Source organism: Couchioplanes caeruleus, from assembly GCF_003751945.1.
GTDB lineage: Bacteria > Actinomycetota > Actinomycetes > Mycobacteriales > Micromonosporaceae > Actinoplanes > Actinoplanes caeruleus.
Genome location: NZ_RJKL01000001.1, coordinates 3,080,156 through 3,310,841, shown reverse-complemented (window position 1 = coordinate 3,310,841; position 230,686 = coordinate 3,080,156). Strand labels below are relative to the sequence as shown.

205 protein-coding genes, 2 tRNA genes, 1 other RNA gene and 2 pseudogenes (2 of these 210 cut by a window edge) are annotated in these 230,686 nt (G+C 71.1%); 110 read left to right on the top strand and 100 right to left on the bottom strand.

The features are described 5' to 3' along the window. A protein-coding gene (locus EDD30_RS14615; RefSeq protein WP_071808853.1) for an ABC transporter ATP-binding protein crosses the window boundary here: on the top strand, positions 1 to 344 show its end. Its footprint begins 673 nt before the window's first position; 344 of the gene's 1,017 nt are visible here — the last part of the coding sequence; its start codon lies beyond the left edge, outside the window; its stop codon occupies positions 342 to 344. A gap of 225 nt (positions 345 to 569) precedes the next feature. Here EDD30_RS14615 and EDD30_RS14610 read toward each other — a convergent pair whose 3' ends face one another. Together EDD30_RS14610 and EDD30_RS14605 are read right to left on the bottom strand one after the other, a co-directional pair. Further along, on the bottom strand, positions 570 to 902 hold the full coding sequence (locus tag EDD30_RS14610; protein WP_071808852.1) for a chorismate mutase: 333 nt from the start codon (positions 900 to 902) through the stop codon (positions 570 to 572). A 240-nt stretch (positions 903 to 1,142) separates the two neighbouring features. Then, a complete protein-coding gene (locus EDD30_RS14605; protein ID WP_071808851.1) occupies positions 1,143 to 2,999 on the bottom strand; it encodes a bifunctional metallophosphatase/5'-nucleotidase in 1,857 nt (618 codons plus the stop codon). A 237-nt stretch (positions 3,000 to 3,236) separates the two neighbouring features. Here EDD30_RS14605 and pcrA point away from each other — a divergent pair, with 237 nt between their 5' ends. Then, positions 3,237 to 5,669 carry a DNA helicase PcrA gene (pcrA, locus tag EDD30_RS14600; RefSeq protein ID WP_071808850.1) on the top strand — a complete coding sequence of 811 codons (2,433 nt, stop codon included), beginning with the start codon at positions 3,237 to 3,239 and terminating at the stop codon, positions 5,667 to 5,669. A 91-nt stretch (positions 5,670 to 5,760) separates the two neighbouring features. Here the strand turns inward: pcrA and EDD30_RS14595 are convergent, their stop codons facing one another. Continuing rightward, a complete protein-coding gene (locus EDD30_RS14595) occupies positions 5,761 to 6,585 on the bottom strand; it encodes a M23 family metallopeptidase (protein WP_244945245.1) in 825 nt (274 codons plus the stop codon). Positions 6,586 to 7,153: 568 nt separating this feature from the next. Then, positions 7,154 to 7,894 carry a M23 family metallopeptidase gene (locus tag EDD30_RS14590; protein WP_071808091.1) on the bottom strand — a complete coding sequence of 247 codons (741 nt, stop codon included), beginning with the start codon at positions 7,892 to 7,894 and terminating at the stop codon, positions 7,154 to 7,156. 415 nt (positions 7,895 to 8,309) lie between these two features. Here EDD30_RS14590 and icmB point away from each other — a divergent pair, with 415 nt between their 5' ends. The 4 genes from icmB to EDD30_RS14570 all read left to right on the top strand — a co-directional run bounded on the left by icmB (position 8,310) and on the right by EDD30_RS14570 (position 13,438). Next, positions 8,310 to 8,714: a coenzyme B12-dependent isobutyryl CoA mutase small subunit gene (icmB, locus tag EDD30_RS14585; RefSeq protein WP_071808089.1), complete on the top strand. Its 405-nt coding sequence runs from the start codon at positions 8,310 to 8,312 to the stop codon at positions 8,712 to 8,714. Positions 8,715 to 9,580: 866 nt separating this feature from the next. Then, positions 9,581 to 10,759, top strand: a complete 1,179-nt coding sequence (gene sucC, locus EDD30_RS14580; RefSeq protein ID WP_071808088.1) for an ADP-forming succinate--CoA ligase subunit beta — start codon at positions 9,581 to 9,583, stop codon at positions 10,757 to 10,759. A gap of 4 nt (positions 10,760 to 10,763) precedes the next feature. Continuing rightward, positions 10,764 to 11,645 (top strand): succinate--CoA ligase subunit alpha, encoded by an 882-nt coding sequence (gene sucD / locus EDD30_RS14575; protein ID WP_071808090.1) that lies wholly within the window; start codon positions 10,764 to 10,766, stop codon positions 11,643 to 11,645. A gap of 212 nt (positions 11,646 to 11,857) precedes the next feature. Then, positions 11,858 to 13,438: a cell division protein PerM gene (locus tag EDD30_RS14570; protein ID WP_123678288.1), complete on the top strand. Its 1,581-nt coding sequence runs from the start codon at positions 11,858 to 11,860 to the stop codon at positions 13,436 to 13,438. 124 nt (positions 13,439 to 13,562) lie between these two features. Here the strand turns inward: EDD30_RS14570 and EDD30_RS14565 are convergent, their stop codons facing one another. Beyond that, a complete protein-coding gene (locus EDD30_RS14565; protein WP_071807241.1) occupies positions 13,563 to 13,835 on the bottom strand; it encodes a hypothetical protein in 273 nt (90 codons plus the stop codon). Positions 13,836 to 14,000: 165 nt separating this feature from the next. Between EDD30_RS14565 and purN the strand changes: the two genes are divergently transcribed. The 4 genes from purN (at position 14,001) to mdh (ending at position 17,900) form a co-directional block, all read left to right on the top strand. After that, complete coding sequence (gene purN / locus EDD30_RS14560) at positions 14,001 to 14,618, top strand: phosphoribosylglycinamide formyltransferase (protein WP_071807240.1); 618 nt, start codon at positions 14,001 to 14,003, stop codon at positions 14,616 to 14,618. Between the two features lie 76 nt (positions 14,619 to 14,694). Then, the gene (purH, locus tag EDD30_RS14555; RefSeq protein WP_071807239.1) at positions 14,695 to 16,248 is read left to right on the top strand and encodes a bifunctional phosphoribosylaminoimidazolecarboxamide formyltransferase/IMP cyclohydrolase; all 1,554 of its coding nucleotides are present in this window, start codon (positions 14,695 to 14,697) and stop codon (positions 16,246 to 16,248) included. A 1-nt stretch (position 16,249) separates the two neighbouring features. After that, positions 16,250 to 16,846, top strand: coding sequence for a pentapeptide repeat-containing protein (locus EDD30_RS14550; RefSeq protein WP_071807238.1), 597 nt, complete (start codon positions 16,250 to 16,252; stop codon positions 16,844 to 16,846). A gap of 103 nt (positions 16,847 to 16,949) precedes the next feature. Beyond that, the gene (mdh, locus tag EDD30_RS14545; protein ID WP_071807237.1) at positions 16,950 to 17,900 is read left to right on the top strand and encodes a malate dehydrogenase; all 951 of its coding nucleotides are present in this window, start codon (positions 16,950 to 16,952) and stop codon (positions 17,898 to 17,900) included. Positions 17,901 to 17,947: 47 nt separating this feature from the next. Here the strand turns inward: mdh and EDD30_RS14540 are convergent, their stop codons facing one another. After that, positions 17,948 to 18,199, bottom strand: coding sequence for a hypothetical protein (locus tag EDD30_RS14540; RefSeq protein ID WP_071807236.1), 252 nt, complete (start codon positions 18,197 to 18,199; stop codon positions 17,948 to 17,950). A gap of 111 nt (positions 18,200 to 18,310) precedes the next feature. Between EDD30_RS14540 and EDD30_RS14535 the strand changes: the two genes are divergently transcribed. Next, positions 18,311 to 19,528, top strand: coding sequence for an NADP-dependent isocitrate dehydrogenase (locus EDD30_RS14535; RefSeq protein ID WP_071807235.1), 1,218 nt, complete (start codon positions 18,311 to 18,313; stop codon positions 19,526 to 19,528). Positions 19,529 to 19,828: 300 nt separating this feature from the next. Here EDD30_RS14535 and galT read toward each other — a convergent pair whose 3' ends face one another. The 4 genes from galT to EDD30_RS14515 form a co-directional block, all read right to left on the bottom strand. Next, the gene (gene galT, locus EDD30_RS14530; RefSeq protein ID WP_071807234.1) at positions 19,829 to 20,917 is read right to left on the bottom strand and encodes a galactose-1-phosphate uridylyltransferase; all 1,089 of its coding nucleotides are present in this window, start codon (positions 20,915 to 20,917) and stop codon (positions 19,829 to 19,831) included. Beyond that, on the bottom strand, positions 20,914 to 21,690 hold the full coding sequence (locus EDD30_RS14525; RefSeq protein WP_071807233.1) for a DeoR/GlpR family DNA-binding transcription regulator: 777 nt from the start codon (positions 21,688 to 21,690) through the stop codon (positions 20,914 to 20,916). The genes galT and EDD30_RS14525 overlap by 4 nt, the downstream gene beginning before the upstream one ends. Before the next feature lie 81 nt (positions 21,691 to 21,771). Continuing rightward, complete coding sequence (locus EDD30_RS14520; protein WP_071807232.1) at positions 21,772 to 22,686, bottom strand: glycosyltransferase family 2 protein; 915 nt, start codon at positions 22,684 to 22,686, stop codon at positions 21,772 to 21,774. Further along, the gene (locus tag EDD30_RS14515) at positions 22,686 to 23,636 is read right to left on the bottom strand and encodes a sulfotransferase (RefSeq protein ID WP_071807231.1); all 951 of its coding nucleotides are present in this window, start codon (positions 23,634 to 23,636) and stop codon (positions 22,686 to 22,688) included. Before EDD30_RS14515 ends, EDD30_RS14520 begins: the two co-directional genes overlap by 1 nt. Before the next feature lie 63 nt (positions 23,637 to 23,699). On the opposite strand from EDD30_RS14515, the gene EDD30_RS14510 reads away from it, so the two are divergent. Beyond that, complete coding sequence (locus tag EDD30_RS14510; RefSeq protein ID WP_071807230.1) at positions 23,700 to 24,497, top strand: WecB/TagA/CpsF family glycosyltransferase; 798 nt, start codon at positions 23,700 to 23,702, stop codon at positions 24,495 to 24,497. Here EDD30_RS14510 and EDD30_RS14505 read toward each other — a convergent pair. From EDD30_RS14505 to cysC, 8 genes are all read right to left on the bottom strand, one after another. After that, the gene (locus EDD30_RS14505; RefSeq protein WP_071807229.1) at positions 24,484 to 25,488 is read right to left on the bottom strand and encodes a glycosyl hydrolase; all 1,005 of its coding nucleotides are present in this window, start codon (positions 25,486 to 25,488) and stop codon (positions 24,484 to 24,486) included. The two genes, EDD30_RS14510 and EDD30_RS14505, sit on opposite strands and share 14 nt — an antisense overlap. Further along, entirely contained in the window at positions 25,488 to 26,219 is a 732-nt protein-coding gene (locus EDD30_RS14500) for a methyltransferase domain-containing protein (protein ID WP_071807228.1), read from the bottom strand. Before EDD30_RS14500 ends, EDD30_RS14505 begins: the two co-directional genes overlap by 1 nt. Beyond that, a complete protein-coding gene (locus EDD30_RS14495) occupies positions 26,216 to 27,811 on the bottom strand; it encodes a lipopolysaccharide biosynthesis protein (RefSeq protein WP_244945244.1) in 1,596 nt (531 codons plus the stop codon). The genes EDD30_RS14500 and EDD30_RS14495 overlap by 4 nt, the downstream gene beginning before the upstream one ends. Continuing rightward, positions 27,775 to 28,653, bottom strand: coding sequence for a sulfotransferase family protein (locus EDD30_RS14490; protein ID WP_071807226.1), 879 nt, complete (start codon positions 28,651 to 28,653; stop codon positions 27,775 to 27,777). The genes EDD30_RS14495 and EDD30_RS14490 overlap by 37 nt, the downstream gene beginning before the upstream one ends. Further along, positions 28,653 to 29,879 carry a hypothetical protein gene (locus EDD30_RS14485; protein WP_123678287.1) on the bottom strand — a complete coding sequence of 409 codons (1,227 nt, stop codon included), beginning with the start codon at positions 29,877 to 29,879 and terminating at the stop codon, positions 28,653 to 28,655. Before EDD30_RS14485 ends, EDD30_RS14490 begins: the two co-directional genes overlap by 1 nt. Continuing rightward, positions 29,869 to 31,245 (bottom strand): O-antigen ligase family protein, encoded by a 1,377-nt coding sequence (locus EDD30_RS14480; protein WP_084556424.1) that lies wholly within the window; start codon positions 31,243 to 31,245, stop codon positions 29,869 to 29,871. The genes EDD30_RS14485 and EDD30_RS14480 overlap by 11 nt, the downstream gene beginning before the upstream one ends. Continuing rightward, positions 31,242 to 32,990 carry a Wzz/FepE/Etk N-terminal domain-containing protein gene (locus EDD30_RS14475; RefSeq protein WP_071805857.1) on the bottom strand — a complete coding sequence of 583 codons (1,749 nt, stop codon included), beginning with the start codon at positions 32,988 to 32,990 and terminating at the stop codon, positions 31,242 to 31,244. Before EDD30_RS14475 ends, EDD30_RS14480 begins: the two co-directional genes overlap by 4 nt. Before the next feature lie 105 nt (positions 32,991 to 33,095). Next, complete coding sequence (gene cysC, locus EDD30_RS14470; RefSeq protein WP_071805856.1) at positions 33,096 to 34,619, bottom strand: adenylyl-sulfate kinase; 1,524 nt, start codon at positions 34,617 to 34,619, stop codon at positions 33,096 to 33,098. A gap of 155 nt (positions 34,620 to 34,774) precedes the next feature. On the opposite strand from cysC, the gene EDD30_RS14465 reads away from it, so the two are divergent. After that, on the top strand, positions 34,775 to 36,064 hold the full coding sequence (locus EDD30_RS14465; protein ID WP_071805855.1) for a glycoside hydrolase family 26 protein: 1,290 nt from the start codon (positions 34,775 to 34,777) through the stop codon (positions 36,062 to 36,064). A gap of 186 nt (positions 36,065 to 36,250) precedes the next feature. Next, positions 36,251 to 36,610: a hypothetical protein gene (locus tag EDD30_RS14460; protein ID WP_071805854.1), complete on the top strand. Its 360-nt coding sequence runs from the start codon at positions 36,251 to 36,253 to the stop codon at positions 36,608 to 36,610. A gap of 58 nt (positions 36,611 to 36,668) precedes the next feature. Here the strand turns inward: EDD30_RS14460 and EDD30_RS14455 are convergent, their stop codons facing one another. Next, positions 36,669 to 37,250, bottom strand: coding sequence for a hypothetical protein (locus EDD30_RS14455; RefSeq protein WP_071805853.1), 582 nt, complete (start codon positions 37,248 to 37,250; stop codon positions 36,669 to 36,671). Then, positions 37,247 to 37,843, bottom strand: a complete 597-nt coding sequence (locus EDD30_RS14450) for a hypothetical protein (protein ID WP_071805852.1) — start codon at positions 37,841 to 37,843, stop codon at positions 37,247 to 37,249. Before EDD30_RS14450 ends, EDD30_RS14455 begins: the two co-directional genes overlap by 4 nt. Before the next feature lie 123 nt (positions 37,844 to 37,966). Here EDD30_RS14450 and EDD30_RS14445 point away from each other — a divergent pair, with 123 nt between their 5' ends. Further along, on the top strand, positions 37,967 to 38,659 hold the full coding sequence (locus EDD30_RS14445; RefSeq protein ID WP_143162702.1) for a hypothetical protein: 693 nt from the start codon (positions 37,967 to 37,969) through the stop codon (positions 38,657 to 38,659). On the opposite strand, the gene EDD30_RS14440 is transcribed toward EDD30_RS14445, so the two are convergent. From EDD30_RS14440 to EDD30_RS14420, 5 genes are all read right to left on the bottom strand, one after another. After that, positions 38,656 to 39,366: an ABC transporter permease gene (locus EDD30_RS14440; protein ID WP_071805850.1), complete on the bottom strand. Its 711-nt coding sequence runs from the start codon at positions 39,364 to 39,366 to the stop codon at positions 38,656 to 38,658. The two genes, EDD30_RS14445 and EDD30_RS14440, sit on opposite strands and share 4 nt — an antisense overlap. A gap of 1 nt (position 39,367) precedes the next feature. Next, positions 39,368 to 40,279, bottom strand: coding sequence for an ABC transporter ATP-binding protein (locus EDD30_RS14435; protein ID WP_211277800.1), 912 nt, complete (start codon positions 40,277 to 40,279; stop codon positions 39,368 to 39,370). After that, complete coding sequence (locus tag EDD30_RS14430) at positions 40,276 to 41,139, bottom strand: ABC transporter permease (protein WP_071805848.1); 864 nt, start codon at positions 41,137 to 41,139, stop codon at positions 40,276 to 40,278. Before EDD30_RS14430 ends, EDD30_RS14435 begins: the two co-directional genes overlap by 4 nt. Continuing rightward, positions 41,132 to 42,046 carry an ABC transporter ATP-binding protein gene (locus EDD30_RS14425; RefSeq protein ID WP_071805847.1) on the bottom strand — a complete coding sequence of 305 codons (915 nt, stop codon included), beginning with the start codon at positions 42,044 to 42,046 and terminating at the stop codon, positions 41,132 to 41,134. The genes EDD30_RS14430 and EDD30_RS14425 overlap by 8 nt, the downstream gene beginning before the upstream one ends. 71 nt (positions 42,047 to 42,117) lie before the next feature. After that, the gene (locus EDD30_RS14420; protein ID WP_071805846.1) at positions 42,118 to 43,269 is read right to left on the bottom strand and encodes a hypothetical protein; all 1,152 of its coding nucleotides are present in this window, start codon (positions 43,267 to 43,269) and stop codon (positions 42,118 to 42,120) included. Positions 43,270 to 43,274: 5 nt separating this feature from the next. Between EDD30_RS14420 and EDD30_RS14415 the strand changes: the two genes are divergently transcribed. Both EDD30_RS14415 and EDD30_RS14410 read left to right on the top strand, forming a co-directional pair. Further along, positions 43,275 to 43,925 (top strand): RNA polymerase sigma factor, encoded by a 651-nt coding sequence (locus EDD30_RS14415; RefSeq protein ID WP_342353731.1) that lies wholly within the window; start codon positions 43,275 to 43,277, stop codon positions 43,923 to 43,925. After that, a complete protein-coding gene (locus EDD30_RS14410) occupies positions 43,918 to 44,637 on the top strand; it encodes a hypothetical protein (RefSeq protein ID WP_071805845.1) in 720 nt (239 codons plus the stop codon). The genes EDD30_RS14415 and EDD30_RS14410 overlap by 8 nt, the downstream gene beginning before the upstream one ends. Positions 44,638 to 44,644: 7 nt before the next feature. Here EDD30_RS14410 and ppc read toward each other — a convergent pair whose 3' ends face one another. Next, complete coding sequence (ppc, locus tag EDD30_RS14405) at positions 44,645 to 47,440, bottom strand: phosphoenolpyruvate carboxylase (protein WP_071805844.1); 2,796 nt, start codon at positions 47,438 to 47,440, stop codon at positions 44,645 to 44,647. A 443-nt stretch (positions 47,441 to 47,883) separates the two neighbouring features. Here ppc and EDD30_RS14395 point away from each other — a divergent pair, with 443 nt between their 5' ends. The 3 genes from EDD30_RS14395 (at position 47,884) to EDD30_RS38265 (ending at position 49,832) form a co-directional block, all read left to right on the top strand. Then, the gene (locus EDD30_RS14395; RefSeq protein WP_071805842.1) at positions 47,884 to 48,162 is read left to right on the top strand and encodes a hypothetical protein; all 279 of its coding nucleotides are present in this window, start codon (positions 47,884 to 47,886) and stop codon (positions 48,160 to 48,162) included. A 93-nt stretch (positions 48,163 to 48,255) separates the two neighbouring features. Further along, a complete protein-coding gene (locus EDD30_RS14390; protein WP_071805841.1) occupies positions 48,256 to 49,416 on the top strand; it encodes an NsdA family TPR-like regulatory protein in 1,161 nt (386 codons plus the stop codon). 161 nt (positions 49,417 to 49,577) lie between these two features. Continuing rightward, complete coding sequence (locus EDD30_RS38265; protein ID WP_148088134.1) at positions 49,578 to 49,832, top strand: hypothetical protein; 255 nt, start codon at positions 49,578 to 49,580, stop codon at positions 49,830 to 49,832. Here the strand turns inward: EDD30_RS38265 and EDD30_RS14385 are convergent. From EDD30_RS14385 to EDD30_RS14365, 5 genes are all read right to left on the bottom strand, one after another. Then, positions 49,816 to 50,892 (bottom strand): SdrD B-like domain-containing protein, encoded by a 1,077-nt coding sequence (locus EDD30_RS14385; protein WP_071805840.1) that lies wholly within the window; start codon positions 50,890 to 50,892, stop codon positions 49,816 to 49,818. The two genes, EDD30_RS38265 and EDD30_RS14385, sit on opposite strands and share 17 nt — an antisense overlap. 143 nt (positions 50,893 to 51,035) lie before the next feature. Further along, positions 51,036 to 52,127 (bottom strand): glycoside hydrolase family 6 protein, encoded by a 1,092-nt coding sequence (locus tag EDD30_RS14380; protein WP_084556423.1) that lies wholly within the window; start codon positions 52,125 to 52,127, stop codon positions 51,036 to 51,038. Beyond that, on the bottom strand, positions 52,127 to 54,076 hold the full coding sequence (gene glxA, locus EDD30_RS14375) for a radical copper oxidase GlxA (RefSeq protein ID WP_071805839.1): 1,950 nt from the start codon (positions 54,074 to 54,076) through the stop codon (positions 52,127 to 52,129). Before glxA ends, EDD30_RS14380 begins: the two co-directional genes overlap by 1 nt. Next, entirely contained in the window at positions 54,073 to 55,950 is a 1,878-nt protein-coding gene (locus tag EDD30_RS14370) for a glycosyltransferase family 2 protein (RefSeq protein ID WP_123678285.1), read from the bottom strand. The genes glxA and EDD30_RS14370 overlap by 4 nt, the downstream gene beginning before the upstream one ends. Positions 55,951 to 56,242: 292 nt before the next feature. Further along, a complete protein-coding gene (locus EDD30_RS14365) occupies positions 56,243 to 58,030 on the bottom strand; it encodes a hydrogenase maturation protein (RefSeq protein WP_071805838.1) in 1,788 nt (595 codons plus the stop codon). A gap of 188 nt (positions 58,031 to 58,218) precedes the next feature. On the opposite strand from EDD30_RS14365, the gene mfd reads away from it, so the two are divergent. Genes mfd through EDD30_RS14345 form a run of 4 tightly spaced genes read left to right on the top strand, consistent with a single transcriptional unit; the run spans position 58,219 to position 65,248 of the window. Then, positions 58,219 to 61,857, top strand: a complete 3,639-nt coding sequence (gene mfd / locus EDD30_RS14360; RefSeq protein ID WP_123678284.1) for a transcription-repair coupling factor — start codon at positions 58,219 to 58,221, stop codon at positions 61,855 to 61,857. Between the two features lie 7 nt (positions 61,858 to 61,864). Continuing rightward, positions 61,865 to 62,656, top strand: coding sequence for a hypothetical protein (locus EDD30_RS14355; RefSeq protein ID WP_071804356.1), 792 nt, complete (start codon positions 61,865 to 61,867; stop codon positions 62,654 to 62,656). Beyond that, entirely contained in the window at positions 62,656 to 63,621 is a 966-nt protein-coding gene (locus EDD30_RS14350; protein ID WP_071804355.1) for a nucleoside triphosphate pyrophosphohydrolase, read from the top strand. The genes EDD30_RS14355 and EDD30_RS14350 overlap by 1 nt, the downstream gene beginning before the upstream one ends. Before the next feature lie 10 nt (positions 63,622 to 63,631). Then, positions 63,632 to 65,248, top strand: a complete 1,617-nt coding sequence (locus EDD30_RS14345) for a DUF885 domain-containing protein (protein WP_071804354.1) — start codon at positions 63,632 to 63,634, stop codon at positions 65,246 to 65,248. Between the two features lie 193 nt (positions 65,249 to 65,441). On the opposite strand, the gene EDD30_RS14340 is transcribed toward EDD30_RS14345, so the two are convergent. Then, positions 65,442 to 66,137, bottom strand: coding sequence for a hypothetical protein (locus tag EDD30_RS14340; protein ID WP_071804353.1), 696 nt, complete (start codon positions 66,135 to 66,137; stop codon positions 65,442 to 65,444). Positions 66,138 to 66,193: 56 nt separating this feature from the next. Further along, positions 66,194 to 66,811 carry a hypothetical protein gene (locus tag EDD30_RS14335; protein WP_071804352.1) on the bottom strand — a complete coding sequence of 206 codons (618 nt, stop codon included), beginning with the start codon at positions 66,809 to 66,811 and terminating at the stop codon, positions 66,194 to 66,196. 168 nt (positions 66,812 to 66,979) lie between these two features. Between EDD30_RS14335 and eno the strand changes: the two genes are divergently transcribed. The 16 genes from eno to EDD30_RS14255 all read left to right on the top strand — a co-directional run bounded on the left by eno (position 66,980) and on the right by EDD30_RS14255 (position 80,632). After that, positions 66,980 to 68,263: a phosphopyruvate hydratase gene (gene eno / locus EDD30_RS14330; RefSeq protein ID WP_071804351.1), complete on the top strand. Its 1,284-nt coding sequence runs from the start codon at positions 66,980 to 66,982 to the stop codon at positions 68,261 to 68,263. A 108-nt stretch (positions 68,264 to 68,371) separates the two neighbouring features. After that, on the top strand, positions 68,372 to 68,995 hold the full coding sequence (locus tag EDD30_RS14325) for an FtsB family cell division protein (protein WP_071804350.1): 624 nt from the start codon (positions 68,372 to 68,374) through the stop codon (positions 68,993 to 68,995). Beyond that, positions 68,996 to 69,496 (top strand): DUF501 domain-containing protein, encoded by a 501-nt coding sequence (locus EDD30_RS14320; RefSeq protein ID WP_071804349.1) that lies wholly within the window; start codon positions 68,996 to 68,998, stop codon positions 69,494 to 69,496. 10 nt (positions 69,497 to 69,506) lie between these two features. Next, positions 69,507 to 70,004, top strand: a complete 498-nt coding sequence (locus EDD30_RS14315) for an amino-acid N-acetyltransferase (protein ID WP_084556251.1) — start codon at positions 69,507 to 69,509, stop codon at positions 70,002 to 70,004. Positions 70,005 to 70,013: 9 nt separating this feature from the next. Beyond that, complete coding sequence (locus EDD30_RS14310; protein ID WP_071804348.1) at positions 70,014 to 70,919, top strand: Ppx/GppA phosphatase family protein; 906 nt, start codon at positions 70,014 to 70,016, stop codon at positions 70,917 to 70,919. A 112-nt stretch (positions 70,920 to 71,031) separates the two neighbouring features. Beyond that, on the top strand, positions 71,032 to 71,361 hold the full coding sequence (locus EDD30_RS14305) for a PadR family transcriptional regulator (RefSeq protein ID WP_071804365.1): 330 nt from the start codon (positions 71,032 to 71,034) through the stop codon (positions 71,359 to 71,361). Beyond that, positions 71,358 to 72,326 (top strand): HAAS signaling domain-containing protein, encoded by a 969-nt coding sequence (locus tag EDD30_RS14300; protein ID WP_071804347.1) that lies wholly within the window; start codon positions 71,358 to 71,360, stop codon positions 72,324 to 72,326. The genes EDD30_RS14305 and EDD30_RS14300 overlap by 4 nt, the downstream gene beginning before the upstream one ends. A gap of 54 nt (positions 72,327 to 72,380) precedes the next feature. Continuing rightward, on the top strand, positions 72,381 to 72,707 hold the full coding sequence (locus EDD30_RS14295) for an LppU/SCO3897 family protein (protein WP_071804346.1): 327 nt from the start codon (positions 72,381 to 72,383) through the stop codon (positions 72,705 to 72,707). 48 nt (positions 72,708 to 72,755) lie between these two features. Continuing rightward, positions 72,756 to 73,493, top strand: coding sequence for a uracil-DNA glycosylase (locus tag EDD30_RS14290; protein WP_071804345.1), 738 nt, complete (start codon positions 72,756 to 72,758; stop codon positions 73,491 to 73,493). A gap of 48 nt (positions 73,494 to 73,541) precedes the next feature. Then, on the top strand, positions 73,542 to 74,246 hold the full coding sequence (locus EDD30_RS14285; RefSeq protein WP_071804344.1) for a DUF4129 domain-containing protein: 705 nt from the start codon (positions 73,542 to 73,544) through the stop codon (positions 74,244 to 74,246). Further along, the gene (locus EDD30_RS14280; RefSeq protein ID WP_071804343.1) at positions 74,243 to 74,842 is read left to right on the top strand and encodes a hypothetical protein; all 600 of its coding nucleotides are present in this window, start codon (positions 74,243 to 74,245) and stop codon (positions 74,840 to 74,842) included. The genes EDD30_RS14285 and EDD30_RS14280 overlap by 4 nt, the downstream gene beginning before the upstream one ends. 13 nt (positions 74,843 to 74,855) lie before the next feature. Then, positions 74,856 to 75,866: an AAA family ATPase gene (locus tag EDD30_RS14275; RefSeq protein WP_211277735.1), complete on the top strand. Its 1,011-nt coding sequence runs from the start codon at positions 74,856 to 74,858 to the stop codon at positions 75,864 to 75,866. 20 nt (positions 75,867 to 75,886) lie between these two features. Further along, entirely contained in the window at positions 75,887 to 77,230 is a 1,344-nt protein-coding gene (locus tag EDD30_RS14270; protein WP_394328227.1) for a DUF58 domain-containing protein, read from the top strand. A gap of 1 nt (position 77,231) precedes the next feature. Next, on the top strand, positions 77,232 to 77,795 hold the full coding sequence (locus tag EDD30_RS14265; RefSeq protein WP_071804342.1) for a hypothetical protein: 564 nt from the start codon (positions 77,232 to 77,234) through the stop codon (positions 77,793 to 77,795). Between the two features lie 126 nt (positions 77,796 to 77,921). After that, the gene (locus EDD30_RS14260) at positions 77,922 to 79,271 is read left to right on the top strand and encodes an NAD(P)/FAD-dependent oxidoreductase (protein ID WP_071804341.1); all 1,350 of its coding nucleotides are present in this window, start codon (positions 77,922 to 77,924) and stop codon (positions 79,269 to 79,271) included. A 212-nt stretch (positions 79,272 to 79,483) separates the two neighbouring features. Continuing rightward, complete coding sequence (locus EDD30_RS14255; protein ID WP_211277734.1) at positions 79,484 to 80,632, top strand: multicopper oxidase domain-containing protein; 1,149 nt, start codon at positions 79,484 to 79,486, stop codon at positions 80,630 to 80,632. 129 nt (positions 80,633 to 80,761) lie between these two features. Here the strand turns inward: EDD30_RS14255 and EDD30_RS14250 are convergent. Next, positions 80,762 to 80,843: transfer RNA gene (locus tag EDD30_RS14250), tRNA-Leu, on the bottom strand. Between the two features lie 210 nt (positions 80,844 to 81,053). Between EDD30_RS14250 and EDD30_RS14245 the strand changes: the two genes are divergently transcribed. Together EDD30_RS14245 and EDD30_RS14240 are read left to right on the top strand one after the other, a co-directional pair. Continuing rightward, entirely contained in the window at positions 81,054 to 81,878 is an 825-nt protein-coding gene (locus tag EDD30_RS14245; RefSeq protein ID WP_071804339.1) for a Bax inhibitor-1/YccA family protein, read from the top strand. 77 nt (positions 81,879 to 81,955) lie between these two features. Next, a complete protein-coding gene (locus tag EDD30_RS14240; protein WP_071804338.1) occupies positions 81,956 to 82,267 on the top strand; it encodes a hypothetical protein in 312 nt (103 codons plus the stop codon). A gap of 155 nt (positions 82,268 to 82,422) precedes the next feature. On the opposite strand, the gene EDD30_RS14235 is transcribed toward EDD30_RS14240, so the two are convergent. From EDD30_RS14235 to EDD30_RS40610, 3 genes and pseudogenes are all read right to left on the bottom strand, one after another. Beyond that, entirely contained in the window at positions 82,423 to 83,667 is a 1,245-nt protein-coding gene (locus EDD30_RS14235; RefSeq protein ID WP_071804362.1) for an acetyl-CoA C-acetyltransferase, read from the bottom strand. An 81-nt stretch (positions 83,668 to 83,748) separates the two neighbouring features. After that, positions 83,749 to 84,555 (bottom strand): SGNH/GDSL hydrolase family protein, encoded by an 807-nt coding sequence (locus EDD30_RS14230; protein ID WP_071804337.1) that lies wholly within the window; start codon positions 84,553 to 84,555, stop codon positions 83,749 to 83,751. Between the two features lie 635 nt (positions 84,556 to 85,190). Continuing rightward, a pseudogene (locus EDD30_RS40610) lies at positions 85,191 to 86,171 on the bottom strand (SGNH/GDSL hydrolase family protein); the annotation flags it as partial. Positions 86,172 to 86,350: 179 nt separating this feature from the next. Between EDD30_RS40610 and EDD30_RS14220 the strand changes: the two are divergent. Both EDD30_RS14220 and EDD30_RS14215 read left to right on the top strand, forming a co-directional pair. Further along, positions 86,351 to 86,707 carry a YkvA family protein gene (locus EDD30_RS14220; RefSeq protein ID WP_071804336.1) on the top strand — a complete coding sequence of 119 codons (357 nt, stop codon included), beginning with the start codon at positions 86,351 to 86,353 and terminating at the stop codon, positions 86,705 to 86,707. A gap of 53 nt (positions 86,708 to 86,760) precedes the next feature. Further along, a complete protein-coding gene (locus EDD30_RS14215) occupies positions 86,761 to 88,119 on the top strand; it encodes a cystathionine beta-synthase (protein WP_071804335.1) in 1,359 nt (452 codons plus the stop codon). A 202-nt stretch (positions 88,120 to 88,321) separates the two neighbouring features. On the opposite strand, the gene EDD30_RS14210 is transcribed toward EDD30_RS14215, so the two are convergent. Beyond that, entirely contained in the window at positions 88,322 to 89,266 is a 945-nt protein-coding gene (locus EDD30_RS14210) for a S1C family serine protease (RefSeq protein WP_071804334.1), read from the bottom strand. A gap of 230 nt (positions 89,267 to 89,496) precedes the next feature. On the opposite strand from EDD30_RS14210, the gene EDD30_RS14205 reads away from it, so the two are divergent. Beyond that, positions 89,497 to 89,811, top strand: a complete 315-nt coding sequence (locus EDD30_RS14205) for a hypothetical protein (protein ID WP_071804333.1) — start codon at positions 89,497 to 89,499, stop codon at positions 89,809 to 89,811. 325 nt (positions 89,812 to 90,136) lie between these two features. Here EDD30_RS14205 and EDD30_RS14200 read toward each other — a convergent pair whose 3' ends face one another. The 7 genes from EDD30_RS14200 to EDD30_RS14170 form a co-directional block, all read right to left on the bottom strand. Further along, positions 90,137 to 90,637 carry a GNAT family N-acetyltransferase gene (locus EDD30_RS14200; RefSeq protein WP_071804332.1) on the bottom strand — a complete coding sequence of 167 codons (501 nt, stop codon included), beginning with the start codon at positions 90,635 to 90,637 and terminating at the stop codon, positions 90,137 to 90,139. After that, a complete protein-coding gene (locus EDD30_RS14195; protein ID WP_071804331.1) occupies positions 90,634 to 91,614 on the bottom strand; it encodes a ribonuclease Z in 981 nt (326 codons plus the stop codon). The genes EDD30_RS14200 and EDD30_RS14195 overlap by 4 nt, the downstream gene beginning before the upstream one ends. A gap of 594 nt (positions 91,615 to 92,208) precedes the next feature. Then, the gene (ppk2, locus tag EDD30_RS14190; RefSeq protein WP_084556249.1) at positions 92,209 to 93,249 is read right to left on the bottom strand and encodes a polyphosphate kinase 2; all 1,041 of its coding nucleotides are present in this window, start codon (positions 93,247 to 93,249) and stop codon (positions 92,209 to 92,211) included. A 41-nt stretch (positions 93,250 to 93,290) separates the two neighbouring features. After that, entirely contained in the window at positions 93,291 to 94,718 is a 1,428-nt protein-coding gene (locus EDD30_RS14185; protein WP_071804330.1) for a CYTH and CHAD domain-containing protein, read from the bottom strand. Between the two features lie 130 nt (positions 94,719 to 94,848). Beyond that, positions 94,849 to 95,166 carry a hypothetical protein gene (locus tag EDD30_RS14180; RefSeq protein WP_071804329.1) on the bottom strand — a complete coding sequence of 106 codons (318 nt, stop codon included), beginning with the start codon at positions 95,164 to 95,166 and terminating at the stop codon, positions 94,849 to 94,851. A 149-nt stretch (positions 95,167 to 95,315) separates the two neighbouring features. Beyond that, complete coding sequence (msrA, locus tag EDD30_RS14175; protein ID WP_071804360.1) at positions 95,316 to 95,975, bottom strand: peptide-methionine (S)-S-oxide reductase MsrA; 660 nt, start codon at positions 95,973 to 95,975, stop codon at positions 95,316 to 95,318. A 48-nt stretch (positions 95,976 to 96,023) separates the two neighbouring features. Next, positions 96,024 to 96,437 (bottom strand): HIT family protein, encoded by a 414-nt coding sequence (locus EDD30_RS14170; protein WP_071804328.1) that lies wholly within the window; start codon positions 96,435 to 96,437, stop codon positions 96,024 to 96,026. A 24-nt stretch (positions 96,438 to 96,461) separates the two neighbouring features. On the opposite strand from EDD30_RS14170, the gene EDD30_RS14165 reads away from it, so the two are divergent. Genes EDD30_RS14165 through ilvA form a run of 3 tightly spaced genes read left to right on the top strand, consistent with a single transcriptional unit; the run spans position 96,462 to position 100,268 of the window. After that, positions 96,462 to 97,613, top strand: coding sequence for a cystathionine gamma-synthase (locus tag EDD30_RS14165; protein WP_071804327.1), 1,152 nt, complete (start codon positions 96,462 to 96,464; stop codon positions 97,611 to 97,613). Between the two features lie 27 nt (positions 97,614 to 97,640). Beyond that, positions 97,641 to 99,008 (top strand): amidase, encoded by a 1,368-nt coding sequence (locus EDD30_RS14160; protein WP_071804326.1) that lies wholly within the window; start codon positions 97,641 to 97,643, stop codon positions 99,006 to 99,008. A gap of 36 nt (positions 99,009 to 99,044) precedes the next feature. Beyond that, on the top strand, positions 99,045 to 100,268 hold the full coding sequence (gene ilvA, locus EDD30_RS14155) for a threonine ammonia-lyase (RefSeq protein WP_071804325.1): 1,224 nt from the start codon (positions 99,045 to 99,047) through the stop codon (positions 100,266 to 100,268). Between the two features lie 306 nt (positions 100,269 to 100,574). Here ilvA and greA read toward each other — a convergent pair whose 3' ends face one another. Together greA and EDD30_RS14145 are read right to left on the bottom strand one after the other, a co-directional pair. Further along, the gene (gene greA / locus EDD30_RS14150) at positions 100,575 to 101,069 is read right to left on the bottom strand and encodes a transcription elongation factor GreA (RefSeq protein ID WP_071804324.1); all 495 of its coding nucleotides are present in this window, start codon (positions 101,067 to 101,069) and stop codon (positions 100,575 to 100,577) included. Between the two features lie 295 nt (positions 101,070 to 101,364). Next, positions 101,365 to 101,784, bottom strand: a complete 420-nt coding sequence (locus EDD30_RS14145; RefSeq protein ID WP_071804323.1) for a DUF4307 domain-containing protein — start codon at positions 101,782 to 101,784, stop codon at positions 101,365 to 101,367. Positions 101,785 to 101,895: 111 nt separating this feature from the next. Between EDD30_RS14145 and mca the strand changes: the two genes are divergently transcribed. The 6 genes from mca to purE all read left to right on the top strand — a co-directional run bounded on the left by mca (position 101,896) and on the right by purE (position 110,686). Further along, positions 101,896 to 102,777: a mycothiol conjugate amidase Mca gene (gene mca, locus EDD30_RS14140; RefSeq protein ID WP_071804322.1), complete on the top strand. Its 882-nt coding sequence runs from the start codon at positions 101,896 to 101,898 to the stop codon at positions 102,775 to 102,777. A 407-nt stretch (positions 102,778 to 103,184) separates the two neighbouring features. Next, positions 103,185 to 103,478 (top strand): hypothetical protein, encoded by a 294-nt coding sequence (locus tag EDD30_RS14135; protein ID WP_071804359.1) that lies wholly within the window; start codon positions 103,185 to 103,187, stop codon positions 103,476 to 103,478. 412 nt (positions 103,479 to 103,890) lie between these two features. Further along, on the top strand, positions 103,891 to 106,368 hold the full coding sequence (locus tag EDD30_RS14130) for a putative bifunctional diguanylate cyclase/phosphodiesterase (RefSeq protein ID WP_123678282.1): 2,478 nt from the start codon (positions 103,891 to 103,893) through the stop codon (positions 106,366 to 106,368). Positions 106,369 to 106,403: 35 nt separating this feature from the next. Further along, positions 106,404 to 108,491, top strand: a complete 2,088-nt coding sequence (locus tag EDD30_RS14125; RefSeq protein WP_071804321.1) for a thioredoxin domain-containing protein — start codon at positions 106,404 to 106,406, stop codon at positions 108,489 to 108,491. Positions 108,492 to 108,944: 453 nt separating this feature from the next. Continuing rightward, positions 108,945 to 110,189 (top strand): 5-(carboxyamino)imidazole ribonucleotide synthase, encoded by a 1,245-nt coding sequence (locus EDD30_RS14120; protein WP_071804320.1) that lies wholly within the window; start codon positions 108,945 to 108,947, stop codon positions 110,187 to 110,189. Then, positions 110,189 to 110,686: a 5-(carboxyamino)imidazole ribonucleotide mutase gene (gene purE / locus EDD30_RS14115; RefSeq protein WP_071804319.1), complete on the top strand. Its 498-nt coding sequence runs from the start codon at positions 110,189 to 110,191 to the stop codon at positions 110,684 to 110,686. Before EDD30_RS14120 ends, purE begins: the two co-directional genes overlap by 1 nt. Here the strand turns inward: purE and EDD30_RS14110 are convergent, their stop codons facing one another. After that, complete coding sequence (locus EDD30_RS14110; protein WP_071804318.1) at positions 110,687 to 115,873, bottom strand: SCO7613 C-terminal domain-containing membrane protein; 5,187 nt, start codon at positions 115,871 to 115,873, stop codon at positions 110,687 to 110,689. It lies immediately after the preceding gene. A 136-nt stretch (positions 115,874 to 116,009) separates the two neighbouring features. Continuing rightward, on the bottom strand, positions 116,010 to 117,449 hold the full coding sequence (locus EDD30_RS14105) for a UDP-glucose dehydrogenase family protein (RefSeq protein ID WP_071804317.1): 1,440 nt from the start codon (positions 117,447 to 117,449) through the stop codon (positions 116,010 to 116,012). A 175-nt stretch (positions 117,450 to 117,624) separates the two neighbouring features. On the opposite strand from EDD30_RS14105, the gene EDD30_RS14100 reads away from it, so the two are divergent. Further along, positions 117,625 to 118,779 carry an acyl-CoA dehydrogenase family protein gene (locus EDD30_RS14100; protein ID WP_071804316.1) on the top strand — a complete coding sequence of 385 codons (1,155 nt, stop codon included), beginning with the start codon at positions 117,625 to 117,627 and terminating at the stop codon, positions 118,777 to 118,779. 91 nt (positions 118,780 to 118,870) lie between these two features. Here EDD30_RS14100 and EDD30_RS14095 read toward each other — a convergent pair whose 3' ends face one another. Further along, positions 118,871 to 119,236, bottom strand: a complete 366-nt coding sequence (locus tag EDD30_RS14095; RefSeq protein ID WP_071804315.1) for a hypothetical protein — start codon at positions 119,234 to 119,236, stop codon at positions 118,871 to 118,873. A gap of 112 nt (positions 119,237 to 119,348) precedes the next feature. Further along, a complete protein-coding gene (locus tag EDD30_RS14090; protein ID WP_071804314.1) occupies positions 119,349 to 120,122 on the bottom strand; it encodes a flagellar basal body-associated FliL family protein in 774 nt (257 codons plus the stop codon). Between the two features lie 922 nt (positions 120,123 to 121,044). On the opposite strand from EDD30_RS14090, the gene EDD30_RS14085 reads away from it, so the two are divergent. From EDD30_RS14085 to EDD30_RS14075, 3 genes are read left to right on the top strand one after another with little or no spacing between them, the layout of a single operon-like run. Continuing rightward, complete coding sequence (locus EDD30_RS14085; protein ID WP_143162612.1) at positions 121,045 to 122,568, top strand: glycosyltransferase family 2 protein; 1,524 nt, start codon at positions 121,045 to 121,047, stop codon at positions 122,566 to 122,568. Further along, positions 122,537 to 123,583: a glycoside hydrolase family 26 protein gene (locus EDD30_RS14080; RefSeq protein WP_170047201.1), complete on the top strand. Its 1,047-nt coding sequence runs from the start codon at positions 122,537 to 122,539 to the stop codon at positions 123,581 to 123,583. The genes EDD30_RS14085 and EDD30_RS14080 overlap by 32 nt, the downstream gene beginning before the upstream one ends. Then, complete coding sequence (locus EDD30_RS14075; RefSeq protein WP_071804311.1) at positions 123,568 to 124,824, top strand: nucleotide sugar dehydrogenase; 1,257 nt, start codon at positions 123,568 to 123,570, stop codon at positions 124,822 to 124,824. The genes EDD30_RS14080 and EDD30_RS14075 overlap by 16 nt, the downstream gene beginning before the upstream one ends. 76 nt (positions 124,825 to 124,900) lie before the next feature. On the opposite strand, the gene EDD30_RS14070 is transcribed toward EDD30_RS14075, so the two are convergent. Both EDD30_RS14070 and EDD30_RS14065 read right to left on the bottom strand, forming a co-directional pair. Continuing rightward, entirely contained in the window at positions 124,901 to 125,302 is a 402-nt protein-coding gene (locus tag EDD30_RS14070; protein WP_071804310.1) for a peptidase inhibitor family I36 protein, read from the bottom strand. A 64-nt stretch (positions 125,303 to 125,366) separates the two neighbouring features. Next, entirely contained in the window at positions 125,367 to 126,182 is an 816-nt protein-coding gene (locus EDD30_RS14065; RefSeq protein WP_084556246.1) for a hypothetical protein, read from the bottom strand. Positions 126,183 to 126,505: 323 nt separating this feature from the next. On the opposite strand from EDD30_RS14065, the gene EDD30_RS14060 reads away from it, so the two are divergent. Beyond that, positions 126,506 to 127,630, top strand: coding sequence for a serine hydrolase (locus tag EDD30_RS14060; protein ID WP_123678281.1), 1,125 nt, complete (start codon positions 126,506 to 126,508; stop codon positions 127,628 to 127,630). Positions 127,631 to 127,703: 73 nt separating this feature from the next. Here the strand turns inward: EDD30_RS14060 and EDD30_RS14055 are convergent, their stop codons facing one another. Together EDD30_RS14055 and EDD30_RS14050 are read right to left on the bottom strand one after the other, a co-directional pair. Then, a complete protein-coding gene (locus EDD30_RS14055; RefSeq protein WP_071809268.1) occupies positions 127,704 to 128,846 on the bottom strand; it encodes a saccharopine dehydrogenase family protein in 1,143 nt (380 codons plus the stop codon). Position 128,847: 1 nt separating this feature from the next. Then, the gene (locus EDD30_RS14050; protein ID WP_071809270.1) at positions 128,848 to 129,885 is read right to left on the bottom strand and encodes a saccharopine dehydrogenase; all 1,038 of its coding nucleotides are present in this window, start codon (positions 129,883 to 129,885) and stop codon (positions 128,848 to 128,850) included. A gap of 157 nt (positions 129,886 to 130,042) precedes the next feature. Between EDD30_RS14050 and EDD30_RS14045 the strand changes: the two genes are divergently transcribed. Beyond that, positions 130,043 to 130,984: a DMT family transporter gene (locus tag EDD30_RS14045; protein ID WP_071809272.1), complete on the top strand. Its 942-nt coding sequence runs from the start codon at positions 130,043 to 130,045 to the stop codon at positions 130,982 to 130,984. Positions 130,985 to 131,052: 68 nt separating this feature from the next. Here EDD30_RS14045 and EDD30_RS14040 read toward each other — a convergent pair whose 3' ends face one another. The 7 genes from EDD30_RS14040 to EDD30_RS14010 form a co-directional block, all read right to left on the bottom strand. Continuing rightward, positions 131,053 to 131,316 (bottom strand): hypothetical protein, encoded by a 264-nt coding sequence (locus EDD30_RS14040; protein WP_071809274.1) that lies wholly within the window; start codon positions 131,314 to 131,316, stop codon positions 131,053 to 131,055. Between the two features lie 6 nt (positions 131,317 to 131,322). After that, the gene (locus tag EDD30_RS14035; protein WP_071809276.1) at positions 131,323 to 131,907 is read right to left on the bottom strand and encodes a hypothetical protein; all 585 of its coding nucleotides are present in this window, start codon (positions 131,905 to 131,907) and stop codon (positions 131,323 to 131,325) included. Next, positions 131,904 to 132,761, bottom strand: a complete 858-nt coding sequence (locus EDD30_RS14030; protein WP_071809278.1) for a hypothetical protein — start codon at positions 132,759 to 132,761, stop codon at positions 131,904 to 131,906. The genes EDD30_RS14035 and EDD30_RS14030 overlap by 4 nt, the downstream gene beginning before the upstream one ends. Positions 132,762 to 132,789: 28 nt before the next feature. Next, positions 132,790 to 133,143, bottom strand: a complete 354-nt coding sequence (locus EDD30_RS14025) for a type VII secretion target (RefSeq protein WP_071809280.1) — start codon at positions 133,141 to 133,143, stop codon at positions 132,790 to 132,792. Continuing rightward, positions 133,144 to 133,737 (bottom strand): hypothetical protein, encoded by a 594-nt coding sequence (locus EDD30_RS14020; protein ID WP_123678279.1) that lies wholly within the window; start codon positions 133,735 to 133,737, stop codon positions 133,144 to 133,146. 229 nt (positions 133,738 to 133,966) lie between these two features. Further along, positions 133,967 to 134,383: a response regulator gene (locus tag EDD30_RS14015; protein WP_071809284.1), complete on the bottom strand. Its 417-nt coding sequence runs from the start codon at positions 134,381 to 134,383 to the stop codon at positions 133,967 to 133,969. A gap of 152 nt (positions 134,384 to 134,535) precedes the next feature. After that, a complete protein-coding gene (locus EDD30_RS14010; protein WP_071809286.1) occupies positions 134,536 to 135,390 on the bottom strand; it encodes a hypothetical protein in 855 nt (284 codons plus the stop codon). Between the two features lie 50 nt (positions 135,391 to 135,440). Here EDD30_RS14010 and EDD30_RS14005 point away from each other — a divergent pair, with 50 nt between their 5' ends. After that, positions 135,441 to 135,956, top strand: a complete 516-nt coding sequence (locus tag EDD30_RS14005; RefSeq protein WP_071809288.1) for an acyl-CoA thioesterase — start codon at positions 135,441 to 135,443, stop codon at positions 135,954 to 135,956. Positions 135,957 to 135,972: 16 nt separating this feature from the next. Further along, positions 135,973 to 137,886 carry an acetoacetate--CoA ligase gene (locus EDD30_RS14000; RefSeq protein ID WP_071809289.1) on the top strand — a complete coding sequence of 638 codons (1,914 nt, stop codon included), beginning with the start codon at positions 135,973 to 135,975 and terminating at the stop codon, positions 137,884 to 137,886. Here the strand turns inward: EDD30_RS14000 and EDD30_RS13995 are convergent, their stop codons facing one another. Then, on the bottom strand, positions 137,887 to 138,603 hold the full coding sequence (locus tag EDD30_RS13995) for a TIGR03089 family protein (protein WP_071809290.1): 717 nt from the start codon (positions 138,601 to 138,603) through the stop codon (positions 137,887 to 137,889). A gap of 171 nt (positions 138,604 to 138,774) precedes the next feature. On the opposite strand from EDD30_RS13995, the gene EDD30_RS13990 reads away from it, so the two are divergent. Continuing rightward, positions 138,775 to 139,920 carry a glycosyltransferase family 4 protein gene (locus tag EDD30_RS13990; protein ID WP_071809291.1) on the top strand — a complete coding sequence of 382 codons (1,146 nt, stop codon included), beginning with the start codon at positions 138,775 to 138,777 and terminating at the stop codon, positions 139,918 to 139,920. A 22-nt stretch (positions 139,921 to 139,942) separates the two neighbouring features. Beyond that, on the top strand, positions 139,943 to 141,055 hold the full coding sequence (locus tag EDD30_RS13985) for a mannose-1-phosphate guanylyltransferase (protein WP_071809292.1): 1,113 nt from the start codon (positions 139,943 to 139,945) through the stop codon (positions 141,053 to 141,055). Here EDD30_RS13985 and EDD30_RS13980 read toward each other — a convergent pair. The 3 genes from EDD30_RS13980 to cofD are packed head-to-tail and all read right to left on the bottom strand — an operon-like array spanning position 141,046 to position 143,581. Beyond that, positions 141,046 to 141,615, bottom strand: coding sequence for an NUDIX hydrolase (locus tag EDD30_RS13980; protein ID WP_071809293.1), 570 nt, complete (start codon positions 141,613 to 141,615; stop codon positions 141,046 to 141,048). The two genes, EDD30_RS13985 and EDD30_RS13980, sit on opposite strands and share 10 nt — an antisense overlap. Further along, complete coding sequence (locus tag EDD30_RS13975) at positions 141,612 to 142,628, bottom strand: coenzyme F420-0:L-glutamate ligase (RefSeq protein WP_084557600.1); 1,017 nt, start codon at positions 142,626 to 142,628, stop codon at positions 141,612 to 141,614. The genes EDD30_RS13980 and EDD30_RS13975 overlap by 4 nt, the downstream gene beginning before the upstream one ends. Further along, positions 142,625 to 143,581, bottom strand: coding sequence for a 2-phospho-L-lactate transferase (gene cofD, locus EDD30_RS13970; RefSeq protein ID WP_071809295.1), 957 nt, complete (start codon positions 143,579 to 143,581; stop codon positions 142,625 to 142,627). The genes EDD30_RS13975 and cofD overlap by 4 nt, the downstream gene beginning before the upstream one ends. Positions 143,582 to 143,694: 113 nt before the next feature. Here cofD and EDD30_RS13965 point away from each other — a divergent pair, with 113 nt between their 5' ends. From EDD30_RS13965 to EDD30_RS13955, 3 genes are all read left to right on the top strand, one after another. Further along, on the top strand, positions 143,695 to 144,600 hold the full coding sequence (locus EDD30_RS13965) for a hypothetical protein (protein WP_071809296.1): 906 nt from the start codon (positions 143,695 to 143,697) through the stop codon (positions 144,598 to 144,600). A 74-nt stretch (positions 144,601 to 144,674) separates the two neighbouring features. Further along, positions 144,675 to 147,182, top strand: a complete 2,508-nt coding sequence (locus EDD30_RS13960) for a bifunctional FO biosynthesis protein CofGH (RefSeq protein WP_211278023.1) — start codon at positions 144,675 to 144,677, stop codon at positions 147,180 to 147,182. Positions 147,183 to 147,606: 424 nt separating this feature from the next. Further along, the gene (locus tag EDD30_RS13955; RefSeq protein ID WP_015619224.1) at positions 147,607 to 147,864 is read left to right on the top strand and encodes a WhiB family transcriptional regulator; all 258 of its coding nucleotides are present in this window, start codon (positions 147,607 to 147,609) and stop codon (positions 147,862 to 147,864) included. Between the two features lie 34 nt (positions 147,865 to 147,898). On the opposite strand, the gene EDD30_RS13950 is transcribed toward EDD30_RS13955, so the two are convergent. Next, positions 147,899 to 148,384, bottom strand: coding sequence for a metallopeptidase family protein (locus EDD30_RS13950; RefSeq protein ID WP_071809298.1), 486 nt, complete (start codon positions 148,382 to 148,384; stop codon positions 147,899 to 147,901). Positions 148,385 to 148,570: 186 nt separating this feature from the next. Here EDD30_RS13950 and EDD30_RS13945 point away from each other — a divergent pair, with 186 nt between their 5' ends. Beyond that, positions 148,571 to 148,936, top strand: coding sequence for a DUF3499 domain-containing protein (locus EDD30_RS13945; RefSeq protein ID WP_023358955.1), 366 nt, complete (start codon positions 148,571 to 148,573; stop codon positions 148,934 to 148,936). A 111-nt stretch (positions 148,937 to 149,047) separates the two neighbouring features. Here EDD30_RS13945 and EDD30_RS13940 read toward each other — a convergent pair whose 3' ends face one another. After that, positions 149,048 to 149,914 (bottom strand): polysaccharide deacetylase family protein, encoded by an 867-nt coding sequence (locus EDD30_RS13940; protein WP_071809299.1) that lies wholly within the window; start codon positions 149,912 to 149,914, stop codon positions 149,048 to 149,050. A gap of 174 nt (positions 149,915 to 150,088) precedes the next feature. Between EDD30_RS13940 and EDD30_RS13935 the strand changes: the two genes are divergently transcribed. Next, positions 150,089 to 151,030 (top strand): class I SAM-dependent methyltransferase, encoded by a 942-nt coding sequence (locus EDD30_RS13935; protein WP_071809300.1) that lies wholly within the window; start codon positions 150,089 to 150,091, stop codon positions 151,028 to 151,030. Here EDD30_RS13935 and EDD30_RS13930 read toward each other — a convergent pair. The 3 genes and pseudogenes from EDD30_RS13930 to EDD30_RS13915 form a co-directional block, all read right to left on the bottom strand. Beyond that, positions 150,981 to 151,352 (bottom strand): DUF779 domain-containing protein, encoded by a 372-nt coding sequence (locus EDD30_RS13930; RefSeq protein ID WP_071809301.1) that lies wholly within the window; start codon positions 151,350 to 151,352, stop codon positions 150,981 to 150,983. The genes EDD30_RS13935 and EDD30_RS13930 overlap by 50 nt on opposite strands. Further along, entirely contained in the window at positions 151,352 to 152,875 is a 1,524-nt protein-coding gene (adh, locus tag EDD30_RS13925) for an aldehyde dehydrogenase (protein WP_071809302.1), read from the bottom strand. Before adh ends, EDD30_RS13930 begins: the two co-directional genes overlap by 1 nt. A 1,059-nt stretch (positions 152,876 to 153,934) precedes the next feature. Then, a pseudogene (locus tag EDD30_RS13915) lies at positions 153,935 to 154,606 on the bottom strand (GAF domain-containing protein); the annotation flags it as partial. A gap of 134 nt (positions 154,607 to 154,740) precedes the next feature. Here EDD30_RS13915 and EDD30_RS13910 point away from each other — a divergent pair. From EDD30_RS13910 to hpf, 17 genes are all read left to right on the top strand, one after another. Further along, positions 154,741 to 156,195: an aldehyde dehydrogenase family protein gene (locus tag EDD30_RS13910; RefSeq protein ID WP_071810338.1), complete on the top strand. Its 1,455-nt coding sequence runs from the start codon at positions 154,741 to 154,743 to the stop codon at positions 156,193 to 156,195. A 271-nt stretch (positions 156,196 to 156,466) separates the two neighbouring features. After that, on the top strand, positions 156,467 to 157,846 hold the full coding sequence (locus tag EDD30_RS13905) for a phosphomannomutase/phosphoglucomutase (RefSeq protein WP_071802835.1): 1,380 nt from the start codon (positions 156,467 to 156,469) through the stop codon (positions 157,844 to 157,846). Between the two features lie 47 nt (positions 157,847 to 157,893). Next, a complete protein-coding gene (locus tag EDD30_RS13900) occupies positions 157,894 to 158,100 on the top strand; it encodes a Trm112 family protein (protein ID WP_071802814.1) in 207 nt (68 codons plus the stop codon). A 331-nt stretch (positions 158,101 to 158,431) separates the two neighbouring features. Further along, positions 158,432 to 159,658: an SIS domain-containing protein gene (locus tag EDD30_RS13895; RefSeq protein WP_071802813.1), complete on the top strand. Its 1,227-nt coding sequence runs from the start codon at positions 158,432 to 158,434 to the stop codon at positions 159,656 to 159,658. Further along, positions 159,655 to 160,617, top strand: coding sequence for a cation diffusion facilitator family transporter (locus EDD30_RS13890; RefSeq protein ID WP_071802812.1), 963 nt, complete (start codon positions 159,655 to 159,657; stop codon positions 160,615 to 160,617). The genes EDD30_RS13895 and EDD30_RS13890 overlap by 4 nt, the downstream gene beginning before the upstream one ends. A 150-nt stretch (positions 160,618 to 160,767) precedes the next feature. Then, a complete protein-coding gene (gene manA, locus EDD30_RS13885; RefSeq protein WP_084556049.1) occupies positions 160,768 to 161,931 on the top strand; it encodes a mannose-6-phosphate isomerase, class I in 1,164 nt (387 codons plus the stop codon). 576 nt (positions 161,932 to 162,507) lie between these two features. After that, complete coding sequence (ahcY, locus tag EDD30_RS13880; protein WP_071802833.1) at positions 162,508 to 163,974, top strand: adenosylhomocysteinase; 1,467 nt, start codon at positions 162,508 to 162,510, stop codon at positions 163,972 to 163,974. A 221-nt stretch (positions 163,975 to 164,195) separates the two neighbouring features. After that, the gene (locus EDD30_RS13875; RefSeq protein WP_244945243.1) at positions 164,196 to 165,041 is read left to right on the top strand and encodes a helix-turn-helix domain-containing protein; all 846 of its coding nucleotides are present in this window, start codon (positions 164,196 to 164,198) and stop codon (positions 165,039 to 165,041) included. 44 nt (positions 165,042 to 165,085) lie between these two features. Continuing rightward, positions 165,086 to 165,286 carry a DUF397 domain-containing protein gene (locus tag EDD30_RS13870; RefSeq protein ID WP_071802810.1) on the top strand — a complete coding sequence of 67 codons (201 nt, stop codon included), beginning with the start codon at positions 165,086 to 165,088 and terminating at the stop codon, positions 165,284 to 165,286. A gap of 148 nt (positions 165,287 to 165,434) precedes the next feature. Then, positions 165,435 to 166,295 carry an iron uptake transporter permease EfeU gene (gene efeU, locus EDD30_RS13865; protein ID WP_071802809.1) on the top strand — a complete coding sequence of 287 codons (861 nt, stop codon included), beginning with the start codon at positions 165,435 to 165,437 and terminating at the stop codon, positions 166,293 to 166,295. A 12-nt stretch (positions 166,296 to 166,307) separates the two neighbouring features. Further along, complete coding sequence (gene efeO, locus EDD30_RS13860) at positions 166,308 to 167,453, top strand: iron uptake system protein EfeO (protein ID WP_071802808.1); 1,146 nt, start codon at positions 166,308 to 166,310, stop codon at positions 167,451 to 167,453. A gap of 40 nt (positions 167,454 to 167,493) precedes the next feature. Then, positions 167,494 to 168,744, top strand: a complete 1,251-nt coding sequence (efeB, locus tag EDD30_RS13855; protein ID WP_071802807.1) for an iron uptake transporter deferrochelatase/peroxidase subunit — start codon at positions 167,494 to 167,496, stop codon at positions 168,742 to 168,744. 190 nt (positions 168,745 to 168,934) lie between these two features. Then, positions 168,935 to 169,624: an MtrAB system response regulator MtrA gene (gene mtrA, locus EDD30_RS13850; protein ID WP_071802806.1), complete on the top strand. Its 690-nt coding sequence runs from the start codon at positions 168,935 to 168,937 to the stop codon at positions 169,622 to 169,624. An 85-nt stretch (positions 169,625 to 169,709) separates the two neighbouring features. Continuing rightward, positions 169,710 to 171,686 (top strand): MtrAB system histidine kinase MtrB, encoded by a 1,977-nt coding sequence (gene mtrB, locus EDD30_RS13845; RefSeq protein ID WP_394328207.1) that lies wholly within the window; start codon positions 169,710 to 169,712, stop codon positions 171,684 to 171,686. Further along, the gene (locus tag EDD30_RS13840; protein WP_071802805.1) at positions 171,683 to 173,545 is read left to right on the top strand and encodes an LpqB family beta-propeller domain-containing protein; all 1,863 of its coding nucleotides are present in this window, start codon (positions 171,683 to 171,685) and stop codon (positions 173,543 to 173,545) included. The genes mtrB and EDD30_RS13840 overlap by 4 nt, the downstream gene beginning before the upstream one ends. 383 nt (positions 173,546 to 173,928) lie before the next feature. After that, entirely contained in the window at positions 173,929 to 174,753 is an 825-nt protein-coding gene (locus EDD30_RS13835) for a ComF family protein (RefSeq protein ID WP_071802831.1), read from the top strand. Positions 174,754 to 174,947: 194 nt separating this feature from the next. Continuing rightward, positions 174,948 to 175,568: a ribosome hibernation-promoting factor, HPF/YfiA family gene (hpf, locus tag EDD30_RS13830; protein ID WP_071802804.1), complete on the top strand. Its 621-nt coding sequence runs from the start codon at positions 174,948 to 174,950 to the stop codon at positions 175,566 to 175,568. 253 nt (positions 175,569 to 175,821) lie between these two features. On the opposite strand, the gene EDD30_RS13825 is transcribed toward hpf, so the two are convergent. Continuing rightward, positions 175,822 to 176,955 carry a GNAT family N-acetyltransferase gene (locus EDD30_RS13825; RefSeq protein WP_071802803.1) on the bottom strand — a complete coding sequence of 378 codons (1,134 nt, stop codon included), beginning with the start codon at positions 176,953 to 176,955 and terminating at the stop codon, positions 175,822 to 175,824. 346 nt (positions 176,956 to 177,301) lie between these two features. Here EDD30_RS13825 and secA point away from each other — a divergent pair, with 346 nt between their 5' ends. Then, complete coding sequence (gene secA, locus EDD30_RS13820) at positions 177,302 to 180,196, top strand: preprotein translocase subunit SecA (RefSeq protein WP_071802802.1); 2,895 nt, start codon at positions 177,302 to 177,304, stop codon at positions 180,194 to 180,196. Positions 180,197 to 180,325: 129 nt separating this feature from the next. Here secA and EDD30_RS13815 read toward each other — a convergent pair whose 3' ends face one another. Then, complete coding sequence (locus tag EDD30_RS13815) at positions 180,326 to 180,967, bottom strand: Rv3235 family protein (protein WP_211277641.1); 642 nt, start codon at positions 180,965 to 180,967, stop codon at positions 180,326 to 180,328. Positions 180,968 to 181,076: 109 nt separating this feature from the next. Then, complete coding sequence (locus EDD30_RS13810) at positions 181,077 to 181,289, bottom strand: helix-turn-helix domain-containing protein (protein WP_211277644.1); 213 nt, start codon at positions 181,287 to 181,289, stop codon at positions 181,077 to 181,079. A 178-nt stretch (positions 181,290 to 181,467) separates the two neighbouring features. On the opposite strand from EDD30_RS13810, the gene EDD30_RS13805 reads away from it, so the two are divergent. After that, positions 181,468 to 181,977 (top strand): DUF6912 family protein, encoded by a 510-nt coding sequence (locus EDD30_RS13805; RefSeq protein ID WP_394328206.1) that lies wholly within the window; start codon positions 181,468 to 181,470, stop codon positions 181,975 to 181,977. Between the two features lie 49 nt (positions 181,978 to 182,026). On the opposite strand, the gene EDD30_RS13800 is transcribed toward EDD30_RS13805, so the two are convergent. Next, positions 182,027 to 183,079 (bottom strand): hypothetical protein, encoded by a 1,053-nt coding sequence (locus EDD30_RS13800; protein ID WP_123678277.1) that lies wholly within the window; start codon positions 183,077 to 183,079, stop codon positions 182,027 to 182,029. A gap of 127 nt (positions 183,080 to 183,206) precedes the next feature. Between EDD30_RS13800 and pruA the strand changes: the two genes are divergently transcribed. From pruA to EDD30_RS13750, 10 genes are all read left to right on the top strand, one after another. Further along, positions 183,207 to 184,835 carry an L-glutamate gamma-semialdehyde dehydrogenase gene (gene pruA, locus EDD30_RS13795; protein ID WP_071802799.1) on the top strand — a complete coding sequence of 543 codons (1,629 nt, stop codon included), beginning with the start codon at positions 183,207 to 183,209 and terminating at the stop codon, positions 184,833 to 184,835. A 265-nt stretch (positions 184,836 to 185,100) separates the two neighbouring features. Beyond that, positions 185,101 to 185,616 carry a PadR family transcriptional regulator gene (locus tag EDD30_RS13790; RefSeq protein ID WP_071802798.1) on the top strand — a complete coding sequence of 172 codons (516 nt, stop codon included), beginning with the start codon at positions 185,101 to 185,103 and terminating at the stop codon, positions 185,614 to 185,616. A 66-nt stretch (positions 185,617 to 185,682) separates the two neighbouring features. Next, positions 185,683 to 186,795 (top strand): peptide chain release factor 2, encoded by a 1,113-nt coding sequence (prfB, locus tag EDD30_RS13785; protein ID WP_071802797.1) that lies wholly within the window; start codon positions 185,683 to 185,685, stop codon positions 186,793 to 186,795. A gap of 153 nt (positions 186,796 to 186,948) precedes the next feature. Further along, positions 186,949 to 187,629 (top strand): cell division ATP-binding protein FtsE, encoded by a 681-nt coding sequence (ftsE, locus tag EDD30_RS13780; RefSeq protein ID WP_071802796.1) that lies wholly within the window; start codon positions 186,949 to 186,951, stop codon positions 187,627 to 187,629. 68 nt (positions 187,630 to 187,697) lie between these two features. Next, entirely contained in the window at positions 187,698 to 188,573 is an 876-nt protein-coding gene (ftsX, locus tag EDD30_RS13775) for a permease-like cell division protein FtsX (RefSeq protein WP_071802795.1), read from the top strand. A gap of 124 nt (positions 188,574 to 188,697) precedes the next feature. Beyond that, entirely contained in the window at positions 188,698 to 189,963 is a 1,266-nt protein-coding gene (locus EDD30_RS13770; protein ID WP_244945242.1) for a M23 family metallopeptidase, read from the top strand. Positions 189,964 to 190,040: 77 nt separating this feature from the next. Further along, positions 190,041 to 190,517: an SsrA-binding protein SmpB gene (smpB, locus tag EDD30_RS13765; RefSeq protein WP_071802793.1), complete on the top strand. Its 477-nt coding sequence runs from the start codon at positions 190,041 to 190,043 to the stop codon at positions 190,515 to 190,517. A gap of 64 nt (positions 190,518 to 190,581) precedes the next feature. Next, positions 190,582 to 191,199: a cellulose binding domain-containing protein gene (locus EDD30_RS13760; RefSeq protein ID WP_143162526.1), complete on the top strand. Its 618-nt coding sequence runs from the start codon at positions 190,582 to 190,584 to the stop codon at positions 191,197 to 191,199. Between the two features lie 69 nt (positions 191,200 to 191,268). Next, positions 191,269 to 191,647: a transfer-messenger RNA gene (ssrA, locus tag EDD30_RS13755) on the top strand. Positions 191,648 to 191,986: 339 nt separating this feature from the next. Next, on the top strand, positions 191,987 to 192,664 hold the full coding sequence (locus EDD30_RS13750) for an NADPH-dependent F420 reductase (protein WP_071802791.1): 678 nt from the start codon (positions 191,987 to 191,989) through the stop codon (positions 192,662 to 192,664). Positions 192,665 to 193,138: 474 nt separating this feature from the next. Here the strand turns inward: EDD30_RS13750 and EDD30_RS13745 are convergent, their stop codons facing one another. The 3 genes from EDD30_RS13745 to EDD30_RS13735 all read right to left on the bottom strand — a co-directional run bounded on the left by EDD30_RS13745 (position 193,139) and on the right by EDD30_RS13735 (position 195,998). Then, on the bottom strand, positions 193,139 to 194,074 hold the full coding sequence (locus EDD30_RS13745; protein WP_071802790.1) for an anti-sigma factor RsbA family regulatory protein: 936 nt from the start codon (positions 194,072 to 194,074) through the stop codon (positions 193,139 to 193,141). A gap of 37 nt (positions 194,075 to 194,111) precedes the next feature. Continuing rightward, on the bottom strand, positions 194,112 to 195,098 hold the full coding sequence (locus tag EDD30_RS13740; RefSeq protein ID WP_071802789.1) for an MEDS domain-containing protein: 987 nt from the start codon (positions 195,096 to 195,098) through the stop codon (positions 194,112 to 194,114). Between the two features lie 93 nt (positions 195,099 to 195,191). Further along, positions 195,192 to 195,998: an S-methyl-5'-thioadenosine phosphorylase gene (locus tag EDD30_RS13735; RefSeq protein ID WP_071802788.1), complete on the bottom strand. Its 807-nt coding sequence runs from the start codon at positions 195,996 to 195,998 to the stop codon at positions 195,192 to 195,194. Between the two features lie 112 nt (positions 195,999 to 196,110). Between EDD30_RS13735 and EDD30_RS13730 the strand changes: the two genes are divergently transcribed. Continuing rightward, entirely contained in the window at positions 196,111 to 196,659 is a 549-nt protein-coding gene (locus tag EDD30_RS13730; protein WP_071802828.1) for a YqgE/AlgH family protein, read from the top strand. 71 nt (positions 196,660 to 196,730) lie between these two features. Continuing rightward, positions 196,731 to 196,803: transfer RNA gene (locus tag EDD30_RS13725), tRNA-Ala, on the top strand. Here the strand turns inward: EDD30_RS13725 and EDD30_RS42015 are convergent. Both EDD30_RS42015 and EDD30_RS41465 read right to left on the bottom strand, forming a co-directional pair. Further along, complete coding sequence (locus tag EDD30_RS42015; RefSeq protein WP_394328208.1) at positions 196,795 to 197,082, bottom strand: tyrosine-type recombinase/integrase; 288 nt, start codon at positions 197,080 to 197,082, stop codon at positions 196,795 to 196,797. The two genes, EDD30_RS13725 and EDD30_RS42015, sit on opposite strands and share 9 nt — an antisense overlap. 239 nt (positions 197,083 to 197,321) lie before the next feature. Continuing rightward, the gene (locus EDD30_RS41465; protein WP_084556045.1) at positions 197,322 to 197,780 is read right to left on the bottom strand and encodes a cold-shock protein; all 459 of its coding nucleotides are present in this window, start codon (positions 197,778 to 197,780) and stop codon (positions 197,322 to 197,324) included. A gap of 45 nt (positions 197,781 to 197,825) precedes the next feature. Here EDD30_RS41465 and EDD30_RS13710 point away from each other — a divergent pair, with 45 nt between their 5' ends. Then, positions 197,826 to 198,089 (top strand): ribosomal protein L7/L12, encoded by a 264-nt coding sequence (locus EDD30_RS13710; RefSeq protein WP_143162525.1) that lies wholly within the window; start codon positions 197,826 to 197,828, stop codon positions 198,087 to 198,089. Between the two features lie 92 nt (positions 198,090 to 198,181). Beyond that, positions 198,182 to 198,436, top strand: coding sequence for a hypothetical protein (locus EDD30_RS13705; RefSeq protein WP_143162524.1), 255 nt, complete (start codon positions 198,182 to 198,184; stop codon positions 198,434 to 198,436). A 220-nt stretch (positions 198,437 to 198,656) separates the two neighbouring features. On the opposite strand, the gene pdxR is transcribed toward EDD30_RS13705, so the two are convergent. Further along, positions 198,657 to 200,039, bottom strand: a complete 1,383-nt coding sequence (pdxR, locus tag EDD30_RS13700) for a MocR-like pyridoxine biosynthesis transcription factor PdxR (RefSeq protein ID WP_071802826.1) — start codon at positions 200,037 to 200,039, stop codon at positions 198,657 to 198,659. Between the two features lie 73 nt (positions 200,040 to 200,112). On the opposite strand from pdxR, the gene EDD30_RS13695 reads away from it, so the two are divergent. Beyond that, complete coding sequence (locus tag EDD30_RS13695; RefSeq protein WP_143162523.1) at positions 200,113 to 200,985, top strand: DMT family transporter; 873 nt, start codon at positions 200,113 to 200,115, stop codon at positions 200,983 to 200,985. 197 nt (positions 200,986 to 201,182) lie between these two features. Here EDD30_RS13695 and EDD30_RS13690 read toward each other — a convergent pair whose 3' ends face one another. Next, positions 201,183 to 201,854, bottom strand: coding sequence for a tetratricopeptide repeat protein (locus EDD30_RS13690; RefSeq protein WP_244945241.1), 672 nt, complete (start codon positions 201,852 to 201,854; stop codon positions 201,183 to 201,185). Positions 201,855 to 202,340: 486 nt separating this feature from the next. On the opposite strand from EDD30_RS13690, the gene EDD30_RS13685 reads away from it, so the two are divergent. Further along, positions 202,341 to 202,805 carry a GNAT family N-acetyltransferase gene (locus tag EDD30_RS13685; RefSeq protein WP_071802783.1) on the top strand — a complete coding sequence of 155 codons (465 nt, stop codon included), beginning with the start codon at positions 202,341 to 202,343 and terminating at the stop codon, positions 202,803 to 202,805. 18 nt (positions 202,806 to 202,823) lie between these two features. Here the strand turns inward: EDD30_RS13685 and EDD30_RS38260 are convergent, their stop codons facing one another. After that, complete coding sequence (locus EDD30_RS38260) at positions 202,824 to 203,225, bottom strand: hypothetical protein (protein WP_071802782.1); 402 nt, start codon at positions 203,223 to 203,225, stop codon at positions 202,824 to 202,826. A gap of 114 nt (positions 203,226 to 203,339) precedes the next feature. Here EDD30_RS38260 and EDD30_RS13680 point away from each other — a divergent pair, with 114 nt between their 5' ends. After that, positions 203,340 to 203,768: an MmcQ/YjbR family DNA-binding protein gene (locus tag EDD30_RS13680; protein WP_244945240.1), complete on the top strand. Its 429-nt coding sequence runs from the start codon at positions 203,340 to 203,342 to the stop codon at positions 203,766 to 203,768. 4 nt (positions 203,769 to 203,772) lie between these two features. Here EDD30_RS13680 and EDD30_RS13675 read toward each other — a convergent pair whose 3' ends face one another. Together EDD30_RS13675 and EDD30_RS13670 are read right to left on the bottom strand one after the other, a co-directional pair. Beyond that, entirely contained in the window at positions 203,773 to 208,998 is a 5,226-nt protein-coding gene (locus EDD30_RS13675; RefSeq protein WP_071802781.1) for a diguanylate cyclase, read from the bottom strand. A gap of 140 nt (positions 208,999 to 209,138) precedes the next feature. Then, positions 209,139 to 210,506, bottom strand: a complete 1,368-nt coding sequence (locus tag EDD30_RS13670; protein WP_071802780.1) for an MFS transporter — start codon at positions 210,504 to 210,506, stop codon at positions 209,139 to 209,141. 74 nt (positions 210,507 to 210,580) lie between these two features. Here EDD30_RS13670 and EDD30_RS13665 point away from each other — a divergent pair, with 74 nt between their 5' ends. Beyond that, positions 210,581 to 211,486, top strand: coding sequence for an LLM class flavin-dependent oxidoreductase (locus EDD30_RS13665; RefSeq protein ID WP_071802779.1), 906 nt, complete (start codon positions 210,581 to 210,583; stop codon positions 211,484 to 211,486). A gap of 4 nt (positions 211,487 to 211,490) precedes the next feature. Here EDD30_RS13665 and EDD30_RS13660 read toward each other — a convergent pair whose 3' ends face one another. The 13 genes from EDD30_RS13660 to EDD30_RS13605 all read right to left on the bottom strand — a co-directional run bounded on the left by EDD30_RS13660 (position 211,491) and on the right by EDD30_RS13605 (position 224,371). Continuing rightward, on the bottom strand, positions 211,491 to 212,141 hold the full coding sequence (locus EDD30_RS13660; RefSeq protein ID WP_071802778.1) for a GntR family transcriptional regulator: 651 nt from the start codon (positions 212,139 to 212,141) through the stop codon (positions 211,491 to 211,493). 48 nt (positions 212,142 to 212,189) lie between these two features. Next, on the bottom strand, positions 212,190 to 213,725 hold the full coding sequence (locus tag EDD30_RS13655; RefSeq protein ID WP_071802777.1) for an RICIN domain-containing protein: 1,536 nt from the start codon (positions 213,723 to 213,725) through the stop codon (positions 212,190 to 212,192). Next, complete coding sequence (locus EDD30_RS13650) at positions 213,725 to 214,330, bottom strand: hypothetical protein (RefSeq protein WP_143162521.1); 606 nt, start codon at positions 214,328 to 214,330, stop codon at positions 213,725 to 213,727. The genes EDD30_RS13655 and EDD30_RS13650 overlap by 1 nt, the downstream gene beginning before the upstream one ends. Before the next feature lie 59 nt (positions 214,331 to 214,389). Continuing rightward, entirely contained in the window at positions 214,390 to 216,096 is a 1,707-nt protein-coding gene (locus EDD30_RS13645; RefSeq protein WP_084556040.1) for a putative Ig domain-containing protein, read from the bottom strand. Positions 216,097 to 216,170: 74 nt separating this feature from the next. Further along, on the bottom strand, positions 216,171 to 216,311 hold the full coding sequence (locus tag EDD30_RS39095; RefSeq protein ID WP_170047060.1) for a hypothetical protein: 141 nt from the start codon (positions 216,309 to 216,311) through the stop codon (positions 216,171 to 216,173). Between the two features lie 3 nt (positions 216,312 to 216,314). Further along, on the bottom strand, positions 216,315 to 216,962 hold the full coding sequence (locus EDD30_RS13640) for a hypothetical protein (RefSeq protein WP_071802774.1): 648 nt from the start codon (positions 216,960 to 216,962) through the stop codon (positions 216,315 to 216,317). After that, a complete protein-coding gene (locus EDD30_RS13635) occupies positions 216,962 to 217,732 on the bottom strand; it encodes a PilN domain-containing protein (RefSeq protein WP_071802773.1) in 771 nt (256 codons plus the stop codon). Before EDD30_RS13635 ends, EDD30_RS13640 begins: the two co-directional genes overlap by 1 nt. Beyond that, on the bottom strand, positions 217,732 to 218,757 hold the full coding sequence (gene pilM / locus EDD30_RS13630) for a type IV pilus assembly protein PilM (RefSeq protein ID WP_071802772.1): 1,026 nt from the start codon (positions 218,755 to 218,757) through the stop codon (positions 217,732 to 217,734). Before pilM ends, EDD30_RS13635 begins: the two co-directional genes overlap by 1 nt. Before the next feature lie 19 nt (positions 218,758 to 218,776). Further along, positions 218,777 to 219,565, bottom strand: coding sequence for a prepilin peptidase (locus tag EDD30_RS13625; protein WP_071802771.1), 789 nt, complete (start codon positions 219,563 to 219,565; stop codon positions 218,777 to 218,779). Between the two features lie 70 nt (positions 219,566 to 219,635). Next, positions 219,636 to 220,109, bottom strand: coding sequence for a prepilin-type N-terminal cleavage/methylation domain-containing protein (locus EDD30_RS13620; RefSeq protein ID WP_071802770.1), 474 nt, complete (start codon positions 220,107 to 220,109; stop codon positions 219,636 to 219,638). A gap of 99 nt (positions 220,110 to 220,208) precedes the next feature. Next, on the bottom strand, positions 220,209 to 221,438 hold the full coding sequence (locus tag EDD30_RS13615; RefSeq protein ID WP_071802769.1) for a type II secretion system F family protein: 1,230 nt from the start codon (positions 221,436 to 221,438) through the stop codon (positions 220,209 to 220,211). A 1-nt stretch (position 221,439) separates the two neighbouring features. Continuing rightward, entirely contained in the window at positions 221,440 to 222,567 is a 1,128-nt protein-coding gene (locus EDD30_RS13610; protein ID WP_071802823.1) for a type IV pilus twitching motility protein PilT, read from the bottom strand. A 136-nt stretch (positions 222,568 to 222,703) separates the two neighbouring features. After that, positions 222,704 to 224,371 carry a GspE/PulE family protein gene (locus EDD30_RS13605; protein ID WP_071802768.1) on the bottom strand — a complete coding sequence of 556 codons (1,668 nt, stop codon included), beginning with the start codon at positions 224,369 to 224,371 and terminating at the stop codon, positions 222,704 to 222,706. Positions 224,372 to 224,945: 574 nt separating this feature from the next. On the opposite strand from EDD30_RS13605, the gene EDD30_RS13600 reads away from it, so the two are divergent. Continuing rightward, complete coding sequence (locus tag EDD30_RS13600; protein ID WP_170047058.1) at positions 224,946 to 225,719, top strand: AfsR/SARP family transcriptional regulator; 774 nt, start codon at positions 224,946 to 224,948, stop codon at positions 225,717 to 225,719. Here EDD30_RS13600 and EDD30_RS13595 read toward each other — a convergent pair. Beyond that, positions 225,716 to 226,225: an FAD/NAD(P)-binding protein gene (locus tag EDD30_RS13595; protein WP_071802767.1), complete on the bottom strand. Its 510-nt coding sequence runs from the start codon at positions 226,223 to 226,225 to the stop codon at positions 225,716 to 225,718. The two genes, EDD30_RS13600 and EDD30_RS13595, sit on opposite strands and share 4 nt — an antisense overlap. Beyond that, positions 226,206 to 227,606, bottom strand: coding sequence for an aminotransferase class V-fold PLP-dependent enzyme (locus EDD30_RS13590; RefSeq protein ID WP_211277639.1), 1,401 nt, complete (start codon positions 227,604 to 227,606; stop codon positions 226,206 to 226,208). Before EDD30_RS13590 ends, EDD30_RS13595 begins: the two co-directional genes overlap by 20 nt. Positions 227,607 to 228,305: 699 nt before the next feature. Here EDD30_RS13590 and EDD30_RS13585 point away from each other — a divergent pair. The 3 genes from EDD30_RS13585 to EDD30_RS13575 all read left to right on the top strand — a co-directional run. Beyond that, positions 228,306 to 228,539, top strand: coding sequence for a hypothetical protein (locus tag EDD30_RS13585; RefSeq protein ID WP_071802766.1), 234 nt, complete (start codon positions 228,306 to 228,308; stop codon positions 228,537 to 228,539). Positions 228,540 to 228,703: 164 nt separating this feature from the next. After that, on the top strand, positions 228,704 to 229,588 hold the full coding sequence (gene scoE, locus EDD30_RS13580; protein ID WP_084556038.1) for a (3R)-3-[(carboxymethyl)amino]fatty acid oxygenase/decarboxylase: 885 nt from the start codon (positions 228,704 to 228,706) through the stop codon (positions 229,586 to 229,588). Between the two features lie 31 nt (positions 229,589 to 229,619). Continuing rightward, on the top strand, positions 229,620 to 230,686 hold the 5' portion of the coding sequence (locus EDD30_RS13575; RefSeq protein ID WP_071802765.1) for a cytochrome P450 family protein. 133 nt of this gene lie beyond the right edge of the window; the window shows 1,067 of its 1,200 coding nt (coding positions 1-1,067); it begins with the start codon at positions 229,620 to 229,622; the stop codon falls past the right edge of the window.

Here is a 230,686-nt window from a genome sequence, read left to right as displayed (position 1 = left end):
GCCACATCTCGGACCGGGTCGCGGTCATGTACCTCGGCAAGGTTGTCGAGATCGGCGGCGACGAGCAGATCTACGAGAACCCGACGCACCCGTACACGCAGGCTCTGCTGTCGGCAGTACCCGTGCCGGACCCGAGGCTGCGCGGTCACCGCGACCAGATCGTTCTGGAGGGCGACGTGCCGTCGCCGGCGAACCCCCCTTCGGGCTGCCGGTTCCGCACGCGGTGCTGGAAGGCCCAGCCGGTCTGCGCCGAGCAGGAGCCGCTGCTGCAGATTCGGGAGCGCTCGCCGCACCCGAGCGCCTGCCACTTCGCAGAGCCGCGGGACGTGGTTCACGCGGTGTGAATGTCGGCTTTCGGCGTTGAGGGGTCCGTCCGGGTGGGCGGGCCCCTTTCGCTTGTGTGCAGATCACATTCTGGATGACTCGGGTTCGTCGTGGTCCGAGACGTCGCTCCCGCCAGAGACCGGGCGCGGGCGCCCAGTCGCCTGGCGGCTCCTGAGCGGCCGCCCGCACCCTGCCACGTGCGTGAGTGGCTGAGCTTCACCCGAAGATCAAACCCGCGAGGGCGGTCAGAGGGGCCCGCGGCCGGCGCGGAGCAGGAGGAGCGCCACCTGGGTGCCGTCGGGGCCCAGAGCCTCGCGGAACCGCTCGACGATCTCACGTTCGCGCGACAGCACCAGGCGGGTGCCGCCGGAGGCCATGCGGGTGCGTCCGACCTGCTGCGACAGGTGCGATCGTTCCAGCCAGAGGTCGATCAGCGCCTGATCGATCGCGTCGATGCGCTCGCGGATCGCGTGGATCTCGTCGGCCGCGAGCTGGTCGCTGGTGCCGGTCGGCTGGCCGGCGGCATCGTGCCCGGCGGTGGCCGCGGTTTCGGGCTGGTCGATCAGGTCTGCGGTCATGTCCTGCTCCTCGGGTGCTGAGGCCGCGGTCGGCCCAGCCCGGGCAGCATCAAGCCCCGGGCTGGGAAGCCCGGGGCTTGATGTAGGCATGTCGTTCAGACGCGTCCTACGGTCGCCGGACCTCCGGTGCCGTAGTAAAAATACGAAGCGCGCTGAATCACGAAGCGAGTATGCCCCCGGTCCGGGCCGCCCCGCAAGGAAACGGCCCGAAGCGTGGGATGACGCTCTGGCGGGCCTTGCTCAGCCGGCCTTGGTGATGCGGTTGGCCGGGCCCGGCGCGATCGGGTCGCCGGCGCTGAGGTAGCCGATGAGGGCGTCGATGTCGAAGCCCGCCGCCGTGGTCCGGTTGGTGCCGAGGGCCAGGTTCGTGAACCCGTCGCCGCCGTTCGCGAGGAAGTCGTTCGTCGTCACCCGGTACGACGCCGCCGGATCGATCGGCGTGCCGTTCAGCTTCAGCTCGGACACCTTCGAGCCGGGCGCCGCGGTGCTGTTCCAGGTGTAGGTCACGCCGGCCGACACCTGCAGGATGCGCTGGGTGGTCTGGCCGCCGAAGCCGACGAACTGCTGCTCCAGCACGTCCTTGAGCTGCGCGCCGGTGAGGGTCTGGGTCACCACGAGGTTGTTGAACGGCTGGACCGTGAACGCCTCGCCGTACGTCACCTTGCCGTCGGGCTCGCCGCCCGCGGACCCCTCGGCGTCGAAGTCGGCGCGGATGCCGCCCGGGTTCATGAGCGCGAGCTGGGCGCCGTCGTTCTTGGTCCAGGCGAGCTGGCCGTCCGCGATGACGTCACCGAGCGGCGACTCGCCGTTGGCGCCCACCGTACGCACGATGTCGCCCGTGATGGTGCCGACGACCTTGTTGGCGATCGGCGCGACCGCCGTACGGTACTTGTCGGCGACCTTCTTGGCCTTGGCGTCCACCGTGTCGGGGTTCTTCAGGAAGGCGCCGGTGGCGGGGTCCTTCTTCCAGCCGCCGTTGCCGTCCGGCACGCCGTTCTCGACGACCACGTTCTTCGCCGTGACCTCGGCGAACCGGCCGGTGCGCCGGTCGATGGTGTAGTCGATGTCGGTGACGACCTGTCCGTTGTTGCCGGCGCTGGTCACCACCGAGGTGCCCTTCGCGTTGGGCAGCTCGCACGAGTAGAACTTGTGCGTGTGCCCGGAGACCACCAGGCTGAACTCGGGGTTGAGGCCCTTGACGATGTCGACGACCGGGCCGCCGAAGTCGTTGCAGTCGGAGACGCCGGGCACCGGGTTGTCCTCGGAGCCCTTCTGCGTGCCGCCCTGGTGCAGGAGCAGCACCTGCGCCTTGATGCCGAACAGCTTTAGCAGGCTGCCCCACTTGTTGGCAGTCTGGATCTCGTTGGCGAACCGCACGTTCTTGATGCCGGCCGGGTTGACGATGCCGGGGGTGCCCTCGAGGGTCAGGCCGACGAAGGCGACCGGCTGTCCCTGAACGAACTTGATGTCGATCGGGGGCAGGATCGGCAGGCCGGTCTTCTTGCTGATGGTGTTGGCGGCGAGGTAGGTGAACTTCGCCCCGCGGTATCCGTCGCCGTCCTGGCACCCGTCGACCGGGTGGCAGCCGCCGCGCTGGATGCGGATCAGCTCGTCGACGCCCTCGTCGAACTCGTGGTTGCCGACCGACGAGACCTGCAGGCCGACCTCGTTCATGAGCTCGATCGTCGGCTCGTCGTGGAACGCGGCGCTGACCAGCGGCGTGCCGCCGATGAGGTCGCCGGCGCCGACGGTGAGCGTCTGCCGGCCGTCCTGGGCCGCCTCGGCCCGCAGCTTCTTCAGGTAGGTGGCCAGGTATTCGACGCCGCCCGCGGGGACGCCGTTGACGACCGCCCCGGACCCGGCGGGCGGGTCGATGGCGCCGTGGAAGTCGTTGTAGCTGAGGAACTGGCCCTTGACGGTCGGTCCGTACGGAAGCCCGTAGTTGACGCTGATCGGTGCGAGGCCGGCCAGATACTCGGGGGCGGCGGGGGCGTCCTCGGAGCGGGTCGTCGGCAGCGTGGCGACGACGGCCAGTGCGAGGGCGGGTACGGCGAGGTGACGCAGCACAGCCCAGCCGCGACGGCGGGGGTGGTTCATAGTATGTGGTCTCCCGGTCGGGGTGAGATCAATCAACCTCGACAGCCTGGTGCATCGACGCTGGTCAGCGCTACTACTTCCGGATGACAGGTTGGTTGCGAGCGCCGGTCGCGCAACCTTTTCGTGGCGTTTCCGCCCTCGGTGCGCCCCCGGGTCCCGCAAAGATTGTCGGACCCCGGGCATAGACTTGTCCGCGCGATGCGAGCCCTTCCCGAAAATACGCAGCCCCTGTTCGCGATGCCCGCGGTTAAGCCGCCGAGCCAGCACCCGGCCTCCCCGGCCTCCCCAGGCGAGCCGCGGCGGGCCGCGCCCCGGCGCCTCGATCCGGAGGCGCTGCTGGCCGGCCTCAACGGGCCGCAGCGCGACGCGGTCACCCACGCCGGCTCGCCGCTGCTCATCGTCGCCGGTGCGGGATCGGGCAAGACCCGGGTGCTGACCCACCGGATCGCTCATCTGCTCGCCGAGCGGGACGTGCATCCCGGCCAGATCATCGCGATCACCTTCACCAACAAGGCCGCCGGCGAGATGAAGGAACGGGTTGCCGCCATCGTCGGCCCGCGCGCCCGGTTGATGTGGGTTTCGACCTTCCACTCGGCCTGCGTGCGCATCCTGCGGGCCGAGCACGAGCACGCCGGGCTCAAGAGCACCTTCTCGATCTACGACGCCGACGACTCGCGGCGCCTGATGCAGCTCGTCGCCCGCGAGCTCGACCTCGACCCCAAGCGCTACACCGCGCGCGGCCTCGCCGCCCAGGTGTCCAACCTCAAGAACGAGCTGATCGACCCGGCCGCGTTCAAGGAGAAGGCCAAGGGGCCCAACGAGCGGGCCGTCGCCGAGGCGTACGAGCTCTATCAGCGTCGCCTCCTCGAGGCGCACGCGCTCGACTTCGACGACATCATCATGGCCACCGTGCACCTGTTCCAGTCGCACCCGCACGTCGCCGAGGCCTACCGCCGGCGCTTCCGGCACGTGCTCGTCGACGAATACCAGGACACCAACCACGCGCAGTACATGCTGGTCAAGGAGCTCGTCGGCACCCAGGGCGGCGAGGTCCCCCCGGCCGAGCTGTGCGTGGTCGGCGACGCCGACCAGTCGATCTACGCGTTCCGTGGCGCGACGATCCGCAACATCCTGGAGTTCGAGCGCGACTACCCCGACGCGCGCACGATCCTGCTGGAGCAGAACTACCGCTCCACCCAGACGATCCTGTCCGCGGCGAATGCCGTCATCGACCGCAACACCAGCCGCAAGCCCAAGCGGCTCTGGAGCGACCAGGGTGCCGGCGAGCAGATCGTCGGCTATGTGGCCGACACCGAGCACGCCGAGGCCGACTGGGTCGCGCGGGAGATCGACCGGTTGGGCGACAGCCACGAGGTGCGGCCGGGGGATGTGGCCGTGTTCTACCGTACGAACGCGCAGTCCCGGGTTTTCGAAGAGGTCTTCATCCGCGTCGGCCTGCCCTACAAGGTTGTCGGCGGCGTGCGCTTCTACGAGCGCAAGGAGGTGCGCGACGCGCTCGCCTACCTGCGCTCTGTGGTCAACGACGACGACACGGTGAGCATCCGCCGGGTCCTCAACACCCCGAAGCGGGGCATCGGCGACCGCGCCGAGGCATGCGTCGAGGCACTGTCCACTCGCGACCGCATCTCCTTCGGTCAGGCCCTGCGCCACGCCCGGAACGCGCCGGGCATCTCCACCCGGGCCGCCAACAGCATCGCGGACTTCGTCCAGCTCCTCGACGACCTGCGGGAGCTGTCCCGGACGGCACCCCCGGAGGAGGTGCTGGAGGCCGTGCTCCAGCGCTCCGGCCTGTTGTCCGAATTGGAGGAGAGCCTCGATCCGCAGGACCAGGGCCGCGTGGAGAACCTCCAGGAGCTCGTCAGCGTCGCCCGCGAGTACACCGAACGCGTCGAGGCGCAGGCCGAGGAGGAGGACGCGCAGGCCGCCACCCTGGCCGGCTTCCTCGAGCAGGTCGCACTCGTCGCCGACGCCGACCAGATCCCCAGCGACGACCCGGACCACCAGGGCGTGGTCACCCTCATGACGCTGCACACGGCGAAGGGCCTGGAGTTCCCGGTGGTCTTTCTCACCGGGCTCGAGGACGGCGTCTTCCCGCACATGCGCGCCCTCGGCGACAACACCGAGCTGGAAGAGGAGCGGCGGCTCGCCTACGTCGGCATCACCCGCGCCCGCCAGCGGCTCTACCTGTCCCGCGCGGTGACCCGCTCGGCGTGGGGACAGCCGCAGTACAATCCGCCGTCCCGGTTCACCGACGAGCTTCCGCCGGAGTTGGTGCGCTGGGAGCGTACGGCCGGCTCGTACACGTCATGGTCGGGTACCGGCGGCGGCGTGGGCGGCCGCGGCGGCGACCTCGGGCGTGGCGGCGACTCGGGGCGTGGCTTCGGCCGCGGTGGTGGCTTCGCCGGGGGAACGCCCAAGGCGCAACGCCTCGCCGAGCGACTCGGGGTGGACGCCAGCAAGCTGACCACGGCCAGCGAGATGAAGCAGCCCCCGAAGGTGGCGGCCGGCGACCGCGTCAACCACCAGCGGTACGGGCTGGGCCGGGTGGTGACCGTGGAGGGTCAGGGTCCGGGCGCCCGCGCCCAGATCGACTTCGGCGACCAGGTCATGTGGCTGATCCTGCGGCACGCGCCCATCGAGAAGCTGTAACCGCCCGGACCGCCCCCGGTCAGTTCTTGAACGTCGCGCAGCCGGCGATGTCGACAGCGTGCCTGTGTGGCAGGCGTCGGTCGGCTTCCGGTCAGGCCTCGAACGTCGCGCAGCCGGCGATGTCGACGCCGTGCTCGTGCATCCACCGGGTGGGCTCGATCGGGTTCTGGTAGCTGCCCTCGTGCACCTCGAAGTGCAGGTGCGGACCGGTCGAGTGACCCGTGGAGCCCTCCCCGCCGATCTGGTCGCCCGCCTCGACCCGCTGGCCGACCGTGGCAGTGATCACCGACAGGTGGCCGTAGTGGGTGAGGTAACCGTTGCCGTGGTCGATCAGCACCGCGTTGCCGTACCCCTCGGCGGGACCCGCGGAGACCACGACGCCCTTGCCCACGGCGCGGATGGGGGTACCCGTGGGCGCGGCGAGATCGAGGCCCGCGTGCAGGCGTCCCCAGCGCTGGCCGAAGCAGGACGTGACCGTGCCTTCCGGCATGGGATGCACCCACTGCGGAAGCGGCTTGACCTTGCGGCGCTGGGCGACGAACGGCTGACCGTCCGGCTCGGCGCCCGCGGCCACCGCCGAGGCCACGCTGGCCGCCGCCTTCTGGGTCAGGCCGGCCGCCGACGGGGTCGCGCTGGTCGCCGCCGTCGGGGCGACGCTGGTCGCCGGGGACGGGGACGACGTGAGGCTGGGGGAAGGGGTCACGCTCGCCTGGCTGTTCGCCCGTGCCACCGCTCTGGCCGGCGTGCTGCCGTCGCTCGCGGCGGCGACCCCGGTGACGCCCACGCCCGCGACGAGGGCCGCGGCCACGGCGTAGCGGCCCTTCTCGGCGATCGGCTCGCGCGGGGCACGGTGGCTGTGCAGCGGGATGGTCCTGCGGTGCCGGCCGGGCGCGTTCCGTGGGGCTCGATGCTGCACGGTGGGTTGATCCTCCAGGCTCCGACGTCGGTCCGACACCTGCCTGTCGGCACCGGGCCGGGGGGCCCTGAGTGGGCCCGCCGACGTGCTACCGCCCCGGTTGCCGGCCGGTTGCGGAGTGGCCGGAATCGGCCGTCGTCGCCGGGAAACGCCGGCCTCAGCGGCGGCGGGTCGGGTGTGGGGCTCGGCGGTCCACCGGACGGACTCCATCTCGATGACGGCGCGGCAGGCCGGTCCGGAAGATCGTCAGGCAGCGACGCACAGCGGCGACCGGCGCACGGAACGCGGGCGGTGGCGCGGCAAGCGGTGGAACCGCAGAGGAGAGCGGTCGCGGGAGGAAGAGACGGCACGGACGCACATGCAGCCACAGAAAAAGGGTGGGCGCGGCGCGACAGGAGGAGGGGCGGGCGGGGAAGTCCTGTGGCCGCGGAAGAAGAGGGTGGCCGCGGAGGAAGGGTGGCGTGGGAGCCGTGTGGCCGCGGGGGAGATGGCGCGGTGAGGTAGTGGCCAGCGGGCCCCGGTGGCCGCGGAAAGCGGCCGGGTCGCTCGGGGAGGGAGGGGGAGCGGCTCAGGAGGCCGCGAGCGTCCCGAGGACGGAATCGATCTTGAGCTTGATGTCGACGCCGTGGTCCCTCAGGAAGCCGATCGGGTCGGTCGGGGAGCCGTCGACGTGCACCTCGAGGTGCAGGTGGGTGCCGTACGAATATCCGGTGTTGCCGACCTCGCCGATGATCTGTCCGGCCTGCACCTGGTCTCCGGCCTGCACCAGCAGGCGGCGGGAGTGAGCGTAGATCATCTCGGTGCCGTCGTCGTGCTTGACGGTGATCGAGTAGCCGTAGCCGCCGTTGTAGCCGGCCGAGGTCACCTCGCCGCCGTGGACCGCCTTGTAGGGCGTTCCCTCCGGGGCTGCCAGGTCGATGCCGGCGTGGAGCTTGCCGAAGCGGATGCCGTAGGGGGCGGTGAACTCGTAGTCCTCGAGGGGCAGGTGCCAGGCCTGAGCGGCGGCCTCCTCCTCGCTGACCGGGGCGGTGGCGGCGACGGTGCGCTCCTCGCCGCGGGAGGCGCGGTCGCCGGAGTCTGCCGAGCGCTCCGCCAGGGCCTCCTGGGCGGTGGCGGCCTCTTCGAGGTTCTGCAGGACCGTCGGGTTGACGGCCTTGGCGTCGGGCAACTGCGACGCCGATCCGAGGGCGACGACTCCCGCGCCGACGAAGGCGGAGGTGACGACCGCGGCGTAGCGGCTGCGCGGAGGAGTCGGGACGCGGCGACGGCCGCGATAGCGGTCGGGCTCAGACGACAAGCGCTGACGCACGAACAACCCTCCGTCGGTGACGATAAGCGGCAGCCACCGGGGGATAGCAGGTGCTGAACGGTGGTTTGCCGAGCCGCAGGTCCGGGTTTAACCGGTTGACAGCCGGGAGCCACGGTAACGAAACGCAACGCCGGTCACAAGTCGCAGCGCCAATTCCCTGACAGTTCTGTCGGAGCATTCGACGGTGATTGTCCGAGTTGGTCAGCTTTTCTGAGGAGCTGCAGGGTTGTCCCTCCGTAGCTAGGTAACTAACACAACGTAATGTGACGGGGAATACAATGAACGGTGCTTGCATCGGAGCGCCCGAGCCTCTTCGGTGCCGGCGGATAGTACGGAGCGGCGGCTACCAGGGTTCAACGTGCCCGGGTTACCGTTCGTTAAGGTCTGACTCGACGCGCGCCGAAGGGGTCGCAACATGCAAGCACGGATCAGGGTCGTGGTCGCCAAGCCGGGACTCGACGGGCACGACAGAGGAGCCAAGGTGGTGGCCCGGGCCCTGCGTGACGCCGGCATGGAGGTGGTCTACACCGGGCTGCACCAGACGCCCGAGCAGATCGTCGAGACGGCCGTCCAGGAGGATGCCGACGCGATCGGCCTCTCGGTGCTCTCGGGTGCCCACATGACGCTCTTCAAGCGGGTCCTGGAACTGCTCGCCGAACGCGATGCAGCCGACATCGTCGTTTTCGGCGGAGGCATCATTCCGGCCGACGACATCGCCGAGTTGGAAAAGATCGGCGTCGCCCACATTTTCACTCCGGGCGCGACGACGGCATCCATCATCGAATGGGTGCGCGCCAATGTGGCGACCCCCGTTTCTTGACGGATAATCACCAAATAACTGCGAAGAGTTAAGGGGAGAGGCCGGACGCACCCCTCACACGTCCGGCCTCTCATGCACGATGCCCCGCCGCCACCCCTCGACCGACAGGGCATCGGCCGCCTTCGTCGTCGCTCAGCGCTCCGACACCACACTCAACGACGCCTCCGGGGCGGGGTTACGCGGTGTTCTGAGTGAGGATCAAGATCTTTGGGATTTGGTACGCGGCTCCCCACCCCCCCACCGCAACAACGTGGCCGGACCGCCTCCGGCGGCTACCGCGCCCGGGCCGTCGTGCGTCCCGGCCGTCCCCCGCCGCCGGCCGAGCCGGGCAGACAGTAGGCCGGGGCGGGCAGGCGGCGGGCACCCAGTGGCCGGGCTGGGCACGCAGTGGGCCGGGGCGGGCAGGCGGCGGGCACCCAGTGGCCGGGCTGGGCACGCAGTGGGCCGGGGCGGGCAGGCGGTGGGCACCCAGTGGCCGGGCTGGGCACGCAGTGGGCCGGGGCGGGCAGGCGGTGGGCCGGAGGGGGCGGACGGCCTGGAGTGGCTACGGTCCGGAGCGGTAGCCGCCGAAGGCGGTCCAGCCCCGGTGTCGCGGTTGGTTGCCCGTGTCCGCGTACCTGAGAACGGTTCTGAGGTTCTTCAAGCTCTTGAGCGTCGTGAAAGTCGTGAAACCTGTGCCGTCTTGCACAGCAACCCCCCGCGAACCCCTTGGACTCCGCTGACTGGCTAGGCTGCGAATCGAGGCCTCGAGCATCACCGGGGCCGACATTCCTCACGCTGGCGGCGACGCAACGACGCGCCGCGCACAAGGTCGGGACGCAGGTACGCGGCTTGCCGGGGCAAGCGTCGCGAGCGAAAGGAGACACGTGGACCTGTTCGAGTATCAGGGGCGCGACCTGTTCGAACGGCACGGGCTGCCCGTGCTGGGCGGCGGCGTCGCCGAGACCCCTCAGGAGGCGCGGGCGATCGCCGAGCGCCTCGGTGGCAAGGTCGTCGTGAAGGCCCAGGTCAAGGTCGGTGGCCGGGGCAAGGCCGGTGGCGTCAAGCTGGCGACGGACGCGAACGAGGCCGAGGCTCGCGCGACCGACATCCTCGGGATGGACATCAAGGGCCACACCGTGCACAAGGTGATGCTCGCGGAGACCGCGGACATCAAGGAGGAGTACTACTTCTCCTACCTGCTGGACCGCGCCAACCGCACCTTCCTCTGCATCGCCAGCGTCGCCGGCGGCATGGAGATCGAGACGGTCGCCGAGGAGGACCCGGAGCGGGTCGCCAAGATCGCGATCGACGCGACCAAGGGTGTGGACGAGGCCAAGGCGCGCGAGATCGTCGCCGCCGCGAAGTTCCCGGCCGAGGTCGCCGAGCACGTCGTCGACATCGCGGTGAAGCTGTGGCAGGCGTTCGTCGCCGAGGACGCCACCCTGGTCGAGGTCAACCCGCTCGCCAAGGTCGGCGACGGCCGGGTGCTCTGCCTGGACGCGAAGATCACGCTGGACGAGAACGCCGGGTTCCGGCACCCCGACCACGAGGCGCTGGTGGACCAGTCCGCGGTCGACCCGCTGGAGCAGGCCGCCAAGGCCAAGAACCTCAACTACGTCAAGCTCGACGGCGAGGTCGGCATCATCGGCAACGGCGCGGGCCTGGTCATGTCGACGCTCGACGTGGTCGCGTACGCGGGCGAGAAGCACGGCGGGGTCAAGCCGGCCAACTTCCTCGACATCGGCGGTGGCGCCAGCGCGCAGGTGATGGCGAACGGCCTCGAGATCGTGCTGGGTGACCCGGCGGTCAAGTCGGTCTTCGTGAACGTCTTCGGCGGCATCACCGCCTGTGACGAGGTCGCCAACGGCATCATCCAGGCCCTCGCCCTGCTCGGCGAGCGCGGCGAGGCCGTCACCAAGCCGCTCGTGGTCCGCCTCGACGGCAACAACGCCGAGGCCGGCCGGGCGATCCTGGACTCGGCCAACAACCCGCTGGTGCAGCGGGTGGACACGATGGACGGTGCGGCCGAGCGTGCCGCCGAGCTCGCGGCTGCGGGGAAGTGACGACATGGCTATCTGGCTCACCAAGGACTCCAAGGTCATCGTCCAGGGCATGACCGGCTCGGAGGGTTCGAAGCACACCCGCCGCATGCTGGCCGCCGGCACCAACGTGGTCGGCGGCGTGAACCCGCGCAAGGCGGGCACGACCGTGGACTTCGACGGCACCGCGCTGCCGGTCTTCGCGAGCGTGGCGGAGGCCATGAAGGAGACCGGCGCCGACGTGTCGGTCATCTTCGTGCCGCCGGCGTTCACCAAGGCCGCCGTGCTCGAGGCCATCGACGCGGAGATCCCGCTCGCGGTCGTCATCACCGAGGGCGTGCCGGTGCAGGACTCGGCCGCGTTCTGGGCGTACAACGTGTCGCAGGGCGAGAAGACCCGTATCATCGGCCCGAACTGCCCCGGCATCGCGTCCCCGGGCGCGTCGAACGCGGGCATCATCCCGGCCGACATCACCCCGGCCGGCCGCATCGGCCTGGTCTCGAAGAGCGGCACGCTGACCTACCAGCTCATGTACGAGCTGCGGGACTTCGGCTTCTCCACCTGTGTGGGCATCGGCGGTGACCCGATCATCGGTACCACCCACATCGACGCCCTCAAGGCGTTCCAGGAGGACCCCGACACCGACGCGATCGTGATGATCGGCGAGATCGGTGGCGACGCCGAGGAGCGGGCGGCCGAGTTCATCAAGGCCAACGTCACCAAGCCGGTCGTCGGCTACATCGCGGGCTTCACCGCGCCTCCCGGCAAGACGATGGGCCACGCGGGCGCGATCATCTCCGGCTCGGCGGGCACGGCCGACGCCAAGAAGGAGGCCCTCGAGGCCGCGGGCGTCAAGGTCGGGAAGACCCCGAGCGAGACCGCCCGGCTCATGCGCGAGGTCATGAGCTGATTTTGGTACGGCCACAGGCGCGCCGCCGCACGGACCTTCCCGGCCCGTGTCGCGGCGCGCCCGTGTATCTCCCCGGCGCTCGGAGCCGGCCGGGAACGTTCGTCTGGCTTGCCGCATTCGGCCTGGTCCGGGCGTCCGCCGCGGCGGACGGCTGCGGCGCGTCGCCGGTTCTGCGTCGCCGCGGGCCGTCCGGCGTGCAAAAGTAGGCGGCGATGCCGACCACACCCGACCGTCCCGACGGTCGACCCGCCGGCTCGGGGGACCCGATCGAGGCCGCCGAGGCCGACGACGCTGCCTTCGCGCGGGGCCGCCCGGTGCCGACACCACCCGGGCGGGCCGAGCCCGAGCCGGACGACGACTTCGACATCGTGCGGGACACGGTGGCGGCGGGCGTGCGCCCGGCCGCGCCGGACCACGCCGAGGCACGCCCGGGCCCCGCCTCGCCTCGTGCCGGCCGGGAGCAGGACCGGGCCACCGTCACGGTCGATCCCCGCAACCACCCCACCGTCACGGTCGATCGGAGCACCCATCCGACCGTCACCGTGCCCGACCAACGCCGCCCCGCCGACTCCCGGGGCCGTGCGCCGCTGCCGGTGGCCGCCGCGTTCGCCACCGCGTGGGCCGCGCTGCTCTCGTACGTGCCGGTCGCCGCCGTCATCGGGCTGGCCCGGGCCCTCGAGGACCAGGGCGGAGTGAGCGGCGCCGCGCACGCCGGGCTCGCGGGATGGCTGCTCGGCCACGGCGTGCCCATCGGCACGTCGATCGGTCCGCTGGGCCTGGCCCCCCTGCTGCTCACGCTGCTGGCCGGATGGCGGCTCAACCGGGCGGGCCTGCACGTCACCCGGGCCGTCGGGGCCCGGCGCAGCGGCTCACCGCGGGCAGCGATGCTGGTGGCGGCCGCGATCGGTGCCGCGTACGGAACCCTCGGCTTGCTGGCCGCCCTCGTCGTCGACGGCCGCGGCACGGACGTCTCGCCGGGGCGCGCCGCGTTCCACCTCTTCCTCGCCGGCTTCGTGTGTTCGCTCATCGGGTCGCTGCGCGGCACGGACGCCCTGGTCGTGATCGCCCGCCGGCTGCCGCCGCCGGTGCGGCACGCCCTGCGCACCGGCGTGGTGGCGGCGCTGCTGATCCTCGCCGCCGGCGCGGCCTTCGCGGGGCTCTCCGTCGCGGTCGGCGGCGGGCAGGCCGCCGACATGACCGGTGCGTACCGCACCGGCGTCGTGGGCCAGGCGGGCATCACCCTGGTGAGTCTCGGGTACGGGGCCAACGGCGCGGTGTGGGCCGCGGCCTATCTGCTCGGCCCCGGCTTCCTGCTGGGCACCGACTCGGCCGTACGCCTGACCGAGCTGAGCGTCGGCCCGCTGCCGACCCTGCCACTGCTGGCCGGCCTGCCGGACGGACCCATGGGCGCGAGCGGCGCGGCGCTGCTGGCGGTGCCGGTCCTGGCCGCGATGGCCGCCGGCTGGCTGCTGACCCGGCGCCTGATGGGCGTGCACCACGTCGTCGGCGGGCACCTGCGGGACAACCGCCACGCGGTACGCCCGGGCGACGCGCTGCCGGCCGAGCCGGCGTGGTCGCTGGTGCTGGGCTCGGCGCTGCTCGCCGGCCCGGTGGCGGGCCTGGTGCTGGGCGTGCTGGCCTGGCTGTCCGGGGGGCCGCTCGGCGACGGCCGGATGGCGCAGATCGGCCCGGTGCCGTGGCACGTCGCCCTGATCGCGACCACGGTCGTCGCAGTGTCGAGCGGCATCGGCGCGGCGGCCGGACGCGCTTTCCGCGCCCCGGTCCACAAGTAGCCGCCCCGGCCCGCAAGTAGCTGCTTCGGCCCGCAAGTAGCCGCCCCGGGAAACAAGTAGCGGCCTCGGGAAACGAAAACGGGCGCCCGGGCCGAAGCCGGGGCGCCCGTTCGTGCCGCTACGACTACCGGGTGGTCGTGGAGAAGTTGTACAGGTCCGTGGTGGCGTAGAGGACGATCTGCAGGATCAGGAGCAGAGCCGTGAGGCCGAAGCCCACGTATGCCAGGATGGGCTCCTTGCGGAACTTCTTGGCCTCCAGCAGGCTCAGCACCGAGAAGACGACGGCGAGCGGCGTGCAGCAGAAGGCGAAGACGATGCCCAGGACACCCCAGAGCGTGGTCTTGTCGTTGCCCGGAGCGGCCGGCGGCTGCTGTCCGTAGTAGGGCGGCGGGGTCATGGGCGAATCCTCCAGTTAACTCCGCCCTCAGGCGGTGATGTGCAGATCAGTCGCGCCCGGTGCTGCCACGCGAGCGGCCCGCAGCCTAACTGATGATCAGCGGTTTTGCTGTCCCCGTTTCGACCCGTCTGTGGTGGCGTACGGGTCCGACGGTAGGGTGCTCGCGTGACAGACCCCGCGCCCTCCCGCCTGGTCGTCCTCGTCTCCGGCTCCGGCAGCAACCTGCAGGCACTTCTCGACGCCTCCGCGGATCCCGCGTACGGCGCGCAGGTCGTCGCCGTCGGTGCCGACCGGGACGGTATCGCCGGCCTCGACCGTGCCACGGCCGCCGGAGTTCCCACGTTCGTGGACTCCGTGAAGGACCATCCGACCCGAGACGACTGGGACGCCGCCCTCACCGCGCACGTCGCGGCGTACGAACCCGATCTGGTGATCTCGGCGGGCTTCCTCAAGCTCGTCGGCAAGCAGTTCCTCGACGCGTTCGGCGACCGCTACGTCAACACCCACAACGCGCTGCTCCCGGCGTTCCCGGGCATCCACGGACCCCGCGACGCGCTGGCCTACGGCGTGAAGATCGCCGGCGCGACCCTCTTCTTCGTCGACGCCGGTGTCGACACCGGACCCATCATCGCCCAGGTCAGCGTGCCCGTGCTCGACGACGACACGGAGGCGACGCTGACCGAGCGGATCAAGGAAGCCGAGCGCCGGCAGCTCGTCGAGTACGTCGGCCGGCTGGTCCGCGAAGGCTGGACCATCACGGACAGGAAGGTCACCATCCCATGACCGAGCGAAGCGAGGGCATCATCAGCCTCAGCCCGTCCGTGCCTCATGACGGCATGGAGCGAAGCGGAGTGCCGGCATGAGCGGGGGGCGTCGCCCGATCAAGCGGGCTTTGCTGAGCGTGTACGACAAGACCGGCCTCGTCGAGCTCGCGCAGGCGCTGCACGGCGCCGGGGTGCAGATCGTCTCCACCGGCTCGACCGCGTCGACGGTCGAGGGCGCCGGCGTGCCGGTGACCCGGGTGGAGGAGCTGACCGGCTTCCCCGAGTGCCTGGACGGACGGGTCAAGACCCTGCACCCGCGCGTGCACGCCGGCCTGCTCGCCGACCTGCGCCTGCCGGACCATGAGCGGCAGCTTGCCGAGCTCGACATCGCGCCCTTCGACCTGCTGGTGAGCAACCTGTACCCGTTCACCCAGACGGTGGCGTCGGGCGCGAGCGTGGACGAGTGCGTCGAGCAGATCGACATCGGCGGCCCGGCGATGGTACGGGCGGCGGCGAAGAACCACCCGTCGGTGGCGGTGGTGACGGCCGTGGCGGCGTACCCGCTGATCGTGGACGCCCTGCGCGACGGCGGTTTCACGCTGACGCAGCGCAAGATGCTCGCCGCTCGCGCCTTCGCCGACATCGCGGAGTACGACGTCGCGGTCGCGAACTGGTGCGCCACCACCCTCTCGCCTGCGGAGTGGCCGGAGTTCGCCGGGCTCGCGTTGCAGCGGCAGAGCCCGCTGCGCTACGGCGAGAACCCGCACCAGCAGGCGGCCCTCTACACCGACCCGAACGCGCCCGCCGGGCTCGCGCAGGCGGAGCAGTTGCACGGCAAGGAGATGTCGTACAACAACTACGTCGACGCCGACGCGGCCTGGCGCAGCACGAACGACTTCACCGAGCCCTGCGTCGCGATCATCAAGCACGCCAACCCGTGCGGCATCGCGATCGGCACGGACGTGGCCGACGCGCACCGCAAGGCGCACGCCTGCGACCCGGTGTCGGCGTTCGGCGGTGTCATCGCGGTCAACCGAGAGGTGACGCCGGAGCTGGCCAAGCAGCTCGACGGCATCTTCACCGAGGTCATCGTCGCGCCGTCGTTCGACCCGGAGGCGCTGGCGGTCTTCCGCGAGAAGAAGAACCTGCGCGTGCTCGCCGCGCCGGCCTGGAAGCCGCCCCCCGCGGAGATCAAGCAGATCGGCGGCGGCGTTCTGGTGCAGCTCGCCGACCGCATCGACGCCGACGGCGACGACCCGGCCGGCTGGACCCTGGCGACCGGCCCGGCGGCCGGGCCCGAGGACCTGCGCGATCTCGCGTTCGCCTGGCGCGCCGTCCGGTCGGTGAAGAGCAACGCGATCCTGCTCGCCCGCGACGGCGCCACCGTCGGTGTCGGGATGGGCCAGGTCAACCGGGTCGACTCCGCGCACCTCGCGGTCAACCGGGCCGGCGCGGAGCGGGCGAGCGGCAGCGTGGCCGCCTCGGACGCGTTCTTCCCCTTCCCGGACGGGCTCGAGGTGCTGATCGCGGCCGGGGTGAAGGCCGTGGTGCAGCCGGGCGGCTCGATCCGGGACAACCTGGTCATCGAGGCGGCCGAGAAGGCGGGGATCACCGTCTACCTGACCGGCACCCGGCACTTCTACCACTGACGTGGAGGCGACGCCCGTCAGCGGCCAGATCTTCTCCGGGGAGGACTGGGCGCTCGCCGAGGTGGAACGCGCGGTCTACGAGGACTGCGCGTTCCACGACATCGACTGGTCGGAGGCGCGGCTCACCGGCTGTACGTTCCACCGCTGCGAGTTCGGCAACGTCCGCTTCAACGCGGCCGAGCTGAGCACCTGCGCGATCCTGCAGTCGACGCTGCGGCGGTGCAACCTCTTCGGTGCGACGTTGACCGATTGCAAGCTCACGGGTACGCAGTTCTCCGACTGTGATCTGCGCCCCTTGACCGTCGACGGCGGCGACTGGTCCTTCGTGTCGCTGCGCGGGGCGAACCTGACCGCCGTCGGCCTGGCCGGCCTGCGCCTGCACGAGGCGGATCTCGAGGGCGCCGACCTGAGCCGGGCCGATCTGCGCGGCGCGGACCTGTCCGCCGCCCGGCTCAAGGACGCGGTCCTCAAGGGCGCCGACCTGCGCGGGGCGGACCTGGACGGGGTGGCCCTGCGCGGCGTCGACTTGACCGGCGCGAAGATCGACATCGCCCAAGCCGGGCTGTTCGCCCGCGCGTACGGAGCGGTCATCGGTTGAGCCGGGAGTGGCTTACCTCGCCCGATGAGGCCCTACCCGGTATCGGGGCGTCAACCGACTGATACGGTCCGGAAAAAGCCGTCCCGCGGACTGGGAGTAGAGCATGGGCAAGAAGGTCACCGTCGTAGGCGCCGGGTTCTACGGGTCCACGACCGCACAGCGTCTGGCCGAGTACGACATCTTCGAGACCGTGGTGCTCACCGACATCATCGAGGGCAAGCCCGAGGGTCTCGCGCTCGACCTCAATCAGTCGCGTCCGGTCGAGGGCTTCGAGACCAAGGTCATCGGCGCCACCACCGGCCCGAACGGCGAGGGCTACGAGGCCATCGAGGGCTCCGACGTCGTCGTGATCACCGCCGGCCTGCCGCGCAAGCCGGGCATGAGCCGCATGGACCTGCTGGGCGTCAACGCCAAGATCGTGCGCCAGGTCGCCGAGAACGTCGCGAAGTACGCCCCGAACGCCGTCGTGATCGTCGTCTCGAACCCGCTCGACGAGATGACCGCGCTCGCCCAGATCGCCACCCAGTTCCCGAAGAACCGGGTCCTCGGCCAGGCGGGCATGCTCGACTCGGCGCGCTTCACCAACTTCGTCGCCGAGGAGCTCAAGGTCCCGGTCGCCAGCGTGAAGACGCTGACGCTGGGCTCGCACGGCGACACCATGGTGCCGGTGCCCTCGAAGTCCTCGGTCAACGGCAAGCCGCTCGCCGAGCTGCTGCCCGCCGAGAAGGTCGAGGAGCTGGTCACCCGCACCCGCAACGGCGGTGCCGAGGTCGTGGCCCTGCTCAAGACCGGCTCCGCGTACTACGCTCCGTCGGCCGCCGCGGCCCGCATGGCCAAGGCCGTCGCCGAGGACTCCGGCGCCGTCATGCCGGTCTGCGCCTGGGTTGACGGCGAGTACGGCATCTCCGGCGTCTACCTGGGTGTCGAGGCCGAGATCGGCGCGACCGGCGTGCGCCGCGTCGTGACCACCGACCTGACCGACTCCGAGCTGGCCGGTCTCAAGGAGGCCGCCGAGGCCGTCCGCGCCAAGCAGGCGGACGTCGCCGACCTCTGAGCATCTCCGCGTGAAGGCCGGGCCGTTTTCGGTCCGGCCTTCACGTTTTAGGCGTGGGCGACGCCGAGGCCGATCAGGATGAGACTGAGACCGGCGGCCAGGATCGTGACCGTCGACGTGGCGGCGCGTTCCGGCGACTGCTCGCGCAGCACGCAGGCGGCGACCGGGACGACGGCCGCCGCCACGAGGAGCATGCTGTTCATCGTGACGGCGAGCAGCGCCGCCAGCGCCGCCATGACCAGGATCACCCTGGTCAGGGGCCGGGGGTGCCGTTCGTCACGCTGCTCGGTGTGGGTCATCGAGGGCAAGCGTAGAACCCGCGTGCCAGCCCGGACCCGGCGACGATCACCAACCGAAGGGCAGTACGCTCGTACTGCTAAACATGTGTCCCGGGAGAGGAGCGCCGGCCGATGGCGAAAATCAAGGTCAATAACCCGGTCGTGGAGCTCGACGGCGACGAGATGACCCGGATCATCTGGAAGCAGATCCGTGAGCAGTTGATCCTGCCCTACCTCGACGTCGACCTCGAGTACTACGACCTGTCGATCCAGCACCGCGACGAGACCGACGACCAGGTGACCATCGACGCGGCCAACGCCATCAAGCGGCACGGCGTCGGCGTCAAGTGCGCGACGATCACCCCGGACGAGGCCCGCGTCGACGAGTTCGGGCTGAAGAAGATGTGGCGGTCGCCGAACGGCACCATCCGCAACATCCTCGGCGGCGTCGTGTTCCGCGAGCCGATCATCATGTCGAACGTCCCCCGGCTGGTACCCGGCTGGACCAAGCCGATCGTCATCGGCCGGCACGCGCACGGCGACCAGTACAAGGCGACCGACTTCGTGGCGCCCAGTGCGGGCAAGCTGACCATGACCTTCACCCCGGCCGACGGCTCGCAGCCGATGGAATTCCTGGTCAGTGACTTCCCGGCCGGCGGCGTCGCCATGGGCATGTACAACTACGACGAGTCGATCCGCGACTTCGCCCGCGCCTCGTTCCGCTACGGCCTGGCCCGCAACTTCCCGGTCTACCTGTCGACCAAGAACACGATCCTGAAGGCGTACGACGGGCGCTTCAAGGACCTGTTCGCGGAGATCTTCGAGACCGAGTTCGCCGAGGACTTCAAGAAGGCCGGCCTCACCTACGAGCACCGCCTGATCGACGACATGGTCGCCGCCGCCATGAAGTGGGAGGGCGGCTACGTCTGGGCCTGCAAGAACTACGACGGCGACGTGCAGTCGGACACGGTGGCGCAGGGCTTCGGCTCGCTCGGCCTGATGACCTCGGTCCTGATGACCCCGGACGGCAAGACCGTCGAGGCCGAGGCCGCCCACGGCACGGTCACCCGGCACTACCGCCAGTGGCAGAAGGGCGAGAAGACCTCCACCAACCCGATCGCCTCGATCTTCGCCTGGACCGGCGGCCTCAAGCACCGCGGCAAGCTCGACGGCACCCCGGCGGTCACCGAGTTCGCCGAGACCCTCGAGAAGGTGTGCGTCTCCACCGTCGAGGGTGGCCAGATGACCAAGGACCTGGCGCTGCTCATCGGCCGCGACGCCCCCTGGCTGACCACCGACGAGTTCATGAACGCCCTGGACGAGAACCTGGCTCGCAAGCTGTCTTCCTGACCGCTGCCCCGCACAGAGGCCTTCCGGCGTACGGCCGGAGGGCCTTCGTGCATTCGGGAGCGAATCGGCCGAACCGGGCCCGTCACCGGAATGTGATGTTTAGGATCCGTAACTAGGGGAACGCGGCCCTCGTTTCACCTAACAGAACGGATGACGGTCGCCACGCACGAGGAGTCGCCCGCCGGTCCGGCTTGCCTTGTCCCGGGCGCCGATCGGTTTCCTCGTGAAGGTGGTGGCCAGTAGGCGCGTAAGCCTGCCGTCCCTTCCCTGCGGGGGGCCTTGTCCCGGGCCCCCCGCCCCCTATTTCTCGCGCAGGATCTGCGCGGCGCGTTCGGGCTCCACGTCGTTGACGAAGGCGCCCATGGCGGACTCCGAGCCGGCCAGATACTTCAGCTTGTCCGCTGCCCGTCGGACGCTGAAGAGCTGCAGGTGCAGATAACCCAGATCCCGGCCCTCGCCGGTCACTGCCTGGTGCCAGGCGGCGATATAGGGCAGAGGCGTGTCGAACAGGGCGTCGAAGCGGCGGAGGACGTCCAGGTACAGCGGGGCGAAGGCGTCTCGTTCCGGCGCGGTCAGGGCCGGGATGTCGGGGACGTGGCGGTGCGGGGCGAGCTGCACCTCGTAGGGCCAGCGGGATGCCGCCGGCACGTAGGCGGTCCAGTGCTCGTTGGTGGCGACGATTCTGGTGCCGGCCCGGCGCTCCGCGGCCAGCACGTCGGCGTAGAGGTTGCGGCCTCCGGTGCGGTCGGCATGGCGGCGGGACGCGGTCAGCATGGCCGTGGTGCGCGGGGGGACCATCGGGTACGCGTAGATCTGGCCGTGCGGGTGGCTCAGGGTCACCCCGATCTCGACGCCCCGGTTCTCGAACGGGAAGACCTGCGCCACGCCCGGCAGGGCCGACATCTGTGCGGTACGGTCCGCCAGCGCGTCGAGCACCGTGCGGACGCGTTCGGGAGAGAGCGCACCGAAGGAGCTGTGGTGGTCGCTGGTGAAGCAGACCACCTCGCAGCGGCCCACCCCCGGCCGGACCGGGACCTCGTCGGTCAGTGCCGTGGTCTCGTCCGCCACGACCCGGTCGCTGAACGACGGGAACTGGTTCTCGAACACCACCACGTCGTAGTCGGGCGCCGGGATCTCGCTGGCGAAGTCCGCAGTGGACGGACACAGCGGACACTTGTCGGTCGGTGGCAGGAACGTGCGGGTCTGGCGGTGGGCCGCCACCGCCACCCACTCGTCGACGAGCGGGTCGTAGCGCAACTGCGAGGTCGGCGGCGGGGGCGGCAGATCGCGGGTGTCCTGCCGGTCGGTGCGGTCCGCGACCGGGTCCTCGTCGAAGTAGATCAACTCCCGGCCGTCCGACAGCTTGATCACCGTCCGGCTGCCGATCACGACCCGCTCACCACGACGAGCTCGCGCACCTGTTCGGACAGGATCGCGCGGGCGGACTCGTCGAGCTCGTCGTCGGTGATCACCACGTCGGCGCGGTGCAGGGGGACGATCGACGAGATGCCGACGGTGCCCCACTTGGTGTGGTCGGCCAGCACCACGAGCCGTTCCGCCGCGTCCACCAGCGCCCGGTTGACGTCCGCCTCCATGAGGTTGGGCGTCGTGTAGCCGGTCCGCTCGCTCATGCCGTGGACGCCCAGGAACAGCATGTCGAGGTGCAGGCTGCCGATGGCCGCGACCGCCACGGGCCCGACCAGGGCGTCCGACGGCGTGCGCGTGCCGCCGGTCAGGATGACGGTCTGGTCGGGTCGCCCGGCGCGGTAGAAGACGTCCGCGACCGGAATGGAGTTGGTGACCACGGTCAGGTCCGGCACGTCGACGAGCCGCTGGGCGAGGCCGGCGGTCGTGGTGCCGGCCGAGAGTGCGATCGCGTCGCCGGGCGAGACCATGGCGGCCGCGCGCGTCGCCATGGCGGCCTTCTCGGTGCGCTGGCGCACCGACTTGGCCGCGAACCCCGGCTCATGCGTCGAACCCGGGCTCACCGTGGTCGCGCCACCGTGTACCTTCGCGAGAAGGCCCCGGTCGGCGAGGGACTCGAGGTCGCGGCGGATGGTCATGTCGGACACGCCGTATTCGGCGGCCAGCTCGCTGACCCGGACGCCGCCGGCCGCCCGGACCCGGTCGAGGATCGCCGCTTGGCGCTGCTGGGCGAGCATCAGCGGCCCGCCCGCTTGAACCGCACTATTTCGAACACGTGCGAACACTACCCGGCGATCGGGTGTGCGCGAAAGAGTGTGTTAGATCCCTCGGCCGCGTTTGTGCAGCGCGGAGAGGACGTTCTCCACCTTCACGGCGCCGGTCATGGCCGCCAGCGCGATCGCCGTCCGCGGCTCCTTCCAGTTCGCCCGTACCGCCTCCTTGCTGAACTGCCAGGCCTGCGAGCGGTTGCCGGTCGCCGCCGACCAGCAGGCGAGCTGCCCGTAGACGCGGGCCGCGCCGGGCCGGCAGCCGCTGATCTCCGGATGGCGTTGCATCATCCAGCGCAGCGAGGAGATCTTCGTCGCGTACTCGTACGCATAATGCGAGGTCCGGCCCCACAACACCCGGACCAGCGGCTCGTCGAGGTGCACGATCGGCCGGCGCCGGGACGCGCGCAGCAGCAGGTCCCAGTCCTCGTTCTGGCTGCCCGGGGCGTCCTCGGCGACCAGCCCGATGCCGTCGGTGCCGAGCGCCTCGCGCCGGACCAGGAACGACGACGAGTGCAGCATGGCCATCCGGGAACGGGCCAGCTCGTCGATGGTGACCCGGCTGCGCCCGGCCAGCCGGGGCGTGCACTTGCCCTCGTATTCCACCTCGATCGCGCACGTGGCGAACTCGGCATCCGGCTCTGCCACGAGCGCGGCGACCTGGCGGCGCAGCTTGTCCGGTGCCCAGCGGTCGTCGTCGTCGCAGAACGCCACCAGCTCGGTGTCGAGCGCCAGGATCCCGGTGTTGCGGGCGCCGGCCAGGCCGGAGGTGCGCCAGTTGGTCAGTACCAGGACCTGGGTGCCCTCGGTGGAGGCGAGCAGGTAGTCGGGCTCGGTCTGGTCGTAGACGACCACCACCTTGATCTCGCCCGGGTAGTGCTGGTCGCGGACCGCCGCGATCGCCTTGCGAACCAGCTCGGGGCGGTTGCGGGTGGGGATCACGACGCCGACGGACGGCCAGTTCATCACGCCTCCTGGGGGGCTTCTGCGGGGTTGAGCGGGTAGCCGTACGCGCGCAGCATCGGCGCGCACACGGCGCCGACCAGCCGTCGCTGGCTGCCGGGCAGGGCGCGTACCCACGCGTCGTCGCGGCGCAGCGGCAGCCGTCCGACCGTGAAACGCATCGGGTTGCCGGCGGCGCTGTGGCTGACCCCCAGGTCCGCGTACCCGTCGCCGAGGAAGCCGAGGTCGGCCTCGGCGACCGGAACGCCGGCGTAGGCGGCCAGGTCGCGCAGCGCCGCCCGGGGATCGGTGAGGAACTGTTCGTAGCGGATCCGCCGGACCGGCACCCCGCGGCGGGCGAGCAGCCCGAAGGCCGCGTTGTGCGCGTTCCAGAGCAGGGCGGAGCGTCCGGGGGAGTAGCGGGTCATCTCGTCGCCGCCGTCGGTCTCCGGCCGGGTGACGGTCTTGGTCCAGGAGTACGCGACCCCGCGGGCGTCCCGCACCACGTGCACGACCCGCAGGTCCACGTCGTCCGCCCAGCGCAGCACGTGGGCCAGTGCGCTGTGCTTGGACGAGTCGACGACCACCGACGCGCCGGAGACCTCGGCCGCGGCCGCGTACACGCGGGAGTAGAAGGTTGCGTACTCGCGGACGTCGGCGAGCTGCGCCGGGGGCAGGTGGGTGGCGGCGAGGCGAGGGATGAAGCGGGTGCGCTCGACCGTGTCGCGCAGCGCGTGCACGCGGTCGACGTCCACATTGTGCCATCCGCCGTACGCACGCTCGCCGACCCGCTTCCAGAAGGTGCAGGCCGCAAACCGGGCACCGCAGCCGCACCGCTCGTTGTCCCGAATGTCGCGCTGCCAGAGGTGGACGATCTCGCCCAGCGTGCACACCGAGGGCAGCTCGCCGAGGAGGCGCTCCACGAGCGTCGTGCCGCTTCGTCCTAATCCGCCCAGATAGACGACGTGTGCCACTTCTGACCGCCTTCGCTCGTTTCGCTCCTATAACGAGCGAACAAGCCTGAAGGAGGCGTTGCGTTGTCAATCGACGCTTTCGACCGTGTCCAGCTCGACGGAACCGGTTTCGACCCGATGACCGAGGGCGAGGTGGTCGCCGTGGTCCGCGAGGCGATCGCGGCCGGCCGCGGCGGCCGCATCGTCACTCCCAACGTCGACATCCTGCGGCAGTCGCGGGTGGACGACCGGGTCCGCGGCTACCTCGACGACGCCGACCTCATCGTCGCCGACGGCATGCCGCTCGTCTGGGCCAGCAAGCTGAGCGGCACGCCGCTGCCCGAACGGGTCGCCGGCAGCAGCCTCATCTGGTCGCTGTCGCGCGGCCTCGGGCACGACCGCCGGTCCGTCTTCGTCGTCGGCGGGCGGCCGGAGAACGACGGCGTTCCGGACGGCGCCACCCGGGCTGCGGACCGGCTCGCCGCCGAATGCGCGGGCCTGCGCGTCGCGGGCACGCTCTGCCCACCCTTCGGCTTCGAGTCCGACGAGCAGGCATATGCGGACGTGTGCGCCAAGATCGCCGGCGCCGAACCCGACCTGGTCTTCGTCGGCCTAGGCTTCCCCAAGCAGGAGGAGGTCGTCACCCGGCTGCGGGAGACCATGCCCCGTGCCTGGTTCGTGGGCTGCGGCGCGGCGGTCAACTTCGTGGCCGGCGACGTGGAACGGGCGCCGCGCTGGATGCAGCGCACCGGCCTGGAATGGGCGCACCGGATCGGCACCGAGCCGCGCCGGCTGGCCGGGAGATACCTCAAGCACGACGCCCCGTACGCGCTCCGGCTGCTGGCCCAGGCGAGCCGGCGCGCGCAGGTCACTCCGGATTGAAGTAGGGGTCCTTCGTCAGCCGGGCGAAGGCCTGGAAGGCGGGCCGGTCCCCGGTGAGCTGGAACTGCTGGTTCGGCCCGTTGCCCTCGGGATCGCTCTCGAAGTACACGACCGCCTTGATCTGCGGGTTGGCCTTGAAGGTGCGCTGGGCGTCGCGCAGCCAGGCCGCCCGCCCGTCCGGTCCCCAGGCCTTCGCCACGCCGAACTCGCCGATGACGATCGGCTTGGGGCGCTGGGCGGCCCACTGCAGGAACGGGCCCATGAGCCGGCCTATCGGTTGGAAGAGGTTGCCGGCGTACACGTCCACGCAGGTCCAGTCGACGTGGTCGTCGCCGGGGTAGAAGGCCGGCGCGTCGCCGCGGATGAAGCCCTCCGCCGTCGGGCACCAGACCCACGAGACGTTCTTCGTACGCTCCTGCGCGAAGATCTCCCGGATGTGTTTGTACGCGGCGATGTAATCCTCGCCGGACCACATCGTGGCCCGCAGGTTGGGCCGGTCCATCTCCCAGCGGATCCGCAGCAGCAGCGGCTTGCGCACCTTGCGGATCGCGCGGGCCTGCTGGCGGATCAGCCGGTCGTGCTCGCCCGCGACGATCGAGCGGTTGTCGCCGGTCGCCCAGCTCACCATCAGCGTGGCGTCCTGGGCCAGGAACTCCGCGTCCGACTCGGTGCCGACGAGCTGCTCGAAGCGGCGGTACGTGTTGACGATGTCCAGCCGCCGGCCGAGGTTGCGTTCGAGGCCGTCCACGGCCTCCACCCGGCCCGCATGGGTCAGCGCCTCCGGCTTGATCCACGCGCCCAGGTACGCGCCGGACGACGGCGCCTCGAACGGTCCCGCCTCGAACGGCCCCGGGTTCACCGCGACCGCGGGCGGCGGGCTCGTCAGATCGGGCGACGGCGTCGGAGCGGGCTCGGCCCGCCGGTGCGAGGTGCAGCCGGCGAGCACGAGCACGATCAGCCCCAGCAGGGCGGCAGCGCGGCGTGCGGCCATTACTTCTTCCGGCGCGCCACGTAGAGCACGTTGACCGCGAACCCGTCCGTGCCGGGCAGCGCGCGCGCCGCCGCGTCGGCGGCCCGGGCCAGCGGATTGCCGTTCAGCGACTCGGTGAGCATGGAGAAGCCGCGCCGCTCGGCGATCTCGAAGCCGTGCCGGTCCAGCAGCCGCTCGACCTCGGCATGGGAAAGCTCGGCGAACCAGCGCTCACCGGAGTGCCGCCGGGCCCGCAGGTGGCGCAGCGAACCGGCGTTGCCGTGGTTCTCCACCACGAGCAGCCCGGCGTCCGGCGTCGGCAGCGCCTTCGCGGCGAAGGCGACGGCCCGGTCGCGGACCGCCTCGTCGACGTTGAGCAACAGCCGGAACATGGTGACGATCGCCGGGTGCCCGGCCGGCACCGGGTTCGGCACCGGGCCGTCCGGGGGGATCTGGTGCCACCGCGCCCGCGAGCCGACCTCCTCGGCCTTGGCCATCATCTCGGCCGAGGTGTCGTAGCCGTGCGCCTCGCGGACCAGGCCGTGCAGGGTCCGGATGGCGCGGCCGGTCCCGCAGGCGAAGTCATGCTGGACGGGCAGCTTCGCGCCGAACTCCCGCTGCACGAGCTTGCGCAGGTACGCCTGCTGCCGCTCGTTGATCTGCGAGGCGTAGCTGTCCGGCGCGTACGTCACGTGCTCGTACTTGTCGACTGCGTCCGCGTCCTGGAACACCTTGGTGTAGTCGGTGGTCAATCGGTCCTCCTTGACGAGAGTTGGCGGGGATTGAAGGCCCCGAGGGCGAGCCGGCCGCGCAGCAGCCACGCGCCGGCGCCGAACGCGGCCACGGCGAGCCCGGACGCGAGCGCCAGGGCGGCCGGACCGGAGCCGGCCACCGCGAGCACCGCTCTCGGGAGCACGCCGAAGCACGCCACCGACAGGGCGGCGGCGGCGAGCGTGCCGCGGCCGAACGGGTGCAGCCGCGCGGCCCGGCCGACCTGAACGAGCGGCAGCAGGTTGTTCGCCATGAGCGCGCAGGCCAGCCCGATCGCGGCGCCCAGCGCGCCGTACCGGGGAATCAGGAGCACGTCCAGGCCGACCGTCACGACCAGGGCGACCAGGACGTTGGCGAGGTTCCACGAGGTGCGTCCGGCCATGGCGAGCACCATGTCGACCATGCCGCAGCCGGTGGCGAAGAGCATCGCGCAGGCCAGCACCACGACCACCGGTGTGCCCGAGCGGTACCCCGGGCCGAACAGTCCGAGGTAGACCGGGGCCAGGAGGATCACCATCAGGTTGATCGGCCAGGTGACGAGCACGAGCCAGCCGGTCGCCGTCTGGTACAGGTGGTTCGCGGTCCGCCGGTCGCCGACCGCCAGCGCCTCCGCGAGCCGCGGCTGCACCGACTGGGAGATGCCCTGGTTGGCGAACTGGATCAGGACGACGAAGCGCCCGGCGACCGCGTAGACCGCGGCCGGCGCCAGTCCGGCGAGCGCCGCCACCAGCAACACGTCGACGCGTTGCAGGGCGAGTTGGGCGACGCTGGCCAGCGCGCGTGGCCCGGTGAAGCGCCAGAAGTCGCGGCGCAGGTCGAGGCGCTCGCTGCGCCGGCTGCGGAAGCGCGCCGGCTTGCCGGTCAGGTAGATCCTGCGCAACGCCACGGCCGCCAGGACCGTCACCGGCAGGTACGGTACCGCCCATGCCAGGGCGAACGCGGGCAGCGTGACGCCGACCCAGAGCGTGGCCACTCCGGCCGCGCCGACGCACAGCAACTGCAGCGCGCTGCGCAGGACGCGGTCGAGGGTCACGGTCGGGCGCATGGCCTTGTAGCCGCGGGTGGCCGTCAGCAGCGTGTCGGTCAGGGCCTGCAGGGGCAGGAACAGCGCGAGGATCCGCAGCCCGGCGATGTGCTCGGCGACCACGTGCGGCGATCCGGCGGCGGTCAGGTGCGCGATGGAGGGCGCCGCGATCCACATCGCGGCGCCCAGCAGGGTCGCCAGCACGAGCACCGGCGTCAGGCCGGTCCGCAGGCAGGCGCCGAGCAGATGCTCACGCCCGGTGGCCCGCAGCCGCGCGGGCCAGTACACCAGGCCGGTCTGGGTGCCGAGCTTCGCGCACCCGCCGACGAGGACGAACGCCGCGGTGGCCGCGAAGAAGGCGCCGGCCTGCTCGGCGCCGAGGCCCCGCGCGACGATCCAGGTGACCACGACTCCGGTGCCGCCAGCCAGCGCCGAACCCGCCATGTTCGCCAGGCCACCGCGGGCGGCCCCCCGCGTACCCCGCTCCGGTGGAGCCTCGGTGGCGACGACGGTCATGAGGAACGCCAGATGGGTACGCGACTCAGCCACGTCATCAGGGCCTCGTCGTGCGAGGCGTAGTGGCTCGACAGCTCCCGGCGGATGCCGGGGTCCATGTCGGACTGTCGAGGCCGGGCGTTGTGCCGCTCGAAGGGCGGATGGCCGAGGTTGATCGGCAGGCCGAGGAACGCGCACACCTCGTCGTAGACCTGTTCGGGCTCGCGGAAGAACCGCTCGCTCTCCACCACGTGGATGCGTTCCCGGCCGACGTGCTGCGCCATGACGCTCAGGTAGCGGGCATACTCGCCACGGGCGCGGTAGGCCTGGTGCTGATGCGCGAACGAGTAGTAGGCCGGATCCGCCGCGAGCCGCTCCTCCTGGCGGTGCAGCCGGGCGGGCTCCAGAGCAAGGGCGTTGCCGAAGTTGCGCTCGTTCTCGAAGCCCCGCGCCACCTCGTGGTGGTGCTGCGAGTACGCCCGTTCCACCGGGTCGCGGACCAGCACCACGAGCTTCGTGCCGGGCAGGTCGGCGGCGATCCGTGCGGCGGCCTGCGGGTGGTACATGTAGTAGGGGCTCGACTCGAACGTCTGCGCGGGGACCCCGTACGTGTCGTAGACCTTGTCGGCCTGCCGCTGCGTGGGGAAGTGCGCCTTGTACCAGGACATGCCGCGCTCGTACGACACGTCGAAGTAGTGCACGCCCTTGTGCAGCACCGCCTTGAGCACCGCCGGATGCGCGGCGAGCGCCCGGTAGAGCGAGGTGGTGCCGCAGCGCTGCCCGCCGCAGATGAGGAACGACGGCGTCATCCGGCGGGGCGCGGTCAGCCTGCCGTACGAGCGCGAACCGAGGTGCACGACCCGCTTGACGGGCGACGGAACCTTGCGGACATCCATCAGAGCTTCTCCACCCTTCGAATCAGTACGGGCAGCAGCCACGTCCCCAGCACGCCGAGGCGGGCGCCCGCCTCGGCCTGCCGGTCGGCCAGATAACGAGCGGCGAGGTCGACGAGGTAGAGCAGGGCGGTCAGCTCCCGGGCCTCCGGCGCGACCCGGAACGGATGGAGGAGCTCACCGGCGCGGCGTACGGTGGTCTCCACCGCGCCTTCCGCGTCCCCGCTGGACTGGATCCGGCGCTGCAACTCGTAGTGGATGGCGTCGAAGCCGACCGGCACGCCCTTGGTGAACCGCTCCCAGTCCCAGACCAGCAGCGCGTCGGCGAGATTCGCCATGTTCCACGGCGCCCAGTCGCCGTGCCAGGAGCCGTAGCGCAGCACGGAGTCTCCGGCGTGCGCCGCGAGCAGCTCCGCGGCCGCGGCCAGCTCGACTCCCTCGGAGCGGTCGGCCACCGCCGCGAGGCGACCGCGCAGCTCGGCCCAGTAGGCGCTGCCGACCAGCGTGCCGTTGGTGTACCCGCAGCACCCGGCGATCTCGTACATCGCCGCGGTGAGCCGGCGCGGGGTCAGCGGTGCCCGCGGAAGCCACACCGGCAGAGCCGACTGGATCAGCACCTGGGAGCCGCGCCACTGCCCGGCATGCAGCACCCGGGGCACGGTGAGCTTGGACAGCCCCACCGTGCCGAGCGCGGTCAGCGCGGCGGTCTCGGCCCGCACCAGGCGCTGGGTCAGCGGTCCGGTGCCGAGCTTGCCGAAGCCGAAGGTCTCGCCGTCGGGGCTGATGAGCTGCAGCACCGGCTTGCGATTGGCCCGAGCCGGTCCGATGTGGATGCTCATCGAAAGGTCCCGGCCCAGCGCCTCGCGCAGGTAGCCGTCGATGCTCTCCCGCGCCGGCCCGGTGACCCGCACCCGGTCGCGCAGCAGCACGCTGGAGGCGCCGGTACGCACGGCGGCCACCACCGCGTCGCGCTTGAGCCGGGCGGCGCGGGACTGCGGCTCGGCATAGCGGCGGACGGCGGCGGCGGCGACCCGGCGGGACGTGGTCGGCACCAGCAGCCGGGGCCGCCGGGCGTCCGGGACGACGAGGTACTCGGCGATCGGCTCGCCGCGCCGGTCGTCGGTGGAGCAGGGCGCCGGGTAGAGGAGAGCGAGCACCTCGGCCAGGTACTGCGCGCGCAGCGCCGAGTCGCCGGCGGTCAGCTCGGCCGGCGCGGTCTTAACGGGCATGTGCGTCCCCCTCGATGTGGTTGCGCCAGAGCAGCGCGTAGGCCAGGAACATGAACGCCAGGGGGGTGGGGATCGCGTTGTACCAGAGCATCGCCGCGAACGAGCTCACGATGGCGGCGCTGCCGGCGATCCCGATCGGCGTGCGGTCCCGCCGGAAGCGCCACAGGCCGAACCCGAAGAAGGTCAGGTAGGCGACGGTGCCGACGGTGCCGTGGGCGTACATGAGCTGCCAGAGCTGGCCGTTGCCGCCGACGGTGAAGTTGCCGCAGCGCTCGCACTCCGAACTCTCGCCGACGGCGATCGAATTGCGGCCGCCGATCGTGTTGCGGGTCGAGCCGTAGCCCACGACCGGCGAGTCCACGAACCCGTCCATGGCCCGGTCGATGAGGAACGAGCGCACGCCGTTGGACTTGCCGTTGTCCAGCCGCGCGTCGACCACGTCGCCCAGCGGGGTGGCCAGCAGGGCGAGGACGAGCCCGGCGGCGGCCAGCACGACCGCGCCGATGATCCACAAACGACCCATCAGCACGTAGCGGGCCGCCACGTAGCAGACGACGACCCCGATGCCGATCCACAGCCCGCGGTTGAGGGAGACGACCGCGGGCACGATCGCGACGGCGAGGCACAGCACCGCGAGCACCTTGTCCCGGGTACGGCGGGTCGCCCAGGCGGCCACCACCAGCCAGCCCATCAGGAGGCAGAAGTTGTTGCCCCAGGTGTTGGTGTAACCCCAGGGCGCGGCCGGGCGAGGCTTCTCGCCGCCGACCAGGTCCATGATCTGCGCCGCGTACGGGTGCACCAGCGACTGCACGAATCCCTTGCTGCGTATGCCGCCCGGCAGCAACCACTCCACCGGCGAGGTGAACTCGAACCGGCCTGCGACCATGCCCAGCAGGCCCCCGGCCACCGTCACCACGAAGAGCCAGCCGAGCAGCTTCGCCAGGCGACGGCGGGGCAGCTCCTCCTCGGTGAGGTTGCCGGTGTAGACGAGCAGGATGGTCAGGGACGCGTACATGCAGAGCCGGTAGAGGACTGCGACCAGGCGGTCGCTCGCGTGCTCGACCACCGTCCCGGCCGGGTCGGCGCCGAGCGCGGCGATGCTGATGACGACGGCCGCGAGGAACAGCGCCCACCAGCCGAACCCGGGCGGCAGCCGCAGCGGGCGCCCGGCGGCCCGGCGCCGCAGCAGGAGGACCAGCATCGGCACGGCCATGATCGGGAAGATCAGGACGCCGAGGCCCAGCGCCCACCACAGGGGATAGAGCGCGAGCACGCTCGCGACCGGCCACGCCGGCAGTGAGATGGGTCGTTGCGGTGCCGTGCCGTGTGCCGCCCGCTGCTTCGCGCCCGGGACGACCAGGGTCACTTGTCGTCCGGCTTCTCGGTGATCCGGGCCGCGGTGGGGGAGGGCTTGGCCGCAGGGGTCAGGTCGATCACCGCGGTGACGTCCTCGGTGCCGTCGCCCTGCCGGGGTGGCCGGACCGGGCCGCCCTGCGGCAGGCGCAGCGGCTGGGTGCGGTCATCGTCGATGGCCGCGGGCTCGGCCGGCTTCTGCGCGCTCAGCGCCACCACCGGCAGGATCTCCTCGGCCGCGGACCGCCGCACGCCGGTGAGCTGGGGCAACACCACGGCGCCGAGCAACGGCGTGCCGACCCGGCTGAGCTGTTCGGCCGCGTCGAGCAGGGCGGGCCGCTTCGCCCGGCGCAGCTCGACCGCGAGGATGGCGGCGTCGGCGAGGCTGGCCAGGCTCTGCGCGTCGGCGCTGCTGTTGGTGGACGGGGCCTCGATGACGACGTACCCGGTCTGCCGGCGCAGCGCCTCCAGCGTGTCGCGCAGCCGCTGCGACTGCATCAGGCCCGCCGCGGTCGCGGCGCCACCGGTCGTGATGACCCGCAGCGACGGAATCCGCGGGGTCCGCTGCAACGCCTTCGCGAGCCCGATGCGGCCGGCGAGCAGGTCGGACAGGCCGGGCATCGCGGAGACCCCGAGCATGCGGGCCAGCGGCGCGGCGTCGAGGACGCTGTCCGGCAGATGCGCGCCCATGAGGACCACGTCGCTGCCCGTACGCGCCAGCGCGGCGGCCAGGTTGGCGGCGACGAGCGTGGTGGCCGAGCCGCGGCTGGCGCCGGTGACGACGATGATCTGATCGCCCGCGTTCAGGCTGGCCAGGATCTCGTTGCGGAGGCGGTTGAAGACCCGGCCGCCCGGACCGTACGGCTGCAGCACGTCGTCGAAGTGCGGGGTGGTGCGCTCGTCCAGCGCGGCGAGCACCGGCACGCGGCCGCGGTCCCGGACGTCGGCGGCGGTCCGCAGCCGACGGTCGAAGCGCTCCCGGACGAACGCCAGGCCGAGCCCGGCGATCAGGCCGATCATCGCGCCGGCCGCGATGTTGAGCATCGTGTTCGGGCTGGTGGGCTCCTCCGGCTCGCGGGCGTCGCTGATGATGTTGCCCGCGCCGACGGTGGCCGTGGTCAGTTCGTTGAGCCGGCCGGTCAGATTGTTGAGCTGGTTCTGCGAGTTGCCTCGCAGGCTCTCCAGGTTGCTGCGCTCAGAGCTGCCGCTGGCCGCCTTCGCCAGCCGGTTGTTGAGGCTCGTCAGCGTCGTGGTGAGCTGCTTGACCTTGAGGCTGAGCGTCTTGATCCGCTGGTCCAGACCGGAGCGTGCACTCTCCTCCCGGTTGCGCAGGTACGCCTCCGCGAACGCGTGCGACCCGGCCTGGGCGTCCTTCGGGTTGTCGGCCTCGAAGCGGATCACCAGCACCGTGGTGTTGGCCGGCACCTCGACCGAGACGCGCTTGGCCAGCTCGATCGGCGAGACGGGGGAACGCAGCAGCGCCGCCGCCTTCGCCGCCACCGCGCCGGAGCCGACGAGCTGGGCCTCGGTGTCGAGGTTGATCGTGCCCTTGGTGCGGCCACCGGAGGCGTTGGTGTCCTGGTCGACGGCCTGCACGAGCACCGATGTGGAGGACTCGTAGACCCTGGGCAGGGTCTGGGTGATGGCGGCACCGATACCGAGGCCGGCCCCGGTGGCGGCCACCACGACCCACCAGTGCCGGCGGAACACCCCCAGGTAGTGGGAGAGGTCGGCGGACACCGGGCGAGTCGCTTCCATCGGTACGGCGGCCCTTTCGCAGGCGGAGTTGTCGGCAATCGGGCGTTTCGCCCCCGAGGGGTAAACGGCCCGTACGCCGATGCGTAACTACTCCGCCTCGACCGGTTACTTCATCTCCGGCTCCACCCAGCCGTTCTCCACGAGGTGGGCCAGCACGAGATCGATGGCCTCCGGCACCGTCATGCCCGTGGTATCGACCACCAGCTCGGCGTCGGTGGGCACCTCGTAGGGGTCGTCGACGCCCGTCATGCCGCGGAGCTGACCGGCCCGGGCGCGGGCGTAGAGACCCTTGCGGTCGCGCTGCTCGCAGACCTCCAGCGGGGTCGCCACGTGCACCAGCACGAAGCCGGCCCCGGCGTCGGCCGCCATCTTCCGCACGGCCGCGCGGGCGTCCTCGTACGGGGCGATGGGGCACGCGACCGCCATGCCGCGGTGGCGCGCGACCTCGGCCGCCACCCAGCCGATGCGTCGCACGTTGCGGTCCCGGTCGGCCCGGCTGAACCCCAACCCGGCCGAGAGCTCCCGGCGCACCACGTCGCCGTCGAGGAACGTGATGGTCCGCTCGCCGCTCTCGCGCAGGGTGTCGGCCAGCCCGCGGGCGATCGTGGACTTTCCGGAGCCGGAGAAGCCGGTGAAGAAGACGACCAGCCCCCGGTGCCGACGCGGCGGGCGGACCCGGGTCAGCTCCTTGGCGACCGCGGGCGGGGTGTGCCACTCGGGCAGCGGGAACCCCCGGTCCAGCAGGTCGTCGATCTCCGCGGCGGACATCGCCAGGCGGCGGTTGCGCGGGGGGATGTCGTCGCGCCAGCGCCACTGGCCGTCGCGGTTGTCGTACGCCAGCTCGCGGGGCACCAGCACCCGCAGCCCGGCGCCGGAGAGCATCTCGCCGGTGGACAGCACGTGGGTGACGCCGTACGCGGCGGCGACCCGCGCCCGCAGCAGCGCGTCGCGCATCTCGTCGCCCCGGGTCATCAGCGGGACCGCGACGATGGTCGCCGGCGGCATCCGGTCGCGGGCCGCGAAGATCGCGCGGACCAGCGCCTCCGGGGGCAGACCGTCGGGGCCCGGACCGGTGACGGGTACGAAGATCAGCAGGTGGGCGGCGAGGGTACGGGCGGCGTGCGCGATCTGCGCGAGCTGGGGGCGGTGCAGCGGGCGGTCCGCGATGACGCCGAGGACGCGCCCGGGCGGCAGCAGCGCCTTGACCTCCTCGGGGGTCCGGCGCAGCCGCTGGAACGGGCCGTGCCCGCCGTCGCCCATCCGGCGCACCGTGCCGCCGACCGCGTACCGTCCCTCGGTCGTGGGCCAGGCGTCGGAGATCTCGATGGCGGCGACCGGCGCGCCCTCGGGGTCGGTCAGCACGACCGTGCGCCGCAGTGGATCGTCGAGGTCCAGGCCGTTGGCGAGCTCGGCGGGAATCTCCAGGGTGACCGCGACCGGCCACGACGTGCCGTCGGTGAGGCGGCCGCGCCGGCGCACGGACTGCAGGTCGGCGCGGCCGAGGAAGCCGGTCAGCGGCGTGTACGCCCCGGCCAGCAGCAGCTCGAGGTCGGCGAGTTCGTGCGCGCGCGGCGTGTACGTCGGCGCGTCACGCATGACGTCCTCGGGCAGCACAGAACCGTCGTTCACCTAAGACTCCCCCTGCAGTGACTTTGAGGACAGTTTCGCAGCCGGGCTCCTCAAGGTCGAGCGGGGCTCGGGGTCCGTCCGTTCTCGACGGTCGACGTGGCTCCGCGAGGTCGGGTAGTCGACAAAAGGGATTTTAATGCCGATACTGGGCGATCGTGAGACGTGGACCGCGCCGCAGCCGCTTCCTGCACCTCGCCGCCATCACGACCGTCTTCAGCATTTCGGTCGTCGCCACCCTTTCGTGGGCGTGGACCGGGGGCGTCGACCAGATCGGCCTGCCCTACGGCCCCGACCCGGTCGTGCTTCCCGGGCCGGCCGCGAGCTCGGCGCCGGGGGCGTCCCGGGGACTGCCGCCGCCCGTCGAGCCGGGCGTGCCGATGTTGCCCGGGGCGCCGCCGGCCTCCGGCGCACCCTCGCTGCCGCCGTCGGCGTCACCCTCCGCCGCCGGGACCGCCTCCGCCGGCCCCGCGGCACCGGCGCCGGCCGGCTCCTGCCGTACAGGGAAGAAGCTCGTTCCCACCTGTGGGGTCCTCTGGGGTGTTGCGCCGGGAGCCTTCACGGACACGCGGGGCAGGCAGGCACTGGCGCGCTTCGAGGAGAAGACCGAGCGGCACCAGGACGTGTTCCACGCGTACCACCGCGGCAACAACCAGCTCTTCCCGACCAAGGAGGAGGTGGCGATCGCCCGCGAGCCGGGCCGGGAGCGCATCCTCTTCCTCAACTGGAAGCCGCGCGGCACGTCATGGGCGAAGATCGCCCAGGGTGACAAGGCGACGGACAAGTTCCTGGACAAGCTCGCCGCCCACATCAAGAAGGAGTTCCCGGAGGAGTTCTTCTTCACCGTCCATCACGAGGCTGAGGACAACGTCAAGGAGAAGGCCGGCTCGGGCTACACGGCCGAGGACTACTCCCGCATGTTCCGCTACGTCGTCCAGCGGCTGCGTGCGGACGGGGTCGACAACCTGGTGACGGTGCTGGTGCATATGGCGTACGTGCCTCACACCAGCCAGAAGTGGTTCAGCGACATGTATCCCGGCGACGACGTGGTGGACTGGATCGGCTTCGACACGTACGCGTACAGCGACCCCGGCTACGGCCACGGCGACTTCGATGAACTGCTCAACCGCCAGTCCTCGGCCCGGCCCACCTGGCCCGGCTTCTACAACTGGGCGACCGGGAAGCACCCCGGCAAGCCGCTGATGGTGGCCGAGTGGGGCGTGTGGTCGTCGAAGAAGAATCCCGGCCACAAGGCGGCGTTCTACCGCGAGGTGGGACGGCAGATCCGGCGCTTCCCGCAGATCCGGGCCATGGTCCACTTCGACACCCCGCACAACCAGGAGGGGCGGGAGTCGTCGGTCGATGCGACGCCGGAGTCGCTGGCGGCGTACCGCAAGCTGGGCAAGCTGCCGATCTTCCAGGTGGATCTCGTCACCACCCTGCCATGATGGGTGATTTGTCCGGGTCGCCAAAGCCCTGCCGCGCCGAGCCCGGCGGACGACAATGGTGTTCATACGCCGGCGGCTAGCGCCCGGGTCCGCTCCGGCGGCCACGGAAAGTCGGCGGCACGGTTTCCACGGCGGGGTCCGGCGGCCTAGTACCCAGGTGATGAAGATGCGCGAAGGGAGCCCGGCATGATGCACCCCGACATCGCTGAGCAGGACGACGCGGGCGACATGTCCGCGGCCGACGCGCTCCGATTCCTGACTCCCGACCTGCGCGAGTTCCTCGCCGACCTGCACGGTGCGCCGGCGTCGATCGCCCAGGCCGCGGTGCAGCTCCTGCCCTTCGGCTCGCGGTCGGCCCTGCTGTCGACGGGCGTCGCGACGGCGGACGGCAGCGGCAGCGGGCCGGCCGGCGAGACCGGGCTGCGGCTGACCACCCTCGGTTTCGAGGTCATCGCCGAGGCGGCGATGCCCGCCGAGCCCGACGAGGTCGAACGGCTCACCTCGCTGGCGGAAGCCATCGTCGCCGAGCACAATTCCTACCGCTGAGATCACCGAGCACGATTCCAGGCGCTGAGATCGTCGAGCGCGACTCCTGCCGCCCGGGTCAGGCGGTGAGCGCCGTGGCCAGATAGCCCCTGAGCCGGCGCAGCGCCTTGGCCACCCCGGTGTGGCTGAGTCCCAGAGCGTCGCCGGTGGTCCGGTTGCTGGGCGTCTCCCCGGTCTGCTGGATCTGATCGAGCAGGTAGGTCGCCACCTTGACGGCGGTGACGTCCCCGTCGAGGCGGGCCCGCACCATCGCCCGGCGGAGCACGTCGACGGTGGCCAGGCGGTCGAAGCGGGCCGCCGTGTCGGTGTCGGTGAGGGTCGCCTCGATGCCGTCGAGGACCGCCGTGCCGCCCACTCTCCTGATCATGGCGAAGCCGTTGTTCATGGCGATCCTGAGCAGGTAGCCGGTGGGATTGCCGTCCGCGAGCACCAGGTCGCGCCGGGCCGCGGCGAGGAACTGGGCTATCGCGTCGGCGGCGAGATCCTCGATGTCGCCGCGGCCGAGCTGGCCCGCGAACCGCCGCGACAGATAGTCGCGCAGCGCGGAGAAACCCTCCTGGAAGCTGCCCGGGGGAAGCTCCGCGTCCTCCTCCAGCAGGGCGCGCACCAGACGCAGCATCGGGTCGTCCTGCCTGGTCACCGGGGATCCGGCCCCCGCGAGCGTCGCGACTCCAGCAGGCTGTAGAAGTCCGTCAGAGCGTCTTCGACGGACTCCTTGGAGAGCGGACGGGCCGGCGTCCGCAGGCTGAGGGCGATCGCCGCCGGCAGGGGTGGCTTGCCGTCGAGCTCGGCGACGTCGAGGTAGTACGTGACGATGCGGAACTCGAGTTCCCTGCCGGACGTCACGAGGTCCCGCATTCCCGCGCGGATCTCCGCCGCGTCGAACTGACCGTGGAAGACCGTCTCGGCGAACAGGTTGTCGTATTCATGACTGCCGGCCGGGATGCTGCCGGCCTCCTTGAGCCAGGCGAGCGCGGCGCGATTGGCGTCGGCCCGCAGCCCTCGGACCGGCTCACCGGCGGCGTCGCGCAGCGGGCCACTCTGCCATCGGTCGAGGACGTCGGTCACCAGCGCCTCGATGGACGCGTCGTCGATCCGGTCCGGAAAGCGGTCGCGCACGTGGGCGCAGATCTCCCGGAGAAGGCGCTCCGCGGCCTCGGAGCTCAGGGATTTCCAGGCCGGGGCCGGTGACTGCCCCGCGTGGCGGCCCGACACGTGTCGTTGATCCACCATCGCGAGTCCACCTCGACCCGTTATCTCGCTTGTGCCCGGCTTCTAGTTATTCATAGGCAAGCGCCGAGTCTACGGTGAGTTGTAGGGTCTTGGACTGAGATCATATAAACCGCGGAGCGGGTCATGTCCCTTGTCCTGGCAATGCTGACAGCGGCGGTCTTCGCGGTGTTCGGGTTTCCCTTCAGCTCCTACCAGTTCTGGCATAGCTGGAGCCGCAAGGGTTTCTTCGCCGGCTTCGCCTGCTATCTCGTGCTCGCGGGGGCCGGCGGGGGCTTCGTCGGCTGGCTTCCCGCCCAACTGGGCATCCTCACGCCGACCGAGAACGGTCTGATCAATGGCGTGATCTTCGGGGTCGCCGGCTCGCTCGCCGTCCGCGCCGACTTCGGCGGCCGTGGCGCGGCCGGCCCGGCGGAGTCCCGCCGGGCGGCGTCGTTGATCGGCAAGGGCATCGACTGGACCGCCGCGATGCTCGACCAGGTGGCCCGCCGGAGCATCGAGAACTGGGCGAAGAAGCTCTCCGACGGCGAATTGCTGGAGGTCACGCTCGACCTCGTCTACGGCATCGGTGAGGCCTCTCCCGCCGCCGTGCCGGGCCGGACGAAGCAGACGACCCTCAAGGCGATCACGGAGGCCATGGCGGCCCTGGGCAGCGGGAAGACCGAGCAGCGCGCCGAGGCCCGGGCCCGCCTGACCCAGTTCTGCCTGCACTACCTCTGCGCCCGGCGCACTCCCAAGCCGATCGGGAACGCGGGTGACGCGCGGGATGATGCCGGAGTCCGGGGACAGGCGGGCGGCGCCGGACGGCCCGCGGGTTAGCTCGTCTCGCCGGCCACCGAGAACGACCGGAGGCGGTCCACCGAGGCGACCGCGCACCCCAGCACGAAGATCGCACCCATCACCACGGCCACCGGGAGCGACACCTTGCCGTCGAGCAGCGTCGTCGGGGTGATCTTGTCGGCAATGGTGATCACGTACTGCTGGATGGACAGCACCCGGCTGCCGCTCACGAAGCGGCCGAGCAGGCCCTCCCAGACCAGGATGTAGACCAGGCCCAGCAGCACCGGACGCCGGGTCAGCAGGCTCATCAGCACGAACAGCGCCGAATACGCGAACGCGCCCACGACCGCGGCCGCGGCGAGCGCGCCACCCAGCGCCGGGGAGTGGGCCAGCCAGCCCGCGACGAACAGCGGGATCGCGGCCGTCGCCGCGGCCACCACGACCGCCACGCCCAGCTTCGCCATGATGATGTCCCGCCGGGGCAGCGGCTTGGTCAGAATGTGCACGATCGTGCCGTCGTCCACCTCGGATCCGAGCACGCCCGTGCCCACGATCAGCGACACGATCGGCAGCAAGACCGCAAGGCCGAGCCCGATGAGCACCGGGGCGCCCCATTCCGCCGGGTCCACGTCGTACGCCCGGCAGAGCCAGGCCAGGCCGACCAGCAGCATCGGCAGCGGCAGGAGAAGCAGGACCCGCCGGCGGCCGAAGAGGCCCCGGGCGGTGATCCACGCGACCGTCGACATGTCAGGCCTCCAGCAGGTAGGAGAAGACGCTCTCCAGGGATTCGTCGGACGGGATGAGTTTGCGCAGCCGGATGCCCGAGTCCAGGGCGATGCGGGGCAGGGCGCGGGTGAAGCTGCCGTAGTCGCCGGCGCGGACCGTCATCCCGTTCGCCTCGATCTCCACGCCGGTGACCGACTTCTCCCCGATGAGGGCCACGGCCAGGCGGCGGTCGTCCGACGACTGCACCGCGAAGACGTGCGGACGGTTCGTCATCAGCCGGCGGATCTTGCGATAGTCGCCCGACGCCGCCAGCCGGCCCGCCACGATCACCTGGACCGTGCCGGAGACCTGCTCCACCTCCTCGAGGATGTGGGAGCTGAACAGGATGGTGTGGCCGCGGTCGCCCAGCTCGTGCAGCAGCGCCATCATGTGCATGCGCTGCCGCGGGTCCATGCCGTTGAACGGCTCGTCCAGCAGCAGCACCTGCGGCTCGTGCACGAGCGCCGCCGCCACCCGGGTGCGCTGGCGCATGCCCTTGGAGTACGTCTCGATCCGGCGGTCCGCCGCCGGCGCCATCTCGACCATGTTCAGCGCCCATTCGGTCGCCGCGGCCGGGTCGGACAGCTTCTGCATCTTCGCCGACGCGAGCACGAACTCCCGGGCGGTGAGGAAGCCGTGCACGGCCTCGCGCTCCGCCACCAGGCCGAGCGTGCGGTAGACGGACGGGTTGCGCCAGGTCGGCGTGCCGTCGACGGTCACCGTGCCCTTCGACGGCGCGAGGAAGCCCGCCATCATGTGCAGCACGGTCGTCTTGCCGGCGCCGTTGGGGCCGAGCAGGCCGGTCACGCCCGCCTCGAGGGTCATGCTGATGTCGTTGACGGCAACGACGTTGCCGTACCAGCGGGACACGTTCTTGAGGTCCACCGTGGTCACAGCGAGGCCACCCTCCGGTAGCGGGCCAGTAGGAGCAGCAGGCACGTCGCGATCAGCGTGACCGCCTCGATGGCGTACACCGGGCCGTAGCGGCCGATGGGCAGGCCCGTGTTGGCGGACGGGACGAGCCACTGGCCGACGCCGCTCATCAGCGTCATCGGGCTGGCCAGACCGGCCATCTCCTGCACGGCCCGCGACGGCAGGTTCGCCAGTACGCCGACGACCGGCGTGGTCATCAGGAACACCGCGACGATGCCGCCGGCCGCGAACGCGCGCTTGCCGGTCAGGGACGCGATCAGCAGGCCGATGCCGGTGAACAGCAGCGCCCACAGCAGGCTGTAGCCCCAGCCGGGAAGCAGGTCGCCGAGCTCGTTCCAGACGTCCGACATCCCGTTCTTGGCGGTGAAGGCGGCGCCCAGGAAGATGATGAGCTGCGGCACGGCCAGCAGCGCCCAGACCGCGGTCACCATCGCGGCGACCTTGGCACCGATGTAGTCCGCGGCCCGCAACGGCCGGCTGAAGTAGAGCGGCAGCACCCCGGCGCGCATGTCCCGCGACACCAGCTCGGGCGCGACGATGGCGACGAAGAAGATGATCAGCCAGCTCATCGCGTCGGCGAACTGGATGTAGTTGAGCGGCAGCAGACCGGTCTGGGACCGGACGGCGGCGAGGATCACCGCGACCAGGGTCATGATGCCGACCACCAGCCACGGGAAGATCTTCGCCTTGGCCGAGCGGCCCAGGCCGTACGCGGCCCGCAGGCCGTGCACGTAGATGGCACCCAGCACCGCGCCGCGGCCGAGCCTCGGGCCGGTGTAGCGCTGGTAGCCGATGTCATGGATGACGCTGGCCTCAGACATCTGCGGTCTCCCTGGGTGCGAAGAGCTCGGCCACCCGGTGGCGTCGCTGGTCGAGACGGTGCAACGGCAGGTCGAGGTCGGCGACGGCGCGCAGGATGCGGTCGTACGTGTCCTCGTGGTCCAGCGGCACGAGCAGCATGCGCCCGTCCACCTGGGGCGTCATGCCGAGGTCGGTCAGCGCGGCGGCGAGCTCCTCCATGCCCTCGGCGACCTCGACCGCGAGCACGTCGCTGGCCTCGGTCATGGCCGAGATCCGGTCGGCCCGCAGCAGGCGGCCACCCTCGATCGCGACCAGCGAGTCGCAGATCCGCTCGACCTCGCCGAGCAGGTGCGAGCACACCACGACCGAGATGCCGAACTCGGTGCCGATGCGGTGCACCAGCGCCAGCATCGCGTCCCGCCCGGCCGGGTCGAGGCCGTTGGTGGGCTCGTCCAGCAGCAGCAGGTCGGGGTCGTGCACCAGCGCCTGCGCGAGCTTGACCCGCTGCTTCATGCCGGTCGAGTAGCCACCGATCTGGCGGTAGCGCTCCTCGTAGAGCCCCACGTGCCGCAGCGCCTCGGAGGCGCGTTCGCGTGCGGCCGTCCGCGGCAGGCCGCTGATCCGGCCCAGATGCGTGACGAACTCGGCCGCGGAGACGTCCGGCGGCAGCGCTTCGTGCTCGGGCATGTAGCCGACCTTCGCCCGGACCCGGTCCGGGTCGACCGTCGGGTCGATGCCGAAGACCTTCACCTGGCCGGCGGAGGGCGGGATCAGGCCGAGCAGAATCTTGATGAATGTCGACTTGCCGGCGCCGTTGGCGCCCACGAGGCCGATGATCCCCGGCTCGACGGAGACGCTCAGCTCGTGCAGGGCCGTCACCCGCCCGCCGTACGTCTTGGTCAACCCTTGGGTTTCGATGAGGCTCACGGCTGACAGCCTAGGGAGACTTGTCACCTCCCGGGATCAGGTGATCACCCCTACTCACCCCTGAGGCGCCGCTATGTCCCAGGGTGGACGACGACGTGGCGCAGTCGGGTCAGTCCGGGCACGGGTGTCCGGTTCCGTGGCTTTCCGGAGACCGCGTCGAGCCAGCGGATCTCGTCGGTGCCGCCCAGATAGAGCAGGTTCGCGTCGCGGTCGAGGCCGAGGCCGCGGATCGGCGACGGCGCCGTGAGGCGGGTGGTCGTGCTCCCGTCGAGCACCGTCACGGTCGTACCCGCCCCCACGTACGCCCGGTTGCCGGCCAGCGCGAGGGCGGCCGGCCCCGCGGCGACGGGCACCGGGTCGACCCGCTCGATGGTCAGGCTCTCGGTCCGGGCGTACGCGAGCGACCCGGAGGCCACGTCCACGACGGCGAGCCGGCCGCTCGCCGAGTCGACGGCGACGGAGTGCGACTCCGCCGGCCCCTCCCCGAACGGGTGCGGGAGATCCAGGCAGTACGCCCACCGCTGCTCGAGGTGCAGGACGTGCACGAACGCGTGCACACCGCCGCCGCCCCGGCCGGCGATCAGGTCGCGGGTGTGCAGGTGGCCGGGCTGATGGGTGTAGAGCGTGTAGAGGATCTCGCGGTCGCCGGAGAGCACCGCCTGGCGTCCCTCACCGCGCATCTCCTCCTCCGCGCCGGGCGGCACCGGTGCCTTGGTGCGGGTCAGCAGGGGGTGCAGGACGCCGGTGGTCAGGTCCATCAGTCGTACCCGGTAGCGGTCCGGGTTCTCCGGCGCGAGCCACTGCAGCACGAACAGGCCGGTGTTGTCGCAGGTGAAGGCGTCCGGCTGGACGGTTGCCGGCACGTCGTAGCGGCGCCGGTCGGACCCGCGCGCCACCATGAGCGCGTCCGCCCGACGCAAGGCGCAGGCGGTGCCGTCCGGGGAGACCACCTGGGGGGCCCAGCCGGGTTCGAGCGCCGTGGTGGCCGTGGGGCCGGTGAGGGTGTTCTCGCCGGCCGCGTACACGAAGGCGCCGTCGGGGCTGGTGGCCGCGCGGGTGCCCAGGTCGCGGGCCCGGGAGCCGTCGAGGACCACCAGGCCGCCGGCGGTCTCGGCGATCAGCACGTCCGGCACGGCCATCGTGGCGGTGCGGCGAGGGGAGCGGCAGCCGGCCACACCGGCCGCCGCGCCCGCGAGAATGAGGAAGGTGCGCCGGGTCGTCATGACCTGTGGACACCGCCGCCCGCACCGACGTTCCGCCGATCGGGAACCCGGAGGCCTCCGGCGGTGTCGGCACAGCGGAGGTGTCGAGGCTGGACAGGGTCGGCGAAATCGACGACGCGGCCGCCGCGGTGCGGGCCCGCGAGGGCGATCTGGATGCGTACGAGCTCCTGGTCGTCCGGTACACCGCGCCCGCGCACCGGTTCGCGGTGCTGCTCGGCGCGGGCGAGGACGCCGACGACGTGGTGCAGGAGGCGTTCGTGAAGGCGTACCGGCAGATCTCCCGGTACCGGGGTGACTCCGGCTTCCGGCCCTGGCTGTTCTCGATCGTCGCCAACGAGACCCGCAACCTGCACCGCTCCCGCAAGCGCCGGGACGGGCTCACCCTGCGCGCCGCGGCGTACGAGGAGACCGGGGTGACCGGCCCGGACCCGGCCGAGCTGACCATGGCGGACGAGCGCCGCCGGCAGCTCGTGGAACAGGTCCGCCGGCTCGACTTCCGGGAGCGTGAGGTCCTGGTGTGCCGGTACTTCCTCGACCTCTCCGAGGCGGAGACCGCACAGGCGCTGGACATCCCGAAGGGGACCGTCAAGTCGCGGACGTCGCGGGCCCTGGCCAAGCTGCGCGACCGGCTCGCCGTGGGGGTGCCCGGTGCCTGACGACGACGCCCTGATCGCCGAGCTGCGCGCCCTGGCGGCCGACCTGGAGGTGCCCGAGGCGGCCGACCAGCGCGCGGCGGTCCGCGCCCGGCTCGTCGCGCTCCCGCCGCGCCGGGCGAGGCGCTGGGTCGTCGCGGGGATCGCCGCCCTGGCCGGGACGGTCGTCGCGGTGTCACCGGCCCGTGCCGCGGTGGTCGATGCGGTCGGCGAGGCGCTGCGGGTGGTGGGCATCGAGGTACGGGCCGAACCCGGGCCGCGCCTGCCGTCCGTGCCCAGCCCGCTGCCCTCCCCGGGATCGGTGACGCTGGCCGGGGCCAGGGCGGCCGCCCCGTTCCCGGTGCTCGTTCCGGCGGCTCTGGGCGTACCGGAGAAGGTGGAGCTGGCCGATCCCGGACCCGACGGCGCGCCGCGGGTGGTGACCATGACTTTCCGCGGCGGCGCCGTGCGGTTCGACCAGTTCGACGGCCGGGTGTCGCCGGCGTTCCTGAAGTCGTCGACCGCCGCCGAGTGGAGCGAGGTGGGCGGCGAGTCGGCGATCTGGCTGCCCGGCCCGCACCCGGTGACCTACGTCGACCGGCAGGGCGTGCAGCGTACGGAGACCGGCCGGCTGGCCGCACCCACCCTGATCTGGTCGGCCGGGACGGTGACCTACCGGCTGGAGGGACTGCCGACCCTTGCCGAGGCCACCGCCGTCGCGGCCGAGCTGCGCTGAGCCGGACTCAGCCGGTGTTGCGCATGCCGGCCGCGATGCCGTTCACCGTGGTGAGCAGCGCCCGCTCCAGTGCCGTCGAGTCCGACGGCACCCGGCGCGTGCCCGGTGCGGTGGCGGGCTGGCGGCCGGCGTCGCCCAGGTCGCGATACTGCCGCAGCAGGGCGACCTGGAGGTGGTGCAGCGGCTCCAGATACGTGTCGCGGACCCCCAGCGTGCGCGACAGCTCCGGCTGCGCGGCGAGCAGTCGCTCCCGTCCGGTGACGGCCAGCACCTCGCTCACCGTCTTCTCGTACTCCTGCTCGATGGTGGCGAAGATCGGCTGGAGGCCGGCCGGCACCAGCGTCTCGACGTAGCGCCGGGCGATGGTCAGGTCGGTCTTGGTCAGCATCATCTCCACGTTCGAGACGAAGGTGCGGAAGAACTGCCAGTCGGCATACATCTCCCGCAGGACGTCGGCCCCGCCGGCCTCGCGGACCGCGGCCAGGCCGGTGCCGACCCCGAACCAGCCGGGAACGATCTGGCGGGTCTGGGTCCAGCCGAAGACCCAGGGGATCGCCCGCAGGCCGCCCAGCCCGGCGTCCGCGTTCGGGCGCTTCGCCGGGCGCGAACCGATGTTGAGCGCGCCGAGCAGCTCGGTCGGGGTCGCCGCCCAGAAGTACGCCGGCAGGTCCGGATTCTCCACCAGCGACCGGTACCGCCCGAAGGCCGCTTCCGAGGCGGTGTCCATGGCCGCGTCCCAGCGGGCCAGCGACGACAGGTCCACCGACGGTTCCGTGTGCAGCAGGGTCGCCTGCAGGACCGCGGCCACGGTCAGCTCCAGGTTCTCCCGGGCCAGCGCCGGCAGCGTGTACTTGTCGGAGATGACCTCGCCCTGCTCGGTCACCTTGATGGCGCCGTCGAGGGTGCCGTACGGCTGGGCCAGGATCGCCTCGTGGGTGGGACCGCCGCCCCGGCCGACCGTGCCGCCGCGGCCGTGGAAGAGGCGCAGCCGTACGCCGTGCCGGGCCGCCACGTCGCGCAGCGCGCGCTGTGCCTTGTGGATCGACCACTGGCTGGTGGTGATGCCGGCTTCCTTGTTGCTGTCGGAGTAGCCGAGCATGACCTCCTGCAGGTCGCCCCGGGCCCGCACGATCTCCCTGTACGCCGGGAGGGACAGCATCTCGTCGAGCAGGTCACCGCCCGCGTCGAGCTCCGCCGGGGTCTCCAGCAGCGGCACGATGCCGATCCGCGCGCGCGAGGTGTGGATGTCGATCAGACCGGCCTCGCGGGCCAGGACCGCCGCGGCGAGCACGTCGTCGACGCCGAGGGTCATCGAGATGATGTACGACTCGATCACGTCGGCGCCGAAGCGGTCCTGCGACTCGCGGATGGTGGTGAAGACGTCGAACGTCTTGCGGGCCGAGTCGGTCAGCGGGACGTCTCCCGCCGCCAGCGGTCGCCGCCCGGTCAGCTCGGTGGCGAGCAGCTTGGTGCGCTCCTCGCGGCTCAGCGACCGGTAGTCGTCCACCTCGCCGACCCGCGCGTACATCTGGGCCAGCACCTCGTGGTGCCGCTCCGCGTGCTCGCGGACGTCGAGGGTGGCGAGCTGGAGGCCGAACGCGGACGCGGTCCGGATCGCCGACGCGACCGTGCCGATCGCCGTGAGCTGCCCGGAGTTGCGGGCCAGCGACGCCCGGATGAGCTCCAGATCGGCGATGAGCTCGTCGCTGCCCAGGTAGTCGCGGCCCGGCACGTGGGCGGTGCCGTGCTGCAGCCGCCGGCGGGTGTTGGCCAGCTTCGCCTTCACGCACCGGACCTTGAGACGGTACGGCTCCTCGGCGTTCACCCGCCGGAAGCGCGGCGCCACCTCGGGCAGCGCGTCGAGGTCGGCCGCCAGGCTCGCCGACAGGTCGAGGGAGACCCCGCGCAGCCGTCGCGACACCGAGATCTCGTCGATGAGCGCGTCCATCGCCGCCTCGGTGGCCTGGATGCCGTGCTCGTGCTGGATGATCAGCACCTCGCGGGTGACGGCCGGCGTGACGAACGGGTTGCCGTCGCGGTCGCCGCCGATCCACGTGCCGAAGGTCAGCGGACGGGCCGTCGGGGCGGTCTCGACGCCGAGCTGGCGCAGCGTCTCGGCGAGGTCGTCAAGCACCTGCGGAGCGGCCTCGGCGTAGAGATCCTTCAGGTAGTAGACGGCGTTGCGGGCCTCGTCCGTCGGATCCGGCCGGTCCAGGCGCAGCTCGTCCGTCTGCCACAGCAGGTCGATGAGCTCGGCGAAGCGGCGCGTCGACCCGGTCGTGTCGGTGGCGCCGTAGAGGATCGCGGCCGCGGCCTCGGCGTCCAGCGAGTCGGCGAGCTGGCGCAGCTTCGACAGGATCGAGCGCCGGGCGGCCTCGGTCGGGTGGGCGGTGAAGACGGGGCGTACGGCGAGCCGGCGGGCGGCCGCGGCGATCTCGTCGGAGGGCACACCCTTCTCGGCGATCCGCTTGGCGGCCTGGTCGAGCCAGCCGCCGTCGCGGGCGCGGCGGCGCTGGAGGTCGCGGGCCCGGTGCACCTGCTCGGTGATGTTCGCCAGATGGAAGTAGGTGGAGAACGCCCGGGCCAGCTTGGTGCCGGTCATGACGTCCATCGCGGCGAGGCGCTCGGCCGCCGCCGGTGCGTCCGTGCGGACCAGGGCCCGGACCTCCTCGACGAGGTCGAGCAGCGGCCGGCCCTCCTGCCGGGCCAGGGTCTGGCCGAGGAGCCGGCCGATGCGGCGGATGTCGGCGCGCAGGGCGGCGTCGGGGCCGTCAGGGTCGATCTGGCCGTGCTGATCTGTCACCGGGGCGCTCCTTGGGCATGGCGTGCGGCGGACAGCGCTGTCCCGATATCCGCGATCGTATCGGTGCCCTGCTCCGGCTGTGTGGTTTGAGGTAAGTCTCATACCGCCTTACGTCTTCTTCACGCCATTGCGACCTTCCTGAGCGGCACATGACCCTCTGGGGAGGAAAAGCATGACAAAAGGACTCGGCTGCTGACGGTGGGCGCGCACCCGGCGCGACGCTCCGGCGGAGAACCCCTATCCGCGCGGCTGCTCGGGAGGCAACCCGTTCAACCTCGGCGCGGTCTGGGGCATCCAGGCCGGCTGGAACGCCGAGGTGGGCAGCAACCCGCAGGGCGAGCCCCTCGACCTGACCGACGGCAAGTACACGGCGACCGTCACGCTGAACCCGCGATACCGTGACCAGTTCAAGGTCGCCCCGGACACCGCCACAGACGATCAACATGACCGTACGCACGATCCAGGGCGGCGAGGGCGCCGCACAACTCGCCCAGGCGAAGCTCAAGGCCGCGCGGGCCGGCGAGGACACCTCGCCGCAGGCCGCCCTCGCGGAGCACGGCGAGCACGCCGGCGAGGGCGACCCCAATCTGCAGATCTCGGCGTACAAGCCCGGCTTCCGGCCGGCGGACAGGAAGCTGGCCGTCCGCAGCGGCAAGGAGGCCTTCTGCCTGGCCAACACGGACGCCATCGACTACACGATCCCGAACCACGGCCTGGACTGACACCGCCGCGGCGGTAGCCTCGGAAACGAAGGCGCGGCCGGTCCCAGCGGCCGGCCGCCCCCTCGCTCCGACCACTACCGGGAGCGTGACACCGTGGACCGGTTTCCCGACGAGCTCCGCCGCCTTCGGGCCCGACGCGGTCTCTCGCTGCGCGAACTGGCCGCTGCCGTGCACTACGGCAAGTCCTACCTCCACGAGCTCGAAACCGGTCGGAAGCCACCCAGCCCGGCCGTAGCAAGCCGACTCGACGACGCCTTGCACGCCAACGGCGTGCTCGCCGCCATGCTCGGGCCGCCGGCACCGGCCGACTCGGAGGGCGAGATCGAGGCGCTGGAGCTCGCGCGCCGGGTGACGGCCTCGGATGTCAGTGCCGAGACGCTCGACCGGCTCGAACGCGCGGTCGACGCCATGGCCATGGCGTACGCCACCACCCCTCCGGCGAATCTCGTCCCGCGGGTGCGGCGCCACCTCGAATACGCGTCCCGGCTGGTCGACGCCCGCAAGACCCTTGTCCAGCATCGGCGGCTGCTGGCCGTCGGCGGCTGGCTTTCGCTGCTGCGCGCCACATTGCACATCGATCTGCGACAGGCGGCTGCCGCCGATGCGTACCTGTCCATCGCCGCGGAGTTCGCCGGCCAGGCCGAGCATCGCGAGATCGCCGCCTGGTGTCTCGAGACGAAGGCGTGGGCCGTGCTGACCGCAGGTGACTATCGCCAGGCCCTCGATCTGTCCCGGCAAGCCCAGGGAGTCGCACCTCGGGACGGCTCGGCCTTCGTGCAGGCGACGGCGCAGGAGGGAAGGGCATGGGCGCGACTCGGCAACCGGGCCGCGACCCGGCGGACCCTGGACCGGGTCGAGCGGCTCGCCGACCATCGGCCCTTCCCGGAGCATCCCGAGCATCACTACCAGTACGACCCCGCGAAGGCGCACGCATACACGGCGACGACGCTGGCCTGGGCGGGTGACCCGGCCGCCGAGGCGGTCGCCCGGGAGGTCATCGCCGAGCTCGAACAGGAAGGTGCCCGTCCCCGGCGGGTGGCCTCCGCCCAACTCGACCTCGGCCTGGCGCTGCTCGCCGCCGAGAAGCCGGACGAGGCGGCGGCCGCGGCCACCGCAGCGATCGGCTCCGGCCGCATCGTGCCGTCGAACTGGTGGCGGGCATCGGAGGTCGTCGCCGGAGTGCAGCGCGCGGGCGTTGAGGCGCACGACCTGCGCGAGCAGTACGAGGCATTCCGTCCGAGCGAGCCGGAGTAGGGCGCCTCGCCTGCCCTCCTGTCCACAGGCTTGCGGACAGGAGAGCAGGCTCGGCGGACACCGCCCATCTCCACATCGAGTCCCGGCGCCACGACGATCGGGGTGGAGGCGGCAACCGTCAGCTCGTCGCCTCCCTCACGACGATCACGCGGGAGGCGACGATGTCTTTGCTCAGCCGTTGGCGGAAGGCGTGTGCGCGACGGGCCTTCGAGGCGACGAGACGCGCGCAGCGAGCCGAGGAGGTCGAACGCGCCGCGGCACGGCGGCGTCTGTCCGAGCTGGCCGCGACCGTCCCGGACTGGAACACCGAGACCCGCTACCTACCGACTGCTCCGCTGCTCACGCCAGGCCAGCGCGACTGCGGCCGGAGCCCGCAGCGTCGCACCTACGGTGGAACGCTCAGCCGGAACTGGTGAAGCGGGTGCGCCGCTGACGCGCCAGCAGGAATGCTGCGCCGCCGGCGACGAACAGGCCCAGGCCGGCACCGACCATCGCGGTCGCGTTGCCGCCGGTGAGCGGGAGGCCACCTTCCTCGTCGTCACCCTCACCGGCGTCTACGAGCGCTTCGCCCGAGGGGGTCGAACTCGGTGCGACCGCCGGGCCCTCGCTGGACGGGACGCTCGGCGCGGGCTTGCCGGTGGACGGGACGCTCGGCACAGGTCCGCCGGTGGGCGGGACGTTCGGTGCGGGCCCGCCGGTGGAGGCGGCCGGAGCCGGCGTGCTCGGAGCGGTTGTCGGATCGCCGTTCCGCACCAGCGTGAGCGTCGACAGCTTGTCCGGATCGTTCGGCTCGACCCAGGTGTAGCGCTCGAGGTCGTCGGAATACTTCCCCGTCCATCCCGCTGGAGCAATGGCCCGCACGATGTACCTTCCGAGCGGGAGGTTCGTGAAGTCGGCATTCCCGGCGGCATCGGTCGTCAGTCGCGCCGTGAACTTGCCGGGGCTGTCGGTCTGCTCGGTGATTTCGACGACGACGCCGGCGACAGGGACGTGGGTGTGGTCCTCCTGAGCGCGGACCGTGTAGTTACTGCGAATTCCCGGCACCCGCATGTTGCGGAATGCCCAGTTGTCCCGCGGGTTCTCGTCCCAGTTCTCCGCCTGGAAGACAAAAGCGAAGTAGAGGTGGCCGATCTTGTACCCCTCCTGATTGATGATGCCGTGGTATTTCCGCACCGTCGACTCTCCTGGCGCGAGATCGAACACGCCCGGCCCGTCAGCGAGTGTCGGGGGCGTGTAGTCCAACGGGGGAAACGCCCCCTTTATGTTCCGGACGTTCTTCGCGGTGACGGTGCCGTTGTTGGTGATGGTGACGGAGACGGTGACGGCGTCGCCCACCTTGCCGATGTCGCGGTTGAACGCGACGGTGACCTTGAGGTCGGGCTTGGCCTCCTCTGCCCGAGCCGGCGAACTCAGTGCGACCGATGCCAGTCCAATGGCGACGGTCAGCGCCGCTCCGGTCAACTTGCGAAGAAACATGCAATGCTCCCCGTGATCAACTAACGAACCGCCGAAGCCTAGAGTTCGTCGTCGATTGCCGGGTCGCCGTAAAACGGGTCAATAGGGCTCAGAGGAGGGCGTCCGAGATGGTGATCTTGGTTACCCGGACGCCGCCTTGGTGCTTATCGGATGAGGCCGAGGGCGTACTCGGGCCACCATTGGCCGGCCGGGGGTGCGCCGTTGCCGCAGGCGCCGTCGGATTCGCCGGGTCGCTTCACCCACAGGTAGGCGTCGGCGAGCGGCACCCCGGTGCGAGTGGTCGGCGGGTCGCCGAGGGCTCGGCCCGGTGGGTTGCACCAGTGCTTGTTGCCGGCGCCCTTGCGGGCCGGGCCGTTGCCGTTGCGGCTCGTGTCCACGACGAAGTGCGCGCCGCCGAGGAGGCCGGAGAGGCGGGTGCCGTACGCGACGTTGTCCGCCGTCGTCTCGAAGTTCGCGACGTTCAGGGCGAAGCCCGAGGCCCGGGCGATCCCGGAGCTGCGCAGCGCGGCGAGCATGCGGGACGGGTCGGTGATCCAGGTGGGGTTGCCCGCGTCCAGGTAGACGAGCACGCCCGGGTTCTCCCGGAGCGCGCCGATCGCCTCGGCGAGCAGGGCGTAGCGTTCCTTGGCCGCCCGGTCGTCGAGGCAGCCCTCGACCGCCTGGGCGATCGCGTCCGGCTCCAGCACGATCACCGCCCGGTGCCCGCGCAGGGCTGCCGCGATGGCGCGTACCCAGGTCCGGTAGGCCGTCGCGTCGGCGGCCCCGCCCGCGGACTGGCCGGAGCAGTCCCGGTTCGGGATGTGGTAGAGCGTGAGGACCGGGAGCCGGCCGGCGGTGGTCGCCGCGGTCACCAGTTGCCGGACCCGGTCGGCGTAGCCGGCGCTCTCGTCGGCGAACCAGGTCGCGACCGGCTGGTCGGCGATCTTCCGGATGCGGGCGGCGTCGGCCGTGCGTCCCGCGCTCTCCCAGGCCCGGACCTGTTCCGCGGCCGCGCCCTTCGGGTCGGCGTAGAGCTGCTGACCGGCGAGGCCGCCGTCAGCACCGCTCGCCGCCGGCCCCGGCACGCTCACGGCGGCGGGGCCGGTGACGACTGGCGAGTCCTCGCCCCGCAGCGACAGCACCACGATGGCGGTGATGACGAGGACCAGCGACAGCCCGGCCGCGGCCAGCGGCCACACGCCGCGCGACAACAAGCCGCGCGCCGACAGGCCGCGCGGCCTGGCATGTCGCGACATCAGCGCACCAGCATCCAGCGGCCCACGGACGGCAACCCCCGGTCATCGATGAGGAACAGCATGTACCAGCCGGAGGGTACCAAGCCCTTCGCCTTCGGTACGGAAAGGGCCAGGCCTCCCGCCGCCGACGTGATGTCCAGCGCGACCGAGCGCTGGTCCACGTCGGTGACGTGGGTGACCGCGCTGGGACGCATGAGCCGGGCGGCGCGGATGCGGGCGGCGTCCGGGGTCGCCACGCCGAAGGTGGTGCCGCGCTGCACCGTGTCCGGGTTCCGGCCGATCGTGGGTCGCTCGCCCTTGAACAGGTATGGCGGGGAGTAGATCTCGATCCGCTGCTCGAACGTGCCGGGGTTGCGCCCGCTCGGGTCGTAGAGCGGGTCGGAGCCCATCGTGATGACCCGTCCGTCGCTCAGCAGGAGCGCCTCGGAATGGTAGTTGCGGCCGACGGTGGAGTCCGCCGCCGTCTCGAACCGTCCGGTGGCGGGACGGTAGATCTGCGCGTTGAAGAGGTCGCTGCGGGTCTGGTCGCCGTACCGGCCGCCGCGGTAGCCGGACGAGCCGCCCGTGGTGAAGACGGTGTCGTCGGGCAGTACCACCGTGCTCAGGTAGCGTGCCGGCTTCGGCAGGTCCGGACCGGGGGCGTAGGCCGGGTTCGCCGTGTCGAGGTCCGCGATGGCGGTCCGTGCCGTCGACACCGCCGACTCGCCGACCTCGCCGCCGCCGAAGATCATCACCCGCTGGTCCTGGGCGGGCGGCAGCAGCACCGACGAGCTGGTCTCCGTCATGCGCGCGTCCTTGAGCCCCGGCACCACCCGGAAGGTGTTGTTCTTCAGGTTCCACAGGCCGGGGGTCCGCCCCTCGGTGTCCGAGCCGTAGCCCGCGTTGGAGCCGGAGAAGAACAGCTTGCCGTCCGCCATGAGGTGCAGCGACGGGTACGTCGGGAAGACCCGCTTGAGCTCCGGCGCGTCCACCCAGCGCCGCTGGTCCTTGACGTAGCGCTCGTTGTCGCCGGGCAGGATCCGGCCGAACTGGTCCAGGCCGGAGACCGCGAGCACGTCGCCGTTGGGCATCTCCGCCAGCGTCGGATACCAGCGACTCTTCACCATGTCGCCGGTGCGCACGTAGCGTTCGGTGCGCGGGTCGAACTCGTACGACGTCTTGTCGCCGCCGTACTCCTGCTTCTCCCGGGTGATCTTGTCGGAGAGGCCGTACACGTTCCGCTGGTCCTCGCCGGTGAGTCCGGCGACCGTGTACTGCGCCGGGTGGTCCACGACAGCGCCGTCGCCCGGCTGCACGGCGTCCACCCACACCTCGGCCTCTCCGGCGTGGGTCATGACCTTGTCGCCGTGCTTCATCGCCGTCGCGGCCGGCACGCTCAGGTCGTCCCGGGTGCGGTAGGCGGTGCCGTTCTTCGCGAGCAGAAGCGTGCCCTTCGGGAAGGTACGCGCCCCGCCGGTCGGCGACTCATTCTTGATCTTCATGACCCCGGCGGCGTGGGTGATGTCCTTCTCCAGCACCTCGTACGACTTCGTGCCGCCGGCCACCAGCAGGTTGCCGTTGGGCAGGAAGGTGTGCCCGGCGCAGAACACGTCGGTGGGCGTGGGCACCTCGGAGAAGGAGTCCTTCGCGGGGTCGTACAGCACCGTGCGGAAGGTACCGGCCTCGAAGTTGTCCCGGTTGTTGCCGCTGCCCGCGATGATGAGCACCTTGCCGGTGTTCAGCAGCGCGGCGTGGATCGCGTTGACCCGGAAGTTCTGCGGCACGTTCAGGCGCGACCAGTGGCCGTACTTCTCCTTGTAGGACTGCCGGTTGATGGTGAAGTCGTGGTAGGCGTCGGCGCCGAAGGCGACCATCGGCCGGTTCACGAACACGAGCACGCTCAGGACCACCAGGGCGATGCCGGCGCTCAGCAGGCGGCGGGCCGTCGTGGGGCGGGGGCGGGGCTTCATGCGTACGACTCCACGGGTGCTTCGATCTCACTGTTCGATACGGGTACGGGTACGGATGCGGATGCGGATGCGGATACGGGTACGGGTACGGGTACTGATGCCGATACGGGTGCGGGTGCGGGCGGCGGTGCCGACCGGAGCGCGGCCCGGCGGCGCTGCCATTCCTGAGCGGCCCAGATGGCCGGCGGGGTGAGGCAGATGACCAGGTTGAGGCTCGGCCACACCCACATCGCGCCGTTGACGTGGCCGCCGATCGGCGCGGCGACGAGCAGTGCGACGTAGAACGCGGCCCAGCGCAGGCTCTGCCGGAAGGTCAGCAGCCGGTCGGGGCTGGCCGAGTCGCCCTTGGGCGTCACCACGAATCCGGTGCGCCGGCGCAGGATCGCGCCGACGAACGACGAGACGTAGATCGGCGTGGACAATGTGGACACCAGCATGCCCGCCAGCCCGGACGAGCCGGCCTCCTCGTGCGGGCTGACGTTGTGGCGCCGGTTCCAGATGTAGAGGCCGATCTGGAAGATGGCCGCGTCGACGTAGAGCATCAGCCACACCTCCTGCGGCACCAGGACGCCCTTGGCGCCGAGCACCATGTAGCAGGCGGCGTTGACGGCGCCGAGGATCCAGGCGAGCGCGGTGAGCGGGTAGTACGACATCAGCAGCATGTAGTGCAGACCCCGGCGGAAGCCGAGCTTCCAGGCGAGCTTCGCGAAGGAGGTCACGGCGACCTCGTCCGTGCCGCGCGACCAGCGGTCCTGCTGGCTGAAGTAGTCGGTCCACGAGGAGGGACCCTCGCCGACCGCGAGCACGTCCGGCGTGTAGACCGAGCGCCACCGCCGGCCGGACTCCGGGTTCTTGTTGCTGTGCATCACCAGGCTCGTGGCCATGTCCTCGGTGATCGAGTCCTGGAGGCCGCCGATGCTGCGCAGGGCCGCGATGCGCACGGCGTTGTTGGTGCCGACCAGCATCGAGATGCCGAGCCGGTTGCCGGCGCGCTGGAGCAGCGAGTGGAAGAGATACTGCTGCGACTCCGCCCAGCGGGTGACCACATTGTCGTAGTTGCCGTAGATCTGTGGGCCGACCACGAAGGCGACGTCCGGGTCGCGGAAGTAGCCGAGCAGTCGCTCACAGAAGTTGGGCAGTGGCACGTGGTCCGGGTCGACCGAGACGAAGACGTCGTACCCGTCGCCCTGCGCGTCGACCCAGGCGTTGTAGTTGCCGTGCTTGGTCTTCGCCTTGAAGGCGCCCGCCGGGGTGTTGTACTCCGGCTTTCCCTTGCGCGAGAAGTGCTTCACGCCGATCCGGGCGCACATCCGCCGGACGTCGTCGTCGTCGCCCTCGTCGAGCAGCCAGACGTCGAAGGGGCCCGAGTGCCGGATGGCGCGGGCGGCGCGCAAGGTGCGCTCCACCATGGCGATCGGTTCCTTGCCGGGCACGATCGTGGTGAGGAAAGCGACGCGCAGGCGGGCGTCCGGGACCATCGGCACGGGGTCGCGGGCCCAGAGTGTGGCCAGGCACAGGGTGACGACGTTGACGAGGCGGAACAGCTCGATGAGCGCGGTCGCCGCGATCATGAAGAGGGTGGCCGCGTAGAGCCACATGTGCAGCCCGCGGTCGGGGAGGTCGATCGAGGTGATCAGCCAGGCGAAGAACGTGCCCTCGAACGCGAACGCGAACAGGGTGATGAGCAGCGTGGTGAACGGGCGGCGCCGGGCGAGCGGCCGCATCCGCACCTGCTGAGGCTCGTCGTCAACGCTCTCCGCGGGGCCGGCCAGCACGCTGTATCCGGCGTACTCGTAGCGGCCCGGCAGGGCGACGGTCGGTGCGTTGAGGGCTCGCGCGAGAGCCGGGTCCGCCGGAGGTCGCGGCTCGCTCATTTACGTCCCCTCGCACCGAGTCGGGAAATGACAGTGTGTGATGCGGCGCGCGCACCCGGGATGCTGTTCGCCTTCATTACGCTCAGTAGCCTTACGGAGGTCCATCATGGATTTGAGCAGCGCCGACGCCACCCACACTGGTGACAGACGGTTGCACGTTCACACGGATAGCGCGCCATGCCGGATGGGTATCGTGATCACACTCACGAGCGTTGGGGCATGATGTCTACGGAGCGCAATCACTCCGATCGACATGCGCCATCCGTCGATGTCCGGATCGCGGCAATAGTCCTCAGGCCGACATGGGTGTGGCGGAGCGCAGGCGCGGCGGTTGTTCGGCTGCCGGCGTGGAGTTGCGGGTCCGGCCGAGCTGCCGCGGGCGGGCCGCGTTCTGCGGTGCCGGGGCGGTGAGCAGGAGCCGCTCGGGCGTCGCCACCCTCGCCTTGCCGACGAACGCGCGCCGGGCGGCCGCGAATCCCGACCGGTCGCCGAATATGTCGCTGCTCATCTCCGCGAGCTCGCGGGACTCGTACACGTCCAGCGGCACCCGCTCGCCGGCGAGCCGCTTGGCCTTGGCCGCACGGCGCCGGCCGGCCGTCCGCGGGTCGGCGTGCCGCAGGGCGAGCGCGGTCAGCCACTCGGCGTACGCCTCGGGGTGGCGCGGGCCCACCTCGTCGACGAGCCCCAGCGACGCGGCTTCCTGCGTGCTGACCGGCAGCTTCGCGTCGATGAGCCGCTGGGCCGTCTCCGCGCCGACGCGCCGCGGCAGCGTGTAGGTGTGCAGCTCGGAGCCGTACAGACCCATGTCGTAGTACGGGTTCAGCACCACGCCGTCGCGGGCGGCCACGACGTCGGCGCCCAGGCCCAGGATGGCGCCGCCGGCTCCGGCGCTGCCCGCGTACGCCGCCACCACGACCTGCCGGGTGCAGCGGATCAGGGCGGTGCACACCGCGTTGATCGCCTTGATGTTCGCCCACGCCGAGGCGGCGGGGTCGGCGGCGGCCTCCACGACGTTGAGGTGGATTCCGTGGCTGAAGGCGTCGGTTCCTCCGCGCAGCACCAGGACCCGGGTGTCCTGCTGGGCGGCATGCTGGAACGCCGCGAGCAACCGGCGGCAGTGCCCGGCGGACATCGCGCCGTTGTAGAAGTCGAAGGCCAGCCAGCCGATCGACCCGGTGCGCCGGTACCGGATCTGTCGGTACGAGGGCGCCTCCGGCTCGATGCCGGCCGGCAGGGGCGACTGCGGCACGGTGCGCAGCCGCCGGCCGAGCAGTGTGGTGGCGGGAAGCTTGAAGCATCCGGGGCGGGACGCGTCGCGCAGGTGTCCTAGCCAGACACTGCCGTCGCCAGTGCCGACGAGCACCGCCCCCTGCCGGCGGGCGACGAGCGTGCCCGGGCGCACGCCGCGGGCCAGACCCGTGTGCGCGTCGTAGGCGAAGACGTCCAGCCCCGCGAGTTCCGTACGCACGCCGGGAGCGCCGTCCGCCGCCCGGATCCGCCGGATGATGTGCTCGGTCGGCGCCGACCAGTCGAAGGCCCGGTCCGCCTGGGTCATCGCGGGCCGCGGCCGGGCGCCCTGCACCTCGACCGTCATCTCGGTGGCGGCGGTGGGCCGGAACGCCGGGTCGGCGGCCTTGGCGATGACCTCGAAGGCGCATTCCAGGGAGGCGTCGGCGACCGGGCCGTTGTAGAGGGAGGACTTGCGAGGAGCCGCCGGCATGGGGAAGGTCCGGGTGGCCCAGATCGGGCCGGCGTCCATCTCCTCGACGGCCTGCAGCGCGGTGACCCCCCACGCGGACGCACCCTCGGTGATGGCCCAGTCGAGCGAGGACGGACCCCGGTCACCGACCGGACCGGGGTGCAGGATCACCGTCCGCCAGTGCTGCCAGACCTCGGCCGGGACGCGGTCTTTCAGGTACGGGCACAGGATCAGCTCGGGCTGCGCGGCGCGTACTCCGTCGATCATGTCCTGGGGGCTGGTCGAGAGCAGCACTCCGACGTCGTGGCCGGCCTCCCGCAGCGCGCACCACACCCGCTGACTCAGGCCGTTGAACGCGGTCACGAGCAGAAGAACCCGCACATTGCCTCCCCAGACAATTCCCCACAACAAACGGGCAGTCTCGGGCACCCGTTTGGCGCTATGTCGGACATGTTGTCCGATAGTGGTCCGTCGCTCCGGGGGTGCCGGTCGGCGGACTAAGCTTGGCGCATACCCCCCGTCCAACTGGCGTCGGGGTTTTTCGATGTGCCTTCGAGAGAGTCTTTTTGATGCAACTCAGTGGCCTCCTCCCGGCCGCCCTGCGTGACCGCGGGCTGGCGCGGGCCCGCGACCTGGCCCGCAAGGGCGGAGTCGACTCGGACGCGCTCGACCTGACCGCGCCGGCCGCGCTGCGGCCGTTCGTCGTCGCCGCGGTCGCCGGGCCGGCCGCGATCGGCGGCGCCGCGCGGCCCGTCCTCGCCGTGACCGCGACCAGCCGCGAGGCCGACGACCTCGCCGCCGCACTCGGCTGCCTGATCTCGCCGGACGGCGTCGCCGTCTATCCCTCATGGGAGACGCTGCCGCACGAGCGTCTCTCGCCGCGCTCGGACACCGTCGGGCGCCGGCTCGCCGTCCTGCGCCGGCTCGCGCATCCCGCCGAGGCCGGTGCGGAGCCGTTGCAGGTGGTCGTCGCGCCCGTACGCTCCCTGCTGCAGCCGCAGCTCAAGGGCCTCGGCGACCTCGAGCCGGTCGAGCTGCGACCCGGGGGAGAGGCCGCGCTCGAGGACGTCGCGCGCCGGCTGTCCGACATGGCGTACGCCCGCGTCGACCTGGTGACCAAGCGGGGCGAGTTCGCCGTACGCGGCGGCATCCTGGACGTCTTCCCGCCCACCGACGAGCACCCGTCGCGCGTCGAGTTCTGGGGCGACGAGGTGGAGGAGATCCGTACCTTCGCCGTCGCCGACCAGCGCACCATCGAAGCGGCCGAGCGGCTGTGGGCGCCGCCGTGTCGCGAGCTGCTGCTCACCCCGGCGGTGCGGGCCCGCGCCGCCGAGCTGGCCCAGCAGCACCCCGAGCTGGGAGAGATCCTCGACAAGCTGGCCGAGGGCATCCCGGTCGAGGGCATGGAGTCGCTGGCCCCGGCGCTGCTGCAGGGCACCGACAGCATGGAGCTGCTGATCGACTGCATGCCGGCGGGCACCCACGTCCTGCTCTGCGACCCGGAGCGGATCCGTACCCGGGCCCACGACCTGACCCGCACCTCCGACGAGTTCCTCGAGGCGAGCTGGGCCGCTGCCGCCGTGGGTGGGCAGGCGCCGATCGACGTCGGCGCCGCCGCCTTCCGCACCCTCGCGGACGTCCGCGCGCACGCCGCGACGCTGCACCAGCCCTGGTGGACGGTCTCGCCGTTCGGGCTGGCCGAGGCCGACGAGCGACCCGCCACCGACATGCCCTGGCTGGAGACCCCGGAGGTGGAGGTCAGCCCCGACACCGGGGACGCCGTCGCGCTGAAGGCGCAGCCGGTGCCGCTCTACCACGGTGACACCGCCCGCCTCGCCGCCGACCTGCAGCAGTGGGCGGGCGCCGGCTGGGCGATCGCGCTGGTGTTCGAGGGCCACGGCACCGCGCAGCGCGCCACCGAGCTCCTGCGCGACGCGGGACTCGGCGTCACCCCGGTCGAGTCCATCTCCGAGTCCGTGGAGCCGGGCCAGCTCCTGGTCACCTGCGGCGGGCTCAACCACGGCTTCGTCGACGACGGCTCCCGGCTCGCCGTCATCACCGGCAACGACATCAGCGGCGGCCGCGGCGCGTCCACCAAGGACATGCGCAAGATGCCGAGTCGACGGCGCAACACGATCGACCCGCTCGAGCTCAAGACCGGCGACTTCGTCGTGCACGAGCAGCACGGCATCGGCCGCTACGTCGAGCTCGTGCAGCGCACCGTGAACGGCGCCGACCGCGAGTACCTCGTCATCGAGTACGCACCCAGCAAGCGCGGCCAGCCCGGCGACCGGCTCTTCGTCCCCACCGACCAGCTCGACCAGCTCTCCCGCTACGTGGGCGGGGAGTCGCCCTCGCTGCACAAGATGGGCGGCGCCGACTGGCAGAAGAGCAAGGCGCGCGCCCGCAAGGCGGTCCGCGAGATCGCCGCCCAGCTCATCCAGTTGTACGCGGCGCGGCAGGCTTCCAAGGGACACGCCTTCGGGCCGGACACGCCGTGGCAGCGGGAGCTCGAGGACGCGTTCCCGTACACGGAGACCCCGGACCAGCTCGCCGCGATCAGCGAGGTCAAGCACGACATGGAGTTGGCCGTACCGATGGACCGCCTGATCTGCGGCGACGTCGGTTACGGCAAGACCGAGATCGCCGTACGGGCGGCCTTCAAGGCGGTGCAGGACGGCAAGCAGGTGGCGATCCTCGTGCCCACCACGCTGCTGGCTCAGCAGCACTACAACACGTTCGCCGAACGGATGAGCCAGTTCCCGGTGAGCATCAGGCAGCTCTCCCGCTTCCAGACGCCCAAGGAGGCGTCGCTGGTGCTCGAGGACGCCGCGGCGGGCACCGCCGACATCGTCATCGGCACGCACCGCCTGCTGGCCAACTCGACCCGGTTCAAGAACCTCGGCCTGATCATCGTGGACGAGGAACAGCGCTTCGGCGTCGAGCACAAGGAGCAGCTCAAGGCCCTGCGCGCGGCGGTGGACGTGCTCACCATGTCCGCCACGCCGATCCCGCGCACCCTGGAGATGGCGATCACCGGCATCCGGGAGATGTCGACCATCGCCACCCCGCCGGAGGAGCGCCACCCGGTGCTGACGTTCGTGGGCGCGCACGACGACAAGCAGGTCGCCGCCGCCGTCCACCGCGAGCTGCTCCGCGACGGACAGGTCTTCTACCTGCACAACCGGGTCGAGTCGATCGACCGGGCGGCCCGCAAGCTGCGCGAACTGGTGCCCGAGGCGCGGGTCGCGGTCGCGCACGGGCAGATGAGCGAGGAGCAGCTCGAGAAGGTGATGGTCGGCTTCTGGGAGAAGGAGTTCGACGTCCTGGTCTGCACGACCATCGTCGAGTCCGGCATCGACATCCCGAACGCCAACACCCTCATCGTCGAGCGCGCCGACCTGCTCGGCCTGGCCCAGCTCCACCAGATCCGCGGCCGGGTCGGCCGTGGACGCGAGCGCGCGTACGCGTACTTCCTCTACCCGCGGGAGAAGCCGCTGACCGAGCAGGCCCACGAGCGGCTCGCCACCATCGCCCAGCACACCGAGCTCGGCGCCGGCATGTACGTCGCCATGAAGGACCTCGAGATCCGCGGCGCCGGCAACCTGCTCGGCGGCGAGCAGTCCGGTCACATCGAGGGCGTCGGCTTCGACCTGTACGTCCGCATGGTCGGCGAGGCCGTGCAGGCGTTCAAGGGCGAGCGGCCCGAGGAGGAGCCGGAGGTCAAGGTCGACCTGCCGATCGACGCGCACCTGCCGACCGAGTACATCGCGGTGGAGCGGCTGCGCCTCGAGATGTACCGCAAGCTCGCCGAGGCCCGCGACAACGCCCGCCTCGACGAGGTGGTCGCCGAGATGACCGACCGCTACGGCGACCCGACGGAGCAGGTCGCCAACCTCATCGCGGTCGCCCGGTTCCGGCTGATCGCGCGGGCGTACGGGCTCACCGACGTCTCGGTCCAGGGCAAGCACCTGCGCTTCTCGCCGCTGCCCCTGCCCGACTCCAAGCAGATGCGGCTCAAGCGCTACCACCCCGACTCGGTGTACAAGCAGGCCAACGACCAGGTCAGCGTGCCGCGGCCGAGCACCCGCCGGATCGGCGGCGAGCCGCTGCGCGACCAGGCACTGCTGCAGTGGTGCACGCAGTTGCTCAAGGACGTATTGGGTGACATCCCGGCCCCGGTGTCGGGCGTCACATCCGGAGCGTGAGAGAGTCATGACCATGCAGCGTGCCCGCCGACTCGCATCCACCGCCGTCGTCGCCGTCCTCGCCGTCGCCGGCCTGACCGCCTGCCAGCAGTCGCCGGACGTGGCCGCGTACACCGCGGGCGGGAAGATCACCGAGGACCGGATCCAGGTGATCTACGACCAGGTGCGCGATCAGCTCACCGAGGCGCGCGCGCAGGCCCAGCGTCAGGGCGAGGCCTCCGGCGCCACCGAGGAGTTGCCGCCGCCGGTCATGCCGATCAAGCAGCAGGATGTGCTGAACACGCTGCTCAGCGTGGACATCCTGCGCAAGTCGGCGCAGGCGCACGGCGTGTCGCCGGCCGGATCCCCGACCGTCGAGCAGGTCGCCCAGGCCCGCAACTACTCGCCCGAATGGGAGTTCACCCAGCTCTACGCGGAGACCTACCGGCTGCGAACCGCGCTGCAGAGCGCCGTCAAGCCGGCGCAGCTCACCGAGGCCGACCTGCGCGACGTCTTCGGCCGGCTGGTCAAGGGCGGCGCCGCCGACCCGAACAGCAAGTTCGAGGAGTTCCAGAGCACGCTCTCGCCGGAGAACAAGTCGCTCCTGGAGTCGTACGTGGCGATGCGCACGGAGCTCGAGCGGGTCGTCGCCGACCAGAAGGTCAAGATCAATCCTCGGTACGGCGCCCAGCAGGTCACGCTCCTGTCGGCGCAGGGCGCCGACGGCAAGGACGTCCCGCTGGTGGTGCTCTCCCTCAGCGGCGACGATGCCGAGGACGCGTACGTCACGGACGTCTCCGCCGTGACCACCGTGGCCTGATGCCCGAGGGCGGTCGGATCGTCCTGCTGGTCACCTCGCCGCGGCTGCCGGCCGGGATCCTGACGGCGGCCGCGTGGGACCTCGTCCGCGCCTGGCCCGTGCTCACCGCGGCGGACGGCGACCAGGCCGCCGCCTTGCGCGCCGCCGGCGTCACCGTCACGGTCGTCGAGCCCGACCCCGAGCGGCTGATCGGGCTCCTGGCGGCACACGGCACGGTGGTCTGGCTCGCCGGGGCGACCGGCGACGAGGACTTCGCCCGCCGGCTCGGGCTGCGGCTGGCCCGCGAGCCGTCCCTGGCCGAGCTCGAGCTCTGCTACGGATCCTGGGATCCGCCGGGGGCACGGCTGCTCGACGCCGTCGCCGTCATGGACCGGCTCTACTCGCCCGGCGGCGACCCGTGGAAGCGGCAGCAGACCCACGAGACCCTCGCGCCGTACCTGCTCGAGGAGAGTTACGAGGCGTACGACGCGATCGTCTCTCAGGACCTCGCCGCGCTGCGCGAGGAGCTGGGCGACGTGCTGCTCCAGGTGGTGCTGCACGCCAGGCTGGCCGAGGAGCTCCCCGAGGACGAACGCTGGACGGTCGACGACGTGGCCGGCGGCCTCGTCGACAAGATGGTCCGCCGCAACCCCCACGTCTTCGCGGGAGAGGACGTCGAGGATGTCGAAGCGATCATCGCCAACTGGGAGCGGATCAAGAAGGAGGAGAAGGCGCGGGACTCCGTCCTGGAGGGCATCGCCCTGAGCCAGCCCGCGCTGTCGCTCGCCGCCAAGATCCTCCAGCGGGCGGATCGCGCCGGGCTGGACGTGCCGTTGCCCGCCGATCCCGGGCTCGGCTCCGCGCTGCTGCGCACCGTGGCGCAGGCGCGCGCGGACGGCCTCGACCCCGAGGCTCTGCTGCGCCAGGCGGCGCTGCGGTACGCCGACGCCGTACGGATTCGGGAGGATGTCGCACCCGGCGAGTAGATTTCGCTTCATGCCGGAGTTCGTCCCGCTCGCCGAGCGCATCGTCGACGCCATCCTCGAGAGCGACCCCGCCCTCGCCACGTCCGCGGGCGACCACCGCTACGACGACCGGCTGCCCGACCGTTCGAGCGGCGCGGTCGCCGCGCGGGTCACCATGCTGCGGGACGCGGCCGACGCCCTCGCCGGCGTCGACCCGGAGGCCATCGCCCCGCAGGATCAGGTCGACCACGCCATCCTCTCCGCCGTCGTGGAGCGCGGCATCTTCGAGCTGACCGACGTGCGCGGCCACGAGTGGAACCCGCTGGTCCACAACCCCGGCCCGCTGCTGCACGCCCTGATCGCCCGCCCGTTCGCCCCGGTGGAGGAGCGGCTCGCCGGCCTCGGTGGTCGGCTGGCCGCCATTCCGGACGCGCTGGCCACCGCCCGGGCGGTGCTGCGCGACGTGCCCCGGCTGCACGCCGAGGTCGCGGTCGGCCAGTTCGCGGGCACGGCGGCGCTGATCCGCGACGAGGTGCCGGAGCTGCTGGCCGAGGCGCCCGGCCTGCGACCGGCAGTAGAGCCGGCGGCGGCCGCCGCGCTCGACGCGTTCGTGGAGTTCGATGGCTGGCTCCGGGCACGGCTGGAGAGCGGCGAGCCCGGCCGCGACCCGCGCCTGGGCCGGCCGCTGTGGGAGGCCCGGCTGTGGCACACCCTCGACACCGAACTGCCCGCCGCCGAGATCCTCGCCCGCGCCCGGCAGAACCTCGACGACGCCGCCGCCCGGCTCCGCGAGGCGGCCGCCGAACTGGTCGGCGGCCCGGCCACCGACGCCACCGTGCGCCAGGCCCTGGACACCTGCGCGGCGCAGCACCCCGACGACGCCACGATCGTCGACCTGGCCAAGGTCACGATGGCCGAGGCCACCGAGTTCGTCCGCGAGCACGACCTGATGACGATCATCGACGACCCCTGCGTGATCCAGGAGATGCCGGAGTTCGCCCGCGGCGTCGCGGTGGCCCACTGCGACCCGCCGGGCCCGCTGGAGACGGCGGACGTCCCGACGTTCTACTGCATCGCCCCGGCCCCGGCCGACTGGCCGCGGGAGCGGGTCGAGTCGTTCTACCGCGAATACAACGACCACATGCTGCGCAACCTGACCGTGCACGAGGCCATGCCGGGGCACTTCCTGCAGCTCGCACACTCCCGGCGCTTCCGGGCCGCCACCCGGGTCCGGTCCCTGGGCCTCTCCGGCCCGTTCGTGGAGGGCTGGGCGACGTACGCCGAGGAGCTGATGGCCGGGCTGGGCTTCGGCGGCCTGCCGGTGCGCCTCCAGCAGCTCAAGATGCAGCTCCGGATCAGCCTGAACGCGGTGATCGACCAGCTCACACACTGCGAGGACCTCTCCGAGGCCGACGCCATGGAGCTGATGATGACGCGCGGCTTCCAGGAGGAGGGCGAGGCCGCGGGCAAGTGGAAACGAGCGCTCCTCACCTCCACCCAGCTCTCCACCTACTTCGTGGGCTACACCGAGGTCGCGGCGATCGCGGCGGCCCGCCCCTTCGGCGCCACCCCGAAAGCCTGGCACGACGCGATGCTCGCCCACGGCTCACCGCCGCCGCGTCATCTCCGGTTCCTCCTCGGCGTCTGACCCACCCGCGGGCCTCCCGGGCCGGGGGCGGAGCGGGGGTCGGGCCGGGTCGTTCCGGGTCGCGCCATACCGAGCCATCCCGCGTCATGCCACGCCGTGCCGCGCCCATCCCACGCCGTGCGTTGGTGATCAGGCGGCGGATTGCCGACATCGAGTGGGTTGTCGCGCAGGCCGTAGGGGTGCGGTGGGCGGGTCAGCGGCGCTGGTCGATCAGCTTGGCCGCCTTGGGAAGATCGAAGAGGTTCTCGGACAGGCGGTCGGCGTAGTGCGTCATGGCGACCTCGACCCGCGCCTGGTGGAGCACCCCGCTGAAGCTTCCCAACACGCCCTCGTTGGTGACGCACGTGCGAAAGTCCCGGGCGGCCGCGCCGTCGACGCCGGTCAGCTCGACGCACGTGGCGTGCCGTCCGGCGATCGTCGTGTCGTGCTGGGTGACCTCGGCGTCGGCGTCCAGGGCCGCCCTGTTGAGCAGCCCGATGACCGTGACGGGCGTCACCATTCCGCTGGTGTCGGCGCCCCGGAAGACCGCGGGCGGCGGGGGGCTTGTCGGCGTCGCCGGTGCCGTCATCGTGCAGGTGGCCGGCTTGGTGCCGGTGCGGCACTCGGTGGTCGCGTCCGTCGTGAGCAGCACCTTGCCGCCGGGGTACACGTACGCCGCGCGGGCGGGTTGCTGTCCCTGGGCGATTGTCGCGGTCTCGCCGCCGGCGAGCTGGTACGTCGCCTCGTAGGTGCGGTTCGCCGCCCCGGAGAGCTGGGCCGCAAGGTCCGCCACGACGTCGGTGTGGCTCAGGCCCGGCGACGCCGACGCCTCGTTCAGATCCGAGCAGCCTGTGACGAGGACGAGCGCGACGAGTGCGGCGGCCGTCCGGCGCAGGGTGGTGGAAAGCACCCGCCCACCTTGGCCGATGCCTGCAAGCCGCGCAAACCGGCGCCGGTAGTCCGCGCTCAGGAGCGCGTACGGCTCAGCAGTTGCTGGCGCATCACATAGCGCCGGATGATCCGGGCCAGCGACTCGTCGATGTCGAAGATGGCGACGATCTCCACCGACATCGGTCCCGGCGGCACCTGCTGGGGGAGCATCGCCACGCGCGCCGCCACCGCGGGGATGTCGATGATCTCGCCGCCGAGCTGCATCCAGAGCTGGAGCTCCTCGCCCTCGACCACGTTCGCGCCCTCGAAGTGGGCCCGGGCGCTGTGCTCGCTGACGTCGCGGATCCAGCCGTGGGCGTCCTTCCAGCCCGGCCGGCGCATGATGATCCGCTCGCCGCCCCCGCCGCGGACGAACTCGCGCTGCTGCTCGACCAGGGCCTCGCCGGCCGTGCGCACCTCCAGCCGGTTCTCGTCGGCTTCCACGACCGCGCACGGCAGGGCGAACCGGCCGCGAGGGGCCGCCGACCAGCGCAGGGTCACGGTGGTGCCCACCGGCGGCACGGCGGCCAGCGGCGAGGACAGGGTCAGCACCGAGCTCTCCGCGTGGACCACACGGACGCGGGCGGCCTGCTCGTCGGCGTCGGTCATCTCGACGTACGAGCCGGCCTCGGGGAGGTGCGCGGAAGTAGTCATGGCAACGGGGTGATCGGCAGTCCGGTCCGTGGCCTGAGGTATGTGGCCGCCGAAGTTCACCAGCCGCCGCCACGGCCGTCGGCCCGGCTCGATACCCTCAGGTCGTGGTCGGCCGCAGGGGCGCGGTCTGAGGAATCCATCCGAACGAACATGAGGGAGCCACGGCAGATGGCCACCATTGAAGCGATCGTCGCCCGGGAGATCCTCGACTCGCGGGGCAACCCGACCGTCGAGGTCGAGGTCGGTCTGGACGACGGCAACACCGGCCGTGCGGCCGTCCCGTCCGGCGCCTCCACCGGCGCGTTCGAGGCGATCGAGCTGCGCGACGGCGACAAGGGCCGCTACCTCGGCAAGGGCGTCGAGAAGGCGGTCGGCAACGTCGAGGACAAGATCGCCGACGAGCTCATCGGATACGAGGCCAGCGAGCAGCGCCTCATCGACGAGAAGATGCTCGACCTCGACGGCACCTCCGACAAGTCCGAGCTGGGCGCGAACGCGATCCTCGGCGTTTCCCTCGCCGTGGCCCGGGCCGCCGCGGCCAGCGCCGAGTTGTCACTGTTCCGCTACGTCGGCGGCCCCAACGCGCACGTGCTGCCGGTGCCGATGATGAACATCCTCAACGGCGGGGCACACGCGGACTCGAACGTCGACGTGCAGGAGTTCATGATCGCTCCGATCGGCGCGCCGTCGTTCCGCGAGGCGCTGCGCTGCGGTGCGGAGGTCTACCACGCGCTGAAGACGGTCCTGAAGAAGAAGAGCCTGTCGACCGGCCTGGGCGACGAGGGCGGCTTCGCCCCGAGCCTGCCGTCGAACGCCTCCGCGCTGGACCTGATCGCCGAGGCCGTGCAGGCCGCCGGGTTCTCCCTGGGCACCGACATCGTGCTCGCCATGGACGTCGCCGCGACGGAGTTCCACTCCGACGGCGCGTACGTCTTCGAGGGCACGCCGAAGTCGACCGAGGAGATGATCAACTACTACGCCAAGCTCGCCGAGACGTACCCGATCGTCTCCATCGAGGACCCGCTGTCCGAGGACGACTGGGCCGGCTGGACCGCGATGACCTCCCAGCTCGGCGGCAAGCTCCAGATCGTCGGCGACGACCTGTTCGTGACCAACCCCACCCGCATCGGCCGGGGCATCGCCGAGGGTGCCGCCAACGCGGTCCTCGTCAAGGTCAATCAGATCGGCTCGCTGACCGAGACCCTGGACGCCGTGGACATGGCGCACCGGGCCGGCTTCAAGACGATGATGAGCCACCGTTCCGGCGAGACCGAGGACACCACCATCGCCGACCTGGCCGTGGCCGTCGGCAGTGGCCAGATCAAGACCGGGGCGCCGGCCCGCTCGGACCGGGTGGCGAAGTACAACCAGCTCCTGCGCATCGAGGAGGAGCTGGGCGAGGCCGCGCGGTACGCCGGGGCGGGCGCGTTCCCGCGTTACCGCACCGCGTAACGCTCCGTCGACGGATCATGGAGTTGTGGCGCCGCCTGCCGGAGGCATAGCCTGGCGGGCAGGTGCCGCAACTCCATGGTCTTGGCGAGTGCCGGGGGGAGGGCAGGGATGACGCAGCGCCGCACACCGAGTGGGCAGGGTCCGACCCGTCGTCCCACCGGCCAGGCGGGGCGTCCGGGGGTCCGCAATGGCGCCCGACCGGGCCGTGTCCGTGACACCGGGGCGACGCGCATCGAGCCGCGTCGCATCCCCACCGCCCGCACCACCGGCAGCGTCAACCGCTCCGGCAGCAGGCCGGCGGCGGCACGCCGCGCCGCGGCCTCCGGGGCCACGAAGCGTACGGTCGCGACCCGTCCCAAGGCCTTCACCGGGCGCGCCACCGTCCTGATCATCGTCCTGGTCGCGCTGGCCCTCGCCTACACCTACCCGGTCCGCGTCTACCTCGCCCAGGAGTCCCAGATCGCCCAGATGCAGGCCGACCAGGCCGCGCAGCAGGCGAAGATCAAGGGGCTGGAGGAGGAGGTCGACAAGTGGAAGGACAAGGAGTACGTCCGCATCCAGGCCCGGGACCGGCTGTTCTACGTCAAGCCCGGTGAGGTGCCGCTGCTGGTGCTCAACGACCCGGCCGGCGCCGCTCGCGACGCGGCCGGCACCGCGGCGCCCGGCCCCGACCGGTGGTACGACACACTGTGGGGAAGCGTCGCCGCCGCCAATGCAGAATCCCGAAAGTAGATGACGACTCCTTCCGAGACCGATCTCGAGATCGTCGCCGAGCAGCTCGGCCGCCGCCCCCGCGGCACCCGCGCCGTCGCGCACCGTTGCCCCTGCGGCAACCCCGACGTCGTGGAGACCGAGCCCCGGCTGGACGACGGCACACCGTTCCCGACGATGTTCTATCTGACCTGCCCGCGTGCGACGGCGGCGTGCAGCCGCCTCGAGTCCGCCGGCGTGATGCGCGAGATGCAGGTCCGGCTCGCCGTGGACCCGGAGCTGGCGGAGCGCTACCGCGCCGCGCACGAGGACTATCTGGCCCGGCGCGAGGCGGCGCGGCACGTGCCCGAGATCGAGAAGGTCTCGGCCGGTGGCATGCCGGACCGGGTCAAGTGCCTGCACGTCCACCTCGGTCACGCGCTGGCGGCCGGCCCCGGCGTCAACCCGTTCGGCGACGAGGTCCGTGAGGCCGTCGGCGCGTGGTGGTCCGGTGGCCCGTGTGTCGCTCGCGGGACCGGGTGAGCCGGTGGGGATCGAGATCCGCCGGGCCCGTACCGCCGACGTGAAGGCCATCCGGGCGCTCGTGGACACGTACACCGAGGACCGCAGGCTGCTCAGCAAGGCCACCGTCACGCTGTACGAGAGCGTCCAGGAGTTCTGGGTGGCCGTGGATGCGGAGCAGGACCGGGTCATCGGGTGTGGCGCCCTGCACGTCATGTGGGAGGACCTGGCGGAGATCCGTACGGTCGCCGTCGACCCCGCCCACCGCGGCATGAAGATCGGCCATCGCCTGGTCGCGGAGCTGCTCGGCGCCGCGCGGGAGCTGGGCGTGGCCCGGGTGTTCTGCCTGACCTTCGAGACCCGCTTCTTCGGCTCCTTCGGCTTCGAAGAGATCGACGGCGCCCCGGTGCCGCACGCCGTCTACGAGCAGTTGCTGCGCTCGTACGACGAGGGCGTTGCCGAGTTCCTCGACCTCGAACGGGTGAAGCCGAATACGCTCGGCAACAAGCGGATGTTGCTGCATCTATAGGAGCCCTGAGTGAGAGTCGCCGCCATCGACTGTGGCACCAACTCGATCCGTCTGCTCATCGCCGACGTGGCGGGGGGAAAGCTGACGGACGTCGCCCGCCGGATGGAGATCGTCCGGCTCGGCGAGGGTGTCGACAGCACCGGACGGCTGGCGCCGGAGGCGATCGAGCGCACCCGTAAGGCCCTGGTGGGCTACGCGGCGGAGATCGCCGAACTGGGCGTCGACCGCGTGCGCATGTGCGCCACCTCGGCCTCCCGGGACGCCTCCAACGCGGAGGAGTTCCGCACGATGGTCCGTTCGGTGCTCGGCGTGGAGCCCGAGGTGATCACCGGCGACGAGGAGGCCCGGCTGTCCTTCACCGGCGCTCTGCACGGCCTGGACGCGGAGCCGCCATACCTGGTCGTCGACATCGGCGGCGGTTCCACCGAGTTCGTGGTCGGCTTCCGCGAGGTGAAGCACGCCGTGTCCGTGGACATCGGCTGCGTCCGGATGACCGAGCGGCATCTGCACGGCGACCCGCCGACCCCGGCGGAGATCCAGGCCGCCGAGCGCGACATCACCAAGACGGTCGACAACGCCCTGCGCGCGGTCTCGGGTCACGGCACGGCGACCCTGATCGGCCTGGCCGGCTCGGTCACCACCGTCGCGGCGCTGGCCCTGAGACTCCCCGAGTACGACCCCCGGCAGATCCACCACGCCCGGATCCACCGCGACGACGTGACGAAGGTGACCGCCGACATCCTCGGGTCGACGGTCGCGGACCGGCTCGACCTGCCGGTGATGCATCCGGGCCGCGCGGACGTGATCGGCGCGGGTGCCCTGATCCTGCGCATCATCATGGAGCGGGCGAACAAGGCGTCGGTGATCGCCAGCGAGCACGACATCCTCGACGGGATCGCCTTCTCGCTGGTGTGAGGCCGGACGCCCGGCTCACTTCAGGCGCGGCAACCTCAACTGGACGGTGCTGACGCCTTACTCGCCTTCGATCTTTTGACACTACTTCGCATCGCGAAGTACTGTGCTGCGCGTGGATACGACCCAGCTCCTCAAGGGTGTGCTGGATCTCGCGGTGCTCGCCGCCCTGCGCGAGGACGACGGTTACGGATACGACATCCTGCGCCGCCTGCGGACCGCCGGGCTGGCCGAGGTCGGGGACGCCAGCGTCTACGGCACGCTGCGCCGGCTGTTCAACGCCGGGTTGCTCAATACCTACGTCGTGCCCAGCATCGAGGGTCCGCACCGGAAGTACTACGCGCTGAACAGCGCCGGCCAGGCCGAGTTGGAGCGGTCGGGCAAGATCTGGAACGAGTTCGCTTCAACGATGAACGATCTGCTTTGCGAGCGGGGGACGGCGTGAAACCCACGGCCCAGGACGAGATCACCGCATATGTGTACGCGGTCCGCGCGGCCCTCGGCGATCTGCCCGAGGCGCAGCGCGACGAGCTGCTCGAGGACCTGACCGAGCACCTGACGGAGGTCATGGCCGACGGTGAGGGTTCGCTCACCGACCGGCTGGGCAGCCCCGAGGCGTACGCCGCGGACCTGCGCGGCGCGGCGCCCTTCGTGGGCGGCTTCCCCGATCCGCCGAGCAGCCGCCCGCGCGTCATCGCCGGCCTGCGTGACCAGGTCACGCCCGCGCTGCGTGACCACGTCCTCCCGACGCTGCGCAAGGCCGACGCGCGCTTCGGTAAGGCCGTCGGGTACGAGCGGGTCAGCGACTTCCTCCGTCTCCTGCGCCCGGCCTGGTGGGTGCTGCGCGGCTATCTCGTGGCGATGGTCGTCGCCGACATCCTCGACAACACCGGACGGCCGCTCGGTCTGCTGCCCCGCATCGGCGACAGCGAGATCGTCGCGCTGATCCTGCTCGCCCTCGCGGTGCTCGGCTCGATCTGGTTCGGCCGGCGGGCGGCGCGCCTGCCGCAATGGTCACGCCTGTCCATGTACGGGGCCACGGTCGTCCTCATCATGATCGGGCTGGCCGGCTTCCTCGACGTCGACAGCAGCACCCGCAACTCGTACTACTCGGACGTCAACTACGACAACCCGTACAGCGGTGTGCAGGACGTGTTCGTCTATGACGAGCAGGGCCGGCTGGTGACGAACGCCCGCCTCTTCGACCAGAACGGTCAGCCGATCCACCTCGGCGACCCGTACTGCTACGACGAGAGCACCGAGACCGGCGAGGAGAAGGAGGGCGGCGTGTATCCGTACTGTGCGAGCGGCGCCCCGTTCCGCATGCCGAGCGCCGCCCCCAAGGCCACCCCGTCGAAGAGCGCCGCGACGCCGTCGCCCGCGACGCCGTCGCCCGCGGCGAGCCGCTAGGGAGAAGCCGGAGCGCCGCCGGCTCGTTAGGCCCCCGGGGAGGGAGGACCTGACGTGGGAAATCTGGTCGTGCGGCGCGTCGCGGCGGCCGTGGTGGCCCTGGCGACGCTCGTGATCGTCGGGTCGCTGCTGGCGCCCGGCGACGCCGCCGAGGACGCCGCCGTCGGCGACTGCCTCTCCGCCTCGGCGGCACACCCCGGCGCGAAGCTCGTCGGCTGCGCCGAGGCCGCCGCCGCCTTCACCGTGGTCGGTCGCGTCGACGGCGAGAGCGACTCCGCGAGCCGGTCCTGCGAGCGGTTCTTCGAGGCCGACGAGGAGTACTTCCTCTACACCAGCACCGCGGGCGACGGTTACCTGCTCTGCCTGCGGCGGGCGGGCTGAATCCACCCCGGCTCCCCGGTCCGTACGCCCGGATGCTCTGCTGGACGGGTGCCCAGCCGTACCCCCGAAGACGTCGCCACCCACGCGGCCGAGGCGCCGGACCTTACCGTGCTGGACGCCGGCGTCGCGGATTGCTTCGCCTGCCCCCGGCTGGTCACCTGGCGTGAACAGGTCGCCGTCGCCAAGCGTGCCTCCTTCCGCGAGCAGACCTACTGGGGACGCCCCGTCCCGGGGTTCGGGGCCGGCGACGCGCCGATCGCGATCCTGGGCCTCGCCCCCGCCGCGCACGGCGGCAACCGCACCGGGCGGATCTTCACCGGCGACCGCTCCGGCGACGTCCTCTTCGCCGCGCTGCACCGGGCCGGCCTCGCCAACCAGCCGACGAGCGTCTCCGCCGACGACGGCCTCGCCCTGCGGCACCTGCGGATCTTCTCCGCGGTCCGCTGCGCGCCGCCGGACAACAAGCCGCTGCCCGCCGAGCGCGACACCTGCGCGCCGTGGCTGCACCGGGAGGTGTCCCTGATCCGGCCCACTCTGCGGGTCGTGGTCGCGCTCGGCGCGTTCGCGTGGGCGGCATGGTGGCCGGTCCTGCGTGAGGTGTACGGCCGGAAGCCCCCCGTCCCCCGGCCGGCGTTCGGCCACGGCGCCCACGTCGTCCTCCCGGGCGTGCCCGACCTGCTCGGCTGCTATCACGTGTCGCAGCAGAACACCTTCACCGGCCGGCTGACACCCGTGATGCTGGACGACGTCTTCGTCAGTGCGAAACGGCTCGCGGGCCTGGCATGATTCGTGTCCTGCCCCCCGTCCCGCCGATCACGGATCAGAGCCTGAGCATTGGATCTCGCCGCGCTGCGTCGCTGGTGGCCGCTGGCCGCCGTCCTCGCGCTGCTCTTCCTCGCCTCGCTCGCCGCGACCCGGTCCGCACCGCAGCTCGAGCGCTTCAACCCGAACGCCGGGCTCGAGGTCGAGGAGACCGCCGCGCCGCTGCTGCCGCCGGCCCCCGAGCCGACCGTGTCGGCGAGCCGGGAGCCGGTGGAGGCCGCCCGCGAGCTGCCGGACTGGATGGACACCGCGGCGTGGGTCGTGCTCGGCCTGGCCGCGGTGGTGGTGCTCGCCCTGGTGGTGTGGGCCGTGCTGCGCGACCAGGGCCGCCGGCGCTCGCGCCGCGGCGGCCGCCGGGCCCCGGCCCGCTCCGAGACACGTACGGCGGAGGACCTGGTCGCCGCCCTCGACGCCGGCCTGCAGGAGCTTTCCGACACCGACCGTGACCCCCGCCGCGCCGTGATCGCCTGCTGGGTGCGCCTGGAACAGGCCGCGGCGGCGGCGGGTACGCCGCGCCACGCCGGTGACAGCCCCACGGACCTGGTCGCCCGGCTGCTCGCCGAGCAGCGGGTCGAGGCGGCCGTGCTGACCCCGTTCGCGCACGTCTACCGCCAGGCTCGGTACGCCACGCACACCGTCGACGACCAGATGCGACGCCAGGCCGTGTCGGCGCTGGAGCGGCTGCGCGCCGACCTCGGCGCGGGGGTGCCGTCGTGAGCCGCGACCCCGACGGCGGCCTCGAGGATCTCTTCGGCGCCTCCGCCGAACCCGCCACCGCCGCCGAGCCGGCGCGGGCCGGCGCGAAGCCCCGCTCGCGAGCCGCCCGGGTCACCGGCAATGTGCTGCTGGTCGCCGTGGCCACCACGGTCACCGTCGCCGTGCTGCGGTCCCAGGGCATCAAGCTCCCGATCCCGCTCGTCGTGGCCGCATTCACGGCATTGCGCCTGATCATGCTCGGGGTGTCCGAAGTCGCCCCGCCGCCGGCACCCCGGGGTCGTCGCCGCACGAGCGACGTCGGCGCCGGCCAGTTCGCCGGCAACGACACACTGCGGACGGCCGTACGCCGGTGGGAGTGGCAATTGGACTCCGCGCAGCACGACGCCGACCGGTTCTCGCGTATCGTGCAGCCCGCGCTGGCGGAACTCGCCGACGAGCGGCTGCGGCTGCGGCACGGCGTCACCCGTTCGTCGGATCCCCGCCGCGCGCGCGAACTGCTGGGCGAGCCGCTGTGGCGGATGCTGGAGGAGCCGGGGCGTCGGCCGCCGAAGTCCCGGGAGCTGTCGGCATGGGTCGACGCGCTGGAGAAGATCTGAGAAGGGTGGATCGGTGACGGACGCGAGCGTGGAGGCCCTGCCGCCCTATGAGGTGGGCCGGCTGGCCGGCGCGGTCCTCGACTCGGTCGGCAGCGTGGTGGTCGGCAAGCGGGACGCCCTCGAGCTCGTGCTCGCCGGCATCCTGGCCGGCGGCCACGTGCTGCTCGAGGACCTGCCCGGCCTGGGCAAGACGCTGACCGCCCGGTCCTTCGCGCAGGCGCTCGGCCTGGACTTCCGCCGCCTGCAGTTCACCCCGGACCTGCTGCCCGCCGACGTGACCGGATCGTTCCTGTACGACCAGCGCAAGGGCGACTTCGCCTTCCGGGCCGGCCCGGTGTTCACCAACATGCTGCTCGCCGACGAGATCAACCGAACCCCGCCGAAGACCCAGGCGGCGCTGCTGGAGGCGATGCAGGAGAAGCAGGTCTCGGTCGAGGGTGTCACCTACCGGCTCGACCCGCCGTTCCACGTGCTCGCGACCGCCAACCCGATCGAGTACGAGGGCACGTACCCGCTGCCCGAGGCCCAGCTCGACCGCTTCCTGCTGCGGGTGTCGTTCGGCTACCCGACCCAGGACGAGGAGTGGGACGTCCTGCGCCGGCGCATGTCGCGGCGCCAGGAGGAAGCCCAGCTCGCGCCCGTGGTGAACGCGCGCACCCTGCGCGCCATGCAGGCCGCCTTGGAGTCCGTCGCGGTCGAGGACTCGATCGGCCGCTACATCGTCGCGCTGACCGCCGCGACCCGCGAGCACGCGTCCGCGCTGGTCGGCTCGTCGCCGCGCGGGTCGCTCGCCCTGCTGCTGCTCGCCCGGGCCCGCGCGGTCATGGCCGGTCGCGACTACGTGGTGCCCGAGGACGTCAAGGACGTCGCCGTGCCGGCCCTCGCCCACCGGATCACGCTGCGGCCGGAGATGTGGCTGCGCCGCGTCGACCCGTCGTTCGTGGTCCAGGAGGTGCTGCAGAACGTCCCGGCCCCGGCCAGCGGCGCGCTGCCGACGTACGCCGGCGGGTACGCCGAGCAGTGACCGTCACCGACCCGCCGACGCTGCGGGCCGCGGTGCCTCCTCCGAGCGAGGCGGCGGCGGCCGACGAGGGCTGGGCGCCGCCGGTCTGGGTGCCGACCCGGGCGTTGGGGCGCACGGTGCTGCTCACCGGCCTGCTGCTGGTTCTCGGCGTCGCGCTCGGCCGGGTCGACCTGGTGCTGCTCGCCGCGCCGTTCGCGATCGGCGCGGCGGTGAGCCTGCGGCGCATGCCCCGGTCCGCGCCGGAGCTGCGGATCGACGCCGACGAGGACCACATCGTCGAGGGGGGCGCGGTCGCGGCCTCGGTCACCGTCGGCAATCCCGACGTCATCGCGTACGACCTGGTGGTGATGCGTACCCGGACCTCGCCGTGGCTGCGCCTGGAGGACGCCGACCGGCCCTTCGCCGTCAGCGTCGCGGCGGACGCCTGGACCGCCGTCGACCTGCCCGGCACGGCACAGCGGTGGGGCCGCCACGATGTGGGCCCGGCCGCGGCCCGGGTGGCCGCGTGCGGCGGCCTGCTGGCCTGCCGCCCGGTCGTGGTCCCGGCCCGGGGCGTGCGGGTCTATCCGGAAACCGAGCCGTTCGCGGCCACCGAGGCGATGCCTGCGGCGGCCGGGCTGGTCGGCAACCACCGGTCGCGCCGGCCGGGCGAGGGCGGCGAGCTCGCGGGGGTACGCCCGTTCGCGCCCGGCGACCGGTTGCGCCGGATCGACTGGCGGGTCTCGCTGCGTACCCGGGATCTGCACGTGGCCTCGACCCTGTCCGACCGCGACGCCGAGGTGCTCATTCTGCTCGACGTCCTGGGCGAGGCCGGTGCCTCCGGCGGCGTGAAGGGCGCGGCGTCCGTGCTGGACACGACCGTCCGGGCCGCCGCCGCCATCGCCGAGCACTATCTGCAGCGCGGCGACCGGGTCTCGCTGGCCGAGTACGGCGCGTCGGCCCGCCGCCTGCGCCCCGCGACCGGCCGTCGGCAGTATCTGACCGTGCTGGAGTGGCTGCTGGACGTCCGTGCGGACACCGGCGACCAGGAGCAGCACGTCTTCGGTGCCCACAACGTCTCCTCCGACGCCCTCGTGATGGTGCTGACCCCGCTGGTCGACCCGCGGGCGGCGGACATGCTGGCGGGGCTGGTGCAGTCCGGTCGCTACACCGTGGCCGTCGACACGCTGCCGGTCGGTGCCGCGCCGCCGCAGCACAACCAGTGGACGCCGCTCGCGACCCGCTTGTGGCGGTTGGAGCGCGAGAACGTGCTGGGCCGGCTGCGGGAGCACGGCGTACCCGTGGTGACCTGGGCCGGTGCGGGCAGCCTCGACCTGGTGCTGCGCGACGTGGCGCGGCTCGCCTCGGCGCCGAGGGGTCGCTGACATGCGCGCCGGCATCACGGGCCGCGTCGCGCGGGTGCGTACGGCCACCGCCCGCGCGACCGTCCTGCCCCTGCTCGTCCGCGGCGGCATCGGCCTCGCCTTCCTCGCGGCGCTGCTGGTCGCCTGGCCGGTGTCGCTGGTCCTGAGCCGCTCGGTGGCCCTGCTGGCGGTCGTGGCCGTGTACCCGGCGCTCGCGCCCCGGGGCCGCGGGCCGACCGTCGCCGCGCTCACCGTCGTCGGCGGTTGGATCCTCGACACCACCTGGTACGACGCCCGGATCGCGCTCTGGCGGGTGCTCGCGGTGGCGACCCTGCTGTACGCCGGGCATACCCTGTCCGCGCTGGCGGCGGTGCTGCCGTACGACGCGGTGGTCACCGCGGACGTCGTCACGGCCTGGCTGGCCCGGGCCGGCGCGGTGGTCCTCGGCTCGGCCGTGCTGACCGTGATCGCCCTCGGGCTGACCGCCGGGCTGGCCGGTCCGGCGTTCGTCCTGGCGAGCCTGGTGGGCCTGGCCGCGGCGGTCGGCCTGACCCTGCTGCTGGCCCGTTTGCTACGCCGAGCGTGATGGGGAGCCCACCCTAAGTTCTCAGCGAACTGAAACCGAAATATCCCCGTGACCACTCTTGACTTCGCGGTTTGGGATTGATCACAGAACGAGGCGTCGATCCGTCCGGGGCGGAATGATGAGTACGTGAAACCGCAACGCATCGTGGTAGTCGGCGCAGGTCACGTGGGGCTCTACGCCGCCCTGCGCCTGTCGAAGAAGGTCAACGCCCGCCGGGCCGAGGTGGTCGTCATCGACCCCCAGCCGCACATGACGTACCAGCCGTTCCTGCCCGAGGCGGCGGCCGGCAACATCTCGCCGCGTCACTCGGTGGTGCCGTTGCGCCGTGAGCTCAAGCGCTGCCACATCGTCTCGGGCGAGGTCACCCGGATCGAGCACGCCCGCAAGACGGTGACCGTGCAGCCGATCGAGGGGCCGATCAAGGAGATCGCGTACGACCACATCATCGTGGCGCCGGGCTCCGTCTCCCGGGTCCTGCCCATCCCCGGCCTGCGCGAGCGGGGCATCGGCTTCAAGACCATCGGTGAGGCCATCTACCTGCGCAACCACATCCTCGACCGGCTCGACGTCGCGGCCGTCACCCCCGACCCCGGGGTGCGCCGGGCCTCGCTGACCTTCGTCTTCGTGGGCGGCGGCTACGCGGGCGTCGAGGCGCTGGCCGAGATGGAGGACGTCGTCCGCGACGGCCTCAAGTACTACCCGGAGCTGAAGAAGGAAGAGGTCCGGTTCGTCCTCGTGGAGGCGTCCAACCGGATCCTGCCCGAGGTCGGCCCGGAGATGGGCGCGTACGCCGCCCGCCAGCTCCGCAAGCGCGGCATCGACATCCGCCTCGAGACCCGCATGGAGTCGTGCGTCGACGGCGAGGTCCACCTCTCCGACGGCGAGGTCTTCCACGCCGAGACGATCGTCTGGACGGCCGGCGTCAAGCCGTCGCCGATGCTCGACCAGACCGACCTGCCCCGCGGCCCCCGCGGCCACGTCACCTGCCTGCCCACCCTTCAGGTCGTCGACGGCGACCGGGTTCTCGACGGCGCGTGGGCGGCCGGCGACTGTGCGCAGGTCCCCGACCTGACCAGCCCGGGCGCCTGGTGCTCGCCGAGCGCCCAGCACGCCGTCCGCCAGGCCGCGGTGCTCGCCGACAACATCCGCCAGGTCATCTACGGCGGCGTCCCCAAGGACTACAAGCACAAGTACGCCGGCAGCGTCGCCAGCCTCGGCCTCTACAAGGGCGTGGCGAAGATCTACGGCGTGAAGCTCAAGGGCCTCCCGGCGTGGTTCATGCACCGCACGTACCACATGAGCCGCATCCCGTCGTTCAACCGCAAGGTCCGCGTGCTGGCCGACTGGACCCTCGCCTTCGTGCTCAAGCGCGAGGTGATCTCGCTGGGCCAGCTACACGCCCCCCGCGAGGAGTTCACCCACGTCACCCCGCCGCTGGGCGACGAGAGCACCCCGGTGGGTACCGGCACCCGCTGACCACCACCCCGGCCCGGCCCGGCCACGCACCGGGCCGGGCCCCCGTGGTCCGGCGACGAAGTGAACAGAACTGGGCAGTGCTGAGCGGTCGCCGACGGCGCGACTGGACAGCGGCTCCGGCCACCATCAGTGGCGCACCGGTGATCGCCGTGTGGCCCGCCGGAGGGGCCTTCTCCGGTGTGGGTCACCCCACGGACATCCGGAGTGTCGGCGTGGCCATCCTTCCGCTCGCCGTGACGATCGTGCTGGCGTCGCGCGGCGCCGGCACTCGCGTCGTAGGCACTCGCGTCGCCGGGCAGGTCGCCGCCGTCGGCATGCTGGTCTCCGCCTATCTGGCCTGGGTGCCACAGGATCCGGCCGACCGGCCGCTGGTCGCCGCGTTCAGCCTCGTCGTCCTGGCGGCCACCGCGGCGGTGGCGGTCGCGCGGCTGCGTCTGCAGGCCGCCGACTCGCGGGCGGCCCGCCTGCCCTGGCTCGCCACCCTGACCACTCTCGCGCTCATCGCCGCGATCTTCGGGTTGTATGTGCAGAACCAGGCGCCGGCTCAGGCGGCGGGCCACGCACACCACCGCTCTTCGCTCGAGTCTTCCGCCGCGGGCAGGCCGAGCATCGCCGTCGCCAGCCTGACCGGTCTCCACCAGGGAAAGCCCGACGTGCGGTTCACCCTGGTCGCCGCGCACGGCAAGATCCGGCTCTCCTCCGGTGCCCAGATCGACGCGCTGACCTTCAACGGCGCGTCACCCGGACCCACCCTGCGGGTGCGCCAGGGCCAGCTCGTCGAGGTCACGCTGGTCAACACCGACGTCGCCGAGGGCGTCACCGTGCACTGGCACGGCGTCGACGTGCCCAACGCCGAGGACGGCGTTCCCGGCCTCACCCAGGAGGCCGTCCGGCCCGGCGGCCGCCACGTCTACCGGTTCGTGCCCAACCCGGCTCCCGCCACCCGCACCTACGACCTCGTCATGGACAACGGCTCCGCGTTCACCAACGGCACCTTCTCCTGGGCGAACACGGTCAACGGCGCCTCCGGTGCGGCGATCGCGACCCTCATGGTCGACCGCGGCGACACCGTACGGATGCGGTTCACCAACCGCGGCATCATCGACCACCCCATGCACCTGCACGGCCACCGCATCCGCGTCCTGTCCCGCAACGACGCGCCGGTCACCGGCAGCCCGTGGTGGACCCACACCCTCAACGTCGCGCCGGGCGAGTCCTTCGAGATCACGTTCACCGCCGACAACCCCGGCATCTGGATGGACCACTGCCACAACTTCGAGCACGCCGCCGAAGGGATGCTGTGGCACCTCGCCTACACCGGCGTGATCGGACCGTCCCCCGCGCGTCACGACGCGGAATGAGTTCTGGAATGAGTGCTTCCGCCGCGTCCCGGGTGACCGACCAGGGCCGCGGCGAGCGGCGCCGCGCGGGCGATCCGGAATCCGAGGTCGATTCGGGACGGGCGACTCGTGTGCCGGACGGTCGTCGAGTGCCCGGGGCGGGTCTCGAACCCGCACGCCTTTTGGGCAGCCGCTTTTAAGGCGGCCGTGTCTGCCGTTCCACCACCCGGGCCGGGGAGCTGATCCTCACCGTATCGGGTCGGGCCCATCCGGCACGACGCCGGACCGGCCCGAAACCGGTCACCGGCGCGCCAACCAGGCACGATATCCCGGACGTGCGTGTTTTTCAGCTCGTTCACAGCCTCGCGGACCGGACTCCCGCTGATGTAGCGCTTATTCTTGTAGGGCACGACCCCTCAACCTCAAAGGGAGACTGGACACAGTGAAGACTTCGAACCCGGTGCTTTCGCGCCTCGGCCAGGCGGCCGAGCGGGAGCGCGCGGCCGGATACGGACCGTACGGACCGCCCGCCGGTCAGCCGGGTTACGGTCAGCCGTACCCGACGGCCACGGGCTACCCGGCCTCGCCGCCGGCCGTGCAGCCCATGACGATCGACGACGTCGTCGTCAAGACCGTGACGCTGCTCGGCATCACCGGCATCTCCGCCGTCGCGGCCTGGAACCTGATCCCGAACAGCCTGATCGGCCCCGCCTGGATCGGCGCCGCGATCGTCGGCCTGGTGCTCGGCTTCGTCATCTCGTTCAGCCGGATGGCCAACCCGGCCCTGGTCGTCACCTACGCGGTCGTCGAGGGCACCTTCGTCGGCCTGGTCAGCAAGTTCTTCCAGGTGATCGCCGGTTACCAGGGCATCGTCCTGCAGGCGGTGGTCGCCACCTTCGGCGTCTTCTTCCTGATGGCGGCGCTCTACCGCGCCCGGGTCATCCGGGCGACGCCGAAGTTCGCCCGCGGCATGATCGCGGTCATGGCCGGCCTGTTCGGGGTCATGATGATCAACTTCGTGCTGGCGCTCTTCGACGTCAACACCGGTCTGCGTGACAACGGCCCGCTCGGCATCGTCTTCAGCCTGGTGTGCATCGTCGTGGCCTCGCTGAGCTTCATCCTCAGCTTCAACGAGGTCGAGGAGGGGGTCCGGATGGGGCTCCCGCAGCGCTACTCGTGGACCGCCGCCTTCGGCATCCTGGTCAGCCTGGTCTGGCTCTACATCGAGATCCTGCGCCTGCTGAGCTTCCTGCAGGGCGACGACTGACCGTCGCGCCCGACGACACCGAACGCCCGGTCCGCCTCGTGCGGGCCGGGCGTTTCGCTGTCGGTAGGGTCTTGCCCGTGGCTGCCGAAGAACTCCGGACCGCGGTCCAGCGCCTGCTCGCCCAGGTGGGCCACTGGGAGACCGGCCGGTGGGCCGTGAGCGCGGGCGCCGGCACCCGCGGCGACCTCGTCCACACGCTGGTCCAGCGCCTGGCCGATCTGGGCGCGGAGGCGGAGCGGCGGCCACACCGTGAGGTGCCCCGCGAGGCGGACACGACCCTGCCCGACCAGCTCCGCGTCATGACCGGCGACCTGCTCGCGGTCCCGGCAGCGGACGAGCTGCTGGCTCAGGCCGCCGCCGCGATCCGCACCGCACGCGAGGCCCTCTGACGCGATTCCGCGCCGCGCGCGGCTCTGGACCGGCCGAATGAGGTCCGCCGATCCCGGCGCCCTCTGCGGCAGCCGAACCCGGCGGAAGAATGAGCTCCGCCGAGCCCGGCGCCCTGTACGGCAGCCGGACCCGGCGGAAGATTCGGTGCGGTGTATCAGTTCAGGCGCTCAAGCACCATCGCCATGCCCTGGCCGCCGCCGACGCACATCGTCTCGAGGCCGATGGACTTGTCGTGCCACTCCAGGGAGTTCAGCAGGGTGCCGGTGATGCGGGCGCCGGTCATGCCGAACGGGTGGCCGACGGCGATCGCGCCGCCGTTGACGTTGACCTTGTCGAGCGGGATGTTCAGCTCGCGGTAGGACGGGATCACCTGGGCCGCGAAGGCCTCGTTGATCTCCACCAGGTCGATGTCGTCGACGGTCATCCCGGCGCGCTTGAGCGCCTGGCGGGACGCCTCGACCGGGCCCAGCCCCATGATCTCGGGGGAGAGGGCGGTGACGCCGGTGGACACGATCCGGGCCAGCGGGGTGATGCCGAGCTCGCGGGCCTTGGTGTCGCTCATGATCACTACGGCCGCCGCGCCGTCGTTGAGCGGGCAGCAGTTGCCGGCGGTGATCCGGCCGTCGGGGCGGAACACCGGCTTGAGGCCGGACACCGCCTCCATGGTCACGCCCGGCCGCGGGCCGTCGTCGGCGGAGACCACCGTGCCGTCCGGGGTGGTCACCGGGGTGATCTCCCGCTGCCAGAAGCCGTTGGCGATGGCCTTCTCGGCGAGGTTCTGGCTGCGGACGCCGAACTCGTCCATGTCCGCGCGGCTGACGTCGTACGCCTGGGCGAGGTTCTCCGCCGTGTAGCCCATGCCGAGGTAGATGTCGGGGAGCTGGCCGTCCTCGCGGGGGTCGTGCCAGACGCCGCCGTTCCTCGCGGCGTCGGTGGTGCGTACCCGGGCGTCGGCGAACTTGGGGTTCTCCCAGCCGCCGCCGACCAGCTCCTGGGCCTCCGGCGGCAGGCTGTCGGAGTTGCCGCGGGCGTAGCGCGACACGGTCTCGACGCCGGCGGAGACGAAGACGTCACCCTCGCCGGCCTTGATCGCGTGGAACGCCATCCGGGTGGTCTGCAGCGAGCTGGCGCAGTAGCGGGTGAGGGTCGCGCCCGGAAGCCCGTCGAGGCCGAGCAGCGTGGCGACCACGCGCGCCATGTTGAAGCCCTGCTCGCCGCCGGGCAGGCCGCAACCGAGGTAGAGATCCTCGATGAGCGCCCGGTCGAGCTGGGGCACCTTGCTCAGCGCGGCGTCGACGATGGTGGCGGCGAGATCGTCGGGGCGCAGGTCCTTCAGCGAACCCTTGACGGCACGGCCGATGGGGGAGCGGGCGGTGGCGACGATGACAGCTTCCGGCATGACCACACGTTAACGCGCCGGTAACTTATCGCGGAAGCGCCACTTCGTCACACCTAAATGTCCGATCTATGGAGCTGGCTCCTACTCCTGGATGGAACGGTTGCCGGCCGCCTGGGCGGCATCGAACACCGCGGGGTAGAGCGCGTGCGCCCACACCCGGTAGCCGTCCGCCGAGGGATGGAAGCCGTCGTAACAGAGCGTTCCGGCGTCCGCCCGAAACACCGCGCCGGTCTCGCCGGCGAGATCCACCACCACGCCGCCGGCCTCGGTCACCGCCGCTGCCTGGGCGCGGCTCATCCGGCGCCCCAGCCAGGCGGTCACCTGACGCAACGGCTGGGCGATCGAGCGTACGGCGCCGAGGTCGGGGCACGTGCCGACGACCACCTGGACGCCGGCGTCGCGCAGGCGGCGTACGGCCTCGCCCAGGTACCGCGCCGACTCCTCGGGTCCGCGCAGGGCGGTCGTGTCGTGGGCGCCGATCAGCACCACCGCCACATCGGGGCGGTCGCCGAGCAGTGCGCGGGCCACCTGGGTGGCCAGATCGGTGGAGCGCGAGCCCGCCACACCGACGCTCGAGAGCAGCACGTGCCGCCGGCCGGTCTCCGGGGTGCCGTCGGCCAGCAGCCGGGCCAACTGGCCGCCGACCGTCTCGGACAGCCATTCGACGCCGACGCCGATCGCGGCCGAGTCGCCGAGCAGCACCAGCCGCAGGGGTGGCGCGGCGGACGGGCCCATCGACGTACGCAGCGCCAGACCCATGGTCGGCTTCGCATACCGCCGGCTCTTGGCGGCGAGGGCCTCGCCCGCGAGCAGGGCGACACCGCCCACGGCCGAGGCGAACAGCGTCGTGGCCGCCGCCCTGCCGATTCGTCCCGTCAGGCCCGTCATGTCGCCTCCTCGCGGCGTGCTGAGTCCTGCCGCAGCCGTCAATCGACGGTCGCTTGATGATCCTCCGATGTCCAGCCTACGGCGCCGGCGGCCGTCCGGCCCGACCCACGGGCAACGCGAGCACTCATCCGGCTTGCCACATGCGCTCCCACCCGTTTGACTCCGGCGACCGCACCGCTGCTCGTGGGCCGCCCGAGCGCGCTCCCACCGAGTAGGAACCGCACCGGGCCGCCGCCGAGCGTCAACCCGCCCAGAGAGCTGCCGCCGAACGACAACCCACCCAGCGAGCTACCACTCAGCGGGAACCTCCCGATCGACCCGCCTGACAACGCCAATCCGCCGATCGCTCCGGCCGGGCCGTCCGCTCCACCGGCCGGGCCGTCCGCTCCACCGGCCGGGCCGTCCGCTCCACCGGCCGGGCCGTCCGCTCCACCGGCCGGGCCGTCCACATCACGGGCCGGGCCGTCCGCGCCACCGGCCGGGCCGTCCGCGGCCGCCGCCTCGCCGGCCGCCGCCCCGCCGACTGCCGGCTCACCGCCCGCAGGCTCCCGCCCGGCCCCCGTGCCCATCCCGCTCACCGGCAGGCCCGACGGCAGGAACGTCAGGGCGCGGTGCCCGAGCCAGCTCCGCGGCTCGCCGAACCACGGGTGCCGGCGCAACTGCGCCCACCGCCCCGCCGGCCCGCGATCGCGGCCGTCCACCTTCGCCGCACTGACCTCGGTACCCGCGGCGCGGACCGCCTCGTGGGCCGCCTGCGACAGGCTGCGGACACCGTCAGGGCCGGTGGCCGGCATGCGGTCCTCCTCCTCGCCCAGCACGGCCATCAGCGTCGGCATGATCACCGCTGCCGCGCGGGCGTACCCCTCGACCGACGGGTGGAAGCGGTCCGAGCCGAACATGCGCACCGGATCCGCCACGAAGGCCGGTCCCAGCAGGTCACAGAGGGAGACCGTGCGGCCGCCCGCCTCGACCACCGCGACCGTCTGCTGGGCCGCGAGCTGCCGGCTCCAGGTCGTGGCGAGCCAACGCAACGGCGGCTTGATCGGCTGGATGGCGCCGATGTCGGGACAGGTGCCCACGACGACCTTGCAGCCGACGGCACGCAGGCGCCGGACCGCGTCGGCGAGATGGCGCACGGCCGCCGTACGCGCCGACACGTGGGTGACGTCGTTGCCGCCGATGATGATCACCGCGACCTCGGGGTCGTACTCCAGCGCCGCGTCCACCTGATAGGGCAGGCCGGCCGAGGTGGCGCCGACCACGGCCACCCGGTGCAGGCGGACCGGGCGCCGCAGCCGGCGGGACACGCCCGTGGCCAGCAGGGCGCCGGGCGTCTCGCGCGGACGGTGCACGCCGTATCCGGCCGCCGACGAGTCGCCCAGGATCACCATGCTCAGCGGCCGGCCCGGGAACTTGGGGCCGTACAGTCCGTCGCCGCGCGGGGGTGGCGCCTCGGCCAGCGGGATGATCCGGCGGGCGTCCGCCGCCTGGCGCAGCAGCACGCCCGCCGACAGGAGACTGAGCCCGGCCGCGGCTCCCGTGACGCCGCCGGCGACCTGGCCGGCGATCCTGATCCGCCGGCGTTCCTCCGCTGTCAGATTGCGCACCTGTCGCATGCTCTCCCTCGCTCTCGCCCGGGTGGGGATGGCCCGTCAGCCGTCGGTGGAGACCGGCTTCCGGCGATGGGTGGGGTCTTCGAGGCTAACGCGGCTTGGCGACAGACGTCTGAACCCCGCGCCGAGCGGGCACAACTGGCGGATGGACGTCATGCTGGGATCGGCGAGAGGAGACGACCATGGCCAAGGCGCTGCGACGGACCGCCGCGTTCACCGCACTCGCAAAGGCGCTGATGGCGGGCGCGCGCGGTGGACCCTCGATCGGCAAGCGCATGGCGGCGCTGCCCAGGATGATGAAGGCGAGCGCGAGCGGACAGTACGACGGCGGCATGCGGATCGCGATGATGGCCGCCGCGACCGCGTACGTGGTCTCGCCCATCGACGTGGTCCCGGAGATGTTCCTCTGGATCTTCGGGCTGGTCGACGACGCCGCGATGATCGCCTGGATCGCCGGCAGCGTGCTCAGCGAGACCGAGCGGTTCCTCGAGTGGGAGAAGCAACGCGACTCGGTCCTGCTCGGGAAGATTGTGCCCTGAGCCGTAGGCTGACCTGATCAGTCACAGGTCAGCACCGAGAAGGGCACAAAGACGTGCGGTACTACGACAACGTCGTCGAGATCATCGGGGATACCCCCCTCGTCCGGCTGCGTAGCGTCACCGACGGCATCGCGGCGACCGTTCTCGCCAAGGTGGAGTACTTCAACCCCGGTGGATCCGTCAAGGACCGGATCGCGCTGCGCATGGTCGAGGACGCCGAGAAGGCCGGCATTCTCAAAGAGGGCGGCACGATCGTCGAGCCGACCAGCGGCAACACCGGAGTGGGGCTGGCGCTGGTCGCCCAGCTCCGCGGATACCGGTGCATCTTCGTCTGCCCCGACAAGGTCAGCGAGGACAAGCAGAACGTGCTGCGGGCGTACGGTGCGGAGGTGGTCGTCTGCCCGACCGCCGTGGCCCCCGAGGACCCGCGGTCCTACTACAACGTCTCCGACCGGCTCGCCCGCGAGATCCCCGGCGCCTGGAAGCCGAACCAGTACAGCAACCCGGCGAACCCGCGCTCGCACTACGAGGAGACCGGGCCCGAGCTGTGGAAGCAGACCGAGGGGCGGATCACCCACTTCGTGGCGGGCGTCGGCACCGGCGGCACGATCAGCGGCGTCGGGCGTTACCTCAAGGAGCAGGGCAGCGTCAAGGTCATCGGGGCCGACCCCGAGGGCTCGGTCTACTCCGGCGGCACCGGCCGGCCGTACCTCGTCGAGGGCGTCGGTGAGGACTTCTGGCCGACCACCTACGACCGCGAGGTCTGCGACGAGATCATCGAGGTCTCCGACTCGGACTCGTTCGACATGACCCGCCGCCTCGCCCGCGAGGAAGGCCTGCTCGTCGGCGGGAGCTGCGGCATGGCGGTGGTCGCCGCCCTCGAGGTGGCCCGCAAGGCCGGCCCGGACGACGTCGTCGTGGTCCTGCTCCCGGACGGCGGCCGCGGCTACCTGTCCAAGATCTTCAACGACAACTGGATGGCCCGCTACGGCTTCCTGTCCACGGGCGACGGCGCGCCGACCGTGGCCACGGCGCTGGAGGCCAAGGGCGGGACGATGCCGCCGCTGGTCCACGTCCACCCGACCGAGACCGTCCGCGACGCCATCGACTACATGCGCGAGTACGGCGTCAGCCAGCTCCCGGTGCTCAAGGCGGAGCCGCCGGTCGTGACCGGCGAGGTGGCGGGTTCGATCTCGGAGAAGGCGCTGCTGGACGCGCTCTTCACGGGCCAGGCGCACCTGCACGACACGATCGAGCGGCACATGGGTGAGTCGCTTCCGATGATCGGCGGCGGCCAGCCGGTGAGCGAGGCGGTCGCGCTGCTCGAAAAGGCGGACGCGGCGATGGTCCTCATCGACGGCAAGCCGGCGGGTGTTCTTACTCGCCAGGATCTTTTGGCGCACTTGAGCTGAGGATCAAGATCAATCTCGGGATGTCGTAGCGGGGTGGTGGGTGCAGACCGCTGCTCACGCCGAGGGCCGGGGTGGGCCGAGCATGGGCGCGGGGCGCCCAGAACGCTCGGCCCACCCCGGCGACGTGCGTGAGTGGTTGCGCCCCTGAAACCCCCCGGTTCCCTTCAGCTCGGTGGGTGGTGGCCGCTGTGACGACGCCGGTTCATTCGAGCTCGGTGGGGATCGTGATGACGTCTACGAGGGCGTTCCTGCGGAGGACCGTGATCGGGAGGTTCTTGCCGATGGCGGGGCCGAGCATGAGGCGTTGCAGAGCCTGGACGGTCTGAACCGGGGTGCCGCCCGCTGTGAGCAGGATGTCGCCCAGGTAGATGCCGGCTAGGCCGGCAGGGCTGGTGGGGACCACCTCGACGACGCGGAGGCCGAGTTTCTGGCCCAGGCGGTCGGCCAGCGGCGGGGGCAGGGGGACGGGGAGCCCCGCCACTCCCAGCCAGGCTCGGCGGACGCGGCCGGAGGCGACCAGTTCGCCGAGGATGTGGCGGGTTGTTCTGTTGATGGGGACGGCGAGGCCGAGGCCGTAGCCCGCGACCGCCGTGTTGACGCCCACCACGGTGCCGGTGGCGTCGGCGAGCGCGCCGCCCGAGTTTCCCGGGTTGAGGGCCGCGTCGGTCTGGATGACGTCGTCGATGATGCGGACCCGGCGGCCGTCGCGGGCGGGCAGGGAGCGGCCGAGGCCGGAGACCACCCCGGCGGTGACCGAGCCGGCGAGGCCCATCGGGTTGCCGACGGCGACGACCAGTTGGCCGATGCGCAGGCCGTCGGCGTCGCCGAGCGGTGCGGCCGGGGCGCTCGGGTGATGGACGCGGACGACGGCGAGGTCCGAGAGCGCGTCCGCGCCGGCCACCTCGAAACGGGTCTCGGTGCCGTCGGCGAACGTGGCCGTGCCGCCCGTGGCGCCGGCCACCACGTGCGCGTTGGTGATCAGGAATCCATCGTCGGTGAAGGTGACCGCCGAGCCGGCGCCGGCACCCCGGGCGGTGCGGACGCCGAGGGCGGCGACGGACGGCAGGAGGGCGGCGGCGACCCCCGTCACGACACGGCTGTAGGCGTCGAGTGCCCGGCCTTCGACATCCGTGTGTTCGGTATCCATGGCACTGGCAACATCGCCGTGGGCCGCATCGATGTCCGTGCCGCGTCCGCCCAGGGCGAACAGCCGCCGGAACGCCCGATTCTCTGTCGCCCGGGCCGCGGCCGAGGCCGGCAGAGATCGGTCGTCACAGATAGTTGCGAGGGTCGCACACTCAGTCCGATCGGCGGTTCGGCCCCCGGGGTTGTATGGGGTACGACAGAGCTACGCATCCGGACGGAGGTTCGTAGAACATGGTCATCGTCGACCAGGCCGCACCGGCCGGCATCGTGGACCGGTTGCTCTGGCAGGACGCCCAGCGGATGCTCGGCCGTCACGCCGAGGCCGGTCACGACGGCAACTGCGTCTGGTGCGGATGGCGGTGGCCGTGCGCACCGCGACGCATCGCCGAACGCGCCGATGCCGCCTCACGGCGCCCGTGGCGGGAGGCGTGGACGCTGCGCCACGACCTCAACAGCCTGCGGGAGCTGCCCGGTGTGTTCGACGACAACCGGGTCCGCCGGGAGACCCGCAAGAACGACGAGCTCAACCGAGGCCGTTTCGACTGATCGACAAGGCGCCGATCGGAAGCGTGACCGTCCCCCGGCAGACCCGCTCCCGTGACGCCTACCGCGGTGACATCGCCGTAGCCCCGCCAGCACGCGGTGTCCCGCACCCCGGACCCGCCCCGCCGATCGACCGGCACGCCTCCGCCGGTCGGCGCCTCCGGCCAGGCGCACAACCCGGTAGGGGCGGGCGCGGTAGGCGGGAGTGCGTGACCACAGGTTCCCCCGCATTCACTCGGTCACGCGCTCCCGCCCTCCCTCCGCTCACCCGGCCCGCAACAACGCAGGCCGACGTCCTCCGAGCCGCGCATTCCTGTGCCGGCGCCGCTCAGACGGGTCGCGAGTAGCGCACCAGGCGGACGGTGTCGCCGCCCATCGACTCGATTCGCGAATTGCCGTCCGGCGTCCAACCGCCGCGCTCGTAGAAGAGCCGGGCCCGGTCGTTGCCCTCCAGCACCCACAGCGCGGCCCGGTCGGCGATGCGGGCCAGCGCGGGCAACGCATCGCGCATCAGTGCCCGGCCGACCCCGGTGCCGACGAACTCCGGCGCGGCGTGGATCGCCGTCAGCTCGGCGACGCCTTCCTCGTCGCTCGGCCCCAGGTAGGAGAAGCCGGCCAGCTCGTCGGCGACCGTGGCGACGGTGAGCCGATGGGTGTCGCGTTCCCACTTCCAGCGCTCCGTCCACCACTCGCCCATGGCCTCGGGACCGCCGAAGGCGAGCGCGGCGGGGGAGAGCAGGTCGGCGTAGGCCGAGGCCCGCGAGCGGTGATGCAGCTCGCCGATCCCGGCGAGATCCGTGTCGACCGCGGGTCGGAGCAGCACGCTCATGAGACGGCCGGGCTCTGATGCGCGGGCCGGGGATCACCGGTGACGGACCGGGGATCACCCGTGGCGTGACCCGGATCGCCTGCTTCCCGGCGCGGCGGGACCGGCACGCGCATCAGGTCCTCGGCGAGCACGATGTCGCCGTCGAACTCCGCCCGGGCCTCGTCGAGGAAGCGCGCGCTGTCCTCGTACCGTTGCGAGAAGTGGGTGAGCAGCAGCGTGCGTACCCCCGACTGCCGGGCCACCGACGCGGCCTGGCCCGCGGTCAGGTGGCCGACCTGCGCGGCCATCGCGGCGTCTTCCGCGAGGAACGTCGACTCGATGACGAGCAGATCGGCGCCCTCCGCGAGGGCGAAGACGTTGTCGCACAAGCCGGTGTCCATGACGAAGGCGAACCGCTGGCCGGGCCGCGGGGTGCTGACGTCGTCCAGGGTGATCCGGCCCGACCGGCCGGTCCGCTGCAGCTCTCCGATCGCGGGCCCGGCGATGCCGTGCGCGGCGAGCAGCGCGGGGACCATGCGGCGGCCGTCCGGCTCGACCAGGCGGTAACCGTACGTCTCGATCGAGTGCCGCAGCGGCAGCGCGGTGAGCGACCCCGCGGCGGTCTCCGTGCGGTAGCCGTCGCCGACGGGCTCCTCGACGAGCTGTGCGACGTCGTAGAAACTGGTCGCGTGCCGGAGCCGCGCAAGGTATTCGCGGCCGCCGGCGGGGAAGTGCACGTGCACCGGATGCGGCACCCGGTCGAGCGAGATCCGCTGGATGATCCCCGGCAGACCCAGCGAGTGGTCGCCGTGGAAGTGCGTGATGCAGATGCGGCGCAGCGGCGTGACGGCCAGGCCCGCCATGAGCATCTGCCGCTGGGTGCCCTCGCCCGGGTCGAAGAGGATCACCTCGTCGTCCCAGCGGAGCAGATATCCGTTGTGGTTGCGGTGCCGCGTGGGCACCTGGCTCGCCGTCCCCAGGACGGTCAGCTCACGCATCGGTGCGTTCCCCCGCCATGACCGGAAATGAAGCGACCCCCGGGGACTTCCACGCGCCTGATGGAGCGTGGTCCGGTCGGACAAGGCCGGATCCCCGGGGGTCGGGTGGCTGTCTGGTATTCGCCGTACCGCTGCCACACGGTCTCGACGTCCTACAAGAAATTTCTACGAAGCTGTCGAGGACAGCGGCTAGCGGACAGCCACCTCACGAGTCCCGTTGCTATACAACTTCGGACCACCTCCCTTCACGTGTACGGCCACGGTAGCGACCCCGGAGGCCGGCCGACAACGCCTTATTGGTCACTGCTGCCGTGGGAATAAATATCGGGACAACTCGGTCACTGATCAACACCCGGCAGCCGTGGGACACCGCGGCCGGTTGTCCCCAGGGACGGAGGAACCGAGGATGGGCATGGACGGTCTGCGCGAGTTGCTGAAAGAGCTCGACGGCGCACGAGTGCGGGACGTCCGTGTCCCCGGTTACCTGGACACCGCGTAGGGAACGGTGCGCTTCGAACCGTTCGGCGCCGTCGCCTACCTCGATTCCCGGGTTCGTGCATGAGCACGTCTGGGAGCCGTCGCGGCGCTGATCGGTCAGAGCCGCGGAAACACCCGGGGGGAGAGCTCGGTTCCCTCGACCGCCAGCGATGCCGGGCCGACGATCTTCGGGTCGGGGACGCCGACCACGTCCGGGTCCTTGTCGTCGTACTTGAAGCGGTGCAGGACGTGCCGCATGGCCTCGAGCCGGGCCCGCTTCTTGTCGTTGCTCTTCACGACGGTCCACGGGGCGTCTGCGGTGTCCGTGTAGAAGAACATCGCCTCCTTCGCCTCGGTGTAGTCGTCCCACTTGTCCAGCGACTCGAGGTCCATCTTCGAGAGCTTCCACTGGCGTACGGGGTCGACCTGCCGGATCGCGAAGCGGGTGCGCTGCTCGCTGCGGGAGACGGAGAACCAGAACTTGACCAGGTGAATGCCGGAGCGGACCAGCATCCGCTCCAGGTCCGGGGCCTGGCGCATGAACTCGAGGTACTCGGCGCGGGTGCAGAAGCCCATGACCCGCTCGACGCCGGCCCGGTTGTACCAGGACCGGTCGAAGAGCACGATCTCGCCGGCCGCCGGCAGGTGCTTGATGTAGCGCTGGAAGTACCACTGGGTGCTCTCGCGCTCGTTCGGCTTCTCCAGCGCCACCACGGACGCGCCGCGTGGGTTCAGATGTTCCATGAAGCGTTTGATCGTGCCGCCCTTGCCGGCGGCGTCGCGTCCCTCGAAGAGGATCACCAGGCGCTCACCGGTGGCCTTGCACCAGTTCTGGAGCTTGAGCAGCTCGATCTGCAGCAGGCGCTTGTCGTGGTCGTACTCCGGCCGGGCGAGCCGGGAGTGGTACGGGTAGTCCTCGCGCCACGTGTCCACCGGGTTGCCGTCGGCCGTGAGCAGCACCGGGTCGTCGTCATCGTCGTCGGCGACCCGGTAGCCGTCCAGCTCGCTGACCGGCCCCTGGTACGGAGCGGTCCGCACGTCGTCCTCGGCCTGCTGGTCGTCGTGGGACTCGTCGTCCTGGGGCTCCTGGTCGTCCAGAGCCTTCCGGTCGGTCCGGGGCTGCTGGTCGTCTTGGGACTGTTGTTCCTCGGCCTGCATGAACAGGTTTCATACCCCGCCGCGGGCGGGTCCCAACGCGCTCAGCCGAGCCAGCGCCGCAGCTTCCCCCTCCGCGAGCTCTTGATCACCGCGGGCAGTTCGTGGAACGTCTCCTCGCCGATCCGCTCCTGGCGCGCGTACAGGACGCCGTACTCGAACGCGTCCGGCGCCGTCCGCGCCACGTCCCGCAGCAGCTCGCGGGCCACGACGGAGTCCTGGTGCGCGCCGAGGACGTCCTGCAGCGAGGTGAGCGCCGAGACCAGCTTCTTCCCCGGCTTGCCGGCGGCGGGCGCGAAGACCTCGACGGCGTACCGTGCCTGCTTGTACTTCTTGCGGGCATCGTGCAGCTCCGCGTCGACGCCGTCGCCGACGGCCGTGTCGAGCAGCGCGTCGGCCCGGTGCAGCACCTTGCGGACGCGGCGGGGTGCGTTCCCGGCGTCCGGGCGGGCCTCGTCGATCAGGGCGTCCATCGCGTCGAGCAGGGCCAGGTAACGGTCGCTGTTCAGGGCCTCGACCAGCGCCTGTCGCCCGCGCGAGACGTCGGCCTCCAACTTCTCGCGGATCCGGGCGGCCACGTCGGGGAAGCCCTCGGACGCCGCGGCGAGCTTGTGCTGCAGCACCTGGCCGTCGCGGACGTCACCGAGGCAGTCCGCGAGCCACTTCAGCTCGTCCTTGAGGAACTCCGCGCGCTCCGGGTCGAAGGAGGACTTGAAGGTCTTCAGTGTGCTGCGCAGGCGCCGGGTGCCCACGCGCATCTTGTGCACGCCGTCGGCGTCGCCGGCCCGGACCGCCGCGTCGTGGGCCTCGATGGCGTCGCGCTGCTCGCGCGCATACCCGAGGACGGGGTCGGTCTTCGGGGCCTTGCCGGGCTGCGGCGCGCGGAGCCGGTCGCCGAGCGCCCGGGCCAGCTTGGACGGCCCGGCCGCGGGAGTGGCGCCGGCCGCGCGCAGCAGGCCCTCCACCGCGTCGAGCAGCTCGGGTCCGCCGTCGACCAGCTCGACCTCGATCTCCTGCCAGCGTTGCTGGCCGTTACCGGTCTCCGCGTCGACCTCGTCCTGCGCGATCAGCGCGAGCGTACGGCCGTCGGCGTCGCACAGCGGCGTCTCGACCCGCCGGGTCCGCAGCGTGGCCACCGGCCGCAGCGGACGGGTCCGCACGATGGTGCGCACCTCCGCGACCAGTTCGGCCGGGACGGCGTCGTCGCCGGTCAGGGGAAGCCGGTACTCGGTGCGGCTGGAGCCCTCGCCGGGCGTCTTGAGATGCCACCCGGCGTCCGTGCCGCCGGTGCGCCGCCGCAGGGTGCGTTTGTTGCGGGCCAGCCGCAGATCCTCGGTGTCGAAGTACGTGGCGTCGAGCTCGTGCGTCGCGGGCTCGCCGCTGGCGCTCACGCCGCCCGCGCCGGAGAGCGGGGGCAGGGCGAATCCGGCGGGCACGTCGTACTTGCGTTCGGACTCCGTCGCGGTCTGCATCGGTCAAGTCTGGCGGAATTACGGCGTCACAGCGACCTCACAGGAATGCGATGCACGCTTGCCGCAGACTCCGGAGGGCTCGGCGCCCGCTCCCCCGTGCGGGTGTCGGGCTCTCTGGGCCAGGCGTCGCTCAGACCCGGGCCTCGCCGCGGCTACGCAGGTAGTGCGCCCGCGAATAGTGCGCGGCGGCGGCGTTGTAGTACATCGTCGCCAGCGACACGTGGAAACTGTTGTCGGTCAAAGCGTTCTTCGCGTTCGCCGTCTCCGACCACCGGATCTCAGCGTCGGACTCGCTGATCCCGCGTCGCGCGCACCGCAGCCGGGTCATCTCCTTGCCGATCCGCCACGTCTCCAGGGCGCTCTCGGCCTGCCGCATCATGGCCCGCGCCTTCTCGATGAGGGATTCGGCGAGAACCCACGCGGCGCGTTCCTCCTCGTTGTTGAACATGGGACACCTCCCGAGGGCTACCTCCCGAATTGTCGGTCCATTCAGTGTGTGAGACGCCTTCGGCGGTTGTCGATCTTTTCCACCCGCACGGGTTACGGCCGCCGCCCCAAACTCCGGCGACGGCCGCAAATTCCCTGCTGGAACGTAGGTCAGGCGGAACGCGCGACGCCGACCGGGCAGGTCATGCCGTTCGGGCCGTGGGTGCAGTAGCCGCCCGGGTTCTTGCTGTCGGACAGGTACTGCTGGTGGTAGTCCTCGGCGTAGTAGTAGGCGTCCAGCGGCTTGATCTCGGTCGTGATCGTGCCGTGGCCCGCCGCCGTTACCACCGGCTGAAAGGCCTCCAGCGACTCCCGGGCGATCCGGGCCTGCTCCGGCGTCGTCGTGTAGATCGCCGAGCGGTACTGGGTTCCCACGTCGTTGCCCTGCCGCATGCCCTGGGTCGGGTCGTGGTTCTCCCAGAACGCCTTCAACAGGTCCTCGTAGCTGATCTTCGACGGGTCGTGGACGACCTGGACGACCTCGGCGTGCCCGGTCCCGCCCGAGCAGGTCTCCTCGTACGTCGGGTTCCTGGTGGTGCCGCCCGCGTACCCGACCGACGTCGAGTGCACGCCCGGCAGGCGCCAGAAGATGCGCTCGGCGCCCCAGAAACAGCCCATGCCGAACACGGCGGTCTCGAAGCCGGCCGGCCACGGACCCTTCAGCGGCGTACCGAGCACCGTGTGCGTGTCGGCCACCGGCATCTCGATCAGGCGGCCCGGCAGAGCCTGGTCGGGGGTGGGCAGCTCGAGCTTCTTGTGTCGCAGGAACACGGTGTCTCCCTTCATCCGGTCGGTGTAACGCCGTCCCGCCGAAGATCCTTACCCGAGGACGCCGGCTATCCGGGAAGCGTAGGAGGCCGCCTCCTCCTCGGAGCCGTATTTGTGCCGAGGCCAGAAGAACCCGCGCAGTCCGTCCCCCTTCGTGCGGGGGACGACGTGGGCGTGCAGATGCGGCACCGACTGCGACACGATGTTGTTCATCGCGACGAACGTGCCCCGCGCACCGGTCGCCTCCGGAACCGCGGCGGCCACCCGCTGGACGAGGGCGAAGAAGCCGGGCAGGAGGTCCGGCTCGAGCGCGGACAACTCGGGCACGTGCGGGCGCGGCACCACCAGTACGTGCCCCTTGAAGACGGGCCGGATGTCGAGGAAGCCGACGCCGTCCGGCGAATCCACGACCTTGAACGCGGGAACCGAGCCCGCCACGATCGCACAGAAGAGGCAGTCGGGCATGGCCGCAGACTAGCCTTGCCCCTCATGACGGGTAACGCGTACGGCTTCGACACACTGGCCATCCACGCCGGGCAGGACCCGGATCCCCGCACGGGTGCCGTGGTGCCGCCGATCTACCAGACCAGCACCTATGCCCAGGACGCCGTGGGTGCGCCCCGGCTGGGCTACGAATACAGCCGCTCGGGCAACCCGACCCGCGACGCCCTGCAGGAATGCCTCGCCGCGATCGAGGGGGGCCGGCGCGGCCTGGCCTTCGCCAGCGGGCTGGCCGCCGAGGACACGCTGCTGCGCACGGTGTGCCGTCCCGGCGACCACGTGGTGATCCCGGACGACGCGTACGGCGGCACCTTCCGGCTCTTCAGCAAGGTCGCCGAGAACTGGGGCCTCGACTGGACCGCGGTGGCGCTGCACGACCTGGACGCGGTCCGGGCGGCGTTCCGCCCCGGCCACACCCGGATGATCTGGGCCGAGACGCCCACCAACCCGCTGCTCAACGTCGCCGACATCGCCGCGCTGGCCGGGCTCGCCCACGAGTACGACGCGATGCTGGCCGTCGACAACACGTTCGCGTCGCCGTACCTGCAGCAGCCGATCGCCCACGGCGCCGACGTGGTGATCCACTCCACGACCAAGTACCTGGGCGGACACTCCGACGTGGTGGGTGGCGCGCTGGTGACGGCCGACGAGGACCTGGGCGAGAAGCTCGCCTTCCACCAGAACGCGATGGGTGCGGTCAACGGGCCGTTCGACGCGTGGCTGACGCTGCGGGGGATCAAGACGCTCGGCGTACGGATGGACCGGCACTGCGACAACGCCGAGCGGATCGTCGCGTACCTGGACGGCCACGCCAAGGTCGGCCAGATCCTCTACCCGGGGCTGGAGTCGCATCCCGGACACGAGGTCGCGGCCAAGCAGATGACCCGCTTCGGCGGCATGATCTCCTTCCGCGCCAAGGGTGGCATGGAGCAGGCCATCGAGGTATGTAACCGGACGAAACTGTTCGTTCTTGCGGAGTCGCTCGGCGGCGTCGAGTCGCTCATCGAGCACCCGGGGCAGATGACACACCTCAGCGCTGCGGGCTCCCCGCTTGAAGTACCCGCCGATCTCGTGCGACTGTCTGTCGGCATCGAAACCGTTGACGATCTGCTCGCCGATTTGGAGCAGGCGCTCGGCTGAGGTTCCACAGACAAGCGGAGAAGGGCCATGGACAACCTGGCGACCACATGGGTGGGTGCCACGGCGAAGCAGATCTCCCGTGCGGTGCGCCGTGGCGACACGACCGCCACCCAGGTCGTCGCCGACCACCTCGAGCAGATCGCGATCTCCGAGCCCGCGCTCACCGCGTTCCGCGTGGTGCGTGGCGGTGAGGCGATCGTCGAGGCGGAGAAGGTCGACGAGCAGGAGGACCTGGCCAACCTGCCGCTCGCGGGCGTACCCGTCGCGGTGAAGGAGAACACCCCGGTGGCGGGCCTGCCGACCTGGCACGGCTCCGCGGCCGCGCGGACCCCGGTGGCCGAGGAGGACCACGAGGTGGTCCGTCGGCTGCGCGGCGCCGGCGCGGTCGTCGTAGGCGTCACCCGGATGCCCGAGCTGGGCCTGTGGGCCACCACCGACGGGCCGGACGGTGCCACCCGCAACCCCTGGGCGCTCGACCGTACGGCGGGCGGCTCGTCCGGTGGCTCGGCCGCGGCGGTGGCCGCCGGGCTGGTGCCGATCGCGCACGGCAACGACGGCCTGGGCTCCCTGCGCATCCCGGCCGCCTGCTGCGGCCTGATCGGTCTCAAGCCGGGCCGCGACGTCATCCCTTGCGACGTCGGCCGCGACGGCTGGATGGGGCTGGTCGAGAACGGCATCCTGGCCACCACGGTCGGCGACGCCGCGCTCGGCTTCCACGTGCTCGCCGGGCGCACGCCGGCCAAGCTCACCCCGCCGGGCAAGCTGCGGGTCGGCGTCGCGTTGCGCTCGCCGGTCCAGGGGGTACGCCCCGACGAGCCGAACCGCGAGGCCGTGGCGACCGCGGCGAAGCTCCTCGTCCAGGCCGGACACGACACCGTCACCGCCGAACCGGGGTATTCCACGGTGCTCGGCGTGACGGGACTGCTGACCTGGTTCGCCGCTGCGTACCGGGATGCGGAGGCGGCGGGCATCGACCCGGCGGTGCTGCAGCCGCGCACCCGGCGGCACATCCGGCTCGGCGGGTTCGCCTGGAAGCGCGGCTGGGTGCGGCAGGAGCAGCGCGAGGCCTGGCGCGCGCAGAGCATCGACTTCTTCGCGGAACGCCGCATCGACGTGCTGCTGACGCCGGCCCTGGCGGCGACTCCGCCGCCGGCCGGCGGTCACGCGAGCGGCCGGTGGCGGCGCAACATCATGGACAACGTCCGGTACGCGCCGTACGCCGCGCCGTGGAACATGGCCGGGCTACCCGCGATCGTGGTTCCCGTCGGCATGCGGCCGGACGGGCTGCCGGTGGGAGTGCAGATCGTCGGCCCGCCCGATTCCGAGCTGCTGCTGCTGTCCATCGCCGGTGTGCTGGAGGTCGCCAACCCGTGGCCCCGGCACGCGTTCGTGTGAACCGTCCGTGTTCGTCGCTGTGGCACGATCTCTGCCATGAGTGACCTGCTTTCGCTCGCCGACGTCGAAGCCGCGCGGGCGCTGCTCACCGGCATCGTCAAGACCACACCGCTGGAGCACTCGACGCCCCTGGCGACCGCGCTGGGCATGCCGGCCTGGCTCAAGTGCGAGAACCAGCAGCGGGCCGGCTCGTACAAGGTGCGCGGGGCGTACACCCGCATCGCGCGCCTGTCGGACGAGGAGCGGGCCCGGGGCGTGGTTGCCGCGAGCGCCGGCAATCACGCCCAGGGAGTGGCGCTGGCGGCCGGCCTGCTCGGCGCCAAGTCGACGGTCTTCATGCCCCAGAACGCCCCGCTGCCCAAGGTCTCGGCGACGAAGGGGTACGGCGCCTCGATCGAGTACGCGGGCATCACCGTCGACGACGCGCTGAGCGCGGCCCGCGCCTTCGCCGAGCAGACCGGCGCGGTCCTCATCCACCCCTTCGACCACCGGGACGTCATCGCCGGCCAGGGCACGGTGGGCCTGGAGATCCTCGACCAGCGCCCGGACGTCGGCACGATCGTCACGGCGGTCGGCGGCGGCGGCCTCATCTCGGGCGTCGCGGTGGCGGCCAAGGCGCTGAAGCCGGACGTACGGATCATCGGCGTCCAGGCGGCCGGCGCGGCCGCGTACCCGCCCTCGCTGGCGGCGGGATCCCCGGTGACCCTGACCTCGCTGGCGACCATCGCGGACGGCATCGCGGTGATGCGCCCGGGCGACCTCACCTTCGCCCACGTGAACGACCTGGTCGACGACGTCGTCACGGTGACTGACGAGGACCTCTCGGCGGCGCTGCTCCTGATGCTGGAACGCCACAAGATGGTGGTGGAACCGGCGGGCGGCGCGGCGGTAGCGGCCCTGCTCGCCGGCAAGGTCGACCTCGAACCGCCGGTGGTGGCGATCCTCTCCGGCGGCAACATCGACCCAATGCTCCTCATGCGCGTGATCGAGCACGGCCTGGCCTCGGCGGGCCGCTTCCTGCGCCTGTCGGTGCAGACGGGCGACCAGCCGGGCGAACTCGCGCGACTGCTGACCCAGATCGCCGAGCATCGCGCGAACATCGTCGACGTGCTGCACTCCCGCCACAATCCCCGGCTGAGTTTCGGCCAGGTGGAGGTGCAGCTCTCGGTGGAGACCCGCGGCCCGGACCACTCGACGACGCTGATCGGGGCCCTGCGCAATTCCGGCTACGCGATCACCCTGCTTTCCGGAACCCCCTGAAGCCCGGCTTTCTCCGGTCGCTCCCCGCCGTTCGCCGTCTTTCCGGGCGGCGGGGGCGGGGCGGGATGCGGAGGGTGCTCGAGGAGCTCGCCGGATGCGACGGTTCCTGGCTCGGCAAACCCCTCGAGCCGTGATCACATCCTGTCCCCGATTCGCCACCGCCGTGTCGACCGTCCGTGGCGCTGCTGCTGATCGTGGCAGCAGCAGCGGTCGCGTGCATGCCTCGCTGGTGGGATGACGGCGGCGTGCGGGCGCGTGGGATCTTCCCCGCGCCCGCACGGTCGCGTGGTGTTTCTATCGGGCCGGTCAGGCGCCGAAGGGTGAGAAGTCGACGATGGTGACCTTGATGTCCGCGCCGCTGGGGGCCGTGTAGGTCACGGTCTGGCCCTTGGTCGCGTCGAGGATCGCCACGCCGAGGGCGGATTCCGGGCTGTACACCGTCAGGTCGGTCGTCGAGGCGATCTCGCGGGAGCCGAGCAGGAACTTCTCCGTGTCGGTCTTGTCCTCGTCGAAGTAGATCGTCACGACCATGCCCGGAGCGACCTTGTCGGCCGTCGGTGCCTCGCCGACCTCGGCGTTGCGCAGGAACTCCTTCAAATAGAGGATCCGGCCTTCCTGCTTGCCTTGCTCCTCACGGGCGGCGTGGTAGCCGCCGTTCTCCCGCAGGTCGCCCTCCTCGCGGCGGGCGTTGATCTCGGCGGCGATGGCCGGCCGGGCTGCGATCAACTCGTCGAGCTCGGCCTGCAGCCGGTCGTAAGCGTCCTGGGAGAGCCAGGTCTTCGACGCTTCTGAACTGGTCACAGACTCTTCTCCTTGGGGCGGGACAGGCGTACGGAGCGAATCACCTAGCTTACCAGCGGTGTGCCTGCGGCCGGTTCGCTCGATAACGCACGGTGAACGGGAGATCCGCGAGCGGATCGTGGCGGCGCGGGACCCCACCGGCGGGTGCCGGGTGGTTCCTGCCTTTGTAGCGTGCGGGTCCGACAGTTTCGACCGGCCGTGGCGCCGATCCGGCCGATGCCGTCGAGGCCTTCTCGCCGCGGGCGCGGCTTCCTCAGCTCGCCGAACAGCCGTTTCGTCGCGGTGGGCGGCGAATTCAGGCGGCTGCGCGGCAGCGGAGGACCTCGCCCACGAAGGCCTTGGCGGTGGTGGGCACGACCTCCGATGCCTCGATCGTGCTGCCGCCGGCGGCCGCTCGTACGGTCACTGTCCGGATTCCGACCTGATTGCCCGCATAGTCACGCGCCCGTAGATCGCAGGCTGCCGCGCCGCCTGCTGGCACCCGTACGGTGAAATCGATGGTTATCTGGGTTTCTGTCGCCCCGGTCCATCGGACGATCTGGGCGTCGTAGTGCGGGTTGCCGTATTGCTGGTAGAGGCGGACGGCCAGGGTCGCCGCCGTGACCGCGACCACCACGGCGAAGATCACGGGTACGAGCAGGCGGCGTCGACCGTCGCGGCGCCGGCCATAACGACCCGGCGGGAATACCGGCGCTGTGGCGCGCGTCTCGCTCACCAGGGGGCCTCTCCTGCGAAAAGTGTCGGTGCCATCGGCCAGAATGGCCGTGTCCATCTTCGCAGCCGGAGCCGGGGCCTGCGACAACAGGTCCGGTCGAGGGAGATATCAGTGGCTGAGCAGTTGCGTCTGATGACGGTGCACGCGCACCCCGACGACGAGTCCAGCAAGGGCGCGGCCGCCATGGCCCGCTATGTCGCCGAGGGTGTCGACGTGCTGGTCGCCACGTGTACGGGCGGGGAGCGCGGCAGTGTGCTCAACCCGAAGATGGACCGTCCCGAGGTGCTGGCCGACATCACCAACATCCGCCGCCGGGAGATGGACCGCGCGCGCGAGATCCTCGGCGTCAAGCAGGCGTGGCTGGGCTTCGTGGACTCGGGGCTGCCCGAGGGCGATCCCCTTCCGCCGCTGCCGGACGGCTGCTTCGGCCTCGTCGACCCGGTCGAGGGTGCGAAGCCGCTGGTCAAGCTCATTCGCGAGTTCAAGCCGCACGTGATGACGACGTATGACGAGAACGGCGGATACCCGCACCCGGACCACATCATGTGCCACAAGATCTCGGTCGTGGCGTTCGAGGCGGCCGGTGATCCGGAGAAGTATCCCGAGCTCGGCGAGCCTTGGCAGCCGCTGAAGCTCTACTACAACGCCGGCTGGAGCCGGGCGCGGATGCTCGCGCTGCACGAGGGCATGCTCGCCGCCGGCCTGGAGTCGCCCTACGCCGAGTGGCTCGAGAAGGCGGAGGGCCGCCCGGACCGCGGCGACAAGATCACCACGCGGGTGGAGTGCGGAGAGTACTTCGAGATTCGCGACAACGCGCTGCGTGCCCACGCCACGCAGGTGGACCCGGACGGGTTCTGGTTCCACGTGCCGCTGGAGCTGCAGCAGAAGGTGTGGCCGACGGAGGACTTCGAGTTGGCGCGGTCGCTGGTCGACAGCCCGGCGCCGGAGTCGGACCTGTTCGCGGGGATCCGGGAGTCGGCCGAGATCCACTGACGGGGAGCCGTCGTCGAATCCCGCGGCCGGGCTGTCTCCCGGGGTCAGTCGGGCGTTCCGCGGCCGGGGCTGCCTCCGGGGGTCCGTCGGGCGTTCCGCGGCCGCCTCCCGCGGCCGGGGCTGCCTTCCGCGGTTCTGGGGCGTCCCGCGTCGGTTCCTCACGGTTCGACGGTCTCCGTGACCTGGTCGTGACTTTGTCATGCTTATCGGCGGGTGGCGTGGTGTGGGTCTCGCGCGGCGGGGGAGATGCGCCCGGTGTCCGGACTTGTCGGACCCACGGCGGGCCGCCATGATCTGCGGGAGCCCGAGGGGACGCCAGGCGGCGGAGGGCGTACCGTTATGGGGTGAACTTTGTCGTGGCGGTCAACAACTTCGGGGACACCCGGTCCGGTGGCCTGGCTGGGCCGATGGGCCTCTTCATCATCGTGTTGTTGTCGGTGGCGACCGTCCTGCTGATCCGCAATATGAACAAGCGGTTGCGTCGGCTTCCCGACAGTTTTCCCGACGAGAGAGATGTGGCGCGGCAGGCGGAGGTCGCCCGGCTGGATGCCGATCTCGCTCGCAGTGAGGTCGCTCCCGGATCGGCCTCCGGCGGCGCCGGAGGCTCCACTGTGGATGACGATGTTGCGGACGGTGAGGTCAAGCGCCCGGCGTCCGGGCGGACCTCGGCGGATGACCTTGATCGGGGCGAACGCGCCTAGTTACTCACGGCTGCGGTCCACTGTGTCAAGGCGCCCTGACCTGCGGCATCGGCGAGCTGCATCGATTCGGCCTTCGACAATGCTTCTCCGTCAACCCCTGTTGCGTTCCGCCGGATTGGCTTAGCCTTCCGCCGGGGGGCTTTGATGTCCCTCGACCCTGCGCGGAAAGGGGGCAGTCGGTGACCATCATCCGCCCCCCGCTTCCTCCACTGCAGATGCACGTGCATCCTCCTGTGCCGCTGGTCAGCGCTCTGCGGTGCCACCCCGAGCACGGTCGGCCCTTGCGGCTCCCACCTCCACACCGGATCGGCCGGGTGGTGGCATGACCTCATCGTCGGCTGTTTCCTCCTCGGTCCACCGGGATGCCGGTGATCGGTTCTCTGCGGTTGTCCGGCGCACTGTCGGCGTACGGATGCTGACCGGTGGTGTGGTCGGCGTCGCCGTGGTCCTCGCCGTTCTCGCGGCGTTACTTCCGTGGGAACGACCGCTGGCCCTGGCGCATCCGTCGGCGGTGGGCGTCGCGTCTGCCATAGCCCTCGTCGGACTGGCGCAACTGGCACAACTGCGGGTGCGGGTGGGGCGGGGAACCGTCAGCGTCTCCTGGGGCGAGACCGCGTTCGTCCTCGGCTTCGCGCTGGCGCCGCCCGGATGGCTGCCCGCCGCCACCCTCGTCGGTGCCGCCGCCGCGTGGTTGCTCATCACCTGGCTCAACGGCCAGCGGGCGGTCGCCGACGTGCTTCATCTCGCCGCCTGCCTCGCCCTGGGGACGAGCGGTGCGATCTGGGTCGCGTACGCGATCACGGGTGGGTCCATGAGCGGCACCCGTGCGCACCTCGGTCTGATCGCCGGCGCCGCGACCTACCTTGCCATCACCCTCGGCCTGGCCGTGCTGACGCTGTCGGTGCATCGGGACGCGACGCCCGCGCAGATCGTCGCGCGGGCGCTGCACGCCAAGCTGCCGATGTTCGTCGGCAACGTCCTGGTCGGACTCTCGGCGCTGTATGCCCTGGTCAACGAGCCGCTGTGGCTCCTCGCCCTGGCGCCCGTGCTGTGGCTGCTGCAGCGAACCTACCGATATCACCTTCGCGCCGAGGAGGAGCGCCGGGTGTGGGAGGCGTTCGCGCGGGCTACCCGTACGCTCGGCGGCCCGACGGAGGCGGCGGTGGCCGAGGCCGGGTTGCGGGGCGCGCTGGACGTCTTCGGTGCACGGCGTGCGGAGATCGAGGTTTCGCTGCCGCCCGCGCCGGTGGACAGCGAATCCGGACGCGGCGACCGGCGGTATCTTGGCGACGCCCTGCCCGATGCGGTGCCGGGTGCGGCTCCGGGACCGGTCATCAGCCGGACCATGGCGGTCGGGGGCACGACGGTCGGCGAGCTCACCGTCTGGCTGGCCGAGCCGACCATGCCCGCTGCCCGCGATGAGCTGGCTGTTTCCGCGTACGCCGACGTGTTGGCGGGCGCGCTGCATGATGCGGCGACGCGGGAGCGGCTCGCCCTGCTCGACGCCCGGGTCGCGCACGACGGTGTCCACGATCAACTGACCGGTCTCGCCAATCGCCGGGCGCTGCTCGCCGACGGCGAGGAGCTGCTCCGGTCGTTGCACCGCGACCAGGCCGTCGCGGTCCTGCTGCTCGATCTCAACAACTTCCGGGAGATCAACGGCACGCTCGGTCACGGGGCAGGCGACGACGTCTTGCGTACGGTCGCCGTACGCTTGACCGATCTCGCCCGCAAGGGGGAGCTCGTGGCGCGCCTCGGTGACGACGAGTTCGCCCTGCTGCTACCCGCCGTCGCGACCCTCACCGACTCCGCGACGTCCCTGCGCGGGGCGCCCAGCCCGCTGCCGCAGGCCGTCCGGCGGGCCAGGGAGATCGTCGACAGCCTCGGCCTGCCCACCGAGATCGGGGGAGTGCGGCTCGTCCTCGACGTTGCCGTGGGCGTCGTGGTGGAGCGCGCCGGCCACGCCGATCTCAGCGAGCTGATCCGCCGGGCGAGCATTGCGCTGGAGCAGGCGAAGGAGCTGCACGTCGGCGTCGCCGCCTATGACAGCGCCCGCGACGCCAGCAGCACCGACCACCTCGCTCTCCCCGCCGAGCTGCACGACGCGCTCATCGCGAAGGACCAGCTCATCCTCATGCTGCAGCCCGAGGTCGACCTCGACACCGGCGCACCGACCGGCGTGGAAGCACTGATCCGCTGGAACCATCCGCGCCGTGGCCTGCTGACGCCCGCCGTCTTCGTGGAGACCGTGGAAGTCGGCGAGCTCCTCGCCCCGTTCACCCGCTATGTTCTGGACCGCGCCCTCGAGGCGGCCGCGGCGTGGGCGGCGGCGGGCGTCGACGTACCCGTCTCCGTCAACGTCTCGGCCCGCAGCCTGCTCGACGCGACCTTCCCGGCGCAGGTGGCCGACGCCCTGCGCCGGCACCGCATGGTGCCGGGGCGGCTGGTGCTCGAGATCACCGAGTCGGTGGCGGTCAGCGACCAGGGCGTCGTGGACGAGGTGCTGGCCGCGCTGCGGGAGATGCAGGTGCAGATCTCGGTCGACGACTTCGGCACCGGCTTCTCCTCGCTCGCCTTCGTCACCCGGGTCCGGGTCGACGAGCTCAAGGTGGACCGCTCCTTCGTCACCGAGATGACCGACTCGCCCGCCGCGGCGGCCGTCGTCCGCGGGGCGGTCGAGCTGGGCGCCCGGCTGGGCGCCAGGGTCGTCGCCGAGGGCGTGGAGACCGCGGAGCAGCGCGCGGCCCTGCTCGCCCTCGGTTGTACGGCGGCACAGGGCTATCACTTCAGCCGTCCACTTCCCGTCGACAAGATCGTCCCGGCGCTGGTGCATCTCGCCGACGCCGCGCCTGCCAAGATCGTGCCGCTGCGAGCCGACGGCGCTTCGTAAGGTTCTTCCGCGTGCGGCCGGACTAGGTTGGAGCCATGGCCAACCGTCTGGCGACCGCGACCTCGCCCTACCTGCTCCAGCACGCCGGCAACCCCGTCGACTGGTGGCCCTGGTCGGCGGAGGCGTTCGAGGAGGCCCGCCGGCGGGACGTGCCGGTGCTCATCTCCGTCGGGTATGCCGCCTGCCACTGGTGTCACGTGATGGCGCACGAGTCCTTCGAGGACGAGGAGATCGCCCGCCAGGTCAACGCCGCCTTCGTGGCGATCAAGGTGGACCGTGAGGAGCGCCCCGACGTCGACGCGGTCTACATGACCGCGACGCAGGCCATGACCGGGCAGGGCGGCTGGCCGATGACGGTGTTCGCCACTCCGGAGGGCGAGCCGTTCTTCTGCGGCACCTACTACCCCCGGGCCGCCTTCTCCCGCCTGCTCGATTCCGTGGCCACCGCGTGGCGCGACCAGCGCGACGACGTCGTCAAGCAGGGCTCGGCGGTGGTCCAGGCGATCGGCGGCGCCCAAATGGTCGGCGGCCCGACCACCCCGATCTCGGCGTCCCTGCTCGACGCCGCGGCGGTCCGGCTCGCCAAGGACCACGACCAGGAAAACGGCGGCTTCGGCGGCGCCCCCAAGTTTCCGCCGCACATGAACCTGCTGTTCCTGCTGCGCCGCCACCAGCGCACCGGCGCCGCCGAGGACCTGGAGATCGTCCGCCACACGGCGGAGCGGATGGCCCGGGGTGGCATATACGACCAATTGGCGGGCGGCTTCGCCCGCTACGCCGTCGACACCACCTGGACGGTGCCGCACTTCGAGAAGATGCTGTACGACAACGCCCTCCTGCTTCGCGTCTACACCCAGTTGTGGCGGCTGACGAGCGACCCGCTCGCCCGCCGCATCGCGGACGAGACGGCCGAGTTCCTCCTGCGAGACCTCGCCACACCCGCCGGCGGCCTGGCCTCGGCGCTGGACGCGGACACCGACGGCGTCGAGGGCCTCACGTACGCGTGGACGCCGGCGCAGCTCACAGAGGCGCTGGGCGAAGAGGACGGGCGGTGGGCGGCCGATCTCTTCCGCGTCACCGCCGAGGGCACCTTCGAGCACGGCAGCAGCGTGCTGATCCTGGCCCGCGACATCGACGGCCTCCCCGACGCGCTTGATCCGGACGCAGCCGGCGTCGGTGGCGTGCGCGGCGGGGATGCCGGTGGTGTTGGTGGCGTGCGCGGCCGGGACGATGACGCTGCTGCCGAGGTCGTGGCTCGGTGGCGGGATGTGCGCGGCCGGCTTCTTGCCGCCCGGGCCGCGCGACCCCAACCGGCCCGGGACGACAAGGTCGTGGCGTCGTGGAACGGGCTCGCCATCACGGCGCTGGTGGAGCACGCCGCGCTCCTCGGCTCGCCCACGTCCCGCGCGGCGGCCGTGGCCCTCGCCGACGTGCTGGCCGGCCGGCACATCGTCGACGGCCGCCTGCGCCGCGTCTCGCGCGACGGTCTCGTCGGAGATCCAGCCGGCGTGCTCGAGGACTACGGCGCCGTGGCGGAGGCATTCTGCGCGGTGCACCAGCTCACGGGAGACGGCCGCTGGCTCGCATCGGCCGGCCGGCTCCTGGACGTGGCGCTGGCCCACTTCGGCACCGGCCAGGGCGGCTTCTACGACACGGCCGACGACGCCGAGCGGCTGGTGACCCGACCGGCCGACCCCACGGACAACGCCACGCCGTCGGGCCTCGCGGCCATCTGCGCGGGCCTCGTGGCGTACTCGGCCCTGACGGGCGACATGCGCTACCGCGAGGCGGCGGACGCGGCGCTCGAGACGGTCGGGCCCCTGATCGGCAGCCATCCCCGCTTCGCCGGCTACTCGGCGACGGTGGCCGAGGCGGTGCTGGCAGGCCCGTACGAGATCGCCATCGCCACCGAGAACCCGGACGACCCTCTCCTGGCCGCGGCCCACCGCCACGCCCCACCGGGAACGGTGATCGTCGCGGGCCCACCGGACAAGCCGGACGTCCCACTCCTTGCGAACCGCCCCCTGACCGACGGCCGCCCGACGGCCTACGTGTGCCGAGGCTTCGTCTGCGACCGACCCGCGACAACCCCGGCGGAGCTCCAGGCCCGCCTGACAACCTGACCCGAAGCTCCGGACGCGCGTCCGGCCGCTGCTCTGACCGGCGCGTACGCGACGTCTCGGCGCGCACTTCTCCGACGTGCCGCTCGCCCCTGGCGGGGAACCCCTCGGGGTGCAGAAGGAGGGCGGTCTGTGCCTGTCGACGTCGCGGCGTGGGCTCGTCTTGGTGGTGCGCCGGGGCTGCTCTGCGTGTGGCGAGCGCCCGCGGGTCGGTCTTCGTGGTGCGCTGCGCCTGCTTGCTCCTGGGGCGCCAGGCCTGCTTGCTCTCCGAGGTGCTGTGCCGGCTCGCGCCCGGGCCGCTGCGCCGGGTCGCGCCCGGGCCGCTGCGCCGGCTCGCGCCCCGGCGCGCTGCGCCGGTTTGCGGCTCGGGTGCATGGTGGGCTACCCGAGTAATGGTCTTGCTTACCAGCGGCCGCCTCCTGGCTGCCAAGGTGCAGTCGTTAGGCTTGGTCAGCGATGGATACTCGAACCGGTCTTCCCGTTGTCGGCATGGTGGGCGGCGGGCAGTTGGCCCGGATGACCCACCAGGCCGCGATCGCTCTGGGGCAGTCGTTGCGCGTGCTTTCCGAGGCGCCCGACGACAGTGCCGCTCTCGTTGCCGCGGATGTGCGGAGTGGCACGCATACGGACCTTTCGGCGCTTCGTGAGTTTGCCAAGGGCTGCGATGCCGTCACCTTTGATCATGAGCATGTGCCGACCGGGCACATCGCCGCCCTGGCTGCGGAGGGCGTAAAGATCTATCCGGGTGCAGAGACGATCGTCTTTGCGCAGGACAAGCGGCGGATGCGGGAGCGGCTGTCGGAGCTGGGCGCGCCCGTGCCGCGATGGCGGCCCGTGTCGACCGCCGCGGACATCGCCGACTTCGCCGCCGAGGTCGCCGAGGTCGCCGGCGCGAACGGCGGCATGGGCGCCGACGCTGTCGGCGGTCGCCGGGAGGCGGTCTCTGGAGCTGGGGCTCAGGCGGGAAGGGCATCCGGGTGGCCGGTTGTCGCCAAGGCTGTCCGGGGTGGCTACGACGGGCGTGGCGTGTGGATGCTTGCCGATGTCGCGGCCGCACAGGAGCTTGTCGCCACCGGGGTGGAGCTGATCGTCGAGGAGCGGGTGCCGCTTCGGCGGGAGATCGCGGCTCTTGTCGCTCGGTCGCCGTTCGGGCAGGTTGCCGCCTATCCCGTGGTGGAGACCGTGCAGCGCGACGGGATCTGTGTCGAGGTGCTTGCGCCCGCTCCCGAGCTTCCCGAGGAGCTTGCCGTCGAGGCCCAGCAGCTTGCCATCGACCTCGCTCATGCGCTCGGGGTTGTCGGGTTGCTGGCCGTCGAGTTGTTCGAGACCGAGGCCGGGATCGTTGTCAACGAGCTGGCGATGCGACCGCACAATTCGGGGCACTGGACCATCGAGGGGGCTCGGACCTCGCAGTTCGAGCAGCATCTGCGGGCCGTGCTCGACTATCCGATGGGGGAGACCTCGCTCACCGCTCCCGCCGTCGTCATGGCGAATGTGCTCGGTGGGGCCCCCGGTGGGATGACGCTGGACGAGCGGCTTCATCATCTTTTCGCCGCGGATCCCGGGGTCCGGGTTCATCTGTACGGCAAGCAGGTCCGTCCCGGACGCAAGATCGGGCACGTGACCGTGCTCGGTGACGACATGACATCGGTACGCGCTCGGGCCGCCCGCGCCGCCCGGTGGCTGCAGGAAGGCGAGTGATGGCACCCAGCGTCGGCGTGATCATGGGCAGTGACTCGGACTGGTCCACGATGGAGGCGGCGGCGCTGGCGCTCGCCGAGTTCGACGTGCCGTTCGAGGTCGGCGTGGTTTCCGCGCACCGTACGGTCCAGAAGATGGTCGACTATGCGACGACGGCCGCCGACCGCGGGTTGAAGGTCATCATCACGGGCGCGGGCGGTGCCGCGCACCTGCCCGGCATGGTCGCCGCCATGACGCCGCTGCCGGTGATCGGGGTGCCTGTGCCCTTGAAGTACCTCGACGGCATGGATTCGCTGCTGTCGATCGTGCAGATGCCGGCCGGGGTTCCGGTCGCTACGGTCTCCATCGGCGGTGCGCGGAACGCGGGGCTGCTGGCGGTGCGCATCCTCGCCGCCTCCGATCCGGAGCTGCTGGCGAAGATGCGGGCCTTCCAGGCGAATCTCGAGCAGGTCGTCGCGGAGAAGGACGAAGCGCTGCGGGCCAAGCTTCTGGGCTAGTCAGCGCATCCGGACCAGCGCCCCTCGCAGCCGTTCCTGGGTCCTTCGCCGGTTCTCGTTGGTCGCGCCCAGGAAGAGCAGGACCACGCCGACCGGCACCAGCACCAGCCACGGCCCGACCAGCGTCGTGGCGAAGTGCAGGGTGGCGACCGCCGTCGCCGTTGCGCCGATGACCACCGGGGCCTGCTGCTGGAGGCGGGAGCCGATGATCAGTGTTGCTACCGCGCCCAACAGGAGCAGCATTTCGCGGAGGTCGCCCGCGTCCGTGGCGATCACCAGGCCGGTGGTCGGGACGAAGGCCGCGAGCAGCGCGGGGCCGTACGCCGCCCAACTGCTCAGTTCCGGCCGCTGACGGGCCTCCAGGATGCCGACCAGCAGCGCCAGCGCCGCGAAGGGCAGCGTGTACGCCTCCGGCAGCGCCACGTCCGCCAGCGCCACGAACAGCCAGATGCCGATGATCTCGAAGCCGACCGCCAGCCAGAACAGGTTGCGGCGCTGGTGGGGTGTGCGGCCCGGCCGGGTCGCGGCGAGGCCGAGGACCGCGCCCCAGGCCGCCAGCAGGGCCGCGAGGTGGGATGGGGAGTCGTAGGCGAGGGCTCCCGCGAGCAGCGCCGAGGCGTAGCCGCTCCACTCCACCGTCGTCGCCTCGAGGCGGTACTCCGGCAGGCCGAGGCGCGGCAGCGCGGCCTCGAGGATGAGCAGCGCCGCGCCGACCGCCAGGACGCCGAAGGCCGCCCATTCGTGGGTGAGGCCGGCGACGAGGGCCACGGCGAGGACGAAGAACTGGCCCATCGCCGCGGCGAACAGCCAGCCCAGCACCCGGGCGTGGCGGCTGCGGCCGGCGATCGCGGCGACCAGGCCGACGCCGACGGCGCAACCCAGCGTGAACAGCGTCAGCTCCCGGGTCGCCAGGCTGCCGGCGAGGCCGGCACCCCCGCCGAGCAGGCCGATGACGAAGACGATGGTGCGGGTCGTGTGCAGCAGGGTGGCGCGGGTCGCGACCGGGGGCGGGGTCAGTGCCAGGCCGAGCATGGCGATCGTGAACACCACCAGGGCCGCCGCCGTCGACGCCGGCCATCGGGCGTCCAGCGCGATGGGCGCGATCAGCAGGGTGATCGCCAGGCCCGGCAGGATGACCGGTACGGCCTCGGCCGGCTTGCCGCCGAAACCGAGGGCGGCCAGCGCCGCGGCCACGGTCAGCAGCACGGTGGCGAGCACGCTGGTGCCGTCGACGCTGCCCTGCGCGGGGTCGGTGAGGGCGGTTACCGGACCGTCCCAGATCGCGCTGAGCTGCCCGAGCGGGTCGAACAGCGCCGCGCGCAGCGCCGGTGCGATGGAGAACAGGGCCAGGACCGTGGGCAGCGCCGCGACGATCACCGCGCCGGTGGCCGGGCCGACGAGCCAGCGCCCGCGCAGCCCGCTTGGACGCAGCCCGGCCCGGCCTGGCCGCGCGATCTGCTGTTCGCGCCAGCTCTGCGGCGGGGCGGGACGCCAGGGGTGCGGCGGAGCGGGCCGCCAGGTGTGCGGCGGGGCGAGGGTCAGCCCCGGCGCCGGCACCGTGCCGCGTAGGAGCTCCGCGACCACGCCGAGCAGAGCGGCGGCGGCCGCGTACAGGGCCGTGGGGTAGTCGCTCGGTACGGAGGCGACGGCGGTGATGGTGGCGCCGCCGACCAGGCCGATCGTGGCCCACGGCAGATACTGCGGCACCCAGCGGCCGGCGACCGCCAGCAGGGACAGCATCAGGCTGGACCCGGCCAGGGCGGCGGTCAGCACGACCTGTGCCGAGCGGTGCTGGTCCGCGGCGATCGCGGCCAGCACGCCCGGGGCCGCGAGTAGCGCACCCATGGTGGCGGCGCCGCCGATCTGGGCCCGGTGCCGGGGCATGCCCGTGTCGTCGAGTGTGTACGCCATGACCTCGTCGAGCTCGGCACGCTCGGCCCACCGGCGCCGGGCGGCGGGGGTCAGGTCGGCGCGGGCCAGCCAGGCGACCAGCGTGCCGGTGAGCACGATCAGGCCCAGGGCCAGCGCCGTCGACCAGGGCCGGATCAGGCCGGCGCCGGCGGCGTGCAGGGCGGCCACGGCGGCGACCCCGACGCGGCTCAGCGCGGCGCGGGGGTCCGTGGCGGCCACCGACGCGATCCCGTACCCGAGGGCGACGGCGCCGCCGATCAGCAGCGGTGACCACCAGGGCAGGCCGAAGGCCGCGGGTGCGCCGATCGTGGCCAGCGCGACGCAGACGGCACTGACGTCGTACCGGGCCGGGAGGGGCAGTGCGGCGGTCGCGGCGATCGCGATGATCACCAGGGCGAACGGCGCCTGCCACGCGCCGGGTTCGGCGGCCGTGGGGTAGCCGCTGACGTCGGAGGACCAGATCGGTCCGGGAGCGGCCATGATTCGCAGGCCGTCACCCAGCGCCTGCCAGCCGGCGATGGCGGCGACGACCAGGCCGGCCAGGCTGACGCCGCGGACCGGGCCGCGGCGCCAGTCCTCCGGCAGCGAGTGGACGCCGGCCGCGACGATGAGGATCACGACCGCGCCGACGGCGAGCGGCGCATCCGGAAAGGCGAGGGCCGCGACCCGGGCGAGCGCCCCGCAGACCGCCACGGTCGCGGCGGCCGCGGCGATGTCGGGGCCGTCGAGCAGCCGGTCGGCGCGGCGGCCGTGGTCCAGCGACTTGGCGAAGAAGAGCAGGGCGGCGGCGACGAGCAGGAGCGCGCCGACCCAGATGTCGGCCGCGGTGGCGCCGGGCGAGAGCAGCGCGGCCAGGGCCAGGGCCACCGCGCCGAGGCCGGCCCCGGCGGTCATCGGAAGGCTGACCTCGCGGCGCGCGACCTGGAACACCGCCGCGTAGGTGAGCGTCCCGGCCACGGCGAGGAAGCCCAGCGCGAGCGCCGGCACCGTGACCGCCTCGGTGGGCGGCGGGCCGCCGCCGGGGTCGTCGACGGCGAGGACCGCGGTCACCACGGCGCCCGGGATCGCGAGGGCGGCCGCTCCGGAGGCCCAGTCGCCGACCAGCCAGGCGTACAGGCGTACCGGCATCTGGCGGGCCGCGACCGCGACCATGACGCCGGCGCCGGCCAGCGCGGTCAGGACGGCGGCGGTGAGCCACGATGCGCTCAGCGCGGCGCCGGCGCCGAACCCGCCGACCACGCCGGCGGCGGCGATGTGGGCGACGGCGACCCGGCGGGTCGGCGCGAGCAGGCCGGCGGCGCCGATGCCGATCGCGGCGATCACCAGCGGCCAGGGCGCCTCGGACCAGGGCAGGCCGAGCGACGCGGGCACGGCCAGGGCGGTCAGGGCGACCCCGGTGACCGCGCCTTCGCGCCGGTATTCCGCCGGCAGGGCGAGCGCGGCGGCGACGGTCGCCAGCAGGGCGCTGAGCGCGAGCAGCCAGCCTGAGTCGCCGGCGGCCTCGGCGATCCGGCCCGCGTACGCGGCGGTGTCCGCGTCCCAGACCGGCCGTGCGGCCTGGACCGGCGCGAGTGCCGCCCGGATGGCGTCGACGGCCACGAACAGGCCGATCAGGGTGAGCGCGGCGGCCGACGCATACTGCGGACCGCGGCGTACCTCGTCGGGAAGCATGCGGACGGCCGCGCCGGTGACCGCGACGGCGGCGGCCGCGGCCGCCAGGGTCCAGGCCGGCGACGCCACGTCGGCGATGCGCGCGCAGGCCGCGATGACCGCGAGGGTCAGCACCGCTCCGGCGATGTTGCTGGCCTGGGTCTGGTCGACCAGCCGCGCCGCCGCCGCCGCGGTGACGGCAGCCAGGATCAGAATCAGTCCGGAGCGTACGGCGTCAGCCACCGCGTCCGCCCCGATCAGCCCGGCGCTCGCGTACACCAGGGCCCCGGCCGCGGCGAGGCACAGCAGGCCGAACGTCAGTTGCCGCAACCACCCCGCGGACGGCGGGGTGGCGGGAGGTGCGAGGGGCACGGAGCCGGCCGGCGGCGCGCCCGCGGGCCGCGCGCCGGGGAAGATCCGGGTCGGCAGCCAGCGCCGTCGCCGGTTGCCGGTGAGCCCGTCGATGATCAGATCGGGTTCCTCGGGCCGCGACTCGGGACGGTCCGGGGTGCCGTAGCCGGCGTCGGTGCCGGCCGGATCGGCCTCGGCGACGCGCACGGCCGGGTCGTAGGAGCTGGGATCGGCCGGATCGAGCCGGGTCTCGAAGTCGCGGGCGCCGATGTCGCGGGCGTCCGCCTCGGCCAGCGACTCCCGGTCGCCGGCCACCGGGCGGCCCACCGGCCAGCGCGGCACCAGCCGCCCACTGCGGATCACGGTGGTGAGCAGCAACAGATCGATCACGGCCACCGCGGTCAGCGCGACCGCCCAGCCGGCCGGGCTCTCGATCACCGGGTACGCGAGCAGCGGCGGCACCGGCTGCACGGCCACCACGGTGGCGTACCGCGGCGCGGCCAGCCGCGTGGCACCGGCGTACGCGAAGGAGGCCGCGGCGGTGATCAGCAGCGTGACGCCGAGGAACACCGGGGGCGGGACCGCGGTGCCGCCGAGCGCGGGACTGCCGTGCAGGGCGTACAGAGTCATCGGCAGCAGGACGAGGCCGACCGCGGCCAGCGTCTCACCGGTCGAGGTGAGGCCCCGGCGGGCGATCGCCGGCGCGGCGACGAGGGCGACGCCGGTGGCGAGGGCGAGGATGAAGGCGCGCCCGACCGCGTTGCTGGCCGCGCCGGCGAAGACCACCGCCGCGACGCCGAGCACCAGCGCGCTGAGGCCGAGCAGGATGTTCTGCACCGACTGCGACGACGTTTCGGGCGGATGCGGCGGTGGGTGCTCCGGCGGCGGGGCGACCCGGCGGCGTGGCGGTGGCGGCGCGGGTTCCTCGGTCGGCGGCGGGTCGTCCACCAGAACGGTCACGCCGTCGGTGGCCTGTCCGGGTGGCCCGGTGTGCGGCGTGCCGGGCGGCGACCACGACGGACGGCCCTCGGCGGGCCCGGCCGCCTCGGCGGGTCGCCGGCGCACCCGGCGGGTGGTCTTCGCCGTCGCCGCCCGCTTCCGCTGCTGGTTGGCATGGGCCAGGATGTCCCGCTGGAACTGCGCGGCCTGGATCTTGCTGGCGATGGTGGTGCGTTCCTTGGCCGCGGCCATGTCGCGAATCTTCAGTTCCGCGATCGACGCGTCGATCCGGGCCAACTCCTCGTCGTAGCTGTCCGGCTCTCCCGACTGCGCCACGGCACCCTCCTAGACCGGCCCCACCCGAAGCATGCCCTTCCGACACCTCATTAGAACAGGCCCAAGCGGGTCGAGATCAATGGAAACGGCCGCGAACCCGGCAGGTTCGCGGCCGCGGAGGCGAAACGGTCAGTCTTCAGAGTGCGGGCGTGGGGCGGCCCATGCCGCGGTACAGCCAGCCGGCCCGCGCCCACCGCGCCGGGTCCAGGCAGTTCCTGCCGTCGATGACCCGCTTGCCGGCGACGAGGTCGCCGAGCGCGAACGGGTCCGCGTTGCGGAACTCCGCCCACTCGGTGAGCACGCACACCAGCTCGGCACCGGTCACCGCCTCGACCATGGAGGTCTCGTACGTCAACGTAGGCTGTTTGATCCGCGCGTTCTCCATGCCCTGCGGGTCGTACACGTGGACGTCCGCGCCGGCCGTGGACAGCGCCGTCGCGACGGCGAGCGCGGGCGCGTCGCGTACGTCGTCGGAATTGGGCTTGAAGGCGGAGCCGAGCACGGCGATCCGGGTTCCGGACAGGTCGGGGCCGGCCGGGCCGGCCCGGCGGCCGAGCAGCTCGGCCGCCAGGGTGAGCACCCTGGTGCGACGCCGCTGGTTGATCAGGTCGACCTCGTGCAGGAAGCGCAGCGCCTCGCCCGCGCCGAGCTCCTGCGCCCGGGCCTGGAACGCCCGGATGTCCTTGGGCAGGCAGCCGCCGCCGAAGCCGACGCCGGCCTGCAGGAAGCGGTTGCCGATGCGCGGGTCGTAGCCGATCGCCTTGGCGAGCTGGGTGACGTCACCGCCGGCGACCTCGCACACCTCGGCCATCGCGTTGATGAAGCTGATCTTGGTGGCGAGGAACGCGTTCGCGGCCACCTTCACCAGCTCGGCGGTGGCGAAGTCGGTCACCACCAGCGGCACCTCGCGGTCCTCGGTGGCGGCCAGGTCGAAGACGCCCTTGTGCGCGGCGTACAGCATGCCGTTCGACCATTCGGAGCGGACGCCGACCACGATGCGGTTGGGGCGCAGCACGTCCTCGACCGCGAAGCCCTCCTGCAGGAACTCCGGCGACCACGCCACCTCGACACCCAGCTCGGGGTCGGCGTGCTTGGCGACCAACTGCTCGACCCACTCGGCGGTGCCGACCGGGACCGTCGACTTGCCCACGATCAGGGCGCGGCGCTTCAGGTGGCGGGCCAGGTTGGTCACCGACGCCTCGACGTACGCGAGGTCGGCGCCCATGCCGTCGGCGCGCTGCGGCGTGCCCACGCAGATGAAGTGCACGTCCGCGAAGTCCGCGACCGTCTCGTAGGAGGTGGTGAACCGCAGCCGCCCCGAGGCGAGGTTGGTGCGCAGCAGCTCGTCGAGGCCGGGCTCGTGGAACGGCACCTGGCCGGCGCCCAGCTTGGCGATCTTCGCCTCGTCGACGTCGAAACCCAGGACCTCGTAGCCGAGCTCGGCGAAGCAGATCGCGTAGGTCGCGCCCAGATAGCCCGTGCCGAGGAACGCGAGCCGCGGCCGGGAGGCCCCGGAAGGCACCTCCACCTCGGGAAACGCGGGCAGGGCCTGGTTGCTCGGGTACGGGATGGTCACGCTGCGAACTCCTCACACGGGGCGCCGGGGGTGGGGGGCTGACGCCGTACGTGGCACACACCTTCTCATGCCGGCGCAGAATTTCCACCCGACAGACGTTCCGAGCGAGAATAGTGCGCGTAGCCTACGCGTCGGTAACATGAGGCCGGGAGCCGCAGAGAAGGAGCCACAGTACATGTCTGATTTCGACGTCTATCAGCTGCCGGAGGACCACGAGACCATCCGTGCGGCCGTACGCGACGTCTGTGACGCGCGCGTGGCGCCCAACGCGGCCGAGGCCGACGAGAGCGGGGAGTTCCCGAAGGCGTCGTACGACGCGCTGCGCTCCTCGGACTTCCACGCGCCGCACATTCCCGTCGAGTACGGCGGCGCCGGCGCGGACGCCCTCGCCACGGCCATCGTCATCGAGGAGGTGGCCCGCGCCTGCGCCAGTTCGTCGCTGATCCCGGCGGTCAACAAGCTCGGCACGATGCCGCTGATCCTGTCGGCCTCGGAGGAGCTCAAGCGCAAGTATCTGACCCCGGTCGCGGCGGGCGAGGCGATGTTCTCGTACTGCCTCTCCGAGCCGGAGGCGGGCAGCGACGCGGCGTCGATGACCACCCGCGCGGTCCGCGAGGGCGACTACTGGGTCCTCAACGGCGTCAAGCGCTGGATCACCAACGCGGGCGTCTCGGAGTACTACACGGTCTTCGCCGTCACGGACCCGGCGGCCCGCTCGCGCGGCATCTCGGCGTTCGTGGTGGAGAAGTCGGACGAGGGCGTCAGCTTCGGCGCGCCGGAGAAGAAGCTGGGCATCAAGGGCAGCCCGACCCGCGAGGTCTACTTCGACAACGTCCGCATCCCGCTGGACCGCATGATCGGCGCGGAGGGCACCGGCTTCGCCACCGCGATGAAGACCCTCGACCACACCCGTGTGACGATCGCGGCCCAGGCCCTCGGCATCGCCCAGGGCGCGCTCGACTTCGCCCTCGGCTACGCCAAGGAGCGCCGCCAGTTCGGCAAGCCGATCGCCGACTTCCAGGGCCTGCAGTTCATGCTCGCCGACATGGGCATGAAGCTCGAGGCGGCTCGCCAACTGACGTACGTGGCGGCGGGCAAGAGCGAACGCGGCGACGCCGACCTGACCTACTTCGGCGCGGCGGCGAAGTGCTTCGCCTCGGACGCGGCCATGGAGATCACCACGGACGCGGTGCAGATCCTGGGCGGCTACGGCTATACCCGCGACTACCCCGTGGAGCGCATGATGCGCGACGCCAAGATCACCCAGATCTACGAGGGCACGAACCAGGTGCAGCGCATCGTCATGGCCCGGCAGCTCCTGAAGGACTGATTTCGCACGTTTCCCTGATCAGGACTACGAAAACCGCGCCGACCCCTGGGGGTCGGCGCGGTTTTCGTAGTCCTTCTCAGTGTGACGCCGGTCAGCCGGCGGCCAGCCACTGCCGAGCATTCTGGAGCGGAATCGCGAAGAATGTCGCGTTGCTCCACCGGATCGGCTGTCCGGGCTTGTCGATCGGCTCGACCATCCACGCGTCGACGACGCGCCTGCCGTCGATGTTCACGCTGTCGCCACCGGCGCCGTCGGCGAACTCGATGGCGCGCAGCCATCCGACGCCGTCCGCGTCCCCGCGTTGACCCGCGGAGAACTCGACGACCAGGTCGCCGATCCGCGGCCGCTTCATCCGCTCGCGGAGCTCGGCGGTCACCCAGGCCGCATGGGGGTTGAGGCTCGAGGTCCACAGCTCGTTGCCGAGGACGGCGATCAGTTGCGTCTTGTTCAGGGGCACGGGTGAAAGTCTCTCACGTGCCGCTTTACCAGGTAGAACTCCTCGGCTGACCACCGCTTGACCCCCTTTTCGGGCTTTCGATTGAACGGACTGGAATGTGGTGAAGAGGCAGTCACGAGGGCTGCCTCGAAGACTCCGGCTTCGCAGCGCCGGCGGTCGCCCGCTTGTCGACGACGGCGCCGAGGTGCTTCTCGGCCAGGTCGGTCCGGACCGTTCGCGCGCGAGCGTCGTCGTCCGCGATCGCGCTGCCGTCCGCCTTCGCGACGAGGCAGTACACCAGGTAGTGACCGCGGACGTCCCAGGTGAGGTTCGCGGCGGCCCGGCTGATGATGTTCGACGCCTGGCCCGCGACCAGGCCGCCGAAGCGGCCCTCCCCCTTCTCGACGGCGGTCTCGATCGCGGCCGCCGCCTCCTCGGCCTTTTTCTGGGTCTCGAGGTTGAAGATCCCCGCCGTGATGACCAGCGCGCCATCGGGCGACGTCAGCGTTGCCCGCACCACCTGGTTGCAGCCGGCCGAGGCCAGTTCCTTCGCGACGGCGCCACCGGCGGCCGTATCGCAGTGGGGAGCCGCCTGCGTCTTGAGGACCTTGTACTGACCTTGGGCGCCGGGAATCGTTGCGCCGCGGAAGACTTCGGTCACGGTCAGGGGTGCGGGGTCGGCCTGCCGGTCCGCGACCCTGAGCTCCTGTTCGGTGGGAGGCTTGCTGGCAGAGTCCCGCAGGTAGTACCAGCCGGCCCCGCCGCCGATCCCCAGCACCACGAGGATGATCATGAAGACGAGCGCCTTGCGGGATCGCCGCCCGGCCTTCGGCTCCGGGTCGGCGCCCTTGGGCTCGTGGGCGGTCGCCGGCGGGCGGCTGAGGAACCCTCCGGACTGCTCCGGCACCAGGCTCGGCGCGGTGTCGCCTCGGCTCGGACTGCTCGCATACTGCGCCGGTACGCGGTTCCCTCCGGCGTTTCCGTAGAGGCCGGCATTGCCGCCGTCTGGATGCGGTCTGGTTTGCTGACCCGCGTCGCCCTGCAGCGGCGAGCGCTGACGAGGCGGTCGGAAACCGGCCGGCGATGGTGCGCCGTAGCCCTGCGGCGGCTGCGCGATGTAGCCCTGTGGTGACTGTGTGCCATAGCCCTGCGGCGTGCCATAGCCCTGCGGCGGCTGTGAACCGCCATGGCCGTGCGGTGGCTGCGGGCTGCCATGACCCTGCGGCGGCTGCGCGCCGCCGTGGCCCGCCGCATAGGGGTTACCGCCGTATGGGGTGCCCGCCGGACGCGGACGCGGCTCTTGCGCCGGCCGCTGCGGCGGGACCTCCCCGTACCGGGGCGGGTCGGCGTCAGCGGGATTCCGTTGACCCCTGGGTTGGCCTTGACCACGTGGAGCCGCGCCCTCGCCGTAGTCGTAGGTCATGGCGCAAGACGGTAGCCGAAGAATGGGAACAGGTCAGCTTCGATCAGCATGAACCTGATCACGCGCTAGCCCAATTCGGTCGAAACAGCGACATTCTCTGTTTGTCGGACTAGCCGGTATCTAATGGTTCGCAGTGAGCGCCCGTTCCGGTGCTAGTCGGCTAAATGCTCCTGACAGGACAAAGCCGCTCAGTGCTGGAAGTTCCTCAGATACCGGTTCCCGGGGAGGCGAAAAAAGGTTCTCATGAGTAACATGTGCCCCCGCTGCTAGGGAGATCAACTGTTTACGAAAGCGGGGATTACGTGCCTAACCACCTCGGATTGTTCGAGATACTGCTCGCCGCGGTCGGCGTCGTGACGATTTTTGCGATGAGTGTGCGTCTCTTCTGGAGACGTGGGATGAAGCCGTGACGAAGGCGGCCAAGAACGCTCGGTGGACTCCTGGCCGAGGTCTGCCCGCCGTGCTTCTCATGCTCGGCGCCACGTCGCTGTGGGGCTACCACCACGTGACCAAGTTCGAGCACTTCGACACTGATGTGTCCGCGTTCGAGGTAGTTTATGCCTTCGCGTTCGTCGTGTTCTTCCTGCAGCTCCTGCTCGCGACCTTCGACCGCCCCAAACGTGTCACACCCCGGCAAGTCGACACTTTGGCGAAGCTGAAGGTGGTGGCGGTCGTCCCCCTCTACAACGAGGACGTCGACGCGGTCATCGCGACGATCCGCGGCCTTCTCGGGCAGACCCGCCTTCCGGACGCGATCTTCATCCGCGACGACGGTTCGAACAAAGTGGACTATCTGCCCACCGAACTGTGGGCCATCGAGGCCGCGAACGAGGCGGGTGTTCCGCTCGTCTGGGTCCGCGACCGGAACCGGGGCAAGCGGGCCACTCACGTGGCCGCGTCCCTGCGCTTCGCCGGCTGGGCCGACGCCTACCTCACGATCGACTCCGACTCGTGCCTCGCGCCGGACGCGCTCGAGAACTTGATCAAGCCGCTCGCCGATCCCGAGGTCATGTCGGTCGCCGGGGTGTTCCTCACCTACAACCTCAAGGGAGTGATCGCCCGGGCCGTGGACCTGTTGTGTACGGCTTCGCAGCTCACCGACAGGTCCGCCACCTCGGCTCTGGGGTCGGTGCTCGTCAACTCGGGCGGGATCTCGCTGTACCGCGCGAAGGTGATCGACGAATGCCGTCATGGTTACGCGAACGAGGAGTTCTTCGGGCGTCGCGTCGAATTCTCCGACGACTCCTACCTGACGATCCAGGCGTTGCTCCGGGGCAAGACGGTCCAGCAGTCGAATGCCTTCGCGTTCTGCGTCATGCCGGAGCGCCTCGGCAACCACCGGCGGCAGTTCCTGCGCTGGCTGCGGGGATCGTTCATCCGATCCTTCTGGCGGTTCAAGTATCTGCCCCTGGGTCGGATCGCCTACTGGGTGCACGCGCTGAAGTGGGTGCAGACCATCGCCTCGACCATCATCGTGGCCTGGCTGATCGCCATCAAGCCGGTGGCCGACGCCATCGCCTGGTTGCGTGGCGGGGGGACCGACGCCCTGCTGGCGGACGCGAAGATGCTCGCGATCACCCTGGGCATGCTGATCGTCTTCGGCTACGTCCAGCTTTTGCGGATCTTCACGGTTCGGCGGTCCGATCAGAGCCGGCTGGCGCAGGTGTTCTGGTTCATCGTTCTCGCCCCTGTCGCGACCCTGTGGCAGTGGTCGGTACTGCGGGTGTGGCGGCTCTGGGCCATCGCCTCCTGCATGCGCTTCAAGTGGGGCACCCGCCAGCAGATCGAGGTTGCCATCGGAGGTGATCATGAAACGGTACTTGCTAGCGCTTCCGCTGCTGCTATTGGCTGGATGCGAGATGAGACAACCATCTTCTTTCCAGGGCAGTCAGTCCGCGATGAGCGCAACAGATCAGGCTCTACGACCTAATCCGATCCGCGCCTCGGTCTCGATGCTCAAGGCGAAGAAGCCGGCATTCGGAGTCACCTCCGAGAAGAACGCCACAGCGGACTCCGACGAGTTCGCGAAGGACACGGGATGCCGGCCGATGTGGCGCGGCGTCTACGCCTCCATCGGCGCTCCGTTCGAGTTGTCCAGGCTGAGCGAGGCGGCGGGCACTCCGTTCCTCACCGTGCAGCCGAAACAGCCGGGCAAGGAAGTGAATCAGAAGTCCTGGTCGCTGGCGGCGATCATCGCGGGCAAGCGCGACGCCGAATTCCGTGGCATCGCCGACACCATCGTCGAGTACGGCGACCTGGTGGTCATCCGGTATGCGCCGGAGATGAACGGAAACTGGTCGCCATGGGCGGCCGACGTCAACGGCAACACCCCAGGCGAGTACCGCGAGGCCTGGCGGCACGTGGTGGAGCTCTTCCGCAAGGCGGGGGCGACCAACGTCCTCTGGCTCTGGGCTCCGAACATCGCTCGTGGCGCGACGGTCCAGGGCATCTCCCAGTTCTGGCCGGGTGACGACTACGTGGATCTGGTCGGTTTCACCGGTTACGGGGTCGGGAGCTCCGTATACGGCTTCGAGCCGTCGGCCAGCGAAACGTTCGATCCCACCATGGAGCTTCTCGCTCCGTACAAGAAAAAAACCGGTCATCCTCGCCGAGACGGGTGTGGCCGGGGCCCACAAAGCCGAGTGGATCGCCAGTCTGGGGCCGTGGATGCGCGAGCATCCGAACGTCATCGGAATGATCTGGACCCAGGCGCCGCCGCCGCATTCCAGTGCGGATTGGCGGTTCAACGACACTCCGGGCAACCTGAAGGCCTTCAAGAAGTCGCTCGTCCCGTACCTGGGCTGCCTTTCCGGCGATTGAGCCGGCTCGAGAACAGAATTCCGACGAACTTCGGTTCGGGTGTGACCGCCCGAACCGGTCTTACCTTTGGCTGGGCGTACGGTGCCCATCCAGGAACCAAGGAGTCACCGTGGCTGTCGACATAGTAATTCTCGGGCTCGGATACGTGGGCCTCCCGCTGGCTCGCGAGGCGACCAGGGCCGGTATGTCCGTGATCGGCTTCGACGTCAACCAGGCGTTGGTGGAGTCGCTCAACGCCGGCCGGTCCCATGTCGACGATCTCTCCGACGACGACATCGTCAGCATGAAGGCGAGCGGCTTCCGCGCGACGACCGACGAACGCGAGATCGCCACGGCCAAGGCGGCCATCATCTGCGTGCCGACGCCGCTGCTCGAGGAGGGCGGCCCCGACCTCGGTGCCGTCCAGTCGGCCACGGACGCCGTCGCGCGCAATCTTCAGCCCGGCATGCTCGTCATTCTCGAATCGACGACCTACCCGGGTACCACCGACGAATTGGTGCGTCCCCTCCTCGAGGCCGGCGGCCTCATTGCGGGTCAGGACTTCCACCTGGCGTTCTCTCCGGAGCGCATCGATCCGGGCAACGAGGAGTTCGGCCCCCGTAACACGCCCAAGGTCGTCGGCGGTCACACGCCGGCGTGCACGGAGGCCGCGGCGGCCCTGTACGGACGGTTCATCGACACCGTGGTGCGGACCAAGGGCACCCGGGAGGCCGAGACTGCCAAGCTGCTCGAGAACACCTACCGGCACGTCAACATCGCGCTCGTCAACGAGATGGCCAAGTTCTGCCACCGGCTCGACATCGACCTGTGGGATGTCATCCGGGCGGCGTCCAGCAAGCCGTTCGGGTTCCAGGCCTTCTACCCAGGGCCGGGTGTGGGCGGTCACTGCATCCCGATCGACCCGAACTACCTGAGCCACAACGTGCGCGTACGACTCGGCTATCCGTTCCGGTTCGTCGAGCTCGCGCAGGAGATCAACGCCACGATGCCGGCCTACGTGGCACGGCGTGCCCAGAACATCCTCAACGAGGCGGGCCTGGCCACGACCGGCGCGAACATCCTGCTGCTCGGTATCACGTACAAGGCGAACATCGGGGACGAGCGTGAGTCCCCGGCCGTTCCGCTCGCTCGTGACCTGGGCAATCTCGGTGCGAAGATCAGCTATCACGATCCGCACGTCGCGGAGTGGCGGCCGGGCGTCGAGGTCATGAAGGTGGACGATCTGGAGGGCGCGGTCACCTCGGCCGACCTGGTGATCCTCGTCCAGAACCACCGCGACTACGACGCGGACAAGCTCGCGGCGATGTCGAAGCGCTTCTTCGACACGCGCGGCGTCACCAGCACGGACGACGCGCTCCGGCTCTAGCGAGCCGGTAGTGAGCCGGTAGTGGAAACGCCCTCGGAGACCAGGTCTCCGAGGGCGTTACACGTGGGATCTGCGATCAGCAGCTCGCGACCCACTTGTGCGAGGAGATGTTGTCGTTCGCGTTCTGACCGCCACCCGCGCCGTTGTGCGGGAACGCCACGGTCTGCAGGTTCTCGATGGTGGCGCCGCGCCAGACGCAGATGGAAGCGCCACCGTAGTTGGTGTCCCAGTACATCCGGACGTCGTCGTTACCGCCCAGGTAGCCGTTGTTGAAGACGGAGCTGGCCCTGTTGCGGCATCCGGCGCCCGTCCAGTCGGCGGAGTTGCCGACCCATGCGCAGCGGTGGCCGTTGAAGCCCGCCTCGTTCCAGACGTAGACGTTTCCGTCGCCGACGGCGGCCTGCGCCGGGGCCGGCGCCATGACCAGTCCGACGGCGGCCGCGGTGAGCGCGCCGGCCAGTGCGTAGCGCACCTTCATCTGTTTCTCCTCATGAGGTGGTGTTACCGGAACCGTGGTGGTGACCACGGAGACTGAGTGGGTGTTACGGCTGGGCGTCGACAGCCGTCCGGGCGGGGAGCAGGGCTTGTACGCGCAGACGCAGCGCCAGGTCGACGTCCGCGCGATGCTCGGCGTTCAGCGCGTCCGTGTAGTGGCGGGAGAGCTTCGCGGCCGTGGCGGACAGGTCGGTCTTCGTGGCGCAGGTCGCCTCGGCCTGCGCGACGACCAGCTCCCGGGTACGGCTCGGCCCGGTCGCCGGCGTGTCCGCGAAGGCGCCGCGGGTGTCCGCCGGTGAGGCGTACCGGTGCCCGGCGGCGGCCATGCACCGCGACCAGCGGGTGACCGCCGCCGTGTAGCGGGCATCGCCGAGCACCCGCTGCCGGACCGCGTCCTTGAGCACGCTGACCACACCGCGGACCCGGGTCCAGCGGGTCAGATCGCCGTAGAGCGCACGCTCCGCCTCCGCCTGGCAGCCGTGTTCGCTGCGCCGGACCACCATCCCGTTCGGCAACCGCACCGACACGACACCGGCGTCCCGGCCCGGCCGGAGGTCGCCGTTCAGCGCCTCGGTCGCCGCCTGCCGGCGCTCCGGCGTCAACGTCAGCGTGTACCTCCGATTGGCATCCGACTCCCGCGCTCGGCGGATCTCCTCCCGTACGTCCGAGCCGTAGCCGTGCGCCCGGGCCCACGCCACGTCGTCCAGGACGTACGGGAAATCCCGGTCGCCGGCCACCGGGGCCTCGATCGTCCACTGGAAGCCCGCCCGCTCGAGGCACCGCTTGAGCAGCGTCTGCTCGCCGAGTTCGAGTAGCTCGGCCTCCTCGGCCGTGATGTCACGCACCGGACCGTCGAGCGACACGGCGGGAGGCGACGGTGGAGGCGGGGCGACGGACGGCGACTTCGTCCGCGCCGCACATCCCGTCGACACCACACCGGCGACCATGAGGAGGCACGCCAGCTGTACCGACCGTCTCTGTGACTGCATTTCCGTGTACCGCTCTCCCTGCAACCGGCCCGGCCATGTCCACGCCCCCGTCATTGCTGCGCGTATGGCCGGATCTCCGACGCGAGGAACGTTAGGGCGGGGAAGCCGGCGGCACATCCTGCAACCTTTCAGGTTCCCGGCCCGCGGCATCCTCGCGACGCTGTTCCAGCAGGGTGCAAGCCGATTGAAGGAGCACGATGCGTTTCCGTGTCCGGCAACCACTGGCAGGTCTGATCGCCGCCGTTGCGCTGTTGCTCGCGGCGGCGGCACCGGCGCCGGCCCGCGCGGCCGGTCCCGCCGCACCGGCGGTCGGGGTGCCGGCCGGCGTCACGGCGGGAGTCGCCGTCTACGACCGGCAGGCCTCGGCCTTCACCGTGCAGCACAACGCCGACCGGCAGTTCCGGGCGGCGTCCATCGTGAAGCTGCTCATCGCGCTGGACTTCTTCTGGGACCGCGGCCCCGGCTACGCGGTTCCGGATGCCGACCGTGCCCGCCTCACCGCCATGCTGCGCGGCAGCGACGACGACGCGGCCACCTACTACTGGTCCAGGAACGGCTACGAGCAGGTAGTCAACCGAATGGTCGCGCGGCTCGAGCTGCGCGACACGGCCCCGCCGGCAAGCGCGCAGCGCGGCTACTGGGGCTATACCGCGGTCGCCGCCGCCGACGTCGTACGGATCTACCGGTACGTTCTCGATACCGCTCCGGAACCGGTCCGCCGGTTCGTCATGGACAATCTGCGCCACAGCACCCGTTGCGCGGCCGACACCTACGACCAGCACTTCGGCATACCCGGCGTGTTCGCGCGGCCCTGGGCCGTGAAGCAGGGCTGGTCGGGATTCGGAGATGCCCCGAAGACCTGCGGCGGCGGAACGGCACGCGTCCTCGCCGCCGCATCCGTGGACCTGGTGGGGGAGGTGCTGCACACCACGGGCACCGTCGGCCCGGGCGACCGCAGCATCGTGGTCGTGCTGACCCTGCATCCGGACGGCACGCCGTTCTCCGTCGCGTACAACAACGTCACCACCGTCACCCGGTCTCTGCGCGTTCCCGGCGCGAGCCCGCTTTCCGGCGCGTCTTTCGGTACGTGGGGTGCGGGCGTCCGGGTGCGCTCCAAGCCCACTACCACCGACTCCACGGTCCTCGCGACCGTTCCGGCGGGTGTCGACGTCCTCGTCTCCTGCCAGAAGCCGGGCGAGGAGGTCGTGATCGATACGTACCGCAACTCCTTGTGGGCGTACCTGCCACAGTTCGGCGGTTACATGACCAACATCTACGTCAAGACGCCGGGTAACCGGTTGCCGAACGTTCCGGACTGCTGACGCGTCCGTGGAATTCCGGGGTTCCCCGCGCGATCTTCCGGACGTACGACGAGTCGGTCCGGCCTGAGAAGGTTCACTCCTGCGCGGACGTGTGGTGGATCGTGAGGCCGGCTTCGGCGAGGTAGCGCCACCAGCGGGCGACCCGGTCCGGTTCGGATGCCGCCTGGTGCAGGCCCGGCGTCACCTGGCCGTCGAGGATCTCGCGTACGGCGGCCGCGAGCGTGAGCGACACGCATCTGGCCATGGCGGAGCCGGACGCGTCGCCCTCGACGTCGAGGTGATAGGAGCCGGTCCAGCTTCGGCCGTCCGGCGTACGCAACGACAGTCCGGTGTGGAGCACGACGCGGTCCTGGTCCTGAGCGGTAGCCGGATAGCGCGCGGCGAGCTCGTCCGCCAGCGCGTCCACCCGTGCGTCGTCGGCCTCGGTCAGCTCCCGGAAGACCTGGGCCCACGCCGCGGACCAGCCGTCCAGCCGGAGGGTGCCCCGGATGAACCGGTCGAGCCGCCACCCTCCGGGGAGCGCGTACTGCCTGATCGCCGTCGTGCTGTCGCGGTTGGGATAGCCCTCGAAGCGCTCGCCGCCGATGGTGACCGGTGTGATGGCCTGCCACGGACGGGCGACCGTGCGCACCTCGCCCCCGTCGATGAACCGCGCCTCGCTCAGCAGGGCACGGAGCACCCCGCGGGGCGCCCACGAGAACCTGTACCGGAATTCGTTCGGGACCGCGGGCAGCCCGCCACAGTAGGAGGTGAAGTCGGCGACGGCGTCGTCGCCCATCGCGCGGCGCCCGTCGGCGACCAGGCGGTGGGCCATGAGGTGGTCGATCCCCGGGTCCAGACCGGCCTCGACGACGGCCACCAGCCCGGCGGCGGCCAGTTGCCCGGCCGCGGCGGCGATGTCGTCGGAGAGGTAACTGGTGTTCGCGAAGTGCGCGCCCCGGTCGAGGCAGAGGCGGAGCAGGCCGGCGTGCTCGGTCGCGGGGAGCATCGACACCACCACGTCGCCCGGGCGTACGGTCTCCGCGAGCTCGCCGAGCGGGCGGACGCCGACCCGGCCGTCCAGCTTCAACCGGTCGGCGAGGCCCTGGGCGCGTTCCGGTCGTCGGGCCCAGAGGGTCACCGCGGCGTGCTCGGTCAGGGTGACGATCCCGGCGCCGCTGGAGCGCCCGGCGCCGACCCAGTGCACCACACCGCGGGCGGCGAGTGGGTTCGTCATGTCAGGGAACCTCGCTTGTCGGCAGGCCTTCGACGGCGGCCCGGTAGGCCGCCGCGCAACGTCCCCACGAGCCGCCGAGCCCATCGAGATCCATCAGGTGCGGCAGCAGGTCCGCGGAGAAGCTGTCGGTGGCGTCCTTCGGCAGCAGGGAGGGCAGATTGTCGATCGCGATGACCGCGACCGGCCCGGCGGCGGTCGCCGGTGCCTCCCAGGTCGTGACGGCGTCGTAGATCGGAAGCGCGTTGTACGGCGATCCCGGATCGCAGCTGACGTCGACGACGCAGCGCAGCCGGCAACCGGGATCCGCCAGGTCCGTACGCCGGAGTAAGGGCTCGGTGCCGGCGCCGGTCAGGACCGCGTTGACGAGCAGCTCGTGCCGCAGCAGAGCGGCACGATCAAGATGGCGTGTCTCGGCGACGTCCCACCGGGTCGTCGAGACTCCGGCTTCGGCGAGGGCGGCGACGGCGCCCCGGCCGCTGCGGCCGAGCGCGCCGATCACCAGGGCATCGCCGCTCGGCCGGTCGCGGTACCGCCGGAGCTTCTCCACGAGGTCGGCACTGGTGGTCGGCTGGAGGGGCGCGGTCAGGTCACCGTGCTGCTGGAGCACCCCGAGCGCCGCTCCCACGAATCCGGCCCAGTAGCCGAAGGCCGCGTGACGGCGCCCCGCCTCGTCGGCGAGCTGTTCCAGGTCGAGCAGGGTGCCGCCACCCTCTCGGAAGCGCTCCAGCAGTTGGCGTGCGCCGGGCTGGCCCTTGTACGCGTGCCCGAAGAACACATGCCGGTGCCGCAGCCGAGCCGGTTCGTCGGGAAGCTCCTTCAGGCCGAGGACGACGGCGTCCGGCGGCGCGTCCACCCAGGCGCCCGCCGGAGCGGTTTCGCAGCCCTGGGCGGCGTAGTCGGCGAGCGGATAGATCCGTTGCGGCGACTCCTCGACGGTGATCCGGGCCCCGCGGCGGACCAGGGTCCCGGCATCCGCGGGGCTGAGCGGGCAGCGCCGCTCGGACGAGCGCGTCTCATGTCGAATCCACAGCTCAAGCATCGTTACCTCGATCTAGCTTCGGTCGTCACGTGCCCACCGTAAGGCATTGCGACGAAGTCCCTTTTTCTTTGGCGTGCATGAATGCGTTTGACCGACCGGTGATGATGGGAACGCTGCCGACCCGGGCCGCCTTCAGGAACGGAACGAAGCCTGCACCATGTCGTGGACCGATCTGCGCGGGCGGTTGCTCGTCATCGTCGCTGCCGCGGGTTTCGGCCTCATGCCGATCTTCGCCCAGTACGCGTACGCCGAAGGCATGGGCGTACAGACCCTGCTGCTGCTGCGGTTCGCCATCGCCGCGGCGGCGCTGCTCGGCTACCTCGCCCTGACCCGGACGCTGGTGTGGCCCGGAAGGCGCGCGCTGGCGCGGTTCGCACTCCTGGGCGCAGTGCTGTACGCCGCACAGTCCACTCTGTACTTCACGGCGGTCCGGTACATCTCGCCGACCTTGGCCGTCCTCCTGCTCTATCTGTATCCCGCGCTCGTCGTGCTGCTCACCTCGGTCATCGAGCGGACGCCGCCACCCCTGACCCGGCTCGCATCGATCGGTCTGTCCCTGGTCGGCGTGGTCATCGTGCTGGGCGCACCGACCGGCGGGGTACGGGTGGCCGGCGTGCTGCTGGCGCTCGGCGCCGCTCTCACGTACGCCGTCTACATCGTCGCCGGTGACCGCTTCTCCAGCACGCTGCCGCCGTTCACCACGGCCGCGTACGTCATCGCCTTCGCCGCCGTCTCCTTCGCCGTGACGGGCTTCGCCGGCGGCGCGATCGACCTGACGGTCAGCCCACGAGGATGGGCGGCGGTGGTCGGGGTGGCCGTGATCTCGACCATCGTGGCGATCGGCTGCTTCTTCGCGGGACTGGCGGCGGTCGGACCGACCCAGGCCGCCATCCTCAGCGTGGTGGAGCCGGTCGTGAGCGTCGCAGCCACGGCACTTCTGCTGCACAAGGGGGTGTCGGCACTGCAGATCGTGGGTGGCGTGCTCGTCCTCGCCGCGGCCGTGTGGGGAGTCGCGGGCGGCGGCGACCGCAGGACCCCGCCGGCGGGCCACCCCGACGAACCCGTCGCGGCCGGAGGCGCCGACCCGGTTCGGGGCTAGCCGGTCCGGGGCCGGGCGGTTGAGGGCTGGCCGGTTCGGGCCAGGCGGGCCGGGCTAGGCGGGCCGGGCTAGGCGGGCCGGCGCAGGTAGGCGACCTTTCCGTCCTGCTCGAAGTTGACGACCTGCCAACCCTCGGCCTCCAGCATCTCGGCCGCGGTAAAGACCATGTCGACCATGGCGGCGACCGTGGAGCCGCTCGCCACGGTCACCCGGAAGCCGCTCGACGGGGTCGCGTTGATCCAGATGTAGCGGAACGGGTAACCCGCGAGGCTGACCCGGCCGTGGACGATGTCCTCGGCCGAGAACCAGCGCGGGGGCCGCGGCGCCGTCATGCGAGCTCAGCGAAGGTCATCGAGGACGTCCTTGGTGAGGGTGATGGCCGGGTCGCGCAGCTTGCCGGGGCCGTCCGCGGAGGCCGACGAGGCGGGCGGCCGGAGCCGGACGACGGCCACGGCGTTGTTGGACAGCACGCGCACCGCCATGCCGTCGGGCTCGGTGGAGGCGAACGCCTCGCGGCCGAGGCCTGCCACCGGGTCGGTCTGGCCGGTACGCAGCGCTTGCCACTGCGCGTCGGCGCCCTCCTGCCGCTGGTAGATGCTGATCCGCGCGGTCGCCGCGTAGCCCTGGGAGTCGGTCGAACCCCAGGCGCAGTCGGCGTGGACGATGTCGCCGAAGTCGTTGTACTCGTCGGTGGGCCGGCCGGCACCGGCGAGGCCGAACCGGGTGGCCACCGGGCCGGTGAGCGCCGGGCACTTCGCGGTCAGCCCGGCCCATCTGCCGGTCATCGGCGGCAGGCTGGCGGTGGGCGCGGCCGCCGGGACCGAGCCGGTGATCGGGTTCTCCACGGGGCTGACGTCGACGCCGCCGCCGCAGCCGGCCACGGTCATCACGACCGCCGCCGCGGCGGGGATCCCGCGCCTCATGCGTTCACCGGGGTGGGCCACTTACCGCCGGGCAGACCGGTGTGGTCGCCGTACTCGCCGGCCACAGCGGTGATCTGCTTGACCACTTCGGCCATCCGGTTGGCCAGGTTCGCCAGATACTGCAGGGTCTGCTTGACGATCTCGCCGATCAGCTCGGAGGTGTGCTGGAGCGTGATAACGATCTGGGTGACCGCGCCGGAGGCCGTCTCGGTGGCGTCGATGATCACCGCGACCAGTGCGCCGACCACGTCGGCGGCGCGGTCCGCCAGGCTCACCATGTACGCGGTGTTGGCGGCGGCCACCTCGGCCAGCCAGTTGCCCACCGTCTTCACCTTGCCGGTGGCCGCCTCCACGGCGTCGATCTGGTCGCGTACCCGCTTCTCGTAGGTCTCCTTCGCCGGGCCGCGCCAGGCGTCGATGGCGCCGGAGCCGGTCATGTCCGGACCCAGGTCGGACAGCGGCGTGTTGACCTTCACCGCCCAGTCCAGGCCGACCTCGAACAGCGACAGCACCGGCACCGAGCCGGCCACCACCTTGTCCACCGAGGCGAGCACCTCGGAGACCTGCTGGCCGATCACCTTGATCAGGCTGTGGACCTTCTCGACCGCGTCCTTGATCTTCTCGGTCCACCACTCGGAGATGGTGGCCCAGACGCTGTCGTTGTTGAGCTCGTGCTCGAGGCGCTCCAGCAGCGCGTTGATCCGCGCCACCATCGCGTCCCATTCCTTGCGGATCTTGTCGACCGCCTGCGAGAGCAGTTCCTTGGCCGCGCGGAACGAGCCCATGGTGCCCCGGGCGAACTGGTCGCCGTCGGGCGCCGCGCTGGTCGAGCCGCCTGGTGCCGGAGTGGTCATCGGTCCTTCCCTCGTCCGCCGGTCCCCATCACGATGAGGCGATCTCATCGAAGTTCTGGGCCGAGTTCTCGTCGCTCTCCTCGTACCAGTCGGCGATCTGCATCAGCGCCTTGCCGAACTTGTCGAACTCGTCGACCGCCTGCGAGAAGAGCCCGTTGAGCCACGTGTGCATCTGGTTGTACGCCGAGCTGAGGTCGGCGGCGGTGACCACGCCGCTGATGTCGGTGACGACGAAGGCGCCGACCGTGAGCGTCTGATCCTTGGCCGCGTTCGACACCGTGGTCATCCGGTCGGACAAGTCGTACCACTTCTTCGCCTCGGCGCGGATGCCGTCGGCGGCCACCTGGATGTTCTCGTCGGAGAACCAGTTGTAGTCGGGCACTTACGCCTCCCCCGTCAAGACCCTGGGCGACTGCACCGCCCGCAGGGCGTCCCGCGCGTCCAGCGCCAGCTCGGCCCCGCTGCCCGGGCCCACCATGAAGGTGTCCACCCGGGCCTCGATGATCTGCGACCCCCGGACCACGACGCTGAACAGCCCGCGCGGGCCGCTGACGGTGCGCTCGGCACCGGGCTCCTGCAGCCGGCTGAACCGGTCGGCGTTGGTGAGGATCTCCTCGGCGCGGCGCAGGTTGCGCGCCAGCACATCCTGGAACCGCTCGCTGTCGTAGTCGGGCAGCGGGACGGGCGGCATGTCGGTGAACGCCGACGCGGGATCGTAGGCCGGGGCGGGCACCTCGTGACCGTGCTGGTGCAGCATCATCCGCGCGGCCGCCGCCTTGTCCTTGGCGCCGCGCACGGCCTGCAGGATCGCGGGGCCGACGGTGCGCGGCCCGACCTGCTCCCACCAGGAGTCGTCCAGGCCGATCCGCAGCAGCGCGCCGGTCAGGTCGACGACGGCGTAGACGGTGCCGGAGCTGTCCGTCCCGTCGATCTGCTCCAGGCCGCGCACCGGCTGGCCCGGGGCGGCACGGGACACAAGGTCCTCCAGATCGCCCAAGAATCTGCGCGCGTCTCCCACGCGGTTGTCCCCGTAACTCACCGCTGCCCGTCCCCGTCGTCGTTTGGGTAGGTGACCAACTAGCGTCTCGGGACGCGAAGGTGCACCTGACAGGTATGGGCGTCATGTCCGGGTCACCGACAGTGCGGCGCCGGGCGGGGCGGCCTGCCCGGTCCGGTATGGACGGACCGGCCCGGACCGCTGGACGTCAGGACGCGAGGCGGTACGGACAGGACGACGACTCGTTGTGGTGCCGATGGTGGCCGGTCTCGGCGAGGTGGAGCACGGCCTCGACCAGCTCGGTGTTGGAGAAGGGCTTGAGCAGGACCCCGCAGACCTGCCCCTCGGTGAAGCGCGGATCGCCCGGCTGGATGCCGCCGCTGAGAATGGCGACCGGAGTGTCGCAGAGCTCGGGGTCCCGGCGGATGGCCTGGCACAGCTCCAGGCCGTCGAGGTGGGGCATGTCGAGGTCGGTGAGCACGACGTCCGGAGGCTGCCGGCGCGCCAGTTCCAGGGCGGCACGCCCGTCCTCCGCCGCCAGGACGGTGAATCCGGCGCGGGTGAACAGGCGCTGCAGGACCAGGCGTAAGTCGTCAGTGTCCTCGGCGATGAGGAGCGTGGTCATGGCGGGCCCCTTTCTCGAGGCGCAGACCGCTCCACTTGACGGCTTCAGCCTCCTACCGGGCGGGCCGCCCGATGGGTGCTACGTCCATCTTCGGGCCTTCCGGCGGCATAGCACCCACTTTTGGCCATATTTCTGCGCCTTCCGGTCATCGCCTACAGGCGCCGGGTGGTGTCGTCCTCGCCGACCTCCGACCGGATCACCTGGGTCTTCTCGCCGTCGCCGTCCCTGGCCGGCAACACCGTCGTCCGCTCGTCGTCGGCGGTCAGCAGCACGGTCGTGGGCTCCTCGTCGGCGGCAGCCAACAGAGTCGTGGGCTCACCCTCGTCGGAGGCGGGCAAGCGAGTCGTGGGCTCACCCTCGTCGGCGGCAGGCAACCTGGTCGTGGGCTCCTCGGAGGCGGCGACGTCCCGTGTGGATTCGGCAGAGGATGGCGCGGCCGGGGCCGGGACCGGTCGGCGCTGGTGCGGGATCGGCGGCCTGGGTGGCGGCCGGAAACCCGGGCCCGCGGCCGCAAACACCGTCGTCGGCTCCGCGGCCATCGGGGTGCCCGGCGCCGGCACGGCACCCCGGACGCGGCCGATGGTGCCGACCAGCACCACCTGCGGCGGCTCGTAGCCCGCCCAGCGCCGGGCGCTCAGCGACGTGGCCAGCAGCGGCACCGCCAGCAGCACGACGAGCCCGTAGCCGGGCGTGCTCACGTCGAAGCCGTCCTTGCTGATTCCCGCCGGCCAGACGCCCGCGTACGCCTCCGGAGCGATCCGGGACCAGATACCGACGCCGAGGAAGGTCAGGCCGGCCAGGAGCGGCCCGGCCGGCGAGATCGGTGCGAAAAGCAGGATTCCGTACGCCGCCCCCGCCAGCAGCAGGAGCATCACCGCGCCGAACGACTCCACAGCGCCGTTGTCGCGGGCGCGTCCGGTGAGGTCCCGGTCGAAGCCGACGCCGCACAGGATCCATGCCGCGGGGGCCAGTACCAGCGCGTACAGGATCGACCGAAGATGACGCACGCGTGGACCGTACCCGCCGGCGGCGATCGCGAGGAACTAACGTAACGGGCATGAGTGACCAGCCGGTGGGGCTGCCCACCTCGCACTCGCGCGTCACGCTGAGCCGGATCATGACCGCGGTCGACGTCAACCTGTACGGCACGGTGCACGGCGGCGTGCTGATGAAGTTCGTCGACGACGTGGCCGGGGCGGCGGCGGCCCGGCACAGCGGCGGCACCGCGGTCACGGCGGCGATCGACGAGATCGTGTTCGCCGAGCCGGTGCGGGTCGGCGATCTCGTGCACGCGTACGCGCAGGTGAACTGGACCGGAAGCACCTCGATGGAGGTCGGCGTACGGCTGTCCGCGGAGCGGTGGGACACCGCCGGCGGCGAACCGATCACCGTGGCGACCGCCTACCTCGTGTTCGTCGGCGTCGACGTATCCGGCCATCCGCGCCCGACCCCGCCGGTCCTGCCGGAGTCGCCCGACGACGAGCGCCGCTTCCGCGAGGCGATCATCCGACGCGAGCACCGCCTCGCCCGCCGGAAAGCGATCCAGGACGCCCGGGCGATCCCGGCTGAGTGAACGTTAAGGTGGCGAGATGACAGTGCTGTGGGAGCCTCCGGCGGACGTTCTCGAGACCTCCCGGATGGGCCGGTTCATGACCTGGCTGCGCACCGAGCGCGGGGTAGAGGTCACCGACTACGCCGGGCTGTGGGAGTGGTCGGTCACCGATCTGTCCGGTTTCTGGCGGGCGATCTGGGACTACTTCGAGGTCATCGCACACAGCGAGCCCACAGCGGCCCTCGGCGATGCCGCGATGCCCGGGGCGCGCTGGTTCCCCGGTGCCACCCTCAACTACGCGGAGCACGTGCTGCGGATGCCGGGGCTGGGTGACGACGAGCCGGTCGTCCTCGCGTACTCGCAGACCCGCGAGCCCGTCATCCTCACCGCCCGCGAGCTGCGCGAGCAGGTCCGCAAGGTCGCTGCCGGGCTGCGCCGGCTCGGCGTCGGCGCCGGAGACCGGGTGGCGGCCTACGCGCCCAACATCCCCGAGACGTACGTGCTCATGCTGGCCACGGCGAGCCTCGGCGCGATCTTCTCCTCCTGCGCCCCGGAGTTCGGCTCGCGCAGCGTGATCGACCGGTGGACGCAGATCGAGCCGCGGGTCCTGGTCGCCGTCGACGGCTACCGCTACGGCGACAAGGCGATCGACCGGCGTGCCGAGGTCGCCGCGATCCACGCCGCGCTGCCCAGCGTCGAGCACCTGATCACGATTCCGTACCTGGGCGCCGGGGGCGACTGGGACACCCTGGACGGCGACGACCCGCTGACCTTCGCCGCGGTGCCGTTCGACCACCCGCTCTACGTGCTCTACTCCTCCGGGACCACCGGCCTGCCGAAGCCGATCGTGCACGGCCACGGCGGCATCCTGCTCGAGCACCTGAAGATGCTGGCGCTGCACCACGACCTCGGCCCCGGCGACCGCTTCCTGTGGTTCACCACCACCGGCTGGATGATGTGGAACTTCCTGGTCTCGGCCCCCGCGGTCGGCGCGGCCATCGTGCTGTTCGACGGCAACCCCGGCCACCCCGACCTGGGCGCGCTCTGGCGGCTCGCCGCCGACGCCGACGTCACCTATTTCGGTACGTCCGCCCCGTTCATCCTGGCCTGCCGCAAGGCCGGCGTGCGGCCCCCGGCGAACGTCATCCGCGGGGTGGGCTCGACCGGCGCGCCGCTGCCGCCGGAGGGCTACCGCTGGATCTACGAGGTGCTCGGCGACCGCCCGCAACTGCAGTCGCTGTCCGGCGGCACCGACGTGTGCACCGGCTTCGTCGGCGGGACGCCGCTGCTGCCGGTGGTCGAGGGCGTCATCTCCTGCCGGGCCCTCGGCTCGCGGGTGGAGGCGTACGACCCGGAGGGCAAGCCGGTCATCGGCCAGCTCGGTGAGCTGGTCATCACGGCCCCGATGCCGAGCATGCCGGTGGGCTTCTGGAACGACACGGACGGCCGCCGCTACTTCGAGGCGTACTTCGACGTGTTCCCCGGCGTCTGGCGGCACGGCGACTGGATCACCGTCGGCGAGGACGGGAGCTGCGTGATCACCGGCCGGTCCGACGCCACCCTGAACCGGGGCGGCGTGCGGCTGGGCACCGCCGAGTTCTACTCGGTGGTGGAGGGCATCGAGGAGATCGCCGACTCGGTCGTCGTGCATCTCGACGAGCAGGACGAGCTGTTGCTGTTCGTGGTGCTCGCCGAGGGCCTCGAGCTGGACGACGCGCTGCGCGACCGGATCCGGCGGGAGCTGCGTGCTGCGCTGTCGCCGCGGCACGTCCCCGACGAGATCCACCAGGTACGCGCGGTGCCCCGCACGCTCTCGGCCAAGAAGCTCGAGGTGCCCGTCAAGCGCATCCTCACCGGCACCCCGGCGGACCGGGCGGCGGCCAAGGGCGCCCTGGCCAATCCGGAGTCGCTCACCGCCTTCGAGGACTACGCGAAGGGCCGCAACGCCTGATCAGAGGGTCAGGGTGACGTGCTCCGCCGCCACGCGCTTCTCGACGACCGCCGGGTCCAGGCTCGCGCACAGGACGATGCTCGCTCCCGCGTAGAGGGGCGCCAGGAGCCAGTCCATCGGGTCGGCGTGGGTCCCGGCGTCGATCAGGACCCGGGCGCCCGGCGCGATGCCGAGCTCGCGGGCGCGGGCCGTGGCCGCCGCCGAGATCTCGCGGTGGCTCGTCGCGCCCAGCGCCGGGTCGTCGGGCGTCACCGGCTGGGAGGCCGTGAAACGGTCGCCGTGCCCGCGTACCTCGATCGTGTAGTCCACGAATCCGGCCGGGAGCGGGCGCAGCGGCATGGCGAGCGGCAGCAGGCCGGTCGCGTAGCGGTCGCCTGCCGGCCACGCGCCGGCCGCCTCGACCGTCGCCGGGCCCGCGAACACGACGTCCACCGCTTGCGGGTCGGGGCCCAGATGCACGGCCGGCCCCGCCGTCCAGCTTCCGAGCAGGATCGCCGCGGTCTGCCAGTGCGGTGGCAGCAGCACCGCAGCGGAGTCGCCCGGTCCGAGGCCGGCGCCGTCGACCAGCAGGTTCGCCGTCTTCGCCACCCAGTTGTCCATCGTGGCGCCGGACAGCTCGGTGCGGTCGCCGGTCGTGTCGTCGTACCAGGTGAGCAGGGGCGTGGTGGGGTCCGCGTGCACCGCCGCCGCGAAGGCCGCCGGAATCGTCTCGTTCATCGCTCCTGACGATAGTCGTATTACTGACAGTGATCGGGTGGTGTCGGCGCGGATCGAGCTGGGAAAGAGCTCATAACTAAGAGATGTCGGGGGGCGTCGCGGTCCACACGTGAGCCATCGAGCGGCGTACCCTTGCCAGTGGTCTGGCCCACAGATGTGAGGAGTTGCCACGTGACCGCCGGTCGCCCGCCCCGAGTACTCGTCGACGCCACGAGCGTCCCCGCCGACCGAGGCGGCGTGGGCAGATACGTCGACGGTCTGTTGGGCGCCCTCGGCGCGATCGGATCCGAGCGGGTCGATCTCGCCGTCGTGGCGCAGCGTTCGGATGCGGAGCGTTACTCCCGCATGCTTCCGGGCGCCGAGGTCATCGCCGGGCCGTCCGCCGTCGCGCACCGCCCCGCGCGCCTCGCCTGGGAGCAGACCGGTCTGCCGCTGCTCGGTCAGCAGGTGGGCGCCCGGGTGCTGCATTCGCCCTTCTACACCTGCCCGCTGCGGGCGGGTTGCCCGGTGACGGTCACCGTCCACGACGCGACCTTCTTCACCGAGCCGGAGCACTACGACAACACCAAGCGGACGTTCTTCCGCAGCGCCATCAAGACGTCGCTGCGCCGCGCCGCCCGAGTCATCGTGCCCAGCAAGGCGACCCGCGACGAGCTGATCCGGCTGCTCGACGCCGACCCGACGCACATCGACGTGGCCTACCACGGTGTCGACCAGTCCGCGTTCCACGCGCCGACCGATGAGGAGAAGGCGCGGGTCCGGGCCCGGCTCGGCCTCGGCGACACCGGCTATGTCGCCTTCCTCGGCGCCAAGGAGCCGCGCAAGAACGTGCCCAACCTGATCCGCGGCTGGGCCCGTGCGGTCGCCGACTGGCCGCATCCGCCGGCGCTCGTCATCGCCGGCGGTCAGGGCCACGACGACGACATCGACCGCGCCGTGGCGGAGGTGCCGTCGCACCTGCGGCTGCTGCGCCCCGGATACCTGCGCTATGCGGACCTGCCCGGCTTCCTCGGCGGCGCGCTGGTGGCCTGCTACCCATCCTTCGGCGAGGGATTCGGCCTGCCGATCCTCGAGGCGATGGCCTGCGCCACGCCGGTGCTGACCACGCCGCGGCTGTCCCTGCCCGAGGTCGGGGGCGACGCGGTCGCGTACACCACGGAGGACCCGGACCGGATCGCGGCCGACCTCGCCGATCTGCTGCACGACGAGCCCCGGCGGCTCACCCTCGCCAAGGCGGGCTTCGACCGGGCCAAGGAGTTCAGCTGGGCGTCCAGCGCCGAGGTACACGTCGCGACGTGGAACCGAGTGGCGGCGTGACCATTCGTTACAATGCGTGCGCATGAGTGAGAATTCGGGCGGGCTGTACGCCGTCATTCCCGCAGGTGGCAGTGGAACCCGCCTATGGCCGCTGTCGCGCGCCGGTCACCCGAAGTTTCTGCATCCACTGACCGGCACCGAGGCCTCGCTGCTGCAGGCGACCGTGGAACGCCTGCTGCCCCTGACCGACCACGCCCAGGTGTATGTCGTGACGGGTGTGGCCCACGCGGCGGCAGTGTCACGCCAGCTCACCGCCGTACCGGAGGAGAACATCCTCGTCGAGCCCTCCCCGCGCGACTCGTGCGCGGCCATCGCCCTGGCCGCGGCCGTGATCGCCCGCCGCGACCCGGAGGCCGTGATGGGCGCCTTCGCGGCCGACCACCTGATCGCCGACGGCGAGCGCTTCGTCGCGGTGATCGAGAAGGCGATGTCCGGCGCCCGGCAGGGCCTGCTGATGACGCTCGGCATCACGCCGACGCGCCCCGAGACCGGGTACGGCTACGTCCAGTGCGGCGGCCCGGTCGGCGACGGCGTCCTCGCGGTCGAGGAGTTCAAGGAGAAGCCGTCGTACGAGGTGGCCGAGGGCTACGTCAATTCCGGGAACTACCTGTGGAACGCGGGCATGTTCGTGTGGCGCGTCGACGTGTTCCTCACGGAGCTCGCCCGGCAGCAGCCGCAGTTGCACGCGGGCATCTCCCGGATCGCCCAGGCCTGGGACTCCCCGGCCCGCGAGGAGGTGCTCGGCGAGGTGTGGCCGACCCTGCCGCGCATCTCGGTCGACTACGCGGTGATGGAGGGTGCGTCGGCGGTCGGCCGGGTCGGCACGGTCCCCGGCGACTTCGGCTGGAACGACGTCGGCGACTTCCACACCCTCGGCGAGGTGCTCGCCTCCGACCACGCGGGCAACGTGATCGTCGGCCAGGGCGCGCTGGCGAAGCCGGGCGTGATCCTGCGGGAGGCCGAGAACCTCGTGGTGGTCCCCAACTCGGGCCGCCTGGTCGCGGTGCTCGGGGTTCGCGACCTGATCGTGGTCGACACCCCGGACGCCGTCCTGGTCTGCCCGCGCGACCGCGCCCAGGAGGTCAAGACGATCGTCGACGACCTCAAAGAGAAGGGCGAGGTCAGCTACATCTGACGGATGTCATCCAGCCTGGCGAAGGCGGGGGCGAGCTGTTGCACGACCCCGTCCGCCAGCGGGGACGGCAGCTCGTCCGGGGCGAACCAGCCCAGCTCCGCCGACTCGTCGCTGACCTGCTCGACGGCTCCCGGCGGGCAGACCGCGAGGAAGCGGACGTCGTGATGCCAGGACGCCTCGGCCGGACGCCCGTCGGCCGGGGCGCAGCGCACGGCGTGCACCTCGACGTCGATCGGTTCCGGGTCGAGACGCAGGCCCGCGATCCCGGACTCCTCGGTCGCCTCGCGCAGCGCGGCCGCCGCCAGTGAGGCATCGCCCGGCTCACAGTGCCCGCCCACCTGCATCCACAGGCCGAGCCGGCCGTGCAGGCAGAGCAGCACGCGGCGGCGCTCGTCGACGATGAGCGTGCTGGCGGTGACGTGCCCAGGCCGATGTGCCCGGGTCATCGCGACCGGGCCGGCGCCGAGCAGGTCGATCGTGCGGGCGCGGGCGGCGTCGGCGGGCGGCGAGGTGGCCCGCCAGCCGGTGAGGACGCCGTGGGCGTCGTCGTAGAGGCTCACTGCGCCGCCGAGACGGCGACGGTGGCGCCGGTCTCGTCGTAGGCCACCGCGGACGCGAGCCCCTCGGCCGCCAGCGCCGAGCGGAGCCGGTGCACGTCCGCGCCGAACCGCATCAGCCCGGCCGGCGTGGTGTCCGTGGCGGTGCAGCGCAGGGTCTGCGGCGACGGCACGGCCACCGAGCCGTCGAGGCCGGCCGTGGTGATCGCCCGCCGCACCGCCTCGGCGTCCGCCGGAGCGTCCGTCGCGGTCTGCGGGAGGGTGGCGGCCGTGCGGAGCCCTTCGGCGTGTGCTTCGGCCGTACCCAGAGAGAACATGTCGCTGGCCGCGTCGCGCAGCAGAACGACCGCGCCCGGGGTCTCCGCCGCGCCGGCGCCCGGGTAGCCGCGCACGACGGCGACCGGCACCTGGTCGCACTTGCCCTTCACCAGCTCGCCGGCGGCCGCGAGCTCGTCGATCACCGCCATCTCGGTGAGCTGCAGCTCGTTGCCGTACGGGTCGATCTCGCCGCGATGGTCGCGGAACGGCTCGATCCCCGCGGCGCCGAGCGCGACGTCGGTGAGCCCGTTGCGCCAGGCCCGGCCCATGGTGTCCGAGACGATGACCCCCACCCGCACCCCGCGCGCCGCGCACGCCGCGCGCAGCCGCCGGGCCGATTCGTCCGGCGACTCCGGCAGCAGCACGAGATGGGTCTTGTCGACGTTGGACGCGTCGATCCCGGCCGCCGCCATCACGAAGCCGTGGTGGGTCTGCACGATCGCGGTCGGGCCGCGCCGGGCCACCACACGCCGGGTCTCCGACGCCAGTACCTCGGCGCGGGCGGCCTCGCGTTCCGGCCCGTCCGCGGGAACCTCGACCAGCCGGCCCTCCGCCTTGGAAACGATCTTGCTGGTCACCACGAGCACGTCGCCGTCGCGCAGCCAGGGCGCGGCGCGGGTGATCAGCTCGGCCAGGTCGTCCCCGGCCGTCACGTCGCCGATGCCGCGCACCGGCAGAATCTCCAGGCCATCCATCATGACAACCCTGCCAGCTCCACAGCGGCAGCGACCATCGCCGTCGTCGCCTCCTCGTCCGTCATCCACAGCGGCACCGCCCGCGTGCGGACACCGGGCACCTCGGCGCCGGCGTCGGCCGTGTCCACCAGCCAGCCGTCGAGCAGGCCCTGCGCCGACCGGGCGCCGTAGAGGCCGCCCACCCCGGCCGCGCTGACCTCGACGCCGAGCGTGGCGAGGCAGCGGTCGGCCATGCCCCGCACCGGCGCGCCACCGATGATCGGCGACACCCCGACGACCGGCGCCGGGCCGTCCACCACGGCCTCCTTCAGCGTGGGTACGGCCAGAATCGGCGCGATCGACACCACGGGGTTGGACGGCGCCACGAGCACCACATCGGCGCCCGCGATGGCCTCCACCACCCCGGCGGCGGGTGTCGCGGCCTCCGCGCCGACGAAGACGAACCGGTGCGTCGGCACGTTCCCGCGGTGGCGGACCCACCACTCCTGGAAGTGGATCGCCTTGCGCTCGCCGTCGACGTCGACGACCACATGGGTCTCGAGCCGGTCGTCGGTCGCGGGCAGCAGCGTGATCCCCGGCTGCCACCGGTCGCAGAGCGCGGCGGTCACCTGGGAGAGCGGGTAGCCGGCGTTGAGCATGGTGGTCCGCACGAGGTGCGTGGCGACGTCCTTGTCGCCGAGGCCGAACCAGCCCGGCTCGGCGCCGTACTTCGCCAGCTCCTCCTTGATCACCCAGCTCTCGCCGACCCGCCCCCAGCCGCGCTCGGGGTCGGCCGCGCCGCCCAGCGTGTACATGACGCTGTCGAGGTCGGGGCAGATCTGCAGGCCGTGCAGGCGCACGTCGTCGCCCACATTCACCACCGCCGTGACCTCGGCGCCGATGGCCTGCGCGTGTGCGCGCACGCCCCTCAGGAACCGGGCGCCGCCGATCCCCCCGGTCAGGACCACGATCCGCATCCGACCATCCTCGCGTACGGTGCACCGATCCGCGGCGCCCGGGTCGCGGGTGTGATCTGCGTTTCGGGTCTACGCTGAGCCGACTGCCCCGATCCCCTGTGAGGAGAGCCGCTGTGACCAGCACCCCGCCGCCGCAGCCCGAGCCGGCCCGCCCGGTCCTGCCGGTGCTCCGGCCGCTGCGCGACCTGGCCGCCTACGCCCTCGTCGCCGCGCCCGCCGTGTGGCTCTTCGTGGCGATCATCCGGTTGGTCCCGTCCGGCGTGGGACAGGACTTCCTCACCCGGGCCCAGAACAGCTTCTACAGCTACATCAACGTCGAGACGATCCTGCTGCCACTGGCGGCGGTGCTGCTGGCGACCCTGGTCACGCCCCGGCACCGCAACGCGCGGCTGATCACCGTCGTGGCGCTCGTGGAATATGCGGTGGCCGCGTTCTTCGCGGTCCTCTTCGGTTTCCTGATCGCCATCGTCAAGCTCGCCGGCTTCAGCGTGCGGGTGGCCTTCGAGGAGCTGCTGGTACGGGTGGCGTGGCTCGCCGTCTTCGCGGTGGCGGCGTACGCGGTCTTCTCGATCTGGCGCGCGCTCTTCCACACGCCGAAGCCCGCACCGCAGCCCGGAATGTACGGCCAGCCCCCACAACAGTGGGGTCAGCAGCCGCAGCCCGGTTTCGCTCCGCCCGGCCAGCCGCACCCGGGCCAGCCTCACCCGGGCCAGCCTTACCCCGGTCAGCCGTACCCGGGTCAGCCCCAGCCGGGTCAGCCTTACCCGGGGGCCCAGCAGCAGGCCTGGGGCCAGCCGTCAGGGTGGGGTCAGCCGACCGCCGCGCATCCGCAGGCCCAGCCTGCGCCCGGCTCGTCCGCGCCGCCGGCTTCTGCGCCGCCGGCTTCTGCGCCGCCGGCTTCTGCGCCGCCGGCGCAGCCCGGGCCTGGCCTCTCCGACCCGACGCAGACCATTGCGGCGCGCGACACCGCCGACGACCGCACCCAGATCGTCGGCGAGGACCCGAACCGCACCCCATGAGCAGCGTGTTCCAGACCACTGTCTCCTCCGGGACAGTCGACCTCGTTCCGGCCTAGGCTGCACGGGTGGTAGCAGTGGACATCCCGCCGACCGAAGCCAGCATCCGCCGCGCGCTCAAGCGTGCCGCCGACGGCAAGGCGATCGACGCCGACGAGGCGACGGCCCTGCTCGCGGCGGAGGGTGCCCTGCTCGACGACCTGCTGACGATCGCGGGTGGCGTGCGGGACGCGGGGCTGCGGGAGGCCGGGCGCCCGGGCGTGGTCACGTACTCGAAGAAGGTCTTCGTCCCGCTGACCCGCCTGTGCCGGGACCGGTGCCACTACTGCACCTTCGCGACGGTGCCGCACCGGCTGCCCGCGGCCTTCCTCGAGCGTGACGAGGTGCTGGCCATCGCCCGGGAGGGCGCCGCGCAGGGCTGCAAGGAGGCGCTCTTCACGCTGGGGGACCGGCCCGAGGACCGCTGGCCCGCGGCCCGCAAGTGGCTCGACGAGCGCGGCTACGACTCGACCCTGGACTACGTCCGCTCCTGCGCCATCGCCGTGCTCGAGGAGACCGGCCTGCTGCCGCACCTCAACCCGGGCGTGCTCGGCTGGGCCGACCTGCAGCGGCTCAAGCCGGTCGCGCCCAGCATGGGGATGATGCTGGAGACGACGGCGACGCGGCTCTGGTCCGAGCCCGGTGGCCCGCACTTCGGCTCGCCGGACAAGGAGCCGGCGGTGCGCCTGCGCGTGCTCGACGACGCCGGCCGGGTCGGCGTGCCGTTCACCACCGGCATCCTGATCGGCATCGGTGAGACCCGGGCCGAGCGCGCCGACGCCATCTTCGCGATGCGCCGCACCGCCCGCGAGTACGGCCACATCCAGGAAGTCATCATCCAGAACTTCCGCGCCAAGCCGGACACGGCGATGCGCGGCATGCCGGACGCCGAGCTGCGCGAGCTCGCCGCGACCGTGGCGGTGGCCCGCGTCATCATGGGTCCGCGCGCCCGCCTCCAGGCGCCGCCCAACCTCATCGCCGGCGAGTACGACCTGCTGCTGCGCGCCGGCATCGACGACTGGGGTGGCGTCTCGCCGGTCACCCCCGACCATGTCAACCCGGAAAGTCCGTGGCCGCAGATCGAGCTGCTCCGCGCGATGTCGGCGGCGTCCGGCTTCACGCTGCGCGAGCGGCTGACCATCTACCCCGAGTATCTGCGCCGGGGCACCGAGGGCTGGCTCGACCCGCGGCTCGCCGCCCACGTCGCCGCGCTCGCCGACCCGGACGGCCTCGCCCGGGAGGACGCGATGCCGTCCGGCCTGCCGTGGCAGGAGCCGGACGAGGCGTACGCGTCGGGCCGCACCGATCTCTTCGCGACGATCGACACCGAGGGCCGCACGGGCGACCGCCGCGGCGACTTCGACTCCGTCTACGGCGACTGGGCCGAGGTCGCGTCCCACATCTCCGCCGCTCCCTCTCCCCGTGGCGCGGGTGAGCGGATCGGGAGCGACGTGCTGGCCGGTCTCAAGCTGGCCGCCGAGACCCCTGCCGCGTTGTTGCTGCCGGAGCACGAGGACAAGGCGGTGGCCCTGTTCCACGCCGAGGGGTCCGCACTGGACGAGCTCGCCCGCATCGCCGACGACCTGCGCCGGGAGGTCAACGGCGACGACGTCACGTACGTCGTGAACCGCAACATCAACTTCTCCAACGTCTGCTACGTCGGGTGCCGGTTCTGCGCCTTCGCCCAGCGCGAACGGGACGCGGACGCGTACCGGCTGTCGGTCGAGCAGGTCGCCGACCGGGCCGAGGAGGCGTGGCGCGACGGTGCCACCGAGGTCTGCATGCAGGGCGGCATCGACCCCAAGATGCCGATCACCGCGTACGCGGACCTGGTGCGGGCGGTGAAGCAGCGGGTGCCAGGCATGCACGTCCACGCGTTCTCTCCGATGGAGATCGTCACCGGGGCGGCCAAGGCGGGCGTGCCGGTGCGGGACTGGCTCATCGAGCTTCGCGACGCCGGCCTCGACACGATCCCGGGCACGGCGGCGGAGATCCTCGACGACGACGTGCGCTGGGTGCTGACCAAGGGCAAGCTGCCCGCCGCCACCTGGGTCGACGTGGTGACCACGGCGCACCAGGTCGGCATCCGCTCCAGCTCCACCATGATGTACGGCCACGTCGACCACCCCCGCCAGTGGCTGGGTCACTTCCGGGTGCTGGCCGGAGTGCAGGACGTCACCGGTGGCTTCACCGAGTTCGTGGCCCTGCCGTTCATCCACACGAACGCGCCCATCTACCTGGCGGGAATCGCCCGCCCGGGCCCGACCCCGCGCGAGAACAGGGCCGTGCACGCGATGGCTCGGATCCTGCTGCACGGGCGCATCGACAACATCCAGTGCTCGTGGGTGAAGCTGGGCGACGAGGGCACGATCGCGATGCTCAACGGCGGGTGCAACGACCTCGGCGGGACGCTGATGGAGGAGACCATCTCCCGGATGGCGGGCTCGGAGCACGGCTCGGCGCGGACGGTCACGGAGCTGAAGGAGCTGGCCGCGGCGGCCGGGCGGCCCGCGGTGCAGCGCACGACCGTCTACGGTCGCCACTAGCGCAGTGTCCACCACGGCCCGGGAAGCCCGGACCGGCGGCAGGCCGCCGGCGCAGGCGGCCGGCATCCGGACAATGTGGGCTCGATCTCGTCCCTCCCTCGCGGTTTTCGGCACCCATCCGCAGCCTTGGTCGGCGGCAAGGTTACAAATTGGGGTAATTTGGACGCGACGCGCCGACTGAGCGTTACCTTCCGGCGGCTCTGAGAGATAGGGCTGGAACGGGACCGTGAGGCGGCGTCGGCGCCTCGGGGAAACGGGCCTATTTATCAGGTTCGGCTTGACGACGCACGTCTTACACGCGTGTAATTTCGGTGGGGTTGTGGGAAAGAAGCGCCGCGAATCGCCTGTTTTCCGCAAGAAACACGCCGCGTGCGTGGGGGGTCAGCGCCGGCATCACTGTCGGCGCGGAAAAGGAGGCACGCCGATGGAAGCGCAGGTAGAAGGAGTAGACCTGCTCGGGGACGCGCCCGAGTGGCAGGAGCGGGCGCTGTGCTCGCAGACCGATCCAGAGGCATTTTTCCCGGAGAAGGGCGGCTCGACGCGCGAGGCGAAGCGCATCTGCGGCCGCTGCGACGTCAAAGCGGAATGCCTCGAATACGCCCTCGGTCATGACGAGCGCTTCGGCATCTGGGGCGGGCTCTCCGAGCGGGAGCGCCGCAAGCTCAAGCGCCGGGTGGCGTGACCGCCGGCTCTCGCGCGGACGCCGGGGGGCCGTCCTACGAGAGTTCGTCGGGATCGACGCCGAGCAGGTTGGCGACCTGCTCGATGATCACATCGTGGACGAGGTCGGCGAGGTCCTCGCGGTCCATCGCGCGGAATTCCAGCGGCCGCCGGTAGAGCACGATCCGCGGCGGTAGCTCCTGACGACCGGGCCGGCCCGGCAGCAGGCGGGCCAGTGGCACCTCGCCGTCCTCGAGCACGTCGGAGTCGTAGACGTTGAGATCCGGCGGGACGTCCTCGACCGCGAACTCCACGCCGGCCAGCTCCTTGGCGTACCGGCGCTCCAGGCTCTCGACCGTGTCGAGCACGAGATCGTCGAAGATCTCCGCCTTGGTCCGGGCCAGTGGCACGGTGGCGGGGACGAGCCGACCGCGGAGCCCGCGCCCGTGCCGGTCACGGCGGGCGGGGCGGCCGGGTCCGGGCGTACGCGTGGACCGGCCGGGATCGGATCCGGCCCGGCGGCGGTCGGGACTGGTGGTCACGTGACCAGCCTAGCCCGCGAAATGCGTCGTACGTGGTCAGGCTGTGTCGGCCGCGTTTCGTCACCGGGAATTCGCCCCATTGGGACGGCGTGTCGGTGCGCCATGTCGAAATCGTGATGCATGGTGGGTCGGCGTGTCGCGGCACCATCGGCCCCGTGCGAGCGCGCTTAGAGATAACGTGCCGCCGTGAGGTCCCCACGGCGCTGCTCCCGGAACGGCTGTCCCCGACAGGCGGTCGCCACCCTGACCTACGTCTACAGCGACTCCACGGCCGTGGTAGGCCCGCTGGCCGCTTTCGCCGAGCCGCACACGTACGACCTCTGCGAACCGCACGCCCGCAGCCTCACCGCGCCGCGTGGCTGGGAACTGGTCCGACACGACGGGGACTTCGCGCCCCCGCCGCCCACGACGGACGATCTCGTCGCGCTGGCGGACGCCGTGCGCGAGGCGGCCCGTCCGGCCCCGCCGCCGCGCCCGGAGGAGCACGACAACCTCCCCGGCCACCAGACCGGCCGCCGCGGCCACCTGCGCGTCATCCCGCCGTCACACTGACCGCCGTCCCGCCGTCACACTGACCGCCGTCCCGGCGCTTGTCGCCGGTCGCATGTCCTCGCGTGGCAGGGTGACCGTCGCGCTTGTTGCCGTCCCGGCGCTTGTCTGCCCTCAGGGCAGGGCAATCAGTTGGTAACGCTTCTTCAGCCACGGCAGGAGTGAGGCGTAGGCGGCGATGGTGTCCGGCTGCGCGTTGTCGTGCGAGAGCACGATCGAGCCCTTGCCGACGTGCCGCTTCACCTCACGGATGATCTTCGCCTGGTGCTCGCCGGAGGATTCGCCGTGGTGTTCCCAGTCGCGGGGATCCACCTGCCAGTAGATCGACGTCATGCCCAGGCGGGACGCCTCGGTCACGAAGCGGGGGGTGAAGTTGCCACCCGGCGCCCGCATGTACTTGATCGGCGCGTCGGGCACGGCAGCGCGGATGGCGTTGTTCGTCTTCTCCAGGTCGGCACGGATCTTCGCGGGCTTCTCCTTGCCCAGCGTCAGGTTGTGCCGCCAGGTGTGGTTGCAGAGCGCGTGGCCCTCGCGGACGATCCGCCGTACGAGCTCGGGATGCTCGGCCGCCTGCATGCCGACCAGACAGAAGGTCGCCTTGACACCGTTCTTCTTCAACAGGTCGAGCAGCCTCGGCGTCTGCACGGGGTCCGGGCCGTCGTCGAAGGTCAGCGCGACCCCCGCCCCGCCCGTCTTGATGTGGCTGTTCGCCGGGCCGCCGTGGTGCACCTTGCCGTGTTCCGGCGTGCCCTTCTCGGTGGGGCCCGGTGACGTGGCCGGCCCGGGCGGCGAGCCCGGGCGGGAGGAAGGTGCCGGACCGGAGGAGGGGGGCGATGCCGGAGCCGGCGGCGCCGAGACCGAGGAGGATGGCTGCGCCCCGGCGGCGGCCCCTGCCGGTTCTCGGCCGGCGCGTCCGGCTGTGCCGCATCCGGCCAGTCCGATCAGCACCATCACGATCACCAACACCTTGGGGGTACGCATCGTCACACTCCGTCCATATGCGGAAATCCGCCGTGGACAGCAACTATGGTGCGACGGCACACCTCCCGGCCACTGCGCGGGAAGGGCTGGCACGCTTCGGGGAGATGTCCCACCCGATGGGTGACGATCCGCTCCCGGGTGACTCCAATGGGGAGCGACAGGAAGGGTGAACAAGTGAACGGCGCCGATCCGAGCCGCTGGTCCGCGGTCGCCGAGGGCTGGGCCGAGCTGTGGGGCACCTTCGCCGAGCCCGCCTGGCGCGCGATCCTCGACACCACCCACGCCGGCCACGGCACGCGTGTCCTCGATGTCGGCTGCGGCAGTGGCGACTTCCTGGCCTACTGCGATCGCCGCGGCATGGTGACCGCCGGCATCGATCCCGCGCCCGGCATGGTCGAACTGGCCCGACGGCGAAGTCCGGACGTGCGGCGGGGCGGGGCGGAGAAACTGCCCTGGGCCGACGCGACCTTCGACCTCGTCACCTCCTTCAACGCATTGCAGTTCGCGGAGGACACCGACGACGCCCTGGCCGAGTTGACCCGGGTGACGGTGCCCGGCGGGTACGTGGCCGTGGCGAACTGGGCGGAAGCGGCCCGCAACGATCTCGACGCCGTCGAACGTGCCCTGGACGACGGGCCTCCCCGGCCCGACGGCGACCTGCGGGTGCCCGGTGGGCTGGCGGAACTGCTGACCGACGGCGGCCTCGTCGACGTGCGGGAGGCCCTGGTAGAGGTGCCGTGGGAGGTGCCGGACGACCACACACTCGTCCGCGGCGTGCTTCTGGGCGAGGACGCCGGAGGGGCCGGCGCGGTGCTGGGTTCGGGCGCCGGAGGGGCCGGCGCGGTGCTGGGTTCGGGCGCCGGAGGGGCCGGCGCGGTGCTGGGTTCGGGCGCCGGAGGGGCCGGCGCGGTGCTGGGTTCGGGTGCCGGAGGAGCTGGCGCGGCGCTCTTGGGTGAGGACGCCGGAGGAGCCGACGCGGTGCTGCTGGGTGAGGACGCCGGACGAGCCGGCGCGGTGCTCGCGGCGGCTCGTCCGTACCGAAATCGTGACGGGGGTTATCGACTTGTCAATCACTTCCGGTATGCGGTGGGGAGGAAAGCAGGCGGCTGCGGATGAGAAACCGCACGCCCTCCGGCGCTTCCAGGCTGAAGCCGCTGCCGCGACCCGGCACCACGTCGACGGTGAGATGCGTGTGCTTCCACGCCTCGTACTGGGCCGCGCTCATCCAGAACCGCACCGGCTCGTCCACGCCGTCGATGCGCAGTTCCTCCAGCAGGACGTCGCTGGCACCCGTACGGAACTCTCCGTCGAGGTAGCACATCGGGGCGCTCCCGTCGCAGCAGCCGCCGGACTGGTGGAACATCAGCGGCCCGTGCCGCTCCCGCAGCGACCGGATCAGCTCGGCCGCCGCGGGGGTCACGTCCACCCGGGCACCCATCAGAAGAAGCCCATGGCCTTGGGGGAGTAGCTGATCAGCAGGTTCTTCGTCTGCTGGTAGTGGTCGAGCATCATCTTGTGGTTCTCTCGGCCGATGCCCGACTGCTTGTATCCACCGAAGGCGGCATGCGCCGGATACAGGTGGTAGCAGTTCGTCCACACCCGACCCGCCTGGATCTCGCGGCCGGCCCGGTATGCCAGGTTGATGTCGCGCGTCCAGACGCCGGCGCCGAGGCCGTAGAGGGTCTCGTTGGCGATCTTGACGGCGTCCTCGTAGTCGGAGAACGACGTCACCGAGACCACCGGGCCGAAGATCTCCTCCTGGAAGATGCGCATCGTGTTCGCGCCCTCGAAGATCGTCGGCTGCACGTAGTAGCCGCCGGACAGCTCGCCACCGAGGTCCGCCCGGGAGCCGCCGGCGAGCACCTTCGCGCCCTCCTGCCGGCCGATGTCCAGATAGGACAGAATCTTCTCCAACTGGTCGTTCGAGGCCTGGGCGCCGACCTGCGTGTCGGTGTCGAGCGGGTTGCCCTGCCGCAGATTCTCGACCCGCTTGACCCCGGCGGCCAGGAAGTCCGAGTAGTGGCCCTGCTGGATCAGCGCCCGCGACGGACAGGTGCAGACCTCGCCCTGGTTCAGCGCGAACATCGTGAAGCCCTCGAGCGCCTTGTCCATGAAGTCGTCGTCGGCGCGGCTGACGTCGTCGAAGAAGATGTTCGGGCTCTTTCCGCCGAGCTCCAGTGTCACGGGAATGATGTTCTCGGAGGCGTACTGCATGATCAGACGTCCGGTCGTGGTCTCGCCGGTGAACGCCACCTTGGCGACCCGCGGGGACGACGCCAGAGGCTTGCCCGCCTCCACGCCGAAGCCGTTGACGATGTTCACCACGCCCGGCGGCAGCAGATCGGCGATCAGCGCCATCAGGTAGTGGATCGAGGCCGGCGTCTGCTCGGCGGGCTTGAGCACGACGGCGTTCCCGGCGGCGAGCGCGGGCGCGAGCTTCCAGACGGCCATCAGGATCGGGAAGTTCCACGGGATGATCTGCGCGACCACGCCGAGCGGCTCGTGGAAGTGGTAGGCGACGGTGTCGTCGTCGATCTCGCTGAGCGTGCCCTCCTGCGCCCGCAGCGCCCCGGCGAAGTAGCGGAAGTGGTCGATCGCCAGCGGGATGTCGGCGGCCAGGGTCTCGCGGACCGGCTTGCCGTTCTCCCAGGTCTCGGCGACGGCCAGGGGTTCCAGGTTCGCCTCCATCCGGTCGGCGATCTTGTTCAGGATGTTCGCCCGTTCGGCGGCCGGCGTGCGACCCCAGGCGCCGGCCGCGGCGTGCGCGGCGTCGAGCGCCCGTTCGACGTCGTCGGCGGTACCCCGGGCGATCTCGCAGAAGGTCTGCCCGGTCACCGGGGAGGGATTCGAAAAGTATTGGCCCTTGACGGGCGGCACGTACTCGCCGCCGATCCAGTGGTCATACCGGGACTCATAGGCGACGATCGCGCCGTCGGAACCGGGCGGGGAATAGACAGTCATGGCGCACGACCTCCGTATCCGTGGTGGACACGGCGGACGCTAGTGAGGGAGACGTTGCATGGACGTTGCAATGCCGTACTCCGCGGCGAGCGAGGCCGTCCGATGGGCGGCGAGAAGGCGGGCCGGGGAACCCTGGGGGAGCGTGGCCGCGTAGGCCTCCCACATCTCGAGGTCGTCGGCTCCCCAGGCCGTGGCCAGCCAGTTCTGGATCAGCCGGTGGTCCCCGGCGGCGAGGATCGCCGTGCGCAGCCGGGAGTCGATCAGATGACGCAACCGGATCACGCCGGGCGCATCCGACGATGGCAGCAGCGGTCCCGGATAGGCGGCGAGCGCCTCACCGACGCGCCCCTGGTCCAGCAGCCGGGTCAGGTCGAGGAAGTCGGCCGACGTCTCGCCGCACAACCGGTAGGGGCGCGAGTCGAGCACCCGCGGCCCGAGGATGCGGCGCAGACGGGACAGCTCCGCGCGTACCGTCACGGGATTGAGGTCGTCGGCGTAGAGATCGAAACCCAATTGATCTCCCGTACGCCCGTCGGGGTGGACCAGAAGCAGGCAGACCAGCTCCGAATGCCGGCGGCCGAGCCGCAGCTTGCGCCCCCCGACCGTCACCGCGGCGTCTTCGCGCCCGAGCACGGACACCGTGGTGGTACCGGCGCCGCCGCCCATGCCGGCGCCGGAGCTTGATCCGGGGCCGCCGCTCATGCCGGAGCCGATGTTCGTACCGGCGCGGACACCAGTGCCGCCGCCGCTCATGCTGGCGCCGCCGCTCATGCTGGCGCCGCCGCTCATGCTGGCGCCGCCGCTCATGCTGGCGCCGCCGCTCATGCTGGCGCCGCCGCTCATGCTGGCGCCGCCACTCATGCTGGCGCCGCCACCCGTGCTGGCGCCGACGTTTCTGCTGCCGCTCATGCCGGGGCCGATGCTCGTACCGGCGCGGATACCGGTGCCGCCGCCGGTCATGCTGGCGTTGCTGCTCATGCCGGTGCCGACACCGGTGCCGCCAGCGCCGCTCATGCTGGCGCCGGTGGTCATGTCGGCGCCGAGGCCGGTGGCGGAGCGTGGCGCACCGCTGCGGAGAACGGCCTCGGCGGCGAGCGCGGTGGCTCGGACCAGCGCCAAACTGTGCGGGTTGGCCAGGTGATCGCCGCCGGTCACGTCGATCGCGCCGAGCAGCGTGCCGGTCGCCGGGTCGTGGATCGGCGCCGCCGCGCACGTCCAGCGCTGCACGCCCCGGCTGAAGTGCTCGGTGGCGAAGATCTGCAGCGGGTGGTCGACGGCCAGCGCGGTGCCCGGCGCGTTGGTGCCGGCGTGCGCCTCGTCCCAGCGCGCACCGGGCACGAAGTTCATCGATTCGGCCCGGCGCAGCGCGCTGCCGTGGCCCTCGACGTAGAGCAGCCGGCCATGCGCGTCACAGACCGCCATGAGGTGATCGCCGTCGTCGGCGAGGCCGCCGAGCAGGTCCCGGAAGAGCGGCAGCACCAGGGACAGGGGATGCGTGGCTCGGTAGGCCTCCAGCTCCCCGTCGCTCAGCTCGATGGGCGCGGTGGCGTCCGGACTGAGCCGGGCGGCGGCCGTCCGCCGCCACGAGTCGGCGACCAACGGGCGCACGCGGCCGAAAGAGCGTTCTCCGAACTGCTCCCCGGTCACGAAACGCTCATGGGCGCGGCCGACCTCGGTGATCCGCTGCGCCGGATCGGCGCCGAGGTCGAGCGCGAGCCAGGGATTGGACATCTGCGCACCTCCTTGCCCCACATCGTGGCCCTCGCCAGGCCCGGGGACAACCGCGAGTGCGCGCCCTGTGGACAACGGCGAGCGCTGTCCACAGGCGCCACGCGGGCGCCCGCCACAGGCATAGGCTTGGCGACGTGGACGCGACAGCTTTCCCGGGCGCAGGGACGCCCTTCTATGTGGCAGGCGCTGCGGCGCACGGCGCCGGAGAGGTGACGGTGACCTCGCCCTGGGACGGCCGCACGGTCGGGCGCACCACCTGGGCCGGGGACGACCAGATCGAAGCCGCGGTCGCCGCGGCGGCGGGCGTCGCCGAGGAGGCCGCGGCGCTGCCCGCCCATGTGCGTGCCGCCGCGCTCGACCACGTCTCGCGCCGGCTCGCCGAGCGCCGACAGGAGATCGCCGAGCTGATCACCGCCGAGAACGGCAAGCCGGTGAAGTGGGCACTGGTGGAGGCCGACCGGGCGGTGTCGGTGTTCCGCTGGGCCGCCGAGGAGGCCCGCCGGTTCGCCGGTGGCCTGCAGCGCCTCGACACCGACCCCGGCGGAGCCGGTCGGATCGCGGTGGTCAAGCGTGTCCCGCGCGGCCCGGTGCTGGGCATCTCACCGTTCAACTTCCCGCTGAACCTGGTCGCCCACAAGGTCGCCCCGGCGCTCGCGGTGGGCGCGCCGATCGTGCTCAAGCCTGCGCCGGCCACCCCGCTGACCGCGCTGCTGCTGGGCTCGATCCTCGCCGAGACCGCCCTGCCGGCCGGAATGTTCTCCGTGCTTCCGCTCCCCAACGACCGCGCCGCGGGGTTGGTCGCGGACCCCCGGTTGCCCGTCGTGTCGTTCACCGGCTCGGGTCCGGTCGGCGCGCAGATCCGGCGCGCCGCCCCGGAGAAGCACGTCACCCTGGAGCTCGGCGGCAACGCGGCGGTGCTGGTCTGCGGTGACTACGGCGGCGACGACGACCTCGACTGGGCCGCCGGGCGCATCGCCACCTTCGGCACCTACCAGGCCGGCCAGAGCTGCATCGCGGTCCAGCGCGTGTATGTGCACCGGGGCCTGGATCTGCTTTCCCGGCTCACGAGAGAGATGGAGGCGCTGCGCACCGGTGACCCGGCGGACCCGTCCGTCGAGGTCGGGCCGATGATCAACGAGGAGGCGGCCCGGCGCGTCGAGTCCTGGGTCGACGAGGCGGTGGCGGCCGGGGCCACGGTGGTGACCGGCGGCAAGCGTGACGGCGCCACCTATCCGCCGACGCTCCTGACCGGGGTCCCCGCCGGTGCCAAGGTGGTCGCCGAGGAGGTCTTCGGACCGGTCGTGGTGGTCTCCGAGGTCCCGTCCGACGAGGCCGGCTTCACCGCGATCAACGACTCCGCCTATGGGTTGCAGGCCGGCGTCTTCACCCATGACATCCGGACGGCCTTCGCGGCACACCGCCGGCTACAGGTCGGCGGCGTGATCGTGGGCGACGTGCCTTCCTACCGGGCGGACCAGATGCCCTACGGAGGCGTGAAGGGCAGCGGCGTGGGCCGGGAGGGCATCGCGAGCGCCATGGAGGACTACACCGAGCCCCGCGTCATGGTGGTCGCCGGCGTCGAGCTCTGACCGGTCGCCGTCGCGTTGCGGCGGTCCGAGGTCTACGCGGGTCGCGCGTCATGGTGGCCGCCGGCGTCGAGCTCTGACCGGTCGCCGTCGCGTTGCGGCGGTCCGAGGTCTACGCGGGTCGCGCGTCATGGTGACCGCCGGCGTCGAGCTCTGACCCGTCCCCGTCACGCTGCGGTGGCCTCACGAGACGGTGACGCGGGGCGAATGCGGCATGGCGGTTGCCTGCGCTCCGTTACTCTCTGCGGGACGAAACTCGGCCGAGGGGTGTGTGTTGACTGACCTGTCCCAGCTCGTGAAGGCGTACGACGTCCGCGGCGTCGTGCCCGACCAGCTCAACGAGACCGTGGCCCGCGCGCTGGGCACCGCTTTCGTGGAGATGCTGCGGGAGTCCGGCGATGATGCCGACAAGATCGTCATCGCACACGACATGCGCGAGACCGGCCCGGCGCTGGCGCGGGCCTTCGCCTATGGCGCCAACTCCGCCGGTGCGGCCGTCGTCCACATCGGCCTCGCCTCGACCGACCAGTTGTACTATGCCTCCGGGTCGCTTGGACTGCCCGGCGCCATGTTCACCGCCAGCCACAACCCCGCGCAGTACAACGGCATCAAGCTGTGCCGCGGGGGCGCCAAGCCGGTCGGGCAGGACAGCGGCCTGGTCGTCGTCCGGATGCGGGCCGAGGAACTGCTCGGCGATCTCGACGCGGTCGCCGAGATGCCGTCGCAGATCGAACACATCAGCCTGCTCGAGGGCTATGCGAAGCACCTGCGCTCGTTGGTCGACCTGAGCCGCATCCGCCCGCTGAAGGTGATCGTGGACGCCGGCAACGGCATGGGCGGCTTGACGGTGCCGGCGGTGCTGGGCAACCAGCTCCTGCCGTCGCTGCCGCTCGAGATCGTGTCGATGTACTTCGAACTGGACGGCTCGTTCCCCAACCACGAGGCCAACCCGCTGGATCCGGCCAACCTCGTCGACCTGCAGGAGGCGGTCCGCAAGCAGGGCGCCGACATCGGGCTGGCCTTCGACGGCGATGCCGACCGCTGCTTCGTCGTGGACGAGCACGGCGACCCGGTCTCGCCCTCCGCGATCACGGCGCTCGTGGCCAAGCGCGAGCTGGCCCGGTTCCCGGGCGCCACGGTGATCCACAACCTGATCACCTCGGCGGCGGTTCCCGAGATCATCAGGGCGTGCGGCGGCGAGCCGGTTCGCAGCCGGGTCGGGCACTCCTTCATCAAAGCCGAGATGGCCCGCACCAACGCGGTCTTCGGCGGCGAGCACTCCGCGCACTACTACTTCCGCGAGTTCTGGTTCGCCGACACCGGCATGCTCGCGGCGATGCACGTGCTGGCGGCCCTCGGCGGGCAGGATCAGCCGCTGTCGCAGTTCGCGGCCGAGTACGAGCGCTACTCCGCCTCCGGTGAGATCAACTCCACCGTGGCGGACGCGGCGGCCAAGATCGCCGACGTGCGCGCGGCCTTCCCGGACGCCACCTTCGACGACCTCGACGGCATGACCGCCCAGCTTGGCGACGGCGCCTGGTTCAACCTGCGCGCCTCCAACACCGAGCCGCTGCTGCGCCTCAACGTCGAAGCGCCCAAGCCGGACCGGATGGCGGCCCTCCGCGACGAGGTGCTCGCCATCGTCCGCGGTTAGGATCACCGGGTCCGCGAAAGAACCCGCATCCCGCAAGGAGCCGTCCGGTGGCCCTCGATCCGCATCTGCTGGAAATCCTGGCCTGCCCGGACACGCACCATGCGCCGCTGACCCACGACGCGGCCGCGCAGACGCTGACCTGCACCGAGTGCGGCCGCGTCTTCGAGGTGCGCGACGACATCCCGGTGCTTCTGCTGGACGAGGCCCGGCCCGGGTCCAGCCCGACCACCGGCCCGGACTCCGCGTCCTCCTGAAGGCCGGCGCCCGACCGGCGCCGACCACGGGGGCAGGGCCGACCACCGGGCAGGGCCGACCACCGGGCAGCCGACCACCCGGCAGGGCCGGCGTCCGGCACGGGGCGGACCAGCGGGTAGGCGGCCGAGGGGATGACAGGTCCCCGGTGGCCTGTCGCAATCGGCGGTGCCTCCGCGACGTCGGAGGTGTCGCCGGCGAGCTTGCGGGGCATGTCGCCTGTGCGGTGGCGACCCGCCGTACACGGTTAGGATCACCTGGTCCGAGAAGAAAGCCCGGACCGGCAATGACGCTGGTGGCGGGCGCCGCCGAGCAGGGTGGAGAGGTGGCCTGATGGCAAGCCCCGAAGACGGCACGGCCGGGCTGACCGGGCGTCGCGTGGCCGACGAGTCGCTGCTCGAGGACGAGAAGGCGATGCTCGGCAACGACCCGGGCGGCATGCTGCGCGCCACCGCCTCGGCCGGGGCCCAGGTGCGGGAGTCGGCGGCGCTGGCCGCCGAGGCCAATCTCAGCGTGCTCGCCGACGAGGGCCGCCCGCGCGCGGTCGTCGTCGCCGGCATCGGTACGGCCGGCCTGACCGGCAACATCCTGGCCACGGTCGCGGGTCCGCGCTGTCCCGTACCCGTGATCGGGCACCGCAGCGCGGGCGTTCCCGGCTGGGTCGGCGCGGCCGATGTGGTCATCGCCGTCTCCGCCTCCGGCCGCAGCCCCGAGGCGCTCGCGGCCGCCGACGCCGCCGCCCGCCGGGGCGCCCGGCTCGTCGCCATCGGCAACCCCGACTCGGAGCTGCAGGCGGTCGCCGAGCGCGCCCGGGCTCCTTTCATCCCGGTGCCGCGGCGTGCGCCCGCCCGGGCCAGCCTGTGGGGCCTCGCCGTGCCCGTACTGCTCGCCGCCCGCAGCCTCGGCCTGGTCAAGGTCAACGAGGCCGACCTCGCCGAGACCGCGGCCCGCCTCGACGCCGACGCCGAGCGCTGCCGCCCCGGCGCCGAGTCCTTCGTCAACCCGGCCAAGTCCCTCGCCCTCGACCTCGCCGGCTCGGTGCCGATCGTGTGGGGCTCGTCCCCGCTCGCCACGGTCGCCGCCCGGCGCTTCGCCGACACGCTCGCGGCGAACGCCCGCTACCCGGTGATGGCCGGCGCGCTGGGCGAGGCCGGCCGGGGCCGCGTCGGCCTGCTCGACGGACCGTTCGGGGGCCTGGCCGAGTCGTCCCGCGACATCTTCGCCGACCCCGGAGACGACGACGAGGACCCGGCCACCCGCCTGCGCCTCGTCGTCATGCGCGACGGCGGCCTCAACCCGCAGGACGACGCGGACGAGCCGGTCGCCGTCGAGGAGCGCCGGGCGGACGCCGTCCAGGTCCTCGCCGAGCGCCGCGGGGTGCGCTGCGACGTGGTGACCGCCGAGGGTGGTTCCGCGCTCGAGCGTCTCGCCTCGCTCGTGGCGGTTCCCGACTTCGCGTCGATCTACCTGGCTCTTGCCCACGGTCTGGATCCGATGGCGGTGCCGGCCATCAACGAGATGAAGGAACTGAGCAACTCCCTGCCGGAGGGAATGCAGTGAGTGCTGAGGGCGGAACCAAGGCGATCGTCGCAGCCCTGCTCGCGAACCTCGGGATCGCGGCGACCAAGTTCGTGGCGTGGATTCTGACGGGCTCGTCCTCAATGCTCGCCGAGGCGATTCACTCGGTGGCCGACTCCGGCAACCAGGGACTGCTCCTGCTGGGTGGAAAGCGGGCCCAGCGCAAGGCCACACCGCAGCACCCGTTCGGGTACGGACGCGACCGCTACATCTACGCCTTCATCGTCGCGATCGTGCTGTTCAGCGTCGGCGGCCTGTTCGCGCTCTACGAGGGCTACCACAAGTGGAACCACGCGGGACACATCACCGCGTGGCACTGGGTGCCGGTGGCGGTCCTGGTCATCGCGATCGGGCTGGAGAGCTTCTCGTTCCGCACCGCGATCCAGGAGTCGAACCGCGTCCGAGGCAACACGTCCTGGATCAACTTCATCCGCCGCGCCAAGGCGCCGGAGCTTCCCGTCGTGCTGCTCGAGGACCTGGGCGCCCTGGTCGGCCTGATCCTGGCGCTGATCGGTGTCGGCATGACGCTGATCACCGGTAACGGCCGCTGGGACGCCGCCGGGACGATCGCGATCGGCCTGCTGCTGGTCGCCATCGCGATCATCCTGGCCATCGAGACCAAGAGCCTGCTGCTGGGCGAGGGCGCGACCCCCGAGGACGTCCAGACCATCGAGAACGCGCTCCTGGCGGGCGGGGGCGTCGAACGCATCATCCACATGAAGACGCTCTACCTGGGTCCGGAGGAGCTGCTGGTGGCGGCCAAGATCGCCGTGCCGCGCTCGGAACGCGCCGAGGAGTTGGCGGCGCACATCGACGAGGCGGAAACCCGCATCCGCCAAGCCCTGCCGATCGCCCGGGCGATCTATCTGGAGCCGGACATCTACCGTCCGGACGCGGCGAAGTCCGCACCGGACGCCAGCGCCGAACCGGCACCGGCCTGACCACGATCGGTCCTCGCGGCGCCGGCCTGACCACTGTCGGTCGTCGCGGCGCCGGCCCGATCGCCATTGGTCGTCGCGGCGCCGGCGGGACCGCATCACCGACCGCCGGCGTGAAGTCGACGGCGTAACTACACATCAGCGAGGGTGGCTGTGGCTGCAGTTCTTCCGCTGGCCGGCGTGATCCGGCCGTATTCCTGGGGGTCGCGCACGTCGATCGCCGAGCTGCAGGGCCGGCCCACGCCCAGTGCCACTCCGGAAGCCGAGCTGTGGTTCGGCGCGCACCCCGGTGACCCGTCGACGGTCATCGGGGCGGCCGGACCGGTCAGCCTCGCGACGCTCATCGCCGACGACCCGAAGGGCCAGCTCGGCGCCGAGGTCGCCGACGAGTTCGGGGTACGCCTGCCGTACCTGATGAAGGTCCTCGCCGCGGCCGCCCCACTGTCGCTGCAGGCGCACCCGGACGCCGACCACGCGCGCCGGGCGTTCGCCGCGCAGGAGGCCGACCCGGACGCGCCGAGGAACTACACCGACGCGTACCACAAGCCCGAGATGGTGGTCGCCCTGACTCCGTTCGAGGCACTGTGCGGGTTCCGTGAGCCCGCCGAGTCGGCCGCCGCCCTCGAGGCGCTGGGCATCGAGCGGCTGGCCCCGGTGATCGAGGCACTGCGTAAGGGCACGGCCGGCCTCGGCGAGGCGGTCCGCGCCCTGCTGACCTGGCCGGCCGACGACCGCGCGGCGCTGATCGACGAGGCGGTCGCCGCCGGGACGTCGCCGCTGGTCACCGGCCTTGCGAGCCACTACCCGGGTGACCCGGGCGTGTTGGTCGCGCTGCTGCTCCACCACCTGCGGCTCGCGCCCGGCGAGGCCATCTGGATGCCGGCGGGCAACCTCCACGCCTACCTCGACGGCACCGGCGTGGAAATCATGGCGGCGAGCGACAACGTTCTGCGCGGCGGCCTGACGCCGAAGCGGGTGGACGTCGACGAGCTGCTGCGGGTCTTGCGCTTCGAGGTTCTCCACGACCCGGTTCTGCCCGCGACCGAGCTCGCGCCCGGCGTGGTGACCTGGAAGGTGCCGGTCCGCGAGTTCGCCCTCTACCGGATCGACCTGGGCCCGGCCTCGCCGCCGGTGCGCCTGCCGGCCCGGGGGCCGCGCATCGTCCTCGGCACTCGGGGCGACGTGCACGTGGCCGAGGCGGTGGACGGCACCCCCGTCGAAATCACCGCGGGAACGGCGGCGTTCATCCCGGCGGAGACCGGCCCGGCGACGCTCGCCGGCATGGGACAGGCCTTCGTGGCCGCCGTCGCTCCCTGAGCTGCGTTTCCTGAGCCGGCGTCGTTCCGTGAGCCGGCGTCGTTCCGTGAGCCGGCGTCGTTCCGTGAGCCGGCGTCGTTCCCTGAACTGCGTCGACCCTCGTTTCCTGAACGGCTCCGTCGGCGTGGCCGGTGACGCTCGCGAGCGGGATCGCGAAGACAAAACGGGAAATTTCCGGATTTGCTTGACAGGGGATGTGCGGAGTGTGAATCTATAACCACGCAGCGTCATTGGTGATCGGGGGGTCCCACGACGCGCGCGGTACCAAACCGGGGGGATGAACGGGGCGGCAGGTCTCTGACCTGTCGCCCCGTTCGCTGTCCGGCCCGAGGTTTCGCAGGGGAGCCGTCCGGCGCCATGAAGGCCGCGCGGAACCACGCCGAGTGGCTGACGGTGCTGGGCGGGTCGCCGCGCAGGCAGGGGCCGTGGACCACTGGCGGGGTTTTTGCGGTTGGGGAGTTTGTGCCCGTACTTGGAAACGGTCTTGCTTGTTGCAGCCCAACCACCCACATCCCGGACAAATGCCGCGCGTAGAGTGGCATGCTGCGTATCCCCGTCTCGCCAAGCATCTGGAGCATGATGACCAGCAAGCGCCCCACATCCGTGGCCGAGGGCGACTACAAGGTCGCCGACCTGTCGCTCGCCACGTTCGGCCGCAAGGAGATCGAGCTCGCCGAGCATGAGATGCCCGGCCTGATGTCGCTGCGCAAGGAGTACGGCCCGAGCCGGCCGCTGCGTGGCGCGCGGGTGACCGGCTCGCTGCACATGACCATCCAGACCGCCGTCCTCATCGAGACGCTCACCGCCCTCGGCGCGGAGGTGCGCTGGGCGAGCTGCAACATCTTCTCGACGCAGGACCATGCCGCCGCCGCGATCGTGGTGGGTCCGGACGGCACGCCCGAGGCTCCGAAGGGTGTTCCGGTCTACGCCTGGAAGGGCGAGACGCTGGAGGAGTACTGGTGGTGCACCGAGCAGGTGCTGCTCTGGCCCGACGGCGAGGGTCCCAACATGATCCTCGACGACGGCGGTGACGCCACGCTGCTCGTGCACAAGGGGGCCGAGTTCGAGAAGCTGGGCGCCGTGCCGTCGGCCGACACCGCCGACTCCGAGGAGTACGCGGTCATCCTCAAGGTCCTCGCCCGCTCTCTCGAAGAAGACGACCGCCGCTGGACCCGTGTCGCGGCCGGGATCAAGGGTGTCACCGAGGAGACCACGACGGGTGTGCACCGGCTCTACGAGATGCAGCAGAACGGCACGCTGCTCTTCCCGGCGATCAACGTCAACGACTCGGTGACCAAGAGCAAGTTCGACAACAGGTACGGCTGCCGCCACTCCCTGATCGACGGCATCAACCGCGCCACCGACGTGCTCATCGGTGGCAAGGTCGCGGTCGTCTTCGGGTACGGCGACGTCGGCAAGGGCTGCGCCGAGTCGCTGCGCGGCCAGGGTGCCCGGGTCATCGTCACCGAGGTGGACCCGATCTGCGCGCTGCAGGCCGCGATGGACGGTTACCAGGTGGCCACGATGGAGGACGTCGTCGAGACGGCCGACATCTTCATCACCGCGACCGGCTGCTTCGACGTGATCACCAACGAGCACATGGCGCGGATGAAGCACCAGGCGATCGTCGGCAACATCGGCCACTTCGACAACGAGATCGACATGGCCGGACTGGCGAAGCGCAAGGATGTCACCCGGGTGACCGTCAAGCCGCAGGTGGACGAGTGGAAGTTCGCCGACGGCCACTCGGTGATCGTGCTCTCCGAGGGTCGCCTGCTGAACCTGGGCAACGCCACCGGTCACCCGTCCTTCGTGATGAGCAACAGCTTCTCCAACCAGACGATCGCACAGATCGAGCTGTTCACCCGCACCGGGGACTACCCGGTCGGCGTGTACGTGCTGCCGAAGCATCTGGACGAGAAGGTCGCCCGCCTGCACTTGGACGCGCTCGGCGTGAGACTCACCGAGCTGACCAAGGAGCAGGCCGCCTACCTGGGCGTTGCGGTCGAGGGCCCGTACAAGCCCGATCACTACCGCTACTGAGTCTCCATAGACGACGAAAGGCGAACCGGTGGTTGCCGCCGCCGGTTCGCCTTCCTTGTCCGCGCGCCGCCCCCGCAGGCGATGCGCAGGGCGCGGAGCCCCCCGCCCGGCGGCCCGCACCCAAGTTCGTACCTCTTCTCCCATTAGCACATGCCATCGGCCGATCTGCAAGTGCATAAAGTGCCATGCGCGTCGCACTGAGTTACCGGTACGGTGGGCGCGTGGCAAGACCGACATCGATGGCTGCTCGCCGCGAGCTCGGCGACGAGCTCCGCCGGCTGCGCGGTGAGCGCCGAGGTGCCGAGGTCGTGGCCGCGCTGGGTTGGTCCGAGTCCAAGCTGAGCCGCATCGAGACGGCGCGCATCGGGATCAGCGACTCCGATCTGGAACGGTTGCTGCGGGTGCTCGAGGCGTCGAGTGACCAGTGGGCGCGGCTGCGGGAGCTGGCCGGCCGCGGACGGGCCCGGGTCTGGTGGGCCCCGTACCGGTCGTCGGTCGCCGACCGCTACGACGAGTACGTCGCCTTCGAGGCCGAGGCCGCCACCATCTGCGAGTGGGAGGCCCAGGTGGTGCCGGGCCTGCTCCAGACCGACGAGTATGCGTACGCGGTCATCGAGGTCGGCGCCGACGTGCAGGACCCGGAGACGGTGCAGCGGCGTACCGCCCTGCGGATGGCCCGGCAGACGGTGCTGACCCGCGAGCCCCCGCCCCGGCTCCGCGTCGTGCTCGACGAGTCGGCGCTGCGCCGCGAGGTCGGCGGCCGGGGAGTGCTGCGGCGCCAGCTCAAGCGGCTGTACGAGGAGAGTCACCGACCCGGCATCGAGTTGCGGGTGCTGCCGCTCTCCGCCGGCGCGCACGCTGCCCTGGGTGAGACCTTCATCATCTTCGAGTTCACGGACGGCCGCGCTCCCGTGGTGCACAGCGAGGATCTGGTCGGGGGTCAGCTCCGTACAAAGGACGCTGACGTGCAGGTTTACCGCGACGCCTTCGCCGACCTGCGGGCACGGGCGCTGCCGGTCGGGCCGTCACGCGAGCTCATCGCTCGAACAGGCGACGGACTCCGCTGATTTGATCATCGTTGAAGCGGATGAGTTTTCATTCGTGAGAGGGCATGACATTGCAGCAGCGCATCCTGACCTGGCACAAGAGCAGCCGCAGCGCCGCCGCAGGGCACTGCGTGGAGGTCGCGACGGCGGCCTCGGCGGTCTTCGTCCGGGACTCCAAGGACGCCTCCGGCCCGGTGCTGGAGTTCGGTACCGAAGGATGGGCGGAGTTCCTCGCCGGCGTCCGCGACGGTGAGTTCGACCGTTGACCCACGGGTTGTGGGCGGGCGGCTCCCGGGCCGTCCGCCGCGTCATACCTGTGATCGGAGCGACTCGGACCGCACTTGACGGACCGGCCTCCGCCGTGGCTAAGGTGTGCCGAACCTAACTTAGGGATGCCTTAGCAAACGGAGTGCCATGCTCGCCACCTACCTCATCGGACTGCGCGAGGGGTTGGAAGCCACGCTGGTGGTGAGCATCCTCATTGCCTTCCTGGTGAAGTCCGGCCGCAAGGACCGCCTCGTGCAGGTCTGGGCCGGCGTCGGGCTCGCCGTCACCCTCTCGGTCTTCTTCGGCTGGCTGCTCAGCTACACCTCGACCACGCTGCTGCAGAGATATGAGCACCGGGAGCTGTTCGAGGCGGTCACCTCGATCCTCGCCGTCGGCTTCGTCACCTGGATGATCTTCTGGATGCGCCGGGCCGCCCGGTCCATCGCGGGTGAGCTGCGCGGCAAGCTCCAGGACGCGCTCGCCGTCGGATCGATCGCGGTCGCCGTGATGGCCTTCCTCGCCGTGATCCGCGAGGGCCTCGAGACCTCGTTGATCTTCTACTCCGCCGTGCAGGGCGCGTCGTCCGGCTCCGGGCCGTTGGTCAGCCTGCTCGCCGGCATCGCCTCGGCCGTCGTCATCGGCTGGCTGATGTACGCGACCGCCGTACGGATCGACCTCTCGCTCTTCTTCACCTGGACCGGCGCCCTGCTCATCCTGGTCGCGGCCGGGATCCTCAAGTACGGCGTGCACGACTTCCAGGAGGCGAACGTCCTGTCCGGGCTCTACGACCTGGCGTACGACGTCAGCGGCGTGCTCGACCCGAGCGCCTGGTACACCGCCCTGCTCGCCGGAATGTTCAACATCACCCCCACGGCGTCGGTGCTGGAGACCGTCGCCTGGGCCGCGTACGGGATCCCCGTCCTTGCGATCTTCCTCTGGCCCGCGCGCGGAAAGGCGCCGGCGCCCGCTACCGAATCCCCCACCCCGGCGTCCGCGCCTCAGCAGTAGGAGAACCGTTCCATGCGTACCACCCCCTTGCTCGCGCTGGCCGTCGGGCTGCTCGGCGGCAGCCTGGCCGCTTGCAGCGACGATTCCGGGACCGGCGGTTCCGGCTCCGCCGCGGCCGCCGGTGGACCGATCGCCGTCAAGGCCTCCGACACGGCCTGCGAGGTCGCCCGGAACACCACTGCCGCGGGCACCAGCGTCTTCTCCGTCACCAACGGCGGCAACAAGGTCACCGAGTTCTACGTGTACGCCGCCGGCGACCGGGTCATGGGCGAGGTCGAGAACATCGCGCCCGGGCTCTCCCGTGAGCTGCACGTCGAGCTGCCGGCCGGGTCGTACGAGACCGCCTGCAAGCCCGGCATGATCGGCAAGGGCATCCGCGCGGCCTTCACCGTCTCCGGTTCGGCCGCCCCGCTGACCGCCGACGCCAAGCTCGCCGACGCCACCGCCAGCTACTCCCGCTACGTGAAGAGCCAGACCGCCGCGCTGCTGCCCAAGACCGAGGAGTTCGTGGCCGCGGTCAAGGCCGGCGACGTCGCGAAGGCCAAGGCGCTGTTCCCGGTCGCCCGCACGTACTGGGAGCGCATCGAGCCGGTCGCGGAGATCTTCGGCGACCTCGACCCGAAGATCGACGGGCGCGAGGAGGTCATCGAGGAGGGCATGCCGTTCACCGGCTTCCACCGGATCGAGAAGGACCTCTGGGCGGCGAAGCCGGACATCTCCAAGGACGGTCCGATCGCCGACCAGCTCCTGGCCGACGTCAAGGAGATCGTCGCGAAGGCCAACGCCGAGAAGCTGTCCCCGCTGCAGCTCGCCAACGGCGCCAAGGAGCTGCTCGACGAGGTCGCCACCGGCAAGATCACCGGCGAGGAAGACCGCTACTCGCACACCGACCTCTGGGACTTCAACGCCAACCTCGAGGGCTCCAAGGCCGCGATCGCCTCGCTGCGCCCGGTCCTGGAAGAGCGGGACCCGGCCCTGGTCAAGACGCTCGACACCGAGTTCGCCAACGTCGACGCCGCACTGTCCGTGCACCGCGCCGGCGACGGCTGGAAGCTGCACACCCAGCTCAGCAAGGCCGACCTGAAGACTCTCTCGGACGCGATCAACGCGCTCGCCGAGCCGGTCTCCCAGGTGGCCGCGGTCGTCTCGAAGAAGTAGGTCCCTGACCCTCCCCGCGGCGGAAAACCGAGGAAAAAGCATGAACGAGAGGTCGGTGTCACGCCGGCGAGCCATCGCGCTCGCCGGCGTCGGCGTGGCAGGAATCGCCGGTGCCGCCGCGGTGGGCGGCGCGCTCGCCCGGGGCGCGGCCCGGGACGAGGGTGGCAGCGCCGTCGAGGGCGCGATCGCCTTCACCGGTGCGCACCAGGCCGGCATCGTCACGCCCGCCCAGGACCGCCTGCACTTCGTCGCCTTCGACGTGATCACCAAGGATCGCGAGCGGCTCGTCCGCATGCTGAAGGACTGGACGGCGGCCGCCGCGCGGATGACGGCCGGCCGTGACGCCGGCGAGATCGGGGCCGTGAACGGCATGCCGGAGGCGCCGCCGGACGACACCGGCGAGGCGCTCGGGCTGCCCCCGTCCGGGCTCACCCTGACCGTGGGCTTCGGCCCGACGCTGTTCCGCGACGCCGGGGGCAGGGACCGCTTCGGCATCGCCGCGAAGCGCCCGGCGGCCCTCGCCGACCTGCCGCACTTCCCCGGCGACGTCCTCGACGCCGCGCTCTCCGGCGGCGATCTGTGCGTCCAGGCCTGCGCCAACGACCCGCAGGTCGCGGTGCACGCCGTGCGCAATCTCGCCCGGATCGGCATGGGCGTGGTCAGCGTGCGGTGGTCGCAGCTCGGCTTCGGGCGTACGTCGTCCACATCGCGCACGCAGGCCACGCCCCGCAACCTCTTCGGCTTCAAGGACGGCACGGCCAACCTGAAGGCGGAGGAGGCCGACCTGATCGAGGAGCACGTCTGGGCCCGGCCCGGCGACGGCCCGGAGTGGATGACCGGCGGCTCCTACCTGGTCACCCGCAAGATCCGCATGATCATCGAGACCTGGGACCGCTCGCCGCTGTCCGAGCAGGAAGCGATCGTGGGCCGGCACAAGGGCACCGGCGCGCCGCTGGGCAAGGCGGACGAGTTCGAGGAGCCCGACGTACCGTCGCTGCCCGAGACCTCGCACGTGCGGCTCGTCCACCCGGATTCGAACAACGGGGCGCGGATGCTGCGCCGTGGGTACAACTACGTCGACGGCTCCGACGGTCTCGGACGGCTGGACGCGGGGTTGTTCTTCATGGCGTACCAGCGCGACCCCCGCAAGCAGTTCGTGCCGGTGCAGCTCAACATGTCCCGGCGCGACGACATGAACGAGTACCTGAAGCCGGTGTCGCTGGGGCTGTTCGCCTGTCCGCCCGGTGTGTCGGGGCCGGACGACTACTGGGGCAAGACGCTGTTCGCCTGACGTCGGATTCCTTGCCCTCGCGGGTGACTTCGGCGTGGGTTCCGGTGGCCCCGGGAGCGGATCCTGCGCCGGGTATCGGTGGCCGGCTCTGGATTTCGGGCGTCCGCCGGGCCATTATCGGCTGCGCCACCCCCGCTTGATCGACGGGCGGTCACACGGGCCGGAAGGGGACAGTGCAATATTGGATCGCATGAGAGCCCGCGTACTCGTCGTCGACGACGACCCCGCGCTGGCGGAGATGCTCGGCATCGTCCTGCGCAGCGAAGGTTTCCTGCCCTCCTTCGTGGCCGACGGTGAGCGGGCCCTCGCCGCGTTCCGGGAGAACAGGCCCGACATAGTCCTGCTCGATCTGATGCTGCCCGGCATGAGCGGCATCGACGTCGCCCGGGCCATCCGCACCGAGTCCGGCATCCCGATCGTCATGCTGACCGCCAAGAGCGACACCGTCGACGTGGTGCTGGGCCTGGAGTCGGGCGCCGACGACTACGTGGTCAAGCCGTTCAAGCCCAAGGAGCTGGTGGCGCGGATGCGCGCCCGGCTGCGCCGCGGTGAGGACGCCGCGCCGGAGCTGCTGACCATCGGCCCGCCCGGAAACCAGATCACCATCGACGTGCCCGCGCACACCGTCACCCGCGACGGCGAGGAGGTGAAGCTGACGCCGCTCGAGTTCGATCTGCTGGTCGCGCTCGCCCGCAAGCCGCGCCAGGTCTTCACCCGGGAAGTGCTGCTCGAGCAGGTCTGGGGATATCGGCATGCGGCCGACACGCGGCTGGTCAACGTGCACGTCCAGCGCCTGCGGGCCAAGATCGAGCCGGACCCGGAGCGGCCGGAGATCATTCTGACCGTACGGGGGGTCGGCTACAAGGCCGGCACCGGCTGATCGTCTGGTGTGGCGGAGAATCGTCAGAGGTCGGTAAGCGGCGCGGGGCGAGTTCGAGACCCCGGAGGGACTAACCTTGCCCCCGATGCGTGCTCCTGCCTGGCTTCCGATGCCGATCCGCCGCGCCCTCAGGATGGTGCGACGGTATTGGCGCGCCGCCGTGCGCCGGTGGATGAGGGTCTCCGCCCCCGCCCGCCGGGCGTGGCGGCGCTCCCTGCATCTGCGGGTCGTCACCCTCACCCTCGTCGCCTCCAGCCTGCTGGTCGGCGGCTTCGGCTGGTTCATCGCCGACCGCAGCACCAAGATCCTGCTCCACCGCGCCGAGGACGAGGTCTACTCGCAGCTCCAGCGCAAGGTCGACTACGCGTACCGGCAGCTCACGGTGCACCCGCATGTGCGCGACACGAAGCTGCCGACGACCATGAACGACACGGTGACCCGGCTCGCCGACGGCGACCCCGCCGAGAGCGGCGGCACGATCGTCTCGCTGCGCGCCGACACCTTCCCGGCCGACCTCAAGCCGGTCACGTCCACCAAGGTCGACACCACCTCGCTGATCACTCCGGAGATGATCCGCGCCGTCTCCGGCAAGAGCCTGGTGGCCCAGCAGATCCGCACCGCCCAGGTGAGCGGCGTCCAGACCAAATACCTGGTGTACGGCTCGCCCGTGCCGACCAGCTTCGGCCACGTCGAGCTCTACTACCTCGTGCCGCTGACCACCGAGGATCGGGCCGCCAACCAGATCCGCACCACGGTGCTGGTCACCGGCCTCGCGCTGGTCATCCTGCTCGGCGTCGTCGCCGGCCTGGTCACCCGCATGGTGGTGACGCCGGTCCGGGTAGCCGCCCGCACCGCCCAGCGCCTCTCCGCGGGCCTGCTCGACCAGCGCATGAAGGTCGACGGCGAGGACGACCTGGCCCTGCTCGCCGCCTCCTTCAACCAGATGGCGGCCAACCTCCAGCGCCAGATCGTGCGCCTGGAGGAGATGTCCCGGCTGCAGCGGCGGTTCACCTCCGACGTGTCGCACGAGCTGCGGACGCCGCTCACCACCGTACGCATGGCCGCCGACCTGATCTTCGCGGAGCGCGACGAGTTCGAGCCGGCCGTGGCGCGCAGCGCCGAGCTGCTCCAGGCCGAGCTGGACCGCTTCGAGAGCCTGCTCACCGACCTTCTCGAGATCAGCCGCTTCGACGCGGGCTTCGCCGCCCTCGACGCCGAGCACACCGACCTCGTGCCGATCGTCGAGCGGGTCGCCGAGCGCCTCGCCGGCCTCGCCGAGCGCGCAGGCGTCACCATCGATCTGCGACTGCCGGAGACACCGGTCATCGCGGAGGTCGATCCCCGCCGCGTCGAGCGCGTCCTGCGCAACCTGATCGGCAACGCCGTCGAACACGGCGAGCGCAAGCCGGTCGAGGTCACCCTCGCCACCGACGAGGCGGCCGTCGCCATCACCGTGCGCGACCACGGCGTCGGCCTCAAGCCGGGGGAGGAGCGCCTGGTCTTCAACCGCTTCTGGCGTGCCGACCCGTCCCGGGCGCGCCAGACGGGCGGCACCGGCCTCGGCCTCTCCATCTCGGTCGAGGACGCCCGCCTGCACGGCGGCTGGCTCGAAGCCTGGGGCGAAACCGGCGGCGGCGCCCAGTTCCGCCTGACCCTGCCGGTGCGCTCGGGCGACCGTCTGGTGGCGGCTCCCTTGCCCCTGATCCCTCGCGACCGGGCCATCGACGAGATCACCGCACCACCGACTCCCACCGACCGCCCTCCTGGCGAAACCCCCGCCCTATCACCCGCGGCGTCACCCGCCGCCGACCGAGCGGCCCCCATCACGGCCGCACCCGACGTGGATCCGGGCGCTCTTGCCGGCGCGTCATCCGATGTCGATCCGGCCGCACTCGCGGCCACGCCATCCCCTCCCGAGCCGTCCGTTCCCGTTGACACGGCCTCGGGCGGCTCCTCCCCGGCGGGCGCCTCTCCGGTCGGTGGCACGCCGTCGCGGGGTGATGCGGGGGATCGGGATGCGGACGGCGAGGGCGTCGACGAGCCTGCGGAGGTGGGACGATGAGGCAGACCTTGGTCCGTGCCCGGGCGCGTGTCCGGCGCCGGTCCGGCGCGGTGGTGGCCGCCGCGCTGGCCGCCGCGGTGGTGCTCGGCGGCTGCGGCATCCCCGACAACACCGAGATCGTGCACATCGGGTCGGGCCCCTCGCGGGGGTTCGCCTCCGGTGACGACGGCGCGCCGGCGCGCCATGATCGCACCTCCACCGCCGACAAGGCCGAGTTCGTGAAGTACTACCTCGAGGCTGCCGCCGGTGATCCCGACGGCGCGCTGGCGCGGGTGAAGGGCTTCCTCTCGCCCTCGGCGGCGATCACGTTCAAGGCGTCCAGCGAGATCAGGGTCGTGCATCTTGCCGAGGATCCGCTGGTCAACCCCGGCAGTGACAAGGTGACCCTGAATGCGCGGACGGTCGGGGTGCTCCGGCACAACGGCGTCCTGGACCCGGTGGCGGACAAGGGCGCCACGACGCCGTACGAGCTCACTGTCAAGTCGGTCGCCGACCAGACCGGCCTGTACGTCACCAGCGCGCCGCACGTGCTGCTGCTCAGCGACACGGCGCTCAACACCTACTTCGAGCGTCGGCCGATCTACTTCTGGAACCGGGACCGCACCGCCCTGGTGCCGGACGTGCGGTACCTGCCGAGGGACATGCCGTCCGAGCAGGAGCCGCAGCAGATCATCAAGTGGCTCATCGAGGGACCTGCGCCCTGGCTCGCCGACGCGGTGGAGCCGCTGCCCGAGGGCACCGCTCTGCTCGGCAACGTGCCTGCCGTCAGCAACGACAAGCTTCAGATCAACCTGAGTGCGCAGTCCGTGCAACCCCCGGACGAGGCGAAGGCGCTGGACCGGCTGCGGCGCCAGCTCATGTGGTCGCTCAAGCCCAACCTGCCCAGCGTCCTGGAACTGAGGATCGGAAACCAGGAGCAGACCGACTACGACGGCAACGACTACCTCCCCAGCAACCCGGCCTACCGGCTGGCGGACCAGCCCGAGCGGTTCGTCATCTTCAACGGCCAGATTCGGCGGATGTCGAGATCGCCGGGTGCCACGGATGCGATCCCGGTGATCCGGCCGCAGGCGAACCGCAACGTCAAGGCGGCGGCGATAGCGCAGGACCCGGGCGGCGGCCGACGGTATGCGGCCCTGGTCACCGTCGAGAACAAACGCCAGGTGCTCCGGGTGGGTAGCGCGCCGATCGGTGAACAGACCGACCTGCACCGGGTGACGTTGGCGGGGGGCTCGACCGGCCAGCCCGTCTGGGCCATCTCGTCCGACGACCCGCAGACCGGCGCCATCGGCCTGATCACCGTCGGCGGCCGGCTCCACTACTTCTCGACCGACGGATCGCCGGCGCGTCGCGTCGCGTGGACCGGCCCGGACGGCCCGGTCTCGGCCGTGGCGGTCGCGCCCGACGGGCGGCGGATCGCGCTGGCGGTCGACGGCGAGCTGTACCTGGCGGCGCTGGTCACCGGCGCCGACGGGCCCCAGCTCTCCACCCCGTCACAGGTCCAGGTGCCGGCGCTCGAGACGGTGTCGGCCGTCGACTGGGGAACCGAGTCCTCCCTGATCGTGGCCGGCAGGCGCGCCGACCGGACCCGCGTCGCCATCATCGACACGACGATCGACGGGACCCAGTACAGCGAGCTCCAGCCGGACATCGGCACCGCCACCGTGACCTACCTCGCGGCGTACCCGGTGAGCCCGGTCAGCGGCAAGAGCTCACCGGACGTCATCCAGTACATGGCCAACGGGGCGGCGTTCGACGCGCTGTCCGGCCCCGAACGCATCGCGGTGTCGGACCTGGCCAACCCGGTGACCAACCCTGCGCCCGGAGCGGCACCCATCTCGCCGTTCTTCCTCCGCTGACCGCGGCACGGGTCAGCCGGCGAGCGCTCGGGTCCGCGGACTGCCGATGCGGTGTGCCGTGCGAGTGCGGTGTGCCGTGCGGGTGCGCTGCTGGGTGCGGTGTGCCGTGCGGGTGCGCTGCTGGCTGCGGTGTTCGGCGGGCTGCCGGCCCGGTATTCCGCGGGCTGCCGGTCTGGCGTGCCGGGGGTTGCCGGTGCGGCGTCAGTGGCCGCGAGGCGGGTTCGAAACTGCGATAGGGCGGGTTTCAGCATGGCGGTGCCGATTTCGGGCGGGCGGGGTGCGGGGATCCCGGTCGGGGATTCCGGCGGGCCGAGGCTCGCCTCGTCTCGGGCTCGGCACGGTCGTCTCGCAGCCTCACCTCGCGATTCACGGGGGCAGGCATGATGAGGTTGCTCGCCGCCGACCTCGCCGATCTCGTGCTGCCGAGCGCCTGTGCCGGCTGTGGCGGGGAGCGGGTGGCGTTGCGGCACGGCACCTGCGAGGCCTGTGTGGCGGTCCTGGAGGCGCTGCGGCCGTACCCGACGATGCCCGAGCCCCCGCCGCCCGGCATGCCCGGCTGCGTGGCCGTCGGTGCCTACACCGGCGCGCTTCGCGGGGTGCTGCTGGCGTACAAGGAACGGCAGCGGTACCGGCTCGCCCGTCCCCTGGGGGCATTGCTCGCCGGGGCGGTCGTGGAGGCGGCGGTTCGTGCGGGCGGTGGCCGGAGCGTACCCCTGCTGGTGGTGCCGGTTCCGTCCACCGCGAGCGCGGCGCGGGAGCGCGGAGGCGATCACATGGCGCGACTGGCCGCACACGCGGTGTGTCGGCTGCGAGTGGCCGGTTGGCAGGCTGATGCCGGGCGGGTGCTTCGGGCGCTCCCGCGGGCCGACTCTGTGTCACTCACGGTAGCCGAACGAGCGGCGGCCGCTGAGAATTCCCTGCGAATCAGGGGTACCCGGATCCGTATTCCGCGGCGGCGGCCGACGATCGGAGGCACCCTGATAGTGGTCGACGACATCGTCACGACCGGGGCCACGCTGGCCGCGGTGACGGGACGGCTCCGGGAGGCGGACATGCAGGTCGCGGGTGCTGCAGTGCTAGCGGCGACGCGGCTGCGCAAGGTGCGCGGACCGGTGCGGGACGGGGCCCGTGTCCGAGCGGCGCCAGGGACGAAAGTCCCCGGATCCGTTCCCCGAACGAGGGGTGACGGGCGGGCGTCGGCAGGTTAGCGTCATGGTGACGAGGGTGAGCGAGCTCGCTCACCCGCCACCGGAGCGAAGTCGACCAGATTCTGACCCGCCGCACCGGAAAGGAGTGTCCTCGTAAGCCGTATCGGTCATGTGCGTGGGATTGCTCCGTGTTCCCCCGCGTCACCGATACCCGCACCACCGCGTCGAAGTGCAAACGTTGGGGGAGGTCACGAGTGGACATTGTCGTCAAGGGCCGCAACGTAGAGGTTCCCGATCACTACCGGGAACATGTCGCCGACAAGCTGGCAAAAGTGGAGCGCTACGACCAGAAGCTGATCAGGGTCGACGTGGAACTTTTCCACGAGCGCAACCCACGGCAGTCCGACAACTGCCAGCGCGTCGAAATCACGGTCGTGACCCGTGGGCCAGTCATCCGGGCCGAAGCCACAGCCAAGGATTTCTACGCCGCCTTGGACGGCGCCATCAACAAGCTCGACGGCCGTCTGCGCCGCGCCGCTGATCGCCGGCGCGTGCACCGCGGACGCCACGCGCCGGTATCCGTGGCCGCCGCCACCGCCGGTCTGCCGACCGACCTGCCGGGCCTCGCGCCGCCGGTCGAGGACACCGCCGCCGCCATCGAACTGGCGGAGCACGATGACAACCAGCCGTGGCGCATCGTCCGCGAGAAGGAGCACCCCGCGGACCCGATGACCGTCGACGACGCTCTCTTCCAGATGGAGCTCGTCGGCCACGACTTCTATCTCTTCCACGACAAGGAGAGCGGCCGGCCCAGCGTCGTCTACCGGCGACGCGGCTACGACTACGGCATCCTCAGCTTGGAAGCGAGTGCCTGACCTCTGCGCATGACGGCCTTTCTCCGGTCGGCGGGGATCCCGTGCCGGAGGGCCGGTGTCGGCGACACCATGGCCGTCCCGTGATGGCATCCCTCCGGTCGGCGGGGATCCCGCCCCCGGAGGTCGGTGCCGCCCGCGAGCGCGGTCGGTGCCGCCCGCGAGCGCGGCCGGTGCCGGGCGCAAGCGAGGTCGCCGCCGTTCATGAGCGAGGTCGGGTTCCGCACCGGTCACCGCTCAGGGCGCGGTGATCGCGTCAGCCGTCGAGGCGGGGGCCCTCGGTGAGGAGATCCTCCGCCAGGAGGGCGAACTGGACGTCGTCGCTGCGGCGTCCTCCGGCTCCGGGCAGGCGCGAGCGCAGGTACGCCTCCCGCTTGAACCCCGCCTTCTCGAGGACCCGTTGTGATCCGACGTTCGTCGGCAGGGCACCCGCGATGAGGCGGGCGATCCCGGTCTCGGCGAACGCCCACAGAGACAGGAGCTGGGCCGCGCGCGTGGGATAGCCGCGGCCCCGCCAGGCGGCCAGCATGCTGTAGCCGATCATCGCCTGGCCGGTGCCCGGCTCCTGGTAGTAGAGGCCGATCTCACCGGTCGGCGTACCCGTGGCGGTGTCGACGATGACCAGGTCCGCGCGGTCGCCGGCCAGCCAGCGCGAGGCGGACCACGCGCAGCGGCGCCGCATCTCCTCGGGACTGGGCGGCACGGGCGGCACGGTGGTCGCGACCACGTCTTCCTGCGAGTGCAACTCGGCGTAGAAGGCGAGGTCCGAGCCGGCGAGCGGGCGCAGGGTCACCACGCCGTCGGTGAGCTCGCCGCCGGGCAGGTCGGGCAGCAGTCGCTCGACCGGTCCCGGCGGGTCGTCGGCCAGGCGGGCGTACGCCAGCGCGTCGTCGCGAGCGTCGTCGTGGCCGGGCAGGGCCGCCCGGCGTACGCCCTCGGGCCGGAAGCCGGCCGCCAGTGCGACCCGCTGACTCGCCGCGTTCTCCCGGTGCGTGAGCAACTCCAGCCGGGCCAGCCCGGTGTCGAACGCGTGCCCGGCCAGTGCGCGGACCGCGGCCGTGGCCACGCCGCGGCGGCGGGCCCACGTCCCGGTCCAGTAGCCGATCTCGGCCTGCGCCCGGCCGGGCTGCAGCCGGTCGATGCCGACGCCGCCGAGCAGCCGGTCGGTGACCGGATCGGCCACCGCGTAGAGACCGCCGCCGGCGGCGAACATCCGCGGCGCCAGATCGTGGATGTACTCGTCGGCGTGCTCGCGGGTGAACGGCACCGGCAGCACCGTCGTGAAGCGGCGCATGTCCGGGTCGTTGTAGCAGGCCAGCAGGTCGTCCAGGTCCTCCGGGCGCAGGACGCGCAACCGTACGCCGTCGCAAGGGATCGCGGGAACGATCACGTCGAGTCACCTTTCGCAGCGACGTCGCCCGGCAGCCGCCGCTCGCCGTCGAGTCGTCACGGCCTGCCACGACAGACCGTCGGTCGGGCCGGATTCTGACACGCCCGGGAGCCGACCTCGGCGTTCCCGGCCGCCGCGGGCGGGTCAGTCGGCCGGCCGAACGGTCATCCCGGCGCTGGCGACGCGCGAGGACGCCGCCGGGTTGCGGCGTCCGCAAAGATGCGCTGTCAGCGAACTCTCAGCCCTATTTCGTCCTCTTTGCGAGGTTACTCGGAGGCTCGGGTCACGGCGCCCCAGGGAAGACGCCTACGATGGTTCGGCAGACCGTCTAGGGGAGCGTTGACCCGTGTCGATTTTGGAAAAAGTCCTTCGTGCCGGCGAGGGCCGCATGGTGCGCCGCCTCAAGGCGATCGCCAATGCGGTCAATTCGATCGAGGACGAATACACCGACCTCACCGACGACGAGTTGCGGGAGCAGACCGAGCAGTTCAAACAGCGCATCGTCGACGGGGCGTCGCTCGACGACCTGCTGGTCGAGGCCTTCGCGGTCGCCCGCGAGGGCGCGCGCCGGGTGCTGGGCCAGCGGGCGTACGACGTCCAGCTCATGGGCGGCGCCGCGCTGCACTTCGGCAACATCCCGGAGATGAAGACCGGTGAGGGCAAGACGCTGACCGGCGTCTTCCCGGCGTATCTCAACGCGCTCAGCGGCGACGGCGTGCACATCATCACGGTGAACGACTACCTCGCCCAGCGCGACGCCGAGTGGGTCGGCCGGGTGCACACCTTCCTCGGCCTCACCGTCGGCGTGATCCTGCCCAACCGGCCCGCCGCCGAGCACCGCGCCGCGTACCATTGCGACATCACGTACGGCACCAACAACGAGTTCGGCTTCGACTACCTGCGCGACAACATGGCGTGGTCGGCGGCCGAGCTCGTGCAGCGCGGCCACAACTTCGCCATCGTGGACGAGGTCGACTCGATCCTCATCGACGAGGCGCGCACGCCGCTGATCATCTCCGGTCCGGGCGAGCACTCCGCCCGCTGGTACGGCGAGTTCGCCGCCCTGGTCGGCCGCCTCCAGAGGGGCAAGGACGGCGAGGGCGACTACGAGGTCGACGAGGCCAAGCGCACGGTCGCCGTCACCGAGCGCGGCGTCGCCCGGGTCGAGGACCGCCTCGGCATCGACAATCTGTACGAGTCGGTGAACACCCCGCTCGTGGGCTATCTGAACAACGCCATCAAGGCCAAGGAGCTCTACAAGCGGGACAAGGACTACATCGTCGACGAGAACGGCGAGGTCCTGATCGTCGACGAGTTCACCGGCCGCATCCTGCACGGCCGCCGCTACAACGAGGGCATGCACCAGGCCATCGAGGCGAAGGAGGGCGTGGAGGTCAAGCAGGAGAACCAGACCCTGGCGACCATCACGCTGCAGAACTACTTCCGCCTCTACAACAAGCTCGGCGGCATGACCGGTACGGCGCAGACCGAGGCCGGCGAGTTCAACCAGGTCTACAAGGTCGGCGTCGTGAGCATCCCGACGCACCGGCCGATGATCCGCATCGACCACCCGGACGTCATCTACAAGACCGAGAAGGCCAAGTTCAACGCGGTCATCGAGGACATCGCCGAGCGGCACGCCACCGGCCAGCCCGTGCTGGTCGGCACCGTGTCGGTGGAGAACTCCGAGATCCTCTCGACGCTGCTGCGCCGCCGCGGCATCCCGCACAGCGTGCTGAACGCGAAGTTCCACGCCCAGGAGGCGCAGATCATCGCGCAGGCCGGGCGCAAGGGCGCGGTCACGGTCGCCACCAACATGGCCGGCCGTGGCACCGACATCCTGCTCGGCGGCAACCCCGAGTTCGCGGCAGCGGCCGAGCTGCACCACCGCGGCCTCGACCCGGTGGAGAGCCCGGAGGAGTACGCGAAGGCGCTCGAAGAGGTCATGCCGTCGGTGAAGGAGGCCTGCGAGCGTGAGGCGGCCGAGGTCATCGACGCGGGCGGCCTCTACGTGCTCGGCACCGAGCGCCACGACTCGCGCCGCATCGACAACCAGTTGCGGGGCCGCTCCGGCCGTCAGGGCGACCCGGGCGAGTCGCGGTTCTACCTGTCGCTGCAGGACGACCTGATGAAGCGGTTCCGCGCCGGCGCGGTCGAGGCGGTCATGGACCGCTTCAACATCCCGGAGGACGTCCCCATCGAGTCGAAGATGGTGACCCGCCAGATCCGCAGCGCCCAGACCCAGATCGAGGCGCAGAACGCCGAGATCCGCAAGAACGTCCTCAAGTACGACGAGGTGCTCAACAAGCAGCGCATGGTCATCTACGCCGAGCGCAAGCGCGTGCTCGACGGCGAGGACATGCACGACCAGGCGCAGCACATGGTCGACGACGTGGTCGAGGACTACGTCAGGGCCGCCACCTCCGAGGGGTATGCGGAGGATTGGGACATCGAGCAGCTCTGGACCAACCTCAAGCGGCTGTTCCCGCTCAGCCTGACGATCGAGGACATCGTCGAGGAGGCCGGCGGCGAACGCGGCAGCCTCGACCAGGACTTCCTCATCGCCCGGATCAAGGAGGACGCCCAGCGGGCGTACCAGGCCCGCGAGGAGGAGCTGGGCGAGGAGGCGGTCCGCGAACTGGAGCGCCAGGTCCTGCTCGCGGTCATCGACCGCAAGTGGCGCGAGCACCTCTACGAGATGGACTACCTGCAGGAAGGCATCAGCCTGCGGGCGTACGCCCAGCGTGACCCGGTGGTCGAGTACCAGCGCGAGGGCTTCGACATGTTCAACCAGATGATGGAGGGCATCAAGGAGGAGGCGGTCGGCTTCCTCTTCAACCTGGAGGTCCAGGTCGAGGAGGCTCCCACGGTCACGGTCGACCCGTCCCAGGCCCGCGCCATGCCCACCACCGCCGAGGAGCCGGAGCAGCACGTCGAGGTCCGCGCCAAGGGCCTGGGCGGCGGTCGTCGTCCGCAGAACCTCCAGTACACGGCCCCGGTCATCGACGGCGAGGCCGGCGCGGGCGCCCCGCAGATCCAGGCCCCGCAGGCGCCCGCCCTCGGCATCGGCCCCGCCCCGGTGGTCCCGGCCAGCCCGGCACACACCGGTGCCCACCGCGTCTCGTCGGGCCGCGGCTCCGGCGAGGCGGAGGCGAGCAGCGGCCCCTCCCGCAACGCCCCGTGCTACTGCGGTTCGGGCAAGAAGTACAAGCGCTGCCACGGCGCGCCCGGCGGCGCCTGATCCGTCGAGCTTTCCGCACCCGGCCTCCACGAGTCGCTCGTGGAGGCCGGGTGTTTTCCGTTCCGGGCGCGTGGAACCCAGGACGGCCGCCGCCTCTGCCGCACAGCGGACGCCCCGGGGGCTGCGTGGTCAGATCAGGCGGAGGACGGTCGCCAGCCAGGCTTGGTCGTCCGCAGGACACGGGGCACCGGGGCGAGGCAGCGGGGCGGCCGACCCGGGAAGGCGTTGCTCCAGGCGGAAGGCCATCGCCAGGGTGCGGTCGTCGACGACCAGCACGGCGGCGGCCTCCACCGCGCCGGGGCGAGGTTCGCAGAGGCTGGACCTGACCACCGCCACCGGCACGGGGCGGCGAGCCCGGAAACGGCCGGGAGGGTGAGGCTCGAGCCTCCTGCGGCGGGTCTGTGCGACCTTGTGGGCCGCCGCGACGCCCTGGGCCACCACGGCCGCGGCCTCGCGGGGCTGGGCGAGCCTTCGGAGGTGTGTCGCCGGACGGTAGCCGTTGAGGACCTCGACGCAGGAGTGCACGAATCTGCGGACCGCCAGCTTGGCGTCGGCGGACACACCGGACGCCGCCGTCGGGCGGGCCGGCGGGGACTGCCGGGACGGGGTGGGGGTCGCCACGGGGAGGCGGGGCCACTCCAGGGCCAACTGGTGCGGTGACCACCACGGATCGGCCTCGCGCTCGTCGTCGAAGGGTGTGTCGCAGCGCGGTGCTCGGCGGAGCCGGATCGCCGGTGCCATCCGCTGCGTCTCCCAGGTGGCCATTGCCATGTCGCACCCCGATCCTTGCGTTTGCCTTCGTTTGCCTACGACAAGGAGTGTCCCGAGGGCGTCGAGGAGCGTCAATGCCAGCTTCGGATCCTGTGGAAACCGGCGAGATTCAGTCGGCGTCGCGCTCGGTCAGCGGGTTCTCGTGCACCCACGCCGCCGTCTCCGTGTACTTCCGCTCGATGTATTCCTCGAGCTTCGCCCGCTCCACCCGCCACTGTCCGCGCCCACCGATCTTGATGGCGGGAAGCTCTCCGCTGCGGACCATGTGGTAGACCTGCGAGTCGGACACGTTCAGCTCGGCCGCCACGTCGGACAGCAGCATGAACCTGGCCTCCACGGGGTCCTCCGGTCGTCGGTGCGGCGCTGACGGACCCTTAGTTTGCCACCGTTTGCTTGTGACTGCGGCCCAGGATCCCCAGAGTCCGCGGTGGGAAAGGGTCATCCGGTAGCGTGCGCGGCGGTGTACTACAGGGACGGTCGAGTCGCCCAGGGGGATGAGAGTGCCGATCACCGATCTGGTCCGGGTCTATGTGCCCGCCACCGTGCCGATGCTGGCCGCCCTCCGGGACTCCGGCCGGCTCGGCGATGGCCCGGTGGTCGCGCACGCCGTCACCCCCGCGCTCCGCGAGTGGTACGCGGAGGGTGACGAGGAGGAACTGGAGTACGTCGCCTTCACCCGGGCCGCCCAGGCCGCCCTCCAATTGCTGCGGCACGATCCGGATGCCCCGCGCCGGAGGGTGGTGGTGTCGGCCGACGTGGCCTCGGCCGGGCTGGTCCGGGAGGACGTCGAGCTGGGGTCGAGCACCGTGCGGCTGCCGCACCCGATCTCCATCAAGGAGGTCGCGTCCATCCACGTGGACGGCACCGACGCCGCCGAGGCGGTCGCCGACGCCGCGGAGGTGGTCGACGAGGCGCTGGCCGGCGATCCGGACGCCCAGTTCACCGTCGACGGCGCCGAGGACCACGAGCTCGAGTGGTATGCCGTCAGCGAGATCGACGAGCTGATCTGACGGGCCATGCAAGCGGCCCGAAGCCGTCGGCGCCCGGGCTCGGGCCGGGTCAGTCGTCCTTCTGGCTGCCGACCGGCTCGGTGTCCTCGGCCCGGGCCGCGCGCTCGATCTCCTCGGGGTCGGCCGGGGCCTGGGTGGGCGCCGACACGGCGGTCGTCGCCGAGGCGGATGCGGACGGGTCGGCGGGGGAGCCGAGAGTCCGCCCCACCGCGATCATCGCGGTGAACGTCCCCACGAAGAGCACCACCAGCGCGATGTTGAGCCGCGTCCCGCTCAGCACCTGCTGCACGGTCAGCTCCAGCTCGCTGATCTTGCCGGCGAGCTCCAGGACGCGTGCTCCCGCCGTACGCGTGAGCAGCTCGGAGACGACCAGCAGCAGGCCCGGTCCCGCGCCTGCGAGGGCGTAGAGCGGCCACTTCACGTCGGTGCCGCTGCGGCGGCGGGCGTGGCGCATCAGCCGGTGGGTGACGAGCCCGGCCGCCAGGCCGCCGAGCGCGCCCTGCACGAAGCCGAAGTAGCCCGCGGCGCTCGCCTGTGAGGCCGCGGTGTCGCCCGCGCCGAGCGCAGGCAGGAGCGTGTCCTGCGCGAAGGTGAGCAGGATCCGGACGAGGAACACGGCGATCGCGCCCGCGCAGGCGGCCGCGGTCACGCGGGGGTAGCGGAAGCCGGCCAGCGCGCCGCCGATCGTCGCCGCGGCCGCGACGGTGCCGGCGACGACGGCGTAGATCCAGCCCTCGGTGTTGATCGTGAAGAACGCCAGGGCGCCGAGGAGGCCGACCGCGAGACCGGCTCCGGTCGCGAGGACGAAGCGCACGGTGGCGCCGGGCTCGCGGCCGTTGCGGGCGAGGAACGCCCGGACCGCCAGGGCGACGGCCGCGCCGGCGACGAGGCTCGCGGAGACCGCGCCGGGCATCGCGTACGCGGTGGAGGTGACCTCCATCTCGGCGTTCGTGTGGCGGGTGATGGAGGCCCGCGCCGACCAGATCATCGCGGCCGTCCACAGCAGGCCGGCGACCGCCAGGACGATGCCGGGCGAGGACGCCCTTTCCGGCCCCTCCTGGGCTGCTTTGCCCTTCGTGACCTCGCTGTCCGCCTCACTCATGGGCCTCAGGGTACGCGGAGGCACCGACACCTCCGACCCCCCGGGAGGGCACCCCGCGCGTGCGAGGATGGAGCCGCGCGACACACAATGTCGGCCCAGTTGCCCCCTCAAAGTCGAGGAGTACGTGATGGACGCCCACTTTTCCGTGCCGGTGCCGCGGAATGAGCCCGTTCGCGGATATGCGCCCGGCAGCCCCGAGCGCATCTCGCTGCAAGCACGAGTCGAGGCTCTTGCTGCCGAGCGCCTGGAGCTGACCAACACGATCGACGGCGTGCAGCGGATGGGCGGCGGCGAGCGGATCGAGGTCGTGCAGCCGCACAACCGGCACCACGTGCTCGGCGTCACCGGCAACTCGACCCACGAGGACGCCGCGGCCGCCGTGGCCGCCGCCAAGCGCGCCGCCCCGGGCTGGCGTGCCCTGCCCTACAGCGAGCGCGCCGCCGTCTTCCTGCGTGCGGCGGAGATGCTGGCGGGCGGCTGGCGGGACACCCTCAACGCGGCCACGATCCTCGGCCAGTCGAAGTCCGCGTACCAGGCCGAGATCGACGCCGCCTGCGAGCTGATCGATTTCCTGCGCTTCAACGTGGCCTTCGGCGAGCAGATCCTCAGCGAGCAGCCGCAGTCGGCGCCGGGCATCTGGAACCGCTTCGACCACCGCCCGCTCGAGGGCTTCGTCTACGCGATCACCCCCTTCAACTTCACCGCGATTGCGGCCAACCTGCCGGCGGCGCCCGCGCTGATGGGCAACACCGTGGTCTGGAAGCCGTCGCCGACGCAGCAGTTCTCGGCGCACTTCACCATGCGGTTGTTCGAGGCGGCCGGGCTGCCCCCGGGCGTCATCAACATGGTCGCCGGCGACGGTCTGGCCGTCTCCGACGTGGCGCTCGCCGACCCGGACCTGGCCGGCATCCACTTCACCGGCTCGACGGCCACCTTCCGGCATCTGTGGCGCGAGGTCGGCTCGAACATCGACCGCTACCGGTCGTACCCGCGGCTGGTCGGCGAGACCGGCGGCAAGGACTTCGTCTTCGCGCACGCCAGCGCCGACGCGGACGCGCTGCACACCGCGCTCGTGCGGGGCGCGTACGAGTACCAGGGCCAGAAGTGCTCGGCGGCGTCGCGGGCGTACGTGCCGCGCAGCATCTGGGAGGGCGGCCTGCGGGACCGGCTCGCGGCGACGGTGTCCTCGATCAAGTACGGCGACGTCACCGACCTGTCGACCTTCGGCGGCGCGGTGATCGACGGGCGGGCGTTCGCCAAGCACGCCGAGGCCCTGGACCGGATCAAGAACGGCGCCTCCTGCACGGTGCTGGCCGGTGGCACGGCCGACGACAGCGAGGGGTGGTTCGTGGCCCCGACGCTGGTGGAATCGACGGACCCGGCGCACGAGGTCTTCACCACCGAGTACTTCGGCCCGATCCTCGGCGTGCACGTCTACGACGACGGCGACTTCGAAGGCGCGGTAGCCCAGGCCGAGTCGGTCTCGCCGTACGCGCTGACCGGCTCGATCTTCGCCAACGACCGCACGATCGTCGACTGGGCGTCGTCGGCCCTGCGCAACGCGGCGGGCAACTTCTACATCAACGACAAGCCGACGGGTGCGGTAGTGGGTCAGCAGCCCTTCGGCGGGGCCCGGGGCAGCGGCACGAACGACAAGGCCGGCTCGATGCTGAACCTGCTCCGGTGGGTCTCGCCGCGGACGATCAAGGAGACGTTCGAGCCGCCGACGGCCTGGCAGTACCCCCACATGGGCTGATTGTCCGTTTAACGGGTCGTCGTCCTTTCTTCACAAAAGGGAGGGCGGCGATCCGCGGCCTTTATGGGGCTTGCCGACTTCGAGCGCCGTCTGACCGTTTTCGTGCTCCATTCTACCGCGTGACACTCGTCCTCAAGGGCGAAACGCCCGGTCACGACCCTCGTGGTCGGACTGTCTGTGCGGGACAGTCGCTTGTGGAGACGCAAATTGGACGGATCGGGCGAAATCCTGGACGGCGGAGCCACAAAGTGGCAGCTTAGAAGGCATGCCCGACTCTCAAATCAATCCCACGGCTGCCGCACTGCTCGGCCTGCTGCACGATGGGCCGATGACCGGCGGACAGCTCATGGCGGCTGCCGAACGCCGCCTCGGGCCCTACTGGTCGATGACGCGGAGCCAGGTCTACCGCGAATTGCCGGTCCTTGCCGAGATGGGCTTCGTCCGCCTCGGCAAGCCCGGACCACGGTCCAGCCAGCCCTATGCCATCACCGCCGCCGGCAAGCGTGCCTTCAGCCGGTGGCTCGCCGAGGCACCCGGCCGCGATGCGATCCGCAACCCGGTCGCCCTGCGCGTCGCCTTCGGCCAGCAGCACGCCGGTGGCCAGCTCAAGACGCTTTACACCGGCGCCAACGAGTATCACTCGGAGGCGCTGGCCATGGCTCGCGAACAGGCCAAGGAGGCCAAGAAGGCGGGCGACGCGTACGGCGCCGCCGCGCTCGAGTTCGCCGTCGCGTACCACAAGGCGGCCCTGACTTGGCTCAAGGCCGCACCCGCGGAGTGATGGCGGAACTACGCACCACGGGCCGCCCGGCCACAACAGGGGCCGGGCGGCGTATTCTTGACCGTCGTGAGTGCAGCCGACTTTCCTGAACAGCTCAAGGCCCTCGACGCCACCCTTCGCAACATCGAGAACGTGCTCGACCTCGACAAGCTGCGCCGGGACCGTGCGGAGCTCGAGGAGCAGGCCTCCGCCCCCGACCTGTGGGACGACCAGGCCCGGGCCCAGGACGTCAACTCCCGGCTGTCGTACGCCTCCGGCGAGATCTCCAAGCTCGAGCGGCTCCGCTCGCGCCTCGACGACGCCACCCTGCTGCTGGAGATGGCCCAGGCCGAGGGCGACGACGCCTCGGTGGCCGAGGTCGGCGACGAGATCGTCGGGCTCACCAAGGCCATCGAGGAGATGGAGGTCCGCACCCTCCTCTCCGGCGAGTACGACTCCCGCGAGGCGCTCGTGGCCATCCGGGCCGGTGCCGGCGGCGTGGACGCCGCCGACTTCGCCGAGATGCTGCTGCGGATGTACCTGCGCTGGGCGGAGCGCCACGGTTACCCCACCGAGGTGTACGAGACGTCGTACGCGGAGGAGGCGGGCCTGAAGTCGGCGACCTTCACGGTCAAGGTGCCCTACGCGTACGGCACGCTGAGCGTCGAGTCGGGCACGCACCGCCTGGTCCGGATCAGCCCGTTCGACAACCAGGGCCGGCGCCAGACGAGCTTCGCCGGCGTCGAGGTGATGCCGGTCGTCGAGCAGACGGACCACATCGACATCCCCGAGAACGAGATCCGGGTCGACGTCTACCGTTCGTCGGGTCCCGGTGGACAGAGCGTCAACACCACCGACTCCGCCGTGCGCCTCACGCACACCCCCACGGGCATCGTCGTGACGTGCCAGAACGAGAAGTCGCAGCTCCAGAACAAGGCGTCCGCGATGCGGGTGCTGCAGGCGCGGCTGCTCGAGCGCAAGCGCCAGGAGGAAGAGGCGAAGCTCGCCGGCCTCAAGCAGGACACCACCGGTTCGTGGGGCGACCAGATGCGCTCGTACGTGCTGCATCCGTACCAGATGGTCAAGGACCTGCGCACTGAGCAGGAGACGGGCAATCCGTCCTCGGTTTTCGACGGTGAGCTCGACGACTTCATCCAGGCCGGCATCCGCTGGCGCAAGCAGACCCAGATGGCCGGCTAGACTGACCGCGACACGCCGCCTGAACGATGAGTCAGGCGGCGTTCACGTTCGGTGTTTCTCGCGCCCGGCACGCCGAAGATCTGCCCCGAAGGACACGAAAACCGTCCACCGGCGGGCTTGGCGTTTCCGTTACACCGCGTAGACTCTCCACCCGTGATTCAGCTCGAGAACGTGACGAAGACGTATCCGAAGGCGTCTCGGCCGTCGTTGGACGATGTCAGCGTCGGTATCGAGAAGGGTGAGTTCGTCTTCTTCATCGGCCCCTCCGGTTCCGGCAAGTCGACGATCATCAAGCTCCTGCTGCACGAGGTCGCCCCCTCGCGCGGCAAGGTGGTGGTGAACTCGAAGGACGTCACGGCGATGCGGTCCTGGAAGATTCCGCACTTCCGCCGCTCGATCGGCTGCGTGTTCCAGGACTTCCGGCTCCTGCCCAACCGCACCGCGTACGAGAACGTGGCCTTCGCCCTGGAGGTCATCGGCAAGACCAAGGCCGTGGCCCGCCGGGTCGTGCCCGAGGTGCTCGAGCTGGTCGGCCTCGGCGGCAAGGAGCACCGGTATCCGCACGAGCTCTCCGGCGGTGAGCAGCAGCGTGTCGCGGTGGCGCGGGCGTTCGTCAACCGGCCGCTGATCCTGCTGGCGGACGAGCCGACGGGCAACCTGGACCCCGACACGTCGATCGAGATCATGCGCCTGCTCGACCGGATCAACCGGACCGGCACGACGGTCGTGATGGTCACCCACGACTCCAACATCGTCAACCAGATGCGCCGCCGGGTCATCGAGATCGAGAGCGGTCGGATCGTCCGCGACCAGGCGCGCGGCGTCTACGGCTGACAATCCCGGGCCCCGCGCCCCTTCCGCTTTTCTGATCTTCGAACGCGGAGTCCCGGAAGGAACCCCCGATGCGTTTCAAGTACGTCCTCAACGAGGTTCTGGTCGGTCTGTGGCGCAACGTCACGATGACCATCGCCATGATCATCACCATGTCGGTGTCGCTGACCATGCTCGGCGCCAGCGTGCTGATGTACATGCAGGTCGACCAGATGAAGGACTTCTACTTCGGCAAGGTCGAGGTCTCGGTCTTCCTCACCGACAACGTGACCGACGCCGAGCGCGAAGCCGTCAAGCAGGTGATCCTCCAGAGTCCGCTGGTGCAGTCTCATGAGTACGAGAGTCGCACGGATGCGTACGAGAAGTTCAAGGTGCTCTGGCGGAACTCTCCGGACTTCGTGAAGTCCGTGCGCCCGGACAGCCTGCCCGAGTCGTACCGGGTCAAGCTCAAGGACCCGGAGCAGTATCAGGCCTTCAACGAGCAGATCGCGAAGACGCCGGGCATTCAGGACATCGTCGACCAGCGCGAGCTGCTCGACAAGATCTTCAAGATCTTCAACACGGTCCAGGTGATGGCGCTGGGGGTGGCCGCCTTCATGGCCCTGGCGGCGCTGTTGCTGGTCGGAAACACCATCCAGGTGGCCGCGTACAGCAAGCGCCGTGAGGTCGCCGTCATGAAGCTGGTCGGCGCGTCCAACTGGTTCATCCAGGCGCCGTTCGTGCTCGAGGCGGTGGTCGCCGGCCTCATCGGCGCGATCCTCGGCTTCGGCATCATCTTCACGCTGAAGATCGTGCTTCTCGACGGCCGGCTGCAGGCCCTCGCCAACGTCCTGACGCCGATGCAGAACAGCGACGTCTTCCTGATGCTGCCGCTGCTGGCCGCCGTCGGCGCGGGCGTCAGCGCGATCACCGCCTGGGTCACTCTGCGCTTCTACCTGAAGGTCTGAGGCTCGAGCGCCCTTCCGGGCGACAAACGCCGATCGCCGCGCATCTCATCCGAGATGCGCGGCGATTGCCGTTCTGCACGATTTCACCGAAAAACTCCGTTACGTCAGAGTACGGTGACTCTTCGTGGAGCCCAAGAGACGCCGACATCGCCGCTTTCGTGCCGCGCTGACCGTGTGCCTGAGCGGGCTCTGCACCGCGGGGCTCCTGGTCACCGTCCCCGGCGCGGTGCATGCCGACCCGTCCTCGGACGACGCCCGCAGGGCGAGCCGGGCCGTCGACCGGGCCGAGGCGATCCTCGAGGACGCCACCGCGACCGCCCGCAGCGCCGCCCGGCGCCTGGAAGTCGCGACGGCAGCTCTGCCCGCGGCGCAGGAGAAGGTCGCCACCTCGCGCGGCATCGTCGCCGCCGCCTCGGTGCAGGCCGCGACCGCCCGGCGCAAGGCCGACACCGCCCGCCGGGCGTACGACCGCACCGCCGCCGCCTTCGAGGTCGCCCAGAGCCGGGTGGACCAGGCCCGTGAACGGGTCGACGACATCGCGGCCGTGTCGTACATGGGCGGGAACATCGCGACCGTCAACGTCCTCGTCGAGGCCCGCGGAGCGCAGGACGCGATGGACCGGATCGGCCTGATCGAGCAGGTCATGCGCAGGCAGCAGGAGGACGTCAACGAGTTCGCCGGGGCGCGGCGCTCGGCCCGTATCCATCAGGACAAGGCCGGGCTCGCCAAGCGCACCGCCGAGGACGCCGAGCGCGAGGCCGCCGACAAGCTTGCCGCGGCGCGCAGCGCTCAGGCGGCGGCGCAGCGGGCCCGGGCCACCATGATCAAGCTCGCGCAGAGCCGCAAGGCGGCCCTGCGCCTTGCCCGTTCCCAGCGCGCCGCCGTGCTCGCCAAGTACGAGCAGGCCAAGGCCGAGGAGGAACGGATCCAGGCCGCACTGCGCGGCTGGGACGAGAAGAACGGCGGCAGCTCCTACACCGGCGGCATGCTCCGGATGCCTGTCCACGGCTGGAAGACCAGCGACTTCGGTAGCCGGTTCGACCCCTACTACCGGGTGTGGCAACTGCATGCGGGCATGGACATCGCCGCCGGCGGCGGCACCCCCATCCACGCGGCGGCGGGCGGCCGGGTCATCCAGGCGAGCTGGAACGGCGGGTACGGCAACTACACCTGCATCAACCACGGCCGGAAAGGGGGCCGGAGCTTCACCACCTGCTACGGCCACCAATCCAAGATCCTGGTCCGGTACGGCGAGTACGTGCGCCGCGGCGAGGTCATCGGCCGGGTCGGCACCACCGGCGCGTCCACCGGATACCACCTGCACTTCGAGACGCGCTTCGGCGGCGTACCGAAGAATCCGGCGAATTATCTGCCGCGCTGTCTGTGCTGACCCGGCGCTAAGATGCAGAGGTCCGGCCGAACGGTCGGGCCTTTTTTCTGCAGTGTCACCGGGTGGGGGAGTCGAACATGCCGCGCGAACAGGGGCGCAAGGTCGTGGCCTCCAACCGCAAGGCGCGGCACGACTACGCGATTCTCGACACCTACGAGGCCGGCATGGTCCTGACCGGCACCGAGGTCAAGTCGCTGCGCGCCGGGCGCGCCTCCCTGGTCGACGCCTTCGGCCACGAGAACCAGGGCGAGATCTTCCTGCACGGGATGCACATCCCGGAATACACCCAGGGCACCTGGACCAATCACGAACCGCGCCGCACCCGCAAGCTCCTCCTCAAGCGCGAGGAGATCAGCAAGCTGATGGGCAAGCTCCGCGACGACGGCGTCACCCTCGTGCCACTCCAGGTCTACTTCCACAACGGGTACGCGAAAGTCGAGCTCGGCCTGGCCAAGGGCAAGAAGGCGTACGACAAGCGCCAGGACCTCGCCGCCCGCGACGCCGCCAAGGAGATCAACCGAGCGATGGGTCGCCGGAGCAAGGGGATGGATTGACGGGTACCCTCGCCGCGGCCCGTTCATCCGCGCGAAGGGACCGCCGTTGCCCGGCAAACACGCCGTGAGACAGTTCGGCCTGCCCCGGTACTCGTTCGTGGTCGTCGCCGCCACGATGCTCGTCATCCTGGCCACCTGGGTGGCCGTCCGGGCGGCCGGGCCGGACGAGCGCCGGACTCCGATCCTGATCGTGCCGTCCGCGTCGGCGCCGTCCACGTCGCCCGGGGCCACGACCGGTCAGGCCCTGCCGATCGCCTCACCGGCGGCCTCGACGCCGGTCGCTGCACCGCAGAGGACCCCAGCGTCGCGGGTGCCGGAGCGCGCCATCGCCAAGCCCGCCCCTTCCTCGCCCCCCGCCGCCCCGAAAGCGGCCTTCACGGCCGACTACCGGACCGGCGCCCAGAGGAACCGCGCCCTCCTCGGCACGATCCAGGTCGTGAACACGGGCACCACGGCCCGCGGCTGGCAGGTGACCCTCACCTACGACCCCCGCGCCGGAGTGCGGCTCACCCAGGCCTGGAACGCCGAGATCAGCCGTTCCGGCGACACCTGGACCATCACCGGCGGCACCCTGGCACCCGGAGCCGGCGCCACCGTGGGCTTCCAGGCCACCAAGCGGACCCGCGACCCCGTCCGGCCGTCCGGATGCGTGGTGAACGGCACACCCTGCCGCATCGCCTGATACCGGAATGAACTCCGGGCGCGGACGCGTTAGGCTTGTACGGCTGCCGCAGTGGCGGTGGCGCTACGAGGGGGTGACTGGTTTCGACTTCGTACGTGGAGACAGGGGAAGCGAGCCGAGGAAGCCGACGTCGTCTCGAGAATCGGTCGTCGGAAACCAATAAGCGCCAAGGATAACTCCCGCGCTGACTTCGCTCTTGCCGCCTGAGGTAAGTAGCAAGTCTGTCGGACTGAGCACACCTCCGGCTCAGATCTCCGGCATCAGCTAGGAGGTTGGCCAATCGGTCCCGGTCGCGGGGGCCGTGCGGCGAGATTAATCAGCGACTGGGCCCGTCACACCGACTCGCTCACGTGATCGGTGGGGCCGAGTAGAGGCACAGTGAGCTGCGCTCGGAGAAGCCCTGACAAAACAACGAAGGACCCGGGTTCGATTCCCGGCACCTCCACTGGAGATCAACTTCGGCGGCCACCACTTGGTGAGCCGCCGAAGTTCGTTGTCGGCAAAATTGGCCGGGGCGGTGCGTCCATGCGCCGGACCAGCGTGTCGGGCTCGTCAGAGACGGTCGGCAGCCGCCATCGTGACCGGGACTGTTGGCACGCCACGGCGAGTGTCGCCGCTCCGGCCTGCACGCGACCGCGCTAGGAGGCTGGGGGAGCGCCGCAGCGACTACCGCGCTGATCGTGTCGATTCGGCGGTGGTCCGCCGACAGCGGCTGGTGTCGGTGTGCCGCCTGTCACGGTGTGCTGCCGAGCGGAATCGGCCGGGGATCGCAGAAGTTTCCGCTGGCATGACGACGATCGGACTCATCGGCAGTGGCAATATCGGCAGCACAGTGGCGAGGCTGGCGGTCGCCGCCGGTCACGACGTGGTGCTGAGCAATTCGCGGGGCCCTCAGACCCTTCAGGACCTGGTGTCCGAGCTGGGGCCGAAGGCGCGTGCCGCAACCCCCGCGGAGGCGGCCGCGTCCAGCGACATCGTGGTGGTGACCGTGCCGCTGCGGGCGTACCAAGACGTTCCGGCGGCGCCCCTGGCGGGCAAGGTGGTCATCGACACCAACAACTACTACCCGGAGCGCGACGGCGTCTTCACCGAGCTGGAGGACGGCTCCAGCACCACCGGTGAGCTGCTGCAGAAGCATCTCTCGGAAGCCCGCGTGGTGAAGGGATTCAACAACATCTGGTTCGAGCACCTTCGGTCCCTGGCGCGACCGGCGGGCAGCGCGGACCGGTCCGCGCTGCCGATCGCCGGTGACGACGCCGCCGCTAAGCAGGCGGTCTCCGAGCTCTTCGACAGCCTCGGCTTCGACACCGTGGACGCCGGCCCGCTCGCTGAGAACTGGCGCACCCAGAGGGACACTCCGGTATACGTGACTCCGTACGGTGCTTTCGGGGAGCTTCCTGGCACGCCGGCGAGCGCGCAGGTCGTACGTGAGGCGCTCGCCGCGGCGAAGCTCACCGCAGGCTGAACCCTTCCTCCGGCTCGGGGTCCGCCGAGTGGCGAAAGGCTATGGGAGGAAGGTCTGGGCCGTCGGCCGGTGCGCCGGGCGAGCGTAGTTCGGCGAGCGTGGCTCGCAGCTGTTGTATCTGATCCTTCGGGTTCGAGTAAGCGGCGAGCATCTCCACGAGTCCCAGGGGCCCCCTGTCCACGGAAAGCGCGGACCGGGGGCCCCGTCTTGTCTGCTCCGGGGGCCGAGTCCCCGGACGCCCCGCGGTGCGGTGGGGAGCCTTCGGGGCCTGTTGCGGTGGGTGGCGCCTTCGGCGGTGGGGCGGCTTCGCCTGGCGCTTCACTTGGTTTGGCGGCTTTGCTGCCGCCTGCCGCCTGCCGCCTGCCGCTGCCGTCAGGGTTCGACTTTGCGGCCTTTGCCGTCCGGGTCTTCCGGCAATCTCGTCTTGGGTTGTCGCCCGTCTTCCAGATGGAGGTGGGGTGTGGAAGGCCGGAGTCAGAGGTATTTGTGGAGGCGGATCGTGGTGGTGGTCGGGGTTGTATAGATACGGACGAGGTCGCAGAGGTCGTTGGTGAGGATGAGGCCGTAGCCACCCTGGCGGTCTGGTGAAGGTAGGAGGCGGCCGGCGAGGGGGTCGGACAGGTGCCCGGCGTCGTCGACCTGGCAGACGAGGGTGCCGTGCTCGGTCCAGATGGTGATGCGGCCCCGCCCTGAGGTGTGTTCGATGGTGTTGGCGGCCAGTTCGTTCGCGGCCAGAACCAGCTCCTCCGTCGCGTCGGCGGAGAGGGATGCGGCGGCGAGGCGGCGTACGAAGTAGCGGACCGCCGCCAGGGACGAGTGCTCGCCGTAGACCAGGAACTCCGCGTCCGGCGGTGGTGCCGGCAGCTCGTGGTTGAAGGTGGACGCCGTCTCGAACGGATCGGCGTACCGGTCGCTGGCGCGGTGGCCGCCGAACTCGATCATCGTCGGATGGGTACGCCAGGCGTCCTCGACCATCGACGGGTCCAGCCGCTCGACGTCGTACGGGCACAGGATGGCGGCGTCGCGGCCGGCGAACGCCGCGTTGATCAACGCCTCGTGCGCGGCGCAGGCGGGATATTCCAGCGCCGTGCGACCCTGCCAGATCGGCTCGCCGATGATCGAGACCCGGCGGCCCGGGTGGTCGGCCGCGAAGGTGAGCAGCACGCGCGGAATGATCCGGCCCGGATTGCGGCCGGCCACGGCCATGTCGGCGAAGACGACCCGGTCGGCGACGTCGGCCAACGCCTCACGCATCAGCTCCAGGTTCGTCCCCGGGACGGCCACCAGGACCGGCTCGCCCTCTGCCACGGCGGAGTGGACGAAAGCGGTGCAACCCGCGACGTATTCATGTTCGCCGCGGTAGAGCAGCGCGGGATGGTCGAATCGCGCAACGGACCTGTGGCCGGTCATTCGGAAAATCCCTCTTCGCACGCTCGGGTGCAGTCGGTCATGCGGAGTCTGTTTCGGCGTCCGTGTCGGGCGCATGCGCTCCCTGGGCGCCTTGGAAGTCGAGTCGGTCACTGTGGAAGCCCAGTCGGCCGCCGTGCACATCGAGTCGGTCGCCGTCGAGGCCGAGCAGGTGCCGGCCGCCCTGCCGGGCGAGCGCTCCCCGGTCGCCGTGGAAGTCCAGCAGCCGGGACAGGGTCGGCGAGGTGCCCACGAGCCGGAGCCTTCCCGCGGAGCGCTCCACGGCGTGCGACAGGATGCGCCCGGCCGCCGTGTCGGCGAATCGCAGCCCGGACACGTCGACCTCCGCCACCGTGCCGTCACCGGGATGGCCGTCGACGAGATGCTCGATCACCGACATGAGCGCCTGCCGGTTGAAGATGTCCGCCTCGCCCGCCAGGCGCAACCCGTAGGGATTCCGGGTGAGCCGCATGCGCAGCGCGGACGCCGGGTCGAACGGCATGCCGGTGCCGGCGGCGCCGGCATGCGTCCCGGTGTGCCGGCGCAGGCTCAAAGGATCGAAGAGCCGCCGATCGTACGCGCAGATCCCCAGCAGGTAGCCCTCGGCGAACAACGCGTTCAGTCCCGCCTCGAAGCCGGGCAACAGCTCGGCGCCCGGCACGGGCCGGCACGCCCACGACATGTCGACGATGAGCCGCAGGCCCCGGCAACCGTCGTGGCGCGCCCTGTCCCGTTCCTGTCGCAGGAAACCCATGGCCACGGCCGGATCGAAGGCACCGGTGGCGTCCAGGCAGAACGACTCCGTTGTCGACGCCCGCAGGCTACCGGACGCCAGCGCCACGGCGGTACGCACGCCGCGGTGCTCGATCGCGGCTAGGACGGTCTCGGGCTCGTCACCGCAGTAGACGATCCTTTCGCTCTCCCGCAGGCCCGCGCGGACGACGTCGGCCAGCGTGTCGAGGCGCACGGTCTCGTCGTCGACGATCCAGCAGACATGATCACCGGAGGTGACCTTATCGAGGAGCACGACCTTCCCTACCCGGTTTTCGGCTACGTGCCGTACACCGTACTCGGGAAAACTGTTGCGGAGGGTAACTCGTGAGGGTGATGTGGCGAAATCTCAGGGGAGGTCGATCGGCAGCTTGATGCCGTCCAGCGTCGATGGGCAGGCGCACTCCCGCTCGGCCGGCAGCCGGGTCACCGTGTCCAGCAGGATGTCGCGCAGCTTCGCCGTGTTCTCCGTGAAGACACGGAAGACCTCGCTCATGGTGACCCCGTGCTCGCCCTCGACACCGGCGTCCAGATCGGTCACCAGCGCGATGGCGGTGTAGCAGAGCGCCAGCTCCCGGGCGAGTACCGCTTCCGGGTGACCCGTCATGTTGACGATCGATCCGCCGATCTCGGCGAACCAGCGCGACTCCGCCCGGGTCGAGAACCGCGGCCCCTCGACCACCACCATCGTGCCGCCGTCGACCGGGCTCACCCGCTCCCCGGCGGCCAGCACGGCGCGGCGGCCGACCGGACAGTACGGGTCCGCGAACGAGACGTGCACCGCGCCGCTGTCGTAGTACGTCTGTTGCCGGCCGCTGGTGCGGTCGATGAGCTGATCGGGTACGACGAAGGTGCCCGGGCCCAGCTCAGGGCGCAGGCCGCCGACGGCGCAGGGCGCGACGATCTGGCGTACACCCAAGGAGCGCAACGCCCACAGGTTGGCCCGGTAGGGAATCTTGTGCGGTGGGAACCGGTGGTCGCGGCCGTGCCGCGGCAGGAAGGCCACCCGTCGGCCGCCGACCTCGGCGATCGTGATCCGGTCCGACGGCGCACCGTAGGGCGTGGACACGTCGTGCTCCGTCGCGCCGTCCAACAGGGCGTAGAGGCCCGATCCGCCGATGACGCCGATCTCCGCCTCTGGGGGTCGCTCGTTCATGCGCAGACCTTATCGGTGGCCCGAACCGCAAGCTAATGTCCAAGCATGGCGGGAGAGCGAGGTCGTCGTGTTCAGTGAAGAGCAGCGTGTCGGAGGTCGGTCGGTGGAGTCGATGACCGGTCAACTGCTGGTCGCGACCCCGACGCTGAAGGACCCCAACTTCGACCGTACGGTCGTGCTGCTCGTCGCCCACGAAACCGGCGGCGCGCTCGGCGTCGTGCTGAACCGAGCGACCGAGGTCCCCGTCTCCGACGTCCTGGGCGACTGGGGCGCCCTCGCGGGCGACCCGGCGGTCCTCTTCGAGGGCGGCCCGGTCCAGCCCGAATCGGCGATCTGCCTGGCCCGCACCCGCCCCGAGATCAAGAAGCGAGTTACCGGCTTCCACCAGGTCGCAGGCAGCCTGGGTACGGTCGACCTCTCGGCCGATCCGGACCGGCTGCGGGAGAGCGTGGCGGGCATCAGGGTCTTCGCCGGCTACTCGGGCTGGTCCTCCGGCCAGCTCGAGGACGAGATCGCGGCCGGCTCCTGGTTCGTCTTCGACGCCCTGCCCGGCGACCCCTTCGTGAACCGCCCGGACGACCTCTGGGCCATGGTCCTGCGCCGCCAGGGCGACATCCTGGCGGCGGTCGCGCACTTCCCGCCGGACGTGTCGCTGAACTGAGCCCCTCCCGCGAACGCGGGCCGGACGGGTGTGTACTATTCCCTCTGTGCCCGGGCGACCGGACATGGCAAGGGGCTGTGGCGCAGCTGGTAGCGCACCACACTGGCAGTGTGGGGGTCAGGGGTTCGAGTCCCCTCAGCTCCACCCTTGTGAAACGGCCCGGACCTGAGGTCCGGGCCCTCTTGTTGTGCCAGATCCGTGCCAGATCATTCGCCGGCCTTGCTGCGAGCCTCCACGATCAGCGCGTTTGAGCGCAGCGGCGATGGCGTCGTCTCGGTCACGGCTCGCGTGCTGGTAGATCATCGCCGCGCGGATGCTGGAATGCCCGATGCGGGCCATCAGCTCTTTGAGCGTGGCACCGCTCTGCGCGGACCAGGTGCTGCCGGTGTGGCGAAGGTCGTAGAGGTGAAGGCCGGTGTCCATCGGTATGCCGGCGGCTCTGAGCGCGGCGTGCCACACTCGATTGAAGTTACGGCGGGGGATGCCGCCCTTCGGTCCGGCGAAGAGCCGGCCGGAGGCAGTCCCCTGAATGTTGAATCTTGAGCAGGCGCGGTGGGTCTGCAGCCCGTAGCGTCAGGGCGCCGGTCGGCACTGGCTCGCATACCCCTTGCCGCTCTTGAGCCTCTCCGCGCCGGGGTGACCGGTGGGCGCACGCCAAAGGGCTATGCCTGCGGCCCTGCCGTGTCGTCTGGGTGGCGTGGACCGAAGGTCAGTGTCAGCGAACTGTGGTAAGCGGCAGAGCCGTCCTGGGTTCGGGTTCGATCGGGCGGCTCGATGTCACTCGTCCAGACCTTCACCGCCCGATAGGCGAAACCGTCCTGGCTCGCTGCTTCGGCGCGGAATGAAACGTGCTGCCCTCGCGCCAACTCTTGGTATCCATCCATGGCAATGGCGGAGAAGTGCACCCAGCACCCGCCCGGCACATCCGGGCCGTCGATGACGCCCCAGCCTTCCTCGGCGTCGAAGGTGCGCACTGTACCAATGCTGATCACGGGCCCAGTCTGCCTGACACCGCGCAGTTCGCCGAACGCGCGCCCTTGCCTGCCGCGGACAATGAGCGGACCGCCGATAGTCGGCACCGTCCATGACGCAGTGCTGACCTGCCGCAACAGGTGCGTCATGGTGAGGTGTTCGATGGGACTCGGTACGCTTCCGACGTGACTCACATGGCTGAGCAGATGGCGCGGACCCGGCTCTTGACGGAGATGGCGCGGCGGATGTTGGCTGCCGGTGCTGACGCGGACCAGATCGCCATTGTGCTGCTCCGGCGCACAGATTCGCCAATCTCGGCGATCAAGGCTGTTGCCGACGCCACCGGCTTGGGCCTGGGCGACGCCAAGTGGGTCATATGCCGCAACCTGGCCCCGCAGAGCCGCGAGGCTGCGGAACGCCTGTGGGATGACCTGCTCGGCGATCTTGCAGCTCCATAAGAAGTTCCGGCGCGCCGGGACCGGATCGCCAGGACTCGTGAACGGTGTTACCGGCCGCCCATCTCGACGCGAAGGACAGACTCGTACGCCGGTTGATCCGGCCGACCACCGGCTCACCGCACACCTATGAACGCGCCAGCTACCTCCGCAGCCTGCTGCTGCTGGCGCCGGAAGAGCCGCGGAACACTATCTACCTGCTTGACTGCGAAGCTGACGTGCGATTGCTCGCTGTCCGAAACACCGCGCTCACTGACGACGCCCTCCGCTGGCTCGCCGAATTGCGCGACGGCCTCGTCGAGCATTCCCATCTCAAAGCCGCCGCGACCGAGCGACTTCACACCCCTTGACCATCTACAATGGCCGCATCTGGCACCCCTGACCTTGTGTTAGTGCAGCTATTAGAAGCGCACTGCGCCGGCTCGGGCGTACTGTCATGCCGCCATCCGCGGCTGAATACGTGTCGCGAAACCGAGTGGCAGCAGCCGAAGTCGTCGCCCAAGCTCGTGCGTTTCTGTCATCGACTCGGCCGCCGGAAGCCTGACATCTTTTGGCGGGCACGTCGGCCACTCATACGGCATGACACAGGGCCCGGCTCGTGGCGAGCAGCCGGACCGCATCGGTCAACTCGTCCGTCGTGTGCGGCGCGTAGCCGAGCACCAAGCCAGGCGGACCGCCGGGCCGCGAGCGCAGCGAGGACAAAGCGATCGGGCCGAGCCCGAGGGTGCGTGCCTCCGCCGCGAGCGCCTCGTCGTCGACCTCCGCCGGCAGCTCCACCACGAGATGCAGGCCGGCCGCGATGCCGGCGATCTTTGCGTACGGTAGGTGGCGGCGTACGGCGGCCACCAGCGCGTCGCGGCGCTGCCGGTGGATGCGCCGGGCGCGGCGCAGGTGCCGGTCGTAGCCGCCGCCGGCGAGGAATTCGGCGAACGCCAACTGCTCGACCGCCGGCCCGCCGTTGTCCGCATCGGCCTTGACCGCGCGCAGCCGGTCCAGCCACGCCGGGGGCGCCACCAGCCAGCCGAGGCGCAGCCCCGGCGCCAGGACCTTGCTGACCGAGCCGACCAGTGCCACCCGCTCCGGTGCGAGGCCCTGCAGGCAGCCGACCGGATCGCGGTCGTAGCGGTACTCGGCGTCATAGTCGTCCTCGACGACGAGCGCGTCGGTGCGGCCGGCCCAGGCGAGCAGCTCGGCGCGCCGCCGGGGCGCGAGCACCACGCCGGTCGGGAACTGGTGCGCAGGGGTCAGCAGCACGGCTCGCACCCCGGTACGGGCGAGCGCCGCCGTGTCCAGCCCGGCCGCGTCGACCGGGACGGCGACCGGCTCCATGCCCAGTCGCACCAGGTGGTCGCGCAGCGCGGCCGGGCCGGGGTCTTCGACCGCGACCCGCCGGACGCCCTCGGCCAGTAGGACTCTCGACAGCAGCGCCAGGCCCTGGGTGACGCCTGCGGTGACGATCAGTCCGTCGGCCGGCACCAGCGCGGCGCGGACCCGGCCGAGATACCCGGCGAGCTCCTCGCGCAGCCGGGGCACCCCGGCTGCGTCGCCGTAGCCGAAGTCGACGTCGAGCGCGGTCGCCAGCGCCCGCTCGTACGCGCGGCGCCAGGCGTTGCGCGGGAACATGCCGAGGTCCGGCACGCCCGGCCGAAGCGGCGCCACGGATCGGGCCGGCGCGGTGGCGGCCGGTGGGCCCGGCGGTGCGGGCGCGGGCAGGGTCGCCACGGTCGTGCCGAAACCGCGCCTGGTGACCAGGCGGCCCTCGGCGACCAGTTGCTCGTACGCGCCGACCACCACGCCGCGCGAAACGCCCAGGTCGGCGGCGAGGTCGCGGGTGGACGGCAGCCGGGTGCCGGGCGCGAGCCGGCCCCGGCCGATCGCCTCGCGCAGCGCGCCGACGAGTTGGTCGCCGACGCGCGTCCGGGAGCGGTCCAGCTCGACCAGCGCCTCCCACACCGACAAGTGGTCCTCCAATCGCCGCTCGAATTGGCACTGTAGCGTGGACCACCGCAGCCCTAGCGTATTGGCCGTGATCAACCGCTACGTGGCTATGTGCGTCACCACCTCGGCGATCCTCGGCGGCTCCTTCACGGTCAGCCGCGAGATCTTGTCCTACCCGGCGCTGTCCGGCCAGGCGATGCGCTACAGCGTCGCCGCCCTGGCGCTGTTCGCCGTCGTCGCGGCCGGCCGCCGCCGCGTGCGCCCGACCGCGCGCGAGTTCGTCCGGCTCGCCGCGGTCGCCGCGACCGGGCTGGTCGCGTTCAACCTGCTGCTGCTGTTCTCGCTGCGTCACGCCGACCCGGCCGTCGTCGGCACGATCGTCGGCGGCAGCCCACTGCTGCTCGCGCTCCTCGGTCCCCTCCAGGAGGGCCGCCGCCCGGCGCTGCGGCTGGTCGCCTCCGCGAGCGTGGTGGTCGTCGGCGCGGCGCTGGTGCAGGGCGGCGGCTCGGCGGACGCGTACGGCATCCTCGGCGCACTCGGGCTGCTGGTGGCCGAGGCGGCGTTCTCGCTGTTCGCCGCGCCGCTGCTGCCCCGCCTCGGCGCCGTACGGGTGTCGGCGTGGAGCACGGCTCTGGCGGTACCGATGCTGGTCCTGGGGATGGCCGCCACCGGTGAGGCACCCCGGACGCCAACGGCCGCGGAGGCCGGCAGCCTGCTCTTCCTCGGGCTGGTGCTGACCGTGCTGGCCTTCGTGGCCTGGTACACCGGCGTCAACGGCCTCGGCATCGAGCGCGCCGGGGTGTTCGTGGGGCTGGTGCCGGTGTTCGCACTGCTGACACTGGCGGCGGTCGACGGCGTCGTGCCGCAGCCGTTGCAGGTGGCCGGGGTGCTGGTGGTGACCGGCGGGCTTGTCGCCGGCCTGCGGGTGCGCACCCCGGCGCGATCGCTCGCACCTACCTGACCCCGGACGCCGCCGCGGATGCTTAGGGCTGTTGATCAGGAAAGGCTTGTTGATGGCGAGTTGGTTGTGTGGTTGCCACCGCCGCAGACGTAGGCCATGCCACGGTCGCCGACTCCTCGTCGCGGCTACTCAGACCCATGCGGTCGCACTGGTCGACACGCTGCGGCGGGCCTGTGACTACATCGGTGCCATCCGCCTCATGCCAGTCCTGCTGGAGGTGGGTGTTTGCGCCCTGAGGATTCCGCGAGGACAAGATGTGCTCGAGCGGTGGAGGTGTCGGGGTGGTCGGTGCCCAGGAGCCGCTCCCGGTCGGCGATCACCTGTCGCAGCAAGTGTGTGGCTTCAGCGGTGCGTCCGACCGAGGCGTACGCGAGTCCGAGGTCGCAACGGGCGGTGAGGGTGTCGGGGTGGTCGGTGCCCAGGAGCCGCTCCCGGTCGGCGACCGCCTGCTCACGATGCCGGATCAGGTCGCTGGGATGAGGCTGTGCGGTTTGACTGCGGGTCCCTGTTCTGACCAGCATCTGAGCTGGGTTGGTCGGGGTAGATGCCTCGGAAAGTTCGAAGTGCTTGTTCCTGGAGCCGGTGATCCAGTATCGACCTGCCGACATTCCCTTGGGGTCGGTCAGCACCAGCACTGCGTACCCGAGGTGCAAAAGATCCTCAAGAGCGGTTTCGGGTAGATCGATCAACCGGATTTGCAAACGCTCCGCATCTGGACCATCGGTCTCCGGGTCGCCATCGAGGTGTCTTGCGAGGGCTTCGCGCAGCGAGCGCAGAGCCGCAGCCAGCGGCGTCGGTGCCTGCTCCGCGCGTGCCGCGCCAGTCCGCAATGCCGCGGCAACCACCTTCGTCACGTCAGCAACGTCCACAGCGGCACATCCCTTGGTCGTATCGTCATCCTCCGGACAACGGTTCCCGACAGCGACTGTTGACATACGTCGGGCCGGCGATCCGTGGCCCGCGAAGGTCACCATAGTATCGATGCAGCCGGGTTTCGGCACTCGCTCGAGGGAATGCTGGGCCCGGTTATCAGGCTGACTTTCCCGGGGCGGCATAGTGCCTCGCCCGCTGTGCGGCGTGTCAATCGACCGGCGAGATGGTTACGGTGTTTGAGACTACGGCACATTGGATCGACCGGTAGGGTGCGGTTCCCGCGCCGATACAACTGGGCGGAGCAGTAGGCCAGACCCAGCCCGTGGGGGCGGACAGGAAATAGATGTTTCCAACCCAGTAGGTTCCTGCGCACACTACCGACGCACACGTATAGGCGTTTTCCGACACCGGGCTGACCGTGCAGTCGACGCAGTTCACTGTCGGTCCCTCCTGGACGACGTTGGAGTCCCTCCGCAGGCACGGTGGCCCGGCTCGTCGACGCCCTGCGACGCGATGATCCCGGCGCGCTGTCGTTGGTCTCCGAGGAAGCGGGCGAGGTGGTCGGGCATGTCCTGTTCAGCCGTGCGCTGCTCGATGCCCCGCGGCGGCTCGTGGCGGTGCAGTCGCTGAGTCCGCTCGCGGTCGCGCCGCGGTGGCAACGCCGTGGCATCGGTTCCGCGCTCGTTCGTGCGGGTCTGCAGCGGCTCGACGAGCGTGGTGTCCCGTTGGTGTTCCTGGAGGGCGATCCTCGCTACTACTCCCGCCTAGGCTTCAGCCCGGCCGGGGGACAGGGATTCCGCAAGCCGTCGTTGCGGATTCCCGAGGGGGCCTTTCAGGTGGTGAAGTTGTCCACATTCGAGCCCTGGATGACCGGGACGTTCGTCTACTCGGACACTTTCTGGGAGCACGACTGCGTCGGCCTGCGTGAGGGTTCCGACGTGTCGTAGGGCGCGCTGGAGCTCGTTCTACCGGCCGGTCCTGTTCCAGTCGCGCAACTCCGCCTCGATCTGTTGCTGATCAGCGGCGTGGTCACGCTCGTCGGCGGATTTCTCTCGTAGGTCCGCAAGTCGTTCTCGCTCGTCGGCGGCCGCGTCACGCTCGTCTGCCAAGGCTTCCCGGAGATCGGCGCGTTGGTCCCGAGTCGTCGCCTCACGATGACGTTCATCGAGAAGCCGTTCCCGTTCCTCTGCCCGGATGTCGCGTTCCCGTGCCGCCGCATCGCGCCGGTCGGCCTCGGACGACCGTTGCTCGAGATCGACCTCTCGCTGGTCGGCCGCGGCTTCGCGTTCGTCGGCGAGCTTCTCCCGCTCGTCGAGGCGCCGCTCGCGGTCGGCGAGCTCGCGATCGCGACCCGGATCGCGTTCCACGAGTCACATCTTAGGCCTGCATCGCGGACTCATCCGCACCCGCTCCAGCGATCATGCCGGCGCGGTGATGAAACGAACCGCACGGCGGCGTACGGGCGTCGGATACGGTGGTACGTGTCGCGTGACGAGGACCGGCCGGCTCGTGTCGAGGACGTCCATGAGCTGGCGTTGGCCATGCCCTATGTGACCGTCGAGTACGGCGGCGGCGACAACCCGGTCTATCAGGTAGGCCGGAAGTCGTTCATCTTCTTCCGCAACCCCCGCCCGGACGCGGTCGACCCCGACACCGGGGAGCGCTATGCGGACGTGATCGTCTTCTGGGTCGAGTCGGAGGCGGACAAACAGGCCCTGATCCGGGACGAGACGTCGCCGTTCTTCACGACGGCACACTTCAACGGCCATCTGTCGGTGCTGCTGCGGGCCGGCCGGCTCGGCGAGCTGACGCGCGGGGAGCTCGCCGAGCTGATCCAGGACGCGTGGCTGTCCCGCGCATCGGCGCGTCGGGCGGACGCCTGGCTGAAGGCCCACCCGCCGGCAGGCTGAACCGTCAGTCGTGGGCGACCCGGTTGCGGCCGGCCTGTTTGGCTCGGTAGAGGGCGTGGTCGGCGCGGGCCAGCACCGCGTCCAGGCCGTCGTCCTCGGCGGTGAGGCGGGCCAGGCCGACACTGATCGTCACCGCGATCGGGCCGACCCTCGTGTCCACCGGGGTGGCTTCGACGGCCGCTCGTATCCGCTCGACCACTTCCAGATCGGCGCCCGCGTGGTCGGGAAGGACCACCGCGAACTCCTCGCCGCCGTAGCGGCCGAGGACGTCGGAGGAACGGATGCCGGCGGCGACCCGCCGCGCCACCTCGGTGATGACGTCGTCGCCGGCGCCGTGCCCGTACGCGTCGTTGACCTGCTTGAAGTGGTCGATGTCGAGCATCACCGCGGCGAGTTGGCGGCCATTGCGGCGGGACACGTCGACCAGGCTGCCGGCGAGGTCGTGGAAGTGGCGGCGGTTGGCGATGCCGGTGAGGCCGTCGATGGTGGCCAGTTCCTGCACCCGGCTGAAGAGCTGGGCGTTGTCGTACGCGCTGACGCCCTGGCTGGCGAGGGCGGCCGAGATGTCGCGCCGGCTGTCGTCGAAGGATGCCGCGGTGAGGACCACGATGCCGGCCAGGCGGTCGCGGGCGACGAGCGGGACGACGAGGGCGGCGTCGGCCGGGTCCAGCATGTCGCGGAGCGGGGCCGGGACCGGGCCCGCCTCGGGAGCGTCGGCGGCGTCGAATCCCTCGTGGCGACCGCCCAGGTGGCGGGGGTCGGTGTCGCCGTACACGTCGGCCACGGTGAGGGCGCCGTCCAGCGGGTCGGGCAGCAGCAGGGTGCCGCCGGTGGCGGCCGCGTTCTCGGCCAGGGTGGCGAAGAGACGGTCGAGGACCTGCCGGGGCTGGTGCAGGGCGTTCAGCTCGGCCAGGCTGGTGCGCAGCAGCTCGGCCAGTTCCTGCTGGTGGCGGGCGGTGCGTACGGCGACGTCGAGCTGGGCGGCGCGGGCGGTCTCCAGGGCGACGGCGACGTGGCTGACGACGGCGGTCAGCACGTCGATGTCGTCGGAGGTGAAGACGCCGCGGGCGAGCCGGCTGTCCAGGTAGACCACGCCGGTGAGGCGCCCCTTGAGCAGGACGGGGGCGACGATGATGCTGCGCAGGCCGTGGGCGACGACGCTGTGCGAGCCGAGTGCGGCGCCCTGGTCCGTGCCGGTGACCACGACCGCCTCGCCGGTGTCGTGCACCCGGTGGATCAGGGTGGAGCCGTAGTCGGTGACCGTGTCGAGGTCCGCCCCTCCTGCGTCCCGGCCGGCGAAGCGACGCAGCTTGCCGGTGGCGTCGTCGCGCATGAACAGCAGGGCGCGCTCGCCGCCGAGGATGCGCAGCGTCTCGTCGAGGGCCACGCGGGCCAACTGGTCCGGGTCGAGGACGGTGGCGGCGGCGACGCTGACCTGCTGCAGGGCCTCCAGGCGGCGGTTGCGTTGCGGGTCGGCGAGCCGGGCGCCGGCGTGGCCGTACCGTTCGGCGGAGCGGGCCCGGTCGACGCCGAACTCGGCGCGTACCTGACGGATCCGGTGTTCCCAGCCGTGCGTCTCGGCCATGCTCGCGGCCAGCTCGGCCTGCCGTTCGGACTCCGCGACCCGGCCCAGCCGGCGCATCGCCCGGGCGCGGATCCGGGCCAGGTCGAAGTTGAGCAGCGGCGCGTCCAGCGACCACCACTTGGCCTCCGCCCGGTATGCGGCGGCGATCGCCGCCTCGGCGCGGCCGGACTGCTCCAGGAGCGCGGCTCGCGCCACGTCGTGCGAGGCCTTGATCAGCGGGGTACGGGCGATGCTCCGCAGTTCGCGTACGGCCTTGCGGGCGGCGGCGAGCCGGACCGGCCGGTCCGCGTCGTCGGCGAGCCGCACCTGCGCCAGCCGGCCGGCGACCCGGAACACGTAGAACCAGTGGTGGAAGACGAACATCTCGCTGCGGGTCAGCCGCAGCTCCTCGAACTCGGCCACCGCGTCGTCGAACGGCGCGCCGAACTCACCCTGCTCCAGCGCGAGGAACAGGCTGGCGACGGCGATGTTGGCGCGTTGCGACACCGACGCGCCGTGCGCGACGGCTTCCCGCACGGCGGCCAGGGCCTCGGCGGCGTCGCCGTGCCGGCCCTGCAACGCCGGTGTCATCGCCCCGAGCAGCGAGAAGAAGTCCGCGGTCAGGTGCGTGGTGCTGGGCGGCAGCAGCGCCAGGCCGCGCTGGTGGGTGGTGCCGGCCGTGCCTGCGTAGCCGCGGAGCAACTGCCGGATGCCCATCCAGCCGTAGCCGGTGAGGAACTGCGCCGGGGCAAGCCAGCGGGCGTCGCGGTGGATCGACCGCTCCCACGAACTGCCGTCGTCGCCCCCGGAGAGGTGGGTGGCCGTGCCGAGCAGCCAGGAGACGTACGCCTTCAGTGCCGGGTCGCCGACCATCGCGGCGGCGTCGCCGGCCCGGGCGAAGCAGTGCCGGGAGACCGGGCGCAGCCCGGCCAGGGCGCAGAAGAAGCCGAGCATGGCGTACACCCGGGCGTACGGCGCGCCGGGCCCGAGCCGGTTCACCAGGTACAGCGAGCGCAGCGCGTAGAGCGCCGCGCGGATCATCCGGAGCCCGATCGTCGAGCCGTATGCGGCGGCGTCGAGCAGTTCGGCGCGGCGGCGGAAGTCCTCCCGGCGCCGGCCGGTCGCCGTGCCGGCCCCGATGCCGGTGCGCCGGACCAGCACGCCCGCGACCGCGGCGCCGAGCGCCGACAGCACCAGCGGGAGGGCCCGGCGCGGCACCGGGTGACCCAGCTCGGCCAGCGCCCGGGTGGCCGCCTCGACGGAGGGGGCGTCCGCCCAGGAGGTGTGCTCCAGCTCGGCCAGGGTGGCCCACAGCTCGGCCCGGGCGTGCGGGTCGGGCTCGGCGGCGATCGCCCGGCGCAGCCCGTCGCGGGCCTCGGCGAACCGGCCCGTCCGCAGGTAGGCCCGGCACAGCGCGTGCGCCACGGCCGTGGGTACCGGCCGGCCCAGCTCGGCGGCGGCCGCGGTGGCCGCCTCCAGATAGCCGACGGCCTCGGCCGGGGCCTGGTCGGCGAGGGCCTGGGTGCCGGCGGCGACGGCGCTGCGGTAGCGGGCCTCGGCGCCGCTGACCGCCCCGGCCGCCGCGTGGTGCCGGGCGACCGCGTAGGCGTGCCCCAGCTCGCGATCGGCCTCGGCGAGCGCTTCGAGCGCCTCGCCGGCCCGCTGGTGCAGCCGCCCCTCCTCCTCGGCGGGCAGCTCGGCGAGGAGCGCCTCCCGTACGCCCGGGTGGACGAAGGTGTAGCGGCCGGCCGCGCCGCCGTCGACGAGGCGGCGCGCCGCGGCCGTGCCGACCGCGGCCGCCACCTGGTCGCCCGGCAGTTGACCGGTGGCGGCCACCAGGTCCAGCCGGAACCGGTTGCCGAGCACGGCGGCCACGGCGAGCACCGACCGCTGCCCGGCGGTCAGCCCGTCCAGCCGGGAGACGATCAGTTCACGGCCGCCTCCGGCGGGCAGCGCGTCCAGACCTTCGCTCGCCAGCCGCCAGATGCCCCAGTGCGGCACCAGCAGGCCGCCCTCCACCAGGTCCCGCAGGTACTCGACGGCGGCGAGCGGCAGGCCGCCGCTGCGCGCGGCGACGTGCGAGGTGAGCTCCGCCGGCGCGGTGGCGCCCGGCAGCCGGGAGGCCACCAGCTCCGTGACGGCGCACTCGGCGAGCGGCGGCACGGGGACCGTCGTGTCCAGCGCGGCACCGCAGGCGGCCCGCACCGCGGTGAGGTCGGCCCCGTCCGGCGCGGTGAGCACCACGAGCAGCGGCACGCCCGCGATCCCGTCGGCGACCGCGGTCAGCACCCGTAGCGTGGCGGCGTCGAGGTGGTGCGCGTCGTCGAGCTCGAGCAGCAGGCCGCCGCAGCCGCGGGCCAGCTCGGCCAGGAACGTGGCCAGGGCGGCGGCGAACTGCTCGTCGCGGCCCTGGCCGGCCGCGTCGGCGCCGTCGCCGAGCAGGTCGGCGAGGGCCGGCGACGCGGTGCGGACCAGGGCGGCGCCGGCCGGCGCGGCGGCGGCCCGCAGCCGGTCCCGGGCAGCGTCGCGTTCCGGACCGGACAGCCTGCGTACGCCGTCCGCGTAGCGCTCCAGCGCGGCGCGCAAGCCCGCGAGCGGGGCATCCGGCTCGGGCGCGTTGCGAGCCCGCAGCGCGCCCCCTCCGGTGTCGGTGACGATCTCGGCAAGCGCCGCGACCAGCCGGGTACGGCCGGCGCCGGCCGGGCCGTGTACCAGTACCATTCCGCCCTCGCCGTCCCTTGCGGCGGTCCAACGGGCGGTCAGTGCGGCAAGTTCGGCGTCCCGGCCGACCAGGGGCAGCTCCGCGGCGGGGATCTCGGCGGTGTCGGCGGCGTCCGTGCCGCGGCAGCGGCGCAGGGCGAGCATGAGCTCCCGGGCGTCGGGGAACCGGTCGTCGGGGTCCTTGGCCAGCAGCCGGTGGATCACCGCGGCCAGCTCGTCGGGGGCGTCCGGGCACAGCTCGCGCAGGTCCGGCGGCGGGCTGACCGCGTGCAACCGCAGCAGTTCGCCGGTGTCGGCGGCGTCGAACGGCGGCCGGCCGGCCAGGCACTCGAACAGCACCACGCCGAGCGAATACAGGTCGGAGCGGCCGTCGACCGGCCGCCGCAGCATCCCGGCCTGCTCGGGTGCGGTGTAGCGGAACGTGCCGACCGCCTGCTCGGCGGACTCCCCGCCGTCCGCCGCGGCCAGCCCGAAGTCGATGAGGGTGGCCGGGCCGCCGGGCGGCAGCATGATGTTCTGCGGCTTGAGGTCGCGGTGCACCAGGCCGGTGCGGTGCGCCGCGGCGAGCGCGCCGGCCAGTTCGGCGGCGAGGGTCAGCACCCGTTCCTGCGGCAGCGGCCCGTCGGCCAGCGCGTCGGCCAGGGTCGGGCCGTCGATCAGCTCGGTGACGAGGGCGGCGCGGCCCTCGTACAGCCCGGCCGCGCAGGGGCGCAGCACGCCGGGGTGGTCGACGCCGGCGAGCAGCGCGGCCTCCCGGCGGAACGCGACCAGGGAGCCCGCGTCGGCGGCGTGGCGGGCGTGCTTGAGGGCGTAGCGCGAGGTCCCGTGGTGGGCCCGGAACACCGTGGTGGCGGCGCCGCGGCCGAGGACCTCCTCGATCACCAGACCGGTCAGTTCGGGTACGTCGGCGTCGGCCCGCCCGGTCGTACCCAGCCCGCCGCTCATCGTCCCGCCCACCTCACGTCCCGGGGAGCCGCGCGGTGCGGGGCTCCGGTGCAAGACATCGGCGCGTGACCTCCGAAACTGAGTGCAACGAGTTGCCCGTACGCAGAGGTTCACTTGAGGTTGCCTTGAGCTTGCCGGGGTTAGCGATGCCGAAGGGGCCGCCGGTGTGGATCAGCCGGGCGGTGCGCGCCGGCGACCGTGATGAGGACCGCCACCGCGATGAGAGCTGTCGAGGTCGCGAAGGCCACCCGCATGCCCGAGGCGACGTCACCGGGGCTCGCGGTCGTGAGGTCGGTCGTCGACATGGCGTACGCGAACACCGTACCCATCGCGGACGCTCCGGTGATGAGCCCCAGGTTGCGCGACAGGGTGAGCATTCCTGACACCGCGCCGCGCCGGCCGGGGCGGACGTCCAGCATGACGGCGGTGTTGTTGGCGGCCTGGAAGAGCTGGTAGCCCGGGGTCAGGACGGCCGTCGCCACGAGGTAGCCCGCCAGGCCCCACAGCGCCGGGAGGATCGTCAGGGCGAGGGCGCCGGCGGCCATGGCGCCGAGCCCGGCGAGGACGGTGAACGGCGCGCCTCGCCGGTCGACCACGCGGCCCGCCGGGACTCCGGTGAGGGCGGAGACGATCGGGCCGGCCGACATGACCAGTCCGGTGAGCGCCTCGTCGAGGCCGAGGGCGCGGGACAGATAGAACGGCCCGACCACCAGCGTCGTCATCATCACCGTCGAGACCAGCGTGTTGGTGGCCAGCCCGGAGCTCAGCGCCGGATCGCGCGAGATCCGGGACCGCAGTGCCGGTGTGGCGAGCAGACCGACGGCGATGGCGGCCAGTAGCACCAGCGTGAGGCCGCCGGCGCCGATCGTCACGGCCAGGGAGTAGGCCCCGAGACCGACGGCGAGCAGAAGCGTCCTCCGTACGCCGGAATCGTGGTCTTCGGTCTGCCGGTGGTCCGCCGGAAGATGGCGGTGGATGAGGACGAGGTTCAGGACACCCAGCGGTGCCAGGACGCCGAAGATGGACCGCCAGCCGGGACCGGCGAGCAGCAGGCCACCCAGCGACGGGCCGAGCGCGGTGCCGACCGCCGACATGGTGCCGAGCAGGCCCATGGCGCTGCCCGTGCGCTCCCGCGGCACCGTGTCGCGGAGCAGGGCCACCGTGAGGGCCATCAGGACGGCCGCGCCCAGGCCCTGCAGCGCCCGGGCGGCGATGAGCGTGCCGAGGGTGGGTGCGATGCCACACAGGACCGAGGCCACGGTGAACAGCGCCGTCCCGGCGGAGAGTACCCGCCGGCGACCCCGCGTGTCACCGAGGCGGCCGGCGCCGACGATCGCGACGGTGATGGCCAGAAGATAGGTCAGGACCACCCATTGGACCGCCGGGAAGGAGGCGTCGAAGGCGTCGGCCAGCGTCGGGAGGGCGACGTTCGCGATGCTCGTACCGATGGAGGACAGCAGCATCGACAACGCCAGGCCGGCGACTGCCCATCGAGGGGAGGAGGTCATGGAGGCCAGGCTCGTCGGCCGGCCGCCGCACAGGCAAAGATCGTTGCCGAAAGTGGGAAAGGCAGAATGAGGAGATGGCCGACTTCGCGCTCCAGGTCCAGCCGCTCGACGCGCGGGAGTGGCTCGAGACCGCCCGCCGGGCCGAGGCCGCCGGCTTCGACACGCTGCTCGCCGCCGACCATCCCGGCTCCTGTGCCGCGCCGTTCGTCGCCCTCGCCGCGGCGGCCGCGGTCACTCGTCGGATCAAGCTCGGGTCCTACGTCTCGAACGCCGGGGTACGGGAGCCGATGCTGCTCGCCGCGGATGTCGCCACCCTGGACGTGGTCTCCGGCGGCCGGGCCGTGCTCGGGCTCGGCGCCGGTCACACCCCCGCCGAATGGGACGCGGTCGGGCGGGTGCGGCCCGGGGTGCGCGGCCGGGTCGACCGCTGCATCGCGGTCGCCGACGCCACGGTACGGCTGCTCGCCGGCGAGAAGGTCACCGTCGCCGCGCCCGGCCTGACGATGCTCGACGCCTTCCTCGAGAAGCCCCGGCCGGTCCAGGAACGGATCCCCCTGCTGATCGGCACGGCGAACTCACGCCTGCTGCGCTGGGCGGGCGGGCGCGCCGACATCGTGGGGCTGACCGGCTTCGGGCGTACGAAGTCCGACGGGCATCAGCACGAGGCCCGCTGGCGGCTCGCCGAGATCGACGCGCAGGTCGCCCTGGCCCGAGAGGGCGGCGACGCGGCGCTCGAGGCGCTGGTCCAGCACGTCGAGATCACCGAGGACACCCCGGCCGTGCTCGGCGCGCACGCCGACCGGCTGGGCATGAGCGTGAGCGAGCTCCGCGAGGTGCCGTTCTTGCTGGTCGGTACCGAGGACGAGATCGTCGCGGCGGTGCGCCGCAACCGGGAACGGTGGGGGATCGCGCGCTACGCCGTACGCCGGAGTGCTCTTGATCTTCTGGGGCCGCTGCTGCCCCGACTGGCCGCGATCTAGCGCCTCACTCCCCGAGGAGCTCGCGCTCGACTTTTACCCGGAAGTCCACATAGATCTGCTTGTAGCGGGCGACGGCGGCCTGGTTCTCGCCATGCTCGAGCAGGGCGAGAACCTCCTCGTGACCCGTGATCCAGGTCTGCCAGAGGTCGCTGTCCGCACCCATCGCCAATATCCGCAGCGTACGGGCGACCACGAGATCCACCATGGACTGCAGCTCGCGGTTGCCGCTGGCGAGGATCACGATGGTGCTGAAGTCCGCGCCGGCCGCGCCCGCCGCCAGCACATTGCCCGCCCGCAGACCCTCGACGAACTCACGCTGGCGCTGACGCATGAGATCGAGATGGGTGGCGGTGAGGTTCTCCACCCCCCACTCGAAACCCGCGCAGGCCAGGACGCTCATCACGTCGATCAGCTCAAGGGCGTTCTTCTGCGTCACCTTGGTGACGTGGCGCGTACGGTTCGGCGCGATGTCGATCAGGCCCTCGACCGAGAGCTGGGCGATCGCCTCCCGCACCGGCGTGATGCTGACCCCGAGGCGGGCAGCGAGCTCCGCGTCCTTGACCAGCGTGCCGGGCGGCAGCTCACCCGTGACGATCTCGTTGCGAAGCTGACGCACCACGGCAGCCGTACGGGTCGGCGGGACCGTATAGGACATACGGAGAGCCTACCCACCGTCACACAACGCTGTGTTTCCGGCCGTCGCCTACTTCTCCGTGGTGCCGCTCAGCGCCTTCGGTTGGGCGAGGCTCGGCGGCGCGTTCCATTTCTGGAGCCACGCCTTGGAGCACGTGGTCACGATCACCTTGGCAGTGCCGTCGGTGTGCGTGTCCGGACTGCTCACCTTCAGGTCGGTGGGCGACAGGCAGCGGTTGTTGCTGTCGACGACGCTGAACCTCGTCACGGCGTTACCCGTCTCGCCGTACATCGTCCACAGCAGCGCCGCGGGCGGCCTGGCGTCCGTGGCGGGGCATGACACCATGGTGACGTACCCGTTGTTGCTGTCGGGCCGGCGCAGGCAGTATCCGGGGTTGCCGCTTCCCGCGGTGCGAATACGTCCCGGCACCGCGGTCTCCTTGCTGGTGGCCAGCGCGGGGAGAGACCACTGCTGGTTCCACGAGACGTTGCCGTCGGGCGCCTGCTTGCAGAACCAGACGATCATGTAGGGCCAGTTCGGGTTGTGGTTGGTGACGTCCAGACAGCGGCTGAACTGCTGGAAGTTGACGAGCTGTCCGGTGGCCGCCGACGCCATGCCGGCTCCCGCCTTCGCCTCCGGCCGGAAGACGTTCCTGTTCGTCGCGCCGCTGCAACCACCGAGAACGAGCCTGCTGGTGATTCCGGCGTCCTCCGCATTGATGCAGAAGTTGTTGAGGGTGACGCCGTCCGAGGTGCCGCGGAACATGGAGCTGTTGTCGAGACTCCACTGCTGGCGGGCCTGCCTGCCCAGGCACTTCTGGAACACCACAGCGTTGCCGCTCCTCTGCGGAGAACCGGCGTCCAGGCAGAGGCCTTCCGGGTAGTCGGTGGACTCCGAGCTCATCAGCTTGATGTTGAGGTTCGTGGTGTAGGAGAACCGCTGCTCGTCACTGCCGTTCTCCTTGCACCTGCGCATCCACACGGCGGTACCTGGGGCCGGATTTTCTCCACCGTCCATGCACAGAGGGTTGGTCGCGGGGGAGGCGAGAGGGATCGCGCCGCCGCTGATGTTCTGGGTCTTGCTCCTGAATTTGTACGTGGCCTGGACGGTGCGGGTGTTCGGGGCGCCCTCGGTGAGGTCGGCGCCCGCAACGCCGCTGCCTGTCACGGTCAACACGGCCCTCGTCGGCACCTCCGTCGGCGGGCAGTCCAGCGGGAGCGCGGTCGATTCGTCGTCGCCTTCCTCCGGCGGACCGTAGTAGGTGATCGTCGCGCGATAGCGCAGGCCGGTGGCGGGATCGACGCCGGCGATCTCGCACGGGGGCAGATCGTCCAGACTGCCCACCTCCGCACCGATGGGCCCGATCACGGAGGACCGGAACTGGGCCAGGGCGGCGTCGAGGCCCCCGGTGGCGGCGTCGATCGACTCCGTGCGCAGTCCGGCGGTGCGGGTGGTGGAGATGGTGTTGACCACGACCGGCGAGATCGCGGCGGTCAGCCCGAGGCCCACGATGGTGACCATGATCGCCATCGGCATCGATCCGCTGTCACCGTACGGGCCGGCGGCGCGTTGGCGCCCCCGGCGGAGCCAGAAGCGGTTCCTCATCACGTGGGCTGCCCTTCCTTGCACTCGTGATCGTCGTCATCCTTGGTGTCGGCGGAGTTGACCGCGGTGTACGTGACGTCGATCCCGGCTGTACTGTCTCCCACCTTGGTATCCAAGTTGATGCGTAGCCGCTGGAAGTCCGGTCTGAAGTCGCTGCCCGCGGATGCCGACGGGTAAGGCGTGGAGTCGACCTTGGTTTTTTCGAACGGCTTCTTCGTGTTGTTCTGGATCTCCGCGGTGTAGATGTCCGAGGCGATCGTGTTGCCCAGGGCGCCCGGGGCCGGCGGGGAGCCGGGTTCCCACTCGAGGAACCTGAGCTCGCCCCTGTAATCGGTGGCGACCGCGCCGGGCGGCTGCAGATCCAGCTGCAACTGCCGACATTTCTCGCCTTCCAGGCCGGCGAATGTCACGTACCAGATGTCGTTCTCCTCGACGGGGTCGCTGATCCATGAGGCGTACCGAAGCTGCCGGTCGAAACGCTGGAACGCGATGGCGACCTTGGATTGCGCGTCCGTCAGGCTTTCCGTCGTCTGGATCGAGCGGTAGACGTGCACGATGGCGGTGGTGAACATGACCATCACCACGCTCATCAGCATCATCGTCATCATGAGCTCGGCGAGCGACGAACCATCCTCGTCCCGGGCGGGCCGCCCATCCCGGCGCATCATGTGATGGTCCAGTCGAACATGAGGTGGGCCAGCTCGCCGGACTTGTTCTTCGCCGTGAGTCGCACGCGGTAAACGCCACGTGCAGCCGGCTTGCCGCTGACCACACCGCCCGTCGTCATGGTCACCCCGAGGGGCAGTCCCGTCGCGGTCCAGGTGAGGCCGGCGGCGGGGACGGCGGACGCCGAGTACGGGGTCATGGTGACATTGACCGGTTTGCTGGGAATGGGGGAGGAGGTCACCCTGAGGTCGTTGCCGCCGCCTGTACTCACCGACACGACCACCGTGATGGTCTGCTGCTGACCCATCCTGTCGGTGACGGTGATGGTGGTCAGATACCGGGTGCCGTTCTGGATCGTTCCCGTGACCGTGCCGGTGCTGGGGTTGATCGTCAGGCCGTCGGGCAGGTCGGTGGCCGACCAGGTCAGGGGTGCTACTCCAGCACCCGTGAGGGCATCATCCAACTCGTAGTTGACGGAGGTGCCGTTCGCCACTCCCGGCGGGGTGAACTGGGCGAGTCTCAACGGCGGCGCCATGAGCCAGTCGAAACTGACCTCTGCGGGTGGCTGGCCGCCCGAGTCGGTCACCTTCACGGTGACGTCGCTGTACAGCGTTGTCACCGCCGGAGAACGGCCCGAGATGACACCGGACGAGTTGATCGTCCAACCTGCCGGAAGGCCGGTCAGGGTCCACGTCAGCGGCGCCTTCCCGCCGGCGACCACCATGGCGAGCGTGACGTTGGTGTTGAGCGGGGTCGTCTGCTTGCCCGGGTTGGTCAGCGTGAGCCTGTCCGTCACGGTCCAGGTGAAGGTGTCGTAGTCGCTGCGGTTGTCCTTGTCGGTGACCTTGACCTCCACCGTGAAGGTCTTGGCCTCCATGAAGGTTCCGGTGATCGCGCCGGAGTCGACGTCGATGGCCAGCCCCGTCGGCAGCCCGGTAGCCACCCACTTGAGCGCCGGCCGGCCGCCCGTCGAGAGGATCTGGAAGTGGTGCGGAAGCATGAGGACGTCGCCTACGTACGAGAACTGGTCGACAACCGTCTTCACGGTGGGCGGCGGCTGCACGGTGTCGAAGGTGGGGTCCTCGGCGTTGCTGATCAGCGTGGACGCGGTGTAGAGGCAGAACTGGTCCGGACACGCGGCGTGCTTCCAGTCCACCGAGACGACGACGCGCAGGAACTTCACACCGGTGACGGTCTTGTTGCAGCTCTCGGTCGGCGCCGGCGTTGCGCTGGGTGCCGGCGTGGCAGTGGCATCGGCCTTGCTCTGCCAGCACCGTCCGAGGTACCACTGCTGGCGGTAGACGACGTTGTTGACCTCGACCTCGATGGGTTCGGTCGGCAGCGCCGCCTTCCTCCCTTCCGTCGACAAGTCGGACAGCGAGTCATCCCAGGTCAGCTCCATGGATTCCAGCAGCTCGCCGACCTTCTCCGGGGCCTCGTTCCACTGCCGCTGCACCTCGGCCTTGCTGCGCCCGATCGCCAGGGAGTCCGCGGAGAGCGCACGGACCCGTTCGATCGCGTCGTTGGCGACCTGGATGGCCGACTGGTCGGCGCGCTGCCGGTCGCTCAGGGCCACGGAGGTGACCAGGAAGGGCGCGATCGAAGCCATCACCGTGCCGATCACGAACATTGCCGCCAGCACTTCCAGCAGCGACATTCCCTCATCGCCCGGCGGCGTGGCGGCGGCTGCTCGATCGGTCGGCATGCTGTCCTCACTGAGATGGAGCTGACACCGCTCCTATCGATCGCCGGCGCCCCGGGTTGAGGATTCCGGGGAAATCAGGCCGTTCGGCGCGGTGGACTGGCCGGGTCGACCTCGACCAGGAGGTGCCGGTCGCCGCCGGCCTCGTCGAGGATGCGTTCGGCGGCCGCGACGGAGAGCCAGTCGAGGACGTCCTCGCCGTGCACGACGTCCGCCATCGCTCAGTCCGTCGTGACCGAGGGCATCCCGGATCCGGCCGGCGGGGCCACGAAGGCGTGGATGGATATGCTGAGCTGATCCGGCTCCTCCTCGTCCTCGTCCTCGTCCTCGTCCTTGTCCTCCGCCTCCTCGTCCTTCTCCGTCTCCTTCTCCTCGGCGGCCTCGAAGGACGCCGACTCGATCAGTACCGCACGCTTCTGGTTGCTGGCCTGCAGCAGTTCCAGGAGGTCGTCGAGCTTCTCCTTGTCGCCGTCCGCCTTGAGCTGGATGGCGATGTCCCAGACGTTCGCCAGTCCCTTGACCTCCTTCGGCGTGCTGACGGTGAGCGACTTGACGTCCACGCCGACCTTGAGGCTCTGCGTCTGAAGCTGGCGCAGGAAGGCCGGTATGCCGGAAGTCGACGGCAGTGCCTTGCGATACGCGTTCCTGGTCGCCTCGAGCTTCTTCTTGTCCTTCTCCGTCTTCTTGAGCGCGGTGATGTCCTTGCGGAGCTTGCTCGTCTGTGCCGTGAAGTTATCGGTCTGGTCGGCCAACGCCTGGGTGTCGGCCGAGGTCGGGATGATGACCGCGAAATATGTCACGGCGACGAGCAGACCCGCGGCCAGGAACCCGAAGATCATCCAGAGTTGGCCGGCATGTCCGGTGCGCATCACTTACCTCCGCAGGACTTGCTGCTGAACCGGCCGCACAGGGCAGCCTTGGTGATCTCCACGTCGACGCTGAACTCGACCAGCGTCGTCTCGTCGTCGCTCGTCTCTTCCCCGTTCGTCTCTTCCCCGCTCGTCTCGTCGTCGCTCTTGGTGTCGACCCGAGTGACGCTGGTGACGAACGGGTTTCCGACCGTGGTCTTCTCGGCGAGGGCGTCCACGTAGGCAGCGAGGGTCTTCTTGTCGGGAGCGGTCCCCGTTACGGTCACCGTGCCGAGCGAACCGGACTTGCTCGTGCTCGGCAACGTGCCGGACGTGGTGGCCCCTTCGCTGTCGCCCTCCTTGGCCAGGCTGCCGGAGATGCCGTCGACGACGATGTCGTCCGGCCCGGTGGTCCGTAGCAGATGCAACAGCGCGGACCAGTCCAGGTCGTTCGCCATCACTGTCTGGAGTTGCTTCTTGAGCAGGTCGCCCTCGTCGCGCAGCTTCACCACCGGCGCGAACTTGTTCTTCTCCCGTTGCAGGGCCGCGATCTGACCGTTCGCGGCGGTGACCTCGCGATCGGCCTCCTGCTCCAGGCGCTTCGCCTGCACGATCCAGGCGCTGCAGGCCAGTGCGACGAGGAGCACGAAGGCGATCATCAGGCCCCGGATCCGCCGATTACGCCGCTTGGCCACGATCTCGTCCGGCAGCAGGCTGGCCGAGATCGTCAGGACCCGGTTGACCCGCTGGGCGGTCACCGCGGGGTCCACGGGCATCAGGGTGGTGGTCATCAGGCTGCCGCTCCCAGGGTGAGGCCGATCGACACCGCGGCGGCGGGCAGGAAACTGTCGAACCCGCGCTGCTTCGCCTTGCGGGTGTCACGCAAACGGCTCGCGTTGTCGGCATAGACGACCGTGACGCCGAGCTGCTTCTGGACCTGCTCGGCCAGCCCGGGCATGAGCGCGCTGCCGCCGCACAGCGCGACGCGGGTCACCTGCTTCTGCCGCTCGCCCGACGCCAGGTAGGTGAACGAGCTCCGCAGCTCGCTGATCAGCGGACGGACCGCATCGCTGACCGCGGTGGCGGAGTCCGGGCGCTCGTCGCCGTGCAACCCGTAGCGGCACTTGAGCGCCTCGGCCTCCGGCGCCGGGATGCCCAGGCGGGTGGCGATGCTCTCGGTGATCTCCACGCCGCCGCGCGGCACGGTACGCACGATGAGCGGCTCGCCGTCGGCGTGCACGATCACGCTGGTGATCTGGGCGCCGATGTCGACGATCGCCTCGACCTGTGCGTCCAGGCGGGAGGCCGCACGCAGCAGGGCGAACGAGGCGAGGTCGACGTCGACGACGTGCAGGCCGGCCCGTTCGACCGCCTGGACGAGGTCCATCACCGCGTCCTTGGGCATGGCGACGAGCAGGCCGCGGACGGTGGCGTTGTCACCGGGCTCCTCGAGCGGCCGGAAGTCCAGCAGCGAGCGCTCGACCGCGAGCGGGAGCATGTCACGCACCTGGAACGGCAGCGCGCTGCGCATCTCCTTGGCCGGGAGGTTGGCGATCGACGCCTCCCGCACCACGAGCTGCGGGTTGGTGACGCCGAGCCGCACCTTCTTGGTGGCGAACTTGCACGCCGCCCAGAGCTGCTTGAGGGCCGAGGTCACGGCGAGGGGATCGGCGACGGTGCCGCTCTGCACGGTGCCGGGCGGCAGCGGGACCTGACCGAAGTTGGTCAGGTTGAACTCGTCCTTCGCGCGGCGGACCTCCACGGCGCGGATGGACGACGAGCCGATGTCCAGCCCGATCGGAGTGACGCCAGCCATCGGTTCCTTCCTCGGTGGGTCAGAGGGTGGGGACGAGCAGGGAGGTGTACCAGTCGGCGATGGGCGCCGCGGCGAACACGGCGAGGAAGGCGCCGGCGAGCATGTACGGGCCGAACGGGATGCGGCTCTTGCGCCCGGCGACCTTCAGCAGCATCAGCACGGTGGCGACGATGCCGCCGAGCAGAAAGGCGGCGAAGGCGCCGACGGCGACCGAGCTCCAGCCGAGCCAGCCGAGATAGAAGCCGAGCAGCGGCGCGAGCTTGACGTCGCCGCCGCCCATGCCCCGGGGCACCAGCGCGAGAGCACGGTAGATCGCGTAGAGCAGAGCGGCGGCGAGCAGGCCGCGGACCACGGTGTCCCAGCCTCCGCCGGCGACCGCCGCCGGGATCAGCAGCAGCGGGGCGACGGCGTACGACGGCAGCACGATCGCGTCGGGCAGCCGCAGCACGTCGAGGTCGATCGCGGTGAGGGCGATCGCTATCGCGGCCAGGTAGAGGTACGCCGGCAGCTCCCACGACCACCCGAACTTCGCGGCGACGGCGACGAACAGCGCGCCGGTGGCCGCCTCGACGAGCGGATACCGGGCGCTGACGGGTGCCTTGCAGTCCGCGCAGCGGCCGCGCAGCATGATCCAGCCGAGCACCGGGACGTTGTGCCGGGCACGGACCCCGTTGCCGCAGTGCGGGCACTGAGACGGAGGCCGCACCAGGGATTCGCCGCGCGGAACCCGGTGGATCACGACGTTGAGGAACGAACCCACGACGAGACCGAGCAGGGCGACGATGCCGAACAGCAAGGGCTGGGGCATGGCGGTCCTCCTCGGCCTCGTCAGTGAGTGAAGGGGTGGCGCCGGTGCTGGCGCCACCCGACCCGATACGTCAGGCGCAGGTGCCGGAGTCGAAGGCGCCCTCTTGGGGCGTGACGGAGCCGCCGGCGCTGCTGTCGTACAGGTACCACGTGTCCTCGCTGCCGTTCTTGTTCTGCGCGCAGAGCAGGTATCCGTCGCCGACCGGGACGTAGCCGAGCTCCGTCTGCTCCGACAGCGTGACCTTCCGCCCGTCGCCCAGGTTGAGGTACGTCTCGTCGGCGTCGTCCTCGCCCTCGTTCGATTCGGCGACCGCCGCGTCGGGGTATTTGTTGCCGTTCTCGGTGTAGTACTGCTCGACCGCGCTGATCGCGCCGCGCACGTCGGACTGGGCCGACTTGTCGGCGGCGCCCTGGCGGTAGTTGAGGTAGACCGGCACGGCGATGGCGACCAGCACGCCGATGATGACCACGACGACGAGAAGCTCGATGAGGGTGAAGCCCTCGTCGTCCTTCTTGGCGCGCAGTCGGCTGATGGTGTCCTGCATGGGAGGTGCCTCCGTTGTGGCGTCAGGGTGGGCGAGGTTGGGGTTGTCCGGGCTCGGGCGCCCGACGTCGACCGGAGACCGGTCGGGTACTGCTCCAGGTCAGCCCTGGATGTTCTGGTAGATGGTGAACATCGGTAGGTACAGACAGATCACCATTCCGCCGACCACACCTCCCATGACGAGGACCATGATCGGTTCGATCGAGGCGGCGAGGGACTCGGCGGCGCTGTCGACTTCCCTGTCATAGAAATCGGCAACCTTGTCGAGCATCTGACTGATTTGACCGCTTTCTTCGCCGACTTCGATCATCTGTGTGACCATCTGCGGGAAGACCTTGTGATGGCGCAGGGCCGACGACATCGGCTGGCCGTCACGGACGGCCGACTGGACGTCCTGCATGGCCCGGTTGACGATCTCGTTGCCGGTGGTCTCGCCGACCACGGTGAGCGCCTGCATCACCGGCACGCCCACGTTGAGCAGCAGACCCAGGTTGCGGGAGAACCGGCTCATCGCCAGCTTGCCGAGGAGCGAGCCGAAGACCGGCAACCGGAGCTTGAGCGTGTCGACCTTGAGCCTGAAGTCGGCGCTCGTGCGGATCTGGCGCTTGTAGAGGACCGCGCCGCCGATCGTCACGGTCAGGAACGTCGGGGCGATCCAGAACATGTTGTGGCTGGTGTCGACGAGGAACTGCGTGATGCCCGGGAGCTCGCCGCCCAGGTTCTTGAACATGTCCTCGAAGATCGGGACGATGAACTTGAGCACCGCGCCGATCATCACGAAGGTGAAGCACAGCACGATGGCGGGATAGGTCAGCGCCGCCTTGATCTTGCCGCGGAGGGCCGTGTCCTTCTCCATGCTCTCGGCGACCTGCTCGAGGGCCTGGTCGATCATACCGCCGGCCTCGCCGGCCCGGACCATGGCGATCATGAGGCGCGGGAAGACCTTGTCGTGCTTCGCCATCGCCGTCGACAGCGAGACGCCGCCGGAAACGTCGGCGCGGACCTCGCCGACCGCCTTCTTCAGCGAGGCCGCCGAGGTCTGCTCCTCCAGGATGGCCAGCGAACGCAGCAGCGACATGCCGGAAGCCGTCATCGTGGCGAACTGCCGGGCGAAGACCGCCAGGTCCTTGAGCTTGGTCCGGCCGCCGAGACCGGGGATCTTGATGTCCTTGTTGAGGCCCTGGCCGGCCTCGGACAGGTCCAGCGGCGTCTCGCCACGCTGTTTGAGCATCTGGGTCGCGGCGGCCTCGTTGGCCGCCTCGATCGTGCCCTTCGTCTTGTGGCCGGAGGCGTCGATGCTGTTGTAGTGGAAGGTTTTGGTTGCCGGCATGTCACACCCTTCCGATCAGGCGTTTCAGTTCCTCGGCGGAGTGGCAGATCTCGAGGGCGGCGTCGACCGTCACGATGCCCTCGCGGACGCGCTCGGCGAGATGCTGGTCGAAGGCCAGCATTCCGTCGTTGCCGCCGGCCTGCATGAACGAGGGGATCTGGTGGGACTTGCCCTCGCGGATGAGGCTGCGGATCGCCGGGGTGGCCGTGAGGATCTCGCAGACCACCGCGCGGCCCTTGTTGTCGGCGCGGGGGGCCAGGGCCTGGGTGACGACGCCCTGGAGGCTGGCGGCGAGCTGGGCTCGGATCTGGAGCTGCTGGTGCGGGGGGAAGATGTCGATGACGCGGTCGATGGTCTGGGTGGCGCTCTGCGTGTGCAGCGTCGCCAGCACCAGGTGGCCGGTCTCCGCCGCGGTGAGGGCCGTCGCGGTCGTCTCGAGGTCGCGGAGCTCGCCGACGAGGATGATGTCGGGGTCCTGGCGCAGGGCGTGCTTGAGCGCCTGGGCGAAGGTGTGGGTGTCCGCGCCGACCTCGCGCTGGTTGACCACGCTGCGCTTGTGCGGGTGCAGGAACTCGATCGGGTCCTCGATGGTGATGATGTGCGCCGCCCGGCTGCGGTTCGCCAGGTCCAGGACCGAAGCCAGGGTGGTGGTCTTGCCGGAGCCGGTCGGGCCGGTCACCAGGACCAGGCCGCGGGGCAGGTGGGCGAAGCGGGACACCGACTCCGGCATGCCGAGCTCGTCCAGCGGCTTGATCTTGTGCGGGATGGCGCGGAAGACGGCGCCGCAGGAGTTGCGCTGGATGTAGAGGTTGCCGCGGAAGCGGGAGACGCCGACGATGCTGTGCGCGAAGTCCAGCTCGTGCTCCTGCTGGAAGGTCTGCCACTGCGCCGGGGAGACGCCCGCGCGGCACAGCAGTGCGGTGTCGGCCGAGTTGAGCTTGCCGTATCCGGGGAGCGGGCGCAGCCCGCCGTCGACCCGGATCATCGGGGGTGAGCCGACCGTCAGGTGCAGGTCGGAGCCGCGCGACTCGACGAGGGTGACCAGCATCTGGTCGAGCACGGCCAGGTCATCCGCGGCAGGCTCGGACGGAGCGGACTGCTGCGGAACCGTGTGGTCGAGCGTGTACATCTGCTGCACCGACAATCTCCCGATGGTCTTTGGACCCTCCTCATTCGGCATCGCGACGACCCGGTTGAGGACGTTTTTCGCCAGAAATGCGTGCCCTCGGCCCCAAGGGGGTACCCTGCGGCCCGCTCAGGTGATCTCAGATCGCGACACGGGACACCTCGGTGACCGACGTCAGGCCGCCGGCCGCCTTGGCCAGGCCGTCCGAGCGCAGGTCGTACATGCCCTGCTCGATCGCCACGTCGCGGATCTCGCCGGAGGAGGCCCGCCGGATGGTGAGCGTCTCGATCTCCGGGGAGATGGGCATCACCTCGTGCAGCGCGATGCGGCCGCGATAGCCGGTGTTGGCGCAGTCGCGGCAGCCGATCGGCTTCCACAGCGTCTCGGGGATCTTGAGGTCCTGCACCGGCCAGCGGGCGTTCTCCAGCTCCTCCTCCGTGGGCGCGTACGCCTCCTTGCACCAGTCGCAGAGCCGCCGGGCGAGCCGCTGGGCCAGGACGCAGTCCAGCGACGAGCCGACGAGGAACGGCTCGATGCCCATCTCGGTGAGGCGGGTGACCGCGCCCGGCGCGTCGTTGGTGTGCAGGGTCGAGAGCACGAGGTGACCGGTCAGGGACGCCTCGGTGGCGATCTGGGCGGTGTTGCCGTCCCGGATCTCACCGATGAGCACGACGTCGGGGTCGGAACGCAGGATGGCCGGGAGCACCGCCGCGAAGGTCAGGCCGGCCTTGGCGTTGACCTGCACCTGGTTGATACCGCGCAAACGGAACTCGACGGGATCTTCCACCGTGATGACATTGATTTCGGGCTTACTGATCCGGCCCAGGGTCGCATACAGGGTGGTCGACTTGCCGGAGCCGGTGGGGCCGGTGACCAGGACCATGCCGTGCGGCTTGCTGAACGACTCCGCGAAGCGGTTGAGGTTGTGCTGGGTGAAGCCCAGCTTGCTCATGTCCAGATCGATGCCGCCGGTGTCGAGCACCCGGAGCACGATCTTCTCGCCCCACACCGTCGGCAGGGTCGCGGTCCGCAGATCGACCTTGCGGTCGCGGATCATCACGGTGATGCGGCCGTTCTGCGGCACCCGCTTCTCGGTGATGTCGACGCCCGACATGATCTTCAGGCGGGAGGTCAGCGCGGACATGACGCCGCGCGGCACGGTGTCCAGCTCGTGCAACACGCCGTCGATGCGGTAGCGCACCCGCATGCCGTCCTCGTTCGGTTCCAGGTGCAGGTCGGAGGCGCGGTTCTGGACGGCCTGCTCGATCAGGCTGTTGACGTAGCGCACGATCGGCGCGTCGTCGGCGCTGGTGGCCTGCGCGGTCATGCCGCCCTGGTCGTCGTCCGAGGTGTCGGCGAGGTCGCCGAGGTCGCTGGCCTCGCGCTGCAGGCGCTCGATGATGCGGCGGACCTCGCTGCGGGCCACCACCACCGGGCGTACGGTCATGCCGGTGGCCGCCCGGACGTCGTCGAGGGCCACCACGTCGCCGGGGTCGGTCACGCCGACGACCAGCTCGTCGTCGACGATGTTGAGGCCCAGGACCCGGTGTCGGAGGACGACGGAGAGCGGGATGCGCTTGAGGGCGGCGGGTTCGAGCGGGTAGCCGACCAGATCGACGGTGTTCAGGCCGAAGGCGTACGCGGCCGCCTCGGTCAACTGCTCCTCGGTGACGATCTTCTCGCTGATGAGGACCGCCCGCACGGACTTGCCGCTGCGCTCGGCGGATTCGGCCGCCGCATCCACCGCGTCCTCGTCGATGCCCATCTGCTTCAGGGCATCGATCAACGGGCGGAAGGTCTGGTCCATGACATCCTCACGAAACGCCTGTGCCGGGGGCTACCTCAGTCCCATCGGACACTTCCGCCGCGAACTGAGCGTGAGCTCGGCCGCCCTCCGTGTCGACCGATTGATGCCGTTCTGGGGGATTTGCATTCGGCGGTGCCCGCGGCTCGGGGGGACGCGGACGGGGGGTACCACCATTTGGTTGCTTGTTCCCGCCATGTGGATTGGTGTCGATCGATGCCGTGCTCCGACAGTCGGCGGCTCGATGAGGGATTTGCCGGTGTTGGGGAATTCGCCCAGCTCCGCCGGTCGCCGGTCCGACGGGCTTCCTCGCCGCCGCATGCAGGGGTTCCTCGATACGACGGGCCGCGGCCGGCGTCCCCGCCGCTCTCGGCGCCGGTTGCGAGAGCCGGCGCACCACGCCTGTCAAGGCGATGGCGGCGGTAAAAAAATCGACGTCTCACCCATGTCCCGGCATAGCATCGTCCTCTTAAGATCGCCACGGTGATCAACATCGGCGGCCATCGGGGGAGGCAGCGGTTTGATGATGAATGCGCCTGTGGAATTGGATGCTTTCCGCAGCCCACAAAGGATTGGTATGCGGTTGCTGGGGCCGTTCGAGGTGCTCGGCAAGGAAGGTCAGTCGATAACACCACGGCCGGCGAAGATGCGTACTCTGCTGGCGCTGTTGTGTGCTTACGCGGGTACCGTGGTGTCCACGCAGCAGATCGAGGCGGCACTCTGGGTGGAGGGTCGTCCGCGCACCGCGGCGACGGCACTGCATGTCTACATGTCGCGGGTCCGCAAACATCTGGAGGGTCATGGAGCAGGCTCGGTCGGCATCTCGACCAGGGCCTCCGGCTACGTCCTCAACGACGGGGTGTACGACCTGGACCATCAGTCGTTGCGCCGCCTCGTGCAGCGCGCCGACGACGCCGAGGCGGCCGGTCGTACCGCCGAGGCCGTCGAGATCCTGCAACGCGCCACGGCACTGCGGCGCGGCCCGGCGCTCGCCGACTTCCGGGACGTGCCGGTGCTCAACTCGGTCGGCCGGCACCTCGACGAGCAGTTCCTGCTGGCGTACGGGCGCAAGGCCGAACTGGAACTACGCCTCAACCGGCACGCCCGGCTGGTTCCCGAGCTCTTCGCCGTGGCGACGGAATACCCCACCCACGAGCACATCCATCAGCTCCTGATGCTGTGCCTCTACCGCACCGGACGCACTGCGGAGGCGCTGTCGGTCTACACCCGGCTCCGCGAACACCTCATCGAGGCGGTGGGCCTCGAGCCGAGCGCACGCAGCCAACGATTGCAGCAGCGCATCCTCCAGTTCGACACCCAACTGGACGAGGCGAACGCGCTCGCGAGCTAGCGAGGCGGCGGTCCTGGGGTGCCCTGCCGACGGGCACCCCTGCACCTCGTTCGTGCCGAGGACGCCGACCGGCACGACCGTCGCGCCGGTGAGTCAGGGCCAGCCGCGTGACGCCGGTCTTTCCCCGGTGGAGCCGGCCGTCCGGCGGACGGGTTGCCCTTCGGGAAGATGCCGAAGACCTTGCCGCTCATGACCACGCGGCGCGCCTGTTGCAGGCCGGCCTGCGCCGCCCGGCCGCCACTGCGAATCCGGTTGAGGAAGCTGGTCCGGGCCCGGCGTACACTGTGGACGCCGTCGGCGCCGAGCTCGCCGGTCCGCTCGTACACCCGGATCTCGATTCGCCCGTCCGGGCCGAGCCGGTCCACCGTCGCGGCGAGCCGTTCCAGCGCGTAGGTGGCCCGGGGCCCGCCACCGACGATCGTCAGCCGGAAGTGGTCCCCACCGCCCTGCGTCTCACGTGGCGGCAGGGATTCGCCGCTGTGACCGTCATCGGGTGAACCCGGCATCCGTGGCGACGGCCGCGGAAACCAGCCCGCCCAGCTTCTCGAGGAACGCTTCCACGTCGCCGTCGCTCATCGTGCCCATCGTGGACAGCCGGATGTACTCGCCCGACAGCACCTCCTGTGCGGGGTAGATGACGAATCCGGCGTCCCGCATGCCGGCGTGCACGGCGGCGAAGTCGACGCCGGGGGGCAGGGCCGCCGCAGTGAGGCTGACGGCGCGGTCCTCCGGGGCCAGCAGGAGCCGGAAGCCGAGTCGCTCGAGCCCGTCCCGCAGCCGCTCCGCGAGGCGCGCGTAGCGGGCGCCGCGCGCCGCCACACCCTCCCGCAGCGCCAGGTCGAGAGCGACGTCGAAGGCGTAGAAGGCCGGTACGCCGGGGGTGAAGGCGGGAGCGCCGGTGACCTCCTGCGCGAGGTAGTGACGGTGCAGATCCAACGAGAATGTTCGGCGCGGCATGGCGTCGAGCGTCGCGAAGCCGCTGCGGGGGCCGCACACGAATCCGAGGCCGGGCATGCCCTCCAGACACTTGTTGGCCGAGCCGGCGAGCCAGTCGACGCCGGTCGTGCGCATGTCGAGATACTCGGCGCCGATGCTGCTGACCGCATCCACGATCACCTCGCGGCCGTACCGGTGCGCCTCCGTCGCCATAGCGGCCACGTCGTTGCGCATGCCGGTGCTCGTCTCGTGGTGGACGACGAGGACGTGGGTGAGTCTTTCGTCGACGGCCAGGAGGCGCCCGACCTTGGCCTGCGGGATGCGGGTGCCCCAGCCCAGATCGAGATGACGGGTGTACAGCCCGTAGGCGGCGGCGATGTCGTGCATGCGCCTGCCGTAGTGGCCGTTGTCGATGGCCAGTACGCCGCCGCCCTGCGGCACCACCGAGCTGATGAGCGCCTCGACCGCCGAGGTTCCCGAACCGGTCAGCACCACACCGGCATGGTCGTTACCTCCGCCGCAGATGCGGACGACCTTGTCGCGGACGCGCCGCAGCAGATCGGTGAACTCCACTTCGCGGTGGCAGATGTCCGGGCCGGCCAGCGCGGCCCGGACCCGCTCGTCGGCATTCACCGGTCCCGGGTTCATGAGGATCTGCCGGCGACGGCCCGCGGAGTCGGTCTTCATCGTCTTCCCCTTGTGTCGGACCGGCCGGTTGGGTGGTGGCGGGAGTTCCGTGCACCGCCCGGAGCACCGCGGCACCGAACCGGGCGACCGACGCGGGTGGCGCCAGCGCCGGACGGCCGAGGTGCGGGTCCATTCCGGGATGACGGGTACGCGCAGGAACTGCGGGCCGCCGTGCCGCATCGCCCGGCGGACGGCCTGGCGGATCGTGGATCCGTCGGTGGCCTCGCGGTAACCGCATGCCCGCGCCACCGCGGGCAGATCCACGACGGGCGACATGGTCGGCTGGCCGCCGGTGGACTCGAGGCCGCTGGACCAGACTCCGTCGAAGCCGGCGCGTTCGGCGAGCCGGGCGCCGAGCGGATTGTGGGCTCCGGCGACCCGGATGGGACCGGGGCGCTCCGAGGCCTCGCGGAGACGCGGAACCGCTGGGGGCGGCCCGCAGAATCGGTGTGATGGTGTGCTCGCTGGTGTGGGTCAAGACTGCTGCCTCCGTGGCCGGCGGAAAGGGCAAGCCCGGCCTCCCCCGTCGCATGCCGAGAAGTTCGCACGAGACGAACGGATCCGAGCAATGAAGATAGGCGCGGAATTCCGGTGACCGCCAGAGCGGGGACGCGATTTTAGTGGCGGCGCCAGATCGGTGAATGGCATGGTTAAGTCGCGTTTTAGCCGGGCTTCAGGAGCGGGTGTTAAACCGCTGCTAGCATCGGCCGACCGATCGCTGCCGATGGCGCGAAAGTGTTCTGAAGACGCATTTCGCCTATCCATTCGGGCCTGGCAGGATGCGGGAAGAAACAATTTGTTGAGACGAGCTGTTCGGCTTGCCCTGCCTACTCTGGTTAGGGTGGTCTATCGTCCCCGCGTATCCGGGGCGCACCATATTCCGGCCATTGGCCGTGCATCATCGCGGCCAATCACCTTTCCTTTTCCGACCACGTCTTCATCTCGCTGACCACCCGCCGGCCGGTGGTCTTCATCGGCAAGCCGGAGCGACTGACCGGCGCCGGCATCAAGGGCCGGCTGGGCGCGGCGTTCTTCCGGGCCATCGAGATCGTGCCGGTGGAGCGTGACGGAGCGACCACGATGCCGCGGATCGCCCGCTTCTCCATGCGCTTCCGCGCACCGATGACCTTCACGGGTGCGGAGAGCGATCCCAAGCGCCGTCGCGGTGCTTCTTGCTTCTCTACCACGCCGAAGTAAACCGACGGGTAGCCGGAATGAAATGGACGCCGCGCCGGGCGGTTTAACCGCCATTTAGCGACGAATAAGCGGCGCATTAGTTGCGGCTGCTACCTTTGCTCGAGGTCGATTTTCAAATGTCCGTGCTTTGCGTTTCGTCAGCGACATGGGATGGGACTTTCTCCATGGATGTGCAGGTCACCGACAACGGTTTCGGGGCCACGGTGCGGGGCTTCGACCCGGCCACCGCCTCCGACGATGATTTCGCTGCCCTCAAGAACGGCGTGTACGAGCACAAGATCCTGATCCTCAAGGGGCAGGCGCTGGCGCCGTCCGCCTTCGTCGAGATGGGCCGGCGGATGGGGCGGGTCGAGGCGTACTACGAGCCGATGTACCACCACCCGGAAGAGCCGGACATCTTCGTGTCGTCCAACGTCAGCGACGGGGACAAGCAGATCGGCGTGCCGAAGACGGGCAAGTTCTGGCACGCGGATTACCAGTTCATGCCGAAGCCTTTCGGCCTGACGCTCATCTACCCGCAGGTCATCCCGGCGAAGAACCGGGGCACCTACTACATCGACATGACGCAGGCGTACCAGCGACTGCCGGAGGATCTGAAGCGGGAGATCGCCGGCACCCGGACGCTGTTCAGCGTTCGCCGGTATTTCAAGATCCGGCCCTCCGACGTCTACCGGCCGCTCGGCGAGCTCACCGAGGAAGTGGAGCGCAAGACGCCCACGGTCGCGCACCCGACGCTGTTCAAGCACCCGGTGACCGGTGCGACCGTGCTCTACAACAGCGAGGGCTTCACCGTCGGGATGGAGGACGCCGACGGCAACCGGCTCGACGACTCGCTCATGCAGCGGGTCTTCGAGGAGACCGGCCAGCACGACTCGAGCTTCTCCGGGCCCGGCATCCACCTCGTCACGCCGGAGCAGGGCGACCTGCTGATCTGGGACAACCGTGCGTTGATCCATCGGGCGCTGCACACGAGCACGCCCGAGCCCACGGTCTCGTTCCGCGTGACGGTGCACGACGACTTCCCCTTCCACGACGACCAGCCGCTCTGACCATCGCCCGACGCCCCGGAAGGGATCATCGATGACCTCGAAGTGCCCCGTGCACAACCTCGACTCCCCGTACGACGAGGAGTGGTTCGCCGACCCGTACCCGACGTACGAGCGTCTTCACGAGGAGGGCCCGGCGCACCGCGTGTGCCTGCCTGACGGCTCGCCGGTCTGGCTGATCACAAGGTACGAAGAGGCCAGCGAGGCGCTCAAGGACAAGCGGCTGGTGCGCAACCGCCGCTACGCCGACGACGACTACGAGAACGAGATGCTGCCGGAGATCGTGCGGTCCGGAAACCTCCACATGGAGGACGGCCCCCTGCACACCCGCCTGCGTCGCTTCATGAACTTCGCGTTCACCCCGAAGCGGATGGCGGCGCTGGTGCCGCGGATCCAGCAGGTCGTCAACGACCTGCTGGACGAGATCGAGCGCAAGGGCGGCGGCGACATCATGTCGGACCTCGCGGCGCCGCTGCCGATCACCATGACCGCCGACATCCTCGGCGTGCCGGACACCTCCCGTGCCGACTTCCGCGCCTGGAGCGACGCGATGCTGGGCAAGGACCCGGCCGCTGCCAGGGTTGCCGCCGGCAAGCTCCTCGCGTTCGTGGAGGAGCTCATCGAGCTGAAGAAGAGGGAGCCCGCCGACGACCTCATCTCCTACTGGATCAGCGCCCGCGACAGCGAGGGCCAGCCGCTGACCGACCAGGAGATGATCGGCATGACCTTCTTCCTGCTCCTCGGTGGGTACGACACCACGGTGGGGCAGATCGGCGCCTCCGTCCTGGCCCTGATCAACCACCCCGACAAGGCGCAGGAGATGCGGGACAACCCCGACATCATCCCGGCCGCGGTAGAGGAGCTGATGCGGTGGGACGGCTCGACGCACAGCGGTATCCGCCGCTTTGCGATCGAGGACATGACCATCGGAGGGGCCCAGATCAAGGCCGGCCAGCAGGTCATCATCTCGCTGGGCGCTGCGAACCGGGACCCCGAGCGCTTCGAGTGCCCGGCCGAGCTCCGGCTGGACCGACCGGACAACCAGCAGCTCGGCTTCGGCCGTGGACCGCACCACTGTCCGGGCAAGGAGTTGGCCCGCAA

Coding starts and splice junctions, on each gene's coding strand:
- EDD30_RS14610 (WP_071808852.1), bottom strand. CDS start 902: ATGACCGCAGACCTGATCGACCAGCCCGAAACCGCGGCCACCGCCGGG.
- EDD30_RS14605 (WP_071808851.1), bottom strand. CDS start 2,999: ATGAACCACCCCCGCCGTCGCGGCTGGGCTGTGCTGCGTCACCTCGCC.
- pcrA (WP_071808850.1), top strand. CDS start 3,237: ATGCCCGCGGTTAAGCCGCCGAGCCAGCACCCGGCCTCCCCGGCCTCC.
- icmB (WP_071808089.1), top strand. CDS start 8,310: ATGCAAGCACGGATCAGGGTCGTGGTCGCCAAGCCGGGACTCGACGGG.
- sucD (WP_071808090.1), top strand. CDS start 10,764: ATGGCTATCTGGCTCACCAAGGACTCCAAGGTCATCGTCCAGGGCATG.
- EDD30_RS14570 (WP_123678288.1), top strand. CDS start 11,858: ATGCCGACCACACCCGACCGTCCCGACGGTCGACCCGCCGGCTCGGGG.
- EDD30_RS14565 (WP_071807241.1), bottom strand. CDS start 13,835: ATGACCCCGCCGCCCTACTACGGACAGCAGCCGCCGGCCGCTCCGGGC.
- purH (WP_071807239.1), top strand. CDS start 14,695: ATGAGCGGGGGGCGTCGCCCGATCAAGCGGGCTTTGCTGAGCGTGTAC.
- mdh (WP_071807237.1), top strand. CDS start 16,950: ATGGGCAAGAAGGTCACCGTCGTAGGCGCCGGGTTCTACGGGTCCACG.
- EDD30_RS14540 (WP_071807236.1), bottom strand. CDS start 18,199: ATGACCCACACCGAGCAGCGTGACGAACGGCACCCCCGGCCCCTGACC.
- EDD30_RS14535 (WP_071807235.1), top strand. CDS start 18,311: ATGGCGAAAATCAAGGTCAATAACCCGGTCGTGGAGCTCGACGGCGAC.
- EDD30_RS14525 (WP_071807233.1), bottom strand. CDS start 21,690: ATGCTCGCCCAGCAGCGCCAAGCGGCGATCCTCGACCGGGTCCGGGCG.
- EDD30_RS14520 (WP_071807232.1), bottom strand. CDS start 22,686: ATGAACTGGCCGTCCGTCGGCGTCGTGATCCCCACCCGCAACCGCCCC.
- EDD30_RS14505 (WP_071807229.1), bottom strand. CDS start 25,488: ATGGCCGCACGCCGCGCTGCCGCCCTGCTGGGGCTGATCGTGCTCGTG.
- EDD30_RS14490 (WP_071807226.1), bottom strand. CDS start 28,653: ATGGATGTCCGCAAGGTTCCGTCGCCCGTCAAGCGGGTCGTGCACCTC.
- EDD30_RS14485 (WP_123678287.1), bottom strand. CDS start 29,879: ATGCCCGTTAAGACCGCGCCGGCCGAGCTGACCGCCGGCGACTCGGCG.
- EDD30_RS14475 (WP_071805857.1), bottom strand. CDS start 32,990: ATGGAAGCGACTCGCCCGGTGTCCGCCGACCTCTCCCACTACCTGGGG.
- EDD30_RS14460 (WP_071805854.1), top strand. CDS start 36,251: ATGATGCACCCCGACATCGCTGAGCAGGACGACGCGGGCGACATGTCC.
- EDD30_RS14450 (WP_071805852.1), bottom strand. CDS start 37,843: ATGGTGGATCAACGACACGTGTCGGGCCGCCACGCGGGGCAGTCACCG.
- EDD30_RS14445 (WP_143162702.1), top strand. CDS start 37,967: ATGTCCCTTGTCCTGGCAATGCTGACAGCGGCGGTCTTCGCGGTGTTC.
- EDD30_RS14440 (WP_071805850.1), bottom strand. CDS start 39,366: ATGTCGACGGTCGCGTGGATCACCGCCCGGGGCCTCTTCGGCCGCCGG.
- EDD30_RS14430 (WP_071805848.1), bottom strand. CDS start 41,139: ATGTCTGAGGCCAGCGTCATCCATGACATCGGCTACCAGCGCTACACC.
- EDD30_RS14420 (WP_071805846.1), bottom strand. CDS start 43,269: ATGACGACCCGGCGCACCTTCCTCATTCTCGCGGGCGCGGCGGCCGGT.
- EDD30_RS14395 (WP_071805842.1), top strand. CDS start 47,884: ATGACCGTACGCACGATCCAGGGCGGCGAGGGCGCCGCACAACTCGCC.
- EDD30_RS38265 (WP_148088134.1), top strand. CDS start 49,578: ATGTCTTTGCTCAGCCGTTGGCGGAAGGCGTGTGCGCGACGGGCCTTC.
- EDD30_RS14385 (WP_071805840.1), bottom strand. CDS start 50,892: ATGTTTCTTCGCAAGTTGACCGGAGCGGCGCTGACCGTCGCCATTGGA.
- EDD30_RS14380 (WP_084556423.1), bottom strand. CDS start 52,127: ATGTCGCGACATGCCAGGCCGCGCGGCCTGTCGGCGCGCGGCTTGTTG.
- glxA (WP_071805839.1), bottom strand. CDS start 54,076: ATGAAGCCCCGCCCCCGCCCCACGACGGCCCGCCGCCTGCTGAGCGCC.
- EDD30_RS14370 (WP_123678285.1), bottom strand. CDS start 55,950: ATGAGCGAGCCGCGACCTCCGGCGGACCCGGCTCTCGCGCGAGCCCTC.
- mfd (WP_123678284.1), top strand. CDS start 58,219: ATGCAACTCAGTGGCCTCCTCCCGGCCGCCCTGCGTGACCGCGGGCTG.
- EDD30_RS14355 (WP_071804356.1), top strand. CDS start 61,865: ATGACCATGCAGCGTGCCCGCCGACTCGCATCCACCGCCGTCGTCGCC.
- EDD30_RS14350 (WP_071804355.1), top strand. CDS start 62,656: ATGCCCGAGGGCGGTCGGATCGTCCTGCTGGTCACCTCGCCGCGGCTG.
- EDD30_RS14345 (WP_071804354.1), top strand. CDS start 63,632: ATGCCGGAGTTCGTCCCGCTCGCCGAGCGCATCGTCGACGCCATCCTC.
- EDD30_RS14335 (WP_071804352.1), bottom strand. CDS start 66,811: ATGACTACTTCCGCGCACCTCCCCGAGGCCGGCTCGTACGTCGAGATG.
- eno (WP_071804351.1), top strand. CDS start 66,980: ATGGCCACCATTGAAGCGATCGTCGCCCGGGAGATCCTCGACTCGCGG.
- EDD30_RS14325 (WP_071804350.1), top strand. CDS start 68,372: ATGACGCAGCGCCGCACACCGAGTGGGCAGGGTCCGACCCGTCGTCCC.
- EDD30_RS14320 (WP_071804349.1), top strand. CDS start 68,996: ATGACGACTCCTTCCGAGACCGATCTCGAGATCGTCGCCGAGCAGCTC.
- EDD30_RS14265 (WP_071804342.1), top strand. CDS start 77,232: ATGCGCGCCGGCATCACGGGCCGCGTCGCGCGGGTGCGTACGGCCACC.
- EDD30_RS14235 (WP_071804362.1), bottom strand. CDS start 83,667: ATGCCGGAAGCTGTCATCGTCGCCACCGCCCGCTCCCCCATCGGCCGT.
- EDD30_RS14230 (WP_071804337.1), bottom strand. CDS start 84,555: ATGACGGGCCTGACGGGACGAATCGGCAGGGCGGCGGCCACGACGCTG.
- EDD30_RS14220 (WP_071804336.1), top strand. CDS start 86,351: ATGGCCAAGGCGCTGCGACGGACCGCCGCGTTCACCGCACTCGCAAAG.
- EDD30_RS14210 (WP_071804334.1), bottom strand. CDS start 89,266: ATGGATACCGAACACACGGATGTCGAAGGCCGGGCACTCGACGCCTAC.
- EDD30_RS14205 (WP_071804333.1), top strand. CDS start 89,497: ATGGTCATCGTCGACCAGGCCGCACCGGCCGGCATCGTGGACCGGTTG.
- EDD30_RS14200 (WP_071804332.1), bottom strand. CDS start 90,637: ATGAGCGTGCTGCTCCGACCCGCGGTCGACACGGATCTCGCCGGGATC.
- EDD30_RS14195 (WP_071804331.1), bottom strand. CDS start 91,614: ATGCGTGAGCTGACCGTCCTGGGGACGGCGAGCCAGGTGCCCACGCGG.
- ppk2 (WP_084556249.1), bottom strand. CDS start 93,249: ATGCAGGCCGAGGAACAACAGTCCCAAGACGACCAGCAGCCCCGGACC.
- EDD30_RS14185 (WP_071804330.1), bottom strand. CDS start 94,718: ATGCAGACCGCGACGGAGTCCGAACGCAAGTACGACGTGCCCGCCGGA.
- EDD30_RS14180 (WP_071804329.1), bottom strand. CDS start 95,166: ATGTTCAACAACGAGGAGGAACGCGCCGCGTGGGTTCTCGCCGAATCC.
- EDD30_RS14170 (WP_071804328.1), bottom strand. CDS start 96,437: ATGCCCGACTGCCTCTTCTGTGCGATCGTGGCGGGCTCGGTTCCCGCG.
- EDD30_RS14165 (WP_071804327.1), top strand. CDS start 96,462: ATGACGGGTAACGCGTACGGCTTCGACACACTGGCCATCCACGCCGGG.
- EDD30_RS14160 (WP_071804326.1), top strand. CDS start 97,641: ATGGACAACCTGGCGACCACATGGGTGGGTGCCACGGCGAAGCAGATC.
- ilvA (WP_071804325.1), top strand. CDS start 99,045: ATGAGTGACCTGCTTTCGCTCGCCGACGTCGAAGCCGCGCGGGCGCTG.
- EDD30_RS14135 (WP_071804359.1), top strand. CDS start 103,185: ATGGGCCTCTTCATCATCGTGTTGTTGTCGGTGGCGACCGTCCTGCTG.
- EDD30_RS14130 (WP_123678282.1), top strand. CDS start 103,891: ATGCTGACCGGTGGTGTGGTCGGCGTCGCCGTGGTCCTCGCCGTTCTC.
- EDD30_RS14125 (WP_071804321.1), top strand. CDS start 106,404: ATGGCCAACCGTCTGGCGACCGCGACCTCGCCCTACCTGCTCCAGCAC.
- EDD30_RS14120 (WP_071804320.1), top strand. CDS start 108,945: ATGGATACTCGAACCGGTCTTCCCGTTGTCGGCATGGTGGGCGGCGGG.
- purE (WP_071804319.1), top strand. CDS start 110,189: ATGGCACCCAGCGTCGGCGTGATCATGGGCAGTGACTCGGACTGGTCC.
- EDD30_RS14100 (WP_071804316.1), top strand. CDS start 117,625: ATGTCTGATTTCGACGTCTATCAGCTGCCGGAGGACCACGAGACCATC.
- EDD30_RS14080 (WP_170047201.1), top strand. CDS start 122,537: ATGAGCGCAACAGATCAGGCTCTACGACCTAATCCGATCCGCGCCTCG.
- EDD30_RS14070 (WP_071804310.1), bottom strand. CDS start 125,302: ATGAAGGTGCGCTACGCACTGGCCGGCGCGCTCACCGCGGCCGCCGTC.
- EDD30_RS14060 (WP_123678281.1), top strand. CDS start 126,506: ATGCGTTTCCGTGTCCGGCAACCACTGGCAGGTCTGATCGCCGCCGTT.
- EDD30_RS14055 (WP_071809268.1), bottom strand. CDS start 128,846: ATGACGAACCCACTCGCCGCCCGCGGTGTGGTGCACTGGGTCGGCGCC.
- EDD30_RS14050 (WP_071809270.1), bottom strand. CDS start 129,885: ATGCTTGAGCTGTGGATTCGACATGAGACGCGCTCGTCCGAGCGGCGC.
- EDD30_RS14045 (WP_071809272.1), top strand. CDS start 130,043: ATGTCGTGGACCGATCTGCGCGGGCGGTTGCTCGTCATCGTCGCTGCC.
- EDD30_RS14040 (WP_071809274.1), bottom strand. CDS start 131,316: ATGACGGCGCCGCGGCCCCCGCGCTGGTTCTCGGCCGAGGACATCGTC.
- EDD30_RS14035 (WP_071809276.1), bottom strand. CDS start 131,907: ATGAGGCGCGGGATCCCCGCCGCGGCGGCGGTCGTGATGACCGTGGCC.
- EDD30_RS14030 (WP_071809278.1), bottom strand. CDS start 132,761: ATGACCACTCCGGCACCAGGCGGCTCGACCAGCGCGGCGCCCGACGGC.
- EDD30_RS14015 (WP_071809284.1), bottom strand. CDS start 134,383: ATGACCACGCTCCTCATCGCCGAGGACACTGACGACTTACGCCTGGTC.
- EDD30_RS14005 (WP_071809288.1), top strand. CDS start 135,441: ATGAGTGACCAGCCGGTGGGGCTGCCCACCTCGCACTCGCGCGTCACG.
- EDD30_RS14000 (WP_071809289.1), top strand. CDS start 135,973: ATGACAGTGCTGTGGGAGCCTCCGGCGGACGTTCTCGAGACCTCCCGG.
- EDD30_RS13995 (WP_071809290.1), bottom strand. CDS start 138,603: ATGAACGAGACGATTCCGGCGGCCTTCGCGGCGGCGGTGCACGCGGAC.
- EDD30_RS13985 (WP_071809292.1), top strand. CDS start 139,943: ATGAGTGAGAATTCGGGCGGGCTGTACGCCGTCATTCCCGCAGGTGGC.
- EDD30_RS13975 (WP_084557600.1), bottom strand. CDS start 142,628: ATGATGGATGGCCTGGAGATTCTGCCGGTGCGCGGCATCGGCGACGTG.
- cofD (WP_071809295.1), bottom strand. CDS start 143,581: ATGCGGATCGTGGTCCTGACCGGGGGGATCGGCGGCGCCCGGTTCCTG.
- EDD30_RS13955 (WP_015619224.1), top strand. CDS start 147,607: ATGGAAGCGCAGGTAGAAGGAGTAGACCTGCTCGGGGACGCGCCCGAG.
- EDD30_RS13940 (WP_071809299.1), bottom strand. CDS start 149,914: ATGCGTACCCCCAAGGTGTTGGTGATCGTGATGGTGCTGATCGGACTG.
- EDD30_RS13930 (WP_071809301.1), bottom strand. CDS start 151,352: ATGGGTGCCCGGGTGGACGTGACCCCCGCGGCGGCCGAGCTGATCCGG.
- adh (WP_071809302.1), bottom strand. CDS start 152,875: ATGACTGTCTATTCCCCGCCCGGTTCCGACGGCGCGATCGTCGCCTAT.
- EDD30_RS13895 (WP_071802813.1), top strand. CDS start 158,432: ATGGCAAGCCCCGAAGACGGCACGGCCGGGCTGACCGGGCGTCGCGTG.
- ahcY (WP_071802833.1), top strand. CDS start 162,508: ATGATGACCAGCAAGCGCCCCACATCCGTGGCCGAGGGCGACTACAAG.
- EDD30_RS13870 (WP_071802810.1), top strand. CDS start 165,086: ATGACATTGCAGCAGCGCATCCTGACCTGGCACAAGAGCAGCCGCAGC.
- efeU (WP_071802809.1), top strand. CDS start 165,435: ATGCTCGCCACCTACCTCATCGGACTGCGCGAGGGGTTGGAAGCCACG.
- efeO (WP_071802808.1), top strand. CDS start 166,308: ATGCGTACCACCCCCTTGCTCGCGCTGGCCGTCGGGCTGCTCGGCGGC.
- efeB (WP_071802807.1), top strand. CDS start 167,494: ATGAACGAGAGGTCGGTGTCACGCCGGCGAGCCATCGCGCTCGCCGGC.
- mtrA (WP_071802806.1), top strand. CDS start 168,935: ATGAGAGCCCGCGTACTCGTCGTCGACGACGACCCCGCGCTGGCGGAG.
- mtrB (WP_394328207.1), top strand. CDS start 169,710: ATGCGTGCTCCTGCCTGGCTTCCGATGCCGATCCGCCGCGCCCTCAGG.
- EDD30_RS13840 (WP_071802805.1), top strand. CDS start 171,683: ATGAGGCAGACCTTGGTCCGTGCCCGGGCGCGTGTCCGGCGCCGGTCC.
- EDD30_RS13835 (WP_071802831.1), top strand. CDS start 173,929: ATGAGGTTGCTCGCCGCCGACCTCGCCGATCTCGTGCTGCCGAGCGCC.
- EDD30_RS13815 (WP_211277641.1), bottom strand. CDS start 180,967: ATGGCAATGGCCACCTGGGAGACGCAGCGGATGGCACCGGCGATCCGG.
- EDD30_RS13810 (WP_211277644.1), bottom strand. CDS start 181,289: ATGCTGCTGTCCGACGTGGCGGCCGAGCTGAACGTGTCCGACTCGCAG.
- EDD30_RS13800 (WP_123678277.1), bottom strand. CDS start 183,079: ATGAGTGAGGCGGACAGCGAGGTCACGAAGGGCAAAGCAGCCCAGGAG.
- pruA (WP_071802799.1), top strand. CDS start 183,207: ATGGACGCCCACTTTTCCGTGCCGGTGCCGCGGAATGAGCCCGTTCGC.
- EDD30_RS13790 (WP_071802798.1), top strand. CDS start 185,101: ATGCCCGACTCTCAAATCAATCCCACGGCTGCCGCACTGCTCGGCCTG.
- ftsX (WP_071802795.1), top strand. CDS start 187,698: ATGCGTTTCAAGTACGTCCTCAACGAGGTTCTGGTCGGTCTGTGGCGC.
- smpB (WP_071802793.1), top strand. CDS start 190,041: ATGCCGCGCGAACAGGGGCGCAAGGTCGTGGCCTCCAACCGCAAGGCG.
- EDD30_RS13750 (WP_071802791.1), top strand. CDS start 191,987: ATGACGACGATCGGACTCATCGGCAGTGGCAATATCGGCAGCACAGTG.
- EDD30_RS13745 (WP_071802790.1), bottom strand. CDS start 194,074: ATGACCGGCCACAGGTCCGTTGCGCGATTCGACCATCCCGCGCTGCTC.
- EDD30_RS13735 (WP_071802788.1), bottom strand. CDS start 195,998: ATGAACGAGCGACCCCCAGAGGCGGAGATCGGCGTCATCGGCGGATCG.
- EDD30_RS13730 (WP_071802828.1), top strand. CDS start 196,111: ATGACCGGTCAACTGCTGGTCGCGACCCCGACGCTGAAGGACCCCAAC.
- EDD30_RS42015 (WP_394328208.1), bottom strand. CDS start 197,082: ATGGACACCGGCCTTCACCTCTACGACCTTCGCCACACCGGCAGCACC.
- EDD30_RS41465 (WP_084556045.1), bottom strand. CDS start 197,780: ATGACGCACCTGTTGCGGCAGGTCAGCACTGCGTCATGGACGGTGCCG.
- EDD30_RS13710 (WP_143162525.1), top strand. CDS start 197,826: ATGGCTGAGCAGATGGCGCGGACCCGGCTCTTGACGGAGATGGCGCGG.
- EDD30_RS13675 (WP_071802781.1), bottom strand. CDS start 208,998: ATGAGCGGCGGGCTGGGTACGACCGGGCGGGCCGACGCCGACGTACCC.
- EDD30_RS13670 (WP_071802780.1), bottom strand. CDS start 210,506: ATGACCTCCTCCCCTCGATGGGCAGTCGCCGGCCTGGCGTTGTCGATG.
- EDD30_RS13665 (WP_071802779.1), top strand. CDS start 210,581: ATGGCCGACTTCGCGCTCCAGGTCCAGCCGCTCGACGCGCGGGAGTGG.
- EDD30_RS13660 (WP_071802778.1), bottom strand. CDS start 212,141: ATGTCCTATACGGTCCCGCCGACCCGTACGGCTGCCGTGGTGCGTCAG.
- EDD30_RS13655 (WP_071802777.1), bottom strand. CDS start 213,725: ATGAGGAACCGCTTCTGGCTCCGCCGGGGGCGCCAACGCGCCGCCGGC.
- EDD30_RS13650 (WP_143162521.1), bottom strand. CDS start 214,330: ATGACGATGATGCTGATGAGCGTGGTGATGGTCATGTTCACCACCGCC.
- EDD30_RS13645 (WP_084556040.1), bottom strand. CDS start 216,096: ATGCCGACCGATCGAGCAGCCGCCGCCACGCCGCCGGGCGATGAGGGA.
- EDD30_RS39095 (WP_170047060.1), bottom strand. CDS start 216,311: ATGGCGGACGTCGTGCACGGCGAGGACGTCCTCGACTGGCTCTCCGTC.
- EDD30_RS13640 (WP_071802774.1), bottom strand. CDS start 216,962: ATGCGCACCGGACATGCCGGCCAACTCTGGATGATCTTCGGGTTCCTG.
- EDD30_RS13635 (WP_071802773.1), bottom strand. CDS start 217,732: ATGACCACCACCCTGATGCCCGTGGACCCCGCGGTGACCGCCCAGCGG.
- pilM (WP_071802772.1), bottom strand. CDS start 218,757: ATGGCTGGCGTCACTCCGATCGGGCTGGACATCGGCTCGTCGTCCATC.
- EDD30_RS13625 (WP_071802771.1), bottom strand. CDS start 219,565: ATGCCCCAGCCCTTGCTGTTCGGCATCGTCGCCCTGCTCGGTCTCGTC.
- EDD30_RS13620 (WP_071802770.1), bottom strand. CDS start 220,109: ATGCAGGACACCATCAGCCGACTGCGCGCCAAGAAGGACGACGAGGGC.
- EDD30_RS13615 (WP_071802769.1), bottom strand. CDS start 221,438: ATGCCGGCAACCAAAACCTTCCACTACAACAGCATCGACGCCTCCGGC.
- EDD30_RS13610 (WP_071802823.1), bottom strand. CDS start 222,567: ATGTACACGCTCGACCACACGGTTCCGCAGCAGTCCGCTCCGTCCGAG.
- EDD30_RS13605 (WP_071802768.1), bottom strand. CDS start 224,371: ATGGACCAGACCTTCCGCCCGTTGATCGATGCCCTGAAGCAGATGGGC.
- EDD30_RS13600 (WP_170047058.1), top strand. CDS start 224,946: ATGCGGTTGCTGGGGCCGTTCGAGGTGCTCGGCAAGGAAGGTCAGTCG.
- EDD30_RS13595 (WP_071802767.1), bottom strand. CDS start 226,225: ATGCCGGGTTCACCCGATGACGGTCACAGCGGCGAATCCCTGCCGCCA.
- scoE (WP_084556038.1), top strand. CDS start 228,704: ATGGATGTGCAGGTCACCGACAACGGTTTCGGGGCCACGGTGCGGGGC.